192 protein-coding genes, 2 tRNA genes and 1 pseudogene (2 of these 195 running past the window's edge) are annotated in these 230,686 nt (G+C 36.4%); 117 read left to right on the top strand and 78 right to left on the bottom strand.

The window, feature by feature from the left end; translation table 11 throughout:
- The 3 genes from NTX65_06625 to NTX65_06615 all read left to right on the top strand — a co-directional run.
- On the top strand, positions 1-1,471 hold the 3' portion of the coding sequence (locus tag NTX65_06625; GenBank protein MCX6168992.1) for an HD domain-containing protein. Its footprint begins 1,085 nt before the window's first position; only the last 1,471 of its 2,556 coding nucleotides appear in the window; its start codon lies beyond the left edge, outside the window; its stop codon occupies positions 1,469-1,471.
- Between the two features lie 17 nt (positions 1,472-1,488).
- Complete coding sequence (gene murI / locus NTX65_06620; protein MCX6168991.1) at positions 1,489-2,307, top strand: glutamate racemase; 819 nt, start codon at positions 1,489-1,491, stop codon at positions 2,305-2,307.
- A gap of 82 nt (positions 2,308-2,389) precedes the next feature.
- On the top strand, positions 2,390-2,767 hold the full coding sequence (locus NTX65_06615; protein MCX6168990.1) for a four helix bundle protein: 378 nt from the start codon (positions 2,390-2,392) through the stop codon (positions 2,765-2,767).
- Between the two features lie 37 nt (positions 2,768-2,804).
- Here the strand turns inward: NTX65_06615 and NTX65_06610 are convergent, their stop codons facing one another.
- The 6 genes from NTX65_06610 to zwf form a co-directional block, all read right to left on the bottom strand.
- Positions 2,805-3,341: an NUDIX hydrolase gene (locus NTX65_06610; protein MCX6168989.1), complete on the bottom strand. Its 537-nt coding sequence runs from the start codon at positions 3,339-3,341 to the stop codon at positions 2,805-2,807.
- Positions 3,342-3,416: 75 nt separating this feature from the next.
- Positions 3,417-3,962, bottom strand: a complete 546-nt coding sequence (locus NTX65_06605; protein MCX6168988.1) for a lipocalin family protein — start codon at positions 3,960-3,962, stop codon at positions 3,417-3,419.
- Between the two features lie 88 nt (positions 3,963-4,050).
- Complete coding sequence (locus NTX65_06600; protein ID MCX6168987.1) at positions 4,051-4,410, bottom strand: YkvA family protein; 360 nt, start codon at positions 4,408-4,410, stop codon at positions 4,051-4,053.
- A 12-nt stretch (positions 4,411-4,422) separates the two neighbouring features.
- Entirely contained in the window at positions 4,423-6,456 is a 2,034-nt protein-coding gene (locus NTX65_06595) for a S9 family peptidase (protein ID MCX6168986.1), read from the bottom strand.
- A 77-nt stretch (positions 6,457-6,533) separates the two neighbouring features.
- Positions 6,534-7,259, bottom strand: coding sequence for a 6-phosphogluconolactonase (pgl, locus tag NTX65_06590; protein MCX6168985.1), 726 nt, complete (start codon positions 7,257-7,259; stop codon positions 6,534-6,536).
- A complete protein-coding gene (gene zwf / locus NTX65_06585) occupies positions 7,249-8,769 on the bottom strand; it encodes a glucose-6-phosphate dehydrogenase (GenBank protein ID MCX6168984.1) in 1,521 nt (506 codons plus the stop codon). The genes pgl and zwf overlap by 11 nt, the downstream gene beginning before the upstream one ends.
- Positions 8,770-8,931: 162 nt before the next feature.
- Between zwf and leuS the strand changes: the two genes are divergently transcribed.
- From leuS to fbp, 5 genes are all read left to right on the top strand, one after another.
- Positions 8,932-11,397, top strand: a complete 2,466-nt coding sequence (leuS, locus tag NTX65_06580; protein MCX6168983.1) for a leucine--tRNA ligase — start codon at positions 8,932-8,934, stop codon at positions 11,395-11,397.
- A gap of 99 nt (positions 11,398-11,496) precedes the next feature.
- The gene (gene serS / locus NTX65_06575; protein MCX6168982.1) at positions 11,497-12,771 is read left to right on the top strand and encodes a serine--tRNA ligase; all 1,275 of its coding nucleotides are present in this window, start codon (positions 11,497-11,499) and stop codon (positions 12,769-12,771) included.
- Between the two features lie 87 nt (positions 12,772-12,858).
- On the top strand, positions 12,859-14,607 hold the full coding sequence (locus NTX65_06570) for an ABC transporter ATP-binding protein (protein ID MCX6168981.1): 1,749 nt from the start codon (positions 12,859-12,861) through the stop codon (positions 14,605-14,607).
- Positions 14,608-14,618: 11 nt separating this feature from the next.
- Positions 14,619-16,409 carry an ABC transporter ATP-binding protein gene (locus NTX65_06565; GenBank protein ID MCX6168980.1) on the top strand — a complete coding sequence of 597 codons (1,791 nt, stop codon included), beginning with the start codon at positions 14,619-14,621 and terminating at the stop codon, positions 16,407-16,409.
- An 11-nt stretch (positions 16,410-16,420) separates the two neighbouring features.
- Positions 16,421-17,443 carry a class 1 fructose-bisphosphatase gene (fbp, locus tag NTX65_06560; GenBank protein ID MCX6168979.1) on the top strand — a complete coding sequence of 341 codons (1,023 nt, stop codon included), beginning with the start codon at positions 16,421-16,423 and terminating at the stop codon, positions 17,441-17,443.
- 42 nt (positions 17,444-17,485) lie between these two features.
- Here the strand turns inward: fbp and NTX65_06555 are convergent, their stop codons facing one another.
- On the bottom strand, positions 17,486-17,752 hold the full coding sequence (locus tag NTX65_06555) for a hypothetical protein (GenBank protein MCX6168978.1): 267 nt from the start codon (positions 17,750-17,752) through the stop codon (positions 17,486-17,488).
- 120 nt (positions 17,753-17,872) lie between these two features.
- Between NTX65_06555 and NTX65_06550 the strand changes: the two genes are divergently transcribed.
- From NTX65_06550 to NTX65_06540, 3 genes are all read left to right on the top strand, one after another.
- Positions 17,873-18,859 (top strand): glycosyltransferase family 9 protein, encoded by a 987-nt coding sequence (locus tag NTX65_06550; protein ID MCX6168977.1) that lies wholly within the window; start codon positions 17,873-17,875, stop codon positions 18,857-18,859.
- A complete protein-coding gene (locus tag NTX65_06545; protein ID MCX6168976.1) occupies positions 18,856-20,133 on the top strand; it encodes a 3-deoxy-D-manno-octulosonic acid transferase in 1,278 nt (425 codons plus the stop codon). Before NTX65_06550 ends, NTX65_06545 begins: the two co-directional genes overlap by 4 nt.
- A gap of 94 nt (positions 20,134-20,227) precedes the next feature.
- Positions 20,228-23,626 carry a PAS domain S-box protein gene (locus NTX65_06540; GenBank protein ID MCX6168975.1) on the top strand — a complete coding sequence of 1,133 codons (3,399 nt, stop codon included), beginning with the start codon at positions 20,228-20,230 and terminating at the stop codon, positions 23,624-23,626.
- A gap of 43 nt (positions 23,627-23,669) precedes the next feature.
- On the opposite strand, the gene NTX65_06535 is transcribed toward NTX65_06540, so the two are convergent.
- From NTX65_06535 to NTX65_06525, 3 genes are all read right to left on the bottom strand, one after another.
- Complete coding sequence (locus NTX65_06535) at positions 23,670-25,796, bottom strand: alpha-amylase family glycosyl hydrolase (GenBank protein ID MCX6168974.1); 2,127 nt, start codon at positions 25,794-25,796, stop codon at positions 23,670-23,672.
- Positions 25,797-25,819: 23 nt separating this feature from the next.
- Positions 25,820-28,231 carry a glycoside hydrolase family 31 protein gene (locus NTX65_06530; protein MCX6168973.1) on the bottom strand — a complete coding sequence of 804 codons (2,412 nt, stop codon included), beginning with the start codon at positions 28,229-28,231 and terminating at the stop codon, positions 25,820-25,822.
- 132 nt (positions 28,232-28,363) lie between these two features.
- On the bottom strand, positions 28,364-30,967 hold the full coding sequence (locus NTX65_06525; GenBank protein MCX6168972.1) for a TonB-dependent receptor: 2,604 nt from the start codon (positions 30,965-30,967) through the stop codon (positions 28,364-28,366).
- Positions 30,968-31,328: 361 nt separating this feature from the next.
- Between NTX65_06525 and NTX65_06520 the strand changes: the two genes are divergently transcribed.
- The 5 genes from NTX65_06520 (at position 31,329) to NTX65_06500 (ending at position 40,121) form a co-directional block, all read left to right on the top strand.
- Positions 31,329-33,404: a S9 family peptidase gene (locus NTX65_06520; protein MCX6168971.1), complete on the top strand. Its 2,076-nt coding sequence runs from the start codon at positions 31,329-31,331 to the stop codon at positions 33,402-33,404.
- 358 nt (positions 33,405-33,762) lie between these two features.
- Positions 33,763-34,365 (top strand): TetR/AcrR family transcriptional regulator, encoded by a 603-nt coding sequence (locus NTX65_06515; GenBank protein ID MCX6168970.1) that lies wholly within the window; start codon positions 33,763-33,765, stop codon positions 34,363-34,365.
- 135 nt (positions 34,366-34,500) lie between these two features.
- The gene (locus tag NTX65_06510; protein ID MCX6168969.1) at positions 34,501-35,847 is read left to right on the top strand and encodes a TolC family protein; all 1,347 of its coding nucleotides are present in this window, start codon (positions 34,501-34,503) and stop codon (positions 35,845-35,847) included.
- A gap of 35 nt (positions 35,848-35,882) precedes the next feature.
- Positions 35,883-36,989, top strand: coding sequence for an efflux RND transporter periplasmic adaptor subunit (locus NTX65_06505; GenBank protein ID MCX6168968.1), 1,107 nt, complete (start codon positions 35,883-35,885; stop codon positions 36,987-36,989).
- Between the two features lie 12 nt (positions 36,990-37,001).
- Positions 37,002-40,121, top strand: a complete 3,120-nt coding sequence (locus NTX65_06500) for an efflux RND transporter permease subunit (GenBank protein MCX6168967.1) — start codon at positions 37,002-37,004, stop codon at positions 40,119-40,121.
- 108 nt (positions 40,122-40,229) lie between these two features.
- Here the strand turns inward: NTX65_06500 and NTX65_06495 are convergent, their stop codons facing one another.
- Positions 40,230-42,239, bottom strand: coding sequence for a M1 family aminopeptidase (locus NTX65_06495; GenBank protein MCX6168966.1), 2,010 nt, complete (start codon positions 42,237-42,239; stop codon positions 40,230-40,232).
- Between the two features lie 224 nt (positions 42,240-42,463).
- Between NTX65_06495 and NTX65_06490 the strand changes: the two genes are divergently transcribed.
- A complete protein-coding gene (locus NTX65_06490; GenBank protein MCX6168965.1) occupies positions 42,464-43,732 on the top strand; it encodes a dicarboxylate/amino acid:cation symporter in 1,269 nt (422 codons plus the stop codon).
- A 47-nt stretch (positions 43,733-43,779) separates the two neighbouring features.
- Here NTX65_06490 and mce read toward each other — a convergent pair whose 3' ends face one another.
- Together mce and NTX65_06480 are read right to left on the bottom strand one after the other, a co-directional pair.
- The gene (gene mce, locus NTX65_06485; protein MCX6168964.1) at positions 43,780-44,190 is read right to left on the bottom strand and encodes a methylmalonyl-CoA epimerase; all 411 of its coding nucleotides are present in this window, start codon (positions 44,188-44,190) and stop codon (positions 43,780-43,782) included.
- Between the two features lie 37 nt (positions 44,191-44,227).
- The gene (locus NTX65_06480) at positions 44,228-45,907 is read right to left on the bottom strand and encodes a methylmalonyl-CoA mutase family protein (GenBank protein MCX6168963.1); all 1,680 of its coding nucleotides are present in this window, start codon (positions 45,905-45,907) and stop codon (positions 44,228-44,230) included.
- A 256-nt stretch (positions 45,908-46,163) separates the two neighbouring features.
- On the opposite strand from NTX65_06480, the gene NTX65_06475 reads away from it, so the two are divergent.
- The 4 genes from NTX65_06475 (at position 46,164) to NTX65_06460 (ending at position 47,534) form a co-directional block, all read left to right on the top strand.
- Positions 46,164-46,235 (top strand) — tRNA-Asn (locus tag NTX65_06475).
- 137 nt (positions 46,236-46,372) lie between these two features.
- The gene (locus NTX65_06470; protein ID MCX6168962.1) at positions 46,373-46,585 is read left to right on the top strand and encodes a cold-shock protein; all 213 of its coding nucleotides are present in this window, start codon (positions 46,373-46,375) and stop codon (positions 46,583-46,585) included.
- 155 nt (positions 46,586-46,740) lie between these two features.
- Positions 46,741-46,944 (top strand): DUF350 domain-containing protein, encoded by a 204-nt coding sequence (locus NTX65_06465; GenBank protein MCX6168961.1) that lies wholly within the window; start codon positions 46,741-46,743, stop codon positions 46,942-46,944.
- The gene (locus tag NTX65_06460; protein ID MCX6168960.1) at positions 46,941-47,534 is read left to right on the top strand and encodes a transglycosylase SLT domain-containing protein; all 594 of its coding nucleotides are present in this window, start codon (positions 46,941-46,943) and stop codon (positions 47,532-47,534) included. The genes NTX65_06465 and NTX65_06460 overlap by 4 nt, the downstream gene beginning before the upstream one ends.
- Before the next feature lie 48 nt (positions 47,535-47,582).
- Here NTX65_06460 and NTX65_06455 read toward each other — a convergent pair whose 3' ends face one another.
- Positions 47,583-49,862: a putative Ig domain-containing protein gene (locus NTX65_06455; GenBank protein ID MCX6168959.1), complete on the bottom strand. Its 2,280-nt coding sequence runs from the start codon at positions 49,860-49,862 to the stop codon at positions 47,583-47,585.
- Positions 49,863-50,039: 177 nt separating this feature from the next.
- Between NTX65_06455 and NTX65_06450 the strand changes: the two genes are divergently transcribed.
- The gene (locus NTX65_06450; protein ID MCX6168958.1) at positions 50,040-51,398 is read left to right on the top strand and encodes a M20/M25/M40 family metallo-hydrolase; all 1,359 of its coding nucleotides are present in this window, start codon (positions 50,040-50,042) and stop codon (positions 51,396-51,398) included.
- A gap of 21 nt (positions 51,399-51,419) precedes the next feature.
- Positions 51,420-53,642 carry a S9 family peptidase gene (locus tag NTX65_06445; protein MCX6168957.1) on the top strand — a complete coding sequence of 741 codons (2,223 nt, stop codon included), beginning with the start codon at positions 51,420-51,422 and terminating at the stop codon, positions 53,640-53,642.
- Between the two features lie 127 nt (positions 53,643-53,769).
- Here the strand turns inward: NTX65_06445 and NTX65_06440 are convergent, their stop codons facing one another.
- Positions 53,770-55,305 (bottom strand): glycosyltransferase family 39 protein, encoded by a 1,536-nt coding sequence (locus NTX65_06440; protein ID MCX6168956.1) that lies wholly within the window; start codon positions 55,303-55,305, stop codon positions 53,770-53,772.
- 131 nt (positions 55,306-55,436) lie between these two features.
- On the opposite strand from NTX65_06440, the gene NTX65_06435 reads away from it, so the two are divergent.
- The 3 genes from NTX65_06435 to NTX65_06425 all read left to right on the top strand — a co-directional run bounded on the left by NTX65_06435 (position 55,437) and on the right by NTX65_06425 (position 57,809).
- A complete protein-coding gene (locus tag NTX65_06435) occupies positions 55,437-57,164 on the top strand; it encodes a Na+:solute symporter (GenBank protein MCX6168955.1) in 1,728 nt (575 codons plus the stop codon).
- Positions 57,165-57,264: 100 nt separating this feature from the next.
- Positions 57,265-57,519: a hypothetical protein gene (locus NTX65_06430; GenBank protein MCX6168954.1), complete on the top strand. Its 255-nt coding sequence runs from the start codon at positions 57,265-57,267 to the stop codon at positions 57,517-57,519.
- Positions 57,495-57,809 carry a hypothetical protein gene (locus NTX65_06425; protein ID MCX6168953.1) on the top strand — a complete coding sequence of 105 codons (315 nt, stop codon included), beginning with the start codon at positions 57,495-57,497 and terminating at the stop codon, positions 57,807-57,809. The genes NTX65_06430 and NTX65_06425 overlap by 25 nt, the downstream gene beginning before the upstream one ends.
- 173 nt (positions 57,810-57,982) lie before the next feature.
- On the opposite strand, the gene msrA is transcribed toward NTX65_06425, so the two are convergent.
- Positions 57,983-58,609 carry a peptide-methionine (S)-S-oxide reductase MsrA gene (msrA, locus tag NTX65_06420; protein MCX6168952.1) on the bottom strand — a complete coding sequence of 209 codons (627 nt, stop codon included), beginning with the start codon at positions 58,607-58,609 and terminating at the stop codon, positions 57,983-57,985.
- Positions 58,610-59,020: 411 nt separating this feature from the next.
- Here msrA and NTX65_06415 point away from each other — a divergent pair, with 411 nt between their 5' ends.
- The 7 genes from NTX65_06415 to NTX65_06385 all read left to right on the top strand — a co-directional run bounded on the left by NTX65_06415 (position 59,021) and on the right by NTX65_06385 (position 67,217).
- Positions 59,021-59,452 (top strand): hypothetical protein, encoded by a 432-nt coding sequence (locus tag NTX65_06415; protein ID MCX6168951.1) that lies wholly within the window; start codon positions 59,021-59,023, stop codon positions 59,450-59,452.
- A gap of 15 nt (positions 59,453-59,467) precedes the next feature.
- Positions 59,468-60,778 (top strand): T9SS type A sorting domain-containing protein, encoded by a 1,311-nt coding sequence (locus NTX65_06410; GenBank protein ID MCX6168950.1) that lies wholly within the window; start codon positions 59,468-59,470, stop codon positions 60,776-60,778.
- A 178-nt stretch (positions 60,779-60,956) separates the two neighbouring features.
- Positions 60,957-63,539 carry an outer membrane beta-barrel family protein gene (locus NTX65_06405; GenBank protein ID MCX6168949.1) on the top strand — a complete coding sequence of 861 codons (2,583 nt, stop codon included), beginning with the start codon at positions 60,957-60,959 and terminating at the stop codon, positions 63,537-63,539.
- A gap of 125 nt (positions 63,540-63,664) precedes the next feature.
- A complete protein-coding gene (locus NTX65_06400) occupies positions 63,665-64,792 on the top strand; it encodes a hypothetical protein (protein ID MCX6168948.1) in 1,128 nt (375 codons plus the stop codon).
- A 102-nt stretch (positions 64,793-64,894) separates the two neighbouring features.
- Entirely contained in the window at positions 64,895-65,086 is a 192-nt protein-coding gene (locus NTX65_06395) for a DUF2892 domain-containing protein (GenBank protein ID MCX6168947.1), read from the top strand.
- Between the two features lie 148 nt (positions 65,087-65,234).
- Positions 65,235-65,651, top strand: a complete 417-nt coding sequence (locus NTX65_06390) for an ATP-binding protein (protein MCX6168946.1) — start codon at positions 65,235-65,237, stop codon at positions 65,649-65,651.
- Positions 65,652-65,684: 33 nt separating this feature from the next.
- Positions 65,685-67,217 (top strand): tetratricopeptide repeat protein, encoded by a 1,533-nt coding sequence (locus NTX65_06385; protein ID MCX6168945.1) that lies wholly within the window; start codon positions 65,685-65,687, stop codon positions 67,215-67,217.
- On the opposite strand, the gene NTX65_06380 is transcribed toward NTX65_06385, so the two are convergent.
- Positions 67,214-68,296, bottom strand: a complete 1,083-nt coding sequence (locus tag NTX65_06380) for a SpoIIE family protein phosphatase (protein MCX6168944.1) — start codon at positions 68,294-68,296, stop codon at positions 67,214-67,216. The genes NTX65_06385 and NTX65_06380 overlap by 4 nt on opposite strands.
- 206 nt (positions 68,297-68,502) lie before the next feature.
- On the opposite strand from NTX65_06380, the gene ccsA (NTX65_06375) reads away from it, so the two are divergent.
- The 4 genes from ccsA (NTX65_06375) to ccsA (NTX65_06360) are packed head-to-tail and all read left to right on the top strand — an operon-like array spanning position 68,503 to position 72,192.
- Positions 68,503-69,225, top strand: a complete 723-nt coding sequence (gene ccsA, locus NTX65_06375; protein MCX6168943.1) for a cytochrome c biogenesis protein CcsA — start codon at positions 68,503-68,505, stop codon at positions 69,223-69,225.
- A gap of 8 nt (positions 69,226-69,233) precedes the next feature.
- Entirely contained in the window at positions 69,234-69,383 is a 150-nt protein-coding gene (locus NTX65_06370) for a CcmD family protein (protein ID MCX6168942.1), read from the top strand.
- Between the two features lie 4 nt (positions 69,384-69,387).
- Positions 69,388-69,777, top strand: a complete 390-nt coding sequence (locus NTX65_06365) for a cytochrome c maturation protein CcmE (GenBank protein MCX6168941.1) — start codon at positions 69,388-69,390, stop codon at positions 69,775-69,777.
- A gap of 21 nt (positions 69,778-69,798) precedes the next feature.
- Positions 69,799-72,192 carry a cytochrome c biogenesis protein CcsA gene (gene ccsA, locus NTX65_06360; GenBank protein MCX6168940.1) on the top strand — a complete coding sequence of 798 codons (2,394 nt, stop codon included), beginning with the start codon at positions 69,799-69,801 and terminating at the stop codon, positions 72,190-72,192.
- A 104-nt stretch (positions 72,193-72,296) separates the two neighbouring features.
- Here ccsA (NTX65_06360) and NTX65_06355 read toward each other — a convergent pair whose 3' ends face one another.
- Positions 72,297-73,283: a Gfo/Idh/MocA family oxidoreductase gene (locus tag NTX65_06355; GenBank protein ID MCX6168939.1), complete on the bottom strand. Its 987-nt coding sequence runs from the start codon at positions 73,281-73,283 to the stop codon at positions 72,297-72,299.
- 391 nt (positions 73,284-73,674) lie between these two features.
- Between NTX65_06355 and NTX65_06350 the strand changes: the two genes are divergently transcribed.
- From NTX65_06350 to NTX65_06340, 3 genes are all read left to right on the top strand, one after another.
- Positions 73,675-74,313, top strand: a complete 639-nt coding sequence (locus tag NTX65_06350; protein ID MCX6168938.1) for a hypothetical protein — start codon at positions 73,675-73,677, stop codon at positions 74,311-74,313.
- Between the two features lie 251 nt (positions 74,314-74,564).
- On the top strand, positions 74,565-76,475 hold the full coding sequence (locus NTX65_06345) for an AMP-binding protein (GenBank protein MCX6168937.1): 1,911 nt from the start codon (positions 74,565-74,567) through the stop codon (positions 76,473-76,475).
- 402 nt (positions 76,476-76,877) lie between these two features.
- Positions 76,878-77,264 (top strand): response regulator, encoded by a 387-nt coding sequence (locus NTX65_06340; GenBank protein ID MCX6168936.1) that lies wholly within the window; start codon positions 76,878-76,880, stop codon positions 77,262-77,264.
- Positions 77,265-77,287: 23 nt separating this feature from the next.
- Here the strand turns inward: NTX65_06340 and NTX65_06335 are convergent, their stop codons facing one another.
- Positions 77,288-78,274 (bottom strand): radical SAM protein, encoded by a 987-nt coding sequence (locus tag NTX65_06335; GenBank protein ID MCX6168935.1) that lies wholly within the window; start codon positions 78,272-78,274, stop codon positions 77,288-77,290.
- Positions 78,275-78,519: 245 nt separating this feature from the next.
- Here NTX65_06335 and NTX65_06330 point away from each other — a divergent pair, with 245 nt between their 5' ends.
- Positions 78,520-78,927, top strand: coding sequence for a bacteriohemerythrin (locus NTX65_06330; GenBank protein ID MCX6168934.1), 408 nt, complete (start codon positions 78,520-78,522; stop codon positions 78,925-78,927).
- An 88-nt stretch (positions 78,928-79,015) separates the two neighbouring features.
- On the opposite strand, the gene hemL is transcribed toward NTX65_06330, so the two are convergent.
- Positions 79,016-80,305: a glutamate-1-semialdehyde 2,1-aminomutase gene (gene hemL, locus NTX65_06325; protein ID MCX6168933.1), complete on the bottom strand. Its 1,290-nt coding sequence runs from the start codon at positions 80,303-80,305 to the stop codon at positions 79,016-79,018.
- Between the two features lie 149 nt (positions 80,306-80,454).
- Between hemL and NTX65_06320 the strand changes: the two genes are divergently transcribed.
- Complete coding sequence (locus tag NTX65_06320) at positions 80,455-80,961, top strand: PaaI family thioesterase (GenBank protein ID MCX6168932.1); 507 nt, start codon at positions 80,455-80,457, stop codon at positions 80,959-80,961.
- Between the two features lie 4 nt (positions 80,962-80,965).
- Here the strand turns inward: NTX65_06320 and NTX65_06315 are convergent, their stop codons facing one another.
- The 27 genes from NTX65_06315 to NTX65_06185 form a co-directional block, all read right to left on the bottom strand.
- The gene (locus NTX65_06315; GenBank protein ID MCX6168931.1) at positions 80,966-82,246 is read right to left on the bottom strand and encodes an MFS transporter; all 1,281 of its coding nucleotides are present in this window, start codon (positions 82,244-82,246) and stop codon (positions 80,966-80,968) included.
- A gap of 88 nt (positions 82,247-82,334) precedes the next feature.
- Complete coding sequence (hemB, locus tag NTX65_06310) at positions 82,335-83,318, bottom strand: porphobilinogen synthase (GenBank protein MCX6168930.1); 984 nt, start codon at positions 83,316-83,318, stop codon at positions 82,335-82,337.
- A gap of 228 nt (positions 83,319-83,546) precedes the next feature.
- On the bottom strand, positions 83,547-83,741 hold the full coding sequence (locus tag NTX65_06305; protein ID MCX6168929.1) for a four helix bundle protein: 195 nt from the start codon (positions 83,739-83,741) through the stop codon (positions 83,547-83,549).
- Between the two features lie 21 nt (positions 83,742-83,762).
- Entirely contained in the window at positions 83,763-85,148 is a 1,386-nt protein-coding gene (gene hemG, locus NTX65_06300; GenBank protein MCX6168928.1) for a protoporphyrinogen oxidase, read from the bottom strand.
- Positions 85,149-85,237: 89 nt separating this feature from the next.
- Complete coding sequence (locus tag NTX65_06295) at positions 85,238-87,343, bottom strand: M3 family metallopeptidase (protein MCX6168927.1); 2,106 nt, start codon at positions 87,341-87,343, stop codon at positions 85,238-85,240.
- Between the two features lie 84 nt (positions 87,344-87,427).
- Positions 87,428-88,381, bottom strand: a complete 954-nt coding sequence (gene hemH, locus NTX65_06290; GenBank protein MCX6168926.1) for a ferrochelatase — start codon at positions 88,379-88,381, stop codon at positions 87,428-87,430.
- A gap of 20 nt (positions 88,382-88,401) precedes the next feature.
- Positions 88,402-89,778 carry an oxygen-independent coproporphyrinogen III oxidase gene (gene hemN, locus NTX65_06285; GenBank protein ID MCX6168925.1) on the bottom strand — a complete coding sequence of 459 codons (1,377 nt, stop codon included), beginning with the start codon at positions 89,776-89,778 and terminating at the stop codon, positions 88,402-88,404.
- A gap of 85 nt (positions 89,779-89,863) precedes the next feature.
- Complete coding sequence (locus NTX65_06280; protein ID MCX6168924.1) at positions 89,864-90,217, bottom strand: four helix bundle protein; 354 nt, start codon at positions 90,215-90,217, stop codon at positions 89,864-89,866.
- Between the two features lie 54 nt (positions 90,218-90,271).
- Positions 90,272-91,318 (bottom strand): uroporphyrinogen decarboxylase, encoded by a 1,047-nt coding sequence (hemE, locus tag NTX65_06275; protein MCX6168923.1) that lies wholly within the window; start codon positions 91,316-91,318, stop codon positions 90,272-90,274.
- 11 nt (positions 91,319-91,329) lie between these two features.
- The gene (locus NTX65_06270) at positions 91,330-92,115 is read right to left on the bottom strand and encodes a uroporphyrinogen-III synthase (protein MCX6168922.1); all 786 of its coding nucleotides are present in this window, start codon (positions 92,113-92,115) and stop codon (positions 91,330-91,332) included.
- Positions 92,112-93,056, bottom strand: coding sequence for a hydroxymethylbilane synthase (hemC, locus tag NTX65_06265; protein MCX6168921.1), 945 nt, complete (start codon positions 93,054-93,056; stop codon positions 92,112-92,114). The genes NTX65_06270 and hemC overlap by 4 nt, the downstream gene beginning before the upstream one ends.
- Positions 93,043-94,368 (bottom strand): glutamyl-tRNA reductase, encoded by a 1,326-nt coding sequence (gene hemA, locus NTX65_06260; protein MCX6168920.1) that lies wholly within the window; start codon positions 94,366-94,368, stop codon positions 93,043-93,045. The genes hemC and hemA overlap by 14 nt, the downstream gene beginning before the upstream one ends.
- Before the next feature lie 10 nt (positions 94,369-94,378).
- Positions 94,379-95,203 carry a cytochrome c biogenesis protein CcsA gene (ccsA, locus tag NTX65_06255; protein ID MCX6168919.1) on the bottom strand — a complete coding sequence of 275 codons (825 nt, stop codon included), beginning with the start codon at positions 95,201-95,203 and terminating at the stop codon, positions 94,379-94,381.
- A gap of 199 nt (positions 95,204-95,402) precedes the next feature.
- Positions 95,403-95,768 (bottom strand): response regulator, encoded by a 366-nt coding sequence (locus NTX65_06250; protein ID MCX6168918.1) that lies wholly within the window; start codon positions 95,766-95,768, stop codon positions 95,403-95,405.
- Positions 95,769-96,020: 252 nt separating this feature from the next.
- On the bottom strand, positions 96,021-97,193 hold the full coding sequence (locus NTX65_06245) for a hypothetical protein (protein ID MCX6168917.1): 1,173 nt from the start codon (positions 97,191-97,193) through the stop codon (positions 96,021-96,023).
- A 21-nt stretch (positions 97,194-97,214) separates the two neighbouring features.
- The gene (locus NTX65_06240; protein ID MCX6168916.1) at positions 97,215-98,423 is read right to left on the bottom strand and encodes a cytochrome c3 family protein; all 1,209 of its coding nucleotides are present in this window, start codon (positions 98,421-98,423) and stop codon (positions 97,215-97,217) included.
- A 6-nt stretch (positions 98,424-98,429) separates the two neighbouring features.
- The gene (locus tag NTX65_06235) at positions 98,430-99,698 is read right to left on the bottom strand and encodes a hypothetical protein (GenBank protein MCX6168915.1); all 1,269 of its coding nucleotides are present in this window, start codon (positions 99,696-99,698) and stop codon (positions 98,430-98,432) included.
- A 21-nt stretch (positions 99,699-99,719) separates the two neighbouring features.
- Positions 99,720-100,244 (bottom strand): cytochrome c family protein, encoded by a 525-nt coding sequence (locus NTX65_06230; protein ID MCX6168914.1) that lies wholly within the window; start codon positions 100,242-100,244, stop codon positions 99,720-99,722.
- A gap of 133 nt (positions 100,245-100,377) precedes the next feature.
- Entirely contained in the window at positions 100,378-102,801 is a 2,424-nt protein-coding gene (locus NTX65_06225; GenBank protein MCX6168913.1) for a cytochrome c3 family protein, read from the bottom strand.
- A 22-nt stretch (positions 102,802-102,823) separates the two neighbouring features.
- Positions 102,824-103,678 carry a cytochrome b/b6 domain-containing protein gene (locus tag NTX65_06220; GenBank protein MCX6168912.1) on the bottom strand — a complete coding sequence of 285 codons (855 nt, stop codon included), beginning with the start codon at positions 103,676-103,678 and terminating at the stop codon, positions 102,824-102,826.
- A 45-nt stretch (positions 103,679-103,723) separates the two neighbouring features.
- Positions 103,724-105,718 (bottom strand): cytochrome c3 family protein, encoded by a 1,995-nt coding sequence (locus tag NTX65_06215; GenBank protein ID MCX6168911.1) that lies wholly within the window; start codon positions 105,716-105,718, stop codon positions 103,724-103,726.
- 278 nt (positions 105,719-105,996) lie between these two features.
- Positions 105,997-107,151 (bottom strand): response regulator, encoded by a 1,155-nt coding sequence (locus tag NTX65_06210; protein ID MCX6168910.1) that lies wholly within the window; start codon positions 107,149-107,151, stop codon positions 105,997-105,999.
- 31 nt (positions 107,152-107,182) lie between these two features.
- Positions 107,183-107,974 (bottom strand): response regulator, encoded by a 792-nt coding sequence (locus NTX65_06205; GenBank protein MCX6168909.1) that lies wholly within the window; start codon positions 107,972-107,974, stop codon positions 107,183-107,185.
- Positions 107,974-109,869 (bottom strand): ATP-binding protein, encoded by a 1,896-nt coding sequence (locus NTX65_06200; GenBank protein ID MCX6168908.1) that lies wholly within the window; start codon positions 109,867-109,869, stop codon positions 107,974-107,976. Before NTX65_06200 ends, NTX65_06205 begins: the two co-directional genes overlap by 1 nt.
- A complete protein-coding gene (locus tag NTX65_06195) occupies positions 109,869-110,999 on the bottom strand; it encodes a cytochrome c3 family protein (GenBank protein ID MCX6168907.1) in 1,131 nt (376 codons plus the stop codon). Before NTX65_06195 ends, NTX65_06200 begins: the two co-directional genes overlap by 1 nt.
- Entirely contained in the window at positions 110,996-112,234 is a 1,239-nt protein-coding gene (gene hybB / locus NTX65_06190; protein MCX6168906.1) for a Ni/Fe-hydrogenase cytochrome b subunit, read from the bottom strand. The genes NTX65_06195 and hybB overlap by 4 nt, the downstream gene beginning before the upstream one ends.
- Positions 112,235-112,236: 2 nt before the next feature.
- Positions 112,237-113,142 (bottom strand): 4Fe-4S dicluster domain-containing protein, encoded by a 906-nt coding sequence (locus NTX65_06185; GenBank protein MCX6168905.1) that lies wholly within the window; start codon positions 113,140-113,142, stop codon positions 112,237-112,239.
- A 199-nt stretch (positions 113,143-113,341) separates the two neighbouring features.
- Between NTX65_06185 and NTX65_06180 the strand changes: the two genes are divergently transcribed.
- Complete coding sequence (locus tag NTX65_06180; GenBank protein MCX6168904.1) at positions 113,342-115,393, top strand: bifunctional 3-deoxy-7-phosphoheptulonate synthase/chorismate mutase; 2,052 nt, start codon at positions 113,342-113,344, stop codon at positions 115,391-115,393.
- Positions 115,394-115,424: 31 nt separating this feature from the next.
- Here the strand turns inward: NTX65_06180 and NTX65_06175 are convergent, their stop codons facing one another.
- Together NTX65_06175 and NTX65_06170 are read right to left on the bottom strand one after the other, a co-directional pair.
- Entirely contained in the window at positions 115,425-115,967 is a 543-nt protein-coding gene (locus tag NTX65_06175) for a hypothetical protein (protein MCX6168903.1), read from the bottom strand.
- Between the two features lies 1 nt (position 115,968).
- Positions 115,969-116,289: a cupin domain-containing protein gene (locus NTX65_06170; GenBank protein ID MCX6168902.1), complete on the bottom strand. Its 321-nt coding sequence runs from the start codon at positions 116,287-116,289 to the stop codon at positions 115,969-115,971.
- 322 nt (positions 116,290-116,611) lie between these two features.
- On the opposite strand from NTX65_06170, the gene NTX65_06165 reads away from it, so the two are divergent.
- Entirely contained in the window at positions 116,612-117,520 is a 909-nt protein-coding gene (locus NTX65_06165; GenBank protein MCX6168901.1) for an EamA family transporter, read from the top strand.
- Positions 117,521-117,542: 22 nt separating this feature from the next.
- On the opposite strand, the gene NTX65_06160 is transcribed toward NTX65_06165, so the two are convergent.
- From NTX65_06160 to NTX65_06150, 3 genes are all read right to left on the bottom strand, one after another.
- Entirely contained in the window at positions 117,543-117,980 is a 438-nt protein-coding gene (locus NTX65_06160) for a hypothetical protein (GenBank protein ID MCX6168900.1), read from the bottom strand.
- Positions 117,981-118,124: 144 nt separating this feature from the next.
- Positions 118,125-118,898 carry an AMP nucleosidase gene (locus NTX65_06155; GenBank protein ID MCX6168899.1) on the bottom strand — a complete coding sequence of 258 codons (774 nt, stop codon included), beginning with the start codon at positions 118,896-118,898 and terminating at the stop codon, positions 118,125-118,127.
- Positions 118,899-118,913: 15 nt separating this feature from the next.
- On the bottom strand, positions 118,914-119,507 hold the full coding sequence (locus NTX65_06150; protein MCX6168898.1) for a phosphatase PAP2 family protein: 594 nt from the start codon (positions 119,505-119,507) through the stop codon (positions 118,914-118,916).
- 185 nt (positions 119,508-119,692) lie between these two features.
- Here NTX65_06150 and NTX65_06145 point away from each other — a divergent pair, with 185 nt between their 5' ends.
- The 4 genes from NTX65_06145 to NTX65_06130 all read left to right on the top strand — a co-directional run bounded on the left by NTX65_06145 (position 119,693) and on the right by NTX65_06130 (position 124,631).
- Positions 119,693-121,942 carry a response regulator gene (locus NTX65_06145; protein ID MCX6168897.1) on the top strand — a complete coding sequence of 750 codons (2,250 nt, stop codon included), beginning with the start codon at positions 119,693-119,695 and terminating at the stop codon, positions 121,940-121,942.
- A 69-nt stretch (positions 121,943-122,011) separates the two neighbouring features.
- Positions 122,012-123,232: an ornithine--oxo-acid transaminase gene (gene rocD / locus NTX65_06140; GenBank protein ID MCX6168896.1), complete on the top strand. Its 1,221-nt coding sequence runs from the start codon at positions 122,012-122,014 to the stop codon at positions 123,230-123,232.
- Between the two features lie 17 nt (positions 123,233-123,249).
- Complete coding sequence (locus NTX65_06135) at positions 123,250-124,080, top strand: hypothetical protein (GenBank protein MCX6168895.1); 831 nt, start codon at positions 123,250-123,252, stop codon at positions 124,078-124,080.
- Positions 124,080-124,631 (top strand): LOG family protein, encoded by a 552-nt coding sequence (locus NTX65_06130; GenBank protein ID MCX6168894.1) that lies wholly within the window; start codon positions 124,080-124,082, stop codon positions 124,629-124,631. The genes NTX65_06135 and NTX65_06130 overlap by 1 nt, the downstream gene beginning before the upstream one ends.
- On the opposite strand, the gene NTX65_06125 is transcribed toward NTX65_06130, so the two are convergent.
- From NTX65_06125 to NTX65_06115, 3 genes are read right to left on the bottom strand one after another with little or no spacing between them, the layout of a single operon-like run.
- The gene (locus NTX65_06125; protein MCX6168893.1) at positions 124,609-125,682 is read right to left on the bottom strand and encodes a glycosyltransferase family 9 protein; all 1,074 of its coding nucleotides are present in this window, start codon (positions 125,680-125,682) and stop codon (positions 124,609-124,611) included. The two genes, NTX65_06130 and NTX65_06125, sit on opposite strands and share 23 nt — an antisense overlap.
- A gap of 56 nt (positions 125,683-125,738) precedes the next feature.
- Entirely contained in the window at positions 125,739-128,642 is a 2,904-nt protein-coding gene (locus NTX65_06120; GenBank protein ID MCX6168892.1) for a DUF2723 domain-containing protein, read from the bottom strand.
- A gap of 23 nt (positions 128,643-128,665) precedes the next feature.
- A complete protein-coding gene (locus NTX65_06115) occupies positions 128,666-128,914 on the bottom strand; it encodes a hypothetical protein (GenBank protein MCX6168891.1) in 249 nt (82 codons plus the stop codon).
- Positions 128,915-129,022: 108 nt separating this feature from the next.
- On the opposite strand from NTX65_06115, the gene NTX65_06110 reads away from it, so the two are divergent.
- Both NTX65_06110 and NTX65_06105 read left to right on the top strand, forming a co-directional pair.
- Positions 129,023-129,661 (top strand): glycosyltransferase family A protein, encoded by a 639-nt coding sequence (locus NTX65_06110; GenBank protein MCX6168890.1) that lies wholly within the window; start codon positions 129,023-129,025, stop codon positions 129,659-129,661.
- Between the two features lie 16 nt (positions 129,662-129,677).
- Positions 129,678-131,465: a polysaccharide deacetylase family protein gene (locus tag NTX65_06105; GenBank protein MCX6168889.1), complete on the top strand. Its 1,788-nt coding sequence runs from the start codon at positions 129,678-129,680 to the stop codon at positions 131,463-131,465.
- A 29-nt stretch (positions 131,466-131,494) separates the two neighbouring features.
- On the opposite strand, the gene NTX65_06100 is transcribed toward NTX65_06105, so the two are convergent.
- Together NTX65_06100 and NTX65_06095 are read right to left on the bottom strand one after the other, a co-directional pair.
- Complete coding sequence (locus tag NTX65_06100; protein MCX6168888.1) at positions 131,495-131,923, bottom strand: acyl-CoA thioesterase; 429 nt, start codon at positions 131,921-131,923, stop codon at positions 131,495-131,497.
- A 1-nt stretch (position 131,924) separates the two neighbouring features.
- Positions 131,925-132,437, bottom strand: a complete 513-nt coding sequence (locus NTX65_06095) for a hypothetical protein (protein MCX6168887.1) — start codon at positions 132,435-132,437, stop codon at positions 131,925-131,927.
- A gap of 90 nt (positions 132,438-132,527) precedes the next feature.
- On the opposite strand from NTX65_06095, the gene NTX65_06090 reads away from it, so the two are divergent.
- The 3 genes from NTX65_06090 to NTX65_06080 are packed head-to-tail and all read left to right on the top strand — an operon-like array spanning position 132,528 to position 136,331.
- Positions 132,528-133,445, top strand: coding sequence for a DUF362 domain-containing protein (locus NTX65_06090; protein MCX6168886.1), 918 nt, complete (start codon positions 132,528-132,530; stop codon positions 133,443-133,445).
- A 4-nt stretch (positions 133,446-133,449) separates the two neighbouring features.
- On the top strand, positions 133,450-135,036 hold the full coding sequence (locus NTX65_06085) for a 4Fe-4S dicluster domain-containing protein (protein MCX6168885.1): 1,587 nt from the start codon (positions 133,450-133,452) through the stop codon (positions 135,034-135,036).
- 53 nt (positions 135,037-135,089) lie between these two features.
- A complete protein-coding gene (locus NTX65_06080; GenBank protein ID MCX6168884.1) occupies positions 135,090-136,331 on the top strand; it encodes an MFS transporter in 1,242 nt (413 codons plus the stop codon).
- A 45-nt stretch (positions 136,332-136,376) separates the two neighbouring features.
- Here NTX65_06080 and NTX65_06075 read toward each other — a convergent pair whose 3' ends face one another.
- Positions 136,377-137,381: a DUF1028 domain-containing protein gene (locus NTX65_06075; protein ID MCX6168883.1), complete on the bottom strand. Its 1,005-nt coding sequence runs from the start codon at positions 137,379-137,381 to the stop codon at positions 136,377-136,379.
- 163 nt (positions 137,382-137,544) lie between these two features.
- Between NTX65_06075 and NTX65_06070 the strand changes: the two genes are divergently transcribed.
- Positions 137,545-138,297: an FKBP-type peptidyl-prolyl cis-trans isomerase gene (locus NTX65_06070; GenBank protein ID MCX6168882.1), complete on the top strand. Its 753-nt coding sequence runs from the start codon at positions 137,545-137,547 to the stop codon at positions 138,295-138,297.
- Between the two features lie 210 nt (positions 138,298-138,507).
- Here NTX65_06070 and NTX65_06065 read toward each other — a convergent pair whose 3' ends face one another.
- From NTX65_06065 to metH, 9 genes are all read right to left on the bottom strand, one after another.
- On the bottom strand, positions 138,508-139,038 hold the full coding sequence (locus NTX65_06065) for a YhcH/YjgK/YiaL family protein (GenBank protein ID MCX6168881.1): 531 nt from the start codon (positions 139,036-139,038) through the stop codon (positions 138,508-138,510).
- Between the two features lie 43 nt (positions 139,039-139,081).
- A complete protein-coding gene (locus tag NTX65_06060; protein MCX6168880.1) occupies positions 139,082-139,606 on the bottom strand; it encodes an outer membrane beta-barrel protein in 525 nt (174 codons plus the stop codon).
- A 42-nt stretch (positions 139,607-139,648) separates the two neighbouring features.
- Positions 139,649-141,511: a CocE/NonD family hydrolase gene (locus tag NTX65_06055; GenBank protein MCX6168879.1), complete on the bottom strand. Its 1,863-nt coding sequence runs from the start codon at positions 141,509-141,511 to the stop codon at positions 139,649-139,651.
- Between the two features lie 27 nt (positions 141,512-141,538).
- Complete coding sequence (locus NTX65_06050) at positions 141,539-142,015, bottom strand: DinB family protein (GenBank protein ID MCX6168878.1); 477 nt, start codon at positions 142,013-142,015, stop codon at positions 141,539-141,541.
- Between the two features lie 16 nt (positions 142,016-142,031).
- Positions 142,032-142,751: a nucleotidyltransferase family protein gene (locus NTX65_06045; protein MCX6168877.1), complete on the bottom strand. Its 720-nt coding sequence runs from the start codon at positions 142,749-142,751 to the stop codon at positions 142,032-142,034.
- A gap of 14 nt (positions 142,752-142,765) precedes the next feature.
- Positions 142,766-144,211, bottom strand: a complete 1,446-nt coding sequence (locus NTX65_06040) for a phosphotransferase (protein ID MCX6168876.1) — start codon at positions 144,209-144,211, stop codon at positions 142,766-142,768.
- A 78-nt stretch (positions 144,212-144,289) separates the two neighbouring features.
- Positions 144,290-145,852, bottom strand: a complete 1,563-nt coding sequence (locus NTX65_06035) for a M20/M25/M40 family metallo-hydrolase (protein ID MCX6168875.1) — start codon at positions 145,850-145,852, stop codon at positions 144,290-144,292.
- 136 nt (positions 145,853-145,988) lie between these two features.
- Positions 145,989-146,462 (bottom strand): hypothetical protein, encoded by a 474-nt coding sequence (locus NTX65_06030; protein ID MCX6168874.1) that lies wholly within the window; start codon positions 146,460-146,462, stop codon positions 145,989-145,991.
- 1 nt (position 146,463) lies between these two features.
- A complete protein-coding gene (gene metH, locus NTX65_06025) occupies positions 146,464-150,156 on the bottom strand; it encodes a methionine synthase (GenBank protein ID MCX6168873.1) in 3,693 nt (1,230 codons plus the stop codon).
- A gap of 152 nt (positions 150,157-150,308) precedes the next feature.
- Between metH and rfaD the strand changes: the two genes are divergently transcribed.
- From rfaD to NTX65_06005, 4 genes are read left to right on the top strand one after another with little or no spacing between them, the layout of a single operon-like run.
- Positions 150,309-151,292, top strand: coding sequence for an ADP-glyceromanno-heptose 6-epimerase (rfaD, locus tag NTX65_06020; GenBank protein MCX6168872.1), 984 nt, complete (start codon positions 150,309-150,311; stop codon positions 151,290-151,292).
- Positions 151,293-151,296: 4 nt separating this feature from the next.
- On the top strand, positions 151,297-151,659 hold the full coding sequence (locus NTX65_06015; GenBank protein ID MCX6168871.1) for a four helix bundle protein: 363 nt from the start codon (positions 151,297-151,299) through the stop codon (positions 151,657-151,659).
- Positions 151,660-151,661: 2 nt separating this feature from the next.
- The gene (locus NTX65_06010; protein ID MCX6168870.1) at positions 151,662-152,120 is read left to right on the top strand and encodes an 8-oxo-dGTP diphosphatase; all 459 of its coding nucleotides are present in this window, start codon (positions 151,662-151,664) and stop codon (positions 152,118-152,120) included.
- An 18-nt stretch (positions 152,121-152,138) separates the two neighbouring features.
- On the top strand, positions 152,139-152,780 hold the full coding sequence (locus NTX65_06005; GenBank protein MCX6168869.1) for a hypothetical protein: 642 nt from the start codon (positions 152,139-152,141) through the stop codon (positions 152,778-152,780).
- Positions 152,781-152,854: 74 nt separating this feature from the next.
- Here the strand turns inward: NTX65_06005 and NTX65_06000 are convergent, their stop codons facing one another.
- Positions 152,855-152,983 carry a hypothetical protein gene (locus NTX65_06000; GenBank protein ID MCX6168868.1) on the bottom strand — a complete coding sequence of 43 codons (129 nt, stop codon included), beginning with the start codon at positions 152,981-152,983 and terminating at the stop codon, positions 152,855-152,857.
- 455 nt (positions 152,984-153,438) lie between these two features.
- Positions 153,439-154,233 carry an alpha/beta hydrolase gene (locus NTX65_05995; protein MCX6168867.1) on the bottom strand — a complete coding sequence of 265 codons (795 nt, stop codon included), beginning with the start codon at positions 154,231-154,233 and terminating at the stop codon, positions 153,439-153,441.
- 170 nt (positions 154,234-154,403) lie between these two features.
- Between NTX65_05995 and NTX65_05990 the strand changes: the two genes are divergently transcribed.
- Complete coding sequence (locus tag NTX65_05990; GenBank protein MCX6168866.1) at positions 154,404-155,108, top strand: Spy/CpxP family protein refolding chaperone; 705 nt, start codon at positions 154,404-154,406, stop codon at positions 155,106-155,108.
- 72 nt (positions 155,109-155,180) lie between these two features.
- Here the strand turns inward: NTX65_05990 and NTX65_05985 are convergent, their stop codons facing one another.
- Positions 155,181-157,355, bottom strand: coding sequence for a DUF5916 domain-containing protein (locus tag NTX65_05985; GenBank protein MCX6168865.1), 2,175 nt, complete (start codon positions 157,353-157,355; stop codon positions 155,181-155,183).
- 208 nt (positions 157,356-157,563) lie between these two features.
- Here NTX65_05985 and NTX65_05980 point away from each other — a divergent pair, with 208 nt between their 5' ends.
- Entirely contained in the window at positions 157,564-159,687 is a 2,124-nt protein-coding gene (locus NTX65_05980; protein MCX6168864.1) for a GWxTD domain-containing protein, read from the top strand.
- Positions 159,688-159,818: 131 nt separating this feature from the next.
- Here NTX65_05980 and NTX65_05975 read toward each other — a convergent pair whose 3' ends face one another.
- The 5 genes from NTX65_05975 to NTX65_05955 all read right to left on the bottom strand — a co-directional run bounded on the left by NTX65_05975 (position 159,819) and on the right by NTX65_05955 (position 165,722).
- Positions 159,819-160,988 (bottom strand): alpha/beta hydrolase-fold protein, encoded by a 1,170-nt coding sequence (locus tag NTX65_05975; protein MCX6168863.1) that lies wholly within the window; start codon positions 160,986-160,988, stop codon positions 159,819-159,821.
- A 199-nt stretch (positions 160,989-161,187) separates the two neighbouring features.
- Positions 161,188-161,850, bottom strand: a complete 663-nt coding sequence (locus NTX65_05970; protein ID MCX6168862.1) for a hypothetical protein — start codon at positions 161,848-161,850, stop codon at positions 161,188-161,190.
- Between the two features lie 180 nt (positions 161,851-162,030).
- Positions 162,031-162,846, bottom strand: coding sequence for a GNAT family N-acetyltransferase (locus NTX65_05965; GenBank protein MCX6168861.1), 816 nt, complete (start codon positions 162,844-162,846; stop codon positions 162,031-162,033).
- Between the two features lie 492 nt (positions 162,847-163,338).
- On the bottom strand, positions 163,339-164,988 hold the full coding sequence (locus NTX65_05960) for a rhodanese-like domain-containing protein (protein MCX6168860.1): 1,650 nt from the start codon (positions 164,986-164,988) through the stop codon (positions 163,339-163,341).
- Positions 164,989-165,059: 71 nt separating this feature from the next.
- Positions 165,060-165,722, bottom strand: a complete 663-nt coding sequence (locus NTX65_05955; GenBank protein ID MCX6168859.1) for a DUF4395 domain-containing protein — start codon at positions 165,720-165,722, stop codon at positions 165,060-165,062.
- 118 nt (positions 165,723-165,840) lie between these two features.
- On the opposite strand from NTX65_05955, the gene NTX65_05950 reads away from it, so the two are divergent.
- Positions 165,841-166,956: a histidine kinase gene (locus tag NTX65_05950; GenBank protein MCX6168858.1), complete on the top strand. Its 1,116-nt coding sequence runs from the start codon at positions 165,841-165,843 to the stop codon at positions 166,954-166,956.
- On the top strand, positions 166,949-167,641 hold the full coding sequence (locus NTX65_05945; protein MCX6168857.1) for a response regulator transcription factor: 693 nt from the start codon (positions 166,949-166,951) through the stop codon (positions 167,639-167,641). The genes NTX65_05950 and NTX65_05945 overlap by 8 nt, the downstream gene beginning before the upstream one ends.
- A 406-nt stretch (positions 167,642-168,047) precedes the next feature.
- Here NTX65_05945 and NTX65_05940 read toward each other — a convergent pair whose 3' ends face one another.
- Positions 168,048-170,474 (bottom strand): PP2C family protein-serine/threonine phosphatase, encoded by a 2,427-nt coding sequence (locus NTX65_05940; protein MCX6168856.1) that lies wholly within the window; start codon positions 170,472-170,474, stop codon positions 168,048-168,050.
- 218 nt (positions 170,475-170,692) lie between these two features.
- Between NTX65_05940 and purL the strand changes: the two genes are divergently transcribed.
- The 4 genes from purL to NTX65_05920 are packed head-to-tail and all read left to right on the top strand — an operon-like array spanning position 170,693 to position 176,210.
- Entirely contained in the window at positions 170,693-172,921 is a 2,229-nt protein-coding gene (gene purL, locus NTX65_05935; protein ID MCX6168855.1) for a phosphoribosylformylglycinamidine synthase subunit PurL, read from the top strand.
- On the top strand, positions 172,908-173,828 hold the full coding sequence (locus NTX65_05930) for a YihY/virulence factor BrkB family protein (GenBank protein ID MCX6168854.1): 921 nt from the start codon (positions 172,908-172,910) through the stop codon (positions 173,826-173,828). The genes purL and NTX65_05930 overlap by 14 nt, the downstream gene beginning before the upstream one ends.
- Before the next feature lie 54 nt (positions 173,829-173,882).
- On the top strand, positions 173,883-174,827 hold the full coding sequence (locus NTX65_05925; protein ID MCX6168853.1) for a hypothetical protein: 945 nt from the start codon (positions 173,883-173,885) through the stop codon (positions 174,825-174,827).
- A 6-nt stretch (positions 174,828-174,833) separates the two neighbouring features.
- Entirely contained in the window at positions 174,834-176,210 is a 1,377-nt protein-coding gene (locus NTX65_05920) for an MBL fold metallo-hydrolase (GenBank protein MCX6168852.1), read from the top strand.
- Positions 176,211-176,302: 92 nt separating this feature from the next.
- Here the strand turns inward: NTX65_05920 and NTX65_05915 are convergent, their stop codons facing one another.
- Entirely contained in the window at positions 176,303-176,749 is a 447-nt protein-coding gene (locus NTX65_05915; protein ID MCX6168851.1) for a hypothetical protein, read from the bottom strand.
- A gap of 601 nt (positions 176,750-177,350) precedes the next feature.
- On the opposite strand from NTX65_05915, the gene NTX65_05910 reads away from it, so the two are divergent.
- The 3 genes from NTX65_05910 to NTX65_05900 all read left to right on the top strand — a co-directional run bounded on the left by NTX65_05910 (position 177,351) and on the right by NTX65_05900 (position 179,157).
- On the top strand, positions 177,351-177,761 hold the full coding sequence (locus NTX65_05910) for an SET domain-containing protein (GenBank protein MCX6168850.1): 411 nt from the start codon (positions 177,351-177,353) through the stop codon (positions 177,759-177,761).
- Positions 177,762-178,051: 290 nt separating this feature from the next.
- Positions 178,052-178,693, top strand: coding sequence for an ATP-dependent Clp protease proteolytic subunit (locus NTX65_05905; GenBank protein ID MCX6168849.1), 642 nt, complete (start codon positions 178,052-178,054; stop codon positions 178,691-178,693).
- A gap of 251 nt (positions 178,694-178,944) precedes the next feature.
- Positions 178,945-179,157: a hypothetical protein gene (locus NTX65_05900; GenBank protein ID MCX6168848.1), complete on the top strand. Its 213-nt coding sequence runs from the start codon at positions 178,945-178,947 to the stop codon at positions 179,155-179,157.
- A 319-nt stretch (positions 179,158-179,476) separates the two neighbouring features.
- Here the strand turns inward: NTX65_05900 and NTX65_05895 are convergent.
- Positions 179,477-179,549 (bottom strand) — tRNA-Met (locus NTX65_05895).
- Between the two features lie 310 nt (positions 179,550-179,859).
- Between NTX65_05895 and recN the strand changes: the two genes are divergently transcribed.
- The 48 genes and pseudogenes from recN to NTX65_05655 all read left to right on the top strand — a co-directional run.
- Positions 179,860-181,572, top strand: coding sequence for a DNA repair protein RecN (gene recN, locus NTX65_05890; GenBank protein ID MCX6168847.1), 1,713 nt, complete (start codon positions 179,860-179,862; stop codon positions 181,570-181,572).
- 107 nt (positions 181,573-181,679) lie between these two features.
- Positions 181,680-182,735: a hypothetical protein gene (locus NTX65_05885; GenBank protein ID MCX6168846.1), complete on the top strand. Its 1,056-nt coding sequence runs from the start codon at positions 181,680-181,682 to the stop codon at positions 182,733-182,735.
- Positions 182,736-182,823: 88 nt separating this feature from the next.
- Complete coding sequence (hemW, locus tag NTX65_05880) at positions 182,824-183,957, top strand: radical SAM family heme chaperone HemW (protein MCX6168845.1); 1,134 nt, start codon at positions 182,824-182,826, stop codon at positions 183,955-183,957.
- 78 nt (positions 183,958-184,035) lie between these two features.
- Positions 184,036-184,767 carry an SIMPL domain-containing protein gene (locus tag NTX65_05875; GenBank protein MCX6168844.1) on the top strand — a complete coding sequence of 244 codons (732 nt, stop codon included), beginning with the start codon at positions 184,036-184,038 and terminating at the stop codon, positions 184,765-184,767.
- A gap of 303 nt (positions 184,768-185,070) precedes the next feature.
- Positions 185,071-185,352 carry a BrnT family toxin gene (locus NTX65_05870; GenBank protein MCX6168843.1) on the top strand — a complete coding sequence of 94 codons (282 nt, stop codon included), beginning with the start codon at positions 185,071-185,073 and terminating at the stop codon, positions 185,350-185,352.
- Between the two features lies 1 nt (position 185,353).
- On the top strand, positions 185,354-185,566 hold the full coding sequence (locus NTX65_05865; protein ID MCX6168842.1) for a CopG family antitoxin: 213 nt from the start codon (positions 185,354-185,356) through the stop codon (positions 185,564-185,566).
- 28 nt (positions 185,567-185,594) lie between these two features.
- Positions 185,595-185,843, top strand: a pseudogene (locus NTX65_05860) (four helix bundle protein).
- A 109-nt stretch (positions 185,844-185,952) separates the two neighbouring features.
- On the top strand, positions 185,953-186,396 hold the full coding sequence (locus NTX65_05855) for a hypothetical protein (GenBank protein MCX6168841.1): 444 nt from the start codon (positions 185,953-185,955) through the stop codon (positions 186,394-186,396).
- A 17-nt stretch (positions 186,397-186,413) separates the two neighbouring features.
- Positions 186,414-187,661, top strand: a complete 1,248-nt coding sequence (gene nusA / locus NTX65_05850) for a transcription termination factor NusA (GenBank protein MCX6168840.1) — start codon at positions 186,414-186,416, stop codon at positions 187,659-187,661.
- Between the two features lie 28 nt (positions 187,662-187,689).
- Complete coding sequence (infB, locus tag NTX65_05845) at positions 187,690-190,305, top strand: translation initiation factor IF-2 (GenBank protein ID MCX6168839.1); 2,616 nt, start codon at positions 187,690-187,692, stop codon at positions 190,303-190,305.
- A 2-nt stretch (positions 190,306-190,307) separates the two neighbouring features.
- Positions 190,308-190,667, top strand: coding sequence for a 30S ribosome-binding factor RbfA (gene rbfA, locus NTX65_05840; GenBank protein ID MCX6168838.1), 360 nt, complete (start codon positions 190,308-190,310; stop codon positions 190,665-190,667).
- Positions 190,636-191,361, top strand: a complete 726-nt coding sequence (gene truB / locus NTX65_05835) for a tRNA pseudouridine(55) synthase TruB (protein MCX6168837.1) — start codon at positions 190,636-190,638, stop codon at positions 191,359-191,361. Before rbfA ends, truB begins: the two co-directional genes overlap by 32 nt.
- A gap of 1 nt (position 191,362) precedes the next feature.
- Entirely contained in the window at positions 191,363-192,295 is a 933-nt protein-coding gene (locus tag NTX65_05830; GenBank protein ID MCX6168836.1) for a bifunctional riboflavin kinase/FAD synthetase, read from the top strand.
- Positions 192,296-192,371: 76 nt separating this feature from the next.
- On the top strand, positions 192,372-192,641 hold the full coding sequence (gene rpsO, locus NTX65_05825; protein ID MCX6168835.1) for a 30S ribosomal protein S15: 270 nt from the start codon (positions 192,372-192,374) through the stop codon (positions 192,639-192,641).
- A gap of 12 nt (positions 192,642-192,653) precedes the next feature.
- Positions 192,654-194,762 (top strand): polyribonucleotide nucleotidyltransferase, encoded by a 2,109-nt coding sequence (gene pnp / locus NTX65_05820; GenBank protein ID MCX6168834.1) that lies wholly within the window; start codon positions 192,654-192,656, stop codon positions 194,760-194,762.
- A gap of 126 nt (positions 194,763-194,888) precedes the next feature.
- Complete coding sequence (gene dusB, locus NTX65_05815; GenBank protein MCX6168833.1) at positions 194,889-195,956, top strand: tRNA dihydrouridine synthase DusB; 1,068 nt, start codon at positions 194,889-194,891, stop codon at positions 195,954-195,956.
- 18 nt (positions 195,957-195,974) lie between these two features.
- Positions 195,975-197,567 carry an Rne/Rng family ribonuclease gene (locus NTX65_05810; GenBank protein ID MCX6168832.1) on the top strand — a complete coding sequence of 531 codons (1,593 nt, stop codon included), beginning with the start codon at positions 195,975-195,977 and terminating at the stop codon, positions 197,565-197,567.
- A gap of 92 nt (positions 197,568-197,659) precedes the next feature.
- Positions 197,660-198,307: a fructose-6-phosphate aldolase gene (fsa, locus tag NTX65_05805; GenBank protein MCX6168831.1), complete on the top strand. Its 648-nt coding sequence runs from the start codon at positions 197,660-197,662 to the stop codon at positions 198,305-198,307.
- A 2-nt stretch (positions 198,308-198,309) separates the two neighbouring features.
- Positions 198,310-199,392 carry a glycine cleavage system aminomethyltransferase GcvT gene (gcvT, locus tag NTX65_05800; protein ID MCX6168830.1) on the top strand — a complete coding sequence of 361 codons (1,083 nt, stop codon included), beginning with the start codon at positions 198,310-198,312 and terminating at the stop codon, positions 199,390-199,392.
- A 16-nt stretch (positions 199,393-199,408) separates the two neighbouring features.
- Complete coding sequence (locus tag NTX65_05795) at positions 199,409-200,176, top strand: 2-phosphosulfolactate phosphatase (protein ID MCX6168829.1); 768 nt, start codon at positions 199,409-199,411, stop codon at positions 200,174-200,176.
- 2 nt (positions 200,177-200,178) lie between these two features.
- Positions 200,179-202,647: a DNA translocase FtsK 4TM domain-containing protein gene (locus tag NTX65_05790; protein MCX6168828.1), complete on the top strand. Its 2,469-nt coding sequence runs from the start codon at positions 200,179-200,181 to the stop codon at positions 202,645-202,647.
- Position 202,648: 1 nt separating this feature from the next.
- The gene (gene lolA, locus NTX65_05785) at positions 202,649-203,269 is read left to right on the top strand and encodes an outer membrane lipoprotein chaperone LolA (protein ID MCX6168827.1); all 621 of its coding nucleotides are present in this window, start codon (positions 202,649-202,651) and stop codon (positions 203,267-203,269) included.
- Positions 203,256-204,326 (top strand): lysylphosphatidylglycerol synthase transmembrane domain-containing protein, encoded by a 1,071-nt coding sequence (locus tag NTX65_05780; GenBank protein MCX6168826.1) that lies wholly within the window; start codon positions 203,256-203,258, stop codon positions 204,324-204,326. The genes lolA and NTX65_05780 overlap by 14 nt, the downstream gene beginning before the upstream one ends.
- A complete protein-coding gene (locus tag NTX65_05775) occupies positions 204,323-204,964 on the top strand; it encodes a hypothetical protein (protein MCX6168825.1) in 642 nt (213 codons plus the stop codon). The genes NTX65_05780 and NTX65_05775 overlap by 4 nt, the downstream gene beginning before the upstream one ends.
- A 9-nt stretch (positions 204,965-204,973) precedes the next feature.
- On the top strand, positions 204,974-205,822 hold the full coding sequence (gene uppP, locus NTX65_05770) for an undecaprenyl-diphosphatase UppP (GenBank protein ID MCX6168824.1): 849 nt from the start codon (positions 204,974-204,976) through the stop codon (positions 205,820-205,822).
- A 10-nt stretch (positions 205,823-205,832) separates the two neighbouring features.
- Positions 205,833-206,450 carry a peptidylprolyl isomerase gene (locus NTX65_05765; protein MCX6168823.1) on the top strand — a complete coding sequence of 206 codons (618 nt, stop codon included), beginning with the start codon at positions 205,833-205,835 and terminating at the stop codon, positions 206,448-206,450.
- Positions 206,451-206,488: 38 nt separating this feature from the next.
- Complete coding sequence (gene holA / locus NTX65_05760) at positions 206,489-207,526, top strand: DNA polymerase III subunit delta (protein MCX6168822.1); 1,038 nt, start codon at positions 206,489-206,491, stop codon at positions 207,524-207,526.
- An 83-nt stretch (positions 207,527-207,609) separates the two neighbouring features.
- Entirely contained in the window at positions 207,610-208,194 is a 585-nt protein-coding gene (locus NTX65_05755) for a sigma-70 family RNA polymerase sigma factor (protein ID MCX6168821.1), read from the top strand.
- A gap of 3 nt (positions 208,195-208,197) precedes the next feature.
- Positions 208,198-208,872, top strand: coding sequence for a hypothetical protein (locus NTX65_05750; GenBank protein ID MCX6168820.1), 675 nt, complete (start codon positions 208,198-208,200; stop codon positions 208,870-208,872).
- Between the two features lie 78 nt (positions 208,873-208,950).
- Positions 208,951-209,166 (top strand): 50S ribosomal protein L31, encoded by a 216-nt coding sequence (gene rpmE / locus NTX65_05745; GenBank protein MCX6168819.1) that lies wholly within the window; start codon positions 208,951-208,953, stop codon positions 209,164-209,166.
- A 119-nt stretch (positions 209,167-209,285) separates the two neighbouring features.
- Positions 209,286-210,656: a 16S rRNA (cytosine(967)-C(5))-methyltransferase RsmB gene (gene rsmB / locus NTX65_05740; protein MCX6168818.1), complete on the top strand. Its 1,371-nt coding sequence runs from the start codon at positions 209,286-209,288 to the stop codon at positions 210,654-210,656.
- Positions 210,657-210,675: 19 nt separating this feature from the next.
- On the top strand, positions 210,676-211,617 hold the full coding sequence (locus NTX65_05735; protein MCX6168817.1) for a helix-turn-helix domain-containing protein: 942 nt from the start codon (positions 210,676-210,678) through the stop codon (positions 211,615-211,617).
- Positions 211,589-213,610: an NAD-dependent DNA ligase LigA gene (gene ligA / locus NTX65_05730; protein ID MCX6168816.1), complete on the top strand. Its 2,022-nt coding sequence runs from the start codon at positions 211,589-211,591 to the stop codon at positions 213,608-213,610. Before NTX65_05735 ends, ligA begins: the two co-directional genes overlap by 29 nt.
- Position 213,611: 1 nt before the next feature.
- The gene (locus tag NTX65_05725; protein MCX6168815.1) at positions 213,612-214,142 is read left to right on the top strand and encodes a hypothetical protein; all 531 of its coding nucleotides are present in this window, start codon (positions 213,612-213,614) and stop codon (positions 214,140-214,142) included.
- A 73-nt stretch (positions 214,143-214,215) separates the two neighbouring features.
- Positions 214,216-214,575, top strand: a complete 360-nt coding sequence (locus tag NTX65_05720) for an STAS domain-containing protein (protein MCX6168814.1) — start codon at positions 214,216-214,218, stop codon at positions 214,573-214,575.
- Positions 214,576-214,738: 163 nt separating this feature from the next.
- Positions 214,739-215,584, top strand: coding sequence for a Cof-type HAD-IIB family hydrolase (locus tag NTX65_05715; GenBank protein MCX6168813.1), 846 nt, complete (start codon positions 214,739-214,741; stop codon positions 215,582-215,584).
- Between the two features lie 4 nt (positions 215,585-215,588).
- Positions 215,589-217,778: an HDIG domain-containing protein gene (locus NTX65_05710; GenBank protein MCX6168812.1), complete on the top strand. Its 2,190-nt coding sequence runs from the start codon at positions 215,589-215,591 to the stop codon at positions 217,776-217,778.
- 3 nt (positions 217,779-217,781) lie between these two features.
- Positions 217,782-218,675: a site-specific tyrosine recombinase XerD gene (gene xerD, locus NTX65_05705; GenBank protein ID MCX6168811.1), complete on the top strand. Its 894-nt coding sequence runs from the start codon at positions 217,782-217,784 to the stop codon at positions 218,673-218,675.
- Positions 218,676-218,711: 36 nt separating this feature from the next.
- A complete protein-coding gene (locus tag NTX65_05700; protein MCX6168810.1) occupies positions 218,712-219,947 on the top strand; it encodes a hypothetical protein in 1,236 nt (411 codons plus the stop codon).
- A gap of 7 nt (positions 219,948-219,954) precedes the next feature.
- The gene (locus tag NTX65_05695; GenBank protein MCX6168809.1) at positions 219,955-221,811 is read left to right on the top strand and encodes an ABC transporter ATP-binding protein; all 1,857 of its coding nucleotides are present in this window, start codon (positions 219,955-219,957) and stop codon (positions 221,809-221,811) included.
- A 3-nt stretch (positions 221,812-221,814) separates the two neighbouring features.
- Positions 221,815-223,893 carry an O-antigen ligase family protein gene (locus tag NTX65_05690; protein ID MCX6168808.1) on the top strand — a complete coding sequence of 693 codons (2,079 nt, stop codon included), beginning with the start codon at positions 221,815-221,817 and terminating at the stop codon, positions 223,891-223,893.
- Positions 223,886-224,653, top strand: coding sequence for a glycosyltransferase family 2 protein (locus NTX65_05685; GenBank protein MCX6168807.1), 768 nt, complete (start codon positions 223,886-223,888; stop codon positions 224,651-224,653). The genes NTX65_05690 and NTX65_05685 overlap by 8 nt, the downstream gene beginning before the upstream one ends.
- A 1-nt stretch (position 224,654) precedes the next feature.
- Positions 224,655-225,527: an NAD(+)/NADH kinase gene (locus tag NTX65_05680; GenBank protein ID MCX6168806.1), complete on the top strand. Its 873-nt coding sequence runs from the start codon at positions 224,655-224,657 to the stop codon at positions 225,525-225,527.
- A 9-nt stretch (positions 225,528-225,536) separates the two neighbouring features.
- Entirely contained in the window at positions 225,537-226,058 is a 522-nt protein-coding gene (locus NTX65_05675) for a thioredoxin family protein (protein ID MCX6168805.1), read from the top strand.
- Positions 226,059-226,242: 184 nt separating this feature from the next.
- A complete protein-coding gene (locus NTX65_05670; GenBank protein MCX6168804.1) occupies positions 226,243-228,240 on the top strand; it encodes a S9 family peptidase in 1,998 nt (665 codons plus the stop codon).
- A 339-nt stretch (positions 228,241-228,579) separates the two neighbouring features.
- Positions 228,580-229,473 (top strand): hypothetical protein, encoded by an 894-nt coding sequence (locus NTX65_05665; GenBank protein MCX6168803.1) that lies wholly within the window; start codon positions 228,580-228,582, stop codon positions 229,471-229,473.
- A 109-nt stretch (positions 229,474-229,582) separates the two neighbouring features.
- Entirely contained in the window at positions 229,583-230,428 is an 846-nt protein-coding gene (locus tag NTX65_05660) for a T9SS type A sorting domain-containing protein (protein MCX6168802.1), read from the top strand.
- 64 nt (positions 230,429-230,492) lie between these two features.
- Positions 230,493-230,686, top strand: the beginning of a protein-coding gene (locus tag NTX65_05655) for a T9SS type A sorting domain-containing protein (GenBank protein MCX6168801.1). Its footprint extends 1,081 nt past the window's final position; 194 of the gene's 1,275 nt are visible here — the first part of the coding sequence; it begins with the start codon at positions 230,493-230,495; the stop codon falls past the right edge of the window.

Here is a 230,686-nt window from a genome sequence, read left to right as displayed (position 1 = left end):
TGAAGAAAACTTGCGCTCTCAAATTATCGAAGCTGTGATTGATCATGAAGAGACACAATTATTCGAACCGCAATCATCAGTATTTTTCCGTGAGATATTAAAATTGCCTAAGAACGTAGGCAAAACTTTAACTGCAATGAATGAGGTTGGTGTACTGAGTGCATTTTTGCCGGAGTTCAAAGATCTGGTCGGATTTTTTCAGCCCGGAGTTTATCATTGTTATACGGCAGATGAGCATACTCTAATTGCATTGAATAATGTTGAAAAACTTTCCATTGAAAGTTCTACTCTTGGAAAATTGTTTCAAGGATTACGCAATAAAGATATTTTATTTCTCGCGATTCTATTTCACGATATTGCTAAACCGATTAGTCTTTCAGGACACGAGATCATCGGTGCGGAAATTGCTAATTCCATAATGGAACGACTTGGTTACGGTTTAGAAGAAATTGAAATTGTTCAGTTCCTCGTTCACCATCATTTAACCATGGAACAAGTTGCATTCCGCCGCAATTTGAATGATGCTTCAACACTCAACAATTTTGCAACGCTATTTGCTAATTCTGAACTACTCGATTTGCTTTATCTTGTAACTTATGCCGATCTCTCGGCGGTATCGCAAGTAGTGTGGACACAATGGAAAAGCGATCTTCTTAATGAACTTTACCGAAAAACAAAAACAATGCTCGATGAGCGCATAACCGGTCATGATCTGCTTGCCAGCAATTTGCAAGAAATTATAAATGGTTCGGAAATGTATTCTGAAGATTCTTTCAAGGATCATATTGAATCGATAAACGACCTAAGTTATCTCCATCATTTTTCTCCGGAAGAAATTAATCAGCATATCGAAGAGATTGAAAAGGGTTCACCTGTTTCTGTCTTCTTTAAAGAGGACGGCGCTTTTACGGTGGTTACTATAATTACACGGGATTCAGAAGCGTTACTTTCAAGAATGTGCGGTGCTCTTTCCATAAACGATCTCAATATTCACGATGCAAAAATATTTACACGTAAAGACGGAATTGTTATCGACAGTTTTAATGTTTCAGATTTCAGAACCGGCGGAACAGTTGAAGAAGAACGTTATTCAAAAATTACGAATGATGTTTATCTCGCCGTCGAAAATGAATTACAAATCACAAAAGAGTTTAGCCAAATAAAATCTAAATGGTGGCGGATTGAGAACAAGCTTTTTAAACGAAAGGGGAAAATCAAAATTGCATTTGAAAAACACGATAAATTTACAATCATAGATGTTTATTCACCCGACCGTCTAGGTCTGTTGTATCAGATAACAAAAAAGATGAATGAACTTGGTCTCTCAATCTATTTTGCAAAGATTGCAACGAAGGGTGACGATGTTGTGGATTCATTCTATATACTTGACCGCAATAGAAAAAAAATCTCTTCCGATGTAAATGAACTCATCACTCACGAACTAACTCAAACAATAGAAGAAATGTTATAGGTGACAATTTGAATTTTATGAACAGAACAAATCCAATTGGTTTTTTTGATTCCGGTATTGGCGGTTTAACTGTTGTTAAGTCTGTTGCTCGGCTAATGCCAAATGAAAATATTATATACTTTGGCGATACTGCCCGCGTACCTTACGGCTCAAAATCGAATGAAACGGTTGTGGAATATTCCATTCAAGCGGCAAATTTCTTATTAAGAAAAAACATTAAACTACTTGTTGTTGCATGCAATACTGCATCATCTGTTGCGCTAAAAGAACTGAGAAGATTTTTAACAATTCCGGTCGTTGGAATGATTGAGCCTGGAGCAAAATTAGCTTTGCAAGAATCAAAAAAAGGAATTGTTGGTGTGATCGGAACCAGGGCGACAATCAACAATAAAGCATATGCACATGAATTGAAGAAGCTAAATCCGAAAGTGAAAGTTTATGAACAAGCATGCCCGCTATTCGTTCCGCTTGCAGAAGAAGGATGGCTCGATCATAAAGTAACTGAAATTATTGCTAAAGAATATCTGGGAGAACTTCATAAAAAGAAAATTGACAGTTTAATTCTTGGCTGCACTCATTATCCAATTCTTGCGGACGTTATTCAAAAAGTTGTTGGAAAAAATGTTAAACTGATCGATTCCGGCACTCCGGCCGCAAGATTGGTTGAGGATTATCTGAATGGAAGGGGGTTGCGCAATCAATCTGTTCATCATGGACAAGCTGAATTTTATGTAAGTGACGTTCCGGTAAAATTCCGTGAAGTTGCAGAAAGATTTCTTGGTAAGAAAATAACTCATCTTCATAAAGTAGAATTGGATGAGTTAACTAATGAATGATTTCTTGATACCGGATCCTTGTTACTGGATTCTCGATGGTTCAACCCATAAACAGAAAATCTGATAACTTATTTAATTTTATATGAGTTATAAAAATTTAGAAATATGGAAGCTTGCCCGCGAAGTTGTGATTGATATTCATAAAATTACATTAGAAAAATTACCAAAGTTTGAGATGTATGAAGTTGGTGGCCAGATTAGAAGATCATGCAAATCTGTAAAATCAAATATTGTTGAAGGATACGGTAGAAGATATTATAAGAATGAATTTATTCATTTTCTTATAATTGCATTAGCGTCGAATGATGAAACAATCGACCATTTGGGAACACTTTTCGAGACTAAATCGTTGATTGATGAAAATCTTTTTGACGAATTACATTTAAAATTAGAAACTCTTGGTAAAAAATTAAATTTATTTATCCAATCTGTTCAGAAAGAACATCAAAGTCCTCGATAAATACTTTCTCTAGTATTTAGCAACTAGCATCTAGTATCTAGAATCCAAGACCAAGTTTGTACATCGAGAGGCCGCAAATCGTTTTAGCATCAACAATCTTTCCGTTCCGGATTTTTTCTTCAATTTCTTCGATTGTCAATTCAACTATCTCCATTCCTTCTTCACCTTCTTCTCTAGCATGATCACCTGGTATTAATTCTTCTGCAAGATAAATGTGGAGAATTTCATCACAGAATCCCGGAGTAGTATAAATTTTTCCAAGCTTTGAGATTTTGTTAGATGTATATCCTGTCTCTTCTGTCAGTTCTCTTGTTGCGCAATCTAACGGGTCTTCATCTTTTTCAAGTTTGCCTGCCGGAAGTTCAAGCAGCACTTCGTTGTGTGGATAACGGTATTGGGATACCAAAATGATTTTTCCGTCACTTTTCAATGGTAGAACAACTGCCCCGCCTGGATGAATTGCAACCTGTCTAAAGGCTTTGTTTCCGGTTCCGTTATACTCAATCTCATCGACTTTAACATCAAAGACTTTCCCTTGAAAGATTGTGTTTGTTTTCTTTACAGAAAAATTCATCTTGTTCTCAAATAGTTTTATAAAAAAAATGAATTAATACAAATGGACGAAAAGGAAATTACCGGTATGAAACATTCAGATACATTCTTGATTAGTCTTTACTAGTTTACTTACATCGAATCCTTTTGATTTACATTTATCAACAAGCGAATTAAAAAGTTGTTCATCCATCTTTGGACTGCGAGAAAGAATCCACAAATATTTTCTGCTTGGTGCGCCTACGACAGCGAACTGGTAATTCTCTTTGTCAAGATCAATTATCCAATAATCGCCGCGGAAAGGCCAAAAGAATTGCACACGAAGTTTCGCATTGTTCGAACCTTCAACCACAAATGCCTTCCCGTTTACTTTATCAATTTCTCCGTTCACACTATCTTTACGGCATGAGTTAATTACACGAATTGTCTCGTTGTCAATTATACTGTATTCTGCCGTAGTGCAGTTGCATCCCTTTTGAAAACTATTAGGCAGCATTGCAATCTCATACCATTTACCTATGTAACGGTTCACGTCAACTTTATCAACAACATCAAGAGGGGCGTAGTTAGATGAACTGCAGCCGAATAAACCCATTAGTATTCCAAAGTAAAATATTTTTACATAGTTCGATTTATAATTCATAGAACCTTCCAAAGTAATTGAGAATTGATAATGGCGAATTGATAATGGAAAAATAATTCTCAATTCTTAATTCGCAATTATCAATTAATTAATCATAGTATGAAACAATTTCACTTCCTAAAAATTTTACTGCCGCTACAATAACTCCAAGATCATCAAGAAATCCAAAAAATGGTGTAAAATCTGGAACCGCATCAATTGGACTGATAAAATAAATTAGCGCGGCAACCACGATAGATTTACGGTACCACGGAACATGTCTATCTCTCATATACCTGTACAATGCTTTGATATCTTTGGCAAAACGGATTTTTTTCCCTTCACGTTCAACTTTATTCCAGAGACGCTCTTCAACATATTCAGTACCGCGTTCAACCTCTTCTTTGGTATCGAACTGTTTTTCTTTTAAAACCGGAGAATCCCAAAAATCCTTATCGTTATAATTCATTTTCACCCCAAATTATTTTTTATGTTCATTGAACCAATCAAAAACTGTGCTCCACCATAAACGCGCGTTCTGTGCTTTTTGAACAAAGTGTGTTTCATCCGGGAAATACAAAAATTTACTTTCAACATTCATGAGTTGAAGTGCCGTGAATAATTCCATTGCTTGACCTTCCGGAACACGGAAATCATGACCGCTGTGGACAATCAGCATTGGAGTTTTGAAATTCTTTACAAACCGGTTCGGAGAAAATTTTTCATAATCGGTTCTATTATTCCAATAAGTTCCGCCATATTCCCATAGAGGGAACCACAATTCTTCAGTTGATCCGGTCATGCTTTCCAAATTGAAAACGCCGTCATGACTAACAACCGCGTTGAACCTTGTTGTATGACCTTCCAGCCAGTTGATCATGTAGCCGCCGTAAGATGCACCCGCTGCAAAAGTATTTTTTGGATCAATGAATTTATAATTCTTGATAGCGTAATCACACGCGTTCATAAGATCTGTATAAACTTTACCGCCCCAATCGCGCGATATTTCATCGCAGAATTTTTGTCCGTAACCTTGACTGCCTCTTGGATTTGTTGCTACAACAACATAACCTTTTGCGGCAAACATTTGAACATTCCATCTGTAATGAAAATCATCAAGCCAGTGACCTTGAGGTCCGCCGTGAATTAGAAATATCAACGGATACTTTTTTGCCGGATCGAAGAACGGCGGCTTAACAAGAATTGACTGAACCTTTGCGCCATTAGCTCCGTTGCTCCAAAAAGTTTCTATATCACTCATCTCAAGCTGCGAAAGCAAATCTTTATTTACAAAAGTCAGTTGTTTAAGTGTTCCGCCGTTAGCATTGACAGAGAAGATTTCATAAGGCAATGTTGATTTTTGTTTTTTGAAAAATAAAGTCTGCCCATCGGGTGAAATAGCTAAAGCTGAGTTTCCGTTTTCCTTAACAACAACTTCGTTCTTTCCAGTCCCGATATTGATTTTGTAAATTGAATTGTAAACTTCATTCGGTGCATCGAAATAAATATATTTTGAATCGGGTGACCAAATAATCTGTCCGGCAGTCACATCAATTTTTTCAGTAAGATTTTTTAATACACCTGTAGCGCAGTTATAAAGCACAATTGATTTTTTATCGGCTTCAAATCCCGAGCGAGCCATAGATGTAAATGCTATATATTTTCCGTCGGGAGAATAGACCGGTTGAGAATCGCTTCCTTTACTTTTTGAAATTAGTTTATACGGAGTTACTGAGTTCTTTTTTACTTCGTCAAGTTTAATAACAAAGATATCGTTGTTCGTGCTTGTGGCTACAACTTTATCAGTATTCATTGTGAAGGCAACTTCTTTTCCGTCTGGCGAGAATGAATAATCATTATCTGAACCGAGATCAACAGGAGGAACTTCAAATGTGCTGCCGAATGTTAAATCAACATATTCTTTTGTTGCAAGATCATATAAGAATAAGTGACTTCGTTTTTCTCCTCGCCAGTGATCAAAATTCCTGTACATTAATTCCGTTATGATTGATGCTTTCACTAAATTTTTTTCTGCGGCTTCGTCTTTTTGTTTATTACAATCTTGTGTTGGGCAATCCGGGTATACATCTGATACAAATAAAATTTTCTTTCCGTCATTGGACCAAACCATTTCGGAAGCGCCTGTATAGAGATCGGTCAATTGCTGATCATCCGAGCCATCTACGTTGCTGATCCAGATTTGACCTTTCTTTGAATATGCTATCTTTTTTCCATCGGGAGAAAATTTTGGAGAGCTTTCGCTCACATCTGAATTTTTGAATGCATGGATATTTTTCCCGTCAACATCAATTAACCATATATCGGAATTCGATTTATTTGTTTCCATGTTATAAGATGTTGCGGCAAACGCAATAGTTTTTCCATCGGGTGAAATATCAAAGCTCCCGACGCGTTTCATATTCCACATATCTTCCACAGTCATTGCGCGTTTTTGTTGTGCGTTGATTGATGTTAGTGCGAGAATTAAAATTATTAAACGAACTAAGTACTTCATTGCTGCCTCGGTTAGTTATTATTTTCAATGCAAATTATAAAAAGCGTATGGTAAATGAAACAGAGTTACTAGTCAATTCATTGTATGATTAAGCTGGCAGAATGATCATCCAGCATCCAGATCAATTCTCCGTGGATCGGATTAACATATGATGCAGGTAATTTTTCAAAACCAATTTTCTTGTTGAGAATTGTATCTACAATTTTACTTTTGCTTTCGCCGGTCACAAGGAACACAACTTGTCTAGCATTATTGATAACGTTTCCCGTTAGCGTAATTCTTTTCTGATGAGTCTGAGGGTGTTCGGTAACGGCACAAATACTTTTTTCTTCAAACAGATTCAAATAATTTGAGAAAATTGATGCCGTATGTCCGTCTTCACCTAATCCCAAAAGTAAGAGATCAAATTGAGGATAATTGTTTTCCGATTTCACATTTTCCTCTATTATGGAAGCATAACGGTGAGCTTCTTCAGCCGGACCAATTTCGCAATGAATGCGAAAAATATTTTCCGGCGGCACGTTTATCTTATAAAAAAGGTTTTCTTTTGCCAATCTATAATTACTATCTGGATGATTTGGTGGAACCAACCGTTCATCTCCCCAGAAAAATTTTATTTTATGCCAATCAATTTTGGATTTATAATTGTCCGCTAAATATTTATAAATCATTTTTGGTGTCGCACCGCCGGAAAGAGCTAAATAATAACTATTCTCACTTTTGTTTACAGCGTTTAATAAAAGTTGTGCAAATTTCTCTGAAAGTTCTTCAATGTTTTTTGATATAATTACACTAGAGTTCACAATAGACTCCGTCATCAGATAAATTTTTACAAGGATAACGCCACATCATATTTTCTCCTTCAATCAGATCATCGGCATTTTCCGGTCCCCATGTGCCGGAAGGATAACCGTGCAGAGGAATAGTTTTATCATTTTTCCATGCATCAATTATCGGCATTAAAAATTTCCAGGCAGCCATCACCTCTTCACTCCGCGCAAATAAAGTTGAATCGCCTCTCATCGAATCATAAAGAAGACGTTCATAAGCGGATGGAATTCTAGTTGCGGATAAATCGGAATAATGAAAATCCATATTTACATTTTGAACATCAAAACCGGCACCGGGAATTTTCATCCCGAATTTTAAAAGAATTCCTTCATCCGGCTGAATTCGCAACACCAACTGATTACATGGATCAGTCGAACCGCCCTTGCTAAAAAGAAAATGCGGTGTTGGTTTAAAATGAATTACAACTTCAGAAACACGAGTCGGTAATCTTTTCCCGGTTCTAATGTAGAACGGAATTCCGCCCCATCGCCAATTATCAATATAAAATTTTATTGCTGCGTAAGTCTCGGTTGTGGAATGAACATCAACTCTATTCTCGTCTCTATATGCTTTTACTTTTTCACCTTTTATCTTTGATTCAAGATATTGTCCTCTGATGACAACATTTTTTACATCTTCACTTTTAATAGGTCTAAAGGACTGAAACACTTTCAATATTTCATTCCGTATTGAAGCTGAATCTTGAGATGAAGGTGGTTCCATTGCAACTAATCCAACAATCTGCAACAGGTGATTTTGTACCATATCACGCAATGCGCCGGAAGAATCATAATATTCTCCCCGACCTTCAACTCCAATACTTTCGGCAGATGTTATTTCCACATGATGAATAAAATTTCTATTCCAAAGCGGCTCAAATATTCCATTTGAGAATCTTGTAACCAATAAATTTTGTACGGTTTCTTTACCGAGATAATGATCAATCCTAAAAATCTGTTCTTCTTTCCAATCCAACAGCAAACCGTTTTTTAATTTCTCGGCGGAATCAAAATCCTCTCCAAAAGGTTTTTCTATGATTAATCTTTTCCAACCGTCATCTTCTTGATTCAAATTGTTTGCAGCTAAGTTCTTGGGAATTACAGAATAGAGGCTGGGAGGTGTTGATAAGTAGTAAATTGTATTCCCGCAAATATCATAAGCGGTTTTTAACGAATTTATTTTTTTTGACAAATTTATAAATGTTCCGCTATCTTCAGAATCTAGCGGTTGGTAAAATATTTTTTTCAAGAATTCATCTATTTTGGATAGATCATCAATCTCCTTAAACTCAATAAGCGCACTTTTCATTTTTGAGCGGAATTCTTCATCACTGAATTGAGTTCGGGAAGTTCCAAGAAGAGCAAATTTATCCGGTAAAAGATTTTGAACATACAAAGAATAAATTGCCGGAATCAATTTTCTCTTTGTCAAATCTCCAGACGCACCAAATATTACAAAAATATGGTCTAAAGGTTTATTCATAAAGTTACCTGAACTTTGGCAAATGCTAATACAAATATAAAATGAATTATTGACCCAAATAGTTCCGCATTGATATTAAATGGCTTATTTACAATGCTTTCCTTGATAAGCCTCTCCATTTTCCATAATTTCTGATGCAATTTTATAAATACTACGGGAATTATGAAATATCCTTTTAAAGAAGTAGAAAACAAATGGCAGAAGTTTTGGGAAGAAAATAAAGTTCACAAAACTGATTTAACAAACCTTCGTGAAAAAATTTATTGCCTCGTGATGTTCATATATCCATCTGCAGCAAAAATGCATATTGGGCATTGGTATAATTACGGACCAACAGATTCATGGGCACGTTTTAAAAAGTTAAAAGGCTTTAACGTTTTTGAACCTATGGGTTATGATGCTTTTGGTCTACCTGCTGAAAATTATGCTATAAAAACCGGCGTTCATCCTAAAGACAGTACGTTAAAGAATATAAATGATATCCGTGAAATGATGAAACAGATGGGCGGAATGTATGATTGGGATGCAGAATTAATGACATGTGTTCCGGAATATTATAAATGGAACCAATGGCTTTTTCTACAGCTTTACAAAAAAGGTTTAGCCTATAGAAAAAATGCACCTGTTAATTGGTGTCCTAAAGATCAAACCGTATTAGCAAACGAACAAGTATTAAACGACGGAACATGTGAACGCTGCGGTACAACGGTTATTCAAAAAAATCTTACACAATGGTTTTTCAAGATTACAAATTATGCCGATGAACTTCTGGATGGTCTTAATAAAATTGACTGGCCGGAAAAAACAAAATTGATGCAGACAAATTGGATCGGAAAAAGTGTCGGCACCGAAGTAGAATTTGCTATTGAAGGACACGATGAAAAAATTACAGTATTTACTACACGACCGGATACATTATTCGGCGTGACTTATGTTGTTATTGCACCAGAAAAAGATCTTGTCCAGAGAATAACAAAACCGGAATTCAAAGAGGGTGTTGATAATTATATTGAATCGGTAAAATCATTCAGCGAAATTGAAAGAACATCAACTGTGAAAGAAAAAACGGGCATATCAACAGGAGCTTTTGCAATCAATCCTGTTAATGGTGAACGTGTTCCTATTTGGATTGCCGATTATGCACTTGCAACGTACGGAACCGGATGCGTTATGGCTGTACCGGGACATGACGAACGTGATTTTGAATTTGCTAAGAAATTTAATTTACCAATACGAAAAGTTATTCTTGAATCCGGCGCTGAAGCTAATGATGAACTTACCGCCGCTTATACTGAAATTGGAACGATGATCAATTCAGGAAAATACAATGGACTGCAATCAAACGTCGGAATCGAAAAAATTACAGATGATCTTGAAGCAAATAAAATCGGTAAGAGAAAAATTAATTTCAGATTGCGTGATTGGCTTATTTCACGCCAGCGTTATTGGGGCACTCCAATACCGGTTATCTACTGCGATAAATGCGGCGAAGTTCCGGTTCCAGAAGATCAGCTTCCTGTTGTACTTCCATATGAAGTTGCATTCAAACCAGATGGCGGTTCTCCATTAGCAAGCAATCAAGAATTTGTGAACACTACTTGCCCAAAGTGTGGTGCACCTGCAAAACGAGATGTTGATACGATGGATACGTTTGTTGATTCATCATGGTATTATCTGCGTTATATGAACCCGCATTTTAGCAGCTCGATGTTTGATTCCGATCTTGCAAATAAATGGACTCCGGTAGATATGTATGTCGGCGGCGCGGAACATGCGGTTATGCATTTACTCTATGCACGGTTCATTCATAAATTTTTAAGAGATATTGGAATGGTAAACAGTAACGAACCATTTCAAAAACTTATTCATCAAGGAACGATTACAGCTCAAGGCGCAAAGATGTCTAAGTCAAAGGGCAATGTTGTAGATCCGCATTCCTTTATGGAAAACTACGGTGCCGATGTCTTTAGAATGTATTTAATGTTTATGGGTCCTTATGAACTTGGCGGCGATTGGAGTGATAAAGGAATTGTCGGTGTTGACCGTTTTGTCCAAAGAGCATATACCATGTTCGAGACGCACACAAATTTTGCAAAAGAATTTCCATCGAAAGATAATTACGAGATTTCTGAACTGAGTGAAATTGAAAAATTAATTTATAGAAAAGTGAATCAATCAATTCATAAAGTTGATATTGAAATTGAGAACTTTAGATTCAATACCGCTGTTGCTACTTTGATGGAACTTTCCAACGAAATGAAAAATTTAGCCGAGTGCAGGAAAGATCTGCAAACTTATGTTTTAGAAAGATTTGCTGTGATGATCGCGCCGATGGCACCGCATCTAGGCGAGGAATGTTGGAAACTTCTTGGCAAAGAAAATTCGCTTTTTCAAAATCCAATCTGGTTTGATGTTGATGAAAAAGCGCTTTCGGTTGATAATATGACAATCGTTGTTCAGATAAACGGAAAAGTAAGATCAAAAATTGATTTACCGGTTGAGGCTATTGAAGCAGAAGTGAAGAATGCTGTTTTTGCCGATGAGAAAGTGAAATCGTATACAGAAGGTAAACAAATAGTAAAAGAAATTTACGTACCAAATAAAATTTATACTATCGTAATCAAATAAAGAATCTGCGTAATCAATTCAATCTGCGCTATCAGTGGGCTAATAGCACGCAGATGACACTGATGAAACGGATCTCCGCAGATATTAAAAGAGGAAAAAATGCTAGAAGTTAAATTCATTAGAGAAAACCCAGAGTTGGTTCGACAAGGATTGCTAAACAAAAATGCGAAAGATATTGTTGATGAAGTAATTAATCTTGATGAACAACGCCGTTCGTTTATTGCTAAGACGGAAGATTTGAAAGCGAAGAAGAATCAAGTTTCATCTCAAATACCTCAGATGAAAAAAGCAGGGCAGGATACTTCAACAGTTTTTGCTGAAATGAAACGCGTTGGAGATGAGATCGCTTTACTTGATGGACAGCTTGGTGATGTTGAAGATAAACTGGAAAATATTTTGCGTAGTACGCCTAACCTGGCACACGCATCTGTCCCGGTAGGAGCATCAGCAGAACAGAATATTGAAGTCCGCCAATGGCTTCCGGAAGGATTTTCATTCACAAATGATTTTAAAGTTCTCGATCATATTGAACTTGGAAAAAAACATTCCATTTTAGATTTTGAAAGAGGAACAAAAATTTCCGGCTCCGGTTTTCCTCTTTACATGGGAAAAGGCGCCACACTGGAACGTTCTCTCATTAATTTTATGTTGGATTCTCACTTGCATGATCACGGTTACTCAGAAATTTTTCCACCTGTTCTTGTTAACAGAGAATCAATGAAAGGGACGGGACAAATTCCCAAGATGGAAGAGGATATGTATTTTATAGAGAAAGACGGTTTGTATCCGGTTCCGACAGCGGAAGTTCCAATAACAAATATTCACCGTGATGAAATTCTTGCTGAAAAAGATTTGCCGATAAAATATGTCGGTTACTCGCCTTGTTTCAGACGTGAAGCGGGCTCATACGGAAAAGATTCAAAAGGATTTTTACGTGTACATCAATTCAACAAAGTTGAAATGGTAAAATTTGTTAAGCCGGATAATTCTTATGATGAATTAGAAGCGATGGTGAAAGATGCGGAAGATATTTTGCAAGCGTTAAAAATTCCGTATAGAATTTTATTGTTATGTACAGGCGATTTAAGTTTTTCAGCCGCAAAATGTTACGATATTGAAACCTGGTCTCCCGCAGAAAATAAATGGCTGGAAGCTTCATCTTGCAGCAACTTCGAAAATTTTCAAGCACGTCGTGCGAACATTCGTTACCGCAAAGAAGATAAAAAACTTGAATTCGTTCACACACTTAACGGTTCCGGTTTGGCTACCAGCCGTCTGATGGTCTCGCTTCTTGAAAACTATCAGACTCCCGAAGGGAAAATTATTGTTCCAAAAGTTTTACAGAAGTATACAGGATTTGATATAATCGGATAGTTCAAAACAAGTGTCCGAAATGAAGTTTATTTATATTCCGTACACAATATTAAGAGTGTAAAAGAACAGAAAGGAAGTTTGTAAACATTGTTTGGCAATTTAGCTCATCTTAAAAAATATTTTCTTCGCTATAAAACAAAATTAATTCTCGGTTGCGTCTTTATTCTGCTGTCGAATATAGCGAACGTCATAATTCCTCTTAATGTTAAGCAGGCAATCGATTCACTGGCTCTTAAGAACGACCCAAGTGTTTTAGTAAAACCTGTACTACTTCTCCTTACCGCGGCATTGATAAGCGGATTATTCCGTTTCCTGATTCGTCAGACTATCATAGTCGTGTCCCGGGAAATTGAATTCGATCTTCGCCAGGATTTTTGGGCGCACATTCAAAAACTTCCGTTAAGATTTTTCCAGAACAATTCAACCGGCAATATTATGTCTCACGCCACCAATGATATCGGTGCGGTTAGAATGTTCGTTGGACCGTCTGTTATGTATACGATCGATAACGGAATTAAATTTGTCTTAACATTTTTTGTTATGATTTCTCTTAGCCCGATATTAACACTGTACGCGCTTTTACCAATGCCGCTCCTTTCATTCGTAGTTTATATTGTAATGAAGAAAATGCATGTAAAGTATACGCGCATTCAAGAAAAGATGTCAGATCTAACTACAAAGGCGCAAGAGAATTTTTCCGGAATAAGAGTAATTAAATCTTACGAAAGGGAAGAATATGAAATTGATCAGTATGAAAAAGAGAGCAAAGAATATTTAAAACGAAAAATGGATCAGGTAAAATTACAGGCCTGGTTTGCACCAATATTTTTTATGATCGCCGGACTCTCGGCAATTATCATTGTATTCGCCGGCGGTAATATGGTTATTAACAATACTCTCAGTACAGGAGTAATCTTTGCATTCATGCTATACCTTGTCGATTTGATCTGGCCGATGATATCGTTTGGATGGGTTGCAAATATGGTTCAACAAGCAGACGCAAGTATGAAGCGTCTGCTCAAAATTCTAAAAGAACCGATTGATATTTCCAATGAGAATGCTGACGTGAACATAAAAGAAATTAACGGTGATATTGAATTTAAAAATGTTTCATTCCGCTTTGGAGAACAATTACCATGGGTTCTTCAAAATATAAGTTTAAAAATTGAACGTGGTACAACCGTTTCTTTTGTCGGTAATACAGGTGTTGGCAAAACAAGTCTTATCAATCTCCTTCCTAGACTTTATGATGTGTCTGACGGCACCGTAATGATCGGCGGAATTGATATTAGAAAAGTTCCACTTGATGTATTGAGAAAAAATATTGGAATGGTGCCGCAAGAAAATTTCCTTTTTTCTGACACACTTACCAACAATATAGTTTACGGTCTGAATGACGGAACGAAAGAATTAGTCGAGTCCGTTTCAAATATTGCACAGCTCTCAAAAGATGTTGAAACCTTCCCTCTTGCATATGATACGATTCTAGGAGAAAGGGGAATTACGCTTTCCGGCGGACAGAAACAGCGTTCAACGCTAGCTCGTGCTTTGGCAATCGATCCTAATATTTTGATACTTGACGATTCTTTCTCGGCAGTTGATACTCACACCGAAGAAGAGATTTTAAAACTTCTCAAAAAATTCAGGAAAGATCGGACAAGTATAATTATAAGTCATAGAATTTCTACGGTAAAAGATTCGGACAAAATATTTGTACTGGAGAACGGAACAATTGCAGAAGAAGGAACTCATGATGAGTTGGTGGAACTGGGCGGGATCTATTCAGAACTGCACAGGAAACAATTGTTGGAAAAAGAACTCTCGGAAATGAACTAGAAAGAAGAAGAATGGCAGAACAACCAAAAGATGATGAGATACTCGGCAAAGCGTATGACTCCCAGTTGATGCGGCGATTGTTAAAGTATATTAAACCGTATAAGAAATATATTATTCCCGCAATTATTCTGAATATTGTCGTTGCGGCACTCGGACCGTTCCGTGTGTTATTAACAAAGATTGCGTTTGATGATAATATAAAGAATAAAGATTTTCACGGCTTGATGATAGTGTGCATTGTACTTCTGGTGACTCTTATCCTCCAGGCGATGATACAATATTTTCTTACGTACTACACAGAACTTACTGGGCAGAGGATAGTTTATGATCTTCGTGTTCAAATTTTTTCTCATGTACAGAAACTTGCTTTAAGATATTTTGATAAAACACCGGTAGGAAGAACCGTAACCCGTGTTACAAATGATGTGGATTCTCTCAACGAAATGTTTTCATCGGGAATTGTCTCGATTTTCAGCGATATCTTCATAATAGTTTGGATTTTCATCTTCATGTTTTGGATGTCCTGGGATCTTGCTCTTGTAACCCTTTCAGTTCTTCCGGCATTAATATATGCCACATTTTTATTTCGCAAAAAAGTAAGAGAAACATATAGAGATATCCGTAAACATCTTGCAAGACTGAATTCTTACATGCAAGAACGTGTCACCGGGATGAATGTTGTTCAGATTTTTGCAAAGGAGAAAGAAGAACTACAAAAATTTACCTCTATCAATTATGATAATAAAGTTGTAAACATAAAATCGATTTTTTATTACGCTGTTTTTTTCCCGGTTGTTGAATTACTTAGCGCGATTTCTATGGCTTTAATAATTTGGTATGGGGGTGGTGAAGTAATTCAAAGCCGCGCAACTATTGGAATTCTTTTTGCATTCTTACAATTCACGGAAATGTTCTGGCGACCGATTCGCGATCTTTCCGATAAATACAATATTTTACAGACAGCAATGGCGTCTTCGGAAAGAATATTTAATCTTCTTGATGATAAAACAATTATTAAGAATCCCGAGAATCCAGTAAGCATAAATAATTTCCGCGGTGAGATTGAATTTAATAATGTCTGGTTCGCCTATAATCCCGGTGAATATGTATTGAAAAATCTTTCATTCAAGATTAATCCGGGTGAAAGGATAGCGATCGTAGGCGCGACGGGAGCCGGCAAGACGAGCATCATCAATATTTTTACCAGATTTTATGATATCGAAAAAGGAAGCATCACTTTAGATGGAATTGATATACGGACTCTGGATATTGGAGATTTAAGGAAACATATAGCTGTTGTTTTGCAAGATGTCTTTCTTTTTAGCGGTAATATTAAATCAAATATTAATCTGGGTAATAAAAATATCTCTGATTCGGAAATTGTTGAAGCAGCAAAGACAGTCGGTGCTCATAAATTTATATCCAATCTGCCAAATGGTTATGATGAGGAAGTAAAAGAAAAAGGCGCTACACTTAGTGTAGGACAAAAACAATTGATCTCTTTTGCACGGGCGCTTGCTTTTAATCCTCAAATACTTATTTTGGACGAAGCAACATCAAGTGTAGATACGGAGACGGAACAATTAATTCAAAACGCTATTGAAAAACTTTTAATAGGCAGAACATCAATAGTAATTGCTCATCGTCTCTCAACTATACAGAATGCGGATAAAATATTTGTTATGCATAAAGGCGAATTGAAAGAAGAAGGAACACATCAAGGACTTCTCGCTAAGAGAGGAATCTATTATAGACTTTATCAGTTACAGTACAAAGATCAGGAAATAATTAAAAACGCTTAATGGAGCTGTAAATGGCTACAAAAAGATTTATGACATTACCCCGCCATATTGAGGAAGGCGAAAAAGAACATCCGGAAGCAACGGGCGAACTTTCTACAATCCTTCTGCAGCTCGGTCTTGCTGCAAAATTAATTTCACTCGAGGTTAACAAAGCTGGGCTGGCAGAAATATTAGGGTTCACAGGCGACGAGAACGTTCACGGCGAAAAAGTTAAAAAGCTTGATATCTACGCACATGAAATGCTGATAAAAGCAATGGATCATGGCGGTCATTTTTGTGTTATGGCATCTGAAGAAGAAGAAGATATTATTCATCTCCCGCCGCACCAGAAAATCGGAAAATATGTTTTGCTTTTTGATCCTCTTGACGGTTCATCAAATATTGACGCAAATATAAGTATCGGTACAATCTTTTCGATCTATAAAAGGATTAGCCTTGGCAATGGACCGGGTACATTAGAAGATTGTTTGCAGGAAGGATATAAGCAGGTTGTCGCTGGTTATATTGTCTACGGTTCGAGTACAATGCTCGTCTACACTGCTGGTCATGGTCATGGAGTTCACGGATTTACTCTTGATCCGGCATTCGGAGAATTTCTTCTTTCTCACGACAATATTAGAATTCCTAATCACGGCAGAATTTATAGTCTGAATGAAGGAAACTATTTTTCGTGGCCTCAAGGTTTGAAAAATTATATTAAATATCTTCAGGCGAATATGTTTGAAGGTAAACCGTATCAAGCGCGCTATGTTGGCTCTATGGTTGCAGATATTCACCGTACTCTTTTATACGGCGGAATTTTTATTTATCCCGGCGATAGAAGAAATTTGAAAGGTAAACTGCGGTTAATGTATGAATGCAATCCGATGGCTTTTATAATGGAGGAAGCAGGCGGGCGGGCAACCGACGGTAAAAAAAGAATTTTGGAGTTGCAGCCCGAAAGTCTGCATCAAAGAACTCCAATCTATATCGGCAGTGAAGAAGATGTTTTGCTTGTCGAGAAATATTTACTCGAAGGCGAAGACAGATACTAAATTGAGAATTGATAATTTTCATTCTCAATTCTCAATTCGCAATTATAAATTGATTTTAGAAAGTTCTTCCGCAAGTTTCTTTGCTAGTTCTGGTTTTGCAATTCCTTCAATTTTAATTTTTGTAGAACTCACCAAAATTTCCGGTGCATCTCCCTCGCCTTTCATGTATTTAAATAAACAATAACCCAGTCGGTTCCTGTCATTCATTATCGGTATGTTTTCTTTGAACATTTCCGTGATGTTATAGCATTGTTTTTCAAGCGAATTTGCCGGAAATAATTTAGTTGCTGGAGGAGGCAGTGTTGTCATGTTTATACCTTGTTTTTTAACTGCCGAAAAATAATGAAGTGAACTTTTACATCCAACTCTACAAATTGGAATGGAAAATATTATTGGTTAGATTTGCAGTGAAAACAACCAAATCACATAGTGCCCGACAAACAAATAAATAAAATTCTAATCATCCGGCTGAGTTCACTCGGGGATATACTACTTTCAACTCCCGTTATTAGGTCAATAAAACGGAAATTTTCCGCTTCACAAATTGATTTTGTGGTAAAAAAGCAGTTCAAAGATGCATTGTTATATAACCCGAATATCTCCAATCTTATCATTTATGAAAAGGAAAATGCAAAGCAGCTCAAAAATAATTTGAAAATAGGGAAATATGATTTGGTAATTGATCTTCAGAATAATTTTAGAAGTAATAATCTGACAAGTGGAATAAGAGTACAAATTCGGAGGTTTAAAAAACCTTCAATGCGGAAACTTCTTCTAGTTTGGTTTAAGATAAACTTTTTGAAAAATATTAAAACAATTTCTGAAAGGTATGCTGAAACTGCCGGAGTTGATATTGACAATAATGAATTAGAATTATTTTTTCCGCAGGATATTAAAACTGAACTTAATGATGATAAAAATTATATCGGCTTATGTCCGGGATCTAAACATTTTACAAAACGTTGGCCATCCGAATATTTTATTGAACTTGGGAATAAATTGGCTGAGCAGGGATTCATTATAGTTTTATTGGGCGGAAAAGACGACAAAGAACTTTGTGAAACAATCTCAGCTAAAATTGAAGGATCTATTAATCTACAGAATGAAGATCTCTTGCTTCAAACAGCTGCAGAAATGAAACATTGTAAAGTAATTATAACAAATGATTCCGGATTAATGCACGCCGCATCTGCTGTTGGTATTACGTTAATCTCTATTTTTGGATCAACTGTTAGAGAGTTTGGATTTATGCCGACGGGGCAGCAAAATTTAATCTTAGAAAATAAATTGTTATCTTGCCGCCCGTGCAGCCACATTGGAAGATCAAGCTGCCCCAAAAAACATTTCAAATGTATGAAAGAAATTACACCCGAGTTTGTACTTAGTCAGATTAATAATATTCAAGTAGGTATATGAAACAATTCTGGTATCTTCTCTATAATGCTATCGTAATTCCGTTGCTAAAACTTTCAATTCTAGTTGGTCAGTTCTTCAATGCTAAGATAAAAACAGGTGTTACAGGAAGAGAAAAACTTTTTGAAAATTTAATAATTGATCTTGCAGGCATAGACCGTCAAAAAAAAATGGTTTGGGTACATTCATCTTCTATGGGTGAGTTCGAACAGGCAAAACCGATCATTGAAAGATTAAGAAAAGAGAAAGATGTTAATGTTTTGATTACCTTTTTTTCACCTTCCGGCTATACTAACAATCTCAAATATCCTCTCGCGGATGTGATCGCGTATTTCCCATATGATACTCCAATAGCGACAAGCCGGTTTCTAAATCTGGTGCGTCCTAATATTGCTATTTTTATGCGTTACGATATTTGGCCGAATATGATCTGGCAGCTTGAGAAGAAGAAGATTCCCAGTTTTATTGTTGATGCAACAATGCGTTCTAAAACTCCAAGAAAATGGTTCATTGTTAACAGTTTCCACAAATCACTTTACGCGCATGTTACCAAAATTCTAGCCGTATCCAAAGAAGATGAAAATAATTTCAGAAATTTTAATATCAATGGCGAAATTATAAAAGCTGTTGGAGATACTAGGTTCGACCGCGTATATCAAAAAAGTCTTCTTGCAAAAGAAAAAAAACTTTTTAAAGATGGATTTTTTAAAGGGAAAAAAGTATTTGTCTTGGGGAGTTCATGGGAAAGTGATCAAAATGTTCTTTTGCCTGCAGTACTCAAGCTAATGAAATATGATAAGCAGCTTATTACAATAATAGTTCCACATGAGCCCACCGAACAGCATCTGGAGGAAATTGAAAACGCTCTTAAAGGAGAATTTGACTCAATCAGATTTTCATATTTGAATAACTATAAGAACGAACGACTGATAATAATTGATTCAATCGGAGTTCTATTAACTCTTTATACATATGGTGATGTTGCATATGTTGGCGGAAGTTTTAAACAAGGAATACATAATGTGCTTGAACCCGCTGTGTATGGAATTCCGGTATTATTTGGGCCTAAGCATGAAAACAGCCAGGAAGCCATTCATTTAAGAAAAATCGGCGGGGGAATTTGCATACGCAACAAAAAAGAAGCATATAAAAATTTACGTAAGATTTTCAGCGATGAGCAGTTACGGATAAAAATTGGCAATATCGGTTCCGAATATGTAATTCAGAATATAGGCGCTACTTCAAGAATTTTAGACGAAATTTATAAATTCATCTAAGATTTTAGAGGAATAGAAGATTCAGATCGTTTCTTATTTAGTTTCTACAGCGTATTTTATAAATTGATAATGAAATTAGGATGTCGCTAAATCAATGAATCCATCTCTGGAAAAATCATTCGAGCATTCAACAACAGAAATATCATTTCGTGAGATATTTGAGTTTGCACCGATCGGGGTTATAATATTCCAGCGGGATTGGAAAATTAAATTTGTAAATAAAAACTTTTTCCGGTTTAATGGCGTGGTTGTAAATACTCCTCAAGATATTATCGGCAGGAGTATTTTTGAAAACAGATTATTTCATGAAGCGGATATACGCGACGAACTAAATCTTCTCAAAAAAGGGGAGACGTTCGAAAAAGAAATAGTTGCCTCACATACATTAACTGGTGGTAAAGTATCCATTCTTTTAAAAGGCGCTCCAATTATTTTTAACGATGAATTTACCGGTGGTGTTTTGATTCTTGAAGATATCAAGATTGACGCGGTAAAAACTCACGGATCGTTAATACATTCAGGAGATTTTCAATCATTTCTCGGCTCATTCAGCGATTTTTTTATCGTAGTTGATAAAGAAGGTATTGCCAGAGTCTTGCCTTCAACCGGAATCGAATTATTTGATTTCCTTTTTGAGCCGGAAACCGGTAAATCAATATTTCCATCAAAAAAGATTTCATCAATCCTTTTTAAAAAACTTTTAGAAAATGTTTTTGCTAATAATAAAGTTATAAGTACACAAATTCCTTTCATACGGAATCAAAGAGAAATTCCCGCACGTGTAACACTAATTCCTTTTAGTGAAGGCGGACTTGAAGTTGACTGGGTGATTCTTCTGGTTAAAGATTTTAGTAGAGAGTCTGAACACATTGGCTTATCCGAAGAAGAAATCACCGAGCTCACAAAGTACCAGCAAATTACAGCTACTGTTATAGACGGACTAATCGGCACGAATAAAAACGGTAAAATCACTTTCTGGAATGAATCGGCATACAAGCTTATCGGGTTAACACGAAGCGAAGTTTATGGAAAATTCTTAGGGAAAATATTCTCGAACATTGATGAAAAATATTTTGAAGAACTGAAAGAGCATGTTCGCATTAATAAAGAATGGCGCGGCCAATTTCATATTGGAGAAGACGAAAGTATTGCCGACTATTATGATGTTAAAATCGGAATTGTTGGAGACGGAGACGATGAGACCGTTTTTCTTTTGTGCACACCGGTTACCGAGCGTGTTAACCAAGAAAAAAAAATAAAAATTTCCGAAGAAAGATTCCGCAACATTGTAACCAACTCGCATGAATTTATTTGCACACTCGATTTGCGCGGACGAATTACATACGCAAATCCACATTTCCTTGAAGTATTTCAATACTCGGAGAAAGAAATAGTTAATCTCGAATTTCCGGAATTGATTGATTCATATTATCCTATAAAAGAGCCATTCGATTTTAAAAGCATTGCAGAAAAACAACTGCATACATTTGAACTTCCGCTTTTAACAAAGGCAGGACAGAGAATTCATGTTCTCTCAAGTTTTTCATCTGTTGAGGATATAAATGGAAGTGTTCAATATTATAATGTGATATTGACCGATATTACTCTGAAGAAAGAATCGGAAAAAGATTTGATGCTTATCCGCTCTGTGTTTGAGGCGTCTCAGAACGGAATAGTGCTGTTAAACAAAAAAAGAATAGCACTCGTCAACGATTCTTTTGTGGAAATATTCGGGTTCAGAAGTGCAAGTGAAATTCTTGGAATGAACCCATTAGACTTCATTGATGCGAAAGATAAAGAACGGGTCGCGTTTCTGATCGAAATGGCTGAAGATGGAAAAGAAACTCCTTCAAGATTTTATTTTACCGGACGGAAGAAAAATTTTTCTTCATTTGAAGTAGAAAATTCCGTTTCGACTTATGAAATCGAAAACGAGAAATTTGCCGTATGGATTTTACGTGATGTAACCGAAGAGAAAAAAGCTCAGAATGCTCTCACAATATCCGAAGAGAGATACCGTAGCATTACAGAAAATATTAGTGAAAGTATTTGGACTGCTGAAAGGCAAGACGGAAAATTAAAAGCCGTATTCTATACCCCTGCCATCAAAAAAATTACGACTTATGAAGATCATGAATTTATTGAAGATCCAACACTCTGGAAAAAAATAATTCATCCCGATGATGTAGATGAAGTGGTTGATAAACTACACAAATTTTACGCAGATCCGGCTCGTTACTCGGATGCCATCGAATGCAGAATAATTGATACGCTTGGAAACATCATTTGGATTGAAGATAGAATTACACTTGTCCGTGACTCGAAGGGAGAAATTCAAAAGATTTTTGGAATTGTAAGCGATATAAGTCTGTCTAAACGGGCAGAAGAGGAATTGAAAAAATCAGCGCAGAACTTAAAGGAACTAAATGAAACAAAAGACCGGTTCATATCAATTATATCTCATGATCTGCGCACACCTTTCAGTTCAATTCTCGGTTTCACGGATCTTCTACTAAATGATAAAGAACTAGATGAAGAAGGGAAGACTCAGTATATCCAGTACATTCAAGAATCATCAAAAAGTATGTTGAGTTTGGTAAACTCACTTTTAGATTGGACACGCCTTCAGACCGGAAGCGTTAAGTTCGAGCCTGAAAGAATAAACGCAAAAGAACTGATCGAGAAATCTATACAGATTTTATCCGGTGCCGCGCTTCAAAAGAAAATTAATTTGATTCCGGAAATGCAAAAAGATTTCTATGTTCATGCGGATTCGGGATTACTTCTACAGGTATTCAACAACCTTATTTCTAATGCAATTAAGTTTACTAAGCCCGGCGGAAGCATTCGTGTAAATGCTCAGGCAAACATTGAGAAAAAGCAGGTCGAGTTTTACGTTAAAGATGACGGCGTTGGAATAAGTAAAGAAGATATTCCAAAACTTTTCAAGGTGGATTCAAAATACACAACAAGCGGAACTGCAGGTGAAAAGGGAAGCGGGTTGGGGCTTTCACTCGTTCACGATATTATTCAGAAACATGGCGGCGAAATTTGGGTGGAAAGTGAAACCGGAAAAGGGACTGAATTTATTTTTTCTATTCCAGTCGCTTCTGCAAATATTTTACTCGTGGATGATCTTAAGACGGACAGACTGCTTTATTCGAAATTGATAAGAAGTTTAATTCCAAGTTATAAAATACTTGAAGCGGAAAACGGCAAGCAAGCGCTCGATGTTATTAAGCATTCATCCCCAGCGCTTGTTATTACAGATCATAAAATGCCTGTAATGAGCGGTTATGATTTGGTGAAACAACTGAACATGACGGAATTGAAATATAAACCGCCGGTGATTGTCCTAAGTAGTGATCTTAACAAATCTATTGAAGCCGAGTACAAAGATCTTGGAGTTGAATTTATTTTTGAAAAACCAGTAAACCTTGCGAATTTCAAAAATGCAATTGAGCGTTCATTAAGAAAAGCGATTTTTAACTAAAATAAATTTTCCTCTAGAATCAACCAATCGCCATCTTTGTTAATCATTGTAATTTTAAAACAGCACCTGTAACTGGTTCCAATATAATTTTTGCGCCGGTTACATAACGTGTTTTTATTCCCGCCAAATCTTTATCCACTAAAGCGCTCCAAACACCTTCCGGAAGAGGAAATTCCAAATTCTTGTTTTGATCTGCGTTGAAGAGTACAATGAAAGTATCTTTGTTATGTTTTAGCGTATATCCCAAACCGAATTTACTATCCGGGTGCTCATAAAAAATAATGTCTTTATATTCAGCCCGTCTGAAAGCGTCATATTTATTTCGTAATGCTATCAATCCTTTGTAATAATTTAACAGCTCCTTATTAATCTCCGCATGTTTATAATTAATATAATTTGTTTCGTTGTCTTTATTATACGAATTATGATCAATCTTACCTTTTTCTTTATCCTTCTCTTTTTCATTAAACGGAATAACTTTTGAACGGGCAAATTCTTGTCCTTCATCAATCATTGTCATTCCTTGAGAAGTAAGAAGGAACAACGCAGCCAGTTTATTCAACTTCATTTGATAGTGAGTAAGTCTAACATTTTTATCAACATCTTTTATAATTATATCCGGGTCAACTTCGCGTGAACCGATTCTTATAAAATCGCCAAGAGTAAAACCATCATGCGATTCAAGATAATTTAGCGAATGCTCTTTCTTTTGAAATAATCCAAGCGAATCACTAATCAACGTACCGTTTACATAACTTTTTATTCGGTCAATCGAATTATTTCCGTACCAGTGACCGAAAATCCAGCCGAGACCATTATTCGGATTCTCTCCTTTAACTCCATTTCGAATTTGATCATTCCAAGCAGACCAGCCGCGTTTTGAAAAACCTTCCGGGTCATATCCTCCGCCCCAGGGTTCGCATGAGAACACAACATTTGGATTTATCTTCCTCGCCTCAGAAATTATTTCTTCAATGGTTTTCCAATCGATCAGTTTTCCAAGATCAAAACGGAAACCATCAATGTGATATTCTTTCATCCAATACAAAATACTTTCAATTATCAGCCGGCGCACCATTGGTCGTTCGGTTTTCAAATCATTGCCGCAATAACTTTCTGCAATATAATTTCCATTTGCATCTAATCTGAAATAATATTCTTTATCAATCTGTTTGAGGTTGCCCGTTTCATATTCCGAAAGATGATTATAAACGACATCCATTACCACGGCAATCCCTTCTTTATGAAATGCTTTCACCATATCCTTAAATTCATTTATCTGTGTTCCGTCCTCGCCGATCCATTTGTTCCATTTCATTTTTTCCCAGCTCTCAGTATAATAAGCAGCCGGCGCAAAAAAATTAGACGTCATGTATCCCCAATGATTCCGCTCGTATGGATTCCATGTGTTAAATTTTCCTCTTAAAGAATCCATATAAGGAATTTCGATGTTGCCGAATTCTTGTGCCGGCAATAATTCTACCGTATTAACGCCTAACGATTTTATGTAATCGAGACCTCCTCGAATTCCTTTTTCAGTCAAACCTTTATACGATCCTCGGTTTTTGGCGCCGGAAGATTTGTGGGCTGTCATATCACGCACATGCATTTCATAAATTATCAGATCGCGCCAATCACGCTGAATCCAGTTTGTTCCTTCCCAATTGTAAGGTTCATCTTTTGTAACAATTGCTAAACGCGGATTCATGTATGTTGTTAATGAAGTAACTGCTTTCGCGTATGGATCAACACAAATAGGAACTTTTGAAGTGAATACATCATCTCCTTTGTGAAAAACCTTGTATCCGTAAAACTTGCCATGTAAATTATTATTGAGAACAACTTCCCAAACACCGTTTCCGTCTTTATTAAGAAAATATTCTTGATACTTTTTCTCATCCGGTTTATTGAAAACACAGAGCTTAACCTGTATTGAAGATGGTGCGAATAATCTGAAAAATGTTTTTCCGTTTTCTACAAAAGAACCGAGTTTTTTATCCGAATAAAATTTGTCTAACTCTTTTGAATGTTCTTGAAATTCGGCTGAATCCGGAATTAATTTTGTATAGCGTGTTTCCTTGAGATACAATTTTTCTCCTTTGGATATTTGAAGAGCAGTAAATACAACAATTAATGCAATCACTAAGTTTATTATCGAATATCTTTTCATAACGTTCACTCGCTCAATTTACTTTAATATTCCAGCTGCAATTTGATATTACCGGTGTCTTCAATTTTTATGTGTAAAATCTTTTTCTCTTTATCAAACTCAAATGCAGAGCCTGGTAGTTCAATTCCATTGGTCAATACCTTCTTCGGCATACTTGTATCCAGCAAAGTGAAAAGATAATTTTTTCTGTTACTCTTAAATCCTTCTTGCAATTTATTAATCAGTAGCTTAAAAACTTTAGAATCTTTCTCACACTCAAACTTAGTTAAGGAATATTTATTATTCTCATAGTTATAAGAAATTCCATCGTCTTCATATAATGTATATTCGGATTTATTTGATGGAAAGATAACCATCTCAAGCTGTTCGATCTTTTTCTCGCCGACATAATTTTGAACAACTTGCATCGGAATCATTCCGCCTTCTTTAATGTAGAGCGGAATTTTATTCATCGGTACTTCGGTAATAATCCATTGATTGCCATTAATCACTTTATCATTATTCCAGTCATACCAATATCCTTTCGGCAGATATAATTTTTTTGTTTTATCGACTGATGCTACAATCGGCGCAACAAGAAGATTTTCTCCAATCATGTATTGGAACTGTGCGTCATGCGTATAGCAGTTATCATCATTTTCGTAATTCAAAAACATCGGCCGCATTATCGGCAAACCGGTTTGAGACGAAACGTAAAATTCATTATACCAGAAGGGAAGAAGCTTGTATCGTAGCTGTATGATTTGACGCGCGCGTTCTTCAGTCCATTCGTTAAATGCAAACGGCTCACGTGCTTTTGTATCGATTGCAGAATGTCCTCGGAAGAAAGGAGAAAACGCGCCAAGTTGAATCCAGCGTACATACATTTCATTGGAAGGTTCTTCACCCATAAATCCGCCAACATCGGAACCTACGAACGGTACGCCGCTTAATCCAAGATTCTGAGGCATAGTACATGCAAGCGCAAGATGTTCTTCGGTAGATGCGTTATCACCGGTCCAGACAGCGCTGTACCGCTGAATGCCGGCAAACCCCGCGCGGGTTAATATGAAATGTCTTTGATCTGAATATTTTCTTAAACCTTCACGTGTTGCTCGCGCCATGGAAAGCGCATAAACATTATGTATTTTTTTATGATCAGACTTAAATCCGTTATCATCAAAATGAACAATATCGGGAAATGCCTGTCCCCATGTTGACGGTTCATTCATGTCGTTCCAAAATCCTTCAATTCCAATCTTGAGAAATGGTTGAAGTTTGTCACCCCACCATGCGCGTGTTTCTTTTTTTGTGAAGTCGGGAAAGTAAGCCCAGCTTGGCCAAACTTCTCCTTGATATGGAATACCATCCGGATATTTTGCGAAGAGATTTTGTTTCAATCCTTCCTGTGCAGCAAAATAATTTGAATCCGCTTTAATTCCCGGATCGGTTATTGGAATAATTTTGAATCCTTCTTTCTTTAAATCTAAAATCATTTGTTCGGGATTTTTGAATCGATCTTTATCCCAGGTAAATACTCTGTATCCATCCATGTAATGAATGTCTAGGTAAATTACGTCGCATGGAATATTTCTGTCCCGGAAATTTTTCGCGATGTCTCTTACTTTAGATTCCGGATAATAGCTCCATCTGCTTTGCTGATAACCTAACGACCACATCGGCGGCAGTTCCATCCGTCCGGTGAGTTTAGTATAATCAGAGATAACACGCTTAATATCCGGACCGTTAATAAAATAATAATCCATTTCGCCTTTATCCGCGCCGAACCAGTAAAAACGGTTGTTGCTTGCGCCAAAGTTGAAATACGATTTGAACGTGTTGTCGAAGAAAATGCCGTAGGATTTATGATCTCGCTGGCCGATGAAAAACGGAATTGATTGATATAATTCATCTTTCTTGCTCGTGTATGCTGGATAGTCTGTATTCCAAAGAGTGTACTGGTTACCGTTTTTAATTAAGTCATCGGATTTCTCTCCAAGTCCGAAAAATTTTTCATCCTTGAAAAGTTTTTTGAAACATCGAACTTCCGCATCGTCGAATGAAACGCCAAAACTTTCTTCATCAGAATTCAGCAGATTCATCTGTTTATCGTAAATTGAAACACGACAAGGATTTTTTGATATGTGAACAATCAATTCTTCAGTGGTGAGAATAAATTTTTCTTTTTCATCTTTGAAATCAAATTTCGATTTTTCAGGCTGCTGATAAATCACAGCATACGACGGCGCTTTAGAAAAATCATTCTTATTTGTGTAACGGAAACGGATTATGCTTTGATCAACGACGTAAATATTCAACTTTGCATTGCTTAGTATTAGCTCAACCCGGTTTGACTCAATCTTATAACTTTTTACTCCGCCGATAAATTCGAATCCGGCATGAACAATCGAAACGAAGAACAAAATGCTAATTAATGTGAAAACTATTTTTTCCATTTGAATACCTAAAAATGAATTGTAATAAGTACAAAATAGGAATTGTGTTAATGAATGGAAAATAGATTTGATTGAGAATAAAAAGGGAGATGCCCGAACGGGCATCTCCTTAAAATGAGCTTCAATTATTAATTACAATTTGAAAATGACTTTACCGTAAACAAACCTTCCGCTGAATCCCATTTGTACCGCATCCCACATACCGCCGGATTCCGTTGTTGCGGGATCCATTTGTTTGGGATAAACATCAAATAGATTTGTGCTGCCTAAAATTAACGTAAGATTTTTTGTAAAATCGTATGCAAAACTTAAATCCGTTGTAACTTTTGAATCATAAATATTATCAGCGTCGTTCCAATCAACCAGCTTAACTTCACCAAAATAAACGAACCGGAGTAAAGCATGAAAACTGTCAAAACTGTGATCAATTGAGAAAGTCATTTTTGATTTTGGAGCCGAAGCCAATAAAAAAGCCTGTTCACGTCTTCCAAAATAAATATCTTCTTTGCCTTTTAGTTTTGGACTGGTTTTTATGGTTCCTAATTCCATAGAATTAAAATTCGCCGCAAATGAAAATTTTAAAAGATGCTGATCAAAGTTTTTGGAATAAGTTAGAATAGCATCTAAACCCGTTGTTTTGGTATCCAATGCGTTCGTGAAAAACTGAGCAGCTCCGACATTTAATTCCGTGAGTGTCGTTCCTATGTCCGGATCGTCACTAGTGAAGGCACCGGTTAGTACGATTCTATCTTTGATCTTTACATAGTAGCCGTCAACGGTTGCGGTTAAACCGCCAAATGGAGTAAATGTAAATCCCAAACTGCCGTTTACTGCTGTCTCCTGTTTCAGTGAAGGAATTCCAAGAGCGTGTGTAATAGGACTGTTGTTCTTCGCGATAATTTTGTCTATTGGAACGCCGGCGACAAAATCCGTGAATGTTGAATTAAAATAAATTTGTGCTAATGAAGGAGCGCGGAATCCCGTGCTTACGGAAGCGCGCAATGCAAAATCATCTGTAATTTTATATCTTGATGCAAATTTTATATTAAGAGAATTTCCGAAATCGCTGTAGCTCTCCCACCTGGCAGCAGCTCCGATCATCCAATTAGAAGTTGCATCAAGTTCAAGATCTGCGTACGCGCCTAGATTTGTTCTTGATTCATCCAAAACATTTTCGGGTCGAAAGCCTGGAAATCCTTGCGCGCCGGCTGCTTTACCAAGTACATCAACCTGCATGATTCTATTATTAATTACCGTATCAATTATTCCGAAATTTTTCCATGAGGCGTCTTCGCCGGCGAAAATCTGATATTCCTCAATTCTATATTCTAAGCCGAACGCAACGTTTAATCCATGTAAATATTCTTTGAAGTAACGTGTAATGTTGAACGATGCTGTTGCTTGAGAAAGTTGAAAACCACCATCATCAAAACGGGTGGGGGATTTATCACCGAGTGATGAATTGAGTGTACCGTCTCCATAATAATGAAATCGGTTTACACCAAATGTGTTATTGAAATCAACATCCCATTCGCCGATTTTGGCTTGGATCCCGGCTGAAATTGATTGGTCTTTTATATTTGATAAAATATGCGGATCAAAACCGTTTGGATAAATTGAATAAACATTTCTTGAACTATCGGACGGATCGCGCGTCCATGCATATGCATCTGTATTTCTGTTATTCAATCCGCCGAATGCATATAAAGTTGCATCGTTATTTATCTGAAATCTTGAATTAACAAATACACCGAAGTTGTTAAAAGCCGCGTCACCAAATTGATTTCTGTATATCGAATAAAGTTTTGGATCTGCCGGTCTGTTTGTATTTCCTGCACGTGAATAATCTAATGTCATATTTACGAATCCGTTTTCTCCAACAGAGACGCCGTAATTTCCGCCGAAGTTAAATTCTTCTCCGTCAAAATCCCGGTCTTTGCGAAAGGCTGCAGAATGAGCCCCGGTATTCGCAGTGACGTTAAATTCATTGACACTTTTTTTAAGAACAAGATTTATTACTCCGGCAATTGCATCGGAGCCGTATTGTGCGCTCGCACCGTCGCGTAGTATTTCAATTCTATCAATCGCGGAGAGTGGAATTGAATTTAAATCTGTTCCGGTGTTGCCCCTTCCTCTAGAACCAAAAAGATTTATCAGTGAAGATTGATGATATCTTTTTCCGTTAACAAGAACCAAAGTTTGATCCGGTCCCAAACCGCGTATTGATGCCGGATCAATATGATCTGCGCCATCTGCACCAGATTGTCTGTTCGAATTAAATGAAGGCGCTACATACTGCAAAATTGAATTTATATTGGATTGACCAAGCTTGGGTGCAATATCTTTTAAATCCAGAACATCAACTGCAACAGGAGAATCAGTTAAAGATCTATTATAACTTCTGGTGCCAACAACAAAAATTTCATTCAATTCAAGACCGCCTACAAGAACAACATCCAATTCTGTCTTTCCCAAAATTTTTATTTCTTGTTTTTTATAAGTAACCATACTGAACACAATGATATCTTCGGGTGAATTATAGTTTATGGAATATCTTCCCAAATTATCGGAAGTAGTTCCGGTTTTAGTTCCCTTTATTATAATATTGACTCCGGCTAGAGGAGTGCCGTCTGTATCTTTCACTGTTCCGTGAAGTTTGTTTTGCTGTGAATATTGGACCGTTGAGAAAATGAAGAGTAGAATGTAAATTAAATGAAATAGTTTCTTACAATTCATTTGCATCCCTCACTATTTATTTTGAAATAGTTGATTAAATTAGAATAAGACAAATGCTCTTAAATGCAATTAAAAGTAAGAATTTGTTTAATTACACGCAATAATCTAAACGAAAATGAAGTTTGAATTGGAGATAAAAGTATTGTGTTTGGAAGATCAGTTGTTGGTCTCTACAAAATTCCTCTTAGTATTGTAAAAAATAATATCTGATTGAAATAATAATACTTTTGAAATGACGAACTGAGGTTTGAATATTATTTTGAACAAATAATTAATTAGATGGAAAAAATTGAACCTGTGCTGCTGATAAATATTCTTCTTAAATTTCAGTGCGAAAATAAAATATTAATCCGGAGGTAAAATGATAAAGAAGTGTTTCTTGTTTACAACAATGTTTTTGATTTTAGCCTCAATTACTTCAGCTCAGAAAAGCGCTTTCACAATTGAGGATATTTATAAAATAAAAAATGTCGGCTCGCAAGTAATTTCACACGATGGCACAAAGATCGCATTTACGGTTACTGCAACTGATTTACACAAATCGAAATCCAATACCGACATTTACCTAATGAACACTGACGGTTCGGACATAAAACAGTTAACAACAAATCCCGCAGCCGATTACAACCCAATTTGGAGTATTGACGATAAAGGAATTTATTTTGTATCAACACGCGACGGATCGGAACAAGTTTATCATTTGTCACTGTTGGGTGGAGAAGCAACTCAAATTACGAAATACGGATTGGGTATTTCTTCTCCTAAACTATCTGAGAACGGAAAATATTTTTTATTTACCGCGCAGGTTTTTCCGGAGTGCGGTGCTGATGAAAACTGCAATAAGAAAATTAGTCAGGCAATGGAGAGCGGACCGGTTCAAGCCCACTTAGCAGACAGTCTTTTTATTAGACATTGGACCGAATATGCAGACGGACAGTATACTCATCTCTTTGTTTATGATATAGAAAAGAAAAGTGTCTCTGATGTAACTCCCGGTTATTTCGATTCACCTGCATTTGCGGCAGGCGGAAGCAGCAACTATTCATTCTCTCCCGATTCAAAAGAAATCACATTCGATTCCAAAAGAGTATCGCACCCGGAATCGTCAACAAATGTTGATGTATGGGTAGTCTCTGCCGACGGAACCGGATTAAAAAATATTACAGCAGCGAACCAAGGTTCGGATTCCAATCCAAAATATTCTCCGGATGGCAAATATATTGCTTATCAAACCCAAATTGTCCCGGGTTATGAATCCGATAAAATCCGGCTTGCGATTTACGATAGAAAAAACGGAACAAGTAAAATTATAACTGAAGCATTTGATAATTGGGTGAACGATTTTGAATGGTCGAACGATTCCAAATCAATTTATTTTACCGGACACGAAAAAGGATACCAGCCATTATTCAAAATCAATATTGAGACACTTGAGATTAAAAAAATAATTGAGAACCTGGCGATATCAAGTTTCACTCTTTCTCCCCAAAATGATTTTATTGTTTACACATATTCTTACGTTTACAAACCAGTTGATATTGCCCGGTTCGATTTTAAAAAATCCGAGAAACGAGATCTCACTTTTTTCAATAAAGAGATTGAGGAGAAAGTTGATATCAGACCAGCAGAGCAGGTGTGGGTTAAAGGTGCTGATGGAACTCCAATTCATTTATTCATTGTGAAGCCGCACAATTTTGATCCGGCGAAAAAATATCCCCTTGTTATAAATGTTCACGGCGGTCCGCAAATGCAATGGATGGATTCGTTTCGTGCCGACTGGCAGGTATATCCCGGCGCCGGTTATATAGTTGCTTTTCCCAATCCTCATGGTTCAACAGGTTACGGGCAAAAATTTACCGCAGCTATTTCAAGTGACTGGGATGGTAAAGTTTATCAGGATGTAATGAAAGTAACGGACTATCTTGAAAATCTTCCTTATGTCGACAAGAAAAGAATAGGCGCGATGGGATGGTCGTACGGTGGCTACTTCATGAATCTTCTTCAGGCAAAAACAAGAAGGTATAAATGCCTTGCATCGATGATGGGAATTTATGACCTGACTGAATTTAAAGATGAAACGGAAGAATTATGGTTCGCAAATTGGGATTTAAAATCGAAAACGAATAACCCGAATGATTACGAAAAAATGTCGCCTAGTAAATACTTAGAAAATTTTGCAACACCCACACTAATAATTACCGGAGAAAGAGATTACCGGATTCCTTACACACAAAGCATCCGCTACTTTACGGAATTGCAGAAGAAAGGAATTGATTCGAGATTAATAATTTTTAAAAACGATGGGCATTGGCCGAGTGGTTTGAAATCGATGCCGCTTTATTATAACTCTCATCTGGAATGGTTTCATAAATATTTAGGTGGTGACCCCGCACCATGGGACAGTAAAAAACTCGTGAGAAATCTTCAGTTTGAATAACCAGATTTTAGAGGCGTTGATGAAACGCCTCTTTTTATTTTAAGAATATCATCTTTCTGATTTAGGTAAAATTTTCAGTGTCTAGATTATAATAAAAAACGATGTATTAGTTAAGTTTTTGGGCGTCGAACTTTACTTCGTACTAACCTTTCGGCTTAGTCTCATCTTCAACCGGTTTAATAAAAATTCCGAGTACATTATAAATTTATAAAGCAGCATGCATGTTTGATAGTAGTTGTAACACATTTCGATTCTATAGCAGTGTAAAGCATAAAATATAATACGTGAGACTTATTAGAATCTTTTCTTGTATTGAATAATAGGAATTTTTAAGTTTGACATACCAAACGGTCGGTTTATGAGCGATTCAAAAGAACATATACTTGAAACAGCATTTAGTCTCTTCTTACAAAAGAGTTTCAAAGAAGTGACGATGAATGAAATTGTAAATGCGACGGGACTTTCCAAAGGTGCTTTTTATCATTACTTCCCTAGTAAGGAAAAGTTGTTCTTTGAAATTGTCGATACCTTCTATTTCAAGAATATGATGATTGACTACGGCATACTAAATAAGAATTCACTTTTTGAATTCTATCATGATTACATCGATCAACAAAAGAAAGTTCTGGGTGAATTAAAAGAAATTCTTAAGAACTGGGATGAAGGTGTAAACATCAATTATTTTACAATACTTTTTGATTCAATGAATCTCTTTCCGGGCTTTAAAGATAAAATGATGGAAGTTCTAAACGATGAACTAAAGACGTGGACGAAAGTCATTGAATCATCAAGAAACAAAAAAGAGTTTTCCTCGCCAATGACTGACGAACAAATTGCCCGTATGTTTATTTATTCAAATAACGGTATCAGTTTACGTCTTCTCTTAGAGGGCAAGGTGGGGAATTTATTTCCGGAAATACTTACACTCTGGGATAATTTTTATAAAGAACTTAAGGACTGAATTCTAATTTTTAGATTAGTTTATTCTACATGGAATGTTATGTCTTTGTAACAAATAAAGAGACTCATACATCTATTGTAAAGTTTTATCATTAACTGTTTAGAGATTTTTATAAGAACAACAGAGGTGATCTTTATGATTAGAAGTAAGAATGCGTCGATTATCTTTTTGTTATTAGCATTTTTGTGGAATTCTGCCGAAGGACAAAGTGGGAAGAAGATTATTTATTTATCTTGGAAAAATGTTGTTGATATTTCACTGAAAGATAATCTTGGTCTCAAATTAAAATCTCTCGATTATGATGCACAAGATCTTGAAACATGGAAATCGCTAACCTATTTTTTACCAACCTTATCATACCAGGGAATTATCCAGAAGAATGTTGAGCTGCCTGTATTCATATTTATGGGTCAACGATTTGTTGTGGGAACGCAATACAATTTCCAGCATTCGTTAAGTCTTTCGCTCCCGCTGTTCACAGGCGGAAGCCGGTGGTTTAACCACGATATTCAAAGCAACATAAAAAAATCTTTGAGTGAAGAATTAAAGGGAAAAGAAGAAGAAACCGTTTTAAATTCGATGCAGGCATACTATGCCATTATTCTCTCGAATGAAATATCTAAAGCGGCTGAAGACGCGGTTAACGTAGCTAAAGAAAATCTGGATCAAGTTGAAAAATTTTACAATGCCGGAACTGCTAGAGAATTGGACTTCCAAAGAGCTAAAGCTCAATATTCGTCAACACTTCCAATGCTGGAATCGGCGCTTTCTAATAAAAAATTATCTGCGCAGAGACTTAAGGCTTTATTGAACATCCCATTAACTGATTCACTGGTAGTCACTGATTTACTTGATAAAACTGAATTTCTTAATGAGTATTCAAAAATTTCTCTTGAGGAATTCAAAAAACTTTCGACAGAAAATCGAAATGACATCAAAGCATTAAAGTATCAGCAGGAAGCAACCAAATCGGGTGAGAAAATTGCCCTTGGTCAATTTGCACCTTCTGTGGCTATTGCCGCAAGTGTTGATCATGCCGCTCAAATGGATAATGCAAAAGTCAGATGGAACGACTACATAAGATCCAAATCTATTACGCTTTCTTTTTCATGGCCGCTATTCGAAGGGGGAAGGCGAGTGCTAGATTTTCAAATTGCGAAAATAAAAAGCGAACAAATGGATCTATATGTAAAACAAATGCAGATCGGTGCTGAATTGGATATTGAACAAAGCTACTACAGTTATACAGAAGCGGGAAAAAATCTGCAAAGCCTAAAAGACGCACTGGACCAATTTGAAGAAAGTCTGCGTATCTCAAATGTGCTTTATACTCAAGGAATGAGTAATCAACTAGATGTTTTGAATGCAGAACTTCTTTATACAAAAAGTAGAAACGATTATTTACAGGGAATCTATAATTACAATGTTAGTCAATTGACTTTACTAAAGTCGGTTGGGCTATTAGATAAAATCTGGCAATAATTTTTTCAAAATTGACCGCTCTGCGGGAGGATAAAATGAAGAACAAAATATTTTTAATAATTTCTTTGATTGTATTAGTCTTGATCGGGTGTTCGGAACAAAAAGAAGAGAATGTTGAAAAAACTGTACCGGTAAAAATTTATAAAGTTAAATCGGAATCGATTTCAAAGTACATAAGGTCGACCGGTTCAGTGAAGAGCGATGAAGATGTAATTGTTTACAGCAAAGTTGCCGAACATGTTAAGAAAATTAATGTAACACCGGGACAGGCTGTTAAGCAAAATCAAATTCTTGTTGAACAAAAAAATGAAATCCTTAGGCAAGGATTGGATATTGCAAGCGCAGCATTAAAAACTGCGGAAGCACAGGCAAAATTGTCTGCATTAGATTTTGAACGAATGAATCAACTTCATTCTCAAAAAGCAATTAGCCCACAGCAGTACGACCAGGCAAAAACCGCCAAGGAAGCTACCGATCATTCATTAGAGCAAGCAAAATCTATGTATGAACAGGCTAAAGAGTTGTACGAAAATAGTTTTGTAAAAGCTCCTTTTAACGGCGTAGTTGCAGCGTTATATGTCGAAAACAATCAGAGTATTAATATTGGTCAACCGGTTGTTCAGGTAATTTCACCTTCAAAGATGAAGTCGAAAATTTACTTGACTGGTGAGGATGTTCATAATGTTAAAGCCGGTCAAAGAGTTAGTGTTAAATTTCCTACAATTCCAGGTGTGGAATTTGACGGCAGAGTAGATAAAATAAATACTTCAATCGATCAGACGTCAAAATCAATGGAAGTTGAAATTGAGATTCTCTCAAAAGACAGTAGAATAAAATCCGGTATGTTCGGTGAATTTTTAATTGAGACGAAAAATATTGCTAATAGTTTAGTTGTCCCTGAAGTTTCTTTAATCCCCCAGACTGAAATCAAAATTGATAGAGAAACAGGTTTGCAAAACACATTTAAAAAATACTATTTGTTTATAATTGAGAAAAACAAAGCAAAGATGAAAGAAGTAAAAACGGGAATTGCAAATAACGGACAAATAGAGATAATGAACGGACTTAATATTGGCGACTCGGTAATAATTGTTGGGCAGAATATTGTCAAGGAAGGTCAGACTGTTAATGTAATTGAATAAGGGAATGAAAATATGCTACTAACAAAATTTTCTATTAAAAGGCAGATTACACTCGTAATGATTTATGCAGTTGTAATTTTATTTAGTTTCTTCTCCTTTTCGCAATTAAAAATTGATTTCTTCCCGGATATAACTTTTCCGTTTGCTGGTGTAATTACAAGTTACACGGGTGTAGGACCTGAAGACATTGAAAACTTGATAACCAAACCAGTCGAAGAAACTGTTTCATCTGTAAAAAATATTGCAAAAGTTAGTTCACAATCTTTCAAAGGTTCCTCTGTTGTAATGCTTGAGTTCAAATATGGAACCGATATGGACATTGCAGAAAACGATATCAGAAAAAATTTAGATTATATACGAGATTTTTTACCAACCGATGCAACCGAACCGGTTGTCTTTGTCTTCGATCCATCGATGATGCCGATAGGTTATTTCAGCATAAGTTCTCCGTATCTCGGGCCTGCAGAAATAAGAAGATTAGCCGAAGAAAAAATTGAACCATTGCTTGAAAGAGTTGACGGTGTGGCTTCAGTTCAAACTATGGGCGGTCAGCAAAGACAAATAAATGTTAGTATTAATCCCGTTTTACTAGCATCGTACGATTTATCTCCCAATGATGTTTTGTTAACAATTCAACAGGGGAGCGGTTTGCAGCCCGCCGGGACAATTCAAACTAAAGGCAAGAACTATAACTTGCGTGTGCTCAGTGAATATTTATCGTTAGATCAGATTAAGAAATCAATCATAACATATAAAAACGGTGTGCCGGTTTACATCAGTGATGTTGCAAATGTAGAAGATGGATACAAAGAAAATACAAATGAGGTCAGGGCAGATTACGGCGAAGGTGTTATGTTGTTCGTGATGAAACAATCAGATGCCAATACTGTTCTGACCAGCAGAAATATTAAAAAAGCTCTTCCCGATATTATTGCAGGTTTACCACAGGGTACAAAGTTGAGCCAAATGTGGGACCAGTCGGAATTCATTATGCAGTCCGTAAACAACTTGAAGAATTCCGCAATAATTGCATTCGTCTTATCGTTTGTTGTAATCTATTTCTTTTTAAGAAATATACGCGGAAGCATAATAATGGGAATCTCAATTCCTCTTTCTGTAATAGCAACTTTTGCAGTAATGTATGCGGCGAATATTACTTTGAATATAATCTCCATGGCCGGTCTTGCGCTTGCGATCGGTATGTTGGTTGATAACTCTATAGTTGTGCTCGAAAATATTTACCGTCATCAAGAGATGGAAAAAAATCTAATAGAATCTGCCGATGTCGGAACAACAGAAGTAGGAATGGCAATTACCGCATCAACATTAACGACCATATCCGTATTCGTACCGGTTTTATTCGTACCAAACATCACCGGACAGTTATTTAAAGATATGGTACTTACAATTTCGTACAGTTTGATTGTATCGTTAATTGTTGCGGTTACAATCGTGCCGATGATGGCAACAAGAATTCTAAAGCTCGAAACAAAAAAGAAAGAGAACCGCTTTACAAGGATTAAAGATAAAATGGGTGACTGGCTAATTAGATTTACGAATTGGTATAGCCGAATTTTGCACTGGTCAATCTATCATAGAAAAACAATTTTAATTTCTGTTACCGTTCTATTCATTCTATCATGCGGATTAGCGGCGTTGCTTGGCGGTGAGTTTCTGCCTAAATCCGATCAAGGAATAATAGATGTTATGATGGAATCACCTTCGGGTACTCCTATTGAACAAACAAGAATTTATGCGTATAAAATTGAAGATATTGTGAAGGAAGTAGTTAATAAAGAGGAAGTTGAATCTCTGTCAATATTTTATGGTGAAAGAGAAGGTATTGCGGCATTTGGTACAACCGCAAGCACTATCGAGCTTTTTCTAAAATTGACTCCAAAGGAAAAAAGAAAAACATCGCAATTTGAAATACAGGATAGATTGAGAAAAAAATTTGATCAGATGCCGGGCGTTACATATACATTTATGGAGAATGCAGCATTCACAACCGAAAAAGACATTGAAGTAAAAGTTCTTGGATTTGATGTAGCCGGCGCAAAAGTAATTGCGAATGAATTGAAATCCAAAATGGAAAAAGTGAAAGGGTTGGTTGACATTTCTTTGAACACAAAAGAAGAAACTCCGGAGTTGCAAGTTCATCTCAACAAGGATTTATTAAACCATTATAATTTATCCACACTTCAGGTCGCGGGGAATATTTCAACGGCTATTCAAGGAAAAGTCGCTTCTCAATTCCGTGAAAAGAGTGATGAGTATAACATATATGTTCAGTTTGCTAAAGAGTACAGAAACAAAAAAGAATCTCTGGAACAGATAGAGCTTGCAATACCAACGGGCGGCAGAATAAAATTAAAAGACGTAGCCGCCATTGTCGAGGAACAATCGAGTCCGACAATTTATAGAGAAAATCAAAATAGGTTTGTGTCAGTCGGATGCGGATTATCAGGCATCGATCTTTCCGCCGCTGTAATTGAAATAAAAAAAATTATAGCCGATACGCCGGTTCCCTCTGATTATCAGATCATACTCGGCGGAACCGCGGAAGATCAACAGGAAGCATTCTTTTATTTAGGATTAGCATTCATTGCCGCAGTATTATTGGTTTACATGATAATGGCTTCACAGTTCGAATCTTTTGTAGATCCGTTGATAATAATGTTCACGGTTCCTCTTTCAATAATCGGTGTATTCATCTTTCTTGCAATAACCGGAACCAAGTTGGGAGTAATGGCTCTTGTCGGAATAGTTATGCTTGTGGGAATTGCAGTAAATAATGGAATTGTTCTGGTTGATTATATTAATCAACAAAGACATAAAGGAATGGAATTATACGAAGCTGTTGAATTCAGCGGTAAGGCAAGAATGAGACCGGTATTAATGACGGCATTAACTACAATTCTCGGTATGGTTCCGCTTGCAATTGAAATGGGATCGGGTTCTGAAACTTGGTCTCCGCTTGCAAGAGCTGTAATCGGTGGATTAACTGCGACAACTGTACTTACGCTAGTAGTAATTCCAGTTCTATATATCGATTTTGAACATGCGGGCCAAAGAGTAAAAAATTATTTTAAGAATAGAAGAAATAAAAGACAGAGTTTGTTAGAAGCTTAGTGATCCTGTCTACCGACAGGCAGGTTAGAGTCTTAGTGGCAGATGAATCAAAGATATTTTGCTACTAAGACTTTCACTTTAAATATCATCAATACTTTTTGGTCAAAATTATTTAAGTAAAATCATTTTTTTCGTTTCAGTGAAACTATCAGTTTGCAAAGTATAAAAGTAAGTTCCGCTTGATAAATTGAATTTCTTTGCATCGAATTTTTCTTCATACAAGCCCTTAGGTTTTATCTCGTCAACTATTTTAGTTATTAGGCTTCCAAGTTCGTCATACACTGTTAATGAAATATGTCCGCCGGTTGCCAGATTATAACGAATGAGAGTTTCGGAATTAAACGGATTAGGATAATTTTGATTGAGTGAATAGATGCCCGGCAGTAGATCATCATTTTCTAAAGAAACAATTCCGGAAATGTTTTTTAAAATCCAATTATCCGGATCAATCTGAATTGAAGTTGGTTTGTCGTCGACAGTTAGATCGAATGTTTGTATTTGTGAATTATTGATTAACGTTTGTCTGCTTGTTCCGTGCGTGGTTGTAATTAATATCTGAATTGGCATTGTAAAAAATTTTGGATTCGAATTTGCTGTTTGAGTTAGCTTAAGAGTAATCTTATATGTACCGTTCACATCGGAATTATAACTCCATTCTGCAAAATAATTCGGGTAATTCTCACCGTAAATCCACTCCTTGAAAAAATAATCTAAACTTTGACCATAAACTCTTTCAGCAACCCGTTGAAAATCTTCTGTTGTCGCAACGTTGTATGCAAGTCCGGGTTCATTTGCATACTCACGCATGATTTGGAAAAATTTATCATCACCTACAATTCCGCGCAGCATGTGAAGAACAGAACCGCCTTTGTTGTAAGATCTGGCAGAATTAAAAATTTGTCTTTCATCGTTAATGTTCTGAACATATATTGTTCCTTGCGCAGTTTTAGCAGAAGCGAACATGTTGTTTACAACAGAATTAAAAGTCGGTTGATCATATTCATACAGCCAGTAAAGCTTTTCGCAATAAGTAGCGAATCCTTCATTCAGCCAAATGTTCTGCCAATCTTTGCATGTTACTTTATCGCCGAACCATTGATGAGCCAATTCGTGAGCGATGTAAGTCTCGTAACTCATAGCACCGCTACCCATTGAAGTAATTGTCTGGTGTTCCATTCCGCCGCCCCAGCCAAATTCCGCATGACCGTATTTCTCTTTTAAATACGGATAAGGTCCAAATTTTTGAGAAAAGATTTTTAGCATATCAATAGTTTTTGCAACGGCATTTCTTCTTGTATTATCTATTCTTTCAGGATAGCAATAATGCACCACCGGAAGAAATTTTCCAGGTTCGTATTCAAACTGATCATTAATTGTTTGATAGTTTGTCATCGCAATCGAAATCAAATAATTTGCGATGGGATAATGATTTTTCCATTTATAAGTTCTTGTTCCATCGGAATTATCAACAGTTCCTTCCAATGATCCGTTTGAAACAGAGACAAAAAATTTATCGGCTGTTATCCAAACGTCTGATGAATCAACTTTATCGGCGGGTGTATCTTTACTTGGCCACCAATCTCTTGCGCCATAAGGCTCACTCAATGAAGATACTACCGTTTTATAAAAGGATGATGTGCTATCGCGAAAAGAAAATGAAGCTTGACTTATAAACCCGGAACCGCTTGTTGGTCTACCTCCATAGGTGATGTCCACAGAGAATTCTTCACCCAGTGCGTAAGTTTTATCAAGATTTATTACAAGATGGTTGCTGCCGGATGGTTGAGAAAAATTCAAATTTATTCCGTCTAATTTAACAGATGAAACATGTAACGCATTTACCAAATCCAGATAGAATGAGTTGATGGAAGAATTAGCCGGACGGGCTTTAACAGTTATAATTCCATTTAAAAAATTTGGATTGGTTGTTACTGTCAAATTCAATTTGTAATAGGTAACATTTATGTTGCTGTCACCGGGATATAAAACGTGAGATGTTTTATTCAACCGGGCAAACGCTTTTATCTTTCCCTTAGAACAAAAATCGGCAGCATCTTGGGGAAATACAGAAGCGAAAGAAATTAAAAAAAGAATAAACCCAAGAAAATATCTTTGCATATCAGTCCATTAGTTTTTACGGTAAAAGATATTCAACAATCTGGTGAAGAGAAAGGGATTTATTCTGATACAAGTTTGGGAGAAATTAGAAAATAGAATATTCATCATTTTTCTCATTTTTGTCCTTATAATTGTAATTAGAGATACGGAAGGTATAACGTATTAATGTATACTTTTTGAAAAATCATTGACACCCGGTAATATTAATATTGAGGATTTTTTCTATGAAGCGGCATACTAAAATTTTTATTGGTTTGGTTTTTGGTGCAGTGGCTGGCGTAGCATGTAACATACTGTTTCCCGAAGCACCTGCTTTAATATTTGTGCAAAGATACCTTAGTGATCCGCTTGGGAAAATATTCTTAAACCTCCTTATCATGATGGTTATCCCTTTAGTCTTTGCTAGTCTTTCATTAGGAGTAGCACAGATAGGAGACCTAAAAAAACTCGGACGAATTGGATTTAGAACAATTAGTTATTTTCTACTTGTTACAACTCTTGCTGCAACTATTGGTTTAGTCTTGGTCAATATTATTCGTCCCGGAGACTATCTGCCCGAGGAAACTAAAACTCAATTGTTAGCCTCTTATAAAGGACAGGCGGCGGAAATTAAAGAAGCTACAGAGAAAACTGAATTTGGAATTCAGACATTTGTAAATATTGTCCCGCGTAATCCGTTTACCGCTGTCGCAAAACCGAATCCAGATATGTTGGCTCTGATTTTTATCTCTTTGATAGTTGGAATTGCTCTCACAATAATTAGCAAAGAACGTGCAGCGCCATTGATTAAATTATTGGAAGGAATTAATGATGTTACGGTAGTTGTAATAAATATAGCAATGAAACTTGCGCCATTCGGAGTAACAGCATTAATCTTCAGCGTTACTTCACGTTTTGGTTTTGATTTGCTGGTTGCGCTCAGCATGTATATTGTTACAGTATTACTGGGATTAGCGCTGCATCAATTCGGTGTTTTTCCAATACTTTTAAAAATATTTGCCAGATATAGCCCGCTGAAATTTTTCCGTAAAATAGAAACGGTTATGCTTACCGCATTCTCAACCAGTTCTAGCAACGCAACATTACCAACCACAATCTCGGTAGCCCAAGATAATCTTGGTATCCCTTCTCAGATCACCGGATTCGTTTTACCGCTCGGCGCAACAATGAATATGAATGGTACAGCTCTCTTCGAGGGAGTAACGGTTCTTTTTCTTGCACAGGTTTTTGGCGTGCATTTATCCCTGGGAGTTCAAATTATTGTTGTTCTAATGAGTGTGTTAACTGCAGTCGGTTCTGCCGGTGTTCCTTCCGGTTCGATACCACTTCTTGTAATTGTGCTTGCGATGGTGAATGTTCCGGTAGAAGGAATTGCGATTATTCTTGGTGCTGACCGTCTATTAGATATGTGCAGAACAGTATTAAATGTTACCGGAGATATAACATGCGCGGCATATATTGCCCGGTCGGAAGGATTTGAATTAAAACAATAGATGCTTTCTTACATAAAGGAAAGTGAAAAAGAGAAGTGGAAACAGAATTATTTTTCAATCTTTTCGCAGAGTTCTGTTAAAACTCCTCTTGTTGATTTTGGATGAAGGAAAGCGATATTCATATTGTCGCCGCCTTTTTTAGGTTCGGTATCAATCAATTGAATCCCTTTGGCAGCAACTTCATTAAGAGAGTCTTGCAGATTATTTACTGCAAAAGCAATATGATGTATCCCTTCTCCTTTGGCTTCTATAAATCTTCCAATCGGTCCAAGTGGATCTGTTGATTCTAGCAGTTCGATCTTAGTTTGTCCCACCATAAAAAAAGCTGTTTTAGTTTTCTGGGATCTTACTTCTTCCACTAAATAACATTTTAAACCTAGAACTTCCTCGTAATACTTTATAGCTTCTTCCATATTCTTTACCGCAATACCAATGTGTTCTATATGTGTAATTTCCATTTTGCCCTCGAAAGAATGAATAATGTTACTTCAAGAATTAGATTATCACCCGTTCTTTATATTCGCCAAAAACTTGGCGCATCGTATTACAAATTTCTCCAATGCTTGCATAAGATTTTACAGCATCAATAATGAACGGAATAAGATTTGTATCGGAACTAGCTGCTTCTTTAAGTGCAACAAGTTTTTGCTCGACTTCTGTTTTATTTCTTTTAGCACGTACATTATTCAGAAATTCAATTTGATTCTTTTGAATCTGTTCATTCAGCCTGAGCAGTTCACCGGGATTGTCATTCTCATCAACAAATTTATTTACACCAACAACAATTCTTTCATTTCGTTCCAATTCTTTATGAAATTGATATGCGGCTTTTTGTATTTCGGTTTGAACATATCCTTCCTCAATCGCGGTTATCATTCCGCCAATTGCATCAATCTTCCGGATATATTCTTCCGCATCTTTTTCAATCTGATCTGTTAGAGATTCAACGTAATAAGAACCAGCCAGCGGATCAATAGTATTGGCAACTCCGCTCTCGTGGGCAATAATTTGCTGAGTACGAAGTGCGATCTTCACCGAATCTTGAGTTGGGAGGGCGAGCGCTTCATCTCGGGAATTTGTGTGTAAACTTTGAGTTCCGCCAAGAACCGCAGCCAATGCTTGAATTGTAACTCTAACGATGTTGTTATCAGTTTGCTGTGCGGTTAAGGTTGAACCTGCTGTTTGCGTGTGGAAGCGAAGCATCTGAGATTTATCTTTCTTGGCTCCGAATCTTTCTTTCATAATCTTAGCCCACAAACGTCTGGCTGCTCTATACTTTGCTACTTCTTCTAAAAGATCGTTGTGTGCGTTGAAGAAAAATGATAATTGTCCGGCAAATTCATCAACATCCAGCCCGGCTTTAATCGCGGCTTCTACATATGCAATTCCATCAGCAAGTGTAAAGGCAATTTCCTGAGATGCGGTAGAACCGGCTTCGCGAATGTGATAACCTGAAATAGAAATAGTATTCCACTTCGGAACTTCATTTCCGCAAAACTCAAATATATTTGTTATGAGCCGCATTGAAGGTTTGGGCGGAAAAATATAAGTACCGCGAGCAAAATATTCTTTTAGAATATCGTTTTGAATTGTTCCGCTTATTTTATCTCTGCTGACCCCTTGTTTTTCTGCAACTGCGATATACATCGCAAGTAAAACAGAAGCCGGAGCGTTGATAGTCATTGATGTTGAAACTTTATCAAGCGGAATCTGATCGAACAATATTTCCATATCGGCAAGTGTGTCGATTGCTACTCCAACTTTCCCGACTTCACCAAGCGCCATCGGATCGTCGCTGTCGTAGCCAATTTGAGTCGGAAGATCGAACGCGACCGACAAACCGCTCTGTCCTTGGGCTAATAAATAACGGTATCTTTCATTCGATTCCTTTGCCGATCCGAATCCGGCGTATTGCCTCATTGTCCAAAATTTTCCTCGAAACATTGTTGGCTGGATACCGCGGGTAAATGGGAATTGACCGGGAAATCCTAACTTTCCATTATAATCTTCCTCATTACTATCAAGAGGAGTGTAAAGCGATTTTACGGGGACAAATGACTGAGAAGTAAATTCTTTATTACGTTCGGGAAATTTAGAAAGCGTTTTCTGATAAATATTATTATCCCAATTATTGTAAGCTTCCTGAACTTTCTTTTTGAGTGTATCTAAATTCATATTTGTTCTTTTTCCAATAAATAAAGACTTATTATAATAATCAGACCTGTGTAATTCTAGAAATAATTCATCACTAATGTAAGAAAATGAATTAAAGAAAAATATTTTTTTGAATCGGTGGCTGAATATAAATACCCTATTATTTTAAATGATAGAAGTATTTGTCTTAAAAAAGGACATTTGAAGACTAAAATTTATTTTTAAATCAGACTTGACAAAGGAATGCGCAAAATCTATTTTTACCCCGCAAATTTATTCCGCGGTAGCTCAATGGTAGAGCATGCGGCTGTTAACCGCAGGGTTGCAAGTTCGAGCCTTGCCCGCGGAGCGAGGGAATTACGATATAAATTGAAAATCCCTTTTTATAGAGCAATTTTGTTTTTGATGATTTAATAATTACCAAAAGTCTTCAGATGCTCTGTTTAATTAATTTATTTTTTCAATTTTTGTAGGAGCATCTTTAAGATGTCAGACAAAGTTACAGGAACCGTAAAGTGGTTCAACAGTTCTAAAGGTTTTGGGTTCATTTCTCGCGAAGGCGGAGATGATGTTTTTGTTCACTTTCAAGCTATTGTTAGTGACGGATACCGTTCACTTCAAGAAGGTCAGAAAGTTGAATTCACAGTTACCCAAGGTCAAAAAGGACCGCAGGCTCAAGAAGTAAAAGTTATCGGCTAATTCCCCGGTAGAAATTTTCTTCTAACATCAAACCCCGACTTAGTTCGGGGTTTGTTGTTTTAAATACGCCTAGTAATTTCTATAAATTTATTTTACTTGAAAATGAAGCATTATTTTGATAAAGTTAATCAACGGTAATTAATTGAGAGAACAAAATGGAATGGAATATTGTTGGAATTAATTTTCTTTACGCTGTGCTTGGTGTTATTCTTATGTTTTTATCTTACAAAATTTTTGATAAGCTCTCGCCTAAAATTAATTTTGAAGACGAATTAAAAAAGGGAAATATTGCTGTTTCAATTTTCATCGGCGCACTGTTCATAGCTATAGCATTGATAATTGCGGGTTCGCTTAATTGAAACGATCTATTCTATTTATATTATTCTTTTCGTTTTTTATTCACGCATATGCCCAAAAATCTTTTTCGAAATACGATGATACATTCCGGAAGTACAGTAAAAGATTCTTTGGACCGGCATTCGATTGGAAAATATTTAAAGCTCAAGGAATTGCAGAAAGCGGTCTCTCTCCAGATGCTATTAGCCAGGTGGGAGCCAAAGGTATAATGCAACTGATGCCCTCTACGTTTGCTGAAGTACAAAGCCGTAACCCGGAGCTGACCGATGTAAACGATCCCGAATGGAATATTGCAGCGGGAATTTATTATGACCGCACAATTTGGAATTGCTGGAAAGAAATTGGAATCGATCCCGAAAAACAGAGATTTACTTTGGGCAGTTATAACGCCGGACGCGGAACTATCATTAAAGCGCGGTCGAAAGCAAAAGATAAAAACTTAGACCATAATTCTTGGAGCAGTATTCGCCAGATTGCACCGGAAGTTCCGCGGTGGAAACATAAGGAAACTATTAATTATGTAAGTAAAATAGACAGCTTTTATTCGCAGCTATTACGTTTACCTGAGAAAAAAAAGCCGTTCATTAGATAAATAATTTTAAAACCACTCTTCATTTACTTTTTCTGAAGAACTAAACTTTTACTTGGATGATTTTATTAATACAACTCCGTGCGAAGGAATTATAGTCCCAAATTTTTCGTCGAACTCACCAAGATTTTTTTGCCGCCACAGATCTCGGATTTTTGTTTTTGTATCCAAACCAATCTCTGAAAAATTAAGTACAAATTTTTGCGAGACATCGCCTGTGTTAAAAATTCCGATTGATTTGCTTCCATCTTCTAAATCTTTTACCCACACCTGTATATTATCTTTTTTAATTTTTGGTGTTGCCTGTTTCCCAAGAGGATCTTGATCTATGGCGAGGACTTCATCATTAGTTAGTAGATTGAGAGTAAAATTATCCAAGCGTGTTAAATCGCATCCAATAAGAAGCGGAGCTGAGAGTAAACTCCACAAACTAATGTGAGTGTATTGTTCATCCGGTGTTAGTTTCGAAGGATGAAGACTTGGTCCCCAGCCTACCCAACCAACCACGAGCATATCCGGATCATTCCAATTTCCCGGTTTAGCATATTTCGCATTTTCAATTTGGCTGAATCCGATTTCACTCATACTCTGCCATGTATCTGTTATGTCTCCGGTTGTTCGCCATAAATTACCGTCAACTCTTCCGCCCCATTCCCAAACTTTGCTCATTCCATACTGGCATAAACTATAGACAATATCGCGGTCAACTTTATTAAGTGCATCTTGCATTACTTGATATGGTTTTATTCTCTCGGCACGTGAAGTATCTTTTGCAATTTTATCATATGAACACCAATCATATTTCAAGTAATCAATTCCCCATGAAGCATAAGATTGCGCGTCCTGAAGTTCATGCAGATATGTTGCCGTATAGCCGCCGCATGTAAGCGGTCCGGGTGAACTATATATTCCAAATTTTAATCCGAGTGCGTGAATACTGTCTCCAAGAGCTTTCATATTTGGAAATTTTGAATTGCATAAAATATTTCCTTTCTCATCACGCTTTGCATCCGGCGAATTGCCAACAATTTCCCATCCGTCATCGATATTAATAAACGTCCAACCATGATTCATTAATCCCTTTTCTTTATAAACTTTTGCGCTAGCTAAAACTTTTTCCTGATCAACCGTTAATCCCCAAACATTCCAGCTGTTCCATCCCATTGGAGGCGTAAGTGCAATAGTTGCGCCGATGGAAATCTTTAACTCTCTCTTTGCAAATCCAAATTTATTTTTTGCAATTAAAGTGGCTTTTGTTTCACCTTTCTCAGAAACAATCCCAGTAATGATTCCAGTTTTCTTATCTATTGCTAAACCTTTCGGAAGATTTATCGCATCAAAGGTCATGGGTCTTGAGCCTGTAGCAGCGATTGTATATAAGAACGGTTTATTTGGACGCTCTCCGTAAACTTTTGCGCCGTTAATTTTTGGCTTCTCTGACGGCTCCGGAGTCAAGATATATGGCGTCTCTTCGCGATAAGTTATTTGCTCTTTGTTGTGAGCAAATTCAAAAATATAATTTACATAGCTTGATTGATCCTGATTAACCAAACTGAAATCGAATTTTTGCAATGTATTTGGTAAAAGATTAAGCGCGGCATATTTTTCATAAATAACTTTTTTGTTCAGTTTATTTTCTGCTTTGATAATAAATTTACCGCTGAGTGTAAGTTTATCGGATGTATTCTTTATAGTAAATGATTTTGAGACGGTTTTATTTTTGAAAATAAACGGAACCTGTCCGTAGTCTAATGAAAGATATTCGCTGATGTGAACCATGCTTATAGCTGAATTGCCGGTGTAGATTCCGCCTTGCCCGCCTTGATCATAAACTCGTACTGCTATTGTGTTTTCTTTATCCCATAAAATTCTCGGATCATTTACAGATAAAGTGTAGCGTCGATTGTAATCCCATAATATTGTTGGTGAATTCAAGAATGATGTATCGGTTGGAGTATCTTCGCCTACATTCTTTCCATTAATTCCAAAAATCTTTCCGTTGATAAACGACTGATCGAAGTTGTTAATCTTTCCCAGAAAAATTTTTAAACTGTCTTTCAAGTATGATTTTTCTTTTAACGAAGATGGAATAAAAACTTTTACTCTGTACCAAGCAAAACCGTCAAGTGGATCGTATCCCTGTTCCTCCCAGATTTTATCAACACGAATCTCTTTCCATTGTGAATCATCGAAAGCAGGTTTGGCGTACTCGAGATTATCCCCAACTTTAAATTTCCATCCGTCTTTTAATAAAATTGATTGCTCGGTCTGTGCTGTGGAGATTGTAACTGAAAAGAAAAGTATGATAAATACGAATTGCAGTTTTTTCATTTTATCACCAAAAGATTTGTTATTTCTTATATCAACTTAATCCGATTTATTAATTGGAACAAAATTATTTTAATGTAGACAATTGGAAAATAATATTAACGCTTTTCTTCAAATCAAAATCGGTGTATTTTGTACTTAATTTCTAATTATAACTTTCCAAAAAAATGAGGAGAGGTAATGAAAAATAAACTCTTTTTTATTTTTGCAATTCTTGCAATCAATTGTACGATCGAGTATGCACAGACAAATTTAATTAATCGCGATGTAAAAATATCGGAGATGATAAAGGAAGTCTCGGCTACAAATCTGGAAAGCTATGTAAGAAATATGGTGAGCTTTGGGACCCGTCATACTCTAAGTACGCGCGGAGATAAAGAGAAGGGAATCGGCGCTGCCTGCAATTGGGTTAAATCTGAATTCGAAAAGTTTGCCAAAGAATCCAATGGAAGGTTAACTGTTAAACTGGATTCTCTGATTCTTGAACCCGATGGGAGAAGGATTGTTAGAAAAATATTATTGACAAATGTGATGGCTACTCTTAAAGGAACTGATGTAAATGATAAAAGAATTTTTATTGTAAGCGGTCATCTTGATTCGCGCAACAGCGAAGCAAACGATTCAACTGCTATGGCTCCCGGTGCAAATGATGACGCTTCCGGAGTTTCCGCGGTTTTAGAATTAGCACGTGTAATGAGTAAACAGAGTTTCCCGTCAACAATTATTTTTGTTGCTGTTTCCGGAGAAGAACAAGGACTGAATGGTTCAGCATTTCTTGCTAAAAAAGCTAAAGATCAGAATTGGGAAGTTGTTGCAATGCTCAACAATGATATGATCAGCAACAGTCATTCCAGCGAAACAGATCTTAAAGACAATATGCAAGTGCGTGTTTTTAGTGAAGGAATTCCATTATTAGAAACTGATGAGATGAAGAAAATTCGTCAATCAACAAATGCGGAAAGCGACGGCAATTCCAGGCAACTTGCGCGTTATATTAAAGAAGTTGGTGAACGTTACGTTGACCAGCTTGAAGTAAAACTGATCTACCGCAACGACAGATTTCTACGGGGCGGCGATCATACTCCGTTTAATCGTGAAGGTTTTACCGCGGTACGATTTTGTGAGATGAATGAAAATTATGAGCATCAGCATCAAAATGTGCGGGAAGAGAATGGAATTAAATACGGCGACCTTCCGGAATTTGAAGATTTCGAATACGCCAAAAAAATTACATCGGTTAATCTTGCAGTTCTTGCAAATTTAGCATCCGCTCCTCAAGCTCCGCAAAATGTAGGAATAGTTGTAAGCGGTTTGACTAATTCAACAACACTGAGATGGAAAACGCCGCAAGGCAAAACTCCTCATGGATATTTTGTCATGATGCGCGAAACATATCTGCCGGTTTGGGAGAAAAAATTCTTTACCGATAAAACTGAAATCACCTTACCTTACTCAAAAGATAATTATTTCTTCGCGGTTCAGTCGGTCGATGAAGAAGGACACGAAAGTCTTCCTGTTTGGCCTCTGCCGGTTAGGTAAAAAAATATAATGGAGAATAAAATGAAAGTAATCAGCAATAGAATAATAGTAAAAATAATTTTTTTCTTAACTCTTTTTACTCTTCTTACTTCAGCGCAGGAAAAGAAAAAACTTACAATTGAGTGGAGATATAGTCCGGAAGCTGCGATGATGACCCGCCTGCCGAATGTTCAGTGGCTGAATAACGGTTTGGCAATGATGTTCGATTTTAAAAAACCAGCCGAAGAAAGAACCATCGAATTATTTGATCCTGCTACTTCGGTTTCTAAACCGGCTTTGGATATGAAAAAAGCAATCACGAGTTTAAAAATATTTCTTGGTGAAAAAACTCCCCCTATGCTTCAAATGCCTAACATATTAGATAAAAACGGGGAGAAAGGGTTTTACATATTCGGCGGTGATGTTTTCCTTCTTAATATGAAAGATGCAACATTCGAACGGGTCACAAATACAAAAGAGGATGAAGAGAATGTTAATTTTTCTCCCGACGGAGAAAAGCTTGCTTACGTCCGTACAAATAATATTTATTTCTATGACATCAAGAATAAAAATGAAAAAGCTGTTACCAGCGACGGTTCAGAAACTATCTTGAACGGAACACTTTCATGGGTTTATTGGGAGGAAGTTTTCGGTCGTGCCGATGTTGCTTATTGGTGGTCCAACGATTCCAAAGCAATTGCATACTTACAAACCGATGAGTCGCCTGTAAGTTTGATGTATTACTCGGATTTTAAACCCGCAGTACCAAATGTTATTAAACAGCGTTATCCTAAAACCGGCGGTACAAATCCGATTGTTAAAGTTGGTGTTTCGGAAATTGAAACTTCAAAAACTACCTGGTTGGATTTTTCAAATAATCCGTACGAATATATTATACGTGTAAATTGGCTGCCTGACAGTAAACAAGTTGCAGTTCAAACAATGAACAGAATGCAGGATGAGCTTGATCTATATTTTGCAGACCGTTGGACTGGAAAGTTAAAACCGATTCTAAAAGAGACGGATCCATGCTGGGTTAATGTTTCCGATGATCTTCATTTCATCAAGAAGGGAAAAGAATTTTTCTGGGCATCGGAAAGAAGCGGTTACGCTCATTTGTACCGATACTCAAATGATGGTAAGTTGATCAATCAGGTTACAAAAGGAGAGTGGGCAGTAGCGGCAAGCGGAGGTGCTGCTTATTGGGTTAGAAAATCGATCAGTGCGGTTGATGAGAAAAATGAAATCTTATACTTCACCGCGCAGGAAAAAGCAGCAACGGAAAAACATCTTTATAGAATTAACTTCGATGGAACCGGAATGAAACGTCTTTCCCAGGAAGAAGGAACTCATGCCATTAATTTCAGTCCCGATGCAAAATACTATTTTGATTCTTACTCGAATATTAAAACTCCGCCGGTTCTTTCACTTTACAAAAATGATGGTAAATTTTTAAAACAGATCGGAACTTACGATGTTGATAAACTTGCGTCACTCGATTTGCAAAGACCAGTGCAATTTACAATCCCGGCTCACGATGGTTTTCCTTTACCCGCCGAGATTTTGAAACCGAAGGATTTTGATCCAAACAAAAAATATCCTCTCATTATTTACGTTTACGGAGGACCTTCTGCACCGCAAGTTTTGAATAAATGGCGCGGTTCACTTTTTTACGATCAAGTTTTAGTAGATAATGGTTTTCTTGTTGCATTCATTGACCCGCGTAACGCAACAGCAATAAGTAAAAAACTTGAAAATTTGTTAATGAAGAATTTGGGAGGCGAAGTAGAGCTCAAAGATCTTGTTGATGGTGTGAAATGGTTTAAAAATCAGTCATACATTGATTCATCGCGTATTGGAGTTTGGGGTTGGAGTGGCGGCGGAACATTTACACTTAACGCAATGACTCATTCAAAAGAATTTAAGGCAGGGATTGCGGTTGCAGCAGTAACCGATTGGCATTATTATGATTCGAAATTCGGCGAAAGCGTAATGAAAACCGAAGCAGTTAATCCGGAAGGATATGAAAAAACTTCATTGGTAAAGAGCGCTAAAAATCTTTCTGGAAGATTGATGCTTGTACACGGAACATACGACGACAACGTTCACATTCAAAATGCGTACGCTTTTATGGATGAACTAATCAAAGCCAATATCATGTTCGATTTGATGATCTACCCGATGCGGCAGCACGGGATAAATGATCGCCCCGCACAGATACACCTCTACAATAAAATGTTAGAGTTCTGGAAAAAGAATTTGTAAAATTTTCATTTGGGAGGTGTCTCAGAAGTAATGTTTTGTTTAAAAATAGAACGCGGAAGACGCGGATACAACTGATTTTCGCAGATTGAAAAGTTGAATAATTACTTCAGAGACACTCTTCGGATTTTTAAATGAAATTCTTTTCAGCTTGCCACAGTTTTTTAAAATCAAATTTTGGACCGCGGCAGATCCAGATAGTTAAATTATTTTCGTAAGGAATCGCGTGAGGCGAAACTATTCTTCCGGCCGCGGTAACTTCGTCAAAGTTGTTAATAAGATGTTCTCTTTCTTCTCCGATTACAATCATCGTTTTAATTGATTTATTTTCATAACCCCAAATCCAAAAATTGTTATGCATACTTATTGCTTTTTCGGGTAATGAATATTTGTGTGAATAATATTCAATCGCGCCGGCACGTCCGTAATTATTGCCGTAAATGACGGTAGTTTTCTTTTCTTCATCTGAGAGTTTTTGATACACTTCGGAAACTGAACGTGCCATATTTTCCCAGCCAAACATATCGGCATAAAATTGAGGAAGTTCAGAAAGTTGATGTCTTTCTGTTGATTGCGGTGCAATACCAGTTATATTCTGATATTTTATAAAATTGTCGACAGACAAAATTGGAATTGCAAATGGTAGGATAATAATTCCTAATATTATTACGAATGATAAATCAATTCTTTGAACCCAAAGCCAAATCTTATTAACGGATAGCTTTTCAAACATAACTCCGCCGCCGGCAAACAAAATGCAAAATGCAGGCGCAAGATATTCCGATTTATTATGACCATTGATAAATAAGATCAAAAAGGAGACAAGAAAAATTGCACCAAGAATTTTGTATTTCTCGTTCCCTTCGATTAAGAAGAAAAAGTATAGTCCTCCAATCCAAATTGGAATTGATGCCGGATTCATAATAAGAAACAACCCGGAAACAAAATCCCAACGCGTAATTCCATTGTACTTATGTGCAAGTGCATTCCGGATAAATTCTAGTGCCGCAAAGTCGTTTTGAAAATTCCAGATTATATAAGGAAGGAAAAGCAAGAAAGAAATTAAAACCAAAAAGAAAAATTGTTTCGACAAAATTCTATTTCTCAATGAAGTTGAGAGCAGACCGATAAATAATCCAAGTGCAAACCATCCCATGCTAATTTTATTCAGCATACCGAAGCCGATAATGACGCCGAGAATTATCCAGTTTTTCAATTTATCTTCTTGAATTATCTTAAGAACAAATAAAAACCCAAGTGCCCAGAAAAAGTGATCAAACGTATTCATTGAATAATAACTATTCATTCCGATATTAATCGGCGCAAGAAGCGCGCATGTTGATGCTATTATAATTGCTGATTTGCCGCCGCCTAATTTTTTTGTTATCAAGGCAACAATAAATATTGTTAGAGCGCCGACAATTGCCGGAACAAGTCTAAGAGCAAATACAGAATCGCCAATCAAATTTCTAACAAACGATAAAATCCAGATTGAAAACGGCGGTTCATCAACGTATCCAAAAGCCAATCGTTTGCTGCATGCGACATAATAAAGCTCATCTCTAAAGATTCCATAACCGGCAAATGTATTTGTGTACAGATGTAGTAAAAGCTTGATAACCGGGAAAACAAATAAAAGTGTTTTTTCTGATACGGCTCGCTTCATTTTAGCTCCGATTTTTCTAATGGAAATTATGAATTGTATAATTTATTGTAAATCATAAAAATGTCTGCTCTCTGCTTGCTTCATATATGCAAGATTCCCAAATTGTCATCAAAATTTTAAGGACTTACAAAGTGCAGATTATTGATTACGCAATCATCCTTATCTATTTCATTTTCAGTTTCGGAATAGCAATTTATTATTCCAAACGAGCTGGAAAAAGCACTCAAGAATTTTTTCTGAGCGGAAGAAATTTACCATGGTATCTTGTGGGACTTTCAATGGTTGCTACTACATTTGCGGCTGATACGCCTCTTGCTGTTACTGAACTTGTTGTGAAAAACGGAATTGCAGGCAACTGGATTTGGTGGAATTTTGTTTTCGGCGGATTGCTCACAGTCTTTTTCTTTGCAAAACTTTGGAGACGTGCGGGAATTATGACTGAAGTAGAATTTGCGGAGATTCGTTACGGAGGCAAACCCGCAAAATTTTTACGCGGCTTCAAAGCAATCTATCTTGGCTTTTTTATGGATTTGATAATTCTGGGCTGGGTTAACCGTGCAATGATCTCGATACTTGTGGGAATGTTTGGAATCCAGGAAAATGTTGCTATCCTTTATGTCTTTGGAATAATGATAATTGTTTCCATTTATTCTGCGATGAGCGGATTGTGGGGTGTGGTTGTTACGGATGCATTTCAGTTTGTATTTGCGATGATTGGATGCATCATACTTGCAATCCTTGTAGTAAACTCACCGCAAGTTGGCGGTGTTGCCGGTCTTCAAGCAAAACTTCCAAAATTTGTTTTTGATTTTTTCCCTAACATTACATCAGATGTTTCAACACTCGGCTCTACGTTTGCTCTTACAACAATTTCATTTCTTGCTTATGTAGGAATTCAATGGTGGGCATCGTGGTATCCCGGTGCAGAACCCGGCGGCGGCGGTTATGTTGCGCAAAGAATGATGAGCGCAAAAAATGAAAAGCATGCATTATTAGGAACCTTCTTTTTTCAAATTGCTCATTATGCAATTCGTCCCTGGCCGTGGATAATTGTCGCTTTATCTGCAATGGTATTATATCCAAACTTGCCTGCGGATCAAGCTAAGATGGGTTACATATATGCCATGCGTGATTTTCTTCCCGTTGGTTTGAAAGGGTTGCTTGTTGCTGCTTTCTTTGCGGCTTACATGAGTACAATCTCAACACAACTAAATTGGGGCTCGTCTTACCTGTTAAATGATTTGTATCGAAGATTTATAAAACAAAACAAAGATGAAAAGCATTACGTCGCGGCATCACGTATAATTACCATATTACTTATGCTCACATCTCTCGTTGTTACTCTCTATGTAAATAGAATCTCCGGGGCGTGGGAATTTATTCTTGAATGCGGAGCCGGTCTTGGATTGGTTCTTATTCTTAGATGGTATTGGTGGAGAATAAATGCATGGTCGGAAATTTCGGCAATGTTGACTCCGTTTGTTACGCTACCGCTTGTAAAATATTTAGGAATTTCATTTCCGCTTTCACTTTACTATTTGGTTTTTGCTACCACATTAGTGTGGCTTATTGTAACATTTCTTACCAAACCTACCGATGAAGAAAAATTGAAAGAATTTTACCGTACCGTTCATCCCGGAGGAATTTTATGGAAGAAGATCTCCGTTTTGATGCCGGAAGTTGAAAGTGATTCCGGTTTTGCGAGAATGTTTCTAAACTGGTTTCTTGGGGTTGTTCTTGTTTATTCTTCACTTTTCGGGATCGGCAGTTTGATCTTTGGTAATTACTTAAATACTGTTATCTATCTGGCCGTTGCGGGGGTGAGTTTGTTCATTGTACTGAAAAATATTTCAAAGTGATGAGATTACTTTCGGTGAAATAAATTATTTGTAGAGACGAGGCATGCCTCGTCTTTACGACACAAATTGCTCGTATTAATAAGTGTGGCTTTTATGTTAAATGACAAAATATAAAAATAAATACAGAATTGAATCTGCGCGATTGAGTGAATGGGACTATTCGAATCCATGGTGGTATTACATAACTGTTAATACTAAAAATCATGTTGAATGGTTTGGAAAAATTGTTAATGAAGTAATGAAATTTAATGAACTAAGCTTTATAACAAAAAATGCTGGTCCGAAATTCCGGTACATTTTCCAAATGTGGAATTGGATTATTTTATTGTTATGCCAAATCACATACATGGAATAATAATTATTAGTTTATTGGTAGAGACGAGGCATCCCGCCACCGCGGGACAAGTTGCCTCGTCTTTACGAAACAAAACAATTAGCTTATCTAATATTGTTGGTTCATTCAAATCGGCGGTTTCAAAACAAGCACATGAGAATGGTCTTGATAATTTTTCTTGGCAGACACGTTTTTATGATCGTGTAATCCGGAATGAAAAAGAGTTATTTAATACTAGAAAATATATTTCTCAGAATCCGCTTAAGTGGGAATACGAAAAGAGATTACCTGAAAATATTTTTGAATTTTAAAATATTACAACATTACAACATATGTCTCAATGATAGTAATAAAACTTAATTTATTTATGATGGATTATATTCCATTATTGTAGAGACGGGACATGTCCCGTCTTTACGAAAACTTTTTCATTAATGACTAAGCATCCCACGTTGCAAGACAAGTTGCCTCGTCTCTACGTTTGTCATTTTAATTTATCCACAAAAATCTTTTTAAATTTTTCCACTTTCGGTGTAATTACGAAACTGCAGTACGGCGCATGCCCGTTTTTATTGTAATAATCCTGGTGATAATCTTCCGCTTTGTAAAATTTTTTAAAAGGAACAATTTCCGTCACAATCGGATCATCCCAAATTTTTTCTGAATCAAGTTCTTTCTTGTACTTCTCGGCGAGTTCTTTTTGTTCATCGCTGTGATAAAAAATTGCCGAACGGTATTGAGTTCCTGTATCATTCCCTTGACGGTTAAGTGTAGTTGGATCATGTGTTTTCCAAAACACTTCCAATAATTCTTTGAAAGAAATTATCTTCGGGTCGAAAGTTATTTGAGTGCATTCCGCGTGCCCGGTCTGTCCAGTACAAACGGCTTCGTAAGTCGGGTTTGGGACCGAGCCGCCGCTGTAACCGCTCTCAATTTTTACAACTCCTTTTAATCTTTGAAAAACCGCTTCTGTGCACCAGAAGCATCCCGCGGCAAAAGTGGCAACTTCATATTTTGATGAATCAATCATAGCTTCCTCAAGTTTGGGCTTGGCGTTGTTAGAACAGCTTATTACAGCAAGTAAGAAAAACAAAACAAATTTATTTTTCATATGTCGACTTTCATTTTATCTATTAACAAAGAATTTTAATTATATGTTCCCGCAAGACAAACTGTTTATGTGGCTAAAGCCGATAGTCGCGGTGTTTAGTAATCCACGATCTAAAGCTTGTAGTTATTTAATTTCTGTCTTTGTGTAAAGTGAATTAGTCATTGCGAGTCCCGCAAGGCGGGACGTGGCAATCTCAATTCTTAATGACATAGAAATAAATTGATTGTCTTCGCGATTAAGAAAATAAAACGCGGACTAATGCTCCAATTAAAAAAAATGATTTTATGATTTTTAAAAATATATTTTCTTAAGTCTAAAGAATTGTTAAATTGATGCAAGAAAATCCCGCCAATACAAATTTTGAGAGAAAATAAAATTTTGTAATAAGCTTCTTTGCAGTGGAGGTTATTAATGCCCAACTCCGTTAATAAGGCAAAACACTTATCTGCTAAAACTAATTTCTGGGAAAGAGATGAAATTCCCGGACAACCGCTGCAAGATGAATCAACAGAAATAAAAAAATCCGTAATAGCATTTTTTGAATTACCTATCAACTGGTGGTCCAGCCATTCTTCCTTTGGCGCGGCAAATAAATTGAAAAGGGTAGACCTTATAAAACTAAACCGCGAAAAAATTGATAAGCTAAATTTATCTCACTCTACGGATTGGCAAGTTGGAGACGGTGATTATAAGTCTGTAAAGAAAGAAAATGAAGAAAACAGGTTCTTACCATTTGAGGCAAGACGGAGATTAAAAAAAATATTATTAGGAGTTGCCCTGGTTTTAGCTGCGCTGATAATATGGCTATTCTCTTTTATGGTTTCATCGATTAAAAATTTTTAAAGCATAGGGGTGTGTATGAAAAAATTTATACAACTTTTGATAGCTGTTTTGTTTTACTTGCCGGCTGTTAGTTGGGGACAGATATTTTCACAAAATTTTACTTCTAGTTCTACGCTGAGCGACTATATTAACTCGACGAGCCCTAATAGTGGTCAATGGAATGCGATTGGATCAAGTAATGCTAATGGTACAGTCTTGATTTCTAATAATGCATTGGTCTTTACTAGAACCACTGACCCTAATAGCATGTCATTTTCTCGTACAACGGATTTTTCACCCACACCAACTGGCATGGTTTATTCATTTGTAATTGCAGTTTCTGGGAATACAGTAGCTCAAACAACTGCGGCTGTATTCCAAGTTGGTAGTGTATTTGGAACCGCAAATTCAGCTGAAGCGAATGCAAATGTTTATGCACGATTTGGTATAAACCTTACTGCAACCGATGGTACATTTTCGATAAGAGATATTGGAGCAGGCACAAACAGTGCGACTCTAAGTGGTGCTCAATCAATAACATGGTATCTAAATAATACTGGAAGTACAGTAACATACACTGGACCTGATGGAAGTTCTGAAGCAGTTGCTAATGATACTTGGGATTTATGGGCCGGTACTGCAAAAATAATGAATGATAAAGCTGCAACTACAGTGAGTCAATCGATGACTGATTTAAAGTTTGCTTTTACAGCGGGAACCGGTGCGATAATTCTAGATAACTTTTTAATTTATGGCGCAACGGATGGAGCTCTCCCCGTCGAGCTCACCTCATTCACATCAAATGTAAATGGTAACAAAGTAGAACTCAATTGGAAGACTGCGACGGAGGTGAACAATTATGGGTTCAGCATTGAGCGGTTAGCTGTAAGCGGACAGCCGAATGCTGATAGCTGGACAAAGATTGGATTTGTACAAGGAAATGGAAACAGCAATTCGCCGAAGAGTTATTCTTTTACAGATGAACCTACCGGCGGCAAGGAATTTAATTATCGTCTGAAGCAAATTGATTTTGACGGAGCGTATGAATATTCCGATATAATTACGGCAGTTCTTGAAAACGTTTCCGCATTTGCACTTGAACAGAATTTTCCAAATCCGTTTAACCCGACTACAAAGATCAGCTATACAATTCCCGAAAGAGTAAATGTTAAATTGAAAATTTATGATATGATCGCTCAGCAAGTAGCAGAACTTGTAAATGGTTCTCAAGAAGCGGGTCACTACCAAGTTACATTTGACGGCAGCGATCTACCGAGCGGTGTTTATTTTTATAAATTGGAAGCTGGAAAATTTGTGGAAGTTAAGAAATTTATGCTGATAAAATAATATTCTATCCGTAGAGACGAGGCATGCCTCGTCTCTACACTTAAGATCCCTATTTAGTTAAAAATTGTTAAATAGTTCCAACTTTTCTTCAAAGATGCACATCTAATTAATACCTTTTATAAAATTGCACCCTTAAAAATTCTCAATAAGTATTTTTTCAAATAAACCATAGGATAAAATGAAAACTTTTTCACTCTTTAGAAGAACTTTAATTCTTTCGGTACTACTCGTTATAAATTCGTATCTAATTTATGCTCAGGATAGACCACAGAATATGCAGGGAAGAAAATTTGATCCTTCGATGATGCAGCCCGTTGGAAAGCTAAGCGGATCTGTTATAGATGCCCAGACTTCACAACCAATTGAATATGCGAACATTGTAATATTCAAATGGAGAGACTCAACTGTAGCCAACGGTACTGTTTCAAATGACAAAGGTAAATTCGAAATAAATAAATTGATGTACGGAAAATACTTTGTGAAAGTTTCCTATATCGGTTACACCACAAAAAGGTTTGATTCTTTAATGGTTCTGCCGAATAAAACAGATTTCAATTTTGGTGTAATTAAACTGCGTCCAAAGAATGTTAACATGAACGAAATTGTAGTTCAAGGAACAAGAGATGCATTAACAGCAAACCTGGATAAAAAAGTTTACACAGTTGATCAGAATATGGCTAACTCGGGCGGAACTGCAGTTGATGTGATGCAAAATGTTCCGTCCGTTACGGTTGATGCTGACGGGGCTGTTCAAGTTAGAGGAAATGCAAATATTAATGTTCTTGTTGATGGAAGACCCGCGGCGTTAGCAGGTTTTACCGGTTCGGATGTTCTTGCGCAAATTCCCGCAAGCCAAATTGAATCAATAGAAATTGTTACAAACCCGTCCGCAAAATATGACCCGGAAGGAACCGGCGGAATTATTAACATCATTCTAAAAAAGAAATCCAATCTTGGTGTTAACGGAACTTTGATGGGAAATGCCGGAACTAAAGGAAGGTATAGTTCTTCATTAAATATGAATTTGCGCGGTGAAGATTTCAATTTCTTTACAAGTTATGACGGCAGATTTTTTAATATGAATGGCGGCGGAATTACTTTACGGAATTCGGAATTGCCTTCTTCAACCGGTCCGGTTTCATCTAGCCTTAATCAGAATTCCGATAACCACAATAACATGAATAATCATAATCTGAATATTGGCGCGGATTATTATTTAGCAGAAAAAGAATTTATTACAGCATCGGCACAATTTAGATTTGGCAATTTCGGAACCACAAGCCAAATTGAAAATATAAATTATCTTGAGGGCAACGTACTCCAGAGCCAGTTTAACAGAAATAGTAACGGAACGAGGGGAAATAGTTCCGGTAATTATACATTGAGTTATAAAAAAACATATGAGAATAGAACTCAGGAATTAACTGCAGACGTTATGTACTCGCATAGTTCAATGAACAGTGATACAAAAATCTATCAAGATTATTATTTCCCAACTCCGGCACAGTCGCTTCAAAAAGCACTTTCGGATAACGGCAATAATTTATGGCTCATACAATCCAACTATGTTCAACCGCTTGGCGGCTGGGGCAGATTGGAAACCGGTTTGAGAAGTCAAATTAAAGATTTAACAATGTCTAATGATAATTTTAATTGGGAACCGGTTACAAATACTTGGGGAAGCAGTACGTTAATCAGTAATAATTATGAATACAAAGAACAAGTACATGCTCTTTACGGTATCTTTTCAAATTCTCTCGGCAGCTTTACAACACAAATCGGTTTACGCGCCGAGCAAGTTTATATTGATGGAATAAGTTTTGTAACCAACCAAACATATAAAAGCAATTATTTTGACGTCTACCCGACAATTCACTTGCGTTACAACTTTAATGAGCTGGACGAAATTCAATTGAGCTACAGCAGAAGAATTGATCGTCCGCAGAACAGGCAGTTAAACCCTTACGAAGATAAAACCGATTCGCTTAATATCTTTAAGGGTAATCCGGATTTAAGACCGCAGTATCATAATGCTTTAGAACTTGGTTACACAAAAACATTGGGCAAGACTTCAATAGTTTCTAATCTTTTCTACAGATTAAGTACTAATCTTATCAGTACAATAAGTACGCTCATCCCTAACGGTAACGGGATTCCGGTTACATATTCAACATTCCAGAATATTTCCAAAGGGAAATCATACGGAATTGAACTGATAACAAATTCTCCAATAACTGATTGGATGAGATTAAACGGAAATATTTCTTACTTCAATAATAGTGTTGATGATTTAGGAACGCTAGGCGGTTCGAACGCAAGTAATAGCTGGATGGCAAGATTAAGTTCCATGATGACTGTAACTGATGGTCTTATTGTACAAATGATGTTCATGTATACTTCGCCTACTATAATGTTAAGTACCGGCGGCGGAGGAATGCGCGGTGGAGACGGGGGCGGCGGGATGTTCTTTGGTGGTTCCGCGGCTCAAACCAAAATGAAAGAGATGTATGCAATGGATTTGATGGTAAGAAAAGATTTGATGGACGGAAGGTTATCCGTTACAATGCGAATTTCCGATCTGTTCAATACGCGTAAATTTAATACAGAAACAACCGGCTTGAATTATTATATGATCAACGACAGAAAATTCGATTCGCGTACGGTTAATATTGGCGTTTCATATCGTCTTGTTGATACCAAGACAAGAATGATGGATCAGGAAAAGCAGAGAAGAATTGAAGAAGGATACGACGAGTTATAGTCAAGATCCATTTTTTAAAAGGAGACCCCGGTAAATGCCGGGGTTTTTTTATGCCCCCATATCAAAAAAGTTACTGTAAATGATTATATTTAATCATTAGTTAACAAATAAACAGCAGGCTGTAAATGGCTATTGTTTTAAAAGAAGTGAAGTCTAAAAGTGAATTGAAAAAGTTTATCAAACTCCCTTTTTCACTATACAAAGGAAATAAGTATTGGGTACCGCCGCTAATTTTTGACGAGATCAAAACTCTTAGCAATAAGAAAAATCCCGCATTCGATTTTTGCGATGCTAAATATTGGCTTGCTTACAAAGATGACGAGATTGTCGGAAGAATAGCTGGTATCATTAACAATAATTACAACACAAAATGGAATCAAAAATCTGTTCGTTTCGGATGGATTGATTTTATTGACGATGAAGAAGTTTCGAAAAGTTTAATTATGCAGGTAATAAGCTGGGCAAAAGAAAAAGGGATGGAAAAAATTCACGGTCCTCTGGGCTTTACCGATCTTGACGGTGAAGGAATGCTGATTGAAGGGTTTAATGAGTTAAGCACTTTTGGATCTATATATAACCATCCTTATTATCAAAAACATATGGAGAAACTTGGTTTTGTAAAAGATGCGGATTGGGTTGAGTACTTAGTATATTTTAATCCAAATGTTGAAGGACCGGAAAAAGTTTCTAGAATTGCAAAAGCAGTTGCGGAAAAAAATCATCTTCACATTCTAAGAGTTAAAAAAGCAAAAGAAATGCTTCCGTATGCAAGAGACATTTTTTATTTGATAAATGAAGCTTATAAAGATCTTTACGGCTTCGTGGAATTAACGGATAAACAAATTGATATGTACGTTAAAGCATACTTCGGATTCATTAAACCGGATTACGTTCCAATTCTTCTGGATAGTAACAATAAAGTAATCGGTTTTGGAATAACCATGCCTTCTCTTTCTGTTGCCGTTCAAAAAAGTAAAGGCAAATTATTTCCTTTCGGGTTTATTCACATTCTGAGAGCAATGAAAAATAATCCAAACGTTGATTTGTATTTAACTGCTGTAAAGCCGGAGTGGCAGAATAAAGGCGTTAATGCAATTATCATTAATGAAGTGAACGATGTTTTTGTTAGGAATAATATTAAAATGGTGGAGACCAATAGAGAGCTCGAAGAAAATTCCAAGATTCAAGCGCAATGGAGATTTTTTGAGAATAGATTACATAAACGAAGAAGATGTTTTAAAAAATCAATTTAGTTGTTTTCCGGTGCAATGTGATTTTTCCAAAAAGCACAATATACAATCTGAATCTTCTCCACAAATTATGCATCCAACTTTCAAATAAACGAAGGAGTTAATATGAAAAAGAACGTCGGCAGTATTGACAGAGTTCTACGGCTTCTCTTAGGGTTGGCAATAATTGCAATTGGGTTTGTTTATCAATCTTGGTGGGGTGTATTAGGTATTATTCCGCTTTTCACGTCTGCTGCCGGATGGTGCCCGGTATATATGCCGTTTGGTATCTCTACTTGCAAAACGGAACCAAAATAAAATAGAGCGTCTATATTACGTTCGGCATTAATGGCAGTAATTGGGACTATAAATTTTTTCTCTTGAATAGATTTAAATCTCAATCATTATGTTTTGGTGTTTAATTCCTCTTTTTTATATTGCAAAGGGTAATTGAGCAAGAGAACAGGTGAAGGAAAAAAATTTTAATATTATCAGCGATTACGATAACGTAGCAGAAGTAATTCAAGATATAAAAAAATATTTAGCCGGTGAAAATCTTGAAGAACATCTTTGCAATGCGGTTGACATTTGCCTTACTGAAGCGCTTAATAATGTTATAAAGCATTCTTACGGCGGAAACAATTCTCAGCCAATTGAAATTAACGTCAAAAAAGATTTAAAGCATCTTGAGATTGAAATTGTTGATGTTGGCTTGCCGAGAGAAAACCTTGTAATTAAAGACCTCGAGTTTGATCCGAATGATATTGAAAATTTACCAGAGAGCGGAATGGGTTTATTCATAATCAAACAACTTATGGATGAATTGGATTACGGTTCTAAAGAGGGTAAAAATTATTTCATTCTTAAGAAGTGGCTCATTTAATAATTTTGTTACACAATTTCAATCGGAACGTTTTTGCGATACTTCATAACTTTTTTTCTTCTTGTTTCAATCTCACTTTTTGCCCAGGATACTACCCGCAGTGAAGCATTTAAAGATAATGTTCCCCGCAAATATCCGATGATCAAAGCAAAATATCCTTCCTACTCACTCATCGCAGGCTATCTCCTTGTAACGGAAGCAAATCGAAACGATCCCTATGCAGAACATGAACTAGGACTTCGTTATTTGATTGCAAATGGTTTTCCTGCTGATACCACGAAAGCGATTTATTGGATTCGAAAAGCGGTTGATCAAAATTTACCCGCGGCACGGTTTAATTACGGCATAATGCTTTACAATGGTATTGGTGTGCCGTGGAATCCATTTGAAGCATTCCAGAATTTTAAAGTTGCTGCCAAAGCCGGTTTACCCGAAGCTCAATTTGCTTTAGGATTATCATATACAGACGATCTTCTTGTAAACAAGGATTTAAATAAAGCGTATCAGTATTTCAAATTGGCTTCTGCAGGCAAATATGAACCGGCTGTAGAAGCTCTGAAGCAATTATTAAAGAGCGGTTATTCACCCCCGACGGATTCTCTTTCCAAAGGTCAAGCTGAAAAGTTAGCAAAGAATGTTGAGGATAATACTCAATTGATGAATCCAAATTGGGATTTGGATTTTTATGATTTTGATTCGAAAGATGTTAAAGAAAAGAAAGAGAGTTTTTTAAATGATGTCTTGAAGAAAAAACCTGGAGAGTTAAAAACATACCTTGGTTTAGATAATCTTTCCAAAGATACAATGCCAAAGGATTCAAGTACATTAAGCTTATTAAATTTTGCCGCTTCAAGCGGTAGTCCGGAAGCACTTCTAATAGCCGGACGCGCTTTTGAAAAAGGAGTAATCTTCCAAAAAGATTTAGTCCAAGCTGCTTTTAATTATCTACGTGCTTACCGCTTGGGTTCATTTAAAGCGGGTCAATTTTTATTTGCTATGCTGCAATCGAAAGAATTATTTACCAAACTCAAAGAAAGAATTGCGACCGGGGATGCCGATGCAATGTATGCGTGGGCTGGAATTTCTGCGCTGGGTTTTGATAATCAAATATCAAATCAGCAAGCTCTGGATTTTCTTAAAAAAGCTGTAGATAAAAAACATATCCCATCTATGATCGAAATGGGTTTACTCTACTCTGCCGGAACACTTGTTCAGAAAAACAAACAGAAAGCAATTGAGTATTGGAACATGGCAAAAAAACTAGGCAGCAAAGAAGCTTCGGTTAGAATTGCTCTAACCAATGTAGCAGATTCGACATCGAAAGATATTTCCGGTGATATAACTACTTTAAAACAAATTTCTGATGAAGGTTCTGTACTTGCGCAAACAGCTCTTGGATTTTGTTATGAAAAAGGATTAGGTGTGAAGGAAGATAAAGGAACAGCTATTAAACTTTACCGGCTTGCCGCACAGCGTGGAAATGAAACCGCTTTCAACTCTCTCCAGCGAATGTATAATGAGTTAAGACCTGATGACGATGAGTTTAAGATTTTTGAGGTGAACTAATTTGCTTTCAGAATTATGAATGTCAGATCATCATTTTGATATGCAGTCCCTCTAAATGCAGTTAGAGCATACAGCAATGCATTTTTTATTTCTAAAGCAGATTTTTCAGAATTATTTTTAATGATCCGTTTAATATTTTCTTCTCCGAAAAGCTGAAAATAAGTATTCATGGCTTCGGAGATCCCATCTGTGAAGAAAAATATAATGTCTTTACTTGCCGGTTTAATAGAAATTTCTTCTAGTGTCTTTTCAAACACACCTTTATCATTTAAACCGATTCCAAGTCCCTTTGGGCAAAGGATATCAAATTCTTTAGAATCATATTTGAACCAGAAGGTTGGCATATGTCCCGCACGGCATATTTTTATCGAACCGTCCTTTTCTACCGATGCCATAGAAAGAGTCAAAAAATATTCGCGTCTCAAATTTTTAGAAAAATATTTTTTCAAATTTATGACCATCTCTTTTACACTTGTATAATTTTCCAATAACATATGAATAATTGATTGCACACGGACCATATAAAGTGCTGCTGCCATGCCTTTGCCGGAAATATCTCCTACGCAAATGTAAGTCCGTTCCTGTAATTCAATCACATCGAAATAATCACCGCCTACTTCTCGAGCCGGTTCATAATATGAAACCACTTCAAAATTATTAATGCTGGCGGAATGCTGGGGAATTAAATCGAATTGAATTTTCCGCGCTACATCGAGCTCACCACGAGCCGAGAGTTTATCTGCAAGTTCAAAAGCAAGAAGAAGATTAATAATTATAAATGCAATTAGCACATAACCATTTTGTGGCCGGGAGTATCCAACAACAAAGAAGAGAAGAGCTGCTAAATAAAATATTCTTCTTGCTGGAGTAAGTTTAAGAATGAAAGCATTGAAAAGACTTCTAATAAAAAGTAACCCGCGGAAAAATTTTGTTCTTGATGGATCCGGTTTAGGAATTTCTTTTGCGAAGAATTCATAAACATCGCCGGCTTCTCTTTTTATCAGCCTTTCAATTTCCTGATAACTTAGATCGCTTGTGTAAAGATCGAATAATCTTTTTATAGGATTTGAATTTGACATTTTTCTCTGTTTTTCTGAACAGTTAGACGGTCAATATGGGGATTTGTTTGATTTCGTCAAAAATTGACAGTCTCTCCTTAAAAATAGTTTATTCTAGGCTATTTCTACCCATATAAGATGCTTTGTTTCTTTGAAAATCAAGACTCAATTGACTATTTTTGATCCGCGATATCCTTTTATAGTTTTATTAATAAGAAAGAACTTAGATGATCTGGAAAATAACTCTCTTTATCCTAATGTGTTTTGTCATTATCACGGGAATTACATTCCCGATTGTTATGCATCCGACTTCGTGGGCAGAATTTCCAATCATTCCCGGACTTGAAGAGAAAGCAAAAATAATTTTCTTTCACGTTCCAACTGCATGGCTTTCTGTTATTGCATTCTTAATGGCGATGGTTTACGGAATAAAATATTTACGAAATAAAAATTTGGATGATGATGCAAAATCATCTGCCGCTCTCCAGCTTGGAATGATGTTCTCAATCCTTGCAACAATAACCGGTTCGATCTGGGCTAAATTTAATTGGGGTACATTCTGGAACTGGGATCCGAGAGAAACCAGCATATTTATTCTGCTGCTGATTTACGGCTCTCTCTTTGCTCTTCGTTCCGCAATTGATAATGAAGATAAACGCGCAAGACTATCTGCAGTTTATTCAATAATCGCTTTTTTAACTGTACCGTTTTTCATTTTTATAATGCCCAGAATAATGTTGGGTTTGCACCCTGGTTCGTTGGAAATAGATCCGACAACTAATAAGGTTGTTCAGGGAACAAATCCGGTTGTTGATTTTAAGATGAATGGGAGTATGAGACTTGTGTTTTTTGTCTCGCTAGCAGCATTTACAATACTTTATTATTGGATGTGGAGTGTCCGCTCTAGGGCAATCATTATTAAAGAAAATCTTTCTAAAAAATTAAACTGAGGTAAAAATTGGAAGGCGGTCTTTTAGAATTTCTCGAGAAAAACTCGATATATATTGTTCTTTTTATTGTACTTGTGATTTGGTTTGGAATATTTTTATTCTTACTTAATACAGATAAACGTCTTAAAGCAATCGAAAAAGAATTAAAGGAGAAGTAAATAAATGAAAAATAAATATATCTTCGGCGGGATTATTATTGTTGTATTTCTTGGCATAATGATTTTTCTCTTCACACAAACAAACGTTTCTTACGAACAGAGTTTCACCAAGATTATGGAATCTGGCAAAACTGTTAAAGCAACCGGAACCTGGGTTAAAGAAAAAAATTACCAGATTGACAAAACCAACAATATGTTTGTATTCTACATGAAAGATACTGAAGGCAATTTGATGAAAGTATATTATCATGGAACAATTCCGAACAACTTTGAATCTTCTACAAGTCTAGTTGTTACCGGAAAATTTTCTCAAGGAAATTTTCACGCGACAGATATCCTCACAAAGTGTCCGTCCAAATATCAAGATCAACCAGCTCAAAAAGCTAACTCATAAAGTTAGCAGTTAGGAGATTTTATGATTGGCAATATTTTACTCACACTGGCATTATTTGCCGGTGTGTTCACGGTTATAATGTATTATCTAACCTACAAAGGTTACGAAAATACGATGCGCTTGGCAAGGATCGGCTATCATACAACTGCTGTTATGGTAATTGCTTCTGCGGCTCTTCTTCTTCACGCAATTTTAACTCATCAGTATCAATATAAATATGTATATAACTACAGCGGAAGCGGTCTTTCAACCGGATTATTAATGTCAACATTCTACGCCGGTCAAGAAGGAAGTTTTATGCTTTGGACTTTCTTTACTGCAATCATCGGTTTGATTCTTTTAGATTATACATCAAAAAGGGGCGATCTTGAACCGCGTGTAATGATGATTTTTACTTTGTCGCTTACAGCTCTGCTTGTAATGATAAGTCCTCTTTTAAAATCTCCCTTCCATTATATCTGGATGGAAAATGATTTTATCGAGTTGAAAAATATTAATAGCGCTTATCTCTCTTTGCCGTCAATTCAAAATTTTATTTTCAGCGACCCGCAATCGAATAAACAATTCATTCAAATGGGAAAAGAACTTTACGCTTCTTTGACATCAAGCAACATCTTAATGAATGATTTTATAATTCAAGGGAAAGGATTGAATCCGCTGCTTCAAAATTTTTGGATGCAGATTCATCCGCCGATTTTATTTGTCGGATTCTCTATGTCTGCGGTTCCATTTGCATTTGCAATGGCGGCTCTCTTAAAGAATGAATACACAGATTGGGTAAAGCAGGCTTTACCATGGGTTCTAATGGGCACATGTGTTCTCGGTTTGGCAATTATGCTCGGCGGATACTGGGCTTATGGAGTTTTAGGATGGGGCGGATACTGGGGCTGGGACCCGGTTGAAAATTCTTCTCTAGTTCCGTGGATTGTTGGTGTTGCTTCAATTCATACTCTTCTCGTTCAGAAGAAAGCACAGGAAAAGGGAGGAGTCGGAAGATTCGTTAAGATGAATCTTATTCTAAGCATTATGACTTATGTTCTTGTTCTATATAGTACATTTTTAACACGAAGCGGTATTCTCGGTGATGCTTCCGTACATTCATTTGGCGAACCCGGAATGATGGTTTATTGGTTCTTAGTAATCTTTCTAACTTCGTTCACAATTTTAGGTATTGGCGGCATTGTATACAGATGGAAATTTCTAACACTCCATTTCACATTTGAAGAAAATGTTCTTTCGCGTGAACTTGCTTTGTTTACAGGTTCGGTTGCATTGATTGCCTCCGCTATAATTGTTTTGGTCGGCACATCTGCTCCTATAATCGGCAAAACAGTTCAGACAAGTTTCTATAATGAACTAAACCTTCCGATCGCTATCATAATCGGTCTGCTCAATGGATTGAGTATTCTCTTGAAATGGAAATTCACCGAAGGAAAAGATATTTGGAAGCAGTCGCAATTTGCCATTATAGCCACTGTTGTATTAACACTTTTAATGATAATAATCGGCGGTGTTAATAATCTAATGCTTATTCTACTCGCATTCTCATCTGCATTTGCTCTCTTTGTAAACGGTGAAGTTGCTTACAAAATATTCCGTGGTAGAAAATCATTTATTGGACCATACGTTGCTCATATCGGCATTTCGCTATTTCTGGTTGGAGTACTCGCAACAGCCGGTCATTCACAACAAAAACAAATTGATCTTGTAAAAGGGAAAACCGTTAACCTGTTTGGTAATGATGTTACATTCAAAGGAATAGAACCATTTGAGAACGGTACTAAGTACAAAATGAATATTGAAGTTAAAAATGGAAATAGCGTTAGAACAATTTCACCTGTAATGTATATTGCCGAATTTAATAACAGTCTAATGCGCGAGCCCGATATTTTGGTTGGCTTCACAAAAGACTTTTACGTAGAGCCGGTTAGTTATTCTGAAGGAAACGAAAACCAGAATGGAACTTCAGTCTCTATTAATAAAGGTGAAACTCATACATATGAAGGTGTTGATATTACATTTGATCAATTCGATTTTCCTCCCGAAGTGCGTGAAGCTATGATGGCCGGCAAAGATTTTCAGATCGGTGCTAAACTTACTGTTAAGTATAATTACAAAACTGTAGAAGTTGAACCGGTCTATAAAAGTATTTCAGGCAAACAGGAACACATACCTGTTGATTTGAAAGAAGCTAATCTTAGAATTAAGCTAGGCAGTATGGATGCGTCGGGCAAAGTCAACCTTGAATTATCAAAAATATCTGCGTCGAACAGTGCAAATCAAATACAAAATGAAGTTTTAACTGTTGATGCCAGTGTTAAACCGTTTATTAGTTTAGTTTGGATTGGAGTGCTTACAATGGTCGCTGGATTTTTAATTTCGGCATTCAGAAGATCCAAAGAATCGCTTGTATAGTAATTAGCTACGAGCTGTTAGTTTTTAGACAAAAGACCCCGTTATTAGACGGGGTCTTTCTTTTTAAATTTCTTCGTACTGATAATTCTAATAACTCATTTATATCATAAATCATGTTTAGGATAAGCAATTCCGCACTCTTTACGGATTGCATCAAGCATACTTATTAGTTCAATACTTTTATCCCAGCTCATTAAGTCACTTTGGGTTTTTCCCGCCTGAATGCATCTCACAACTTCCTCAACTTCGTATTCGTATCCGTTGCCTCTGAGATCAAACTTGAACGTTTTTTCACTTCCGTCATCATATATTATTTTTACATTGCCGGGGCAGAACCAAAGATGTTCTAAAAAAATTTTTCCTTTTCCACCATGGATTTCTACGGTAGTTGGTATGTTTACAAGAAATGAGGAAAATAGAACTGCAAGTGTATCGTTATCATATTTAAAAGTGCAACTGCATGTATTGTCGCCACCTTGCGGACTCAATCCCGCGGAAGCGATGAATGATTTTGGTTTGCCTAAGATTAACAGCGATAAGAAGACATTATAAATCCCGATATCTAAGAGTGTCCCGCCGCAAAGATCTATATTAAACTGCCTGTGTTCGGGTCCGTTTAGGGATTTAAAGGCAAAGTCCGCTCTTAAAAATTTCACCGTTCCTATCTCACCCGAATCAACAAGTTCTTTTGTTTTAATTATGTTCGGAAGGAACCGCGACCAGAGACCTTCCATAAGAAAAAGATTTTTCTCTTTCGCTTTGTTGACCATCTTTTGGACTTCTTTCAGATTTACTCCAAGAGGTTTTTCGCACAATACATGTTTGTTGTTCTCGAGTGCTGCCATAGTATTCTCAAAATGGAGATTGTGCGGAGTTGCAATATAGATTACATCTACATCCGGATCTTTCATTACTTCTTCATAACTGCTGTAAGCCTTGGGTACGTTATATTCTTCTGCAAATTTTATTGCTGACTCCTTATTGCGGGAACCGATCGCATAAAGTTCTGTACTATCAACTACTTTAATTGCATCCGCCAATTTGTGAGCGATTCTGCCAGTTCCTAAGAATCCCCATTTGATTTTTTTCATTCTCATCTTCTTGATTTTGTTTGTTCTTAATTAAAAAATATAAAAATATGATTGAGTAGTAAAGTCAGATTTTTCTTTATAAATAATCCTTAGCGGGGAATAATTTCTTTTTAGAGACTTATATAGTATATCGGAAATATGATGAAATGTAGGGAAGAGGTTGTGGCTCTTCCGTTGTTTTGAAAATAGCTTTAAGGCGGGTGCTTCGAAAAAAATGCATATCATGCAAACCGTTCACTTCGCCGGAGATTTTTTCGTCCATTAAATTAACCCCGTTGTTTATTATCCGAAACAAAATCTATTTTAAAGCATCGAAATAAGAGATAAAATTAAAATTATTCCTGGCACTTTAATTGTTTAACAATCCGGTCATTAAAATGAGAGATAGGTCATGAAGAAAGTGGTATTGTTTTTAATTGTATTCCTTCCAATTATATTATCGGCTCAATCAAGATTCTCATCCTTTAAATTGGGAATGTTCAGTCCCGGGGCTACAGATGCGGGATTCATTATTGGATACGAAGGGGGCTGGTATGTAGATGATAATTTTCTGATTGGGTACAGTGTTGATTGGTTCAATAAAAATTATGTAGATCAAAAATTTGTTTCCCAGATCAATGATATTTACGGTCCAAACAGTACATTAAACGAACTCCGCGCAAAGACTAATTTGCATTCAATCCCGTTAATGGCGAGCATTTCAGGTAATTGGCCTGTCGCACCGCGGACGAGAGCATTTGTAACCGGCGCTGCAGGAATTGAAGTACTGTTAATTTTTTATAGAGATTATACAAATCCAAATGACGATAAATTTCAAGGTGCGTATGATTTTTCATGGCGGCTCGGATTCGGTTTAATGTATGAACTTGGAAAGAGATCCGATGCGATTGCGGAAATATCGTATCATTCATCAAAACCAAGCTGGCAGTATGAAGTTAGAGATGCCGGTACGGGAATCAAACATATATTTGAACGAAGTTATGATATGAGCGGTGTAATGCTGCGAGTCGGATTCAGATTTTATTTCTAATTAATTTCGGAAGAATACTTTTTAAAATAAGTAAAGAATATTTTAGCTGTAGATAAAATTATTTTTTTAATAGAACACTGATTTACTAAGATGATTATGATTTATTATGATCTTCATTAATCATATTTGATCATGATAATCCGTGTTCTATTATCTTTATAGCTGTTACAACTTCATAAACATACTGGTGTTTATTCCCTGCCAAAGTATTATTTTGAATACATCTTATAAGAAAACATCAGGATAAAAAAGTGAAAGAAAGGACACTCCCAAATTTATTCGAAGAAAGCGTATCCCGATTTTCCAAAAATGTTTTGATGTGGGAAAAAACAAATGAGAAGTATGAGGGGACAACTTATGCAGGGATGCAGATTCTAATTCACAAGTTTGCCGCAGGATTAATAAAATACGGAATTAAGAGAGGTGACAGAATTGCTCTCATCTCAGAAGGAAGAAATTATTGGGTAGTCAGCGAACTTGGTATTTTATTCGCCGGCGCAATTAACGTTCCCATATCAACTAAGATTGAAGAGCTAACCGATCTTAAATTCAGATTGGCGCATTCCGGCTGCAGGATAGTAGTTGTATCGCAAAATCAGGCATCTAAAATCAGAAAAATTAAAAATGATCTGCCGGATTTAGAAAAAATTATATTATTGGATAAACCGGGTTCGCTCGATGAAGATGAAATATTTATTGGTGAACTCTTCGAGAGGGGAGAAGAATATCTTTCTACTTCGAGAAAAGAATTTGAAAACAGATGGAATTCAATTTCTGAAAATGATTATGCCAATATCTGTTACACTTCAGGAACGACCGCCGACCCAAAAGGAATAATTCTTACACACAGAAATTATACAGCGAATGTTGAACAATCATCAAAACTTCTTCCAATACCGGAGCGGTATGTTTCTTTGTTGATGCTTCCATGGGACCACGCCTTTGCACACACTGCGGGAATCTATACGTTAATGAAAAACGGTGCAAGTATGGCTTCCGTTCAACAGGGCAAGACTATGCTTGAGACTTTGAAAAATGTCCCGAAGAATATTAGAGAAATTAAGCCGACTTTTTTATTAAGTGTCCCGGCACTTGCAAAGAATTTCAGAAAAAATATTGAGAATGGAATTGCCGAAAAAGGAAAAGTCGTTGAAAAAATGTTTAAAAAAGCGCTTGAAGTTGCTTACTCATATAACGGGAACGGCTGGAACAAAGGAAAGGGAAAAAAGATTTTTCAAAAACCGCTTTATACTTTTTATGATAAAATTCTTTTCAGTAAGATTCGAAAGAATTTTGGAGGACGTTTGGAATTTTTCATCGGCGGAGGAGCGCTTCTTGATGTTGAGCTTCAATTCTTCTTTTATGCTTTAGGAATTCCAATGTTTCAAGGATACGGTTTAACTGAAGCCGCGCCCGTAATCTCAGCGAATGTTCCAAGTAAGCATAAACTTGGTTCTTCGGGTGCAATCGTTGCTGATCTGCAGGTAAAGATTTGCGGCACCGATGGGAATGAACTTCCAATCGGAGAAAAAGGGGAAATTGTAGTTAAGGGTGAAAATGTTATGGTTGGCTACTGGAAGAATGAAGCGGCAACTAAAGAAGTAATAAAAGAGGATTGGCTCTATACCGGAGATCTTGGTTATCTGGATAGTGATGGTTTTCTTTATGTTCTCGGGAGATTTAAAAGTTTATTGATAAGCAGCGACGGAGAAAAATATAGTCCTGAAGGAATTGAAGAGGCGTTAACCGAACATTCTGCATTTATAGATCAAGTGATGCTCTATAATAATCAGTCGCCTTATACCATTGCTTTGATAGTCCCCAACAAGGAAGCAATTATAAAATGGGCTGATGAAAATAAAATCTCTTACAATTCCATTGAAGAACAGAAAGCAATTTTGAAAATGTTGGAAAGTGAAGTTGCAAAATTTAGGACCGGCGGAATTTATGAAGGACAATTTCCGGAACGATGGATTCCCTCTGCAATTGCAATTTTGGGTGAAGGATTTACAGAACAGAATAAATTTATGAACAGCACATTGAAAATGGTTCGCGGAAAAATTACTGAGTTCTATCAAAACAGAATTGAATATTTATATACACAAGAAGGGAAAGATATTTGCAATCATCAAAACCTAACAATTATTAGCCGGTTGAAATAAACTTGGAAAGATAGTTACGATAAATATAAAGTCTCTTTGAAAAATTAATTTTTGTCACTTCGATCCCGCTTTAGCGGGAGAGAAGTCTTTGTATTGAGAAAGATTTCTCAGTCGCTTCGCTCAATCGAAATGACATTTTAAATATTTGCAGATGTTTTTATAAGTTCTAATCGTATATTGAAGTTCCAACATGGATATTATAAATTAATTACTAGAGATCTCTGAAAAATTCCAAAGACTGTCTTTGCGAACGAAGTGAAGCAAACTCAAAACTTCGATTCTAAATCATAATCGAGATTGCTTCTCCCGATTTCATCGGGATCGCAATGACAATCCTTAATTAATATTTCAGAGGATTCTACAAATTAATCTGATAATTACCTATAGACCACAGAGAAACAAATGAAAAGAGTATTGTTAATAGAAGACGATAAAGGATTTAGGACCTTACTCAAAAGATTATTAGAGAAAAAATTTGATTCAAAAGTTTTTGAAGCTGATGACGGAGCCAGCGGTTTAATCTCTTTTGAAAAAGAGAGACCGCATATTGTCTTTTTGGATCTCGAAATGCCTAATATGAATGGTGTTCAATTTTTAGAAAAAATTCAAAATAGAACCCGCCAGGTTGCTGTAGTGATAATGACGAATCACGATGAAAAAGAATATGTGGAAAAGATAATTCAAATGGGTGTAGATGATTATCTGCTAAAGACGAAATTTGTAACTCAACTTTATGAACGAATTGAAGTTGTGTTGAAAAAAATAGTACGGACTACAAGAAAAATTTAATTGATTAGTATTAATTGGACCGCTCAATTCTTAAAGGGATTTGCTCTGTCTTCGTTGAAATATGGTTTGTAATTATCACCGCTTCCCATTTCTTGAATCCATCCATTATGTAATCCGTATTTTCCCATCAGCTCAACTGCCTTCTCATATTCCGATTTACGAAGCGCGCGGTCAATTAAAATATTTGTGTGCGCCTTGTTTGTAGGAAAATATTGAGACATAAGAGAAATATGAACCCTGGTACTCAACTCCTCTGCAATAAATTGAAATACTTTTTCCGATTCAGCCAAATTATTTGGCAGAACCAGATGCCGAATGATTAATCCGCGGACTACAACATCACCATCATAAATAAGTTCATCGCCAACTTGACGAAACATCTCCTTTAGCGCTTCTTTTGCATGATCAAAATAATCCTCGGCTAAAGAATAAGTTTTTGCAGATTGATTGCTGCCGTATTTAAAATCGGGTAAGTAAATATCAATTACACCATCATAAAGTTTAAGCATTTCAACGGAATCATATCCGTTGGTGTTATAAATGATTGGAAGTTGTAATCCCTCTTCGACTGCAAATAGAATTGATTTTAAAATTTGTGCAGAGAAATGAGTTGGCGAAACAAGTCCTATATTATGGCACTTTCTATCTTGAAGTTCTATCATTATATCGGCAAGACGCTTGTGAGTAACTTCGTTTTTCATTTCGTTTTCCGAATTCTGGCTTATCTCATAATTTTGGCAGAAGATGCAGCGAAGATTACAATTACCAAAAAAAATATTTCCCGCACCGCGCGATCCCGAAAGAACGGGCTCTTCCCCAAAATGAGCAGTGTACGACGAAACTATTGGCAAAAAACCGCTTTGACAAAAACTTGTATTTCCCTTGGTCCGGTCAACTTCGCAGCCACGCGGACAACTTTTGCATGATTTTAATATTTCTTCGGCAGCCTCAGCTTTTTTATAAAGCTTGCCGGAATTATAAAGTTTTATATAAGAAGGAATAGGTGTCATCAATTATTATCTAGACTATTGCTGTAGCAAATCTAAAAATTATTCCTCAAATGGAAGCATCAAAATAAACTTTACAGGTTTACATATAACAGAAGTGTAATTAAAATATTTCTTAAAATATCCGATAATAAGACAAAAGAAAAAGGCTGGTTTAACCATTACTGGTTTTTGGAAATTGTGCAATATTCAAAACAGAGTATTATCAATCTTCATTATTAATACTAATTAAAAGAAGGAAATATTTTATGGCGCTTTTAAATTGGAGCGATAGCTATTCAGTTGGAGTAAAAGATGTTGATTTACAGCATAAAAAATTAGTTGAGTTGATTAACAATCTACACGATGGGATGAAATTAGGAAAGGGAAAGGAAATTTTAGGTAGTGTATTGAATGAGCTGGTTAGTTATACAGTTTATCACTTTGGATTTGAGGAAAAATTGTTTGAAAAGTATGGTTATCCGGAAACAATTATTCATAAAAGGCAGCATGCCGATCTTGTAGCACAAGTAAAGAAATTTGTTGAAGGTTATAATAATGGCGGTAGCGTTCTAACGATGGACCTGATGAATTTTTTGAAAGATTGGCTCACACAACACATTGCCGGTTCCGATAAAAAGTATACATCATTTTTTAACAGCAAAGGAATTGCATAAAGAATTAATAGATATTTTGACCAAACTTCATTAACGAATAAGAAGTTTTTAAAAAACGGCTGATAATTACATCCGCCATTTTATAAATCTATAAAATCGATTTTAAAGCGTTTAGATTAGCCTCAATGGTTTTATCAAGATCTTCTTTTGTGTGTGCAGTTGATACGAACAACGCTTCAAACTGTGCCGGCGGAAGGTAAACACCTCGGTTCAGCATCTCGTGAAAATATTTGCCGTAAAGTTTCGTATCGGATTTTACAGCTGAATTATAATCAACCACAGGTTCTTCAGTAAAAAAGAATGTCATCATCGAACCGATACGGTTGAATTGAAAATTTTTGCCGACCGATTTTATTCCATCTTTAATTCCGTTTTCCAGGTAAGCCGATTTCTCTTCAAGGATTTTATAAACTTCGGGGTGATCTTTAATAAAGGACAATGAAGCGTAACCGGCATTCATTGCCAAAGGATTACCGCTCAATGTTCCAGCTTGATAAACCGGTCCGCTTGGTGAAATCATCTCCATAATTTCTCTTCTGCCTCCATAGGCACCAACCGGTAAACCTCCGCCGATAATTTTTCCGAATGTTGAAAGATCGGGTTTAACTCCAAGAATGTCTTGAGCTCCTCCTTGGGCTAAACGAAATCCGGTCATCACTTCATCGAATATCAATACAATTTTCTCTTCATCGCATATTGTGCGCAGTTCTTGAATAAATGAATCATTAGCGCAAACAGTCCCCATATTTCCAACCACAGCTTCTATAATTAGAGCTGCAATTTCATTTTTATTCTGCGCAACTAATTTCTTAACAGAATTTATGTCGTTAAAATCGGCAACAAGAGTATCAGCGGCATTTCCTTTTGTAACACCGGGGCTGGTAGGGACTCCGAATGTTAAAGCGCCTGAACCGGCTTTAATTAAGAAGAAATCTCCGTGACCGTGATAGCAGCCTTCAAACTTTATAAATTTGTCTTTACCGGTATAACCTCTTGCGGCACGTACCGCACTCATTGTAGCTTCAGTTCCGCTGTTAACCATTCTAACCATTTCTATAGACGGTACTAGCTCTGTGATAAGTTTTGCCATTTTGATTTCAATTTCTGTCGGGGCGCCGAAGCTGGTTCCGTTTTCTACAGCTTTTATCAAGGCATCTTTTATGAATCCCGGATTATGTCCGAATAGATGAGGACCCCAGCTGCCGATGTAATCAATGAATTCATTGCCGTCAACATCATACATTTTAGATCCAATTCCTTTTGACATAAAGCGCGGAGTGCCGCCGACCGATTTGAAAGCCCGAACCGGTGAATTAACACCGCCCGGAATATATTTTTTTGCTTCTTCAAATAGTTTTTCACTCTTATTAATGTTCATATCTTTTCCATTTATTAAACGAAATCGTTTATGTTAAAAAATTTGTGTCAAAATTAATTATAAAATCCGTTATAAAAAATTATTTTGAAATCAACTTGGCGAACATACAAGATTCTATCTATTTTTTGATATAGTAATTGGAGATATGAATGAAGCATCAAATTATAGGCAAGCAGCATAATTCCAAATTATGTTTTGTGTGCGGATTAAAGAATAAATTCGGCATCCACGCTCATTTTTATATAACAGAAAATCAAGAATTGATTGCTCTATTCACTCCGACGGAAGAACATCAAAGCTATCCCGGCAGACTGCATGGCGGAATTGCATCGGCAATTCTTGATGAAACAATTGGACGGGCAATTCTTAATAAATATGAGACGGAAGTTTGGGGCGTTACAATTGATTTGAATGTCAAATTCAAAAAACCGATTCCATTGAACGAGGAACTGAAAGTTATTGGAAGAATTACAAATGAAAATAACAGAATGTTTGAAGGAACCGGCGAAATTATTCTTAGCAACGGAGATATTGCAGTTACAGCTGCGGGCAAATATTTAAAAGTGCCATTGGAAAAAATTGCTGATTTTGACCGGAGCGAAAATGAATGGATGATTGTTGAAACTGATTCTGATCCGAAAGAAATTGAGATTTAAAAAATTAATTGCTCTTTCTTAATCGCGGCGAAAGAAACCAGATAATTATTGTGAAGATTAATAAAATAAAGGCATTTATCATAATTGCTTGAGGGGATGTTAATTCTTCGGCTAACATTCCAATCCATAATGCGCCGATTGGCATAAATCCGAAAAAGCTAAAACTGTAAACTCCCATAACTCTTCCGCGGAATTCCTCCGTAACAAGAGTTTGAACTAATCCGTTTGCAAGATTATTAACCGCGATAATACCGGCACCAATTCCAACCAGAATTAATGCCGAAAGGATAAATGAACTGTTAAATGAAAACAGGATCATAAAGATTGGAAGTGATGATAAACCGAAGACAAGCACCTTTCCTCTTGAAAGGTATTTACTAAATGAGGCAATAACTAGAGAGCAAAGTACTGCCCCAACTCCGCGCGATGCTTGAAGTAAGCCGTTGGTGGTTGCATCGCCGTGCAATACTTTTACTGCCCATGCCGGAAACAACGTTGCGATACTTAATCCGAACATTGTTGAGAATGAGATGATCAGCATTATAAGAAGAATTTGTTTTTGAGTCTTCAGATATTTTAATCCATCGAATAAATCCCGGCTTACCGACTTGTTCATTGTTTTCTTTGTTGACGGCTCAAATTTCATCTTAACCAAATTATAAATAACCGCAAGAAAGGAAATTCCGTTTATAACAAAACACCATGCTGGACCCAAAACAGCGTATGTAATTCCAGCAACGGCAGGTCCAATTGCGGCGGCTGAATGAAACATCATCGAGTTAAGCGCGATTGCATTGAGAAGATCTTTTTTGGGAACAAGCTCGTTTACAAATGCCTGTCGCGCGGGTGCATCGAATGCGTTTGCAATACCGAGCAAGAATGTTAAAGCAATTATATGCCACGGTTGTACAATGTGAATAAAAGTTAGCAATGCTAGAACAAAAGCAAGGACCATCATAATTATTTGAGTGATGATCAAAATCTTTTTTCTTGAGAACCGGTCAGCTATAACTCCCCCGTGAAGCATAAAAAGCCATGAAGGTAATCCATTCGCAAAGCCGACGTATCCAAGAAAAGCAGGTGAGTGTGTTAATTCAAAAATGAAGAATGCTTGGGCAGTCATCTGCATCCAAGAGCCGAATAAAGAAATTATTTGACCGATGAACCAGAGGCGATAATTACGGTGCTGTAACCCGGCAAATGTGGCTTGCCAGCTTAACTTAGGTTTTTCATGAGAGAAATCTTTTCCAACATTATCTAAATTATCTTCTGAAATACTTTCCAATTCCTTTTGAGGGTTTCAAAATTATCGTGTTCATTATCTTAATCATGCTCTTACTCTATTCTAAAATAAGCTTTTGTTCATGAAAAATTTATTTATACTTGTCTAAATATTTTACGACATCCTTTGCAAAGTATGTAAGTATCATATCTGCCCCGGCACGTTTTATTGCCATAAGCGACTCAATCATTACACGCTCTTCGTCGATCCAATCATTTCTTCCGGCTGCTTTAATCATAGAGTATTCACCGCTCACTTGATAAGCAGCGGTCGGCATTCCAAATTTTTCTTTAACCCGCCAGATTATATCTAGATAGGCTCCGGCAGGTTTTACCATTATAATATCGGCACCTTCTTCGATGTCGCTCTCAGCTTCGCGTAGGGCTTCATTACTGTTTGCTATGTCCATTTGATGAGAACGGCGGTCGCCGAAGGCAGGAGTGGACTCTGCTGCGTCTCTAAACGGTCCGTAATAACCGGAAGCATATTTAACTGCATAACTCATTATCGGTATTTCAGTGAATCCTTTTTCATCTAGTCCTTTCCGGATTGCACCGATCCTTCCGTCCATCATATCAGAGGGGGCGATTATATCGGCGCCGGCTTCGGCGTGTGATACCGATTCCCTTACAAGTAATTCAACGGTTTCGTCATTTAGAATTTTTTCTCCGTTCAAAACTCCGCAATGTCCGTGCGAAGTATATTCGCATAAACAAACATCAGTTATTACAAGTAATCTTTTTGTTTCTTTTTTAATTGCTCTTACTGCTTGTTGAATAATCCCGTTTGGATCGTAAGCGCCGGATCCGACTTCATCTTTGTGATCCGGAATTCCGAAAAGAATTACAGCGGGAATGCCTAGTTTTTCAACTTCCTTGCATTCTTCAACCAGACCGTCTACAGACATTTGAAAAACTCCGGGCATCGATTTGATTTCATTTTTTATTTTTTGTCCAGTAACTGCAAACAGAGGATAAATCAAATCATTTTTTGTTAATATTGTTTCGCGAACAAGATCCCGTACTGTTGGATTATATCTTAGTCTGCGCAATCTTTTTGTTGGAAATGTTGCCATTATAACCTCTTCTTAATTGAGAATTGCGAATTTAGAATTGCAAATTGACTACTCTTTTAATTTTTTTAAAATAGAAATCAGCAACTTTATTAATTCTTCGCAATCGTTTTTTAAACTATTGAATTCATTTTCATCTAATACTGAAGCTTCTTTTAATAATCTTAATCAATACTCAGTTTCTTTTGCTTCTTTTAAAGCAATCGAAAGTTTATTGATGAAATCTTTCTTTTATACTGCTTCTTGAGATTCAGCAATATTGGCGCCAATTGATGTACCGCTTCTTAATATCTGACTCAACAAATCTTTGATTTGATAATTATTTTTTAGTCGTATAGAATAAAATTTTACAATCCTAACACCAAACTTGAAACTTTTCTCTAAAACCGGGTTCCCATACTCAACTTGTTTTTCAAATACTTTCATATAATTTGCAATTAGCCATTCTCAATTTGCAATTATTTTTTTAAAAATGATCTCAGAGTTCTTAACACAATCTCCTACAGAGATTCCACGGCGATAGTTCCCGCCGAGAAAAATTCCCGGATTCTCTTTCTCAAATTTATCAAAATAATTCTCGTGCTCAATGTAACCAACATTATATTGGGGAATAGCTTTCTGCCACATTCTTTCCTGAAGAAATATCGGGTCGGCATCTATCCGCATTATCTCTTTAAATTCTTTTAAAGCATTATCAACGAGTGTTTGTTTGTCAGTATCAAATAATTGAGGCGAGCGCGCACCGCCGACAAAAAGTGTGAATGCGGCTTTATCATCATGGCAGCGGTTTGGAAAGATAGTTGAACTCCAAATTGCACCAAGAAATTTCTTCTTCTCTTTGGATGGAATTAAAAAACCAAATCCATCCAACGGCAAACCAATATCGCTTTTGTTAAACCCAAGATATAGAACCATTACCGGCGGATAATAAATATCATCAAGGTGCTTGATCAGATTTTCATCAAGAGAACCGAATATTTTTGAGGTTACATATGCCGGTACAGTTGATAATATAATATCAGAACTAAGTTCATGCTGTAAACCATTCAGCTCGTATAAAATTTTCCATGTTGTTTCTTTAGAATCGGAAGGTCGTTTTACAATTTGTACTTTACAATTGTAAGAAATACAGTCACCTAAATTTTTCGCTATTGCCATCGGAAAAGTCTGCATGCCGTTTGTGAACGAAAACATTTTTGCACTTTGTTTCGATTCCTCGGCGCGCTTTTTCCTTTCTCGTGCGCCTTTAATCATTCCTTTTACTAATCCGCCGTAAATTTCTTCAAGACGGTACAATTTTGGGAATGCCGATTTGACGCTCAATTTATTAGGGTCTCCGGCGAATACTCCGCTCACAAATGGATCGATTGCGTAATCTAAAAATTCCTTTCCAAGTCTTCTTTGTACAAACTCTGCAATACTTTGGTAATAACCATCTTTAGATTTTCCGATAAACGGTTCGCCGAACAGTCGGAGTTTTCCTTTTAATGAAAATAATTTTGTTTTAAGAAAAACCGAGGCGCTAGTAGGCAAAGCATGAAGTTGATTGTTCCTTAAAATATATCTCTTGTTGGAGATATCACTCGCATAGATCATCTCGTCTGAAAGCCCTACTACATTAACGAGCTGTCTTATAAGAGGAGTTGTTTCAAGTCCGCTGTTGGGTCCAAAGTCAACTAAGAATCCATCCCGACGGAAAGTTTCCATCGCGCCGCCGGGTTCATTTTTGACCTCAAGAATTTTTACGTCGAATCCTTCTTTCTTAAGCCAATGCGCTGTTGCTAATCCGGATATTCCGGCGCCGAGTATTGTGACTGATTTTTTGTTAGTCATATATTTTTTTTCGGAAAACGTGAAAAGTGAAACGGAAGAAATACTTAATTTATAAATTACGTCTCACGTTTCTCTTTTACCGTTTCACGTTAATTCAATCCGCGTTTAATAAGAAGCGCGTCAACTTTAGGTTCTCTTCCTCTGAATTTTTTATATAGGACCATTGGATCATCACTACCGGCTTTTTCAAGAAGAGTTCTGAATGCTGCAGCGGTTTTTTCATCAAACACATTATTTGTCTCTTTGAAAGCAGCGAAAGCATCGGCATCAAGAATTGCAGCCCAAATGTAACCGTAATATCCCGCCGCATAACCGTCATCCGAAAAGATGTGCTGAAAATTCGTGCTTTGATAACGCGATTCGATTTCAGGTATCAATCCGTATTTTAATAAAGATTCTTTTTCAAATCTAATTGCATCTCTTTCTTTTGTATCAGTAATTGTATGCCAATCCATATCCAGCAAAGATGCAGCTAAATATTCAACTGTATCAAATCCTTGGTTGAACTTACCGGATTTTACAATCTTATCTATCAATTCTTGAGGAATCGGTTTTCCGGTTTTATAATGTTTTGCATACATCTTAAGAACTTCTGGGTCGGAAGCCCAGTTCTCCATTATTTGAGACGGCAATTCAACGAAATCAACAGGAACTCTTTTTCCGGTCGGATAAACAGAGACTCCGATTAATCCGTGAAGAGCATGACCAAATTCATGAAATAAAGTTGAAACATCATCAAAACTTAAGAGCGCCGGTTTGTCTTTTGTAGGTTTTGTAAAATTGCCGACATTGTAAAGAACTGGCGAAATATATTTTCCATCAATATCTGACTGACCGACTAATTCACTCATCCATGCGCCGCTACGTTTGCTGTCGCGAGGAAAATAATCGGTATATAAAATTCCAAGATGTTTTCCGTTCGCTTCGGTCACTTCAAAAACTTTTACATCTGGATGATAAATTGGAATATCTTTTCTTTCTATGAATTTCAATCCGTAAAGTTTTGACGCGACCCCAAAAGCTCCGGCAATAACATTCTCTAACTTGAAATAAGGGCGAAGCATTTCTTCATCTAGAGCATATTTTTCTTTTTTAACTTTTTCCGAATAATACCACCAATCCCACGGTTGTAATTGGAAATTGCCTTTTTCATTATCAATCATTTTCTGCATGTCATCGGCTTCAATTCTAGCCCGGTGCAAAGCCGGTATCATAAGGTCGTTTAAAAATTTGTAAACGTTATCCGGATTCTTAGCCATATTAATTTCAAGTTTGAAATCCGCATATGTCTTATATCCTAAAAGTTTTGCTTTCTCTACACGAAGTGAAGCCATTTTAGTGAGAATTTTTTTCGTGTCGAATTCATCGTTATTGTTTCCGCGGTTTAAATATGCTTTGAACAATTTTTCTCTAAGATTTCTTTTTTCGGAATATTGAAGAAATGGAGTCCAGCTTGGTCTCTGAAGTATGAAAGCCCATTTACCCTCAAATCCTTTTTCTTTTGCTGTTTCAGCCGCACCTTGAATAACGTCTGCCGGCAAACCGGCAAGATCATCTTTGTTGTCAATAAGTAATCCAACAGCGTTTGTTTCTTTAAGAATATTCTCGCCGAATTTAACTCCAAGAGTAGAAAGCTGTTCGTTGATCTTTTTTAATTTTTCTTGATCTTCCTTGTTAAGATTTGCGCCGCCCCGTACGAAATCCAAATAATAATTTTCTAGAACGACTTTTTGTTCAGTAGTCAGATTGAGTTTATCCTTTTCTTGATAGATGCTTTTTACACGGTCAAAGAATTTTTCGTTCAGATAAATTTCATCAAAGTGTTTTGCTATCATTGGTGCCACATTTCTAGAAACTTCTTGAAGTGAATCATTCGTATTAGCACCGTTAAGACAATTAAAAACGTTATTCACTTTTGTGAAGAGTTTTCCGCTCTTTTCAAATGCTTCAATAGTATTTTTGAAAGTCGGTTTTTCCGGATTATTAATTATCGTTTCAACTTCGGCTTTCTGTTCTTTCATTCCTTCTTCATAAGCCGGCATGAAGTGTTTATTCTTAATCAAATCAAATGGTGGTGTTTGAAATTTAGTATTCCATTCACTGAAAAAAGGATTCTGCATTTTCATCTCTTGCGCTGTATTGATTTTAGAAAATAATAAAACGAATACAATTAATAAGAAAAACGATGATTTCATTTCTAACTCCGCTTTGTATTTATTTGGACTATGTTAATTCGTTTTATTTGTTGTATGAATTTATTATAAACGCCGCATTTAATTTCACATATTACTTTTTACAATTTCCGCAAGCGCTTCAATAAACAATTCTGAGTCGTTAAGACCTTTCATAACGATATAGTTTTCAATTCCGACTTTATCAGCTACGTGCCGGTATTCAATATCAAGCTCAAATAATGTTTCAACGTGATCGGACACAAAACTTATCGGAACAATCAATAAATTCTTTTTATTCTTTAATGCAAGTCCTTCAATCATACTGGCAGTTGAAGGCTCCAGCCATTTCATGGGTCCAACTTTACTCTGAAAACAAAGATGGTGTTTGTGAGAATGATTCCTAGCACCCATTACAGCTTCAACTGTTTGTTTTATATGATTACTGTACGGATCACCTTTCTTAACGAGACTAACCGGCGTTCCATGCGCACTGAAAACGATCTGTATATCATTCCTAACTTGTTCCGGAAATCTCAGAATTGTTTCATCAATTCTCTGGTTGATTGCCGCAATATATTTTTCATTCAGATAGAATTCATTGATATAAACCAGCTTTGAAGAATCGCCTTTGTAGTGCCGATTCCACTCGTTGAAGGAAGAGCCGATTGTAGTAATAGAGTAATGAGGATAGAGAGGAAGCAAAACAATTTTATCATACTTTGCATTTTCAACTTTAACTACAATCTCATCTGTCAACGGTTTCCAGTAACGCATAGCTGTATAAACATCCAAAGATGGAAAATCTTTGCGCAGAAATTCTTGAAGCATCCCTCTCTGTTTTTCAGTCCATTCGTTAATTGGAGACTTGCTGCCTATGAGTTTGTACTCGTTTGCGACTTTTGGTGCACGTCTGCTTGAAATTAATTTTGCAAAAAGTTTTTGTCCAAAGGGTAAATTAAAAATATCCGGATCGCAGAAAAGATTGTATAAAAACGGTTCGATCGCCTCGATCGAATCCGGTCCGCCAAGATTGAATAATACCACAGCAGTTTTCTGCAAAAGATTTTCCTTTCTAAAAATTATACTGTTCTCGAATATCTTGCTGTATCTTCTTTGCGTTCAATGTATCCGTCAAAATTCATCGCGATGTTACGTATGAGAAGTCTGCCCATCTGTGTAACAGTAAGTTTTCTATTTTTGATCTCAACAAGACCATCGCGAATAAATTCATCCATTCCTTTAATAGCCAGGCTAAAATATTTATCGAACTCAATTCCAAATTGTTTTTCAACGGATGGAAAATCAAGTTCGAAATCACACATCACTTTTGTAATTACATAACGGCGCAGAATATCATCGTTGCTTAAATACACCCCGCGTTCTATCGGTAGAGTCTCATTATTTAGTGCGTCGAAATATTCTTTTTCTTTTTTCAAATTTTGAGAATAAGAACGGCCGACTTGACTTATACTTGTAATTCCCATTCCGTATAAATCGGTGCCTGCGTGTGTGCTGTAACCTTGAAAGTTCCGGTATAATTTTTTTTCACGCTGAGCAATAGCAAGTTCATCATCCGGTTTTGCAAAGTGATCCATTCCTATAAAAACATATCCGGCACTTGTAAGTTTTTCGATTGTCATTTTAAGGATTTCTAATTTTTCTTCAGGCACCGGTAAATCTTCCGGTTTGATCAGAGCCATATGTTTTTTCATCCAGGGAACGTGAGCATAGTTAAATACTGCAATCCGGTCGGGAGAAATATCGATTGTTGCATCAACGGTCTTTTCAAAAGTTTCTAAAGATTGAAAGGGGAGTCCGTACATCAAATCCAGATTTATGCTTTTGAATCCGAGTTCGCGCACCCAGTTTACAACTTGCCGTGTCATTTCTTCAGGCTGAATTCTGTTAACAGCTTTCTGAACTTTTTCATTGAAATCCTGAACGCCCATACTGATACGGTTAAATCCGCCGCTGCGTAGTGCAGCAAGATGTTCTTTTGTTAATCCGCGCGGATCAATTTCGCATCCTTCTTCTGCATCGTTCTTTATATCAAAATTTTTGTTGATGAATGAGATTAAGTCTTTGATTTCATCCGGATTAAGATGTGTTGGCGTTCCGCCGCCCCAATGAAGCTGCGCTACTTTTCGGCCTGGAACGATGTAGGAGCGAAGCATATCAATTTCATTTTTGAGATACTTGATATATTCTTGAATTCGATCGCGGTTGCGTGTAATGATCATGTTGCATCCGCAGAAATAACAAAGCGTATCACAGAACGGAAGATGATAATAGAGAGATAATTCCGGCGGATTGGTTTCATTATTTGTCCGAATAATTTCGTCCAGATATTTTTCCGGTGTAAATGAATCGTTGAAGTGCGGGGCTGTTGGATAACTTGTGTACCGCGGTCCGGGTCTATCGTATTTTTTTATTAAGTCGAGATCTATATTAAACATTTCTACTCCAGTCTAATTCACTAAGGAAAGAATCATTCCATCCAAAAAAGGAAAGAATCGCTTCGCTCAATAATTAATGATGGTTCTATTTTGTTGATAAATATTTTATAAAATTTGAAAGTTGTTTCGAAATTTCCAAACAATCATTCTTCAACTTTTCATAGAGTTGTGGTTCAATATAGCCCAACTCAACGGCAACATTTAATAGGCTTCTTATTTCTCCAACAGATCCTTTTGAGTAATAGAGAAATTTTACAAAATCTTTGTTGCTGCCTCTTTCAAAACCCTCTGCAATATTATTCATTACAGAAATAGCTGCTCTTTGTATTTGATCTTTAAAACCGAAATCCTTTTGAAATTTAGAATTATTTAATCTGTAAATCTCTACACATAATTCTTTTGATTTTTGATAAACCGGTATCTCTTCAAAAGTCTTCATCTAATTTCTTCTTTGAGTCCTGCGAAGCGGGACGATTCTTTCCTTCTTTCCTTACTAATGAAACACTTTACTCTCTTCTTTAACAACATCTACTAAATATTTCGCGTTTTCTGGCGGAACGTCAGGTAATATACCGTGTCCGAGATTGAAGATGTGACCGTTATGTTTACCGAATGACTTCAATACTTTTATCGCTTCTTTTCTAATTTTATCTTTATCACCATACAAAACTGTCGGATCAAGGTTCCCTTGAAGTGCGACTTTGTTGCCGATCTTACTTCTAACTTTCCCAAGTTCCATTGTCCAATCAAGACCAATAACATCCGCTCCGCAATCCGCAAGCTTGTTCAATTTATAATGAACGCCTTTAGCAAATACAATTACAGGCTCGTCTTTTCTTTTAATTTGAGAAATAACTTTCTGAATATACGCTAGAGAAAATTCTTCAAAATCGGTCGGCGAAAGTAATCCGCCCCAAGTATCAAATATCTGAACTGCATTTGCACCGGCTTCAATTTTTGCCGAAAGATAATCGGCAACAGAATCTGCCAACTTATGCAACAACAAGTGTGCGGCTTTAGGCTTGTTGTAAATGAATTTTTTTATCTCCGAAAAACTTTTTGATCCGCCGCCTTCAACCATGTAGGTCATTAAAGTCCAAGGTGAGCCTGCAAAACCAATTAACGGAACACGTCCGTTCAATTCTCTTTTAGCAAGAGAGACGGCATCAAGCACATATTTCAAATCCTTCGTTGGATCAATCACTTTCAATTTATTAACATCATCTGCTGTGCGGATTGGATTATAAAGTTTTGGACCTTTGCTTTCAATCATCTCAAGATGCATTCCCATCGCCTCAGGAATTACAAGTATATCAGAAAATATGATTGCCGCATCAACTCCAATAATATCAACTGGTTGAATTGTAACTTCTGCCGCGAGTTCAGGTGTTTTGCACATCGTTATAAAATCGGCTTTTTCTCGGATAGCTCTATATTCCGGCAGATATCTTCCTGCTTGACGCATTATCCACGTCGGTGTATATTCAACTGATTTTCCTTTGCAAGCTCTAAGAAATAAATCATTTTTTAATTTGGTCAAGAATCCTCCGGTTATGCTATATCAGCAGTAATTTGAAAATATTTTATAATCGCTTCTGAAACACCTTGAAGCGAAAAAGTTTTTGGTACAATATGTACTGCAAGCCCTTTTTCTCGTATCGCGCTTTCAGTAGTGGCCCCAATAGCGCAAATGGTACTTGTTCCAAAATACTTATCAGAATCCGTAACACTCATTATTCTAAGAAAATTATTAAACGAAGAAGGACTTGTAAAAATAAAAACGTTAGGATGTTTCTTTTGAATTTTCTTGTGCTCGTTTTTTAAATTGTTCAAGTCGTTTGGAACAACATCATAAACCGGAACTGAATATACTTGTGCGCCAAGTTCAGATAAACCAAGATTCAGATCTCCGCCAGATAGAGAAGAGCCGGGAATAAATATTTTTTTATTTATCAAATCAAATTCTGATAATTTGTCAATCAATCCTTTTGAACTGAATTCATCCGGTATAATATCAACTCTGATTCCAACGGATTCGCATTCATCGGCAGTGCTTTTTCCTACAACAGCTACTTTTGCTTTTGATAGATTCAGCTTTCTTTTAGCAGCGATATCAAAAAAAACTTCGACAGCATTGGCGGATGTAAATACCAGGTAATCAAATTGATTAAACATCCGTAACGCATCATCAAGTTCCGGAGAATTAATTGCCGGTACAATTTTAATCGTCGGGCAAAAAAGTAATTCAGCGCCTTCATGTTTCAAAGCATCTAAATTCTTTTTGCTTTCCAGTTCACTCTTGGTAATAAGTATCGTTTTGTTTCTTAGTGAATTCATTTTGACCGCGCATTATTGTAAACATCTTTCAAAATTGCAGCAACACCTGCTTTTAGTAAATCCTTTGCTAAATTTTGACCAAGTTTTTCCGGATCTGCTTTCGTGCCTCGCATTTTCTTTCTGAAAGTAACCGAACCATCAACTGATCCAACCATCGCATCAAGATATAACCCATTTGTTTTTACTTGTGCAAGTGCGCCGATAGGAACCTGGCAGCCGCCTTCTAAGGATTTCAATAATGCACGTTCAGCGCGAATTGCAACATAAGTTTTTTCATCATGGATTGATTTTAAAACTCTTTCTGCAAGTTTATTATTCTCTTTAATCTCAATTCCTAGAGCGCCTTGTCCAACCGCGGGTAATATTTCATCAGTGCTTATGATACTTGAAATATGCTTGTTCAGTTTCAGTCTTTCAACGCCGGCACGGGCTAAAATTATTGCATCCCACTTAGAGTCTAAAAACTTTTTAATTCTTGTAGGAACATTGCCGCGAAGTTCTTCAATTCTTAAATCAGGACGAAGATGAAGCAATTGAGATCTTCTTCTAAGCGAACCTGTAGCTACAATTGCATTCTCGGGTAGGTTGTTAATTTTGGTTCCCTTTTTACGAGCAATCAGAATATCTTCAACGGGGTGACGTTTAGTAACAGCGGCAAGTTTCAATCCTTTTGGAATTTCAGTCTGTAAATCTTTCAAACTGTGAACAGCAATATCAATTGTTCCTTTCAGCAATTCATTTTCCAATTCTTTTGTGAATAAACCTTTATCGCCAATTTTAGAAAGTGCTACATCAAGAATCTTATCGCCTTTAGTATTTATGATCTTTATTTCTACTGAAAGATCTTTATTTTTTCGTTCCAATTCCTTTTTAATAAAATTAGCTTGCCAGAGTGCAAGTGCACTGCCGCGCGATCCGATCACAAGTTTATTCTTTATCAAAATTCTCCTCAGATTTATTATCATTATTCGATTCATTTCCATTTGACTGCAAATGATCCAGATTAAATAATTCTTTCAAAATCATTGTTTTGGCCGTTACATCATTTATGTTGGCTCCGGTTTCAGCAAACTCTCTCAGTTTGACAGTTGGATTATGAAGAAGCCTACCGATCATTCTGCGTGTCATATCTTCAATCTTTGTGTAATCATCATCACTTACTTTATTCCTAATCTTCTCAAGTTCGTCGTGCCGTATCTCTTCGAAAAAAGAACGCATAGTTTTGATTGTAGGTACAACATCAAGTGTATTATACCAGCCGAAGAACCCTATCATTTCTTCCATAATTATTTTATTTACGAGCGGAATCTGATCGCGCCGCTTCTGTAAATTTTGATCTACAATGATTTTTAGCGAATCCATATCGTGATAAAACACATTATCAATTTTCTTCACTTCCGGATCAATATCGCGTGGAACTGCAATATCCATTAAGACAACAGGTGAACCACGTCTTTTTTTGACAGCAGCTTTAACGTTATCAAAAGAAATTATTAGATTATCGGCGCTTGTTGCACTGATTATAATATCAAAGTTTTGCAGTTGTTCAGCTAGAAATTGAAATGGAATTATTTCCCCATGAACTTTTTCTGCCAATTTTTCTGCACGATCAATTGTTCTGTTACAAATAGCAATTTTGCCAACTCCTTTATCCCGAAGATGAATTGCTGCAAGTTCTCCTGTTTCGCCAGCTCCAATTACAAGCGCAGATTTCTTCTCGAGATTAGCAAAAATCTTTTCAACAACTTGAACAGCCGCGTAACTAACAGTTACAGCGCCTTCTCCTATTGTCGTTTCTTTAATAGCACGTTTTCCAGTCCGGGTTGCCGTATCAAAGATTCGGCGAAGAACAGATCCTGCAAAACTTAAATCCTCCGAAATTTCGAATGCCTCTTTTACCTGTCCCAAAATTTGGCTGTCGCCTATTATCATTGAATCAATTCCAGAAGCTACAGAGAATAAATGTTTAACTGCCCCGCAAGAAAAATATTTTGTAATATGCTGCGGTTGAATGCCCGCACCCGGTTTGAAATCAATAAGTTTTTCTATAAGCTGTGTTGTGTCTAATCCAGAATTTTCAGGAAAGCCGAATATTTCAGTCCGGTTGCACGTTGAAATTACAACTCCTTCAGAAAACAAAGATTCCTTTAAGCGAGGGATGAACTCTACAATTTCATCCCGACTAAGATGGATTGCTTCTCGAAGATCGAGAGGAGAAGTATTATGATTTATTGATATGCCGACTAAATTCATTTTAAAACTTTCAATAAAACGAGTGAAACGTCTTTGCCAATGTGTTCGTAGTTATCAATGATAGTATCGCAACAACAAAACCGATTAATGAAAAAAGAATTACTTTTTTACCATACAAACCGCCTAAAAGTTTACTTAAAATTCCGATTCCGTAAACAAACCAGACGAATAAAGTGCCAATTAATTTTGGATCAAGATAGCTGAAATGCGGGAAGGCGCTCGGAAGCCAAATAATTCCTATAACAATTGCAAATGTTAAAAGTACAAAACCAATTACGGCAGAATAAAAACTGAGCTTTTCTAAAATTTCCAGATTTGGTAATCGATCGAAGATCAAACCGAATTTATTGGTTTTTAAGTTTTTGTAGAGAAGCATATAAAGCAGTCCGTAAACCGCAGAGACCGTAATTCCGGAATATCCCAAAAGTGCGTTGACTACATGAAGTCCAAGAAGACGGTTCCTTAAAACCTCCGGAACTATGTAATTGTGTTCAACAAAGAGAGAAGAAATGGTCTGAAAAAAAAGAGAAAATAAGATAATGAAAGCACCGGTTCCGCGAATATCAGTCAGCAGTTCAAGAACGAAATAAGAGAATCCGATCGAGAAAGCAATTAGAGAAAATATCTCAAATTTATTAGTTATCGGCGGATGGTTATATTCAATTGTTCTAGATATTAAATAAAAAGTATGTAAAAGCAATGTGACGAATAAAACTATTCGCTTGGAATCGCTTATAAACTTCTTCTCATTGAAAAAATCGAAACAGTATATTGCAAATGCAAGTGCATAAAAGAGAGGAAGTAAAAAATTTAGTATATCTATCGATTGAAGCATATATTCTCAAAAAAATTATATGGCTTGTTTTTTGTGATGTCAAAATTATGAAAATCTCACCCCAAAAACTTACAAAAGAAGGGTCGTCAAATACTATTCTTGACGAATTAAGATCTAATTAGTACAAAATGGGGCTCAAAAAGCCAGCTTTCTTAATGTTTTTTGAAACATGAGATTAAAGATGAACTTGTAAGGAAACTTAGAAGTAACTTTTAAATTCATTCAGCAATACTTTGTTATCAATCGGTTTTTGCAGAAACTTTGTTGCGCCGGCAAGCATAGAAATCTGCTCATCTTTCCTTAATGTATAAGCGGTTACAACAATGATTGGCGTAGTTTTATATTCTTCCATCAATCTTAGCTCTTCAATCAGCTGCACACCGTTTTTCCCTTTGCCAAGCCCTAAATCAATTAAGAAGATATCATAATGCGCCGTTTTAAGGGAATCATAAAACTTTGAATCGTTCGTGCATACAGTTATTTCAAAATATTTGGAGAAGATGTTTTCATAGATTATCTGACTTAAATCGTCATCTTCAACAACAATTAATTTTGGCTTTTCCATTGTTTAGAATCTCAGATTTCATTTAAGCAAATATTGATTTTTATAAACTCTATTTATAAACATTCGGTGAAACATTAATTAAAGTTATCTCTTTCATTTTGATCAATCAAGGTTTTTTTTGTTATTGTATTGATCCTCTTCAAGTAAAAGAGTCTTCGAAAGAAAAGAAAAGGAGATGAATTCTTGATATCGTGAATTGGAGATTTGCAAAAAAAAAGCCGCTCGAAAGCGGCTTTGAAAATAAAAATTATTTCAATTTCCGAAGACGTTTATTTTGCCATTCATATGTTTTGTTGCATCAATAATTTTACCGTACTGATCAACAACTCCGGCATGACAAGTTGCACAGCCTTTCAGATCAGCATCCACGTGTCCTTTTGGAGGTAAACCATGACATGTACCGCATGCAGCTTGAGTATTATCAACTTTATTCCATATCGGTTGATAATTGTTTCCCTCAATTTTATCGGCGGTATAAGCGAAAGGATATTGAGAATTAGCTTTTGAAAAAGCAAAACTTCCGTGGCAATAATTGTTGGTACATTTGTAAGTACTCAAATCGTAAGCGGAAGATCCAACTGCGGAATCATATGTCTTGAAAACAACTTCAGCTCTTGCCGTATTATCAATATGTCCAGCAGAATTTAATGTGGCAGGAACGTTATGACATTCGGAACACTTAACGATTCCAATTTTACTACTTTTAAGATGAGAAGCGTGAGCACCAACTCCAGCAAATTTTGTATCAACATCACCTGCAATATCTTTAGGCGGTGCAATGGAAGTAGGATCAGAAAAATTACCATGACAAGTATTGCACGCTTCCGGTCCGCCGGTATTTGTGTGGCAGGTATTGCACGATGGACTTGCAACCTTACCGGCATAATTAGTTCCATGACATGTTTTGCAATTTGTCATATCCCATTTCAATGATGCAATAAATTTTCCATGAAAATTTTGCGAAGCGGGATCAGAAATTCCATTTTGATGAACGGTAATTGTCGTGTGACAACTGCTGCAAGCAGGACTTGCAATTCCACCGGAATAATTAGCTCCATGACATTGGTTACAGTCGCTCATTTTCAAATTCTTTGTCTCAATAAACAAACCATGAAAATATGATGAAGCAGGATCGTTAATTGCCGCTTTGTTCTGGTGAACAGAAATATTTGGATGGCAGTTAACCGAAGCGCAACTTAACATTGCAGTTCCGTCATCGAATTTTGAAGAATGACATTGTTTACAGCTTTCCAATCCTTTCTCTTTTACTGTAACACCGTGAAAACTAATCGAAGCAGGATTTAAGACATCCACGCCATGAAGTGCAAAATTTGACGGGGCAGTCACATCATTTTTTAAATCGCTGCAGGAAGAGAAAATTCCAAGTGAAACGAGTAAGAGCAAATAAAATTTTGTATATCTCATAGTTTATCCAGAAAAAAATTTTTATTTATGACAATAACCGCAGAAGCCGACTCCTTTAATACCACCAGGACGTGCATTAGCATCTGTATGACAAGAATAGCAGACCGATCCTTGGTCTGTATGCCAATCACCTTTTTCCAAATCGGCACCAAAACTTCTTGGATGCGTTTTTGGATTAGTTCCTTTGATTCCATCATTATCAACATGGCAAAGAATGCAATTTTGATCAGCACCTTGAAGATCGTGACATGAAGAACATTGTTCGATATCTCTACGCGCTAGAACTGCATGTTGACCGCCGCCTGTTCCAACGCCAATTGTAACAAAGTTCGGAGCTTTGTGTGATGTTGGAAGAGTTCCTTCAAGTGCAAAGTCGCCGCCTTTAGAATCATGGCATTTAGCGCAGAAGGTCTCTGGCTGATGACATGTCTGGCATTCCGATGTTTTGCCTTTTAAATCAATTCCATGCGTGAATTGATAATTCAAATCATGTACTCTTGTTATATTCTGCTGTTTTGTATTATCAATAAATTTGTGTGGTGAATAAGGTGTATAGAAATCGCGTGAACTATTATTTTCAGTAATCATGGTTGTAGAAACGTGACATGATTCGCAGAATGAATTGTTATGACACATTTGGCATTGAGCATCATCTTTCGTCGCAGTGAACTTATGATTCTTTAAGAAAGATACTTGTTTATGATCTTGTGGAATCAATTTAACGGTTGAGATATGACAAGATTCGCACACGTTTGTTGCTTTTGTAGTTCCGTTATGACAATCATAACAAACCGACATTGCAGGTAAAGCAGAAACCGATTCGAAACTATAATTAACATCCGACAAACCTTTATGGCAAGATTCACAAACCAGTTTCTGATCCGTTAAATGAAATTTATGATTGAAAATCATTTCCGGTTTCTTCTGAATCAGCGGTTCGTTTATATCTTCGTAATGACACTGCTTGCAATTTTTTTCATCATCGACATCATGACAAGTCTCACAGACAGATTTTTCAGGAAGGAGTCGCATATTAAGAGTCGTGCTCTCGGATACTGCGGTATGACATGATGCGCAATCAGTAATATCTTTATGCACTTTGTGCGAAAATTTAATTACATCTTTATTAGTTTTTTCCTGTTCACTGTTTCCGTTCTTGTTAATTGCAGCAATTGTCAAAAAACAAATTAGAAATAGAGATAGGGCGCCGTATAGATATTTTATTTTCATAATATTCTAGAAATTAGTATTAAACCAGTAATTTACTTTGAACAGAATTCTGAAATCATCTTTGTAAATTTTGTTATTGAAATACTGACCCTGAAGATCAAATGATAGATAAGTCCATGGTCTTAAATTTACACCGCCAAGAAGGCTTGTTATAGTATTAACTTCTGAATCTGCTGAGAGTTTGTAATTTGTAAAAGCAATTCCGACTGACGGAGTAATAAAGCCATCGCCGAAAGTGTGTGCTGTATAAATTGAAACCGCATCAAGTTCTCCGGCATATCCGAATGTTTTTCTGTAGCTGAAACTGCCGTATGCTGTTGTGGCTCCAATATTTAATCTTTGAGAACTATCATCATCGTAAATTACGTTTCCATATTTACCAAAAATGGTTATATCCTTATTTAATTTATAGTCAATTCCGCCTTCCATTTCTTGCGAATTGCCGTAATCAAACACAGAAAAAATGGAATTGTATCTGATCTTCGGTTCGCGGTAATTATAATAAGCATCAATACCTAATTCATCTGTGGCTTGAACGCGCCCGTTGACTTCAAATTTAGATGTTGTGCTGAAATTCAAATCGTATTCGTATCGTGTATCAATATTTACTTTCTCATTTAAGAAATATGACGCCTCTGCGGTAAGAAATTTAAATTGATTCGATTTCTGTTCTATAAGTACTTGAATCAAATTTAAATTGGCATCTAACCTCAAAGCCGTGAAATCAAGAGGTTTGAAGTTTTTGTCCATGTAGCTCAATCCAAAATTAAAATGTTCAAGAAAATTCAGATCAATTTTACCACCTAAAACGTAATCATTGCTTAGGTCTGTAGTCATTTGTAATTTTTGATAAGCCGGAACATTTCCGCCGTAAAAACCGGTGATTGAGATACCGGAGTATCTAAATTTTAGATTAACTCCATCATATAATCCGCCGGCAACAGGTGTAAATAAAGGCTGTCTGCCGAGTTTCAATGTGAACAGATCGAATATATCGCGGGCTTCAAGATATAAATTGTAAAATCTCATTCGAGGATCACTATCCAAAGAATTGCTGAGATTCGTTTCAAAGTTCATTCGGGTTCGAAGCGAAATCTTATTATAATTGAAGTTAAGCGATAAGGTTTCGAAATTTCTAATGAATGTATCGGAAGTCTTGAGTGTATCAAATCTCTCGAATGTATAGAATGAAGAAGAGATGCTGCCGTTAAGATTCTGGGCAGAAATCATAAACGGCAGACTAAAAAAGAGAAACAGCAAAAATATTTTTTTCATTTTATGCTCTATAAAATAGAATTAACCTTTAGGTGTTGCATGAGCGATTTTTTTCCACATTTCAGCATACTTGAATTCTTTGAAAGTAGGACTTGCTGAATTATGACATGTCTTACAGAATTTTTCACCTTCTGGAACAGTTAAACCTTTTTTAATTGCTTCTTCTTTGTTTTTCATAACGGACATTGTTTTATATTCTGAACCAGCACCATGACATGTTTCGCATTGTACGCCGTCTTCTTTAAAAGTAGATTCAACTAATGCTTTTTCACCAACATGGCATTTCAAACATTCTGGTGTTTCAGCAGCTTTTTTCCCGCCTTTCTTCATAGCTATTTCATCTGCTTGAGGAGTTAAGAGAACTTTGTATGCCTGAGCGTGTTTGCTTTCAGACCAAATTTTTAATTGTTGCCCTTGTTTTTCGGATTTATGGCACATTCCGCAAGTTTTGCTACCGACAAATTTGGCTTGTGCATTTGTATTTGTCGGCATAAAAAGGTAAGCTGCAACAATAATTAATACGAGAAGAGAAGTTTTGTAATTCATTTTTTCCTCCGTGGAAAGATTGAATGATTGATCTAGAAATTTATTGAATTATATAAAAGAACTTCTTAATCCTATTCTAAAATAGCCCATTTACGATTAATAGGCAACCTCGTAAATCAGATAAAACTATTTATTAAACAATATTTTCTTTTTTCTCAACCTTTTTGTCAAGGTTTTCTTCAACCCAGATTCTTAACTCCGGATCATTATCAATTTCATGTTGAATCACTGATTCCGCATTAAGCCCGTTCTTTTCTAATGTTGAAGTAAATAATAGAGTCGAGTTGCTAACTTTCTTAAGATCTCGAAGACCGCTTTTAAATTCCTTGAATTCAAGAACCAACCGTCTAAAATGTTTTTCATGATGATGGCGGTATGTATGAAGAGACATTTTTCCGTCCATCCAAGTTAGACTCATAGGATATTCATGTGGGTGGAAGATTACAAAGAACCAATGCCATACAATAATTGCAAGTGTTGCTAAAATTGCTTCGTAGAAATGAATTAACTCGCTGACTTTAATTAACCATGTTGGAGCCCAGTTGCCGACAACTGTTGGGAACCATAATATAAATCCGGTTGCACCCATAACAATTGTTCCCCAAATTAATGCCCAATATTCGGCTTTTTCTGTGTAGTCATAAGTATCAAATTTCGGTTTATCTTTTTTCAGGCGCAGATAATAAAGAATATTATCGCGGGCATCGGTTATATCATGAAATTTCGGAATTAAATTTAAGAGAACATCTCTTCCGCGAGGTGTAAATAATAAATAGAATATATGGTATAAACCGCTTGTAATCATAACAACAGCCGCACTGCGGTGAATGTATTGACGTGCTGTTTCGCTCAATCCAAATGTTTGTAATAATTCCGCCCACCAGCTTGCATGGTATTTAAGAGCGAATCCTGTTATTGCTAGTGTAAGAAATGAAGTTAAAAGTAAATAATGCTGGATAACTTCATTCTTTGTAAATCTTGGAATTCTGATTTCTGTTTTCTCATGCCGTCTTTTTTTACGAATCTCATAAACAAAAATTAGAAGGTTATGAAGAATCATACCTCCAATAACTGAAATGATAAGCCAGAAATAAATTGTTCCTACAAAATTTTCAATTTTCGAAGCAACGTTGTCTAATGTTTTGTGAGAATAACTTTTTGCAAATGTATCGGTAGCATTCGGATGGCATTTCTTGCATGTGGCCGTTACGTTTAACTGATTTACGGACGATTCCGGATTATTCTTTGGTAAAATTTTATGTACATTGTGGCAGTCTACACACAACGCAACATCTTTATCGCCACGCAGCATTGCTAAACCATGATAGCTGTCTTCATATTGTTTAACTTGATCACCGGAAATACCAAATCTTTGAGCAATTTTTGGGTTTTGATGACAGATAATACATGTCTGCTGTTGTAGTTTTCTCGCATCTAAACGATTATTAACTGTCTGCATGCTGTGTTCGGAATGACAGTCATTACATACCGGAGCTTCGCGTATTCCTGCTTTTGCTCTTACCCAATGAATTGATTTTTCATATTCATCGGCAATTTCTCTGTGGCATTGTCCGCATGTTTCGGGAATTTCGAAACTGGAAATTGTTGATCCCGGTTGAATTCGATTTTTAATATTATGAACACCATGACAGGTACTGCAATTTGCCGAATTCAATTTTCCTTGTTCTACTAGTTTACCGTGAATAGAGTTCGAATAAAGCACCCCGGGATTTTTTATACTGAAAGAAAATTTTTGGACGAGCTTTGGATTATCATGACACGTTCCGCATGTTGTAGCCAAATTCTTAGGATAGACTTTACTGCTCGGGTCATTTACTTTTTTGATGTCGTGCGAACCATGACAGTTCCAGCACATAGCTGCTTCGTCAATACCTTCACTTAAAGAAATTCCATGAATACTTTCTCTATGTTCTTTTGCGATGGCTGAGTGACACAAATAACAATCTGCCTTTTGTGTTGCACTTACATTTTGCGGATGGTTGCCAAGATTATTGGAAATGTAATTATGGCAATCAGCGCATTCTAAATCTTTATGAACCGATTTTTTGAGCGTTGTATAATCATTTTGTTTATGGCAGCTTATACATTTATTCCCTTCCACAGCTTTAGAATGATATGGATTAGCAAGCACCAAACTGCTTGTATGACACTGCGAACAGTATTCCTTTACTTTCAGTTTATTCTCTTTTGGAGGGGTTTTAATTTCATGAGTGCCGTGGCATTTTTTACAATCGGGAGGATTCTTTACTTTTCCTTTTAAACGATGATGAATATCGCTCTTAACTAGATCTGCATATTCTTCATGACAAGTTTCGCATTTAACCTTTTTGTAATTTTTTTTCTCGGTATGACTTTCATCCTTAATGTTAGTATGGCAGTCCTGGCAGCTGATTACTTCATTATGAACTGATTTTTGAATTACATTCTCATGGCAATCCCCGCACTTAAATTCTTGTGCATACGTATAGCTGCTTAAAAAAAGGAGGATGCTATAGCAAACTAAATTCAAAAAAAACTTTTTCGAAAATGACGACATGAAAAAACTCCGTAAAAAAATATCATTGATATAAGAACAACATTGAATAAATAATTAATAAAATTAAAATTACACCGAGAGTTAATGCTGTAAAGCCGAAAATTCTTGCAGCCCTTCTTAAAAATACAGGCGGTGCATCTCCAAATTTTTTCTGAAGTTCCGGGTCTTGCATTATTATTTCATATTCACGCGGGCGGTCCGACTTTAACTCATCAATATGTACTTTTCCCGTAAAGATAACCGTATCCATTGGAAATTTATCCGGACGAAAGTGAGTATTGAAAAAGTGGTACGTGAATATAAACCCGACAGCAAGAAGAGCTTCGTCGCTATGAACAATTGTTGCAATATTAATAAATGATCCCGGCAAACCGAGATTTGTAAAAAATTCTGGAAACCATAAGATTAATCCGCTCGATCCAATTACGGCAACACCCCAAAAGACTGCCCAATAATCAAATTTTTCCCAGTAAGTCCATCTGCCATATTCCGGGCGCGGACCTTTGCCAAGAAACCATTTCATCGTTGCGATAAATTCTTTTAAATCATTCTTGTTTAGCATTAGTGAATTTTCACCGCGCAGAAGCGATGTAAATTTTGATTTCTTCTTCTTGACCTTCCGGATTAGATAACCAATGTGAAGACCGAAATAAATGAATGTTACAATTGCCGCTACTCGGTGAATGAACCCTGTCACCGCGTAACCGCCCATAATATCAGAAAGCACTTGGAATATTCCGCTTCCCGAAAATTTAATTATCATTCCGGTAATAGCCAGAGAAATAAAACTGGTTATTACTAAGATGTGAAGAAACCTTGAGTAGGCATCAAACCTTTCGTAATATTTACCTTTTTTTGCTTCTATAGTATCACCCATATTACTCTTTTCGTTTTTACTTCAGTTAAATTATCTTTTTGTTAACTAATCTTCTTTGTTATAATGCTCATCAGTCTCTTCTTCTTCAAGTTTTTCATTTTTTCTTTCAATCTCTTTGTTCTTTTTGTTTTCCTTCAAAGCTTTAGGGAACCATAAGATGGTGTGAATACCGAAGAAAGTAAATGTGCCCGTTAAAAGTATTACCATGAACCAAAATGTAAAATAAAGGTAAGGATATTTATCTCTATTATGATGTGTGGCGTGGGTTAAATAACCGACAAACTTTTTATTCGAATTTGGGTGACATTTTTTACAAGTCTCAACAATTTTTCCGCGACTCAATTGCGATGCAGGATTACTCACCGGTAAAATATTATGAGCACCATGGCAGTCATAGCATCTAGCAGCTCTACTAGAGCCAAGTTTAGAAACTTTGCCATGAAATGTTTCGAAATAGCTCTCTGTAACTTTCTCGTGGCACTTGCCGCATTGTACAATTATTGAAGTTTTGAAGTCCTTTAAATCCACCCGATTAATTTCATGTGACAAATGGCAGTCGTTACAAACCGGAAGTTTTTTATCTGTCTTGGTAACATCGGGACTATGAACGCTTTTCTTAAATTCTTCATAAACACCAAGATGACATTGTGCGCAAGTTGTAGCTATATTATTTGGATTTACAGTTGAACGGGGGTCTTTCTTTGGCAACTCTCTGTGGCTTGAATGACAATTTACGCATGTCGCCGTAACTATCAATCCGCTTTGCAATAAACCTTTGCCGTGAATACTTTCTCTATAGTTGGCAACAATTCCTAATTTGCTTTCATCTAAGGCGACCGCAATATTTTTCCCTTCACGGTGACATCTTCCGCAAAGTTCCGGTACATTACGTGCAAAAGTTGGAGATGTGATATTCTTCTTCGACTGAACATTATGCGTCGTGTGACAATCCGAGCAATATGGCGCTAACTTATCGCCGGCAGCGTGTTTTTGTCCATGTAGACTAATGTTATAATCATCAACTTGAGCCGTATGGCAAATAGAACAATCAACTTTTCCGCTATTTAAGCAGACAGGGCTTTTTGAATTACTAATATTTGTATGACATTTAATACAAGAATTTACTTTGTGGGCAGAATTTTTAAATTGCTCACCATCTATATATAGAGAAACTCTTTTTCCATCAACAATTTTAGAAAGATCTTTTTGTGAATGACACTTCATGCACTTATCATCCGGAAAACTATCGTCATAAAAAACTTTACGAATTTTATGCGGAGCGTGGCAATCAATACAAACAGGAATTTTATTTGGTTCTTTTTCCCAGAGTGAACCTCGGATTACTTTTTGGTGAACTTGCTCGATTTGCCGGTGACATTGAGTACACGTTTTTGCGATGTTGTTGCGATTAATTGTTGATAATGGATTTGTATGAGGAAGAATATCATGTGAAGTATGACAGCTTGTACATACTGCCGTTACAATCAACCCGCGTTTAAATAGTCCTTCACCATGAATAGATTCAGTATAATCACTAAGAACTTTCCGTTCTTCTGGATTAACCATCCCGGAAACTTGAGTTCCTTCTTTATGACATTGACCGCAAAGAGCGGGAATGTTCATTACATATGTTCTTGATTTCGGATTTTTAGCAGAAAGAATTTCATGTTTTGTATGACATGAAACACAAGTTGGCGCAATCGATAAACCTTTTTTATATGCTTGTGCATGCAAACTTCTATCATAATGGGAAGACTGGGTTTCATGACATGTTGCACAAACGACTTTATTTAATTTCTCGGAGTGAGGAAGATTATTAGGATCAACATCGGAATGACATCCGGTACAGCTAACTTCCTCGTGAACAGATCCGGCAAATGACTTTCCACTTACAAAAAGGGAAACCTCTTTTCCGTTACGCGTCGTAGTAAATGTTTTATCTCCATGACAGTCAAGACATACTTGGTCATCTTTGCTCTGAGCGGAAATAGAGGAGAGTAAAAAGCTTAATGTGAATATTAATGAAACAAATTTATTCATATATTTTTCTTGTAGGGCTGAGAAGTAATGTTCAAAAATTAAGTTCATTTACCTTTTTGAAGCGACTATAATTCAACTTCAGATAAGAATATTGAGAAAATTTAGTTACAAAGTCGCAAAAATTAGCGAAAAATCAAATATTACATGCTAATATCAGATAAAAGACTCTAATGTCTCTAGTTAAAATATTCAGTTCGTATGACTTTGTCAACGCTCAAAAAAAGAAAAAGGAGAAAGAGTTACCTCTTTCTCCTTCAAGTTTGTAACCCTAAAAATTATTATTTTTTAAAAAATTCTCCTGTAATGATGTACCATTCCTTTTCTTCCAGATTTTCAAGTTGTCCCCAGTACATTTCATAATTTTCAGCTTTGTTTCCATCACTCTTTATAAAATCCTTTATACGTTTATTGTACGTCTCTATTTCATCCTGAAAATAATTAACCGCATTTTTGCCAATTTTGAGCTGAGTTAGTTCTGTATCCAATTTGTCAGCATCAATGATGCAGATCCAATTTTTTTCGTACGTTGAATAATCTAATGCTGAAAGATTATCGGCTAATTCTTGATTAACTTTAGCTACCTGTCCGCTTATTGGAGAATTAAATTGAATCGATTTTTTCCCTTGTTTAATAATGAATAATGGCTGTCCTTTCGTGATTCCCATACCAAGATTTGGTAATTCGATGTCATCAATTTTGCCGATTAATTTTTTTGCGAAATCATCTAATCCAATTCGAACTGTTCCATCCTGCGCAATCGCTGCCCAGCAATGTCCTTCGGAGATAAAAACACCGCCCGGAATCGAAAACTCACCAACGTTTAATGTATCTTCTTCAGTTAAATGAGTAATATGAACACGCGGTTTAAGTTGTTTATGAATTCTTTCTTGTCTCTTCACCAAAGATTTTTGAGTAAATGCCAACAATTCGTCTTCTGTAAATGGTTTCTGAACATAATCCATTGCACCAAACTTCATGCAATCGACAGCAGTTTCAACAGTTGCATAACCGGTGATAATTATAACATCAATATCCGGTCTAAGGAATTTCACTTTTTTGGTTACTTCAACTCCGTCCATTTCAGGCATCTTTAAATCTGTGAAAACAAAATCGTAATGATGGGATTTTATCAAATTCAATGCATGAAAGCCGGAAGTAACAGTATCAACCGAGTAACCGTCGAGTACAAGAATTTTTCTAAAACTGTCGAGAATAATATCTTCGTCATCAACACATAAAATTTTTGCTTTTGGATTTGGCACTTCGGCACGTTTAAGCGAAACTGCTTCCTGGCTCAAATCAAGGCTGATACTTTCATCTAATATTGCTTCTCGTTCTTTACGGGTTTTCTTCTCATTTACTGTTTTTATCGCAAATCTTATAATAACATCGGCAATGATAAAAACTATTACTGCTAGAATAAAAAGCGGCATAATTATTTCTCCTTGAATTAATAAACTTTATTTATGTTCTATCTGAACTGCATGGAATTAATAATTTCATTTCATAATCGAGCTCAGTTGGAATAATTCTATAAATCCATCCTTCAAAATAAGGGTCTTTTTCTAAGAGTTCCGGTTCATTTAATAATCTTTCGTTCTTTGCAATTACTGTTCCGCTAATTACCGAATAGAGCTGGTGAATTAATCCGTCTTCTGTAAAAAATTTTACAGCCGGTGAAGCTTGTAATAAAACTTCGTTTGCATCAAGAAGCTCTATCTTTTTTATTTGCTCGATCGTTTTTATAAAAAAATCTGTTGCACCGATTAAAACCGAACCATCAAAATCTTTATTCATCCAGCTTGAATAACCAAGTCGGTAATATTTTGCGGGACATGGAACCGGTTGAAGAGAATTTTCATCTGTTTTTCTGAGTCTAATGATAGAACTATAATTCATTCCACGACGAATAACACTTACCATTTCATCAATGGAAAAAGGTTTGGGAATGAATTCAATTGCGCCGGTATATAACGATTTAACCGCATTTTCTATTGTCGAAAAGCCCGTAGTCATTATAACCGGAATATCGATTCGTTTACTTTCAAGTTCTGATAAGAATTGAAAACCATCCATAAATGGAAGCATAATATCACAGATTATAAGATCAAAATCTTCGTCATTAATCTTTGCAAGTGCTGATTTTGCATCCATCACAGAATCGAAAGAATAATTTTCCAATTGAGCGATTTTTGAAACCGAATCGATTACAACTTGTTCGTCATCAATGATCAATATGTTTTTGTGTTCTTTCATTAAATATTTCTAATTGGTTCTCCCTGAGGAAGTCTGATAGAAAAAGTTGAACCTTTACCTACTTCACTCTGAACTGAAATTGATCCGTTATGATTATCAATTATTCCCCAGATAACAGAAAGCCCCAGACCAGTACCGCGTTGACCTTTAGTAGTAAAAAACGGTTCGAAAATTTTTGAAATGTTTTCCGGAGGAATTCCGCATCCAGTATCTTTGATTTCTATTTGAACAAATTTTCTTTCTCCGGCTCGGTCAATCAAATCCCATTTTTGCCAGTCATCAGCAAAAGATGCGCAGCCTTCTATAAATCCTTGGTTTGGAATTTGAATTTTGTAAACCGGTCCTCCGCAATGAGGACATTTACTATTTCTATCTATAAAAGAGATATCACAGACTGGGCAAGAAAGATTAATCGCGTTATTTTTGTCATGAGAAATGCCGAAGTAGTGATTATGATTTCCATATATCGGGTCAAGATGAACAAAACCTTCATTGGTTCCGGACTTAATTTTTATTTTCAGCGAAGACATTCCGCCGATTTTATAAGCGGAATCAATCAGATTATGGTTCTTGGTGCAGACAGCATTTTTAATTTGTGTTATTCCTTTTGGAGACAAACTTATTTGCGAAGTTGAAACTGTTATTGAACCATTGTTGTTGCCAATTGAATCAATTGCATTCACAAATAGATTAAGAAATACCTGCTGAATTTGATTTGCGTCTATTGTGATTTTTGGAAGAGTACTGTCGAAATTTTTAATAAGAGAAATACGGTTGATCTTTAACTGATTTTTAATGACGGCATCGGCTCTGTTAATTATCTCATTCACATCAATCAAACTTTTTTTAGGAGTTGATTGGCGTGCAAAATCCAACAAACCTTTTACAATTTCACGGCAGCGAATAGTTTCTCTAACTATTACATTTAAATCTTCCTGCATTTGCGGATTATCTTTAGTTCTTTTTAATAGGAAACTGCTGTATGTAAGAACACCGGTAAGCGGATTATTTATTTCGTGTGCAACACCGGCTGCAAGCTGACCCAGAGATGCCATCTTGGTTGATTGATACAACTGCTGACTTGTCTCATCAAGTTTTTTAATCATATTGTTGAACGATTTGCTGAGTGTACCAAGTTCGTCCTTGCTCAAATCCTTGATTATATAATTCAAATTACCGGCAGCTACTTGATCCGTTGCTTTTATCAATTCTTTTACCGGATGATCTACCCAGCGTTTTACGAATAAACCAATTATAAAACCGATTGCGGTAATTGCAATAATTGCAAAAAGCAATTCTCTAATTTCATTCTGCCGAATTTGTTCATCAACTTCAGCTAATGAAATAGTTATATCAAGAACGCCTAATACTTTTGCATTTGACGAATGTGCATGACAGTCTGCTTCCGAGCAAGATTTTTCATTATAGATCGGATTAATTATTCCAAGTATGCGGCTTGAATCCGGATTCGGTTTGAAAATTCTTGTCCGATCTTTAATAGAAAGTTTTTCAAGTGCTTTGTTTTCGGCGTGACAAGCGTAACAACTTTCCGCACGTTTATCAAGCATCTTGCCAATATCATCTTTGTGAGCCGAGTAAATTATAGCTCCTTCTTTGTTAAGGATCCGGACATTGTTGATTGCCGGATCTTTTCCAATTCTATCAATTATCTCTTGAACAAGATCGCGTGAATTAAGAAGCATCACATTTCTGGTTGCATTCTTAACCGATTCGCTCAGCTGATTTGAATGACGCTTAACCTCTGAAATTAAAACATCGCTTTGCGATTTTACATTGAAGTATGAATAAACTCCTATGATTATTACCGCGGTGATGCTTACAACCCAAATCAGTTTTAAGCTGATCTTGCTAAATAATTTTTTTACACGTTTCATCAATTCTTCTTAACAAGTTTACCTGGAATATTTTTCGGATATGATTTATCTTCATGACAATTTGTACAAATCGGTTTAGTATAATTCTTTTCCTGATGACAATCTGTACATTCCAAAGCCAAATGTGTTTCATCAAGCACAACACCTGTAACTTTATGCTGAAAGTTCGCTTGCGTCCATTTGCCGTGACAATTTATACAATCTTTGCTGATACCTGTGAATTTTCCTTTTTCAACATGGCACGTATTGCAAGAAACTTTCGAATGGAATTTTAGAATATCAAATCCGGTAATTTCTTTATGATTAAATCCTTCTTTTACAGAGTTTGAATGACAACTGCTGCAGTTCGTTTTTGTATTATGACAAGTTGCGCACAAGAGATGTTTCTGTTCTGTAGTTTTAACTTTCAGTGCGACCGTCTGTGTTTTTGTGTGACATTTCACGCAACTTTCATTCGAGTGGCAGCTCTGGCATTCCAATCCGAACAAGTCTATATGCTGAGAATGATAAAAAGTCACCATTTTACCAGATGCCTTTGGCGTATCAAATTTAATAGTAGTTGGTGTTATGATCTTTGGATGAATACGTTTCGCGCTTTTATCTTCTACTAATTGAGCTTGCGATTTTTTAGAAGCTCCGTTTTGTTGATGACATTCAACGCAATCAGTTTTACCGCTCCATGAACGATGACACGTCATGCATAAGCGATGGTATGCGCCTTTCAAATCCGGCTTACTTACATCGACCCGTTTTCTAGTTAATTCATGACAATCGGAACACCCGATTACTTGTCCGGGCGGATTGTAGTGATGACACATTTTACATCCACCAGCCATTCCACTCATTTCCGCATGAAGCCGGTGAGTAAAGACTACGGGCGCATAAATATCCGACTGCTTTTTGAATTTATCTATTGTCAAAATAGCCGGGCCATCTTCCGGAGATTGATCAATGGATACCATTTTTTCACGTGGGCAAGGAAGAATGCACGGATTCTCTTTTGTCGGTATATCGCAAGAGTGACAAGTTTTACATGAAATTCCGTTAAGATTCGGATGTACTTGTTTTTTAGTCTGTGCATTCAAAATGAATGAACAAAAGAAAATGATAATTAAAATTTTCGTTTTCATCGCGCGCCTCCTCTAACTGAATATTTTGTTTTTTTAGGTAACATTCCAGGCACGCTAACAATTGGAAAAATCATTACCGCTATTCTGAAGAGAAGAACTTCCATTGCAATGAAACCCACTGTTACAGAAATTTCCCCAAAGGATGGAAAATATGAATGAACTTCATATGGAGGAGTATACGCAACTAAAAAATTATTTAATCGATTTAGAAATACTCCGAAAATTACAAGGAATGATGCTATCATTAATCCAACTGGAGATTTTGCAACCTGACGCGACATGAACATTCTTAATGGAATGATAACACCAAATAATAATTCAATTGTATACATCACACTTGCAGAAGTAATTGTTGTAAGGTAAACAAACGTTCCTCTAATCATCATATCCCCAATTTTAAATGCAAGGTAAACTCCAAGTAAAGGTGCAACCATACTTCCTAATTCAGATAGAATTGGTGTCTCCGGCTTTAATCCAAATGAACGGGAAGTTATTACCGATTCGAAAATAACCATTGGCAATCCTACCGAAATTGCGGAAAGTAAAAAGAGAAGCGGAAGAATTGGAGTCTGCCATAATGGATGCATTTTCGGTCCTGCAATTACCATTAATGTTCCCAGAGATGATTGATGCAAACATGAAAGTACAACGCCTGCAATGATGAATATGAACATGGTTTTATCCAATGCCTTATCTAGTACCCGCAATAATTTATCGAGAGGATTGCTGAAGCGTTTTAACATACCAGGTAGATTTACTCTTCCAATAAATCTTTCACAGACTATTGGTAAAAATTCAATGTATAGAACTGTTAAATAAATCATTACACATATACCGACCTCAAATAGAACAGAACTTCCATTCCACATTATTAACGGGTGCCATATAAAATAAGGTCGTCCAAGATCAATCATTACACTTACGGCAACGAACGTATATCCAAGAGCTGCCGTTAAAAGTGCGGGGCGAATGATTGCGTGATATTGGTCTTTGTGCATTATATGTCCTAATGCTGCGGTTGTAAAGCCACCTGCTGCAAGAGCAACTCCTGCCGCAACGTCAAGACCAATCCAGATTCCCCAAGGATGTTGATTATCCAAATTTGTAACGGCGCCTATTCCAAATACAAATCTAGCTAGTAAAAAAATTACTCCGTTAAGAACAAGTACAGCTAAGCCAATAACTATTGGTGTAAAATATTTCTTTTTCATTGGTGTTGGTTTGAATTCTTCCATAATTATATCTCCGCCTCGTTCTCGGTTTTCTTTTTATTTTTATTGATCCACATAACTCCGCCCAGCAGCGCATATAGAGCTACAGGTGGAACAAAGTAAGCAAAGATACCATGTTGAATTGCTTCACTTACTCCTGGAGCCGGATCTTTACCGAGTTTCGGAAAATCTAATTGTTCAAACTCTTTACTTGCCAAATATATCCATGAAGTGCCGCCTACTTCGGTCTCACCATAAACACGATTGACATAACGACTTGGATAGTTTTTAATTCTTTGATGCGCGGCTCTAATCAAATCTTCTCGTGTGCCGTAGGTAATTGCTTCGACGGGACAAATTTCTGTACATGCAGGAAGTTTACCTTCTTTCGTTCGCTCAAAACAAAAATCGCATTTCTTTATATCCGGCTTAAGTGCTTTGCTAAATTCAAACGCTGGAACCTGGAATGGACATGCAACCATGCAGTAGCGGCATCCTATGCATTTGTCAGTATCCCATATTACAGAACCGTTTTCTTGTTTTGAAAAAGCTCCAACTATACATGCAGAAACACATGCCGGGTGATCGCAGTGCATACATTGCACTTTCACATTGATCGGAAATTTATCTTGATCATCATTATGATATTGATTAACTACAGTTAGCGCTGTTTCATCTGGTCTTCTCATTTTATTAAAAACGCTTCTGTCGTCATAAGTGTCTATAGAGGGAGTTTCTAAATTGTGAGCTGTCTTACAAGCCCATTCACATTTTCGGCATCCTATACAAACTGTTGTGTCAACTAATACACCCATCCTATCTTCCGATAAAACATTCTTTGGTGCTGCTTTAGTTTTTGATGATAATCCTGCTACTGCTGTTCCAGCAATGGCGGCTGTTTTTAAGAAGTCGCGCCGGGAAAAATTTGCCATCCTAACCTCCTGTAAATGAATCTTCTTTCTTCAGATTCGATTAATTATAGAATAATGGAGATTTATATCCTTTTCAAACTTACTAACAATTTGATTTTTAGTCAACAAAACGAGTTTACCAACCTTCAAATGTCTTTTATTATCGTAAAAAAATCTTTACTTTCTAGCATCAATTCAAAAGAAAATAGATTTAATAGAAATGGCTAAGAAAAAAAACCAGGATATCACCTTGCTGAGGGATAAAATTAACAAACTGGATGCCAGTTTGATTAAACTGCTTGCCCAGCGAAGAAAGTTGAGTAAAGAGGTTATTGTTGTAAAAGAAACTTCAAATAAACCGATCCGAGATCAGCAGAGAGAATCGGAACTTCTTAACCGATTGATTAAAGCCGGAAAAAAAGAAGGATTAGATTCTCATTTCCTCTCAAAAGTATTTTATGAAATAATTGAAGACTCAGTTAGACTGCAGCAAAATTTTGTCCAGACGAAACTGAATGCGAAAGGTGAAAAGAAAAAAATTGTCAAAATTGCAATACAGGGGATTGAAGGTTCTTACAGTTTTCTAGCATCTCAAAAATATTTTACACATTTCGGCTATGAACTAAATTTTATCTTCAAAAAATTATTTGATGAAGTAATTAATTCCGTTGAAAAAGGAGAAGCAGATTATGCAGTTCTTCCAATAGAGAATACAACATCCGGCGGAATCAACGAAGTCTATGATTTATTGCTTCATACAACTCTTTCAATTGTTGGTGAAGAAAAATTTCAAGTGAAACATTGTCTTGTTGCGCTTGAAGAAGTCCCAATAAGAAAAATCAAAAAAGTATTAGCCCATCACCAGGCTGCCTCTCAATGCAGTAAATTTTTGGAATCAATTCCGAATGTTGGTGTAGAATATTTTGTTGATACGGCAATGTCAGTTCAAAAGATTAAAGAAGTCGGTAACTCATACTTTGCAGCAATTGCAAGCGAAGAAGCCGCCGCACTTTTCCAGCTTAAAATTTTACAGAAAGATATTGCCAATCAATCAGAAAATTTCACACGTTTTCTAATTGCATCACGTAAACCGGAGGAAGTAGACAAACGCATACCTTGCAAAACTTCAATCGTAATGGCAACATCTCATACTCCCGGATCATTAGTCGAGGCTTTGAATGTTTTTCGTAAATACAACGTAAACATGACAAAGTTGGAATCACGACCAATAATCGGAAATCCTTGGGAAGAAATGTTCTACCTTGATTTTGAAGGGAACATAATTGACGAAACTATAAAGAGTGTTATGGATGAATTAGGTCAATATACAAGGTTTATTAAAGTTCTCGGAAGTTATCCTACTCAAGATTTAAGTAAAACAAAACTTGAGTACACAAAAATATTGGAATCCGATATTCAGAAAACGGTTTTACTAAATGCTTATGATTCACAAAATCCGATCATAAAAAAAACGAAATCAAAAAATTACCGTCTTGCAAGCAGAGAGTATAAGAGCGAAGATACAATCATTAAAGTTAGAGATGTAGTAATCGGCGGAAATAATTTTGTTGTTATTGCAGGCCCGTGTTCGGTTGAATCGAAAGAGATGATTTTACAATGTGCACTTGAAGCAAAAGACAACGGCGCACAAATACTGCGCGGCGGCTGTTTCAAACCGCGTACTTCGCCATATAGTTTCCAAGGGCTTGGCCTGGAGGGTTTGGATTTTCTTGCTGAAGCCGGAAAATATTATCAAATGCCTGTGATTACGGAAGTGATGGACACCGAGCAGGTAGCCGATGTGGCTAAAGCATCAGATATACTTCAGATAGGTGCACGCAATATGCAGAATTTCGCATTACTTAAAGAAGTTGGAAAAACACATCGACCTATTATGTTAAAGCGCGGATTAAGTGCATCGATTGATGATTGGCTAAATGCAGCCGAGTACATTTTGTCTCAAGGGAATAGACAGGTAATCTTATGTGAACGCGGTATAAGAACATTTGAAACCGCGACTCGAAATACTTTGGACCTAAGTGCAATTCCTGTTCTTAAGGAGTTGACGCATCTGCCTGTTATTGTAGATCCTTCACATGCAGTGGGCGAACGTAATAAAGTTATTCCACTTGCAAAAGCTGCAAAGGTTGTTGGCGCTCATGGAATTATGATTGAGTTTCATCCTGATCCGCCAAATGCTCTGAGCGATCCGGAACAAGCGTTGTACTTCCAGCAGTTTGAGGACTTGATGAGAGATCTGTATCACTTATGAGCTATGCGTTTGACTGGAGATGTCAATAAAATCAAAAGTAATATTGTGATTGAAGATAGACTAAAAAATAATTTGCGGTAGTATGAGTGAAAGTAATTCCGTAGTCAATTCCCAAACCCAGAGAAAATCCGTTCGAGTTAATCTTTCTAAAATCAAATCCGACTAATGCGTTAAATCCAATTCCGGCTTCCCAAAGGTTGACATCGCTAAATGTTCTATCGTTTAAATAAATAAATCCCGCTCCTTCCTCAATATAAAACGGGAATGCAAAATCCTGCCGGATAAATCCTTTAAGAGAAAAAAACTTTATGAATGGATAGTATTTGCCTGTTCGGTTTTCCGGAAGGAATTTTTCGACTATCTGTGAGTATGTAAATGATGATCTAAAAGAAACATCATGCTCAAACCAAGGGTAGAAATCAATAAAAAATGTTGCACCGATGCTTGAAACGGAAGGTGAGTTGCCGCTGATGCTTCCAAGATGTAAAGAGCCGCCAATACTTAGCGATTCAATTTGCGCTGATGCAATTTTGACAATAAAAAGTAAGAAAAAAAATATCGGTTTTATTTTCATATTAGTAATGTAAAGTTAACCAAAAAGTTTTTTCAAGCGGATCGGTCCCATCAACTCTGTGTTTTTGATGTGCATTAATAATCAAATAATCACCCGGTTTCAACTCGAATTTTTTGCCATTGTCAAAGCTTACTTTCGCCGAACCGGAAAGAAGTAAAATAAATTCATTCTTCCGCTGATCGTACCAAAAATTATCCGGTGAAGAATGTCCTTCTGAAATAATTCTTCCCAATTTGAAATCATTTGTGGAAAGAATGTCTTCAAAGAATTCCTCCTTAAAATTATCCGGGAGGTTTTCAAAAATATTTTTTTGCAAATCCATTAAGTTAATCGCCTAAACTTTATTCAAAGTTACAAAATATTTAAGATTTTTTGATTTTCGTAAATATATTAAATCACTCAATGTTGATTGGTCTATTCCACAACAAATTTTTTTGTTGAAAAGATCGGCGTTCAATTTACGGTGGAAACCAACATTCCGGCTCCTTAACATTGCTAGTAAAAAATATTCTAATTTATAATTAGCACTTTATAAGTAGAAAAATTTATGATTCTAACTTTTTGCACCCAGATTTAGAGAGACTAATAGCTTTAATCTAATTAAATACTATTTTTGCAAACGATTTTATAAACGGAAATTATTGATGAAAATAGAAAAAAATTCTCGAGCCTTGCTTTCACTTCTATCTATATATATAGTTTGGGGAACAACATACCTAGCAATTAGAATTGGTGTTGAAAATTTACCCCCAATATTATTTACTGGTTTGCGGTGGATTGCCGCAGGCCCAATTATGTTAACAATTCTCTTGCTAAGAAAATATAAACTGCCGAATAAAAATGATATTCTTCATCTTGGTATTAGCGGGCTCCTATTGTTAGGAGGAGGAAATGGACTGGTAGTATTTGCCGAGCAATGGGTACCTAGCGGATTAACGGCATTGTTAATTACAACTGTTCCGTTCTGGGTTGTAGGGTTGGAGGCATTGGTACCCGAAGGGAAAAAAATCAATCTTACAATTATTCTTGGATTGATTCTCGGGCTTGCGGGTGTTTCATTAATTTTTGGAGGTGATCTTAAAAGTTTATTCGACTCATCACATATTGGAGGGGTAATAGGTTTGATGTTTGCGGTTATTTTCTGGTCTGCGGGAACAGTTTATTCCAAGCACAAGAAAGTTACAGTACATCCATTAATGGGTGCCGCAACTCAAATGATAATTGCCGGAATAGTAATGACCGCCCTGGGTTTAATTTTTGGTGAAGCCGGCAAATTGCATTTCACGACTACCGGAATTTATTCTTATCTGTATCTAGTAGTTTTTGGTTCATTGATTGGTTACGGCTCTTATGTTTATGCCATTGCACATTTACCAATTTCGCTAGTGGCTACATATGCTTATGTAAATCCGATTATTGCATTATTCCTAGGATGGCTCGTTCTCGATGAAAAAATTTCCGGTTGGATAATCCTTGCCGCCGTTATTATTTTAGGCGGCGTTATGCTTGTTAAGAAGGGAAGTGAAAAAAATATCTTAAAAACTAAAACTTAGAAAATTCTGCTTATGATAAAATTCAATTTATATTGATCAGTAGAAAACCTTTACCGTCATTTATAAAACTATAAGACTTAACAAGTTTTTGATCACCACTGATAAAATCAACTTCAATAGTGTAGACATCTTTACCTTCTGACTTATCTGTAGAGAATTTACTAATTGTGTATTTATTACTTAACTCGATCAGTGCAGCAATTTCTTTACATTTTCTTTTAGCTTGATTCAATTCTTCCTTATTTGCAGGATTGAAAGCATCTATATGATTTCTAGTTTTATCTTCTCCATCGTAAGCAATCAACAATGCAGCTTTTTCATATGCTTTCGATTTGCTGTAACTAAACAAGTTATTCAATGTACTTTTAACAGCTTCTTCAGCTCCCTGAGCATAAATCAATCTTGATTCTGAAACTAACGCCATCAAAACCATTAATCCGATTATGAATGTACGTCTCATATAAGCTCCTTTGACAAAATGTCTAGTTATTGCTACGCATTCTGTTCACTTAACACGAAAATTATTTATCTAATTTGTCCTAAATGTTAATAATGGTCTAATTTTCATGCTTTTACACAAATAAGATTCAACATTGGTGCCAGATTAGAATGTAAAATGTTTGATAGCTTCACCTTTACTTCCAATATCTGTCATCGCCTCAATACCAATATCAAGATGAAGATCCACAAAATTTTGAGTTACGGAGCGGTCACTTTCCTCTGTTTTAACTCCTTCCGGAAACATTGGTAAATCTGATACTAATAACAGAGCGCCGCGAGCAATTTGGTTTGCATAACCAACAATAAAAATTGTAGCGGTTTCCATATCAATTGCAATTGCACCAAGTTTTCTTAAATAATTTTTAAAATTTTCATCCCACTCCCAAAGTCTGCGGTTAGTTGTGTAGATTACGCCGGTTCTATACTCAACATTTTTGGATACAATCTTATCGGATACAAATTTATGTAATTTGAATGATGGCAGAGCCGGGACTTCTGCCGGAAGATAATCGTTACTTGTCCCTTCACCGCGTATTGCAGCAATTGGAAGAATGAAGTGACCTATTTCAGTTGAATCTTTTAAACCGCCGCATTTACCTAGAAATAAAACTCCTTTTGGTTCACGTGCTAGTAATAAATCCATTACAGTAGCGGCGTTAGCTGATCCGATTCCGAAATTGATGATTGATAATCCCGCGCTATTGGTTGCGGATTGCATTGGTTTGCCAATACCCTGAACATCGCAATTAAATTTATCGGCAAACTTTGTAACATAATTTTGAAAATTTGTAAGCAATAAATAATCACCAAAATCGTCAATGTTGGTGCCGGTATAACGTGGTAGCCAATTTGTGGCTATTTCAAGTTTCGTTTTCATAGTTCCCTGTATATGTTATCTAAATTCAATTCTTTCATACTTATCTGTAATTTTTGTTTTTCGTTGTAAGAATAAATCGTCAATTTTTAATGCGGTAGAAGCAAAAATATATCCGAATACAGTACCAATTAATGCGCCTCCAATTATATCTGAAGGGTAATGAACTCCAACATAGGAGCGTGAGAAAGCTATTAATACAGCTACAATAAAAAAAGTCCATTTTAATTTCGGGAAGATTTTAGTAAAGAACATTGCTGCCGCAAAGTTATTTACAGCATGTGAGGAAGGAAATGAAAATGATTCAGTACATGTAACTAAAACATTCAGATCTGGTAAAATATTACATGGTCGCACTCTGGCGAAAAGATTTTTTAGAAAAAAACTGCTGAATTGATCTGTTGTAATTACTAGTAAAATCAAAAAAAATGCTGAAATTCTTCCGATCCTTCCACCGCGGATAATAAGCAGAAGCAAAAGAATTATATATGCTATATACCAGTTTTTAATATCAGTAATAAATGGGAAAAACTTATCGAACAGAGTGTTGGATAATGCATGGTTTATGAAATAAAGCAGCCACACATCTATTTTATATAAAATATCCAACATTTTTCACCTTTGTGATCCAGCAAGTTTGATTATTATATCAAATTTCTTTATTTAACTGATAAAATTTTACCATTTTAGTGTTTGTTAATGATAGCAATAATGGGAATGATGATGACTGTAATGGAATCCCACGAAAAATTACGAAAAAAATATAGAACCTACTTAAAAAACTCACTTAAATTGCCGTGAACTCAGACTATAATTTAGCAAATACCGGAGAAAGGAAAAGATTCGAGTTCTTTAGAGAAGAAAGCAAAAAAGCATTAATTGCTCCCTTCCAAGCACTTGCCAAATTCATTGTTGTTGCAGATCTAATTGCAATGGTTTTGGAAGTACGTTATTTCTCTTCTCAGAATGTTAGTGTAGCAATTTATTTATCCCGTCTTTCGGCAATTTTAATCTCATTTTTACTTCTTATAATTTCAAATACGAAGACAGGTAAAAGGCATCCTGAGATACTTATTCATATTCTCCTTCTTTCAATTATAAGTTCTTTCGGGATAATGATTTTTCTCATACCCAAAACACTGATCTTTAATTCGCATATAATCAGTTTAATAATATTTACTGCAGCACTCTTTTTAAGTTGGGATGTAACCCATCAGATTATCGTTGCCATTTATTACAATGTGGTTTTTGCCGCTTCAATCATCTTTAACAGCAAACAGATTTTTATACTTCCAAACATGATTGAATCTGTTCTTCTTGTTCTAATAATTAGTATAATGGCAATTGTCGCAAGTTATATAAATTATAGATTACGCCACGAGTCTGTAATAAAAAGTTTTGAAGTATCGCAATCCGAAAAAAAATTCAGATACCTGTTTGAGAATTCCGCCGAAGGTATTTTTCAATTTACACATGACGGAAAATTTGTAACCATAAATCCTGCACTAGTTAAAATGCTTGGTTATAGCACAGAAGAAGAAATTAAAAAATTAAGCCTGGCGGATGATATATTCAAACGCAAAAGTGATTGGGAATTGTTGAGCAAACTGTTAGAGAAGCAGGGGAAAGTCCGTAACTACCGCGTACCATATAAAAAGAAAGATGGCGTTGAAATTACTGTACGTATGAATGTTAGAACTTTTGAAAATGATGAAACCGGTCAAATTTTATTTGAAGGAAGCTTACAAGATATTACTCAGCAGGTTCAAGCTGAAAATGAAAAACAGAAAGCCCTGGATGCGCTGCGTTTAGAAAAAACAAAAGCCGATACTGCTGCAAAAAAAGCTCAGCAGGAAAGCAATTTCAAATCTAAATTCCTTGCCAACATGAGTCATGAAGTTAGAACACCCATGAATTCTGTTATGGGCTTTTTAACATTGATTGAAAACGACCTATTCGAAAGCAAAGAAGAGCTTAAAACATTTGCACAAGATGCACGTTTAGCCGCAGAATCATTACTAGATATCATTAATAATATATTGGATATTTCAAAGATTGAAGCCGGCAAAATGGATCTTAACGAATTTGATTTCAATTTACGTGATGAGGCAGGCAAAGCAATATCAATTATCACTCAGTCTACTAAGTCCAAAGGATTAGAACTGGAATATTCTTTTGATGAATCGATTCCGGAAAAAGTTTACGGCGACCCAACCCGTTATAGACAAATTGTACTGAACCTTCTTAGTAATGCGGTGAAATTTACAGATCGTGGTAAAGTTGCATTGAATATTGAATTAAAATCAATGACTGAATCTGTAGTTGAAATTATAACATCTATACATGATACAGGAGCCGGAATTCCGAGCGATAAACTTTCTATGTTGTTCGAACCATATATTCAAGTGAAAAATAAGAAAGGAGTTAAAGAGGGAACTGGTTTAGGTTTAGTTATATCACGTGAATTTGTGCGTCTGATGCATGGGGAAATCCATGTTGAGAGCAAAGTCGGTCTCGGCAGTAAATTCTCATTCAATATAAAAATGAAATTAAGACCGGATGCTGTAATCGAATCTGCTGATCAAGGGGAGACCTCGGTTGCAGTTCACGAAGAATTTCAATCCAAATTGGAAGCGCAGTCCGAACCGGAAATAAAACCGGATCATCATTTAAAAAAGAAAATCCTTTTAGTTGAAGATAACCCGATCAGCCAGAACCTCGAATTAAAAATTCTTAGAGAGGTTGGATATAACGTAGAAGCTGTTTCTAACGGCAATGATGCAATTCAATCGGCTATGTCGGGAACATTTAATTTGATTCTGATGGATATAGAAATGGCTGATGTTGATGGAATAACTGCAACTAAAAAAATCCGTGAAATAGATAGCCCCGTTTCCAAAATTCCTATTATTGCTGTCACAGCACATTCGAGTATGAAGGATAGAGAAAGATGTTTGGCAGCAGGGATGGATGATTATATTGCGAAACCAATAAATATACATTTCTTAAAGATCACAATTGATCAATGGCTTAATTCCAATCGTTAGTCCGTACCGTCTCGGAACTGAATAATTTTATTAATAAGTTTGCAAACAAAATAATCAAAAGGAATTTCTATGCTAACACAAGATTACATTGCATTAGAAGAAAAATATGGTGCGCATAACTATCATCCGCTTCCCGTTGTCTTAGCAAAAGGTGAAGGAGTATTTCTTTGGGATGTAGAAGGTAAAAAGTATTTTGATTTTCTTTCTGCATATTCGGCCGTAAATCAAGGGCATTGCCACCCTAAAATAGTTAATGCAATGATTGAGCAAGCTAAAACTCTTACTCTTACCTCAAGAGCTTTTTATAATGATTGTCTCGGCTCTTACGAAAAATTTATTACCGAGTTTTTCGGTTATGATAAAGTGTTGCCGATGAATTCCGGTGCTGAAGCCGATGAGACTGCTCTTAAACTTTGCAGAAGATGGGCTTACGATGAAAAAGGAATCAAAGAAAATGAAGCAAAGATAATTGTATGCGAAGGAAATTTTCACGGAAGAACTATTACGGTTATCTCAATGTCGAATGACCCCGATTCCTACAAAGGATTTGGACCTTATACTCCTGGGTTTATAAAAATTCCTTATAATGATTTGAATGCACTGGCAAGTGCGCTTGAAGATCCGAATGTTGCCGGATTCTTAGTTGAGCCGATTCAAGGTGAAGCCGGTGTCGTTGTTCCGGATGAACGTTACCTTTCAAAAGCATATTCAATGTGCAAATCGAAAAATGTATTATTCATAGCTGATGAGGTCCAGACCGGTTTAGCGAGAACAGGTAAAATGTTAGCCTGCGATCATGAAAATGTAAAACCCGATATTTTAATTTTAGGAAAAGCTCTTTCAGGCGGAACAATGCCGATCTCTGCAGTATTAGCAGACAATGATGTTATGCTTGTGATAAAACCTGGAGAACACGGATCAACTTTTGGCGGGAATCCTTTGGCAGCAAAAGTCGCTGTCGCTTCTCTTCAAGTTCTTAAAGAAGAAAAATTAGATGAGAATGCCGAGAAACTTGGCAATCTATTTCGTCAGGAAGTTAGAAAAATTAAATCCGACATGATTGAATTGGTACGCGGCAAAGGATTGTTAAATGCAATTGTCATCAAACCGAAAAATGGTAAAGAAGCATGGGATGTTTGTTTGAAAATGCGGGATAATGGTTTGCTCGCTAAACCTACTCATGGTCATATAATTCGATTTGCACCACCGTTAGTTATAAACGAGGAACAAATTAAAGAAGCAGTAAAAATTATTGAGAAGTCACTTCAAGAAATTAGTGATTCAATTTAACCGATGAGGAGATTGCATTGAAAAAAATATTTAGGACTTCGCTTTTTATATTCCTTATTCCTCCAATTTTAATTTTCGGATGGGGAGATAAAGGACACAAACTAATAACTGCTTTTGCGATGAAACAATTACCACCCCAAATGAAATTTTCTGATGAATTTAAAGATGCTATAGTTGAACATTCTGTTGATCCGGATAATCGTAAGCGTGGTGATAAAACCGAAGGGCCAAAACATTTTATTGATATTGATTTCTATAAAGAATTTTCAGACGGAATTATTATCATGTCGCGCGATTCACTTAACAAACTTTATGGCGAACAAGTAGTAACAAAAGAAGGCATTCTTCCTTGGGCAACCGAAAATACATTTTATAAGTTAATGAACGCCTTCAAAGAAAAAGACAAAGAAAAAATTCTTTTATATGCTTCAGATCTTGCTCACTATGTCGGTGATGGACATCAGCCACTTCATGCCACGGTTAATTATAACGGACAGCTAACAGATCAAAAAGGGGTTCATTCCCGTTATGAAATTGATATGATTGATAACTATTTACCTATTATTGAGAAAAAATACGACGATCAAATTCCTTATTATGTTAAAAATATTCCCAGCATGGTTTTTAATTACATAGCTGAATCTAATAATTATGTTGAGTTGATCTTATCAGCAGATAAATTTGCAGCAAAAAAGACGGATGGAAATTTCAATAGTGAATATTACCGTCTGCTTTGGTTCAAAACGAAATATGTAACCATTAATGAAATTAATTCTGCTGCATTGTGTTTATCTTCTTTAATTTATTCTGCATGGATGGATGCAGGCAAACCGGTTATGGAAAATTAATGTTAGATGATGTCAAATTTGTTACTGTATTTGGAAGTTCAATTCCTCAAGAAGGCGAAGAGGAATATAAAATTGCATACCGGCTTGGTGAATTATTAGCTAGGAAGAATATCAGTGTATGTAGCGGTGGATTCCAGGGCGTCATGGATGGCGTTTCCAAAGGCGCTAAGGAAAATGGTGCTCAAGCGATCGGTGTAACATTAGACATTTATAACGCTGTTGCCAGCAAATACCTGACAAAACAAATTGTTACTCATTCTCTTTTTGATAGATTGAAAAATTTGGTAGAAATTGGTGATGCGTATATTGTTCTTCAAGGCGGAACCGGAACTCTTCTGGAACTTGCGCTGGTTTGGGAATACATGAATAAGGGAATGATTCCGAAAAAACCTTTTGCGGTGCACAGCTCATTGTGGAAAGAAATTACCAAAGTAATGGAAAAACAGATTGCTAAAGAGAACCGCAAAACCGGTTTGCTTAAAAGTTTTGAAAATATTGATGAGTGTGCCGAATTTATAATTTCTAATCTTAAGAGCGGTGCAGATTCTTAATCTGCGCTGCTGCCTTTTCAAAAACAAGATCAACAGACAATTCTTTTATACATTTAAACTTAACATCTTGACGTGTGCATTTGAGCGGTTTGGGTGAGTAATGAAAACATGGCGAGCAATCAAGATTAAGTGAAGCAATATTATAATCTGTTCCCCAAGGATGAATATAATTGATGTTGGTTGGACCGATGATTGCGATAACATTCAGTTTCAAAGCTGACGCAACATGCATCAAACTGGAATCATTAGTAATGAACGTATTGCAGCGTTTCATAACCGCAGCAGTATTGGATAGACTCGGTATATTCACGGAGCGGGCATTGGGTGAATTAATATTTGCAATAACAATATCTTTCAATGATTCTTCTTCATTACCGCCAAAGACAAGAATTTTGGCATCGAATTGTTCAATCAGTTTTTTGCCAAGCTCGGCAAATTTTTTAGGTTCCCATCTGCGCTTATCATGATTCTTCAATGAAGAACATCCCGGGTGAAAACCAATTACAAGATCATTTTCTTCAATTGATTTTTCTTCTAAAAATTTTTTAGCAAAATCCGAATCATCATTCCGGAGACAAAATTGCATTGCCGGAATACCGTTCAATTTCTTGTTAATCAACAACTCAACCATTCGAAAATTTTCTTCAACATTGTGAAGATTATCATCTTCTAAAACGCGTGCCGTGTTCAAGAATCCAAAATTCAAAAAATCTTGTCGTAAATATTTTACTGCAATTCGCTTCTTGGCGCCGATCAATCTTGAAATTAAATTATATTCTTTTCTATTGGCAGGATAAACATTAATAGTTGCATGATATTTTTTTTTGAGGCTTAGAGCGAAATTAAGTGATTCAAGTTTTGGCTTGTTAAGAAAATCGAAATAACGGACTTTTGAAATTTGAGGGAGTTTTTCATAAATATCTTTTACACCTTTGTACATTACAAGTACATCAATATTTGCCCCGGGTATTTCATCATTAAGTTTCTGGAGCGCCGGAGTAAACATGAGTGCATCGCCGATTCCAGATAATGCAATTATAAGGATATTCATTCGCTAGGATCATTAGTTATAAAAAAAGACGCTCCTAAGAGCGTCTCCGGAGTTAATTATTTTTTCTCAAGTTGCTTCGGAAGCACTTCGGGTGCTTCGATTCCCGCTTTCTTTCTAAATTCGCTTAAGAGCTGGGCAACATTTTGATCATTAGGAACAAGATTCTGCAATTGCATAAGAATGGAAACAGCTTCTTTATACATTTTTAAATTTTCATAATGTGTTAGAAGCAAATCATACGGATTATACCAGCTCGTAAAATCACGGGGGTTCAGTTCCATTTGTTTCTTCGCTTCCACAATCACTTCTTTTGCCAATGCTTCGTACTGCTTTAATGCCCCGGCACTAAAATAGATTTTGGAAATATCATGTTTGATTCTGTAATCCATTTGAACAACTGAACGAGGAATTTTCTTCTCCATTTCATCTAGTACATTAATCGCTTTTGCATTATTATTATCCTTATAGAGATAATAAATTGCAAGACGTATGAAAGCGTTACGGTAATTTTGAGTTAAACGTTCATGGTTCTCATCAAAGAAAATTGTCTTATCGTCCAGTCCCCGGAATTTGAAACCCGGTTGATAATCTTTATTAAAACCCGATGGTTCATTAAAAAGTTGCTGGCTAAGAATTTTCTCGTCGATGTATTCAATTCTTTTGTCGTTATTCTTTTTTGGAACGAGGCGCATAGCCATTCCTTCCATCCGCAGATAATCATCGAGATTTAATTTGCTATCATCGGAACATGTTACTGCAAAATAGATTGGTCGTTCCCATTTTGCCTGCATAATAATATCTAATGCAACTATATCTTGTCCACGTATAAATTTTACATCGCCGGACTGACCTGTATTCTGCATAGTCCATTTTATTTTTCCGTCTTTAACGGCAGCACTGTCAGTTATATTCCATTTTTTTATAATTTCGGGAGAAAGGGGAATAGACATTTCAGTGGGCTCCCATCTTTGAAGTCCGAGCTGGTCAATTTCATCATCGGATAAACTCATATTAACTTTTTGCGAGCCGAAAGGCGAAGTGTTTTTTAGTTGTTTAACATACCAGTTTGTATTTACTAATGAGAGACATGCTACACGGACATCACGGCGGACTCCCTCAACATCTTGTAAAAACCAAAGAGGAAAAGTATCGTTATCACCGTTAGTAAACAGCACAGCATTTGGAGCAACGCTTTGCAGTAGATTATACGCATAATCCCAAGGCACATAATTTCTTGATCTGTCATGTTCAAACCAGTTTGCATGTGCCATATTTATTGGTACACCCACAACTCCCAAAAGAAGGACTCCCGCGATCATAGGTTTCAATGAAGCCCGTTCTTTGAATTTTTCCTGTATCAATTCAATTATTCCGCTCATGCCAAGCGCAATCCAAAGCGAGTAAACAAAGAATGCCCCGACATAAAAGTAGTCCCTTTCACGAGGTTGGGGCTCCTGTTGATTCTGATAAAAAGCTGTCAGGTAACCGAGAAATATAAACATCGCAAGAAAGACGGAAGCCATTTTCCAATCTTTTTTGAAATGGAAATAGATCCCCAATAATCCTATGAAAAATGGAATACCCCACATATCGCTCCATTCAACACCGCTGTCCTCGTAAGTTGAAACTCTTCCGATATAATTCCAATATAAATAACGGTTGAACATGTGGTTTAACTGGTAACGCCATAAGAAATCAAGATCATTTGAATAATCAGTATAAAGTTTTTGTTGATGAGGTTCGTTAGAAAATCTTCTCTTGAATGTTGGAAAATCGCCGTACTGTTCACGGTTTATGTATGAGTTTAATTCACTCATAGTTTTAGGACTGTTCATATTAATCGGCGGTTCTTGGTTTGCGCGAATGATAATCATTGCAACAGTAGTTGAACCGATTATTGCAAAAAGCGCACACTTCAAAACAAGATTTGCCGTGGGCTTGTTATTTTTTGCAGTCCAGAATATTCCAAATCCAACAACACCGAGAATTACAAACACAGTGATGATATTTAGAGTGAAGTCATTTTGAGAAACAAGTGTAATTAACTTTGGAAGATATTTAACCAAACCGGGATAAATTGCAACAAGAGCAATTCCGCCGAAAATAATCGGCATGTAAAAAGAATTTCTTTGAAATATTTTTTTATAAGTAGCGCCCATAAAAATTAAACTGACCGCGACTAAAATCATTAAAAAGCGCGAATCAACTGCACCGTATTCATCCGGAGAGGGGGGCGTATCACCTGTTTGCGAAGCCCACATTAACGCGGCGATTACAAGAATAATTACAGTATGAGCTACAAAGTAGAGTGCGGTTTTTTTCAGTATAACTTCATCTGTTGCATATTTTCTAAAATAGATTGCCATTACAACCGGAACAATTGCAAGAGCAGACATAAGATGTACGCCGGTAGATAAACCGATGAGATAGAAAATAAATATCAAGTACTTTTCATTATCCGGTTCATCTGCTTTTTCATTCCAAACAACCATCAGCCAGATTACAAACGCGATAAAAAATGTTGAGTTTGCATATACTTCCGATTCAACACCGTTAAACCATACTGTATCTGCAAATGCAAATGAAAGCGCACCGATAGCGGCAGAAATGTAAATTGAGAATGCGTCAAATAAATTTTCTAATCCTTTCTGTCGATAGTTTTGAATTACCTTAACAGCGATTAGATATAAAAACATAACCGAGAATGCTGTTGACAAAACCGAAATAGTATTCATCCTTAATCCGATACTTGCCGCAAAAGGTATCATTGTAAAAACTCTTCCAAGTATCAAAAAGAAAGGTGTGCCCGGTGGATGAGGAACCTGCATTAAATAAGCAGATGCGGTAAACTCACCGCAGTCCCAAAATGAAAGACCCGGCTGGACTGTAGAAAAGTAAACCAGGGCAGTAATTAGAAAAACTACGGCGGCAAATATTCTGTTTAGGACTTTATTACTCATTATTCCACCAAAAAAATTTTCAATTATGAAGAATGATCTTCTGAATTAGTTTGTGAGGATTGATTAAAGAATTGATCGTAATTTTTTCTCTCTCTATTAACATGATATTTTTGATATAGGTTTTTGAGTCTCTGCATTGACAACTTATCAAGATCTTCATCATCTTTATGCCGTTTGAGAAGCATTTTATAATCGTCAAGTTCACGTCCTTCAAGTTTGCGTTCGTACCGTTTCAAAATTGCAAAATAATCTTTTTGTTCGCGTGAACTCATAGAAAAATGTTGGTTTGTTTACATTTTTGGTTGATGAAATTAATCAAAAAATCATTCAATAAAAAACTATATTTAGGCAACTCAGAATACTAATGTGAATGGTTTTCTATGCAAGTTTACAAACAATATAAGCCGATTGTTTCCATAATTATGCCGACTTTCAATAGGGCAAATTATTTGAAAAGGTCAATCGAATCCGCACTGAATCAATCTTTCAAAATGTGGGAATTGATAATTGTTGACGACGGCAGCAGCGATAATACATTTCAAATTGTTGATGAATACATTTTACAATTCGAGAATATCCGTTACATGAAACAATCCAACAGACGTCCGGCTCTTGCTACTAATACCGGCATATTAGCTTCTTGCGGCGAATTGATTGCGTTTCTTGGAAGCGATGATGAGTGGAAGCCGGAATTTTTGGAACAACGCATAAATTTTTTGAAAGAGCATCCTGATATTGATTTCATCCACGGGGGAGTTGAAGTTATAGGGCATCCTTATGTGAAAGATAAAAATGATTTGACTCGCGAAATTCACATTGATGAATGCGTTGTCGGGGGAACATTTTTTGGCAAACGGAACGTGTTCATTGAGTTAGGAGGATTTCGAGATTTGAGTTATAGTGACGATTCAGATTTTTATGAGCGGGCGGTAAAGAAATTTAATATTGCCAAAGTCGATTTCCCAACTTATATCTACTACCGGGATACACCGGACAGCATCTGTTCAACAATCGAATAAAATATGGAATTGCCAGATGAATATTCTGATGACGCTTTCTCAACTTGAAGTTACAGGTGCTGAAGTTTATTCCGTTACACTCGCCGATAAATTTATTGAGCGGGGTCATAAAGTATTCATTATTTCGGACACACTTACAAAAAAAACAAAAGCCGAATATATTCCGGCACCGCTTTCCAAAAGAACTTTACTTTACAGAATCAAAAACTCCATTTTTATTTATCGGTTTATCAAGAGCAATAATATTCATATTGTAAATGCACATTCACGTGCGAGTGCCTGGGTATCATACGTAGCTAGCAAGTTTGCAAATGTTCCGTTGGTTGTTTTTATTCATGGCAGACAAGCAACTTCTACATCGCGCAGAATATTTCATGGATTTGGAGATTATACTATTGCTATTTGCGAAAAACTAGAAGAACAGCTTCTCGAAGTCTTTAAATACTCGCCGCACAAGATAGAAGTAATAAGAAACGGTTTTAATCTGCCAACGATTGTTGGAAATAACACTACCGGACAAAAAACTATTGCATTTATTACCCGTCTTTCGGGACCTAAAAAAGATCTTGCTTATAAATTTCTGGAATACGTTAGCACTTCAAAATTTTTTAGTGAAGTTGGTGTAGTAAAATTTAAAATCATCGGCGGGCAAACAATACCGCCGGAATTTGAAAAATTTAAAAATTATTTTGAGTTTACCGGCTACATAGAGAATTTACCGCATGAAATTGAAAATGCAAATGTTGTCATAGGATCCGGTAGAATTGCCATTGAAGCAATTCTTCATAAAAAGCCGTTAATTGCAATGGGTGAAGCATGTACCGTTGGCTTGGTAACTAAGGATAATCTAAGCTTTGCTCTTGGAACAAATTTCGGCGATATGAATGTGACCGAAAAGGAATTCGACTTTGAAAAGATTTTGAGCGACCTTAAATCTGCTTTGGATCATAAATCATGCGATAACCTGGTTTATGAAAAAGTTAAGAACGATTGTAACATTGAAAATGTCGTTAACCGTCTTGAATTTATTTTTCAAAGTGTGAGAGTAAGATTCTATAAGAAAGAAATTCCAATTATTTATTATCACCGGATTGCAAAAGATATTACAGATGCAGGTAAACACGGAATATTTGTAACGGAAAAACAATTTGAAGATCATTTGCGCTATTTGAAAAACGAAGGATTCAAAACAGTCACTTTTGAAGAAGCACTTCAGATCAAAAAGAATTGCACCCCAGGCAAATTTGTCATAATTACATTCGATGACGGGTACGAAGACAACTATACTTTAGCGTTTCCGCTTCTGAAAAAATATGGTTTCAACGCAATTATTTTTCTGGTTGCAAACCTTGAATCCAATTTATGGGATTCACAAAGTGATGAACCAAAACTTAAGATGCTAAACCGGAATCAGATTCTCGAAATGATTGAATACGGAATTGAGTTTGGCTCTCATACACTTACACATGCCGATTTGTCAAAGGAATCTGAAGAAAAAGTTAAAGCTGAGCTTGCAGATTCCAAAAAAATTTTGGAAACAAAACTTGGTAAAGAAATTACATCATTTGCCTTCCCTTATGGAAATTGCAACGAAACGGTAAAACAAGCAGCTAAGGAAACCGGATATAAATTTGTTTATGCAACTGACCGCGCACCGCTCGCTTTACACGAAGATCTTTTTCAGATTAGAAGGATTGGAATATTTCCGAATACAACCGTAGCCGGTTTGGGAAGAAAAGTAAAAGGGAATTATATTTTTAAGAGAGTAAAAAAAAATTCGCCTTATTTACGAATTCCTCTTTGACAACTCGATTTGCAATTATCCATTCTTAATTAAATCGTGTATCTCTGAATTATCTCTTCAGGTATTCTGACCGGTTTACCAGATGAGGTTGAAACCATTGTATAAACAGCATAACCTTCTGCAGCAATCTTGTTTTTCTCTTTTTTTACAATCCAAAAATTCACTTTCACTTGCGAGTTTTCATAAGAATTTACTTGCGTACGGACAACAATCTTATCCCCAAGTTTTATTTCACGTTTGAACTCTATATAAGTCGCTGATGCAACCCACGAGTAACCGAGTTTAATAAATTCTTCCATCGGAACTTTATAATCTTTCATCATCTGGTCGTAACGCGCCATCAACAAGTAATCTAAGTACTTTGAATTGTGCACGTGATTATTCATATCGATGTCGTCGGGACGTACAATTATCTCAGTCTCGAAGATTGAATAAATCGGATTGGATTCCGGAAGCATTCTAATTCATTCTTTCTTTTCTAAAAAAGAGCCAAAGATAAACCGAAATAGAAACCGCAACAATCGCTTGAAGAATTATAGGAGTAGAAACAAGATCGGTAGAGATCAAGCCGAAACCGATTAAACTTAACTTTACGACGTAGTAGTAAATTTTGCTGATTGTTATGCTTAATATTGCCGGGACGAATGAATTTTTGAAAAACTTCGACATATAGAAAAATAGAAATGCGTTTACCGTTAATTCAGATGCAATCAATAATGACTTAATGAAATATGGATGCGCCGAGATAATAAAAGATAATAACGGTAATACAAAAGCTAATAAGAAAACATTTTTCTTCGAAGTGTAAACAATACTCAAGAGCAAAATTATTCGCATCGGATCTAACAGATATATCGGAATAGCAGTAAGATGCGAAAGTGCCGGAGTGAAAGTAACTACCGTCAGCGCTAAAATATCATAAATGACGGTTTTATAATCGTATTTTGATATTACAGTTGAAAATGTGTTCATTTTAGTTATTCCAATAATTTTCTTGAATCCAAAATAACATAATGATAAGTTTCTACAAAATAAAATAGAATTTATTCTAAAGAGGAAAGGATGGATCGTAGAAATTTTCTAAAGACAGGATTGCTTGCCGGTGCGTCACTTACTGTCCCGGGTATATATGGCAATTATTTCGCAAAAAGCAGTAAGGTAATATCTTCTAGCTACGATCTTATTGCAATAAAAAATGGTGAACCGGAAGTGATGTTCGATAAGGGAATCGAACAACTTGGCGGTATGAAAGCTTTTGTTAAGAAAAATCAAAAAGTATTAATTAAACCGAACATTGGCTGGGATGTTGGTCCGGAGAGAGGCGGCAATACTAATCCAAAACTTGTGAAGCGTATAATTGAGCACTGTTATGAAGCCGGAGCCAAAGATGTTTATGTGTTCGATCATACATGCGATGATTGGAGAAGAAGCTATTCAAACAGCGGAATTGAAAAAGCAGTTAAAGATGCCGGCGGGAAAATTGTTTCCGGAGATACAGAAAATTATTACCAGAGTGTTTCTATAAAAGACGGAAAAGTTCTGACAAAGGGAAAAGTTCATGAACTTGTTCTTGATAGCGATGTTTTTATTAACGTACCGATTCTTAAAAGTCATAGTTCTGCCAGACTAACAGCCTGTTTAAAAAATATGATGGGAGTTGTCTGGGACCGCGGATATTGGCACCGCAACGATCTGCATCAATGTATCGCTGATTACGGAACGTATTCAAAAAAACCGACATTAAATATAGTTGATGCATATTACGTAATGAAACAAAATGGACCGCGCGGTGTTTCGGTTGATGATGTGGCTTTGATGAAATCCCAGATTATTTCAACCGACATGGTCGCATCGGATGCGGCAGCTGCAAAACTTTTTGGTATTGAACCGGATTCAGTTTCATATATAAAGATTGCGGGCGCAATGGGTGTAGGGAAAAAAGATTTAAATGCTCTGAATATCAAACGTATAATTTTGTGATTGAATGAATAATTCTCTTTTGCGGAAAATTAGAATAGTTGTCTCGCTAATTTTTTTTATAACAACAACTTTTTTACTTATAGATATCTACGGTACTCTATCCCCGGGTATTTCTAACAAAATTATATTTCTACAATTTGTTCCGTCTGTACTAAAATTCATTACAATACTTTCTGTTAGTGCCATTGGTTTTGGGATAATAATAGTTCTTACAATTTTATTCGGTAGAATTTATTGTTCCTCGGTATGTCCGCTAGGTATTTTTCAAGATGTCGTCAATTGGATCTCCGGAAAAATTAAGCGGAAAAAGAAACGCAGATTTGACTTTTCGAAAGAACAAAAGCTATTGCGAATTGTTCTTCTCGCAATTCCAATTGTAATATTTTTTTTCGGAAGTTCGCTGGCAATTAATCTGATTGATCCTTACAGCATTTATGGAAGATTTTCCGGAAATTTTTTTCGCCCCATTCTAGTTGGAACAAACAATTTAACCGCATTTATTTTTGAGTCGTTCAAATTATATTCGGTTTATCCTTACAGCCTAAAAGTATTCAATCTTATTCCATTTATTATCACAGCTCTGTTTTTCGTTTTTGTGATGGTGATGGCTTGGAAGAAAGGAAGATTGTACTGCAATACTGTTTGTCCCGTTGGAACACTGCTCGGCTACATCTCAAAGGTTTCTTTGTTTAAAATTGTAATCAATCACGAAGAATGTTTAAACTGTGGTATTTGCGCTAAAGAATGCAAAGCAAGCTGCATCGACAGCGTAAACAAATCAGTTGATATGAGCAGGTGCGTTGCATGTTTTGATTGCATCCCGTCTTGTCCTACGGAAGGAATTACTTACAGTATCTCTTACGGTAAAAAAAATATACCAGGCACATCAGCTAAGAAAGACAGAATTGATAATTCCAAACGGGAATTCTTATCAAAAACATCTCTCTACTTTTTATCGTTGTCGGTCTTGGCGGCGCAAGTTCAAAAAAAAATAATAGTTACTAAACCGAGTACAAAACCCATTTTTAGAAAAAGTGCGGTTTCGCCGCCAGGTTCTATCGGCGTTGAAAAGTTTAATAGCAAATGTACTGCATGTCATCTTTGTGTAAGTTCATGTCCTACACAAGTCTTGCAGCCTTCATTTCTTGAATACGGATTCCTTGGAATTCTACAACCGAGGATGGATAACACAACCGGCTTTTGCAATTTCGAATGTAAAATTTGCGGCGATGTTTGTCCAACCGGAGCTATCCTTCCATTCGAACTTGATAAGAAAAAATTAACACAGATCGGCAAAGCAAAATTTGTCAAAGATAATTGTATTGTTCAAACTCAGAAAACAGATTGCGGCGCATGCAGTGAACATTGCCCCACCAAAGCTGTTCACATGATTCCATTTGAAGGTACTTTGGTAATTCCCGAAGTAAGAGATGATTATTGCATTGGTTGCGGTGCATGTGAATATGCTTGCCCAACTAAACCTTACAAAGCAATTTATGTTGAAGGAAACCGTTGGCATCAGCTTGCGAAGAAAAATCTGGAGTTAAAGAAACAAGAAGTTATCAATACCAAAGAAGATTTCCCGTTCTAATATTTCTTATCGCTCTCAATTAATTATGGATGATTTTTTCTCAATAGGATTTTATGGAGTTTAGTCTAAATACAAAAGACGCGTATGCATCATTAAGAATAAAGGATTACAGAAGATTTGTTGCGGCGCGTTTCCTTCTAACATTCGGTATCCAGATGCAATCGGTTATTGTCGGTTGGCAGATTTATGAACTTACTCATGATGCTCTTTCACTTGGATTAATAGGTATGGCAGAAGCTATACCGTTTTTATGTATTGCTCTTTTTGCCGGGCATGTAGCCGATAAAATAAATCGGAAAAATATTATTCTTTCTTCAACATTTGTTTACTTTGTCTGTGCAATTTCGCTTTTTCTTGTAGCGACCCGCTTTCATACATCGTTGAGTTTGTACGGTACTATTCCGATTTATACAATAATCTTTATAACAGGAATTGCGCGTGGATTTATTTTCCCAGCAACCAGTGCTTTTGCTGCCCAATTAGTACCTAAAGAACTTTTTGGCAATGCATCAACTTGGAGTAGTGTGGTATGGCATATTGCGGCTGTTACCGGTCCTGCTGTTGGCGGACTTGTTTATGGTTTCTTCGGTGTAGGATATGCATACTTTTTAGTAATAAGTTTTGTTGCACTCGGATGGTTCTTTTTTTACTTCATAGAAAAGAAACCTTTACCGGAAAAAACAAAAGTTGAAACAATCTGGCAAAGCTTATCTTCAGGACTAAAATTTGTATTCAATAACCAGATCATACTTAGCGCTATTAGTCTTGATATGTTCGCGGTATTTTTTGGTGGTGCAGTCTCGGTGTTGCCGATCTTTGCTGATCAGGTACTTCATACCGGCGCTAAAGGATTAGGATTCTTGCGAGCGGCACCAGCTGTGGGTTCTATAATTATGTCTTTGTCGCTGGCTCATAATCCTCCGTTCAAACATGCCGGCAGGAATCTTTTAATCGGCGTTTTCGGATTCGGTGTGTCAATCATTCTTTTCGCAATATCCAAAAACTTTTATGTTTCTCTCTTTGTACTTATGACCAGCGGTATGTTTGATAATGTAAGTGTGATAATCCGAAGTACGATAATACAAGTTTATACTCCAGATGAAATGCGGGGGCGGGTTTCATCTGTCAATAGTCTTTTCATCGGCTCTTCCAACGAGCTGGGTTCGTTTGAATCCGGTGTTGCGGCAAAATTGATGGGATTGATTCCTTCAGTGATCTTTGGAGGAAGTATGACGCTTGCGGTAGTAACTGCTGTGAGAAAGCTGGCGCCAAATTTACGCAAACTGAAATTGTAAATTTTTTCCCCGCACACAAATTAATTTGCAAGCGGGGATGGAAGTTTATTTCAGAATTTCGCTCAACTGTTCCGGATTGACTTTCAACAATCCATTTGGAAGAAGGCGGGGAATTAAGTCTCTCCAGTTTTTATCCTTTGCAAAAATTTCGTTGAACATCGGTAAAGCTTCTTTTAGGTTTCCTTGATTGGCGAGTGCAACTGCGGTCCAAAATTTCATCTCAAGATTATCCGGAAACATTTTCATAGCCGAAGAATATTCTTTCATCGCACGATTCATATCGTTTTTTTCAACTGCAAGGTCGCCGTTATTCATATGTTCGTATGCGCGGTGAATGCTGAGTAATCTGCTTAATTCAACTAAAGGATTATCATTATCATCAACGCGTAAATCAACTAAACGGTCCTCCCACACTTTTCCGGTTGATTTAGCACGTACTACTAAAAGAGCGGCGGATTGTTTCCCGCGAATATCGCCTCCTTCCTTTTGTGCCGCTTCAAGTGCAGCGAGCATCCTTTCAGCTAATTGTCCTTTTGAATTCTTAAATGCTTCTGCCATAGCCGGCCAGATCCGTTCGTTGGACATAAGATTAGCTTGAACGGAAAAGTTTTTACCAACAATATTTCCGGCAGGCTGAATACAATATTTTCCAGTAAAAGACGCGGCTCTTCCTTTAGAATCAAGTACGGCGAGTTGACGGAATTCTCTTCCCTCATCATCTTTGAGTAATTTATCAACAACTTCTTGCGGGGTCATTCCTTTTTTGAGTAATGCAAGACCGCCCGGCCCAAAAGCCGGATTGACAAAAGATTGAGTTGCAACAACACCAACTCCTGCTTCTCCCCACGTAACACTTGTCCCTACAGAGAACCAATGAGATTGAACTGCAACGCCCATGTCGCCGGTTTTTTCATCGAAAGCAACAATGGAATAAGTATGCGCAAAAGGTGAATCGGATTTATAGAATTGCGCGCTAATAATTGAGAATTGAGAATTCAAGATTGCGAATTGAATTAAGAAAAAAACAATCAATAAAAATTTATTCTTCATGATTAACTCCAAATTAATTCTATCACAAATTAGAAATTTTCTCTTTCAAGATACAACCAATTACAGATCTCAAAATAATGTTATAAGATCTTCCAAATTTGCATCTCAAAGCCATTGAAGTTATTTTCACAACCCAGAAATCAAAAAAATAATAGGAGATGAAATGAAGTTAACGAAATTATTGGTGATGGCAGTAATTATGCTGTCAGTAGTTTCTGCACAGAATAAAAAACAAACGGCAAATAAAGCTGCAGCTTCGGTTACATTGAAGACACCGGGAGATTCGATAAGTTATTGCATCGGTCAGAATATTTATAGCAATTTGAAAGATCCTATGTTACAGCTTAATCTGAATGTATTAATTCAGTCACTTAAAGATGCCGCTAATTCCAAATCGGTTATATCTCAAGAAAAAATAGTTCAGGTATTGACTGCACTAAATTCTAAAATGCAGGAACGCCAAATAGCCATGCAGAAAGAAGAAGAAGAAAAGAAGAAAGCAGAAATGGCTCCACTCATTGAAAAAAATAAAAAAGAAGGTGAAGCTTTCTTAGCTGAAAATAAAAAGAAAGAAGGCGTCATTACTACCGAAAGTGGTTTACAATATAAAATTATTACAAAAGGAACCGGAGCAGAATTCCCCAAGGCGACAGATCAGGTGAAGGTTCATTATAAAGGTACATTGCTTGATGGAACAGAATTCGACAGCTCTTACAAAAGAAACGAACCCGCAACTTTTCCACTTAACAGAGTTATTAAAGGATGGACCGAAGGTTTGCAGTTAATGCATGTTGGTGATAAGTATCAGTTTTTTATTCCTTATGATCTTGGATATGGCGAGATGGGGGATGGAAGAAATATCCCCCCTTCTTCCGTTTTGTTATTTGAAGTTGAATTGCTAGATATAGTAAAGTAGGTTCAAAATATAGTGACCGGTGATCAATCTAAGATCACCGGTTGCTAAAACTTGATTAATTTCTGATGTTACGGAAGCGGTGAATTTTTTGTCACTAAGGCAGAAAGACACCAAGTATAAAAATGATATTTATTCGTTTTTCGATATTTCTTTGTGCCTTGGTGACTTTGTGGCTAGGGTTTTTAAATGTATGCATAACACCAGTTAATTTTATTCTTCTATAGACGGAGATGAGCTTAGGTCTTCTGCATTAACATCAGTTTCTTCAGAATGTTTACTCTCTGCAATAAAATCAGTTCTCACTTTTACAACAACTTTTTTAACTTCTTTTGGAATGTTCAATGCTAATTGCGGCATATGAATATCTGTCGGAAAGAAAATAGCAAATTGTCCTTCTTCTGCAATTAAAAAATTTCCTTCGCCTTTATAAAGAATTAGATCCTTGTTATCGTGATATTCTTGTAATACTATTACCTTTTTTGAATCCGTAAATCCCATTTTTTCTTTTCCGGAAACCATATACTGAATATCAATATATTTCTTGTGCGCTTCCCATTTTGCGGAACTTGACGGTTTTGTATTGTATTCCTGCACAACTGCGTAGATGTTTTCTCCGTCAATTTCGTAAGTGCCGGGTTCAACATTTGTGAAGTCGGTTTGAGATAGATATTGAAGCGCTTTTGTAATTCTTTCACCGAGTGCAAAATATAAATGTGCGTTTTTTAGCTGATCGAAAATCATATTACCTCTTAGTTTAGGTGTAACAAAAATGACTAATTGTTGTTTATAGTTTGAACATGGCACCAACCATAATTACAGAAAAATTGCTTTTGAAACTTACTGACGTGGAGAGATCAAGAAAAACATAACGAATATCTCCGGTCAGAAGTAAATTTCCCAATGGCAATTCTACACCCGCACCGAAATGGTAACCAGGTTTAGTCTTTGTTTCGTCCTTAATAGAATTATAAGTACTGTTCAAATGTGTAAAATCGATTTGAGTATTATACCATCCAATTCCGGCTTCTGCATGAACTATCGGTAAAATGCTCAACATAGCAGTGAGATTAATGGGATAGCTTTTTGTTTTGATGGCTCCGTTCTGAAACTCTTCGGACTTGTAATACATGGCACCCTCAATACCAAATCCAAGAAGACTAAGACGAATTGCCACACCTGGCATTATTGTAGATTTATCGGCATCTGCTGATTTAATAAAACCAACCTGCGGACCAATTGCGAAGCTCTGTGCTTTAAGTGCTGTGATTCCAACAATAAACACAATTATAAGAATGAAAAACCTTTTCATAGTTAACTCACTATTAATTCTAACTGCAACATAGTTAAAAAATTATTTGAGAACATTAAATTTTATGCATGAAGGATAGTTCTCAGAAAAATAAACCCGGTTAAATGCTTTCTGAAAATCGCTTTCCTTGGCATTATAGATATCAACAAATTTTTGAGGATTGCGGTCGAAGAAAGGGAAAAAGCTGCTCTGCACCTGAACCATAATTTTGTGACCTTTTAAAAAAGTGTGATCTATATCGTTCAAATTTATTTTTACTTCGGTTACTTTATTCGGGACAAAAGGTTCAGGCTTTTCGTAACTATTGCGGAATTTACCGCGGAACATTTCGAAGCGGATTAATCTTTCATAACCTCCAAGCTCAATTCCATTTGGATTCTTTTCCGGATTTTTTTCGCCACCCGGATAAACATCAATAACTTTTACTACCCAATCTGCATCGGTGCCGCTGGTGGAAACAAAAAGATTTGCCAAAATTGGACCACATACGGTGACATCTTTATCAAGCGAACCGGTTTCATAAACTAGAACATCCGGACGAGATGAAGCGAATCTCTGATCTTCAGCCATGTAAGTTCTATTATACATTTGCTGAGAATCATAAAATTTAGATGTATAAGGAACAGGCTTGGCTGGATCACTTAAATATTCGTCAAATGAATTATTCTTCTTCGTTGGTTTGTCCCAGCTCAATTTTTTATCCGGAGCCATATATAAAGTACTTTTCTCAACATTCATAGGAGGCCATTCATCATAATGTACCCAAACATTTGAACCTGTTCTGAAAGTTACAACTTCCGGTAAATTCAGGGAGCCGATACCTTTTAAGTAATAATCGAAAAAAGGAGTCAATATATTTTTGTTATAAGAATCGCTTGTATTTTCTCCGAATGTAAAATCTCCGAATACCGATCCGTCACTTCGAGCCCAGCCGCCGTGACTCCAAGGACCCATCACAAGATGAGTTTTGTTGTTACGATTTTTTTCTTCGATTGATGAATAGATATGAAGTGGACCATAAAGATCTTCTGAGTCGTACCAGCCGCCGACAAGCAAAACCGCAGGTTTAACATTTGTGAAGTAAGGAAGATTATTTCTTGACTGCCAGAACGAATCATAATTACCATGCTGGATCATCGCATTCCAGAAGGGAAGTTTCCCCTCAAAATATTTTTTGTTGGCGTTTGATAAAGGACCGAGCTTTAGAAAAAAATTATACATATCGGGTGAATCATATTTTGGTCCCGGTTTCCATTGTGTTGTCAACGAATCGCGCTGCTGATCAAATCCCTTAAAAAAGTTGAAAGACATTGAAAGTGTCAATGCGCCGTTATGATGCATATCATCGCCAATAAACCAATCGGAAATTGGAGCTTGAGGAGAAACAGCCTTTAATGCCGGGTGAGAATTAATCAACGACATTGCCGCATAAAACCCGGGATAAGAAATTCCCCAGATACCAACATTACCATTGTTGTGTTTTAAATTTTTGACAAGCCAATCAATTGTATCATAGGTATCGGTTGTTTCATCAAAATCTTTATTACTTTTTTTATTTGGAATGTAAGCCCGCATATTATCGTACTTACCTTCGCTTAAAAATTGTCCGCGCACATCCTGAAAAACAAAAATGTATCCCTCTTTTGCAAAAGTATCGTTGGGACCGAGATTCTGCGGATATTTATCTTCGCCATAAGGTGCAACGGTATAAGGCGTGCGTACAATAAGAATAGGATATACTTTTGAAGTGTCTTTCGGCGAGTAAACAGAAGTGAATAGTTTAACTCCATCCCTCATCTCTATGTGGTAATCTTTTTTTATGTAATTCTCTTTAATCCATTCTATACCCTGCGCAAAATTTAGTGATGACAGAAGAAGCAAAACCGCAATAAAAAATTTTTTCATATAATATCTCCCTTTCTTAAAGCGAATTTAATTATTCGATTTATTCCATTCTTTAAAATTTCTCTTCATTTGATTTATATGAACTTGCACGTGCTCTTCATATACAATCAGCCATTCATCTAATGTCATTTTTCCTCTCTCCGGATGCTGGATGTAATTCTGCCATGATTCTTCCGGGAGATCTTTGATAATGTTATATGTCATTTTTCGAAGCCACTTAAAAAGTTCTAAAGCATCTTCAGTACTTTGTTTGTGATAATCGGTTTCACTTGCCCATTTGTCCTGATCATACACCATAATTGTTGAACCGCTCTCACAAATTATTTTGCGTGCCCGGGAAAAACTATTGGCTTCACTATCCGCCATGTGAATTAGTATTTCGTGTATGCTCCATTTATCTGGTGCATGTTTATATTGCCACATCTCCTTTGGAAATTCATCAAGCGATGCTATCAATTTATCATATCCTTTCGAATAGGATAATATTCTTTCCTGTCGGGTCATCTTTGTCTTTCTGTTTTTATGATAATTTTTTTTCCGCTTCTTCTAAATTTTCTTTTTTACCTAAGTCTATGAAAAGGGAATTGCTATGATCAAAATAAGAGATTCGATTTTGAGATGCGATTGATAAGTAGAAATCGACAATAGAAAAAACTTTTTCCGACGGCATAAGTTTGAACATAGACGGATCGGCTATATGAATACCGCTGAAAGCAAGTTGAGTTAGTTCTCCATTCGACTCCCGGGACATTTTGCGTTCATTTGTCTTAACATTTTCCCAGCCGCATAAATATTTTTCTTCATCAAACAGAAAATAACGGGATGATTTTCTTTTTTGAACGGCAAGAGTTACAATTGAATTAGAACTAAGATGGTCATTATATAGATCGCTCAAATCAATATCTGTAAGAATATCAACGTTATGAATGAGAAATGGTTTTCCATTACCGAAAAACCAGCTTGCTTCTTTCAAACCGCCGCCTGTATCAAGAAGTAATTCCCGTTCGTCTGAGATCTCAATCTCGATGCCGAATTTATTTTTCTCTTCAATAAAATTTATTATCTGATCTGCAAAATGATGAACGTTAATTATTATTCTTTTAAACCCGGCTGTAATTAACCGTTTAATTGTAATTTCGAGAAGGGTAATCCCGTTTATTTCAACAAGAGCTTTTGGAATTTTGTCGGTTAACGGTTGTAAACGAGTACCGAGTCCGGCAGCTAGTATTAATGCTTTCATGAAAAGTACCTGAGTTACTTAGACACTTCTTCCTTTTCCAGATTGGAATGAATTAATTTTACATTGATCTTATACTTCGAGCTAAGATGTTGTACCAGTTTTTCGGCGCAGTAAACCGAACGGTGCTGACCGCCGGTGCATCCGTAATTTATCATCAAGTCAGTCCATTCGCGGGCAATATAATTCTCAACACTTTTATCAACCAGGTCGAATGATTCTTTCAAAAAAAACTGTACTTCCGGCTGAGCATCAAGAAAATCTTGAACCGGTTTGTCTCTGCCGTTTAACGGTTTGTATTTTTCAATTCTTCCGGGATTTGGAATTGCTCTACAGTCAAATACAAATCCACCCCCGTTTCCTGAAAGATCGGCTGGAATTTTCTGACGATACGAAAAACTATATATCAGTACGGTCAGTTTGCCGTCAGTAGAAAAATTTAAGTCAAACTTTTTTAATTCATCCGAACTAACTATTTGTTTAAGACAATTGAATAACTCGTTAATTTTAATTTTTGGGCGGTGATATTTTAAGAGCCACTCAAGATTTTTTACAGCATACGGAATGCTTTTCAAAAAATGAGCTTTGCCTTCATAATAACCGCGGTAACCGTATGCACCAAACATTTGAAGAATCCGGATCAAAACATAACCATCATAATATTTTAAAAATTCCGGTTTATTAAATGGTTTTAATTTTCTTGCAGAGGAAATGTAATGTTCCAGAAGCTCATCTCTTAATGAAAATGGGAGATCAGCTTTTGAACTGAATAAAAACGAAGCAATATCATATTGAAGCGCGCCTTTACGCCCGCCTTGATAATCAATGAAATACGGTTGATTGTTTTTTATCATAACATTGCGTGGATTAAAGTCACGGTACATAAAGTGATTACAGTCGGCTTTTAGTAGAAAATCCGCAAGAGTGTTAAAGTCATTTTCTAATTTTTGTTCATCGAAATTTATTCCGGCAAGTTTGAGAAAATAGTACTTGAAATAATTTAAGTCCCACATCATAGACTGTTTATCAAACTTTGAGACCGGATAACATTTCGTGTAATCTATTTTTTTGGCTGCAGTAATTTGAAAACGCGGAAGTTGTTCGATGACTTTCTTATAAAGATTTTTTAATTCATCATTAAATTCATATTTCTTTTTGCTTTGCTCAAGAAAAGAAAAGAGAGTTTCATCGCCAAGATCTTCGATCAGGTAAATATTATTGTTTAAATCTGTGTTGTAAATTTTCGGAACGTTTAATTTGTTTTTGAGAAAATGCTTTGTAAGGTAGATAAATGATTTGTTCTCTTGCTTATCTGAATTGAATACGCCGATTGCGGTTTTGGTTGTTCCGGCAAATCTGAAATATTTTCTCGGTGAGCCGGATTCCGGAAGGGGAGATAAAGAAACAATTTTTTCTCCAGACCAATTTTCAAAAAGAATTTTTAGCTCGTTCTGATAACTCATCCGTTTATCAACTCCGTTTTCTTGGCGGATAGAATAATAAAATAAAACTACCCGCTAAGATAACGAAGAAATAGATAATTAAAACCGTGGTCCGCGCTGCTGAACAGCGTTCGGATCAAAATATTTTCTCGGTAATTTTTCATCACGCATCGCAGCATTGTAAACAAACGCAGCCATAATAGTTGCCGATTGTATTAAATCCGGTCTGCTCGCATGATCGTAAACATCCATGTTTGAATGATGTGTCCGTGCCATATATTCAAGCGGATCCTGAATAAATTGGAATCCCGGAAGACCGGCCGCATCGAAAGAAGCATGATCTGTGCTACCCGTATTTCTTAAAGTGACCGTTGCAGCACCGAGATCGTTGAAAGGTTTTAACCATTCTTCAAAAATCGGCATGACTGCAAAATTACCTTGAGCATATATACCCCGGATTTTTCCTGAACCATTATCGTAATTAAAATATGCGGCAAGTTTATTATAATCGGGTTTCATTTCTTTCTTTTCAGCATCAAAAAAATGATTCTTAACATAATTACGTGAACCGATCAATCCTTCTTCTTCGGCATCCCAAAGTGCAATGCGGATTGTTCTTCTTGGTTTTACATCAAGAGCTTTTAAAATTCGAACAGCTTCCATCGCAATTGCGCTGCCTGAAGAGTTATCAGTTCCGCCCGTTCCCGAATGCCATGTATCGAAGTGACCACCGAGCATTACAACTTCGTCTTTCAGCTTTTTATCCGTGCCCGGAATTTCTGCAATAATATTGTATCCGAGAGAATCGGTATCAACAAAGTTTGCTTGTATTTCAAATTCCAAAGTAACGGGAACATTTTTTTGAGCAACACGAACCATACGATTGTATTGTTCAACAGAAACCACAACCGATGGTATCGGCATTTCTGAACCGATTTTATAAGAACCGCCGCTTTGAACGAAAATAGTTCCGTCAATTCCTCGTGAAGGTTCAAGTGTAATTAAAGCTCCTTCATCTTTCATGAATTTGGTGATTTTTGGCTGAAGCTCCCTTTGAGCGCGCATTGCAGCAATCTGCTCGGGACCAAAATTACGTCCGCCGCCTTCTTGTGCCATCTGAATATTTTTTAACTCTTCATCTGTATAACGTTTACTATCAGCTTCAGTAGAGAGTGCAACCGGTTGTTCTCCTTTTGTAAGAACAATTGCACCTTGTAACTTCCCTTTAAATGGAGCCAGATCAGCTTCATTCTTAATATCCATAACAATTGCATTTCCTTTTACCACACCTTCAAGTCCGGGTGTCCACGCCTTTGGATAAGCAATAAGAGGCATATACTGAGGAGACGTCATTGCACCATAAAACTTTTTCAATTCCCATCCGCGTCCTAGAGTTCCCCACGATTCCATTGTTGCTTTTTCCAAACCAAATTCTGTAAGCTTTCCAACAGCCCATTTCCCTGCAGTCCGGTATTCGGGCGAAGCAGCAAGACGTGGTCCATATATATCGCAAAGGTAACTCATTAATTCCATCACTTTGGAATTTTGAAGTCCCTCTTGCCGAATTCTTTGCATCATCTGGTAATCAATTTTTTCTTGCGCCGATACAGTTAGAGTGAACGTGAGAAATATTAAAAGCATTGTAAACAGCTTACGATTCATCTTGTACTCCTCTTAGTATTGAAATTCATTAAATGTATGAGAGAAGATTTCAACTTCTCTGCAAGTTCAATTTATGCAATAAGGAAATCATTCTAAGTTAAAAATTGTTAAAAGCAGATTATTTTTTCATGCGCACTTATCTGTCCGATCTCAAAAACTTTTCGATTTGTCTTCTGTGTCGCAGAATATGAACTATAGCATGTTCGAACATCATTTCGATATCATACAAACCCCATCTTGTTTCAGCGCGGGTAGAAAGAATTTCTTCTTCCGTCATTTGAAAATAACCAACTACTGTCTCTGCGGTGAATTGAATAACTTTTTCCAATTCTTCAATGGCATGAAGGACGTTATAGATGTGATAATTGTGATTAACGACAGGTTTCTTTAGGAATGTACAGACTTGATCGGCATATCTGTAGCCGGCACTTACAACGTGTTTAATTACGGATTGAATTGACCGGCAGTCTTCATCTTTTGTAAACGGATCGCGTATTTTTAAAAACTCTTCTTGAGTTATTGTGCTTAATAAGTTTTTGAGCTCGAGAGCAACTCTTTCATATTCATCTGTTAAAGCGCCAATGGCGCCGGGGCGGTATCGAGTTTCCATATTATTCGCTTTCATCATAGTTTAAAATTGGTCTTAACCATCTTTCAGCTTCTTTCATACTGATTCCTTTACGCTTGCGGTAACTTTCAACCTGGTCTTTGCTGATCTTACCAACGGTAAAATATTTCGCCTCCGGATGAGCAAAGTATAAACCGGAAACTGATGCAGCCGGATACATTGCCAGACTTTCAGTTAATGAAATTGCTGCATTCCGTTCTGTATCTAATAATTTCCAGATAGTTAATTTTTCCGTATGGTCGGGTTGTGAAGGATAGCCGGGTGCCGGTCTTATTCCAATATATTTTTCTTTGATCAATTCTTCATTTGAAAATTTCTCTTCGCCGGCATATCCCCAATATTCCCTCCTAACTTTCTGATGTAGAAGTTCTGTAAATGCTTCCGCAAGGCGGTCCGCTAATGCTTTTGTCATTATTGAATTGTAATCGTCGTGTTCTTTTTCAAATTGTGAAACTATTTTTTCTATACCGATACCGGTAGTTACTGCGAACATTCCGATATAATCTTTAATACCGCTTTCTTTAGGTGCAATAAAATCCGCGAGAGCAACATTCGGAATGCCGGCAGATTTAATTGTCTGCTGGCGGATTGTATTCAGAACCGCGAGAATCCCTTTTCGTGATTCATCGGAATAAATTTCAATATCATCATCTATTGAATTAGCCGGTAAAATTCTAATGACACCGTTTGCAGTTAAAAGTTTTTCCGAAATTATTTTATCCAAGAGTCTATTGGCATCATTAAAAGTTTTTTTAGCTTCGCTTCCGTAATCTTTGTTCTCAAAAATTTCAGGATACCGTCCTTTCAATTCCCAAGTTGTAAAGAAAGGAGTCCAATCAATAAATTTTCTGATCTCATCGAGCGGATTATCTTTAAGTACAGTTGTTTCAAATTTTTCCGGTGGTTTAACCGAATAGTTTGAAAAATCAATTTGAAGTTTATTTGCACGCGCCTGTTCGATTGTAAGATATTCTTTTTCGGTTTTTCTATTTAAGTGGTCCGACTTTAGCTTTTTGTATTCTTCTTTGATACCGTTTGTAAAATTTTCTTTTGATTCTTTATTTAAAAGGTTACTTACAACGCCAACACTTTTTGAAGCATCAAGAACATGAATTGTAACACCGCAGAATTCCGGTGCTATTTTAACCGCGGTATGCAGACGCGAAGTTGTAGCGCCGCCGATGAGAAGCGGTAAATCAATTTTCATCCGTTCCATTTCTTTTGCGATATGAACCATTTCATCGAGCGAGGGAGTAATAAGTCCGCTCAGACCGATAGCATCAACTTTATGTTCAACAGCAGTTGATAGGATCTTATCCGATGGAACCATCACGCCGAGATCAATCACATCATAATTATTACATCCGAGAACAACGCCTACAATATTTTTGCCAATATCGTGAACATCTCCTTTTACAGTTGCCAATAAAATTTTTCCTTTGGCGGTTGTATCCCCGCTCTTTTCTTTTTCCGCTTCAATAAACGGGATGAGATAGGCAACTGCTTTCTTCATAACCCGTGCGCTCTTTACAACTTGAGGTAAAAACATTTTTCCGGAACCGAATAGATCACCCACAATATTCATTGCGCTCATCAGTGGTCCTTCAATAACCTCAATCGGTTGAGAATATTTTTGCCGGGCTTCTTCAATATCCGGATCAATGAAATCAACGATCCCTTTGATCAGAGCATGCTTCAATCTTTCTCCTACTGTTCCATTTCGCCATTCATCTTCTAACTTTTCGCTTCTTACTTCTTGCGTTAAAGTATTCGCAAATTCAACTAACCTTTCAGTAGCATCTGGTCTGCGATTGAGTAATACATCTTCTACATGTTCCAGCAAATCTTTCGGAATATCTTCATAGACAGCAAGCTGTCCGGCGTTCACAATTCCCATATCCATCCCGGCTTCAATAGCACGATAGAGAAATGCTGAATGCATTGCTTCTCTAACTTTATCATTTCCTCGGAATGCGAATGAGATATTGCTTACACCTCCGCTAATTTTTGCAAACGGTAGATTTTTCTTAATCCATCTTACAGCTTCGATATAATTGATTGCATATTGATTGTGTTCTTCAATTCCGGTTGCAATCGCAAAGATGTTCGGATCGAAAATTATATCTTGTGGCGGGAAGCCGACTTCTTCGGTTAATATTTTATAAGCGCGTTCACAAATTTTTGTTTTTCGTTCGAATGTGTCTGCCTGTCCCTGTTCATCAAAAGCCATAACAATTACCGCAGCACCGTAACGCAAAACTTTACGTGCGTGCTCTTTAAAAATTTCTTCGCCCTCTTTCATCGAGATTGAATTAACAATTCCTTTTCCCTGCAGACATTTTAAACCCGCTTCAATCACGCTCCATTTTGATGAATCAAGCATTATTGGAACTCTCGCAATATCCGGCTCAACAGAAAGCAATTGCAAAAATTTTGTCATCGCTCCTTCACTATTGATCAAACCTTCATCCATGTTTATATCGAGAACTTGTGCGCCGTTTTCAACTTGATCTTTTGCGACAGATAACGCTTCTTCAAATTTATTTTCTTTGATAAGGCGTGCGAACTTGCGGGATCCCGTAACATTTGTTCTTTCGCCGATATTTACAAAATTCATATCGGGACGGAACGTAAGCGGTTCTAGTCCGCTCAGTCTTAAATATTTTTTTATCTCCGGAATTTTTCTCGGAGGATATTTTTTAGTGATTTCTGCGAATCTTTTTATATGATCCGGAGTTGTGCCGCAGCACCCGCCTACAATATTGAAAAATCCGTCACGCGCATATTCTTCTAAAACTTTCGCCATTGTTTCCGGGGATTCATCGTAACCGCCGAACTCATTTGGCAAGCCGGCATTAGGATATAAACTTACAAACACGTTCGCTTTCTGAGAAAGTTCTTGTATAAACGCGCGCATCTGTTTTGGACCGAGCGAACAATTTAACCCGACACATAATAAATTTTTTGTGTGAGAAATTGAATTCCAAAATGCTTCTGTATTCTGTCCGGATAAAGTTCTTCCGCTCAGATCAATGATTGAACCGGAAATCATTATTGGGATTTTATTGTCAGTCTCATCGCATAATTCCATTATTCCGTAGAGAGCGGCTTTTGCGTTTAATGTATCAATCATTGTCTCGACCAATAAAATATCGGCTCCGCCGTCAATCAAACCACGGGCCTGCTCTTTAAATGCCGCAGCCATTTGATCGAATGTAATTGATCTGTAACCGGGATCGTTTACATCTGGCGAAAGTGATAATGTTTTATTCGTCGGTCCGAGCGAACCGGCAACAAAACGTGGTTTCCCCGGATTTTTCTTTACGAACTCGTTCACAACTTCTTTCGCAATCCGAGCGGCTTCAAAATTTATTTCATAAACCAAATGTTCGGTTTTGTAATCCGATTGAGAAATCGCGGTGCCGTTAAAAGTATTTGTCTCAATTATATCCGCGCCGGCTTCAAGATATTCTAAATGAATTCCTTTAATCACTTCCGGTTTGGTTAGTACTAAAATGTCGTTGTTTCCCTTCAGATCGGAAGGATGATCTTTAAATCTCTCGCCTCTGAATTCCTCTTCGGTAAATTTGTAGCGCTGAATAAAAACGCCCATCGAACCATCGAGGAGTAAAATTCTTTCTGATAAAATTTTTGTAAGTAATTCAAAATTATTCATATAAGGATTCTTTCAGTAACCCGGAACTTGATTATAATTGTTCTATTGGGAAGATCATGAACGAAACAGATCAGTATAACCGGGGTTCTATTTTATTTCATTTTTATTAGTGATATATTTTCGCTCAAATATAATAAATAAATGAGAAGATAATGATAGTTGTTACCGGCGGCGCGGGATTTATCGGCAGTGCTCTTGTCTGGAAATTAAACCGATTAGGTAAGGATAAAATTATTGTTGTTGATGAATTAGGCAAAGAAGAGAAGTGGAAGAACCTTAACGGCTTAAAGTTCGCGGATTTTTTTCACAAAGACGATTTTATGGGTTTAGTTTTACAGCGCAAATTTCCTTTTAAAGTTACTGCAGTAATTCATCTCGGCGCTTGTTCATCTACAACTGAAAAAGACGCTGACTTTTTAATGGATAACAACGTTCACTACTCGCAAGAACTCGCAAAGTTTTGTTTGGAAAACGGAGTCAGATTTATTTACGCATCGTCCGCTGCAACTTACGGCGACGGTTCCAACGGTTACAATGACGATGAATCAAAATTAGATATACTTCGCCCTCTCAATATGTACGGTTATTCAAAACATCTTTTCGATACATGGATTAAACGAAACGGATTGATCGATAAAGTCGTCGGTCTGAAATATTTCAATGTTTACGGTCCCAATGAATATCATAAAGAAGAAATGAGAAGCGTTGTTCACAAAGCATTTGAGCAAGTCCGCGATACAGGGAAAGTAAAACTTTTCAAATCATACAAACCGGAATTTAAAGACGGCGAACAGCGGCGCGATTTTATTTATGTGAAGGATGCCGTTGACATGACGCTTCATTTTCTGGATTACCCAGATAAAAATGGAATTTATAATATCGGTACCGGTCATGCTCAAAGCTGGGTTGAACTGGTTGCCGCCTTGTTTGAAGCGGTTGGAAAGCCGGTGAATATTGAGTTTATTGATATGCCTGAAGAGATACGGGGAAAATATCAATACTTTACGGAAGCGAATTTGAAAAAGATCAGAACCGCCGGTTATGATAAACCTGTTATGAATGTCAGAGACGGTGTTACGGATTACGTAAAAAATTATCTCTTAAAGGAAATTTATTTCGGAATGAGCAGAGAGTAAACTAATGCAGCTTGAAACCACGAAGTCGAGAGGCGAATTTAGAAAACGGATTTATTTCTTCACACTCAAGTTAATTGAATTTGTCGACTCGCTTCCTAAGGATCATGTCTCTCAAAAAATTGCGGATGAACTTTTCGGCAGCGGAACAAGCGTTATAAGTAATTATATAGAAGCTTCTGCCGTATCGACAAAAAGGGAATTGACAAGTTATACAATCGCATCGCTTAAATACGCGAACGAAAGTAAATTATGGCTTGCGCTGGTACGCGACAGTAAACGGGCCAAAGCCGAAAAAGTAAAATGGTTCCTGGACGAACTTGACGATATCTCTTCAATCCTTGCCTCATCAATTAATCAGACAAAATAAATATGCAGCTCGCTACTCTTTGTTATCTTATGGATGGGAAAAGAACTTTGATGCTTCACCGCATCAAGAAAAAAAATGATTTTCATGAAGGGAAGTGGAACGGTCTAGGCGGAAAGTTTGAAGCAGGTGAAACACCGGAAGAATGCGCGATAAGAGAAGTAAAAGAGGAGAGCGGTCTGCTGATGATCAATCCAATGCTTCACGGATTCATTACATTTCCAATGTTCGACGAAAAAAAAGATTGGTACGTTTTTCTTTTTACCTCTCGGAAATATAAAGGAAAGTTGATCGATTCGAACGAGGGGCATCTTGAATGGATTCATAACGGCAAACTTTTGGAATTGAATTTATGGGAAGGCGATAAATTTTTTATTCCGTGGTTATTCCAGGATAAATTTTTCAGCGCAAAGTTTGTTTATGAAAATGGAAAATATATTTCTCATTCGGTTGAATTCTACTAATCATTCACGAGGAATTAAATGAAATCAATCGGTAAAAATCCAAAAGATGATTATTCCTCAAACCGTGATTTTAACGAAGAGCGGGCGTTCACGGAAAATCTATTAAATCAAAGAATAAGTTTTTTCCTCATTTTTTTTGCCATTGTAATCGCAGGTGCTGTGGTTGTAAAATCCAAAATTTTCTTTCTTGTAATTTTATTCCTTGGAGTAGTAATTAGCTGGGTTCTTTCGGTTACAATTTTTGCTACGGCAAAAAAACTTGAATCGATGGAAAGAAAGCATTCTAGCTTAATCGTTCGCTGGCTCAGCGGTTATTTTTTGCCCGTCTTCTGTTCAAGCTTAATAACACTTGGTTTTGTAATCGGTGCAATGGGATATTTTGATTCTCTTCTATCATTAGATTTAGGTAAGGTAACAACCATAGATCAAGGTATTAAAAAAATTGAACAGACAATAGCAAAACACGATAGCTCCGCCGCAAAAACCAACCCCAACTTTAAAAACATTGACAGCGTTATAAAAGAAGGATCAAAGAAAATAGATTCAGATCAATCTCTGCTTAAAGTCACAGAAAAAGATGCAAAGAAAAATCCTCCTAAGTTTAAAGCCAATCCAAACTTTAGAAGTATCGAAAGCATTATCAACGAAAAGAAAAAATAAATATTATGTGACAGCTCACGAGCTGTCACTACATTATTGAATTATTTCCAAAATGTTATCCTGAAAAAAGATTTTTATAAATCAAGATTTTCCGCAACAAATTTTTCAATTTCCCACTTCAAAGGATTCTGATTAATGTATTTTCTTATGTTATATAATTCCTTTTCATTCCGAATTATTCGATCATGGACGACCGCTGCCATTTGAAATCCTTTAGACCGGTAACATGAATTGCTTTCGATGATGTTGTTTTGAAAACTCCCACCAATTCCGATAAAGGTTTTATCTTTTGCTGTAGAGACAAGTAGCGACTTGTCCTATTATCTGAATGGGTCAAAACATTAGCCCTATCAATAATCATTATTGCATGAACATGATTAGGCATAATTATAAATTCATCTAATTCTACGTAAAGATATTTTTGGGGTAGGTCCAGCAATTATTCTTCAACACTGTTTCCGTAGTTATTCAATACCATCTTACCCTCAAGAACTTCTCCTAAAATTGGCAACATATGGTTGACACACATGGTTATGAAGTAGTAATGGCTTGCTGAATAATCAAATCCAGGTAATCGATTTCTTTCTCTTTCCAACATATAATATGTGAAAAAAAATAATCATTTATGGGACAACTCACGAGTTGTCCCAACATAACATTATTGAAATTTCCTTTTCAAGAAACCTAAAATCAAATCGTTAACGCTATCCGGATTTTCAATCGGGGTCATATGTCCGGCACGCGGTATAATTGCAAATTCCGAACCCGGAATTCTTTCTGCCAGATGACGCATTACAACCGGAGGAGTAAGAGTATCAAACGAACCGCACAATACTAATGTCGGCAATTTAATTTTAGACAAGTATGATGAAGTATCGGTTCTGCTCATTATTGCGATTATCCCGCCTTTTACTCCAATGGGATCGTGCTTATGAGCTTTGAATAATGTTGTAAGAAACATCTTCTCATTTTCTTTTGGTGTTTCAGGAGCAAAACAATTTGTTACGAATGCATCAACGAACTTTATTAACTCACCGGAATTAATTTGATTTATGCCAGCCGCTCTTTTAAGTCTAGCCGTATCATCATCCGCTTCAGATTTTGTATCGCATAAAATTAATCCGGCAAAAATAAATTGATCTCTTTCAACCGCGCGTAAAGCAATATAACCGCCCATCGAAAGCCCGCACAATACCGGTTTTTTCAGTTTCAATTCTTTAATGACAGAGAACAAATCATCAACAAATGCTTCCATTGTATATTGTCCGTCACCAACAACACTTTCGCCGAGACCGCGTACATCGTAAGCGACGCAGAAATATTCATTTTTCAATAATTCAATTTGATCTTCCCACATTGTATGATCGTATGGAAACCCATGAACGAAAATAATGGTTTGGTTCTTACTATTACCGAATGTGTTTACAGACACACCGTTGATTGATTGATTCATAATCTTCCTTTTTCCTTTACTTTGTAAAAAGAATAGTGATAATTTACCAACAGTAGCGGTGACAAATTAGTTTACTTTGAAGAAAGTGTCAAAAAATTATTACCGGGTTTAAACCTTACAATGCAAGTACCTGTCAATAGTTTGAAAATAAATAACAGGAGGAAGGAAAAATGCAAAATTTAAAATCATTACTCTTTATTGCAATAATCTTATTAATTCCGCTTTTTTACTTTAGTGCCTGCAGCGAAAAAGCCGATGTGAGTGCCCCCGATCAACTAGACTTCGATTCTCCTCAATTTGCTGTAATAGACTATAATGATGTTTTAAATGGAATTGAAGATGCTACTTTGGATAGCAACATGACATTCAATACTACTCTTGCTAATTACAGTTTCATGAGTTCTATGAATTCATTCTCTCCAGGAAATCAAATGATGAATAGAAATCCATGGCTGATGCATTTTGATATGGGAAAACATCTTGGACTCTTTTTCAGAGGATTGAATTTGACCGATGCTCAGAAGAGCCAGATTAGAGATCAGATGACTCAATTCCATGCGACGATCAAACCGCTTGTACAGCAATTTAAAGATGCTAACGCCGATATAATCGCAAAAGCAAATGCCGATCGTAAAGCGATTGCCGATTCTGTAAAAGCTGGGACACTTACTAGAGCGCAGGCATCGGTTAAAATAAAAACATTAAATGAAACAACGCGTGATGCGATTAAAAATAATCCTAAGTCTATTGAGATAAAGAAAGAAATGTGCGATGAGAAAGCTAACCTGTTTGCCGAGATTGCAAAAATCTTAACACCGGATCAGCTTGTTAAATGGAACAACAGAATTTCAAGAATTCCGGATCCTTGCTCATAAAGAATTTAAGTCAAAAAAAGAGCTCCGGCCAATCAACCGGAGCTCTTTGTTTTTAAATAGCTTTTATTAATTCTAGAAGTAATAAAGATATTTTAGTTTGAAAACAGAAACCCGGTCCGTTAACATCATATGACTTCCAAGTAATCTATTGCTCGAATCGTATTTATAATCGCGTTCGTCTACTTCGTTAAGAGCCAGATAAAGCCAGCTTTTAGGTGAAAATTGGTATGCAAATAAAAAACCTACAAAAACTCTATCAATTCCGTCACCTGATCTTCGCCATGTATTATCAACATAAGTCCTAATATTTAAATCGTTAATTGGTGTTAAAGAAAAATAAGGACGAGCGTTGTAAGAAATTTCTTCGATGTTTCCATTCGGATTTCCTTCAATTCCCATATAATAAGAAGAACCGAGCTCGAGTATATCAAATATTTTCCAGCTGAAGGATGCACCGAAATTTCCGAATCCGGCAAGATAATTTCTACTGAAATTGTAAGTTTTTTGATAACCGCCATTAATGTTTGCGCTCCATTTTGCCTGGTTGGTCCAGCCGCTGAATCTGTACGAATGAAAATCATATTTAACATTTAAGTCTTTCGATTTGCCAAGATCAATTTCAACTTCATAACCGATATTACTTCTGAAGGACATATCCATACCAAGAACGAATGCCCAATCTGTATATGCGTCAACTTTTTCATAATTTAATACCGGTCCGGTAAAAATTAAGATCTGTGAAATTTCACCTTCTTTTGGATACCAAGCCGGTCCGGTTAAAGTAACAAGTTCAGCGGTACCTCGCCACGGAACAAATCCAATTTGATCAATATCGAAATTGGATCCTATATATCTTCCACGGAATAAATTTACCCAGGTAGTACCGATTTTTCTAAAACCAGCTGATACTGCGAAATCTCCATCTGAATTTTTGACCGAGCGTGCTACTTGATAAGCTAGCTGCCAGTCGGGTCCTCTAAACGCTCCGTCAATATCAATTACACCGTATGTGTTATCTGCCGTTTGTTTGCCTACGAATAGAACTCCGAGAGAGGAGTTATCCAAAATTTGTTTTTTCACTCTACCCGAAATAAAAATTGATGAAGGTTCTGTTGAATTCGATCCGTCGTAATTTGTAAAATCTTTTTGTTCGGTCCGTGCAACAAATCCCCCGTATTCCCAATCATTAATTCTGCCGAATGCTTTTGCACCAAAAGTTATTGGAACTTCCGATCCATCCGGCAATTTCTTACCGATTCTTCTTGAATAGAATAATTCCAATGGATTATAGAAACCGGAATTTCTATCGGCTCCCGAAGGCATAAATATTTCTCTTCCTTGTACAAAAAATGGTCTGTGTTCGGAAAAGAAAACTTCATAACGGGAAATATTAAATTCGTACGGATCGGCTTCTATCTGTGCAAAGTCCGGGTAAGCTGTAGCTTGAACAGTTAATTGAGGCGATGGATTGTAAAAAATATCGATGCCGGCTTTCGGATCAACTTTGTATTTGTTGTTGCCGATGTAGTCAATTTTTCCAAAAACTGTCGGATAAAATTCAAGATTCAATCCTTTGATTGACGGTTTGAATTCTTGAAATAATAGCTTGCCGAATTTTGAAATACGCTGCCCTTCGTTTTGAGTGTACTCGCTCCAGTAAAGATCTTCACTGTTTAATGGCCGCCATCTGTCAAAATCCAATCCCCATGAAGTTAATTTCTCATTATACTGAATTGATTTGTAAGGAATCTCAATTTCAATAACAAAACCCCAGTCGTATATTTTGGCATCAGAAAACCAGATGCCGTCCCAGCTGTAATCGCGGTTGCGCCCGTCATCTAGAAGGCGGCAGTCGGCACGGGTTCCGGCGGCATTTACGGCAAATTTGTACGCCGATTGTTTATCGCCAAAAGTATCGAGCATAATTGAAACAACGTCGCCACCCATATCGTCTTGTTTTCCTGTATTCTGCTGTATGTTTTGTTTTTCATCGTAACAAACTATTAAACAAAAGAGAGAAGTTTCGGTTGTTAGGACTTTAGCATAACTTTTTTTAGTAGCCGGCTTTCCGTAAAACGGCGAAAGCTGAAAAAAATTTGTTGCCGAATCGGCTTTACTCCATGCCTCATCAATTATACCGTCAACTTTAATCGGCGTATTAATTTTTTTTAGCACCAATACTTTTTCTTTCTCCTGGGCAAAAAGCATAATTGGAAGAAACAGTAAAAGAGTAAAATATTTTTTCATATGGTTATCCCGTAATTGGTCTGAAGTTTAGACGAACTTCTAAGAACAAAGGTTACGAAATAAGAAAATCTACTTTTGAAAAGGATTTTCTTAAAAATCATATTTAAAAGATATTGGAAACGATTACGCAAAAATACCGGTTTAGAGATTTTTGTTAGAATTGATTATGAATCGGTTTGTTAGTAAGTTTTTCCCGGTGAGAGGAAACTTGGACAGAAAAACTTTAAATATAATTTTGGCATGTGCTTTTTTATTATTTTTTTCATTTTTAGAAAATTCTATCTGCTCAACAGATGATCTTTATAAAATGGGAATTGAAGCGCTCAAAGCAAAAGATACACTTCGGGCAGAACAATTATTTAAAGAATCGATCCGCCAAAATTCCGACGCCCCTTCATATTTCGAACTAGCCAAAATCAATCTTAGCAGAAACACTTTTCTATCGCGCAATATAGCTTTTGAGAATTTTCAGAAGGCTGTTTGGAAAGATCCGAATAATATTGAGTATAAATATGAGTACGCAAAAATCTGTAAAGACTTTGCGCGTTTTACAGCAATTGATGAATACAAAGAAATTTTAAAATTGGACAGTACACAAGTTAATGCATGGATTAATCTCGGCTCAATAAAAGAAAAAGAATATTCCGAGTTTGATAAATCCGTCCGGAATGCGGATGGAATTCTTATGCCTCTTCAAGAATATGCTGATGAAGATCTGCGTGAGGCGGAAAAGTATTATAAGAATGCTCTTTCAATTGATTCTGTTAATTATGATGCGATACTCAAACTGAGTTTGCTGTATCAGAAAGCGGAAGAACCGGAAAAAGGAATTTCACTTTTGCAGAGGTTGGTCCGCAATAAAAAAGACGACCGCGATATTCATCTTTCTCTAGGATTGCTCTATTATCATTCTTCTAAAATCAAAGAGAGTTTTAGCGAATACAAGAAAGCGATTTCTTTGATGGACCCAGATGAACGGAAAGATTTTACAATCAATTCCGTTAAGTTATTATTGGATCCGCTTTTCGATGATGTAATGAAAAAAATGAGCGATGATGAATTAGAAGATTTTATAAACTTATACTGGAAAGTTTCCGAGCCGCTCTATCTTACAGATTATAACGAGCGTCTGCTTGAACATTATACGCGCGTTGCTTATTCAAATCTTAATTTCAGCGTACCTAAGATGGGAATTGTCGGCTGGAAGTCCGACCGCGGCGAAGTTATTCTTCGATACGGCGAACCGTTAAGCAGAATTAGAATGCGCCCGCAAATGGGAGATAATGCCGTCATGGTAAAAACCGATGTGTGGAATTATAAAGACTTCACACTTGGATTTACAGATATGGCTTCGAGCGGAAATTATATTTTTTCTGCACCCGCCGCCGAGAAGGATAAACTTGCATCCCAGTTCACCGGGGATACTAATACTTACATTGCAGATCTGCGGCGGAATTATTATTCCTACTACGAACCTAAATTTGACGGACCGACGATTGAAACACCGTTTAATTTTTCTCAATTGAAAAGTTTGGATTTGAGAAACCATACCGATCTTCTTGTAAGTTATGCTTTGGATGCTGCTGACTCTTTACGCATTGCGGATAATTTTAAAATTGATCACGAAGCAGGAGTCTTTTTCTTTGATAAAGATTACGAAGAGAAGGAAAGCAAAAAAGAACGAATCGAAAAGTTTGATGCAGTGAACGATGTCATTTCCGCATCCGGCAAAAAATTATTGGTAAACACAATTGACGTACCGGTGTTGACGGATTCCGGTTTTGTAGCCCTGGAAATAAGGCGGACAAATGATAACGGAACTTCGGCTAACCGTTCAAAAATTAAGATCAAAAAATTCAGCAATACGCGTCTCGATATAAGCGATCTCATTCTTGCATCGCGGGTTGAACTTGAAAAAACATCGGACCATTTTGTTCAAAGGGGAAATATTTTTATCCAGCCGAATCCGACAAACCAATTTGATAAAACTAACCGCCCGTATCTTTATTATGAAGTCTATAATCTCGGGACAGACGCAAAAGGATTAACAAATTTTGAACAAAGAATTAGTGTTAGTGAGTTTAAAGAAGAAAAAGATTTCAATGTGGAAGATGCTTTCAAATCTGTGCTGGATCTATTGGGTATCGGCAAGAATGAAGAAAAGATCTCTCTCACTTCAAATTACCAGACAGCCGGGAAGGATTCTAAAATTTATTTACAACTTGATCTTAGTAAATATCCCAAAGGGAAATATTTAATTGTCGTTTTGATCAAAGACAAGATAAGCGGAAGAGAAGTAGAAACTAAATCGGTTGTTGATTGGAGTAATTAAACAAACTGATTTACCATAGTTTTTTATAAGCAACAGAAAAAAAACAATAATCATGGTTGAATTATAAATATATAACATAACTAATGAATGCCGCTTTTAAAACGGCATCCGGTCGATTTGGGTGTTATGGCTTATTTTGTTTCAGCTTTCAATTTACTTCTATCTTTTATTTTCTTTGCATGCAAAATAAAATTACTAAGATTCGGATCATCATATCTTTTTGCTAATTCCACTGCTTTTTCAGATGACTCAATTGCCTCCCGCCACATACCGGCTTTCTCATAAGCATCGGTAATGCTGTCGTATGCATTCGCAGAATTTGGATTCTGTTCTATGTTGCGTTTGAATAATAAAATAGCTTCTTGAATCTTTCCATTATCAATTGCTTCATACCCAAAATTATTTATTATATCTTCGGGAACGGGGATATCATACCGTAATCTTTTTGATACTTCTTGAAAATGTTTTTCAGCAAACTCAAGACCCTTACTAAGAAGATCATTATGGAACCTATACCCGGTGAATAGCTGCCGTAAAGCGTCGATCTGTGCCAGCAGTGTAACGCTGCCGTGAGTTTCATCCGGAAATCCCTTACAAATCCACCGTAATCCTTTGGGAGATTCTGTTTTAAGAGTTTCAACTATTCTCAAATCTTGATCCAATGCACCTTCCAGATCATCCGAATAAGCGAAGTAAAGAAATGCTTTTAAACTATCTCTGGTTTTAAATGATTCTGCCAGCGATCTTTGCGGAAGTTCATTGTCCCAATCGAGACTTGGACTTATTGCGAAATATGCATTAAAAAGGGAAGGTTGAGAACTTAAACAGTAAAGCGCAAATTGCCCGGATGCCGAATGCCCGGATAGAATACGAAAACTCTTTGTCCGGAAGTCTTTATCAATCTTCGGGATAAGTTCTTCCGAAAGAAATCTTTTAAAGTTATTTGCACCGCCGCCTCCGATCCAGTGAGATGACCAATCCGTCTGTGTAAAGTCTCTTATTCTAACTGTACTTGTAATTGCTACAACAATTAATTCCGGAATTTCTCCTTGTCCGGATAGAAAACTTACCGAACCGACTGAATGCAAAAAGTTATAATCACCGTCAAGCAGATAAAGTACCGGGTAGCTTCGATCTGAAGCCCACTTATAACTCTCCGGTAAGTAAATTTGATATACGCGGTCTTCATTTAAAATCTTTGAGTGAAGAACTTCCTTCTGTCCTATTACTATTTGGGCTTGGCTGAAACTAGCATTCGCCCAAAGAATAAAAACTATAAGAAATATATTTTTGTATAACATTTTATCTCCATTACACGTTTTTATTTACCTGTCCCGCAGACCACCGGCGCAGATTGAAATCGCAATATAATAATTAGAACAATATTGAACTGTCCCGCATTCCGGGATCCCGCTCCGCGGGAAAATTAGTTTACACCAAACTTGATTCGGGGTTGTCCGAGTTAGGCGGTGTGTTTTACACTATTAATTGTTACATCTGTCAATCTATTTGTTTAATGATCTTTAAATTTGCTATGATACCAAATCCATTACACCAAAGACCGACAGAACCATCTTTCCGATTAGACAATTCTTTCACTACAAGACTCGGATCGTCTGCATTATTCACATAAACTTTTATTTCCCGATTCATGATTTCAATCTTAGCATGGAACCATTCATCTCCATTAGGTGCCGGTTCAATCCCTTTTTCATATTCTCCGTTATGATTGTTGCGTAAACGGTTCCATGTCCATTCCGGATTCGAAGTGTACTGGACGGCATGAGACTTATTAGCAGGATTCGTGGAACGAAAATTAAAGGGGCGAAAATATATTGCGTCATAAGTTTTCTCATCAACAACACGGAAGGCAATACCGACAAAACTGCTTTGCGGCGGACTACTTTTTCCTTTTGCATCAAACTCGATGATACCGTACGCAAAATTAAAATTATCAAGCCAAATAAATTGATCTCCTTCGGTTTTCGTTATCATCAGTGCATCTGAAGATTCTTTTTTTGCAAGCTCGGCCGAAACGAATTTACCTTTCCAGCCCTCTCCATTTAGAATTGTTTTAATATCCGGTGTGATAATACTTTGAGCGCCGGATGAAGATAAATATATAATTAGGAAAAACACGAAACCAAAAACATTTCTTCTCATCTCATTCCGCTCCTTAAAAATGTGTTTGAATTAGTGTACGATGGTATTGCCTTTCATATGCCCGCGCTTAATAGCAATGACGCAATGAAAACTAACGCCATGTGGAAAAGCTGGTTAAGCTTCTAATTATTTTTATAGTGGTGTATCAAGAATACAAATTGATTTACATGTTCTAATTTATTACCCGAAATAACCTGTTCCTCTATTGAATATTAAATTCGGTTTCCAATTTAATTTATCACCTAAGACCATTCTCGGTAAAATTTTTTGTAATTGGAAATTTTCTTCTTCCAAGAATTTTATTGCATCAACATTATCGGATGGTATAGTCGCAGTTGTTTTCCCTTGACTAAATCTGTATTTCATCAATTCAATGCCTGCTTTTGAATTAATTGCTAATATAAAGCCGCTACCCAAATCCGGAAGATATACTCCTTGTATTTCACTTGGTTCTTCACAACAATAGACTAAACCGGTTGAAAAGAATCTTTCAATCAAGTGTGATCTTTCTTCTCCCGTAATTTCCATATCAAGTTTTCTCAACGCGGGATAATCTTCTTTTCTTACTTTTCGTACACTGGTAATTTGCTGGTAATTATTAGAACCATTGCCTGATTTATAAATATGATATGTAGAGGATGTTCTAAAGCCAATCTTACTGTAAATATTTTTACCCAATTCAGTGGCTATTAGTAATTGAGTAACGCATCCGTTCTTCTTAAAGAATTCAACCAAATGATTTGTCAACTGATAACCAATTCCTTGTCTTCTCATTTCTGGTGTAACTATAATATTACCAACCCAGCCAATTTTGTTGTTTAAGATTCCGTTCCCAAATCCTATTATTTCATTTTCCTTGCATGCCACAATCGGATAGAAATATGGATAACCATAGTGAAGTGAAACAATGTTTGGAAGATTCATATCCCATTCTTTTGGAGGTAAATCAACCAACAATTCTATTTCTGATTGTAACAGTTGCCTTACTTCGTACATTTTTATTCTCTGATTGATTCTTAAGCATTTCGGAGTCGCAACTAAAGTCGAAGATCCCGATGTTTTTTATCGGGATAAAAGATCCCTCGTACTTTGCCCTGCCCATAACATTCCGCCGGTGCAGATTGAAATCGCAAAATAATAATAAGAACAATACCGAACGGCCGCAAATTTTAGTTCAAGATGGTAAATCAACCCATGTCTTTATTGCAACGGGTTTTAAGGAGAATGGTGTAAGATCAACATGGAATATGGTTATTCCGTTAAAACCAATTGATAGCCGTTAACCATAATAAAATAGTATCACTGCTCAAAAGCTCATCCGTCATGAGAATAAAGAAGTCTAGACCAAATTGCGTTCATTTCATTGATTTTTTCTTTCTATTATTTATGATCAATCAGTAATAAATTTTCGAATAGATTCTTTACCTGCCATGTCGTTTATCCAAACAACTAACTCTCAGCTAACATGTACATGAATGTTAGTTGCTCCTATATCACGAGCACTTTTATATCTGGGTACCCCATCAGCTTGAGTATAAAATAGTTTACAGCAGCTTCACTTGGATCATCGGAGAAACAAACAAGTTCAGCATACCTTGGTACGCCTGCCTTGGTTAAGATATTCCATATATCCTTCGCGGTTTTTGGAGTGCCGTCGGCATTCAGGAAATCTATAAACGGCACATGAACAACTTTTCCATCCTGAATTTTAGGCGGCACATTTGAGCCTGAAGCAATAAATACTTTGGGGTAAATTCCCTGGGTGTTAGTTAGATCTGCAATTATAACTCCCTTATGTAAATTACTAGGATAAGTTGTTGTGGGTATCGATAAATCTCCGCGGACCTTTTGAGGTCCTACAACTGTTGCATCTTTTGTCAATGCAAAACCAAGTTGTGCACATTTATCCATTGAGTCCATAAAGATAGAGATCTTTTTCTGTCCCAATTTCTCCAGCATTACAAACGCAAGGGCTGATTCCTTCGACAATCCGGAACCTGAAATAATGACCACTTCATGAGAAGTATCTACACCGGCTGAACCAAGAATATCTGCAAGCTTTGCCGGGTTCGTGGAATTGCTTTTGAATAATTCTGCAGAGATGTTCAGTGCGAAGGGTACGTGACCTTGTTTGTACGCGTTTGCGGATCGAACATCAACAATACTAACTTGTGAGACTCCATACATCCTCATCATTCTTCCTCCCCATGTTTTTAACCAGTTTGTTTCTCTCATTAGAAACGGGGAATCGTAAGTCCAAAACGGCAGTTCTCGTTCATCCTTAAGCCATCCCAACTCGGACTCATTAAAAAGTTTGACTTTAGGATAATTCAGAATGAATTTAAGAGCGAAGTACGGCACACTCGCTGCAACTCCACCGCCGCAATAAGTATATATCTCTTGTTCCGGTTTGATTCCTAAGTAGTTCAGCATCTTTTTAATTTCCTCTGCCGATTTGAAAGTCTTATCCGGATTGTAAAAATCTAAACTCGGAAGAAGGATTCCGTTAGGGATATGTCCGGGCCGGTTAAAAAATTGTTGTACCCCAAAGTGCCAATCAGCATCTAGTGCTTCAAGTAAGACAAAATTTTTCTGGTCACCGGATGCTGTAAGGAATTCCGGTAATTCGACTCTTGCATCTTCGTTAATCTTTTCTATTTTAAAGACACCTTTGCTTGTTGTAGGTGCAATCTCTTTTGTTACCGGCATTCCGTCTTGCTGCCACATGTAAAGTCCGCCGTCCAATATTAGAAGATCTTTTTCCGGGAAGCCGTAATAATAGAGAGAATGAAATAGTTTGGTCGCCATAATTCCCGCGCCCTGATCGTAGATCACTATCTTTTTCCCTAAACTAATTCCCCAAGACTGATATTTTTTTTCTATTTCAGTGACGGGCATTTCCAATGGACCATAAGTGAATATGTCATAGTTAATTGCGCTTGGAATGTGTTTAGCTGAATAGATCTGGGAAGGTGAGGCGTCTAGTATTAGAACATCGGAATTTTTAAGATTTTTCTCCAACCAGCCGACAGTGACGAGATTGCCCTTGATTCCTTCTTCAGCCTTCATAGGTTGTGTCAGTTGCAGACAAATCGCAACGGTAAATAAGAAAAAGTAACTGATTTTCTGTGGGTTCATTTTTTCTCCGGTTTATTTTTAATGTGCAATTGAATTCACATTGTTAATTTTTATGTAATACATATACATTTTTATTTTGTGTGTGATGCACTTTCAATTCCAAATAAGGGAAATGGTTTTTCATTAAAATTTTCGTTAAACAAATATGCCGTAAGAAAAATGAATGCAATAAATCCAAGAATTATAAGTATCTGACCTTTGGATGTTTTCTGAATATCTTGTTTTGATTTAGAATCACAAACTTCACCGGGGCAGTATTGAGTTTTTTCTTTATAAATCATTGTATAAAATTTACATCCCAGGCAAATACCAAACGCGGATTCGAAGAATAAAAATATGAGGCAGATTAAACAGATAATACCTGTTATTGGACTATAAGAATTTACAACTACTAAAAGAATAAACATTATCGCTGCTAATATTACTCCTATTACCCAGGCAAACTTTTTTTGTTTTGCGCCGACATATTCAGGCGCTTGATTCCTAACAATCAAACGTCCAAGAATTAAGGAAGGAGAAAATTTGGGATTAATAAAGACACGCAAAAGAATATCTGTAAGGAATATCACTATAGAATATTTTAAAAGTAAAAAATTACTCTTTAATACTACTGTTAGAATAGAAGTAAACATTATTAAAAATAGAATTCCTGCTGCAGCCCTAATTTCACGTTCATTTAATACGGGGATTTGATATCCTTCAACATCTTCTCCAAACTTTATAATTCTATTCATTACTGCTTTTCCTTATTTTGTTAATTTGTATAATGTTATGACGCAAGAATATGCAAATCGGAAGCGAACAAAAACGGAATATCTACATACACCGTGTTCTAGTACACTAACGGTGTAATTGCGTCAACTAAAAATTCTGGTAATCTTGGTTGGAATAATTATATTAGAGTATTGCAACTCACTTTGGAGATATTCTATTAACAGCTGGATAAAATTGATCGATTTGAAGCGTGCCAGATTCTATTTGTGGGTTGGTGCATCTTATTTATTGCTTTGGCTGTTGAGTTACCTGGCAAAATATCCTCAAGCATTTGTAATAAAAACTTTGGATGAAATTTACCGGGCTGTTTATATTATTCTTCTCAATTTTATTTTCTACGAGTATACTCTGAGTCCCGCAACACGGAAAAAGATCTTTAAGTTTCTCCTCCTTTTGGCAGCCCATTTTATATTGTTCACTTATGGCTTCCATGTCTGGATCAATATAGGAACCCAGTTGCATATTTATACAGTCTTAAGTGCCGAAGAACTTCAGCTTGGATTTCATTGTCCGTACAGCATCGGTTCAATTTTCTTTTTTGGAATCATTATGCACATTTATGATTATAAAAAATTAAAAGTAACAGCGCAGCAGCTGCAAATTGAGAAACAACAGGCTGAATTGAATTACCTCAAGTCGCAGACAAATCCGCACTTTTTATTCAACACGTTAAATAATATCTATTCATTGACAAGGGATAAATCTGATCTTGCCCCGGAATCAATTTTACGCTTGTCGAAAATATTGCGTTACATGCTTTATGAAACCGGCGGTGCGTATATAGCAATTGAACATGAACTAATAATAATAAGTGATTACATTGAGCTTGAAAAATTGCGTTACGATGATTCGTTACATATCAATTTTAACTATGACGTCGAAGACATGAAACAAGCTATTCCGCCGTTATTGTTAATACCATTAGTAGAGAATGCATTTAAACATGGTGTATCCGAAACAAGGGCTCATCCGCTGGTTGATATTCATCTTTCTATAAATAACCGGCTTTTGGTTTTCATTGTAAAAAATTCTACGGAAAAATTTTCTGAAGAACAGGGTATAAAGGAGAACATAGGTCTTACTAATTTGCGGCGTCAATTGGAATTACTCTATACGGATTACAATCTATCTCTTCAGCAGACTGAATCCTTATTTACAGCTACTTTAAAAATTAATCTTGCAAGCCATGTCTAATATAAAATGCATCATAATAGAAGATGAACCGTTGGCCGTAAAAATTTTATCGGATTATATTTCTAAAATACATTTCCTGGAATTGAATGGAACATTTAAAGATGCCATTCTTGCAACAGATTATTTACGGCATAATAATGTCGATCTAATCTTTTTAGATATTCACCTCCCGAAATTGAAAGGCATGACATTTTTAAAAACGCTTACACATCCTCCCGCGGTAATTGTTACAACAGCTTATCATCAATATGCCGTGGAAGGATTTAATCTAAACGTTACGGATTACTTGTTAAAGCCGTTTGATTTTGAGCGTTTTTTAGTAGCTGTGACTAAGGTAAAAACAGCGGAAGGAGAAAATCATCAGCCGCATGAAACCCAGGAGATACGGGATTATATATTTCTTAATGTGCAAAAAAAGAAGGTGAAAATATTATTTTCGGAGATCGTTTATATTGAAAGTCAACGGGAGTACATCAAAATCATTACAACTAAAAAAGAATACATTTCAAAAATGAGTACACATGAAATTGAAGACCTTTTACCGGCAAATCTCTTCAAACGAGTTCACCGCTCATTTATAATTTCGGTCAGCAAGATTCAATCATACACAGCTAAAATAGTTGAGGTAAATGGAGTAGCAATTCCAATCGGCAGGGGCTATATAGATAATATAGAAAATCTGTAGACTTCATAATTACTATCTAATCTAAATCCCATTTGTCTTTAGAATACTCAACTGTCGCGCATTCCGAAATCCCGCTCTGCGGGAAAATTAGTTTACTCCACAGCCTTATTGCGAGGACAACCCGGAAAGACAATGCTAGTATTGGCAAAACTACTTGATATTTAACTTGCACGCCAATTTATGAGCGGAATCATTTCAAATTACCAGTCGGCAAGTGAAATATTTAGTTATTGTTTTGACCAAGGACAAGATAAGCGTAAAGGAAGTAGAAACTAGAGCGGTTGTTGATTGGAATAATTAGAATAATTGTATGATCGAAATAATTTATGAGCAGCTGCAACGAAAGTAGGTGGTCGCAATTTGCGACCAGTTCAGCCTAATGTGAATTTCAATCAATCAAACAGAATCAAAGCCGTTTCAAAATAACCAGAGTCATATCGTCGTGCTGGGGATAATTATCAACAAATTTTTTAACCTCTTTCAGAATCAAATTAAGCAATTCATGCGCGCTTAAATTTCTATTGCTCTCGATTAGTTTAACTAAACTTTCTTCACTGTACTCTTCGTGACGTTCATTCATTGCCTCGGTAAAGCCGTCAGTATAAAGAACAAAAATATCGCCTTGTTTTAGAGAAACCTCTTCTTCATTTAGTGTTGAGGTGAATATGTGTCCTTCTTCCAATCCAAGCGCCATTCCTTTGCTTAGAAGAAGTTTTGTGCCGCCGCTCTCTTGACTGCAAAGAATTCCCGGATTGTGCCCGGCTCGAGCGTAAAGAATTGTATGCCTATGAGTATCAAGAATCGCATAGAACATACTCACAAAAGTATTTTTCTCAATTGTTTTATAGAGAAGACGATTCACTTTACCCAAAACATTTTTAGGCGATACATCTTCTTCCGCATGTGCCTGTAAAATTCCTTTTGTCAATGTCATATAAATCGCGGCGCCCACGCCTTTACCGGAAACATCGCCGATTGCTATTCCCAATTTATCTCCGGTGAGTTTAACGAAATCAAAATAATCTCCGCCAGCTTCAACTGCGGGAATACTAATTGCGGAAATTTCGTAACCGGGAATTTTCGGCTCTTCTTTAGGCAGCAAACTAAGTTGAACTTTTGCCGCGATCTCAAGTTCTTTCTTCAATCTTTCACGTTCCGAAATTCTTTGAATATGTGAAGGCAAGCCGTAATTCTCCATCACAAATTCTTCTTTACGGATTCTGCTGATAAAATAAATTATTGGTGCCGCCACAACTGCCAGTATAATAAAAGCAAAATTCCATGAATAGAAAGAATTGTTTGTAGCCAGAAGTGTAAATCCTTTTGGAATAATCGTATAGAAAAACATGGCGCTGCCGATTACCATCAAATCGAATTGGAAATAGAGATATGCAAGAAAACATCCGAATATAAAATATGAAAGTAAGTTTATTTCAAAATTATTAAGCGAGGGCGGAGTTGCGGAAATCGAAAATCCAAGAAGTGTAACCAATCCTGTTAATAAAATAGAAGCCCATTTCTTTTTCCAGCGCTGGTAAGAAATGTTAACTATGAAAAAAGTAATTACAATTGATGAAATTATTGAAACGGTAACACCGCTGAAGATGCTGCCGAGAGCCGGCAGCCAGCCACCGAAGATTTCTTGAAATCCGGTCGGGCAAATAAACGCCGCACTATTCGGAGTATTTAAAACAACGCCTCCGATCAAAACGGTAAGGGAAATTGCCGCACCGATAACAAATCCTTTCATCAAAGATGTGCCGGAATTAAGAGCGAAGAAGTGTCCTTTAATAAATGCATCTGCGGCTTTTAATTTTTCCGGCCATAAACTTCTGGCGTAAGATTCACCTACCGTCCAGCTTGCAAAAACAAGAAGTGCAAGGAAAAAATAAATTATAAATCCGTTGATGAGCAGAATAATAATTTTCATATATGTAAAAGAGAGGTTTCCTAGTTGAGATCCCTGCCCAATTTCAGGCCATGAGTTGATGATTTTTATCATCGAAATCGTAAAGAATAAGATGAAAATATTTCTCCCTACATTTACCCAAATTTCACCTTGATGGTATTTTTTGAGGAAAAGATAAAATGCGATTAATATCAGAACAATTATGAATATAGCTGAGACTGTTCCGTAAATTGCTTCGGCGGAAGTAAAGTAACCGCGTTCAATCTGGGGAACTTCAAAATAATATGAAAAGCTACCGACTCTATTTCCTTGAATCTTGGCTAAAATTATCAGCTTGCCGGGCAATTTTGTTTCATTTTTTTCCCAACGGAAAGAATAATCGCTTCTATTGCGATAAGAATCTTCTTTCGATTCAACCAAATTGAATCCTTGAAATTCATCACCAAGGTTTTGTTTAATATAAGTATCAATTAGTGCGGTAGCTTCCGGTTTTGATAGAGATTTAATGCTGGCCGTATCGGGAATTTCACGGTTGAATCCGAAAATTTCACCTTCGTTCGAAATATCAACATAATAAGTTGTCGCTGCAATTTGCTTCGGCAAATCTTGGTGGAACATTACGACCCAGCTTAATGTGGATCTCTTTTTATTTTTGATATACTCTTTGAAACCTGCGTTGCCTAATTTTTTTAATATATATCTGTTTTCAATCGGGGAGTTGTCTAAAAACGCTTCACTGCTAAATCCATTCAGATCAAAATGCTCTCTAAGTAAATATTTTTGCGCTATGGCAATTGCTTCTGGGCGTGTTATACCCATCTCCATAGTATTAAATACGCTGAAAGGATAGAGAACAATCATCAAAACAAAAATAATTGCTGCAGCAACAAACCAGTATTTATGATTCTGAAAAGAATTTTTCATTCCTGTGCCTGTTTTTTAGTTTTCACCAATCTTTAAGACGGCTTAAAAATAGAAATGTTTGGGTACTGAATCAATTATAACATCATGGTTTTCTATCGTAAAATAGATGCACCGTTTCAAATAAAATGAATGATTTGTTCGTATCATTTTAACTAATCAACAGACAATTGAAAAATTATTATATTGCCTTCACAAATTGTTAATATTCTTGTAAAAGAATGAAAGAACCGTTAGTAAATTTAAGTTTAGCGCGTGAACACGGATTAACCGAAGAAGAATACGGATGGATATGCGACAAACTTGGCAGAACGCCGACCTTCACGGAATTAGGGATTTTTTCGGTAATGTGGAGCGAACATTGCAGTTATAAAAATTCAATTGCACTTCTTAAAACTTTACCGCGCAGCGGCGGAAGATTGTTAGTTGGTGCCGGAGAAGAAAATGCCGGACTTGTAGATATAGGTGATGGGCTGGCTATAGCATTTAAAATTGAAAGTCATAATCATCCGTCGGCAGTTGAACCTTATCAGGGTGCCGCTACAGGTGTAGGCGGAATTTTAAGAGATATTTTTACGATGGGTGCCCGCCCAATTGCATGTTTAAATTCACTTCGGTTTGGATCTCTAACAGATCCGCGCACAAGATATTTATTCGAGGGCGTTGTAAAAGGAATTGGCGATTATGGAAATTGCTTCGGTGTGCCAACCGTCGGCGGAGAAATTTATTTTGATGAATCATACAAGGGAAACCCTCTTGTAAATGCAATGGCAATCGGAATTGTTGATACAAACCTTGTTGTATCTGCAACAGCAAAAGGAAAAGGAAATCCGGTAATGATCGTCGGTTCATCAACCGGCAGAGACGGAATTCACGGCGCAACATTTGCCTCGGAAGAAATTTCTGCAAAATCGGAGGCAAAACGTCCTTCGGTTCAAGTCGGTGACCCCTTCACTGAAAAACTTTTACTTGAAGCGACATTAGAAATTATAAAACAAGATTTGGTAATTGGCATACAGGATATGGGTGCGGCGGGTATTTCTTGTTCAACTTCTGAAATGAGCGCCAAAGGTGAATCCGGAATGATAATAGACCTAAACAAAGTTCCGCTTCGTGAAGAGGGAATGAGCGCTTATGAAATTATGCTTTCCGAGAGCCAGGAAAGAATGCTAGTCGTTGCTAAAAAAGGATGCGAAGAAAGAGTAAAACATATTTTTGAAAAATGGGATTTACATTGCGAGATAATTGGTGAAGTAACCGATTCTGAAAAGGTAATTATTAATTACGAAGGCGAAAAGAAAGTCGAGATTTCGCCGGTAGAATTGGTTCTCGGAGGCAATGCGCCAGTTTATATCCGGGAGACTGAGGAACCGAAATATCTTGAAGAGACGCGTAAATTTAATTTGAAAAGTTTACCCGAAACGGATAATGTTTCCGAAGCATTCGAAAAAATATTTTCATCACCGAACATTGCATCAAAGCAATGGGTCTATCAGCAATACGATTCAATGGTTCGCACAAATACAGTAGTCGGTCCCGGTTCCGATGCCGCCGTAATTTTAATTAAGGATTCGGACAAGGCAATTGCCGCTAAGACGGATTGCAATGGAAGGTATGTTTATCTAAATCCCAAAGAAGGAACTAAAATTGCGGTTGCGGAATCTGCCCGCAATGTTGTTTGCAGCGGAGCTGTTCCGCTTGCTATTACTAACTGTCTAAATTTTGGTAATCCCTACAAACCGGAAATGTATTGGACATTTAAGAAAGCAATTGAAGGAATGGGTGAAGCGTGCAAATTTTTTAAAACACCTGTTACCGGCGGCAATGTAAGTTTTTATAATGAAAGTCCGGATACCGCCGTTTATCCAACACCCGTTATAGGAATGGTTGGATTGATTGAAAAACTTGAAAATATTACTACGGCACAATTTAAAAATGACGGCGATTTAGTTTATCTGCTTGGCGAAGATTATGAAGAAGTGGGCGGAAGCGAGTATTTGAAAGTGATTCATGATTTAGTTACGGGAGAAATTCCTAAAATTGATCTTCAAACAGAAAAAGATTTGCATAAATTAATTATGCACCTCATCGAAAATGGTTTGGTAAATTCCGCACACGATATTTCCGATGGCGGAATAATGTGTGCGCTTGCCGAGTGCTGTATTATTGATCAGGAAAAACCGGTTGGTGCTCATGTTCATATTCCAGTTAAAACGAGAGAAGATTTTTCATTTTTTTCCGAATCCCAATCGCGAGTTATTATTACCGTAAATCCGGATAATCAAGAAAAGTTCGAAGAAGCTGCATCAAAAAGTTTTACTCCATTTGTATTGATCGGTGAAACGGGCGGCAAGAGTTTGAATGTAAACGACCAATACGATTATCCCTTTCAGCTTCTTTTTGATCTGTATTATTCTGCAATTCCAAAGAGAATGAATGTTGCGCATTAAAATTCTAAAAAAGATCGGTTCAGTTATTTCATTAAAAACTTATAAAAAAATAATTGAATTCATCCGTTATTATTTTCTCGGACTTTTTAAAAGGATGGATGAGAATAATCTTTTTTTTGCCGGCGCTGGAATTTCATTCTCACTTTTTCTCGGAATGATCCCTTTCATACTTTTTATGTTTTCGCTGCTCGGAAATATATTCGATCAGTCGACTATAGAAACTCAATTGAACAATCTCATCGATCAAACTATTCCTTACCCTTCTTATGCAAATTATGTCAAACGTTTGATCATTTCCAGACTGCCGGAAGTAATACAATATAAAACTCTAGCGGGATTTATTGGTATCATCGGTTTGCTATTTACATCAACATGGATCTTCAGCAGTATTCGAACAATTCTTAATCAAATTTATCATGTAAAAATATTGAAAGGATATCTTTACGGGTTGTTCAGAGATATTCTAATGGTAATCTTGCTCGTGTTTTTGATTTCGCTTACAACATTTATGTACCCGGCAGTAAAATTATTCTATGAAGTGACGAAATATTATCCTTCAATACAGCAATTAACCGCGAGTCCCCTCTGGACAGTTGGCTTATATGCATTATCGCTTGGGTTAATGTTTGGAATGTTTTTTCTGCTTTATTACTTGATTCCTTATGAACAGCTTGGTAAAAAAGTTGCGTACGTAAGCGCATTTTGGGCTACACTGCTTTGGGAAGTTGCACGCAATGTATTCAGATATTATATCAATTCCACCTTAGGCAGCAATCCGCTTTACGGCGCTTTTGTTCTTATTCTTGCAATACTTCTATGGGTCTTTTACTCCGCATGTTTGTTCATTGTAGGTGCGGAGATTGGTCAACTCTTTAGAGAAAGGAACTTATTAAAGAATGCTAGGTAAGAATTATTTGTTGTGAATGAATAAATCATTAATAGAAAATTACGGAGATAAGTAATGCCAACTTTACACAGAATACAATTTCGTTTTCAAATAAATTTATTTGCACTAATTCTGATTTCGGCAATTTCACTTACTTATAAAGTAAGTATGGCTCAAAGTATTAATCCATCCGCAAAAGGCAAATCCGATTTTGTCTCACAGGATGAAAAAGAGTTTAAAAAAATTAAGCAATTGAAGGTGAAGAGCCGTATAAAGTATGCTGTTTACAATGATGTAAAAGGATACATGAACGATAAGAAGGTTCTGATAGGAAAGGAAGTATTTAATAAACGGGGATCGCTTTTAGAAATGGAAGAATATAATTCTTCCGGGAATATGATCTCCTCTTATAAATTTAGTTACAATTCAAAAGGGAAGCCGATTAAAGCTGAAGGAATTGATGATGCCGACAGAAAAAGTATTCAATTTTCAAAATATGATTCTCGCGGGAACGAGACTGAAAGAAATTTAATTTCAATCGCAAGAAAAAGAACCGAGTCAAAGTCGCTTTTCAAATATGATAAAGATAATAATCTGGTAGAGGTAAAAAACTATATTGACGGAAATTTTAACGATCAGCAAAATACCGAATTCAAAAATGGAGTTAGAATCAGAACAACAATGTTGAATGAAAAAAAAGATACGGTTCTTGTTTCAATTCCCGAATATAATTCTGCCGGAAAATTAGTCAGTGAGAAAAGTAAAAATCAAAATACTGTGTATAAATATGATTCGAATGGTAATTTAAATGAAATGGTTGATGCCGAATTTAAGCGAGTTTATGTATCGGATGAAAAAGGAAATATAGTCGAACATAAAATGTTCCTTCTGGACGGAAGAAGACAAATAAGATTGGTTTTCAAGTATAACCAGAAAGGTTTAATGAGCGATTGGATTAGGTACGATAATAACGAAGATGTAGTGCTTCATTACGCTTATGAATACGAGTATTACAAATAGAACTTCATGATAAAATTTTTACCGCTTGGCGGCGCCGATGATATCGGCGCAAGTTGTTTCTATATTAACATTTCAGACACAGGCATACTTCTCGATTGCGGAATACACCCGCGTAAAAAAGGTTTAGACTCACTCCCCAAATTTGAACTATTAAAAGATCTGCCGCTTGATTTTGTTTTTATAAGTCATGCTCATCAAGATCATATCGGGTCGCTTCCGTTTTTAGTTCAACGCATTCCTCACGTAATAATATTTTCAACTCCGCAAACTAAAGAAATTGCTGAACTCACACTTCACAATGCAGCAAACATATTAGCTAATAGTCAACATGAAGAGAGCGGACTCAGAATATACACGCACGAAGAAATTGATCTTCTGGTTAGAAGTATTCGGACTGTGGAATATGAAACAACTTTTTCATTAAAAGGATTGCGGCAGTTATCTCCTTCACCAATAAATATTACATTTTTTGATGCTGGACATATACTTGGCGCCGCTGCCATTTTAATTGAGCACAATGAACAAAAAATTTTTTATTCGGGAGACATCAATCTCTCGGATCAAACTATAATGACCGGTGCGGATCTTTCGAAAGTAAAAAAAATAGATACGCTAATTCTAGAATCTACTTACGCCGGTACGGATTCCAGCAAACTCGGCACATGGTTGAGTGAACAAAAAAGATTTGCCAAGGAAGCAAATCAGATATTGAGGAGTGGTGCCTCTATTCTTATCTCGGTTTTTGCTCTTGGTAAGACTCAAGAACTGCTTGCATCAATTCATTTGTTGATGAAAAAAGGATTGCTGACCGAAACAAATATCTACACAGGTGGAATCGGAAAAGAAATTTCATCTTTGTATGACCGCAGCCGGTATCTGGTAAGAAGAAAAAATATTGAACTTGTTTTTCGGAATATTCCGCAGAACAATTTATTCGAAATTGAAGACTATAATTATTTTAAGAAAAATCCCGGGATCGTTCTTGCTTCAAGCGGAATGATGCTTGAAGGCACCACATCCTTCCGGCTTCTAGATTTTTGGCTGAGACAAGAGGCGTTTGCAATTTTTGGGGTTGGCTATATGGATTCTGAAACGCCCGGATACAAAATTATGAATGCAAAAAGAGGTGATGTTGTTCAACTAAGCGAATTCCGTTCACCGCAAAAAATAAATTGCCATATTGAAAAATTTTATTTTCCTTCTCATTCAAAGAGAGAGGAACTGATAAAAATTGTTGAAATCACGTCGCCGAACCGGGTAATAATTGTCCACGGCGAAAGCCAGTCTCATGACTGGCTTGGTTTGCAAATTCTTACATTACATAAAAAGACCAAACTTTATTCAGCACAAGTCGGCAATCAAATAAATTTGGATTTTGATTAACTGAGGAATTTGTTTTCGAAGGTTTACTGAAATAATTAGTATGAAGTAAATAAAGTCCGACCGGAAAACCGGCCGGACTTTATGTTTTAAAATTACTTGGCTAACGCTACATCGGTATTTTTATCCGGATGTTCATCTAAATATTTTTGATAAAGATACCCGTTATAAAATTTTTCGCACATGCGTCGAGTTCTGTCGCAGTCATGAAATTTTGCTAAGCGGCTAACCATGAAAACGCCTTGCGGGTCGCCAATCTTGACTAAAGATAAAGCCGCAATAATTCTTTCTTCGCATGTTTTACCTTCCCTTAGCAACGCAATAAGAGGAATAACTGCTTTAGTAGATTTCATTTCTCCAAGATTGAATGCGCAGCTAACCCTTAATCCTTCATTATCAGATGCTAGTCCAATCAATCTGTTGAGTTCGATCGCTTCGTATGTGTTCGCTTTTGGAACTGTCTTATTCACTTCCGCAAAAGTATATGCCGTGAATAGCAATGTGGAGAGAATCAATAACCCGAAAAATGCTCGTGTTTTCATCTTACCCTCACTTGCTTTTGTTAATGATTTATTATTGTGCGATTCAGAATGGTTTGTTTTCGCTTTCATGAGTTAAGACGATAGTTACAGAAAAAGGTTGCCTCAATTTTTAAAAACGACATATATATGCGGGCACTGGAATATTGAAAATGCTGATGATCTAAATGAATTGTTGCCTGTTTAAGAGGGAGTTTTGAATGAAAAGAAGACTTGAATTTATTAATGCATTCTATTCATTATCAGATTTTAAATCTTTAAAAATTTTGAATACCCATGGAGAAGAAACACCAAGAAAAAGAAGCAATATAAAAAGCTCGATCCAGCTTTCCATTTTTCACCTCTAAATTTTCTTTGTTGAACATATAACAAGAATAGTTGAAAAAAAGTGCCGAAAAGCACACACAGATTAGTTTGTACTTTACCTTCGAATAAAAAACTTTATTAATCATTCTTCTCTTGATGCCTGCAGATATCCGGATAAGTATAAATAAAATTCGTCTGACTTAAGAATTTAAGTTTTCTTTGCTAAAGAAAGAGAGTGTCAAAACTATCTCGTTAAAAAGAGGTACATTTGCACAAAACTATTTGGCGACAAACACGAATGCATAATAAAAGACCATATTTTGAAAAAGAATTAGAAGTAAAAGAATCTTTACTTCACGGAAGAGGAATCTTGACAACGATTGATATTCTCGCCGATCAAGTAATTTGTATTATAGAAGGTGAAGTAATAGATGAAGCAGAATGTATTCGCAGAGAGGATGAAGAAGGGAATGTTTACATTTTTTGTAATGGTGATAATTATATCGATACTTTTAAGACCGAGGTGATAAGAAATTTGAATCATTTTTGCACACCGAACTGCTATGTGGATGACCGGGATGAATCTTCTCTTGTTCTAGTTGCTGAACGTGATATTAAAGCCGGGGAAGAATTAACGATTGATTACGACTATGAAGAAATTTATGAGCATTGTAATTGTGAAGTATGCAGGAATAGGAAGGCTGTATAATTTTTTATGTTAACAAATTTTATTTGCAGATTTAATTACATCCTTAAACATCATAGATTGTTGGCCTGATAGGAATAGATGTAAAAAATAGTTTTAATTTATTCCAATATGCAAAAAAACAATCAAAACACTTTGTAATAAGAATTCGAATTCGCGAGGATCGTACTCCTAAGGTGGAGAACCTAAAATCTTCGGGTTACTGACAATTAGTGAATTCTCTGCCTTGATTAAAGTCGCTGTAAAGTGTAAATTAATTCAAGAAAAAACCATAATCATATCTACAAATAAAAATGAAACTAGCACTTGATGCTTTCGTAAAAACTACTCTTGATGGAAAACTAAGAGAATTGGAACAGTTATTAGATGCAGATGTAATTTTCTTTTCTGGAAATATTTACGAGGGTTATGTCAAAATATTTAGGGAGTTCATAGAAGAGTTAAAAACAGATACGACTCAAAAAGATAAACTGTATATCTTTTTAAGAACACCTGGTGGAACTGCAATTGCGGCCGAAAAAATGGTAAATGTTGTTAGACATCATTATAAAGAAGTTAATTTTATTATACTTGATTATGCAATGTCGGCTGGAACAATTTTTTGTATGAGTGGCGACAATATTCTTATGGATTATTCATCGTGTTTAGGCCCCATTGACCCACAAATTCAAGTTGGAGAACAACTAGTACCTGCTCTAGGCTACTTAGATAAAGTTAATGAGTTAATTGAAAAATCAAGAAACCTTACTTTAACAAATGCTGAATTCGTAATGCTTCAGAATCAAGACTTAGCCAAACTTAGAAGCTATGAACAAGCACGCGACTTGTCAATCTCGCTATTAAAAGAGTGGTTAGTGAAATATAAATTTAAAAATTGGGCTACTCATGTGAGTAACCCCGAAAAAGTGGGTCAAGCTGTAACTCAAGCAGATTAGGAAGAAAGAGCTACTAAAATTGCAGCCGATTTGAGCGATAATAATATATGGAATTCACATGGACGGCCAATTGGAATAGCTAAATTAAGATCTATCTTAAAATTAAAAATTGATGATCTTAGTGACAAACCGGAACTTTATAAAGTTGCCAGAAGTTATAATGATATACTTTGTGACTATGCAGACAAGCAGTTTAATGGTACATTTTTGCATTCACGCATGTTTATTTAAAAACTAGGTGGAGGTAAATCATGGAAGAAAATATAAATATTTTGGACGAAGTTAAAAGAATTAAAGAGTCAGCTCCCCCAAATGGTCAAGTTGTTGAATTTCAAAGCTATAGAAATTCACTTAAGAATGAAGGCTTGTTAAAGGAAGATACATTCGATTGGCCAAATGATTTACTTGTAATTAATAAGCAAAACATGATGAATAGGATTTTCAAAAACGATTTATTTCACTAAGCTTAGTTTTCCTTCTTTCCCGGATTGTTTCATTTTTTTTAGTTACTCTCCTAAAATTCTCCGGTATTAGCAATAGTATTCAAATTCCTTAATCCGATAATAATAAACAATACTGACAGTTAAATACATCATTACTCATAAATAGATAATTTTATTACTTTACAAATTTCTATCAAGTTCTTAAGACTACTGAATTGTATCAGAGAAATCGATTACTAAATTAATTACTGATTTTTGTTCCTTAAGTAATCAATGTAATATTACTTTTCCCGCTTTAAAAGTAGAAAGCCCGAAAATTTTTATTTTCGGGCTTTCTTTGTAGCGGGGCTAGGACTTGAACCTAGAACCTTCGGGTTATGAGCCCGACGAGCTACCAATTGCTCCACCCCGCGGTGTAATTTTTATTTCAAGAGGTTATGAGTCCGATACGAGCTACTCCCGATTGATCGGGACTCCACCCCGCGATATAATTTTATTTTCGCGTTATTTCAGTATCAATTACAAAAAGGATTCAGATTTGGTTAGCGAATATATGAAAAGAATAGCCCACTAGTCAAATTATATCATACTTAATCCGTGAAAGTTCTTAATGGATTTATTCTTTACGTTGTAATGGCTGCAACAAAAGAAAGTATAGAATTGCATCTACTTGATAGTTAAGACCGTATTCGCAATATTCGTATCGAAATAAAACAAAAAAATATGCTCAAATCGCTTCTTATTAAAGATTACGCTCTCATTGAGAATATCCAGGTTGAATTTGGCAAAGGTCTAAATATCATTACGGGTGAAACAGGTGCCGGTAAATCGATCTTGATTGATGCAATGGGATTACTTCTTGGCGAACGCGCATCAACTGAAGTTGTGCGCAAAGACTCAGACAAATCTGTTGTTGAAGGTGTATTTGATATAACTGGAAATAAAAAAGTAAGAGAATTGCTTCTAGCCAACGAACTCGAGAATAATGATGATCTAATTGTCCGGCGCGAAATTTCTCTAAAAGGGACCAACAGATGTTTTCTGAACGATACTCCTGTTACACTTAATCTGATTAAAGAAGTAGGCGATTTGCTGGTTGATCTGCATGGTCAGCATGAGCACCAATCATTATTACGAACTGATACTCATATCGAAATGCTGGATGATTTTTCAAATCTTGAAAGTGATTTGGAAAAATTTAGATTCGCCCATCACAATTTAAATTCACTTTTAAAGGAATATCGCGAACTGCGCGATAAAGAAAAATTACTTCGCGACAAAAAAGAACTATACGAATTTCAGATCAAAGAGATTGATGAAGTAAATCCTCAATTTGGTGAAGAAGAAAAACTAGAAGAGGAATTGAAAATTCTTGAAAACTCGGAAAAGTTACTTTCGTCTGCCAACGAGATTTATGAAAATTTATATGATTCTGAAAATTCAATTCAAGACCGGCTAGGTGAAACAAAAAATAAATTATCGGAACTGGCGCGGATTGATAAATCATTTTTAGAAAAACTAGGTGAATGTGAATCGGCATTTGCAATCCTGAATGAAATTTCTTCCTTCCTGCGAAGTTATAAGGAAAGAATAGATATTGAGCCGGAACGGCTGGAAGAAGCCAGGCTTCGGCTGGGTGCTATCAATCTCTTAAAGAAAAAATACGGAGGTACGATAAATTTAGTTATCGAACACCGTGAAAAGATTGGAAAAGAATACGAACTTGCAGAAAATTTTAGCTCTAAAATTTCTGAATTCGATAAACTGATAAATGAAGCACGCAAAGAATGCGGTTTAATTGCAAAAAAACTTTCTATGGAAAGAAAATTGATTTCCAAAAAAATTAAAAAGGAAATTGAAGAAGCGCTTAAGTCTCTTGGTATTTCCGACTCCATATTCGAAGCTAAGATTATAAATCAAACAGCAGATGGAAACGATGAAAATTTTATTTCGGTTGACGGTAAAAAATATAAATTCAATAGCCGCGGATACGATGAAGTTGAATTCTTTGTTTCTACAAATGCCGGTGAAGATCCTAAACCGCTTGTTAAAGTTGCCTCCGGCGGAGAAATTTCGCGAATAATGCTTGCGTTAAAATCAATTCTCGCAAAGTCGGACCGGCTTCCAATTTTAATCTTTGATGAAATTGATACCGGTGTTAGCGGAAGAATTGCGCAGAAAGTGGGACAAGTTTTAAAATCGCTCGCTTCATTTCATCAGATAGTTGCAATTACTCATCTTCCTCAGATTGCAGGACTTTCGGATTATCATTTTGCGGTGGAAAAGAAAAAATCCGGCGATCGTGTAGTTAGTTCTATTAGTAAATTGAACGATGACGAGCGGATAAAGGAAGTTGCAAAACTAATGAGCGGAGAAAAAATTACAGAATCCGCTCTCAGCGGCGCTAGAGAATTAATGGGTTTGGTAAAGAAATGAAGTTGTTCTCAAGCACAGATTGGCTTATCATTGAATATTCTCTTTGTGCTCAATATTTTGTTCATTAAATTCCAGCTAAGATAAAACAACAAATCCCGGAGGACGTAATGAGTAAAAAGCTACTATCATTAATTTTAATTCTCGGTTTAGTTTTTTCTTCTTCCTTTAAAGCACAAAGTTTAGATGAGACACTTTCGAAACTTTCATCTACTGTTGGCTCTGCATATGTAAAACCAATCATTTCTGCCTTCGGATCAAATCTAAACTCTGGCTGGGTTTCACAATTTCCTTCTGCAACTCCTCTGAGTTTTCATATTGATTTAAAAATTGTCGCAATGGGTTCATTTTTTTCTGATAACGTTAAAACTTTTACTGCAACGGATCAATTTTATTTCGATCAGAATCAAACAAATTCTATCTTAGCAAATTCAGGTATAACCCCATCTAGTCCTGGTTATCAAAATGCTTATAATCAAATTTATGGACAACCCTTTACGGTTACATTTTCTGGACCAACTATTATTGGAAGTAAAGATGAAAATTTAGTTGTTAGATTTCCGGGTAAACCATCTGTTAATGTTAATGCAGTTGATGTACAAATACCTGTTGTGAAAGGATATCTACCAGAAGCATTACAAAAAATATTTCCAACTGCTACAGCACAATTAACCGTTGGGACAGTATTCGGAACTAATTTAGCTATAAGATATTTTCCGGATGTAAATATTGGTGAATTAGGGAAGTCCAGTTATTTTGGAGTTGGCCTGATTCACAATTTCGGTGTTTGGTTTCCTAATCCATTACCACTTGATCTAACTGTCGGTTACTTCACTCAGAAATTAAAAGTCGGGACCATTTTTGAAAGTAATGCTTCACAATATGGAATTTATGCAAGCAAAACATTGGGAATTATAGTTTCATTTACTCCTTACATTGGTTTAACAGTGGAAACTTCGAAAACAACCGTAAGCTATGATTACACTTCTAACCAAACATTGAATGGAGTTCCAGTCAAAGCTCACATAAGTGTAGATCTGGAGGGTGAGAATAAGAGTAGTGCGGTTATTGGTTTTAATTTGCATCTCGGAATTGTGAATATAAATGCAGATTATAAATTGGCAAAAACAAAAACCGTGAGCGCTGGTATTTCATTCGGTTTCTAAACTTATCAAAAATTATTCTTCACTGAAGGGGCTGAACAAGCCCCTTTTCTTTTTTATCTTTGAAATGAATTAATTGTAAAGAGATCTCTTGAAAGAAACAGCAATCTATATTCACATTCCTTTCTGCGACCACAAATGCATCTATTGCGATTTCTATTCAATTGTCTCTTATGAAAATGTTTCTTCATATCTGATTGCGCTGAAACAAGAGATCGATTTTTTTGCCGGGAAATATTCTGCCGATAGAAAAATAATCTCAATCTTTTTCGGCGGCGGCACTCCTTCTTTTATGGAACCGGAATACATCTCGGAAATTATTCAGCATCTGAAAAAGAATTTTCATCTTGTTGATGATGCAGAAATTACACTTGAGACAAATCCCGGAACGGTAAGCAAAGAAAAGTTAAAAAAATTTAGAGAGATTGGAATTAACAGAATCAGTATCGGCATTCAATCCTTCAATGAAGATGAATTAAAATTTCTTACGCGCATTCATGATTCGGAAACAGCAATTGAAACAGTCTATGATGCGGCGGACTCGGGATTTGATAACATAAGCATTGATCTGATTTTTAATCTACCAAAGCAGACAAAAGAAATTTGGCGTTCAAACCTTGAACAAGCAATCCGGCTTCCGATCAAGCATATTTCAACATACAGTTTAATCCTTGAGCACGGAACAATTCTTAATAAAATGGTTCTAGACGGCAAAGTGAAAATGCAGAGCGAAGATTACGATGCCGATCTGTATGAATTTACAATTGAATTTTTAACTCAGCACGGTTTTAATCAGTACGAAGTTTCAAATTTCTCTCTGGATGGAAACGAGTGTATTCATAATAACGCCTACTGGCGATACAAAGATTATTTAAGTTTCGGTACATCGGCTCATTCATTCGTAAACGGAAAAAGGTGGTGGAATTACTCCGCTCTTAATTTATACAACACCGCAGTTGAAAAGAATAGGTATGCCGTTATAGGAGAAGAAGTATTAACACCCAATGAAATGTTGGAAGAATATATAATGCTGGCACTCCGCAGCAAGGGACTTGATCTAAATGAACTGAAAAACCTTTTCGGTATTAGCTGGTTTGAGAAGAACAAAAATTTTTTAATACAGTTGGAAGAAGAAAAATTACTCACATCGAAAAACAATTTGCTTTCATTTACTCCAAAAGGTTACGCTATATGTGATGAGATCCTAACCAGGATTAAAAACTAAATTCTTTTCTAAAAAAATATTTATGAATTTTTATTTTTAGAGATTATCTTCATTATAATAAATAAAGGGGCAACCGATATGAACGATAAATACAAATACCTAATTCCCGTTTCAATTCTAGCGGGATCAATTGTTCTTTCTGTAATAATTTTTTCAATGGTATGGAAATCGACAAAGAACGCGGATCAGACAATAACCGTAACCGGTTCGGCAAAAAAATCGATTGTTTCCGATCTCGGTATTCAGCGCGGAACATTGCAGGCATCAAGCGGAGACAGAAAAACCGCGTATCAGATTGTGCAGCAGCAGATGCCGGTTGTTCTCAAATATTTAGCTGATAAAGGATTTGCAAAAGATCAGATTGAGGTATTCAGCATTAACGGTTACCCTATGTTTGAAATTGCACCGAACGGAACTCAAACACAGAAAGTTCTTGGTTACGTTTATAATCAGCGTTTCGAAATCAAATCGAATGATGTAAAGAAAATTAAAGAACTTTCTCTTTCACTCAGCTCTCTTGTTGAAAAAGGATTGGACATTAATGTTGACGCACCGGAATATCTTTATACTAAAATCGACGATTTGAAAATTGAGGTGCAGGCTGCGGCATCGAAAAACGCTATGGAACGTGCAGCTAAAATTGCGGAAGCTACGGGAAGAAGTCTTGGAACTCTGCGAAACGCACGGATGGGAGTTATTCAAATTACTCCACATAACTCAAATATTATATCGGATTACGGAATGAATGATGCGACATCAATTGAAAAGGAGATTACAGCGGTAGTTAGCGCGTCATTTAAGATCGATTGATTTAGAAATTACGATTTTGGATTTTGGAATTATTAACATCAGGGGTGAAAATGACCAAAGCAGAACAGCGTTGCAACTAAAGCGTCACGCATTACAAAAATGCAACGCTGAGAAGCTAACTACAATATTTATTTATGATTTCTTTTATTCTCTAACGTCAAAAAGCAATTTACTTTAGCAACACAATTTTTCAATTACACAAATGCCACAATTTTCAAAGCTGTCGCATTGAGTTGTTTGTTAGGGGCTATTTTAATATTTTCTCATAGCATTATATTATAATTATTTTAGCGGTTTTACTATATGCGTTTTCTATGGGATCGAAATAAAAATCTTGCTAATATCAAGAAGCACAAAATCTCTTTTGAAGAAGCTAAGACGGTGTTTTTTGATGATAATGCCCGATTTATACCAGATCCGGAACACTCGATATCAGAAGAACGCTTTATTATTTTAGGACTCACAAACAAATTAAGACTCCTAGTCGTTGTCCATACTTATAAAGAGAATGCCGATATTATTAGAATTATTTCTGCTCGTAAAGCAACAAAATCTGAGAGCAAATATTATTATGAGGTAAAATAAAATGAAAAAAGAATATAATTTCAGTGATTCTACTAAGAATCCTTATATAAAGAAACTTAAAAAACAGATTTCAATTCGTCTTGAAAATGAAACTGTTGAATATTTCAAAAAACTGGCTTCAGAAATTGATATCCCTTATCAGAATTTGATGAACATGTATTTAAGGGAATGTGCACAAAACAATTTCAAACCAAATATTCACTGGCAAAAGTAATTGCTCCTAACAGAAAAATAGAACGAAAAAATTTACTCTTAATATTAGCTGGTTTGTTAATTCTATCTCTAAAAATTTTATTAATTCTGTTCTTTGTTCTCAATTATTAAGATCAGGAACTTCAGTTGCCGCAAATTACCGAGCGGCTCTACGAGCAAAATCTCGTGCCGACTTTATCTATAAAATAAAGTTAATTGAAGAAGAAGTGGATGAATTAACGGCGATTTTCACTCAAATAGGAAAAACTATTAAAAGTCGCATTCCCAATAAATCGTAAATCCAGAGTCAAAAATCATTATCCTTAATTCCCTTTGCTATTTCGAGCTATTCTTCCTACCTTTGTGCCGTCCATTTCGCCCCTCGAGGGCGATTTTTATTTATAGAATATGGAAAAGCAGCAAATTAATAACAGAATCGAAGAAATTGTAAAAGCTCACGGCTTCATACTGGTTGACCTGGTACTCCGCGGCGACAATCATCTGCGAATCATTGAAGTATTTATCGATGGCGAAAAAGGAATCACCGCCGTTGATTGCGCCAATGTTAGTCGTGATCTGAACGAAGTAATTGAACTGGAAAATTTAGCTGGATCGAATTACCGGCTTGATGTTTCATCACCCGGTGCGGAACGTCCTCTCAAATTTTTGATTCAGTACATTAAACATATCAACCGGAAATTTGAAATTGAGTATCTGGAAGACGGCGAAAAAAAATTAACCGCCAAACTTATCCGCATCGAAGGAGAAGATCTCTACTTCGCGGTTAAAGAAGCGGAATACAAAATAAATTTTAACAGTATTACCAATGCAAAAGTTTTAATTAGTTTTTGATCACAGAGGAGTAATAAATGAACACCGAAATAGTAGAATCCTTTGCTCAAATGGTCCGCGAGAAAAGTCTTGATAAAGACGTTCTTGCTGGAATCATAGAAGAAATCTTTGGGATTATGGTAAAAAAGAAATTTGGTTTAGAAGCCAAGTATGATGTTGTTGTTAACATGGACAAGGGAGATATAGAAATATTTCTTGAAAGATCTGTTGTTGATACCGTTAATGACCCGGCTACCGAAATAAGTATTGATGAATTGAATACAAAAGGAAATGAAGACGGACTTGAAGTAGGCGAAGATTTTGTTCAGAAAATTGAATTGAAAGAATTTGGAAGAAGATTAATAAATCTTGCACGCCAAAGTTTGAATCAAAAAATTAGAGAGATTGAGAAAGATATAATTTATAATGAATACGTTGAGATGCTTGGAGAGATTGTTGTCGGTGATATTTATCAGGTAAGAAGAAATGACGTACTTGTTAATCATAACAAGAACGAATTGCTCTTGCCGCGCCATGAACAAATTCCTCGTGAGAAATATAGAAAAGGCGATACGGTGCGTGCAGTTGTAAAGGATGTTAAAAAAACTCCGAACGGACCGGTCATTTTAGTTTCGCGTGCGGATAATCTTTTCTTAAGAAGACTTTTCGAAATTGAAATTCCGGAAATTTATGACGGTGTAATTGAGATCAAAGGAATTGCCCGCGAACCCGGTGAAAGAGCCAAAATTGCAGTTGAATCGAGCGATCCGCGTATTGACGCCGTTGGCGCCTGCGTTGGAATGAAAGGTGTTCGTATTCATGCGATTGTACGCGAGTTGAACAATGAAAATATTGATGTTATAAATTACTCGGAAGATCCGGTCGTTTTCATACAGAGATGTATTGCGCCGGCTAAATTAAAACAGATCGAAGTTGATGAAGATGCGAAGAAGTGTGTTGTAACTGCCGATAGCGATCAAGTATCGTTAATAGTAGGACGCAACGGCGTTAACATTCGTCTTGCAATTAAACTTAGCGGTTACGAAATAGAAGTAATAAGATTAGAAAAACCGTTTGAAGAATATGACGAAGATATTGAACTGATTGAACTTCGCGAAGAACTTAGTACTGAGATGGTAGATTTACTGATCAATAACCGGTTAGATACAGCATTGGAAGTTCTTGCTGCCGGAATTGACAAGCTCAAAGAGATCGAAGGGCTGGATGAAGAGAAAGCTAAACAGATAATTGAAATTCTTGAAAATCAATTTGAAGAAGAAGAATAAACAGAACACTTAAACGGATAATCATACAATGCCGGAAACAGCAAAAGAAAAAAAATTACGACTCTACAAATTCGCAGCTGAGTATAATCTTTCTACTGAATCGTTAGTAGAACTTTTACAAAAGAAAGGTTATGAAGTAAAATCTCATATGGCTTTATTGACCGATGAGATGGTTACGGAAATCAAATCGTTTTTCAAAAAAGATATTGAGAAAGCAGAAAAACATTACCGGAAAATTTCTGATTTTCAAAAAAGAAGAACAGAGCACGATGAGCCGGAAGCCCTAGTTGAAGTTGCTCCAAAAGTTGTAGAAGAAAAACCTGTTGAGCAGAAAAAAGAAGAAATTCAAGCTGAACCGGTTGTTGAGGTTATCCAGCCGGAAGAACTGGTCGAAGAAGTATCCGAGCCTGTAATTGAAGAACAAGTTATTCCTGTTGAAGAGCCTGTTGAGGCAAAAAAATCTTATAGGACAGAAACTGAAATTGCGTTGGAAGGAAGAAAAAAAGGTTTAACAATTGTTGGCAAAGTTGATCTCAAACCGCGCCGCGATAAAGTTGAAACGAAAGAAACGCCTGCCGCACAAAAACCGGCGCTGCCTTTAACACCTGCCCAGGAAGAAGCGGAAAAAAACAAAAAGAAAAAGAAAATTCTTAAGACAAAGAAAAAAGCAACTGTTCCCGGTCAAGCACCCGAAGAAGTAACTGTCGCTAAGAAAAAAAGAAAAATTAAACGTCTTGAAATTGATAAACGAGAAGTTGAAGATGCAATCAAACGAACTCTTCTTAGTATTGATGAATCTGCTGTCGGCGGAAGAGCTTCTGCTAGAAAGAAAAAAAGAAAAGAGAAAGAAGAAATTCAGAATCAAATACTTCAGCAGAAAGAATTAGATAAAACAAAAATTAAAGTGAGTGAATTCATTGCGGTCAACGAACTCGCCAATTTAATGGGCGTTTCCGTAAGCGATGTAATTCAGAAATGTATCGGTTTGGGGTTGATGGTTTCAATCAATCAGCGACTTGATGTTGAAACTATAACTTTGATTGCCGATGACTTTGGATTTGAGATTGAACTCGAAGAAGAATATCAGTCGGATGTTGATGCCGATATTCCGGATCCGGTTGAGACGCTTAAATTCAGACCGCCTGTTGTTACAATTATGGGTCACGTAGATCACGGTAAAACATCTTTATTGGATTATATACGCCGCGCGAATGTAGTTGCCGGTGAAGCCGGTGGTATTACACAGCACATCGGTGCTTATAAAGTTATGATCGATGAGAGCAGACAAGTAACATTTTTAGATACACCAGGTCATGAAGCATTTACTGCAATGCGCGCCCGCGGTGCACGTGTTACGGATATTGTAGTTTTAATAGTTGCCGCAGATGATGCTGTAATGCCTCAAACGGTTGAAGCTATCAATCATGCGCTTGCCGCAAATGTCCCGATCATTATCGCAATCAATAAAATTGATAAACCGAATTCCAATATTGAAAGAATTAAACAGCAGCTTGCGGAAAGAAATATTTTAGTTGAAGAGTGGGGTGGAAAATATCAGTGCGTTGAAATCTCTGCTAAACTTGGAAAGAATGTTGACCTACTTTTAGAAAAATTAGTTCTTGAAGCTGAATTGCTCGACTTGAAAGCAAATCCGGACCGTTTAGCGCGCGGAACAATTATTGAATCTCAGCTTGATAAAGGAAAAGGTGTTACCGCAACAGTTCTTGTTCAAAAAGGAACATTAAGAATTGGCGATCCGTTTATAGCTGGTGTTGTGCACGGACGCGTACGCGCAATGTTTGATGAGCGCGGTAAAAAAGTTTTTGAAGCCGGTCCTTCAACTCCGGTTCTTGTTCTTGGATTTGAATCCGCACCGCAGGCGGGAGATATATTCCATATTGCTGCATCGGAACGTGAAGCTCGTGATATAAGTTTGAAACGTATGCAGATCAAACGTGAACAAGATCATCGCCAGGTTCATCATATTACTCTTGATGAAATTGCAAATCAAATCAGCCACGGCGGATTTAAAGAATTGCCTGTGATTGTTAAAGGTGACGTCGATGGTTCTATAGAAGCATTATCCGATTCGTTAATGAAATTGTCCAACCAGGAAGTTTCTGTTCGTGTAATTCATAAAGCGGTCGGTGCAATTTCCGAAGGTGATGTTCTTTTAGCTGCTGCATCGGGTGCAATTATAGTCGGATTCCACGTAAGACCAAATACAAACGCGCGTAAACTTGCGGAATCTGAAAAAGTTGATATTCGTCTTTACAATATTATTTACGATGCTATCAATGAAATAAAATCTGCTCTTGAAGGAATGCTCTCTCCGGTTGTTTCGGAAGAAGTTGTTGCAACTCTTCAAGTCAAAGATATTTTCAAAGTACCTAAAGCCGGAACTATTGCCGGATGTTCTGTTCAGGACGGAAAGATTATGAGAAGCAATAAAGTCCGTTTGTTCAGAGACGGAATTGCGGTTTACGAAGGCGAAATAAGTTCTTTGAGAAGATTTAAAGATGATGTACGCGAAGTTGAAAAAGGATTTGAGTGCGGTGTAAGCATTGCCAACTTTAACGATATTAAGCCGGGCGATATTATAGAAGCTTACAAAATGATTGAAACTAAGAAGAAGTTAGAGTAGAAATGTCTCATAGATTAGATAAAGTTTCGAGTCTCATTAAAGAAGAACTCAGTTTAATTTTTCTTCACAAACTTCAGGATCCAAAACTGAGTCTCATAACCGTGACCAATGTTAAAGTTAGTCCGGATCTAAAACATACAAAGATCTATATCTCGGTTTTTGATAAAGAGAAACGGACTAAAGTTTTAGAAAGCGTTAACGAACTTAAAGGTTTGATTAGAAGTCAACTCGCCGGAAGAATTCAACTAAGATTTGTTCCGGAACTCCATTTTTTCATCGATGATACATTAGACTATGTTGAAAAGATGGAAGGACTGTTTAAAAAAATTCATGAAAGCGATAGCGAAAAACACGATAGCTGATATTGATCCGGATTTCGTTGCCGGTGAAATTATTCTTATTGATAAAGCATTCAGAAAAAGTTCTTTTGATTGTGTTTATAAAGTAAGAAAAACAGTCGGCGTAAAAAAAGTTGGTCACGCCGGAACTTTGGATCCTAACGCAACCGGATTAGTAATTGTTTGCACCGGTAGAAAGACAAAGGAAATTTCATCTGTCCAGGATCTTGCTAAAACTTATACCGGGATATTTTCGCTGGGAAAAACAACATCATCATTTGATGGTGAAAGTAAATTTGATTCAAACAATAATTTCGAACATATCACAGAGAATGAAATACTTAAAGTACGTGATTTGTTCCTCGGAAATATTTTGCAGATGCCGCCGATGTATTCGGCAATTAAACATAACGGACAGCCTCTTTATAAACTTGCCCGTAAGGGTAGAGAAGTTGAAAGAGAAGAACGGGCGGTTGTTGTTACAAAGTTTGAAATAACAAAAATTGATCTGCCCGATATTCATTTTGAAATAAGCTGTTCTAAAGGAACTTATATCAGAGTGATTGCAAATGACTTTGGACAGCATCTTGGATGCGGGGCTTATTTAAAAGAGTTGAGACGGACTCAAATTGGCGAATTTAAAGTGGAAGACGCATTTACACTTGATGAATTCAAAGAGTTTGCAAAAAATTATTGTCTTGTTCCTCAATTGAATTGAAATGAAAGTTTATACAGAAAATTCTGAAAATATTAAGACTAGAAATGCGGTTGTGACTGTAGGGTCGTTTGACGGATTGCATATCGGACACTTCAAAATTCTAAATGAAGTGAAAAAAACTGCAGTTGAAAAAAATGGGAATACATTTGTAATTACATTTGAACCTCATCCGCGATTTGTTCTTTCAAAAGGTTTTGATATGAAACTTTTAACATCGCTTGATGAAAAAAAAGAAGTCCTTGAAAGAGCGGGAATTGAAAATTTGATGGTAATAAACTTTACTAAAGAATTTTCACAGCAAACTTCGGATCAGTTTATCAAACGGTTCATTGTTGATAAGATCGGAGCTGCTCATATGGTCATCGGGCACGATCATAAATTTGGTAAAGACCGTTTGGGCGATGTTAATATTCTAAGACAAGTGGGCATTCTTAATAATTTTGATGTTACCGATGTTTCGGCAGAAAGTTTGAACGGTGAAATTATCAGTTCAACAAAAATTAGAAACGCTCTTGCCGAAGGAAATATTGAACGTGCTAATTTATTCCTTGGACGGAATTATTCTTTCTCCGGTAATGTTGTAATTGGTGCTCAGCGCGGAAGAACACTCGGTTTTCCGACTGCAAATATTAAGTTGGATGAAGTGCATAAAGCAGTTCCTAAGAACGGCGTTTACATTGTTAAATGCTTTTTGAATGAAGAGATACATATTGGAATAATGAATCTCGGATATAGACCGACGTTCGAAAATAAACATGAACTGGTTCTTGAGGCTCATCTATTGAATTTCGACCGTGATATTTACGGCAGTAATATGAAGATCGAATTTTTGAAAAGACTGCGTGATGAGAAAAAATTTGATTCAAAAGAAATGCTTATTCATCAATTAGAAATTGATAAGCATGAAGCGCAAAAAGAAAAATTAACTAATTAATAAACTCCGGTTTACCCCGCGAAGAGCGGGGTTGATTCTGGGGTTATATCGAACAAACAAATAAAGGAGCAGTAAAATGGCGTTGTCAAAAGAAGAAAAACTTGCGGTAATCAAAAAATTCGGTAAAGGAGAAAAAGATAGCGGTACAACCGAAGTCCAGATCGCATTGTTAACGGAAGAAATTAATCGTCTTACAGGTCACTTCGAAGCGCATAAAAAAGATCACGCTTCAAGACGCGGATTAATGCAGATGGTTGGAAAGAGAAGAAGACTACTTGATTATCTTGCAAGTAAAAACATTGAGAAATATCGCACAATAATTAAAGAATTGAACATAAGAAAGTAATGGAGTTTTTAAATGGTTTATACCAAAGAAGTACAAATAGGAAAACAGAAATTAATTTTTGAAACTGGAAAACTTGCCAAACAGGCAAACGGAGCCGTAATGGTTCGGTACGGCGATACTATGGTTTTAGTTACCGCTGTTGCCGGCGATCTACGTCCTGATGTGGATTTCTTTCCACTCAGTGTTGAATATAGAGAAAAAGCATTTGCAGCCGGTAAAATTCCGGGGGGCTTTTTCAAACGCGAAGGCAAACCGACAGATAAAGAAGTTCTCAGTTCACGTTTGATTGACAGGCCAATACGACCATTGTTCTCTGATAATTACAGAAACGATACTCAAGTTGCGGCATTCGTTTATTCATATGACAGCGAGAACGATTCTGATGTAATTGCCGCATGCGGTGCTTCGGCAGCTCTAGCTATTTCGGATATTCCTTTTCTCGAGCCGGTTGGCGAAGTTCGCGTTGGAAGAATCAATGGTGAATTCATAATCAATCCTACTCTTAAAGAAACTGAGGAGAGCGATCTTGAATTAGTTATTGCCGGAACGGAAAGTTCAATCATGATGGTTGAAGGCGAAGCAAAAGAATTGAGCGAACAAGTTATGCTCGATGCTCTGAAATTCGCTCACACAGAAATTAGAAAAATTGTCCAGGTTCAAATAGAATTACGAGAACTATGCGGCAAACCCAAAATGATTGTGGCTGAAAAAGGGATTGATCAGAATTTGTTCAATGATATTTCCGCTTTAGCTCATGATAAATTCAAAAAAATAGTTTCTTCTGTTTTAGCAAAAGAAGAAAGATCCGCGCAGAATCATGCTTTAACTGATGAAGTGCTTGCGGCTCTTACTGAAAAATATCCGGAACAAGAAACTGCCATCAAAGAAATTCTTCACGATATGGAAAAAGATTTGATGCGCAAAAGAATTCTTGAAGACGGATTACGTCTTGACGGAAGAAATACAACTCAGATTAGACCGATTACAGTTGAACTTGGCTTACTTCCGCGGGTTCACGGAAGCGCATTGTTCACACGCGGCGAAACTCAGAGCTTAACAACTTTGACATTAGGCGCAAAAGGAGACGAACAAATTATAGATGGTCTTCAGCCTGAATATAAAAAACGGTTTCTTCTTCACTACAACTTTCCGCCGTTCAGTGTTGGCGAAACCGGAAGATTTTCCGGAGTTGGAAGAAGAGAAGTTGGACACGGAAATCTTGCTGAACGTTCTCTTAAAAATATTATTCCCGCTGAAGATAAATTTCCATACATCGTTCGGCTGAATTCGGATATTCTTGAATCGAACGGTTCATCTTCGATGGCAACTGTTTGTGCAGGTTCGCTTTCATTGATGGATGGCGGCGTTCCCATCAAAAGTCCAATTGCCGGTATTGCAATGGGACTTGTAAAGGAAGATGATCAATTTGCAATTCTATCTGATATTCTCGGTAATGAAGATCATCTCGGCGATATGGATTTTAAAGTTGCCGGTTCGGAAGCTGGAATCACCGCATTGCAAATGGATATCAAAATTCAAGGAATCTCATACGAGATTATGGAGAAAGCTCTCGCTCAAGCAAAAGAGGGTCGTTTGTATATATTGAAAATTATGAACGAAGCGATTTCTACTGCTAGACCTAACATTTCTAATTACGCACCGAGAATCTATACAACCAAAATTCCAACCGATAAAATTGGAACTGTAATTGGTCCCGGCGGAAAAGTAATTCAGAAAATGCAAAAAGATTTCTCTGTTGATATTAACATCGAAGAAGATGGGACTGTCAGCATTGCGGGTCAAGATGCGGCTCTTGCCAAAGCGGCAAAAGAGTATATCAAACTTCTTGTTTCGGAACCTGAGATCGGTAAGAATTATACCGGTAAAATTATTAAGATAACCGATTTCGGTGCGTTTGTAGAAATTTTCCCGGGCACACAAGGACTTCTTCATATCTCTCAGATCGACACGAAGCGAATTGCTAAAGTAACAGATGTTTTAAAAGAAGGTGAAGTAGTAAAAGTAAAATTAATTGCGATTGAAGGAGGAAAATTATCTCTTTCTAGAAAAGCTTTAATGAACGAAACACCTACTTCCGATGAAGCGGAAGAAAAAGAATAAATTAAGATGATTAACGGAAGGGTCACAGACCCTTCCGCATTTTAAAAGTACCGGACATAAACTGTCCTATACAATAGAGAAGTTTATCATAAATTGTTTTTTGGAAATGACTGGTAGAAATTTTTGATGAAAGTCGGCAACCTCGATATTGGCAATAAATTATTTTTAGCCCCGATGGCGGAGGTTACCGATTCTTCTTTTCGTAAAATTTGTAAAGAAATGGGTGCGGGAATTACGTTTACTCAAATGGTAAGCGCAGAAGGAGTTATCAAAAATAATTTTGAAACACTCCGTCATTTCTCATTTAACCGCTCTGAAAAACCAATCGGTGTGCAGGTTCTTGGCAACGATCCGGAAATCCTTTTTGAAGCCGCGAAAGAAATTTCAAAACATAAACCGGATTTAATTGATCTTAATTGCGGCTGCCCGGTTGAAAAAGTTTGTTCTAAAAATATGGGCGCTTCTCTGTTAGACGATCCTAAAACTATTGGTAAACTCGTTCGTAAAATGGTTGACGGATCTAACGGTGTTCCAATTTCGGTTAAGATCCGGTTAGGTAAAGATAAATCACGTATCAATGTTTTTGATAATGCCAGAGCAATTCAGGATAACGGCGCTTCATTGATTTTTGTTCATGGAAGAACGCGAGCGGATAAATACGATACAATTGCAGATTGGACCTGGCTGAAAAAAGTAAAAGAAATTTTAACAATTCCTGTTGTTGGTAATGGTTCAATGTTCTCTCCCCTTGATATAAAGGAGATGATAGACTCAACCGGATGCGATTCCGCTATGATCGCACGCGGTGCACTTGGAAATCCATTTATATTTTCCAGATTTAATAGATTGATAGAAACCGGAATTGATCCCGGCGAGCCGGATTCATCAGTTGTAAGCCAAACGGTATTACAGCATATAAATAATTTAGAAAACGAATTCGGCGAGTTCATTGCTCTCGATAAAGCAAAAAAACATTCGATCTGGTATTTCAAAAATCATAGCGGAGTAAAGTTTTTACTCGATAGAGTATTCTCTATAAAAAATTTGACCGATCTGCGTACGCTTATTACCAAGCACGCGGATAATATTTTGCATACTCCTATCAATATTGATGAGCATGCAATAATTCATAAAAAATTTCAAAGGAAGGTTCTTTTCTGGTTAGCTGAAGAAAACGCTAACGTTACCGGATAAGAACAAAAAGGTTTTAAAATGAATAAAGAAATAATTATTAATTCTTCTACATCGCAGAATCATGTTGCGATTACAGAAGACGGAAATCTTGTAGATTTCTTTGTAGACCATCCGGAAAAACGCAGAATGGTCGGCGATGTTTTTCTCGGCAAAGTTGCCAGGGTGATGCCGGGTATACGAGCAGTTTTTATCGACATCGGCATGAAGCACGACGCGTTTCTTCATTTCTCGGATATCGGAGAACGTACAGAAGCATTGCAAAGCATGCTTGATGAAGATAACGATACCGATGACAGCGATGACGACGATAAAGACGAGAGTGTTGCACAAACACCGGAAGAAACAAAACCGCTTCCTCCCAGACCGGAACAGAGAGACCACCGGCAAATTACAAAGCTTCATAAAGGGGAAGAAATATTAATTCAGATTATCAAAGAACCGGTTAAGGATAAAGGCGTTCGCTGTACATCTTCAATTTCAATTCCGGGTCGATTCTGTGTTCTGCTTCCTCTTGATGATAAGATCGGCGTATCAAAAAAGATTTATGATTTCAGAGAACGGAAAAGATTACGCCGTATTGCACGCGGAATTCTTCCTTCAAATTGCGGATTGATAATACGTACCGCCGCAAAAGATCAAAGTGAAGAATCTCTTTCAGGTGATTTAAAATATCTTGTGAAGATCTGGGAAGATATGCAGGAAGATGCAAAGAAGCAGGAACCGCCGTTTCTTCTTTACAAAGATTTGAGTACAACAATAAGTGTTATAAGAGATCTATTTACTCCCGATGTTTCAAAAGTATTTGTGGATTCAAAAAAACTTTTCAAAGAAATTCGAAACTACGTTCAATTCATACAACCGGCATTAATTGATAGGATAGAGTTATACAAAGAAGATCAATCAATTTTTGAAGCGTTCAAGATTGACGAACAGATAAAAGGTTTGATGGGAAGAAAAGTTCCTCTTCCGAGCGGCGGACATATTGTTATTGAACATACGGAAGCAATGGTTGTTATTGATGTTAACAGCGGACGATATGCGGCAAAGAAAGAACAAGAATTAAATTCACTTAAGACCGATCTTGAGGCTTCGCGCGAAATCGTGCGCCAATTACGTCTGCGTGATATCGGCGGATTGATTGTAGTCGATTTTATTGATCTTGAAGACGATAAAAACCGTAAGAAAATTTATGATGAATTGAAAAAAGAATTTAAGAAAGACCGCGCTAAAATTGCTCTTCTTCCGATGACAGAATTTGGTTTAATGCAGATAACACGCGAGCGGATTCGCGAAAATATTTTGCAGTCTATGAATGAAGCTTGCCCATATTGCATGGGAACAGGATACCTTACAAAAAAATCCAACTTGATGCATGAAATTGACCATTGGTTAAGGCGCTTTAAAGCTGAAGGTAAAGGAACATCGCTTACATTGAAAGTTCATCCATCACTTGGTGAAAAACTAAAAGTAGGCTTTATTTCTCCGCTGAGGAAAATTCAGCTAAGATATTTTGTTCGTCTAAAACTTATTGAAGATGAAAAAATTAGTCCGCAACATTTTTATTTCATCTCTACTAAAACCGGTGATGATATAACAGCTGATTTTGTGTAAAACATATTCTTAATTAGCAATATTAATATGTTTTCATTTTTTACTATTTTTCCATTGCGAAAATTTATTTTCAAGATAATGAAGGCACTCACATGAAATTCTTTATAGATACAGCGAACATTAAGGAAATTAAAGAAGCCGCTTCTTATGGTTTACTTGACGGCGTTACTACTAATCCCTCTCTAGTTGCAAAAGAAGGAAAAAACTTCCGGGAACTGCTTGATGAGATCTTAAAAATTGTTGATGGTCCGATCAGTGCGGAAGTTGTTTCAATCGATTATGACGGAATTATGAAAGAAGCACACGAACTTGCTAAAATTCATAAAAACATAGTTGTTAAAGTTCCGTTAATTAAAGAGGGAATTAAAGCCGTAAAATCGTTGAGTGATGAAGGAATTAATACAAATGTTACGTTATGCTTTTCACCGTCTCAAGCATTACTAGCGGCTAAGGCAGGGGCAACTTATATAAGTCCTTTTGTAGGAAGACTTGATGATATTAGTATTGACGGTATGGCTTTAGTACAACAAATTATACAGATATATGAAAACTACAATTTCAAAACTCAAGTGCTTGTAGCAAGTGTCCGCCATCCGCTTCATCTTGTAGATGCGGCTTTAATGGGTGCTCATGTAGCAACAATGCCGTTTGATGTTATTGAAAAATTATTCAAACATCCGCTCACTGATTTAGGATTAGAAAAATTCTTGAGTGACTGGAAAAAATCAAACCAAAAATAACAATGAAAAAAACAAAATTTTATTCGATTCATGAAAAGCTTGGCGCTAAGATAGTCGACTTTGCCGGGTACCAGATGCCGGTTCAATATTCTTCAATTATTGCGGAACACAAAGTAGTTCGCAATTCGGTTGGTGTATTCGATGTTTCTCACATGGGCGAAATATTTATCCGCGGAGAGCGCGCATTGGATTTCGTACAGCATATTACAGTTAATGATGCTGCAGTTTTAGTAAACGGAAGAGTTCAATATTCTGCCATGTGTTACCCAGATGGAGGAATTGTAGATGATCTTCTTGTTTACCGTATTAACGAAAAAGAATTTATGCTTGTTGTTAATGCTTCGAACAAAGACAAAGATTTTGCGTGGATGAAAGAGAACAACAATTTTGGCGTTGATATCATTGACGAAAGTGACGAATATTCTCTTCTGGCTGTTCAGGGTCCAAATTCAAAAAAGGTTGTTGAAAAAATTTGCGATAAGCCGCTGGATCTTGAATATTATTATTTCTTCTTTGCAAAGGTTGCCGGTATTGATATGATCGTCTCGCGTACCGGATATACCGGTGAACTCGGATATGAATTATATTTCAAAGGCGGAGAAGCCGAAGCAGTAAAAGTTTGGAATGCTTTATTTGATGCCGGAAAAGATTCCGGAATCCAACCTGTAGGTCTAGGTGCACGCGATTCCTTACGTCTTGAAATGGGTTTCTGTTTATACGGAAATGATATTGATCAGACAACAAACACACTCGAAGCTGGACTTGGCTGGATTACAAAATTGAAAAAAACCGAATTCATTGCTAAAGGTGTTTTGCTGAAAGTAAAAGAAGATGGATTGAAGAGAAAATTAATCCCGATGATTTCAGACGAGAAAGCATTTCCGCGTCACGGATATGATTTATCTGTTGATGGAAAAGTTGTAGGTCATATCACGAGCGGAACAGTAAGCCCGGTCCTAGACAAAGCAATTGCCATGGGTTATGTTGATTCTCAATATTGTAAAGAAGGAAATAAAATAAATTTTGTAATCCGCGGTAAAGAAATTCCAGCCGTGGTTACTAAACTTCCATTTGTTAAAAATTAAAGGTACAATTCTCAAAATGAAAATTAATGTTCATTATTCAAATCTGCATTTTGACGATCTTTATTTCAGCGGGAAAACTTCTGTTGTTATAGATATTCTCCGCGCTTCGACTGTTATTGTTACCGCACTTACCAACGGTGCGCGTGAAGTTATTCCTGTGGGCACAGTAGATTTTGCAATGAAAGTTTCCGGAAATGCGTTCGGTGGTCAAACAATTCTTAGCGGAGAACGAAACACAAAAAAAGTTGAGGGTTTTAATCTCGGCAATTCACCGTTGGAATATACACCTGATGTTGTATCTGGAAAATCAATTATCCTTTATACTACAAACGGATCGAAAGCAATTGTTAAAGCAAAATTTTCAGAAAATCTTTTCATCTGCAGTTTTAATAATCTTCCAACTATAGCCAATCATCTCTTGTTTCTTAATAAAGATGTTGAAATTATATGTGCCGGAACCAACGGTAATTTTAATTTGGAAGACGCCGTCTGCGCTGGAAGACTTATTAGCGAAATGGATAAAGTGAGCACCGATCTTGAAATAAGTGATTCAGGGCGTGCGAGTTTGGTCTTAAATAAATCTTTTGGCAAAAGCATTAATAAGATGTTGAAAGAAACCGAACACGGACAGCTTTTAATTGAGAACGGTTTCGGTGCTGATATTAAAGAATGTGCGCAATTTGGAACTACCAATTTGATTCCGTATTATATTTCCGGTTCAATTAAGAAGTTAGAGACCGGAACAGCACAAAATAATCTTGCAAACGAACCCAAAGTTTCTTAAGAATGCCGAAGAAAATTAAATCAAAAGAAAGTTCTTCTTCTGCGGGAGAAAATTTTTTTGTTGTTTCTCCGGAAAAGAAAAAAAAACTGCTTGCCATTTTTTTAATTGTTTTAGCCCTTTTAATTTTTTTCAGTATCCTCTCTTATTCGCGCGACGATGAATCCTATTTCCCTTACAATTTTTTAGGATTGTTCGGAGTTTTTAACGGCAATCCAGAGCTGATGGATAAAGCGGCAACAACTCATAACTGGCTTGGAATTTTTGGCGCTTATATGTCGCACTTTTTTATCCGCTCAACAATTGGTTATTTCTCTCTAATTTTTCCAACCATTATGTTCCTATGGGGCTATACCGTCCTTAGTAAAGAAAAGAATTTTAAATTAGCTCTATACTTTTCGAACTTTCTTCTAGTCATAGGAATTTTGATTTCGACTTTTTTCGGAATGCTTCAATACACTCCGGAGATCTCTCTACTTGTAGATTACCATGAGCTTTCCGGTAAAATCGGATTCTTCTTCGGAACAATAATTAGCAAATTTCTTGGTGGACTCGGCAGCATAATTTTTCTAAGCGCGGCAATTCTTGTTACACTAATTATTGCATTCGATTTCAAATTTAGCGCGATGATTGAATTCATTAAGAATTTATTCAAAGATAAAGAGAAGGAAGATGTAAAAATTGCGTCTCCGCTTAATGTTAATGTTGAAGACAATCTTGATAAGATCAAAAACCTTCGAAGCGAAAGCAAATTAAAATCTTTATTCAAATCTAAAGATGAAGATGCCGAAGAAGAAATTATAGAACCGAAAACTAAAATAACGATTGTTAAAAAAGACCAGTCGGAGAGAAATGCAGCACCCGGCACTGAAAAAGCTACTGAATCAAAATCGAAAAAAGGGGAAGCTAAACCCAAAGAAGATGATGATATAATACCGGCGGTTGATAAAGCGGCAGAGGCAACTATGCCGGATCAATGGGAAGAAAAAATTGATTATAAACCACCTACATTTACTTTGCTAACTCCGCCCGATGATGAAGAAATAAAAGTTAATGAAAGTGAATTAAAACGAAACGCCGCACTGCTAAAAGATAAACTGGCTCTCTTCGATATTCAGATTGATGATATTACTGTTACTCCCGGTCCGGTAGTAACGCTTTATGAAATTGTTCCGGCTCCGGGTGTAAAGATCAGTCGCATTGTTAGTCTTGAACACGATATTGCATTAGCGCTTGCCGCACGCGGTATTAGAATCATTGCACCTATTCCGGGCAAAAGCGCGATAGGTGTAGAAATTCCTAATGCCCATGCTTCTATTGTAAGAGCGAGTTCGGTTCTAAAAAAAATAGCTGAATCAAAAGATGAACTTCCGTTAGCGCTTGGTAAAACAATCTCCGGCGAAGTTTATATTACAGATTTGGCAAAGATGCCGCATATGTTAATTGCCGGTTCAACCGGTTCAGGTAAAAGCGTCGGCATCAATATGATCTTGAACAGTTTGATCTACGCAAAACATCCATCAGATGTAAAGTTCGTAATTATTGACCCGAAGAAAATAGAATTATCATTTTATAAGAAACTCAGCAAACATTTTCTTGCTGTCTCGCCGGATCTGGAAGAAGAGATAATTACAAATCCATCCAACGCACTCCTTGCATTGAAAGCCGTTGAATATGAAATGGAAAAACGTTACGATAAACTCGCTAAGGTTGGAGTGCGTAACATTGTTGATTACAACAAGAAAGTTTTAAATCCGAAATCACGGCCAAAAGATACTGACGAAATGAAACATCATAAGATGCCTTATATCGTAGTTGTAATTGACGAGTTGGCGGATCTTATGATTACATCAGGTAAAGAAGTTGAAGAACCGATTGCGCGTCTAGCTCAGCTAGCCCGTGCTGTAGGGATTCATTTGATACTTGCAACACAAAGACCTTCTGTAAATGTTATTACAGGCGTTATTAAAGCGAATTTCAGCGCGCGTATGGCTTACCAGGTTGCAACCAAAATCGATTCCAGAACTATTCTTGATATGAACGGCGCGGAGCAATTACTTGGAATGGGCGATATGTTATTTTTACCGGGTGGAATGCCAAAACCGATCCGTATTCAAAATGCATTTATCTCAACCGAAGAAGTTGAAAAGATTACAAATTTCATTTACGTTCAAAAAGGTTTTTCAAAAAGATATTTTCTTCCTTCTCTTTATGATAAGCGGAAAGAAGCTCAGGGCGATTTCATGAGCGATCTTGACCCGATGTTTGAAGAAGCAGCGCGTGTTATTGTCCGGCATCAACAAGGTTCTGTATCACTGCTGCAAAGAAGATTAAAGCTTGGGTATTCCCGTGCCGCGAGAATTGTTGATCAGCTTGAACAGGCAGGTATTGTTGGACCTTCCGAAGGAAGTAAAGCACGCGAGGTTATTGTTGATAGCGAAGAACAACTCGAAACTATTTTGAGATCATTATAAAATGAAAACGAAAATCTTCATATTAATTTGCTTCATTTCATCACTGGTTTTTCCGCAGTCTGCTAACGAGTTTATTAAAAAAATACAAAACAAGTTTAAATCAATAAATAATTTTACGGCAGATTTTTCACAAAACTATTTTGATGCACAGGGACACGACCAGGGTAAAACATCCGGCAAGTTTTCGTACAAAAGAAAAAATAGATTCATTGTTGATCTAAATAATCAGTTCATTGTTTCCGATGGACAAACAGTTTGGAATAATGATAAACGGTTTAACAGAGTTGTAATAAGTAAATTATCTGATGATCCGACATCGTTTTCACTTGAACGCTTTATATTTGATTACCCGCCGCTCTGTAAAAGTAAAATTATAAAAGAAGAGAATTCACAAAAAGGAGAGGGCTGCATCGAACTTACTCCAAAAGATCAGGACATGGAATTCAAGTATGTTAAAATTTGGATTTCGAGCGATGGTATGATTTCAAGATTGGAAGTTCTTGACCGCGGAGATATGCGGTATGCTTTTCAGTTTACCGATTTAAAAATAAATCAAGATTTACCGGATGCACGATTTACATATTATCCCCCCAAAGGAATAAAGATTATTGACCTCAGGTAAAACAAATAATCAACTGGCAAAAGTAGCAGGTTATTTTTTCCCGGTCATCCTTACAATTCTGTTTCTCTATTTTGCATTTAAAGGTATTGATCTTCAAAAATCCTTTGCTCTCATTGCTCAATCATCTTTGATCGCAATTTTCCTATATGTAGTTGTTTTTTTTGCTTCACATCTTGCCCGCGCACTCCGGTGGCGTTATATGATTAACTCTGTTAAGAAAGATGTTACAACGTTTCATCTTTTCGGTGCCGTAATGGTTGGATACGGAGTGAACTGTGTTATTCCCCGTTTGGGAGAACTTTACAGAGGCTTATTTTTCGGCAGATGGGAAAGTATTTCTCGCACTTCGGTGATTGGAACGATTGTAGTTGAGAGAGTAATAGATATTACAACATTTGCATTAGCCGCATTAATTAGTGTCAGTCTATATTCAGGCAATTTATATGAAGAAGTCAGCTGGTTGAAGACGTCTCTTACCGTTGGGTATATTTTAATTTTCTTAGTAACGGTATTTTTGTTTTTGCTTGTTCGTTACCAACAACTATTTAAAAAAATATTTTTAAAATTGGCAGCCAAAATTAATAAAAACCTTGAAAGCCGTTTGGAGGTTCTATTTAATACTCTAATCAGTGGTCTCTCAAGCATCAAAGGGACAAAAAATATTATAATGCTGGTTATATGGTCCGTGGTTATTCTTCTTTTTTATGCTTTAAATTCCTATGTAGGTTTCTATATTTTTGGAATGGAAGCTACCGGCAGGGCTACTTTTACTACTGCATGGATAGTAATGACTATCAGCTCATTCAGCGCTATGATACCAACACCTGGTGGAACAGGTCCCTATCATTTAATTTCAATTTTTGTGCTGACCCAGCTTTTCAAGTTTGGTTATGAAGTAAGTGCTGCTTATGCATTGCTTACACACTTTATTTCTTATTTGCTTTTTGTGTTATCAACACTAATCATAATATATATTGTGAACGTAAGTCGTTTAAAGAAAGGTCTCAAAAAAGAATCGTTCCTTTCGGTATTTAGTATTCATTCGGATGAAAAATGAAAAAAATATATCTGCTTATCATTTTTATTGTGGCAGCCAATAATCTTTCTGCCCAATGGGATTTAAGTTTATCGATGGGTCTGGACTTTAGATCTTCTCCATCATTCCGTGAATATGTTAATTCAGGTTTTGCTGCCGGGGGTAATATTCTTCCATCATTCAAAAGCTCAGTTAGTTTTTCAGGTGAGGCAGATTATAAATTATCTAATTCATTTGCACTCGGTTTGGAATATGATTTAATGATTGATTCATACACGGCATCATTAGGTTCAGGCGGGGTATATGAAATTGCATTTAATATGCACAGACCAAGCATTCTCGCTTATTATCTTCTCCCGGGCGAAGGTTATCAATTTAAATTTGGCGGCGGTGTTGGACCGAGATTCGTTTCACTCACAGAAAAAATTAATACTTCATCGAACTATTCGGCAAGCGGTTATGGATTGATATTAAAAGCAGAAGGAAACACTTTGCTTAGTAAAAACTTTTACGCTTTAATTGGAACGAATTTACGTTATGATAATACCAGTGATGTCTCCAATGCACAAAATACAATAGTCAATCACTCAACAGGTGAGAAACTAAATCTAAACGCTTTATCATTTGGAATTTATTTAGGCATAACTTTTATTCTTTAGAGGTCAATTTTGAATACATTTGAAGCAATATTGCTTGGAATCATACAGGGTATAACAGAATTTCTACCTATCAGCAGCACCGGGCACTTAACAGTAGCTGGTAAATTGATGAATTTAATATCTGCTGAAAATCCGGAACATTGGACGGCTTTTATTGCTGTTATCCAACTTGGAACCCTTATCGCAGTATTGGTCTATTTTTGGAAAGATTTGCTCTTGATTCTTGAGGATTTTGTTCACGACAATATACTTGATCGTAAAAAAATAAATGAACAGTCAATGAATTCAAAGATGGGCTGGTATTTGATTTTTGCAACTCTTCCTGTAGCAGTCATCGGTCTGAGCTTCAAACATATAATAGAAGGTGTGCTTACAAAAGATTTATATATCATTGCCGGAAGTCTAATTGTTCTGGCAATAATTCTTGCTGTAGCTGAAAAGACAGGCAAATTTACGCGCAAGACCAAAGACATTAAGTGGTACGATGCAGTAATTATCGGTTTTGCTCAATCATTTGCTTTAATACCCGGTTCATCACGGTCGGGTACAACAATAACTGCCGGTTTATTTCTTGGATTTGACCGCGAGACTGCTGCACGCTTTTCTTTTTTAATGAGCATTCCGGCTGTTGCCGCAAGCGGATTGTTAGAATTCTATCAATCGCTGAAATATATTGATCATAGCGGAATGATTAATTTGATTGCTGCAACAATAGCTTCTGCAGTTGTTGGTTATCTTTCAATCGGATTGCTTCTTCGTTACTTAAAAAAGAAATCAACATTTGTTTTTATTGTGTATAGAATTATTGCAGGTATAATTATTTTATTTCTTCTTGGGAAGGGAATAATATTACCATAAGGATTATGAAATGAAAAAAAGAAAAATATTTTTTATCGTTTCTTCAATTGCTTTGATGATTTGTTGTTTATCATGCAAGCCAAAAGTTTTACAATCATCTCAAGACGGTGCTACAGTTTCTCAATTATTAGATTTGCAAGGAAGAGAGAAACTGGCTGCTGTACTTGAGACAAACCTAGGTACTTTCGAATTAGAATTATATGCCAAAGAAACACCAAAGACTGTAGAAAATTTTGTTGCACTTTCGGTTAAAGGTTATTACAACGGATTAACATTTCATCGTGTCATAAAAGATTTTATGATTCAAGGCGGCGACCCAACCGGAACAGGTGAGGGAGGCGAAAGCATTTACGGTAAAAAGTTTGAGGATGAAATTGTGCGGACATTCCATTTTGATGACGCTGGAGTCCTTGCAATGGCTAATGCCGGACCTAATACAAACGGAAGCCAATTCTTTGTTACGATTAGTGCTGCACCGTGGCTGGATGGAAGACATACAATTTTTGGTAAAGTTATTGGCGGGATGAATGTTGTTCACGATATTGGAAAATTAAGAACCGATAAAAATGAAAAACCACTTAAGGCAGTTTCAATTCAAAAAATAATTATTGAAAAACGGGCAAGCTAGATCCTTTTATATAATTTTATCTTCTTAAATGATAATTTATGGCTAAAATTCAAATTCCATCTGTAACGGAAATATCTAAATCTCTTTCGAAAGATAGATTTCTACCAATCTATTTCCTTTGCGGTGAAGATCAATATACATTGGATCTTGCTGTTGAGACAATAGAAAAAGCTGCGGCACCTTTTGTTCTCTCCGATTTTGATAAAGAAGTAATAAGTGCGGAAAAGAATCAAAGTTTATCTCAAATTTTGGATCTGGCATTATCATTTCCGTTTGGCGGCGGTAAAAAATTAATTGTTGTTAAGAATTTTGAAAAATTTAACGAAAAGAAAGAATTATCCGCTTTCATTAAGAGTCCGCCTGAATTTACAATTTTAGTAGTAACTCAAGCCGGCAAGATTTCCGATCCTTCAAGAGAGCCGTATTCTAATTTATTAAACATAGACGCATTATTTGAAGCACGTGTTGCGACAGGTGATGAACTGATTGATTGGCTGGTGAAAAAAGCAAAACAAATCGGGATTAATTTTCCAAGCAATGTAGCGCAGTTTTTGGTTGATATAGTTGGAGAGGACAAATCGTTACTCGAGATTCAGCTTCAAAAATTATTAAATTATTTGCCGGATAAAGAGAAAGTTACTACCGAAGATATAATTAAAATCGCATCGCCCACAAAAGAATATTCAATATTTAATCTTCAGGATGCTGTTGGAAAAGGGAATAAATCGAAAGCGGTTGAAGTTGCATATAATCTTTTTGACTCAGGCATGGAGATAGTCGTTATTGTGAATATGCTTTCAAAATTTGTATTAATCGTTGCGCAAATAATGGAATTGGTGAAATTAGGGATTAATGATAATGAAGCAGCCAAATTAGCCGGTGTGAGCTGGGGATATTATGTAAATTGCAAAAAGGCGAGTTATATGATGAATGATGAACGCCTTCTTAATGCTTCTCGCGCCCTGCTAAATGCAGATATCGCGATAAAAACTACTTCTGCCGACGCCAAAACGGTTTTGCTTACTTTGATTTCGGAAATGCTGGGTCTTGAAGTTTCATCCGGTTTTTTAGTTTAATACCGGTTGCTTTTATTTTCTTATATGGCTAAAATTAACGGGAAAATTTGAAACATTTCTTTTCAGATAGGGTATAATACTCATTGAATAAGTCGCTAACCGAACTAAAAGATGAAGAGCTTATTAAAGAGTTTCAAGACAGTAATACTCTTGAAGCTTATGAAATTTTGGTTAGGCGTTATAAAGATCCATTGATGAATTTTGTTTATAGATTTGTTGGCGACAGAGACGTTTGTACTGATATTGTTCAAGACACGATGATTAAATTTTATCTTAACAAGGATTCTTATAGATCATTTGCAAAATTTTCTACTTGGATTTATACTATTGCCGGAAATCTTGCAAAGAATGAATTGAAGCGGAGACGAAGAAGAAGTATTCTTTCAATTAGCAATAACGATGATGATAAAACTCCGCAGATTGAAGATAAAATGTTTCGTTCACCGGAAAAGATCGCGGATGGTGAGATTAGAAATGAGATTATTCAAAAAGCATTGCTTAAAGTAAAACCGGTTTATAGAGAAGTTGTGATACTAAGAGATATACAAGATTTATCATATGAAGAAATTTCTGAAATTTCGGGACTCGCGATTGGAACAGTTAAATCGAGAATTAATCGCGGTCGCGCTCAATTACAAAAACTCTTAAAACATATTTATAAAGAGTAGCCTATGAAAACTATTTACAATGAAAATGAAAGTAATTATTCCAAAATGATTAAAGATCTTCAAAATCTTCCAAAAGTTGAAGCGCCTGAAAATTTTGAATTCAATTTGATGACGAGGATAAAGAATAAAAATTTTGGAATAATGGATGAGGAAAAACAGCGTTTCAACTGGGTTAAGTTTTTAGCTCCTTCTGCAGTAGTTGTTACAGCAATTATTTTATTATTTGTTTTCCTCCCCTCTTCTCAGCAAATAGATAATCCTTTACTTAATTCAGCTCAAAAGGTTGGTGATCAACAGAGTTTGAATAATAAAATTGAAGCCGGTAATGATATAGCTGCGAACAATTCTGCTCAAATTAGTAATTCTGCTGTTACAAATAAAAATTCAAGTTCTCCGCTAAACCAAGCGAATTCATTAAATAAAATGAATGTCAGATTTCCTTTTGGTGCTTCAAGGTCTGTATCACTCGATGATTATATTTCCGGCAGCGGTCATCAAAGAGATATGCAGAGAGGAAACATTGTTAACAGCGGTAATGAACCGGCTCCGTATGACGGTTTCTTCATATCGGAAAAACCGGATCAAAACACTTTAAATAAATATCGAGCACAGATAGACTCACTTAGAAAAGCACAGATGAAGGCAGATTCTTTGAAAAAAGTCCAAAAAATGCCATAATCTGCACAATTCGAGTTTGTTTTTTAGCTACAGCATGCCTAAATTTGTGTCCAAAATAATCAAGGAAGTAGTTTTAAAATGAAACAAGGAATTCATCCAACTTATCAACGATGTGAAGTCACATGTGTTTGTGGAAATACATTTGTTACACGTTCTACAGTTAGCAGTATCAAAATAGAACTTTGTTCTAATTGTCATCCATTCTTTACCGGAAAACAAAAACTTGTAGATTCCACAGGTCGTGTTGAAAGATTTAAAAAGAAATATGGCGTAAAGGAAGAAAAATTCGTTTAAATTTTCTTTTAAGAGTTATATATAGGGCTGTTTCAGCAGCCCTTTCTCTTTTTAAATCCACCCTTTTAATCATTCATTTTTCACTGAAATAAATTAGCACCTAATAATTATTGTTTGATATGGAACAGGAACAGAACAGCGAAACAATCGGTATGAATCTCTATCAAGGGGTTAGAGGACATGCAGTTAAGATTCTTAACAGAATTGATAGAACTGATGCATACCTGGATAAACTTCTAGATATTGAAATTAAAAATTCCAGCCTCTCCGGTCCCGATAAATCATTGTTATACGAAATTGTACACGGTGTTACCCGCTGGTTAGGTAGAATTGATTGGATTCTTAACGGATTTTATAAAGGACAATTTTCTAAGTGCATTCCTAACGTTAAGAATGCAATGCGTGTAGCACTTTATCAGATTTTATTTTTAGATAAAGTTCCGGATTATGCAGCCGTTAATGAAGCAGTAGATTTTGTTAAAAAGCTGCAAGGACAGAAACCTGCCGATCTAACGAATGCTGTCTTACGTAACATTATTAGAAGCAAAGACTCTATCCGTTATCCTGATCCAAACGAAGATGTGATTGCTTACCTTAGTGCTTATTATTCTCATCCAACTTGGTTGGTTAAAAGATGGGTTAACCGTTACGGAAAGGAAGACACCGAAAAATTTCTTATAGCGAATAATAATAAACCGTCTCTTACACTTCATGTTAACAGTTTGGTATCTAGTGTTGATGAAATGAAAGAACTCTTAAATTCAGTTGAGTTAAAATTCAGTGACGGCAAATATTTACCGGATTTTATTCGTATGGCAAATTTATCCAACATTACAGATTGGGAATATTTTCACAAAGGATATTTTTCAGTTCAGGATGAAAGTACCGGATTACCAATTAAACTTTTGGATATAAAACCTGAAATGCGCGTTTTAGATCTTTGTGCAGCTCCGGGAGGAAAAACAGCTTTAATGGCAGATCTCATGAAGAACACGGGAGAAATTGTAGCGCTCGACCGCTTCGATAGCAGATTAAAAGTGCTACAAAAAAATCTTGATCGATTAAAAGTAAAAAACGTTAAAACGGTTACAATTGACGCAAATGAGTATAAAGACGAAGCTGGCTTTGACAGAGTTTTGGTAGATGCACCTTGTTCCGGATTAGGAACTCTTACAAAGAAACCTGATATTAAATGGAAAAGGGATTTGAGTGATATCAGAAATATTGTTAATATTCAATACGAGTTACTGAAAAGCGGCGCAGCACAATTAAAAACGGGCGGTAGTTTAGTATACAGCACTTGCACCATTGAGCCCGAAGAAAATTTTGAAATTATTAATAAATTTTTATCGGAAAATTCGAATTTCAGTTTAGTTAATGCCGTTAATTTTTTACCAAATGAGGTTGTGGCAGAAAACGGTACTGTCCAAACGTTGCCACATATTCATGGTATTGACGGTTCTTTTGCTGCGAAATTAGAAAAGAATTAATAAGTAATCTGTAAATTCTATGGCATCAGAACTATTAAAGCAATTTGCTGATGAATTAAAATCCGCTCGCGAAGCCAAAGCTATAGGACTGCAACATATAGCTGCCAAGACTAAAATTGATTTAAAATTTCTTCAAGCAATTGAAGATGCAAACTTCGAACTCCTACCAGATATATATATTAGAGCTTTCATAAAAGAATATGCTAGCACAATCGATCTCAATCCTAAAGAAATTCTTCAAAAGTATGAGATAGCAAAATCCGGTAAGATTGAAGAAAAACCAGTTGTAGAAGTTCCTCAAACAAAAATAGACACAGTTGCTAATCCTGAGATTGATGAAGCCAAAACAAATGATTCCTCTGAAAAAAAACCGATTAAAAAAGAATTCAGTACTGCCGAGTCTCCGGCATGGCAGTCAAACTTAGCTGAAGTAAAAGAAGCAAAAGGATTGAAAACCAATTATATCATTGGCGGTGGAATAATATTAATTGCGTTAGTTGTTATTTACTTTGCTTTCTTAAGCGGTTCTTCAAATGAGATTATTCAAGAAAAGACAGGACAGGAAACAGTTGTTTCAGATAGTGAACGTTTTGAAATTGAAAAACCAATTCAGACTCAAGAACAAACGCAAAATATGGTAAACTCTCCGTCTTCATTGCCCGATAGTTTACGACTCTCTGTCTTAACGACGGAAAGAGTCTGGGTAAAAGTCTCAACTGATGGAAAAATAGTACAGCAGCAAGTAGTTCCGGCAAATTCAAAAATGAATTTTGCGGCGACAAAAAGTTTTAGTTTAAGTGTTGGAAACGCAGGCAATGTCAAAGTGTTCTTTAATAACAAACCGGTAGAAAATGTAGGCAAACCCGGTGAAATAAGAAATCTTTTTATCACATCAGATGGTATCAAATATTATACTATCCCACCGCAAACGAATGAAAAAAAGCCCACAACAAAGAATTGAAGAACTTCGAGAACTGATCCGTGTGCACGATTACAATTACTTTGTACTTGCTCAACCGGTAATAAGTGATTATGAATTCGATCAGTTGTTAAATGAACTCATTAAGCTTGAAAAAGAAAATCCACAGTTTATTACACCGGATTCTCCAACACAGCGAGTTGGTTCAGATCTAACAAAGGAATTCAAATCTATTCAGCATAAAATTCCAATGCTGAGTTTGTCGAATACATATAGTGAAACTGAAGTGATTGATTTCGACAGACGCGTAAGGGAAAGGTTGCCTAAAAATGAAAAAATTGAATATGTCTGCGAACTTAAAATTGACGGACTCTCTGTTAGCCTTAGATATATTAATGGAAAATTGAATGTAGCAGCAACACGCGGCGATGGAACTGTTGGCGAGGATGTAACAAATAACGCTAAAACAATCCGTTCGGTACCGCTTGTAATTAAAAAACCGGCAGAACTAAAATTAAACCTGAGTGAGTTTGAAGTTCGCGGTGAAGTTTTTATGGAACTGGAAGCGTTTAAAAAATTAAATGAAGAACGTGAACTAAATGGCGAAAAAACATTTGCAAATCCGCGTAATTCATCGGCAGGAACACTCAAATTGCAAAATCCTCAATTAGTTGCCAAACGACCTCTTCAAATCTTTGTTTATTATTTATTTTCGGAAAAAGAAGAATTAAAATCACAATCCGAAAATTTAATTCTACTCAAGAACCTTGGTTTCCGCATTAATAAAAACTATCGAGTCTGTAAGAACATTGAAGAAGTATTACAGTTTTGTAATGAATGGGAAGGAAAACGTGACGAACTTCCGTACGAAATTGATGGAGTGGTAATTAAAGTTAACTCTCGAAAGCAGCAAAAAATACTCGGAACAATTGCAAAATCACCCCGATGGGCAGTCGCATTTAAATTCAAAGCTAAACAAGCGAACACAAAACTAAACAAAATTACCTGGCAAGTTGGAAGAACCGGTACCCTTACACCTGTTGCAGAATTGGAACCTGTGTTTCTAGCAGGCTCAACTATCAGTCGCGCAACCTTGCATAACATTGATGAGATCAAGCGAAAAGATATTAGAGAAGGAGATTGGGTAGTAATTGAAAAGGGGGGCGATGTAATTCCTAAAGTTGTTTCTGTAGATCTTTCAAAACGCACAAAAAGTTCTACCGAAGTAAAAGTCCCTTCAAAATGTCCGGTCTGTGGTTCAAATTTATTCCAATCTGAAGAAGAAGTTGCGATATATTGTGAGAACAATCTCTGCCCGGCTCAAGTTAAAGGAAGAATTTCTCATTTTGCAGCACGCGGAGCAATGGATATTGAAGGGCTAGGTGAGGCATTAATTAACTTGTTTGTTGACCAGAACTTTTTGAGAGATTATTCCGACATCTACTTTTTGAAAGAAAAGCGGGACGAACTAATTCAAATAGAACGTCTTGGAGAGAAAAGTATCGACAATCTCCTCAATGCAATTGAGATGAGTAAAAAGAAACCATTTAATAAAGTGTTATTTGCTTTAGGGATTCGTTATGTTGGATCGGGTGCTGCCAATAAATTGGCTGAACATTTTCTTTCCGTCGAGAAATTATCGAGTGCAACGGAAGATGAGATTGAAGCAGTTCATGAAATTGGGTCAAGTATCAGCCAAAGTGTAAAAAGGTTTTTTGCTAATCCTCACAACAAAAAAATAATTGAGAGACTTAAGAAAGTAGGACTAACTTTAGCAGGAGAAAAAAAAGTTAACCAATCAAATCTGCTTGAAGGAAAATCGTTCGTTCTTACAGGTACCCTTTCCTCTATGTCGAGGGAAAATGCTAAAGAAATAATACAGAGCCATGACGGAATTGTTGTTTCATCGGTTAGCAAGAATACAAGTTTTGTTTTAGCAGGAGAAAGCCCCGGTTCTAAATTAGATAAAGCACTAAAATTAGGAATCTCAGTTCTTTCAGAAGAACAATTTTTAGAAATGATCAAGTCGGAGTAAAATGTTTGAAGGATTAAAAAAGAAAATCGCTCATTTTATAATTAAGAAGAAATATTTGCGCAGAAATATCGGGGAATTTTCTTTTAATAACGTGATAAGCAATGCCAGAGATTTATTATTTCTGATGCCTAAAGATGATAAAGATTTCATTAGTTCATTGGAGATTTTGAAGTATTATCAAATTCATAAAAAGGTTATTACATTATTTTTGCCGGAACATAAATACAACATTGTACCTGAAAAGGAAAAATACAAATTTGTTCCTTATAGCCTGGCACATTTTACAAAATTGAATTTGCCAAATAAAAATCTTATCCACAGTTTAAACCAGAAGGAATTTGAAGTGGTTGTGGATCTGAACCGTTCCGAGGATGTTTTTTTTAGCGCTGTTGCAAATGTTGTAAAATCCAAGATTAGAGTGAGTTTTGAGAAAGAGTTTTCCGGAGGTTATTATAACATGCAAATAGTAGATAAAAACACAAATCCTGAGGTCGCATACCGTAGTTTTCTGAACTATCTTAGAATGTTTTGATTAATAATGTTTGGATTATTTAATTGAATTTGTAGATTAGTAGTGTAAAAATCCAATTTATAGAAATAGGAATATGAGCGAAAATTTTAATTACGAATTAAAAAAGATTGGCGATATAGCCACATTCAAATTGAATGAAAAACGGTTTGATGCTTCCATTGCCGGATTTGTTAAAGGTGAGTTTACAATTCTACTTCATACCGAAGATGTGAAAAAGTTGATCATTGATCTTTCGGAAGTTGAATACTGTGACAGTTCCGGATTAAGCGCAATTTTACTTGCATTTAGAATCCTTCAATCTAACGAAGGTCATATTAGAATTGCGTCGCCTACTAAAAATGTAAAGACACTCATAGAAATCTCTCAGCTTGATAGAGTTCTTCATGTCTGCAACACAGTAAATGAAGCATTAAAAGAATTGGAAACATTATAAAGAGAACAAACCACTTTTGCACATCAAATAGAATCTACCCCCAAATATATTCGTGGAAGCAGAAAGAAGAAGGAATTATCTCTTGAGTTGAACGAATAAATAAAATGAAACTAATATATTTCTTCAATATCATTTTCATTAGTGAAATTATTTTTAGACAATAATGTTTAGTAAAGAGTTTCTCCGCAAAATAGAATTAGTTGTTTTTGATCTGGACGGTACATTACTGAATGATAATGGAAATCTGGGTGAAGAAACAAAGATGCTTGTTAAAGAGCTAACTCAACTAGGTGTAAAATTTTCAATTGCGACGGGAAGATTGCTCAGCGCTGTAACAGAATATGCAGATCTTCTCGAAATAAATATTCCGTTGATTACACTTGATGGTTCGTTGATTCAAAGATCCCCCGGCGAGAAGAGTATTTTTGAAGCTTATCTGCCTAAAAAATATGTATTGCGCTCACTCCATTTAGCAGATAAATACTTACTCAAAATTGCATTATGTCATGATTTAGCGATTTATTTTACAGAGGGAAATGCACACGTTCCTCTTATTCTTAACAAATTCGGCGCTAAATACAAGCAAGTAGATGCCTACGATGATTTTCTTGATAAAACTCTAGAAGTAGTTATTATGGGTGATTACAAAGAAAGTGTAAAATATGTTGCAAAGAAAATGACTTTCCCGCATACATTCGGAATTCGCTCTTTATATTATAAATCTCAATCTCTTGGTGGAACTTATTATCTTGAAATTAGAAAAATGGGATGTAGTAAAGGTGAAGGACTAAGAAAACTAATTAGGCATTTGAAAATTAGAATGGACAAAACAGCGGTGCTTGGCGACTGGTATAACGATAAATCTTTGTTTGATACGGACGCTTTAAAAATTGCTATGACTAACGCTGTACCGGAAATTAAAAAAATGGCGGATATAATAACCAATAGAACCAATAATGAAGACGGAGTTGCCGAATTTTTAAAAATCCTCCTTCAGGCAAAAAAATAAAATCATGCAGCCGAACACGAAAATAAAATTACGGTCGAGTTTACGAATTAAACTTATTATTGTGTTTATTACAGTAATTCTCATTGTTTTGATGTTTCCGCATGGTGAATCAATCGAATCGGAAGTTACTGTTGGTTCGGTCTGGATACATGACGATCTAATTGCTTCGACTACTTTTGAAATTTTAAAAGATCCGGTGCAGTATGAGAATGAAAAATTAAATGCAGCCAGGTTGATTCAACCGATCTTTCTCAGAGATAACAATATTGCTAATATCAAATTGGATTCGCTTAGGAAATACAATGTTTTCCTCTCTCAGGTATTATCAAAAAGCAGCAGTAATGAGAAGAAAACAACTTTTTTGAGTGATAATTCTTATAGTGTTTTTTATAATCTGTCCCGCCAACGTAAATTAGTAAAAACATACAAACTCATTTCTCTCGCACGAATATTTGATTATTCATTTGAAATTGTAAAAAATATTTATCAACGAGGTCTTCTTAATCTAACCTATAGTGAAATTCCAAGAGACAGTATAACAGTACGAGACGGAAAGTTTGAAAAAATATTTCCAAAGACATCTTACCTGGACCGAAAAAGCGTAAATGATTTTGTTAATTTTTACCTTACAAGCAATGTGGGAAATAATGGTGAATTGAATGAAGCGGTTGAAGAATATGTATCAAATTTTATTAAGCCGAATCTAATTTATAGCCAGCAGCTCACAGATATTGCTGTACAAAATGCAAAAGATAAAGTCCCACGTAATGTTGGAATTGTTAACGAGAATGAAAGAATTGTTGCCAAGCATGATAGAATCAAACCCGAGACAAAATTAAAAATTGATTCCTACCGGATCGCGAAAGGTGAAGAAATTGGATTTGTCGGCAAATCATTACAAAGTATCGGGAAGTTCTTACATATACTAATTATTGTATTACCGCTAATAATTTATATTCGTCTCTTCAGAAAGAAAATTTATAAAGATAATCTGAAAATTCTTTTAATAGCTATTATAATCCTTTTTATTAGTGTGTTGGCATTTTTCGTTTATCAAATCAATGTTTCTACTGCGGTAGAATTTCTTGTACTTGTTCCGGTTGCCTCGATGTTGCTCACAATGATCTTCGACTCAAGAGTAGGGTTTTACGGAACAGTTGTATCATCTCTTATCGTAGGCGGATTACAAGGAAACGATTATGCCTTTGCCTTGATGAATATAATCGCTGGAAGTCTTGCAGCATATACAGTTAGAGACATTAAAAACCGTACTCAAATCTTTCGTTCGTTCCTATATATTTTTATTGGTTATGTCATGAGCATTATTGCATTCGGATTTGAGAGATTTGATTCATTCGAGCAGATGTTATCTAGTTTTGCATTTGCCGGTTCTAATGCTTTGATAAGCCCGGTAATAACATACGGGTTGATAATTTTTATAGAAAGATTTTTTAATATAACTACAGACCTTACTTTACTTGAATTAACCGATTTCAATAGACCGTTACTAAAAGAACTTTCTAAAAACGCTCCCGGAACATTTAATCACTCAATAACTATGGGAACGCTGGCAGAAACTGCCGCCGAAAAAATAGGCGCTAATCCAATTTTGGCACGTGTGGGTGCGTATTATCATGATATCGGAAAAATACTAGATCCGGAAAGTTTTGTCGAAAATCAAACTAATTCTAATAATGTACATGAGCAACTTACACCCGACCAAAGTGTAAAACTAATTATGGCTCATGTATCCAAAGGGATAGAATTAGCCGAAACCTATAAACTTCCTAAAGAAATTATAGACTTCATTCCAATGCACCATGGTACAATGGTTATGTTATATTTCTACTCAAAGGCAAAAGAACTTTACGGTGAAGAAAAAGTTAATATAAATGACTACCGCTATCCGGGACCCAAACCGATTACAAAAGAGACGGCAATTGTAATGCTGGCGGATGCATGCGAATCAACAGTCCGTTCCCTAAGTGATTCTGATTCTCAAAAAATTGAAAATGTTGTAAACAATTTGATCAACAGCAGAATTGATGATGGACAGCTAGACGATGCACCTTTAACATTCTCAGATGTGAAGAAAATAAAAGATTCATTTTTGAGTATCTTGGTGGGTCAGCATCATAAAAGAATTAGATATCCAGATCAGGAAGAACTAGAAAGCATAAAGCCAGAAGAATAAATTATGGATGAATTTGTAAAAGAATATCTGGCTATTCTACAATATGAAAAAAACCTTTCCACTAATACTACAAATGCTTACCGCAACGATCTAAAAAAATTCCTTTCTTTTCTTGAAGACAAAGCAATTACTGATTTTAATGAAGTATCATCCAATCATTTATCTTCATTCTTTGAACGCCAAAGAGAGATGGGTGTGGAAAGCTCAACAGCTGCACGTTACATGTCATCTTTAAAAGGGTTTTTCCGTTATTTAGAAAACAATAATTACATTGAAAAAAACCCAACCGGCAAACTTACTCCGGTTAAGATTGGAAGAAAATTACCAGCGGTTTTATCGTTTAATGAAATCGAAAAAATCCTTGACGCACCTAATACAGATGATATAACTGGTCTGCGGGACAAAGCAATTCTGGAAACATTATATTCTTCCGGCTTACGTGTATCGGAACTGATTAATCTGAAAATAAATGATCTTTATTTTGATGATGAAGTTGTCAGAGTGTTGGGCAAGGGATCAAAAGAAAGAATTGTGCCGCTTGGAAGCAGTGCGATCAACTGGTTGAAGAAGTACTTACTGCATTCGCGTCCGCATTTAGAGAAAAAATCGAAGAGTCAGAATTTTGTATTCTTAAATATGAAGATGGGAAGTAAAATTTCAAGAATGTCAATTTGGAATATTGTTAACCGTTATGCGGAGGAAGCCGGCATAAAAAAAGAAATTCATCCTCATACATTCCGGCATTCATTTGCTACACATTTGCTGGAAGGCGGTGCGGATCTGCGTGCGGTGCAAGAGATGCTTGGTCATGCCGACATTTCCACTACTCAAATCTATACTCACATTGACCGTAATTATATCAAACAAGTCCATCGAGATCATCATCCGCGCGGCTAAATATAACTCCCTATTCATTATCTTTGTAATATGATTATGCGATTTCAAAAAATATCCCGGCTCATTTTTGTAATTGTAATTTCGCTTTTGCTTTCATGTTCGAATTCGGATAAGGAAAAAGAAAAGCAAAATTCGTATTCAATTTTGCTGGGCGAGTTCAAAAAACAAGATCAAGTCGAAGATTTTAGATCATCGTTAAATCCGTCTTTGTGGAGTAAACTAAGGATCGAAAGAGTATATGAGAGAAATTACAAATTGTTTTACGGTAGATTTTCAACTTCAATGGAAGCAGGAAAGTCTGCATACAATTTTTTCTCGGATTCACTCATTACAGAATATAAAATTACACATGAAGGTAAACCAACCCTAGATACCTACGCAAATGTTCTCTTTGTTGCCAAATATCTTGATAGACCATCGGTCTTTAACTTTAATTTGATTACGAAACAAACGGAAGTTGAGTGGAGTAATTTGGATGAAAAAGTTATAGCGCTTAATCCTTCGAAAGATAATAATACAATCTTTTTAACTACGGCTGGCAGTTACGGTAAGTTCGGCGGAATAAGATTCATACACAATGCAAAACTTTATAAATATATGCGTGAAGAAGAACAAAGTAAAGAGATAACAGAATTTGGAAATGGAGTTCAACTTTACTCTTACTGGGAAAACCCCGATACTCTTAAAATAAATTTTACTTCATATGATTCGGTTAATTCCGGAATAGTAAATCAAAAAATATTTCCAGTTGATCTGAACGGTATTCTAGGTAAGGTTAATGAAAGGTCGTTTGATCTTCTCCAAAACGGGTTTCCAGCACCTCCGAAAGTTAATCCCGTCCCTATTTCACTGAACAATCGCTTCCGTTTTAGAGAGGTTTATTCGCAAGGAGAATCTTACATTTACCTAAGAGATTTTAGTGAGAAATCCGAGCAGATAATTTTTAAAACTAAAGAGAAAATTAAAGACGGACTTTGGTCCGATGACGGTAATTATCTTTTTCTTATCACATATAACACTGGCGGCAGATCAGCAATCAGTAAAAATGAGATCGGACAGCAAATTTTAATTATAAACGCGGTTGAGAAAAAAACGATTAGAATCTTTTCCGGAAATAAGTATGGAAATTTATTAGTTCACGGAAAGTTGTTATTTTTTGATGAGCATTCTGTCCAAAACTCTCAAATCAAAATTTACGATTACAAGAAAGACAAAATAATATATACTATTTCAATGTTTAGCGGTTGTGGATTAGCCAATCTTCCAATGTGAGAATTTGATGAAAACTTACTACCGGGTACTATCATATATCAAACCTTACCGAAAGCATCTTACGGCTTCGGTACTCTTTTCAATCTTGTATGCATTGCTAAATACAATTTCGGTTTATTTGTTAATCCCGCTATTGAATACATTATTTCAAGAGAAAGGCGCATTACAGCCGCAAACAAAATCATTGACGCAAACCACTATTGATACTTCGGCAGGAAACTGGCTTTCGAAAATTGGGAACGAAATTGCCGAATCGTTTAAAAATTATCTTTTCAGCGGAACCGATAGAGAAATTCTTTTGAAGATCTGTTTTTTGATTTTGTTTGCATTCCTTCTTAAAAATGTTTTTGGTTATCTGCAAGCCTACTATATGGCTTTTGTTGAACAGGGGATGATCCGCGACCTGAGAAATCAATCTTATGTTCATCTTCATAAATTGCCAATGAGTTATTTCAAAAATGAAAAAACCGGTAATTTAATTTCACGAATCACCAATGATGTTAATGTTGTTCAAGCGAGTGTTTCTGCCGTATTCCTTAATATGGTTCGCGAACCTCTTACAATATTATTCTTTCTTGGATTGGCGGTTTCAATAAGCTGGAGGTTAACTTTATTTTCACTCGTGGTTTTGCCGTTTACAATTGGAGTAATAAGCTGGATCGGTTTAATTCTTAGAAAACAGAGCGGGCAGCTTCAAGAAATGATGGCTGATATAACAACCACTCTTCACGAAACAATAACGGGCGTAAAGATTGTAAAAGCATTTGGTATGGAAAACTATGAGAACAAAAAATTCAAAGTCCAGACCCAAAGTTTTTTCAAATTAGTTTTAAAAATGGCACGCGTTAGAAATATCGCATCTCCTCTAACTGAATTTTTAAGCGTTGTTGTCGGCGGCGCGATGATTTACTACGGCGGAGAACTTGTTCTAGTTGATAAAACACTCAATGCCAGCGAGTTCATTGTATTTCTGCTCGCGATATTTCAAATGATGCCGCCGATAAAAGAATTAAGCGGCGTAAATAATAGAATTCAAGAATCGAGTGCCGCAGCCGAGAGAGTTTTTGAAATATTAGATACCGAACCCAGAATCAAAAATGTATCATCTCCGGTTTCGATTTCCGATTTCAAAGATAAAATTGAATTTCAAAATGTGTCGTTTCATTATGATGATGATAATGAACTGGTGCTGAATAATATCAATTTAAGTGTAAAGAAGGGAAACGTGATTGCTTTTGTAGGAAGCAGCGGCGCCGGCAAAACAACATGTGTTGATCTTCTTCCGCGATTCTATGATCCTACGTCGGGCAAAATTCTTCTTGATGGAATTGATATAAAGGAAATTCGTTTGGAAGATTTAAGAAAGCTTATGGGAATTGTAACTCAAGAAACCGTTCTTTTCAATGAGTCTGTTAAAAACAATATTGCCTATGGAATTGATGACTGCTCAGAAGAAAGATTAATCTCCGCCTCAAAAGCTGCCAACGCGCATAATTTTGTACTTGAACTTCCGCACGGTTATGATACTATTGTTGGAGAGAAAGGAACAAAACTTTCCGGCGGGCAGCGGCAGCGCCTTTCAATTGCGCGCGCCTTATTGAAGAATCCTCCAATAATGATCTTTGATGAAGCGACTTCTGCCCTTGATAACGAATCGGAGGTACTCGTTCAACAGGCTATAGAGCGCTTAATGGCTGATAGAACAACATTTGTAATAGCGCACCGACTAAGTACAATTCGCAATGCTGACCGTATCATTGTTCTCGATAAAGGGCAAATTGTTCAAGACGGAAAACATGATGAACTGCTGAAAGAAGAGAAAGGGATTTACAAAAAATTATATGAACTACAATTCAGAGATTAAATAATGTTCAATAAAAAAAATAATGTTACAATAGATAAAATCGTTTTTGGGTTTATAATACTTTTTATAATCAGTTTAACAAATTCCATTTTTGTAAATCAGATCGGATATTTCTTTGCGCTCATTCTTCTTGTAGTACAATATTTAATTACAAGAGAAAATAAGTTTGAAAAGAACGGTCTTGAACTGGTGTTCATTCTCTTTTTAACTGCTGAATTTATTTCTGCTCTTTTTTCTATCGATCACGCTAATGCATTCCGGAATTTCTTCAAGCGGCTAGTTTTAATTCCAATCGTATATACAATTGCTGCTTCTGTGAATGATACCGAAAGAGCAAAGCTTTATTTCAAGATTTACCTCGGAGCGGCACTACTTACAATGGTAGTTTATATTGCGATAGCTTACGAACATTTTATTGCACAGTTGTACAGCATAGAATCAAAGGGACCGTCTCCGTTTCAGTACGTAATGACCGCCGGCGGTTTGATGAGTCTTACTACTATTTTCTTATTTGCTCTATTAATCAATGAAAAGGGGAAACTCTCAATTAGGATTTTTTACTTTGCCGCATTTATTATATCTGCGGTCGGCTTGTTCTCAAGCTATACGCGGGCGGCGTGGTTGGGCGCTGCCGCCGGGATACTGACCATAATCATCATTAAAAGAAAATGGGTGATATTAATTCCTCTTGCGGCGCTTCTTCTTTTTGCCTTGTTCTTCTTTAAGAATGAAAGCAAAATTTATTTGTATCAGATTAAGGAAGGGAAGTTGATTCAGCAATCCTCATTTGAAACTAAAGGAAGAGCAAGCAGAACATTTGTTAATGACAATTCGATTATGGTTGCGGATCATGAAAAAGGAATTTCAGTATATACTCACGATGGGAAACTGGTCCAACAAATAGAAACACCTTCTCCGGCAATTATGGTTGATAAATGGGATGAGAAACATTTTATAGCGCAATTAATAGATTCCAGAATATTGATATTAGAAAAAGATGCGGAAAATAAAATTCATCTTAAAAATTCATTTAGTACTCCGGGAAATATTACAGAAGCAAAAACCAGAAACAATATTTTTTACGCATCCGATCTGGACAGCGGATTAACTATAATAAAGAATCCGCTGAATATTGCTCAAAGAATCCATTTAAAAAGAATTAACCGTGTTACAAATTTTGATTGCGACTCAACATGGTTTGCCGCATTCGCCCCGGTGGATAATAACATTAAGTTATATTCAATGAGAGACGGTGTACCTATAACGGCGGTAGATTCCATTGCCACAAAGTCTCCTATGGGCTTTATTTGGGTGAACAATAATCGTCTTTTCTTCCAAAGTGAAGATGAGTTTACGCAATATGTAATTGTAAATAGTAAAATAAGAAGAGTCGGATCGCAAAAAATTAAAGGAATATTTTCAACCGAGTTTGACTCCGACCAAATTTATGCATGTGCGTTTAATGGAGTTATATATTCAGCAGAAAATCAATTGAATCATAAAATTGATTTTAAGCAAATCGCCTCAACCGGAATCTCCTTTACAGATTTTAAAAAGAGCGGACCAACATTTTATTTCTCTTTCTATAAAAGGAATCGGCTCACTTCTTTTATAGATCCTTATCATGAATCGAACATTGAACGGATTGAGCAATGGAAGACCGGATTCAAGATATTTTCTCATTATCCGGTATTCGGGGTTGGTGATATTGATCTTGGAAAAATCTATGCTCAATATAAAGATCCATTCCTCAAAGAAAACTTCGGGCATCTTCATAATAATTACATGCAATTCCTGGTTATACTCGGTGTATTCGGATTTGTAATGGTAATGTATATGCTTGTAAAAGTTATGTTGATGAACTTGAAAATATATAAAACGCTCAAAGAGATTCCGTTCGTTTCCTCTTATTCACTTGGTGCTGCGGCAGCATTTGTTGGTTTCTTATTCTCGGGCTTAGCCGAGTGGAATTTCGGTGATCAGGAAATTATCACAATGATCTGGTTTACTCTCGGATTGAATATTGCATTCCACAAATCTTACTTAAAGAGTAACAAGAACGGAGTTCAAACTATTGAATGAATTAATCCAAATATCATCAATCATTATTGCGCGGGATGAAGAAATGAATATCCGGCGTTGTATAGAGAGCCAGCTTGATGTCGTTGATGATATTGTTCTTCTTGTTGATTCCCGGACTACGGACGCAACAATTCAGATCGCTTCTTCATATCCCAAAGTTAATTGTGCAGTTGTTGAATGGAATGGATTTGCAAAAACAAAAACCGCTGCTCTCTCAAAAACGAAAAACGATTGGATTTTATGGATTGATGCCGATGAAGAAATTACTCCTGAACTGATCGAAGAGCTGAAAAAATTCAAAACTGTTAAGCCGCAGTTTAATGCGTACGATGTAGCACGCCGCGCTTTTTTTCTCGGCAAGTGGATTAAGCATAGCGGCTGGTATCCGGCACGAATAACACGACTCTTCAATAAGAAAGTTGCTGACTTCAACGAGAAGGAAGTTCACGAGCATCTTGACCATGATGAAAAAACCGGTCATTTGAAAAACGATCTTAATCATTACACCGATCCTTCAATTGAGCATTACTTCACTAAATTTAATTTATATACTTCTCTTGCGGCTAAGGAATTAAACGAGAATGGGAAGCGGGCCGGTTTTAATGATCTGATTTTCCGCCCGGTTTTTCTTTTTTTGAAAATGTATATCTTTCGTTTAGGTTTTCTTGACGGACTTCACGGATTCATACTCGCTATATTTTCGTCGGCTTATGTATTTACAAAATATTGTAAACTTTGGGAACTGAATAGAGCGGAGTAAAATGACAATCGGAATAATTCCAAATATTTCTAAAACTGAAATCCTACCAATTGTAAAAACAATCATCGGGCAAATACGCCGGAACGGATTCAATTTTGTTCTGAGTGAATCTCTTCTTGATTCTAAGAATCAATTTGATGCCGACGCAAAATATTCATCTCATGATGAATTGGGCAAAACCTGTAATATGGTTGTTTCAATCGGCGGTGATGGCACAATGCTGAATACCGCATACGAAATGCGTCATTCAAGTACGCCGATAATTGGTGTTAACTTTGGCAAACTGGGATTCTTAGCCGAGTTTGATCTTGACGGATTTACCGATTTTCTCCAGGATATTAAAACACAAAATTATGTTGTTGAAGAACGGATGACACTTTTGGCTGAATGCGGCGCTAAAGAACTCTATGCAATTAATGATCTGGTGATTGATAAAGGTCCATGGCCGAAAATGATTGAATTGACGATTAAAGTTGATGACGATTATGTAGCAACATTTTCTGCCGACGGATTGATTGTAGCCACACCTACAGGATCTACGGGCTATTCCTTATCAACAGGTGGACCGATTGTGAATCCCAAAGCCGATGTTATTACATTAAGTCCAATTGCTCCTCATACATTAACGATGCGTCCGTTGGTCATATCAAGCCAGCAGAAAGTTACTGTTATAGTTAATTCACCTTCAGAAAAAATTCAGGTCAGTTGCGACGGGCAGCGCGTTGAATTTTTTAATTCACCGGCAATTGTTACAATACAAAAAGGTCAGCATCCGGTGCGGCTCGTTCATTCCAACAGAACTAATTACTTTGAAATCCTCCGCAATAAATTATTCTGGGGATTGGATGTTCGTAAATCGAACAATTCTAATTAAGAGGTTATAATGAAAAAGATTTTTTTTCTTTCTTTCTTTTCTTTTTCTCTTCTTTTCTTTTTTGCTTCAACATTGTCTGCTCAGAATAAAAACAAATTGATTGTTGATGAAAAATCCGGCAAGCCGATGCTTATCGGTCTTTGCGATAGAACTGCTTTTGCCGATTCAAATTTCGCGTGGTGGTTTAATTCTGAGATGGATATGTATTCCATTGATTCAGTTACATTGAAAGATGTTTCCGATAAGCTGAAAGATGTAAAGATTACAATTGTTATGGGAACGTGGTGCAGCGACAGCAAAAGGGAAGTCACGCGCTTTTTCAAAATTCTTGATCTGCTCGGCTATGATGAGAATAACTTGACATTGATTTGTGTTGACAGAAATAAAAAAACGACCGGTACTGAAATAGAAAAGCTTGATATCAAACTTGTACCGACATTTATCTTTTACAAGAACGATGTTGAGATTGGAAGAATAGTTGAATCACCAAAAGAAAGTTTGGAAAAGGATTTAGTCGGAATAATGAAATAAGACGAAAGACGTGAAACGGAAAACGTGAGACGCAAAACGGAAGGCACAAACAAAAAATCCGACTTTTGACCGACAGTCAAAAAGATACCTCATCATAGCTGTGCCAAATTTTTGATAAGCTGATATCTGTAAAGTTTTAAGTCTTCTCATATAGATTATAACAATAATTAAATTGGAGAGTGCCATGAAAAAAATGTTAATTCTTTTTCTACTAGGGCTCACGATGCAGCTATTCGCTCAATTACCACCGATAATTGATCGAGAACAATTCTTTGGCGATCCAGAAATTTCCAGCGCACAAATCTCGCCGGATGGAAAGTACATCACTTTCATTAAACCATTTAACAATGTTCGCAACATTTGGGTTAAAGAACGAAATCAAAAATTTGAAGAAGCACGACCGTTAACTAACGATATCAAAAGACCTGTAAGAAGCTATTTCTGGTCGCAGGACAGCCGGTATGTTTTGTATGTTCAAGACCAGGGCGGAAATGAAAATTTCCGTGTTTATGCTGTTGACCCATCGGTAATAGGCGATCCTGTACCGCCAGCAAGAGATCTAACTCCGCTTGATAAGGTGAGAGCTTTCATTTACGATGTTCCAAGAAAATTCCCCAACGAAATATTTATCGGTCTGAATGATAGAAATCCACAACTTCATGATGTATACAAGTTGAATTTGACAACCGGTGAAAGAACATTGCTTCGCAAAAATGATGAGAACATTGCCGCCTGGTATTTTGACCTTGACGGTAACTTAAGACTTGGACAACGTCAAACTGCAGATGGCGGAACGGAATTCTTAAAGGTTGATGGTGATAAACTGGTTTCAATCTATACTGTCAATAATGAAGAATCAGCCTCGCCAACACGCTTCACGCCAGACGGGAATAGTTTTTATCTGGTAACAAATAAAGGTGAGAATACAGACAAAATTGAGTTCGCATTGTATGATCTGAAAACCAATGAAATTAAAAAAATTGAAAGCGATCCGGAGAATGAAGTTGACTTCGCAGGTGCAATTTTCTCCGATATTACAGATCAATTATTGGCTACTTTTTACCTTGGAGATTATGTTAGGATTTATTTCAAGGACAAGGAATTCGAAAATTCATATAATCAGTTGAAGAAAGGATTACCGGAAGGAGAGATCGGTTTAATGGCAATGTCCAAAGACGAGAACTTATGGATTGTAAACGTATCCCGCGATGTAGATCCGGGTTCTGTCTATCTTTTTGATAAAACGACTGGTCAAACTGAATTGCTTTACAAATCCCGTCCGAGTCTTCCAATAGAAAATCTTGCGCCGATGAAAGCAATAAAATATAAAGCAAAAGATGGCTTGATGATACCGGCTTACCTTGTTCTTCCAAAAGGTGTTCAAGCAAATAATTTACCTACAATCCTATTCCCGCACGGTGGTCCGTGGGCACGTGATGTTTGGGGATATAATGCTTATGCGCAATTCCTGGCAAATAGAGGTTATGCAGTTCTTGTTCCTAATTTCAGAGGTTCAACAGGATACGGAAAAAAATTCCTTAACTCGGGCAATAAGCAATGGGGAAGAGGCACAATGCAACAGGATCTTACAGATGGTGTAAATTATTTAATTCAAGAAGGAATTGCGGATCCTAAGAAAATTGGTATTGCTGGAGGATCCTACGGAGGGTACGCCACGTTAGCCGGATTAACTTTTACACCGGATGTTTATGCTGCCGGTTTCGATATTGTTGGTCCTTCTAATATCTTAACATTATTGAATTCAATACCGCCATACTGGGCGCCAATTAGAAAAATGTTTGATGTACGCGTTGGCGATATGAACATACCGGAAGAAAAGAAAATGCTTGAAGAACAATCGCCCTTTAATTACGCTAAAGAAATAAAAGCTCCTCTTTACGTCGTTCAAGGTGCAAACGACCCGCGTGTAAATAAAGCCGAATCTGATCAGATCGTTGTTGCATTAAGAGACCTTGGTAGAAATGTAGAGTACATGGTTGCACCGGACGAGGGGCACGGTTTTGCCGGCAAAGAGAATCGATTGGCAATGGTGGTTGCCATGGAAAAATTCTTTAAAAAATATCTCGGCGGACGTGTTCAGGAAGATGTTAATCCAGAGATCCAAAAGAAGTTGGATGAAATAACAGTAGATGTGAAAACTGTTACTATGCCCAAACGTTAGATAATTAGTAAAGATCTCAATTTTTTTAAATCAGTTATAAATTGAAAAACATTGTTGTCTAAAAATTTACATGACTTTCGAGTTAAACAAAAATCCCGGCTATGCCGGGATTTTTTTGTTTCATAACCTCAGCTGCAGCAAAATAAAAAATTAGAGAGAAAAATAATGGGTATAGACGTTATAATGATACTATTTAGATTGCGCTTGATAATTCCGGTGTTATTAAACATCTTTGGGCAGCGGATATAGCGGTATTTTTACATTAGCAATTTGATGAGTTGAAGTATTGAAGTGCCGGTTAATGGATTGAATGTTAACCGGATTATTATGGAGGGATAGATGAATAGGTTTAAGGTTGGTTTGTTTTGTGTAATGATATTGTGTTTCTTTTCCTGCAAAGAAGATATTAATCAGACAGATTCAGAAATTTATCCGCTTAAGGTTTACCCGATTGTAATATCAAATCAGAATAATACCGGTATTGATGAGCTATATAATTCGTATGCACGGCCGGAAATCTGCAATCAATTCATAAAATATTATCCTGATTCTCTGGATAAGTCTTATCAAACTGTATTGCTAAAGTATGCCCGCAAGAATGTAGTATCACTTTCTCTCGATCTCGACATATTCAACAAATGTTTGGAAGCCGCCCGCATTAATAACAACAACGACACATGTTTTTATCCCCTTTACTTTGAAGACGGTATTTTCAACGGAAAAGAAGTCTGGAACTTCGGATGCGTTTATGAAATTGATTTCAAAATTGTCAAGTTCATGGATGTTTATTCTGTCTCGGTTGAGAAAAAAACGCTGAAAGTTGTAAATGTTCAAAACTATCTTCCGCTGAAACCCGAAGTGCGGATCTCCAACATCAATTATGATACGTTAAGTGTGGTAAGAGCGTTCAGCGCCACTAAAGCGGCAGACGACTTTAGAAAAATATATAAAAATATCTATTACTGGAAGCTGCGCGCAAAAATGGACGAATCTATTTTGAATTCGGTTGACAGTCTTAAAGAGAATAAAGCTGAGTTCCAGGAATGTTTTAATTCTGCCAACAAGATATTTACAATGTGGACACTACCATGTCTTGTGGAATCCGCACGGTTTATGAATAAGGATGTGTGGATAATTGAGGTGGTATACGGAGCAGGCGACTACGGCCATTATTTTTATACAGTAATTGATAAAGGCACTCATGAATTAATATTTGCTGACGGATGTTTGTGAGTGTTTTGCTGAAGCTCAAAAGTCAAGAAGATAGAGATGGAGTATAAACAGTAATCTGATTTGAAAACAAATGTGTGGTAGGATTGTAATACCGTTTGGAGCAAGATTAATGAAGAAATACATATACATAACTTTTTTGTTGGTAATGGCCGCTGAACTATATGGTCAGGACTATTATCCTGCGCATAGATCGAATCTATGGGTCTATAATTTATCGGGATCACCATCAAGCAGAAAGGTCTCTGTGATTTCAGATTCATTGCTTCCTAACGGCAAACATTATTCAGTAATGAATCCGGTGGATTTAATACATGGTCAATATGTAAGAACGGATTCCGAGTACGTATACTTCTTTTATCCCAATACGAATAAGGAAATACCTTTTTTTATGCTGAAAGGAAAAGTCGAGGATAGAAGAGAAGTATCGATGAGAGATTTTATGAATGTCACTATAACAAAAATCGACAGTACGATAATGTTTAATGAGAAAACTCATTTAATAAGTTATTTACTCGGAAGTATGACGATAACAGAGGTTACGTTATCAGACAAATTTGGCATAACTAGTGTTTCTTTTTACGATGATCCGCCGGCACCCTGGCCAAGTAATGTATACACTCTTGCGGGCTGTGTGATCGACGGAAAAACATTTGGCAATGTTACATCAGTCCTAGAGTCAGGCGAGATACCGGATAAAATTGAGCTATATCAGAATTATCCCAACCCGTTCAATCCTTCAACAACTATAATTTATTCGCTCCCCCATTCCGGGTTCGTTTCAATTAGAGTTTACGATCTCGTCGGGCGGGAAATTGCATTACTCGTTAACGAAAACAAATCAGCCGGAAATTATTCAGTGCATTTCGACGGAAGCAAGTTATCGAGCGGTGTTTATTATTATAGAATTCAAGCCGGAGAATTTTCAACTGTCAAAAAAATGTTATTGATGAAGTAATAGTATGAGATATAATTAAAATCGATTTATATGCATCAGAGAAGTTAAATAATAGGAACACGTCATGAAATATTATTTCACCTTGTTTATTACTCTCTTCGTGCTGGTGTTAAACACAAAAGCACAATGGCAGCAGATTCAAACGGTTCCACTATTTACCAATGGATATTGTATAGAAGCAATAGGTGATGATTTTGCTGTAATGAGTGCCTCTCAAAGTAAAATATCGATAACCCAGGATGCGGGTATAACCTGGAC

Source organism: Ignavibacteriales bacterium (assembly GCA_026390795.1).
Classification (GTDB): Bacteria; Bacteroidota; Ignavibacteria; order Ignavibacteriales; family Melioribacteraceae; genus Fen-1258.
The sequence above is the reverse complement of the archived record's forward strand: the minus strand, read 5'-3'. Positions and strand labels throughout refer to the sequence as shown.

Bases quoted from the DNA above. Each gene is read 5' to 3' on its own strand.
- NTX65_06055 (MCX6168879.1), bottom strand. From the start codon at position 141,511: ATGAAAAAATTTTTTATTGCGGTTTTGCTTCTTCTGTCATCACTAAAT.
- NTX65_06100 (MCX6168888.1), bottom strand. From the start codon at position 131,923: ATGCTTCCGGAATCCAATCCGATTTATTCAATCTTCGAGACTGAGATA.
- NTX65_05930 (MCX6168854.1), top strand. From the start codon at position 172,908: ATGTTGCGCATTAAAATTCTAAAAAAGATCGGTTCAGTTATTTCATTA.
- NTX65_06000 (MCX6168868.1), bottom strand. From the start codon at position 152,983: ATGGCAGCGGTCGTCCATGATCGAATAATTCGGAATGAAAAGGAATTA.
- NTX65_06110 (MCX6168890.1), top strand. From the start codon at position 129,023: ATGCAAGTTTACAAACAATATAAGCCGATTGTTTCCATAATTATGCCG.
- NTX65_06295 (MCX6168927.1), bottom strand. From the start codon at position 87,343: ATGAAATCATCGTTTTTCTTATTAATTGTATTCGTTTTATTATTTTCT.
- murI (MCX6168991.1), top strand. From the start codon at position 1,489: ATGAACAGAACAAATCCAATTGGTTTTTTTGATTCCGGTATTGGCGGT.
- NTX65_05945 (MCX6168857.1), top strand. From the start codon at position 166,949: ATGTCTAATATAAAATGCATCATAATAGAAGATGAACCGTTGGCCGTA.
- hemA (MCX6168920.1), bottom strand. From the start codon at position 94,368: ATGAATTTAGTCGGCATATCAATAAATCATAATACTTCTCCTCTCGAT.
- ccsA (MCX6168940.1), top strand. From the start codon at position 69,799: ATGATTGGCAATATTTTACTCACACTGGCATTATTTGCCGGTGTGTTC.
- NTX65_05670 (MCX6168804.1), top strand. From the start codon at position 226,243: ATGAAAAAAATGTTAATTCTTTTTCTACTAGGGCTCACGATGCAGCTA.
- NTX65_06610 (MCX6168989.1), bottom strand. From the start codon at position 3,341: ATGAATTTTTCTGTAAAGAAAACAAACACAATCTTTCAAGGGAAAGTC.
- NTX65_05710 (MCX6168812.1), top strand. From the start codon at position 215,589: ATGCAGCCGAACACGAAAATAAAATTACGGTCGAGTTTACGAATTAAA.
- NTX65_05955 (MCX6168859.1), bottom strand. From the start codon at position 165,722: ATGAATAGAATTATAAAGTTTGGAGAAGATGTTGAAGGATATCAAATC.
- NTX65_05875 (MCX6168844.1), top strand. From the start codon at position 184,036: ATGAACGATAAATACAAATACCTAATTCCCGTTTCAATTCTAGCGGGA.
- NTX65_06185 (MCX6168905.1), bottom strand. From the start codon at position 113,142: ATGGCAAATTTTTCCCGGCGCGACTTCTTAAAAACAGCCGCCATTGCT.
- serS (MCX6168982.1), top strand. From the start codon at position 11,497: ATGCTAGAAGTTAAATTCATTAGAGAAAACCCAGAGTTGGTTCGACAA.
- ccsA (MCX6168919.1), bottom strand. From the start codon at position 95,203: ATGCTTCAATCGATAGATATACTAAATTTTTTACTTCCTCTCTTTTAT.
- NTX65_06555 (MCX6168978.1), bottom strand. From the start codon at position 17,752: ATGACAACACTGCCTCCTCCAGCAACTAAATTATTTCCGGCAAATTCG.
- NTX65_06405 (MCX6168949.1), top strand. From the start codon at position 60,957: ATGAAAACTTTTTCACTCTTTAGAAGAACTTTAATTCTTTCGGTACTA.
- recN (MCX6168847.1), top strand. From the start codon at position 179,860: ATGCTCAAATCGCTTCTTATTAAAGATTACGCTCTCATTGAGAATATC.
- NTX65_05995 (MCX6168867.1), bottom strand. From the start codon at position 154,233: ATGAATCAATCAATCAACGGTGTGTCTGTAAACACATTCGGTAATAGT.
- NTX65_06355 (MCX6168939.1), bottom strand. From the start codon at position 73,283: ATGAAAAAAATCAAATGGGGATTCTTAGGAACTGGCAGAATCGCTCAC.
- metH (MCX6168873.1), bottom strand. From the start codon at position 150,156: ATGAATAATTTTGAATTACTTACAAAAATTTTATCAGAAAGAATTTTA.
- NTX65_06615 (MCX6168990.1), top strand. From the start codon at position 2,390: ATGAGTTATAAAAATTTAGAAATATGGAAGCTTGCCCGCGAAGTTGTG.
- NTX65_06340 (MCX6168936.1), top strand. From the start codon at position 76,878: ATGAAAAGAGTATTGTTAATAGAAGACGATAAAGGATTTAGGACCTTA.
- rsmB (MCX6168818.1), top strand. From the start codon at position 209,286: ATGGAACAGGAACAGAACAGCGAAACAATCGGTATGAATCTCTATCAA.
- NTX65_06250 (MCX6168918.1), bottom strand. From the start codon at position 95,768: ATGGAAAAGCCAAAATTAATTGTTGTTGAAGATGACGATTTAAGTCAG.
- NTX65_06245 (MCX6168917.1), bottom strand. From the start codon at position 97,193: ATGAGATATACAAAATTTTATTTGCTCTTACTCGTTTCACTTGGAATT.
- NTX65_06520 (MCX6168971.1), top strand. From the start codon at position 31,329: ATGATAAAGAAGTGTTTCTTGTTTACAACAATGTTTTTGATTTTAGCC.
- NTX65_06235 (MCX6168915.1), bottom strand. From the start codon at position 99,698: ATGAAAAAAATATTTTTGCTGTTTCTCTTTTTTAGTCTGCCGTTTATG.
- NTX65_06450 (MCX6168958.1), top strand. From the start codon at position 50,040: ATGAAAAATAAACTCTTTTTTATTTTTGCAATTCTTGCAATCAATTGT.
- NTX65_06505 (MCX6168968.1), top strand. From the start codon at position 35,883: ATGAAGAACAAAATATTTTTAATAATTTCTTTGATTGTATTAGTCTTG.
- fbp (MCX6168979.1), top strand. From the start codon at position 16,421: ATGGCTACAAAAAGATTTATGACATTACCCCGCCATATTGAGGAAGGC.
- NTX65_06030 (MCX6168874.1), bottom strand. From the start codon at position 146,462: ATGGAAACTCGATACCGCCCCGGCGCCATTGGCGCTTTAACAGATGAA.
- NTX65_06210 (MCX6168910.1), bottom strand. From the start codon at position 107,151: ATGCCGCTTTTTATTCTAGCAGTAATAGTTTTTATCATTGCCGATGTT.
- NTX65_06195 (MCX6168907.1), bottom strand. From the start codon at position 110,999: ATGAAAACGAAAATTTTAATTATCATTTTCTTTTGTTCATTCATTTTG.
- NTX65_06240 (MCX6168916.1), bottom strand. From the start codon at position 98,423: ATGAAAATAAAATATCTATACGGCGCCCTATCTCTATTTCTAATTTGT.
- NTX65_05985 (MCX6168865.1), bottom strand. From the start codon at position 157,355: ATGAAAAAATATTTTACTCTTTTACTGTTTCTTCCAATTATGCTTTTT.
- infB (MCX6168839.1), top strand. From the start codon at position 187,690: ATGCCGGAAACAGCAAAAGAAAAAAAATTACGACTCTACAAATTCGCA.
- NTX65_06480 (MCX6168963.1), bottom strand. From the start codon at position 45,907: ATGAATTTAGATACACTCAAAAAGAAAGTTCAGGAAGCTTACAATAAT.
- NTX65_06270 (MCX6168922.1), bottom strand. From the start codon at position 92,115: ATGAATTCACTAAGAAACAAAACGATACTTATTACCAAGAGTGAACTG.
- hemG (MCX6168928.1), bottom strand. From the start codon at position 85,148: ATGACTAACAAAAAATCAGTCACAATACTCGGCGCCGGAATATCCGGA.
- NTX65_05680 (MCX6168806.1), top strand. From the start codon at position 224,655: ATGACAATCGGAATAATTCCAAATATTTCTAAAACTGAAATCCTACCA.
- NTX65_05735 (MCX6168817.1), top strand. From the start codon at position 210,676: ATGGCATCAGAACTATTAAAGCAATTTGCTGATGAATTAAAATCCGCT.
- NTX65_05720 (MCX6168814.1), top strand. From the start codon at position 214,216: ATGAGCGAAAATTTTAATTACGAATTAAAAAAGATTGGCGATATAGCC.
- NTX65_05700 (MCX6168810.1), top strand. From the start codon at position 218,712: ATGCGATTTCAAAAAATATCCCGGCTCATTTTTGTAATTGTAATTTCG.
- NTX65_06465 (MCX6168961.1), top strand. From the start codon at position 46,741: ATGGAATGGAATATTGTTGGAATTAATTTTCTTTACGCTGTGCTTGGT.
- NTX65_06565 (MCX6168980.1), top strand. From the start codon at position 14,619: ATGGCAGAACAACCAAAAGATGATGAGATACTCGGCAAAGCGTATGAC.
- NTX65_06455 (MCX6168959.1), bottom strand. From the start codon at position 49,862: ATGAAAAAACTGCAATTCGTATTTATCATACTTTTCTTTTCAGTTACA.
- NTX65_06400 (MCX6168948.1), top strand. From the start codon at position 63,665: ATGGCTATTGTTTTAAAAGAAGTGAAGTCTAAAAGTGAATTGAAAAAG.
- NTX65_06005 (MCX6168869.1), top strand. From the start codon at position 152,139: ATGAAATCAATCGGTAAAAATCCAAAAGATGATTATTCCTCAAACCGT.
- NTX65_06165 (MCX6168901.1), top strand. From the start codon at position 116,612: ATGAAAATAGAAAAAAATTCTCGAGCCTTGCTTTCACTTCTATCTATA.
- NTX65_06115 (MCX6168891.1), bottom strand. From the start codon at position 128,914: ATGAGTTCACGCGAACAAAAAGATTATTTTGCAATTTTGAAACGGTAC.
- rocD (MCX6168896.1), top strand. From the start codon at position 122,012: ATGCTAACACAAGATTACATTGCATTAGAAGAAAAATATGGTGCGCAT.
- NTX65_06220 (MCX6168912.1), bottom strand. From the start codon at position 103,678: ATGGGTGATACTATAGAAGCAAAAAAAGGTAAATATTACGAAAGGTTT.
- NTX65_06075 (MCX6168883.1), bottom strand. From the start codon at position 137,381: ATGAAGAATAAATTTTTATTGATTGTTTTTTTCTTAATTCAATTCGCA.
- NTX65_05865 (MCX6168842.1), top strand. From the start codon at position 185,354: ATGAAAAAAGAATATAATTTCAGTGATTCTACTAAGAATCCTTATATA.
- NTX65_06595 (MCX6168986.1), bottom strand. From the start codon at position 6,456: ATGAAGTACTTAGTTCGTTTAATAATTTTAATTCTCGCACTAACATCA.
- NTX65_05965 (MCX6168861.1), bottom strand. From the start codon at position 162,846: ATGTACGAAGTAAGGCAACTGTTACAATCAGAAATAGAATTGTTGGTT.
- leuS (MCX6168983.1), top strand. From the start codon at position 8,932: ATGAAATATCCTTTTAAAGAAGTAGAAAACAAATGGCAGAAGTTTTGG.
- rpmE (MCX6168819.1), top strand. From the start codon at position 208,951: ATGAAACAAGGAATTCATCCAACTTATCAACGATGTGAAGTCACATGT.
- NTX65_06035 (MCX6168875.1), bottom strand. From the start codon at position 145,852: ATGAATCGTAAGCTGTTTACAATGCTTTTAATATTTCTCACGTTCACT.
- xerD (MCX6168811.1), top strand. From the start codon at position 217,782: ATGGATGAATTTGTAAAAGAATATCTGGCTATTCTACAATATGAAAAA.
- NTX65_06510 (MCX6168969.1), top strand. From the start codon at position 34,501: ATGATTAGAAGTAAGAATGCGTCGATTATCTTTTTGTTATTAGCATTT.
- NTX65_05915 (MCX6168851.1), bottom strand. From the start codon at position 176,749: ATGAAAACACGAGCATTTTTCGGGTTATTGATTCTCTCCACATTGCTA.
- NTX65_05675 (MCX6168805.1), top strand. From the start codon at position 225,537: ATGAAAAAGATTTTTTTTCTTTCTTTCTTTTCTTTTTCTCTTCTTTTC.
- NTX65_05830 (MCX6168836.1), top strand. From the start codon at position 191,363: ATGAAAGTTTATACAGAAAATTCTGAAAATATTAAGACTAGAAATGCG.
- purL (MCX6168855.1), top strand. From the start codon at position 170,693: ATGAAAGAACCGTTAGTAAATTTAAGTTTAGCGCGTGAACACGGATTA.
- NTX65_06380 (MCX6168944.1), bottom strand. From the start codon at position 68,296: ATGTCAAATTCAAATCCTATAAAAAGATTATTCGATCTTTACACAAGC.
- NTX65_05960 (MCX6168860.1), bottom strand. From the start codon at position 164,988: ATGAACCCACAGAAAATCAGTTACTTTTTCTTATTTACCGTTGCGATT.
- NTX65_06175 (MCX6168903.1), bottom strand. From the start codon at position 115,967: ATGAAAATAAAACCGATATTTTTTTTCTTACTTTTTATTGTCAAAATT.
- NTX65_06280 (MCX6168924.1), bottom strand. From the start codon at position 90,217: ATGAAGACTTTTGAAGAGATACCGGTTTATCAAAAATCAAAAGAATTA.
- lolA (MCX6168827.1), top strand. From the start codon at position 202,649: ATGAAAACGAAAATCTTCATATTAATTTGCTTCATTTCATCACTGGTT.
- NTX65_06120 (MCX6168892.1), bottom strand. From the start codon at position 128,642: ATGAGTAATAAAGTCCTAAACAGAATATTTGCCGCCGTAGTTTTTCTA.
- NTX65_06490 (MCX6168965.1), top strand. From the start codon at position 42,464: ATGAAGCGGCATACTAAAATTTTTATTGGTTTGGTTTTTGGTGCAGTG.
- NTX65_06105 (MCX6168889.1), top strand. From the start codon at position 129,678: ATGAATATTCTGATGACGCTTTCTCAACTTGAAGTTACAGGTGCTGAA.
- hemL (MCX6168933.1), bottom strand. From the start codon at position 80,305: ATGAACATTAATAAGAGTGAAAAACTATTTGAAGAAGCAAAAAAATAT.
- NTX65_06515 (MCX6168970.1), top strand. From the start codon at position 33,763: ATGAGCGATTCAAAAGAACATATACTTGAAACAGCATTTAGTCTCTTC.
- NTX65_05765 (MCX6168823.1), top strand. From the start codon at position 205,833: ATGAAAAAAAGAAAAATATTTTTTATCGTTTCTTCAATTGCTTTGATG.
- NTX65_06040 (MCX6168876.1), bottom strand. From the start codon at position 144,211: ATGAGTTATCAGAACGAGCTAAAAATTCTTTTTGAAAATTGGTCTGGA.
- holA (MCX6168822.1), top strand. From the start codon at position 206,489: ATGGCTAAAATTCAAATTCCATCTGTAACGGAAATATCTAAATCTCTT.
- hemN (MCX6168925.1), bottom strand. From the start codon at position 89,778: ATGTTTAATATAGATCTCGACTTAATAAAAAAATACGATAGACCCGGA.
- NTX65_05790 (MCX6168828.1), top strand. From the start codon at position 200,179: ATGCCGAAGAAAATTAAATCAAAAGAAAGTTCTTCTTCTGCGGGAGAA.
- hybB (MCX6168906.1), bottom strand. From the start codon at position 112,234: ATGGAAGAATTCAAACCAACACCAATGAAAAAGAAATATTTTACACCA.
- NTX65_06305 (MCX6168929.1), bottom strand. From the start codon at position 83,741: ATGAAAGTATTTGAAAAACAAGTTGAGTATGGGAACCCGGTTTTAGAG.
- NTX65_06070 (MCX6168882.1), top strand. From the start codon at position 137,545: ATGAAGTTAACGAAATTATTGGTGATGGCAGTAATTATGCTGTCAGTA.
- ccsA (MCX6168943.1), top strand. From the start codon at position 68,503: ATGATCTGGAAAATAACTCTCTTTATCCTAATGTGTTTTGTCATTATC.
- NTX65_06350 (MCX6168938.1), top strand. From the start codon at position 73,675: ATGAAGAAAGTGGTATTGTTTTTAATTGTATTCCTTCCAATTATATTA.
- NTX65_05795 (MCX6168829.1), top strand. From the start codon at position 199,409: ATGAAAATTAATGTTCATTATTCAAATCTGCATTTTGACGATCTTTAT.
- NTX65_06440 (MCX6168956.1), bottom strand. From the start codon at position 55,305: ATGAAGCGAGCCGTATCAGAAAAAACACTTTTATTTGTTTTCCCGGTT.
- NTX65_06535 (MCX6168974.1), bottom strand. From the start codon at position 25,796: ATGAAAAGATATTCGATAATAAACTTAGTGATTGCATTAATTGTTGTA.
- NTX65_05870 (MCX6168843.1), top strand. From the start codon at position 185,071: ATGCGTTTTCTATGGGATCGAAATAAAAATCTTGCTAATATCAAGAAG.
- NTX65_05925 (MCX6168853.1), top strand. From the start codon at position 173,883: ATGCCAACTTTACACAGAATACAATTTCGTTTTCAAATAAATTTATTT.
- NTX65_05855 (MCX6168841.1), top strand. From the start codon at position 185,953: ATGGAAAAGCAGCAAATTAATAACAGAATCGAAGAAATTGTAAAAGCT.
- NTX65_05690 (MCX6168808.1), top strand. From the start codon at position 221,815: ATGTTCAATAAAAAAAATAATGTTACAATAGATAAAATCGTTTTTGGG.
- dusB (MCX6168833.1), top strand. From the start codon at position 194,889: ATGAAAGTCGGCAACCTCGATATTGGCAATAAATTATTTTTAGCCCCG.
- NTX65_06090 (MCX6168886.1), top strand. From the start codon at position 132,528: ATGGATCGTAGAAATTTTCTAAAGACAGGATTGCTTGCCGGTGCGTCA.
- NTX65_05750 (MCX6168820.1), top strand. From the start codon at position 208,198: ATGAAAACTATTTACAATGAAAATGAAAGTAATTATTCCAAAATGATT.
- NTX65_06225 (MCX6168913.1), bottom strand. From the start codon at position 102,801: ATGTCGTCATTTTCGAAAAAGTTTTTTTTGAATTTAGTTTGCTATAGC.
- NTX65_05975 (MCX6168863.1), bottom strand. From the start codon at position 160,988: ATGTTATACAAAAATATATTTCTTATAGTTTTTATTCTTTGGGCGAAT.
- NTX65_06080 (MCX6168884.1), top strand. From the start codon at position 135,090: ATGGAGTTTAGTCTAAATACAAAAGACGCGTATGCATCATTAAGAATA.
- NTX65_05810 (MCX6168832.1), top strand. From the start codon at position 195,975: ATGAATAAAGAAATAATTATTAATTCTTCTACATCGCAGAATCATGTT.
- NTX65_05665 (MCX6168803.1), top strand. From the start codon at position 228,580: ATGAATAGGTTTAAGGTTGGTTTGTTTTGTGTAATGATATTGTGTTTC.
- NTX65_06010 (MCX6168870.1), top strand. From the start codon at position 151,662: ATGCAGCTCGCTACTCTTTGTTATCTTATGGATGGGAAAAGAACTTTG.
- NTX65_05660 (MCX6168802.1), top strand. From the start codon at position 229,583: ATGAAGAAATACATATACATAACTTTTTTGTTGGTAATGGCCGCTGAA.
- NTX65_06320 (MCX6168932.1), top strand. From the start codon at position 80,455: ATGAAGCATCAAATTATAGGCAAGCAGCATAATTCCAAATTATGTTTT.
- NTX65_06600 (MCX6168987.1), bottom strand. From the start codon at position 4,410: ATGAATTATAACGATAAGGATTTTTGGGATTCTCCGGTTTTAAAAGAA.
- NTX65_06045 (MCX6168877.1), bottom strand. From the start codon at position 142,751: ATGAAAGCATTAATACTAGCTGCCGGACTCGGTACTCGTTTACAACCG.
- rbfA (MCX6168838.1), top strand. From the start codon at position 190,308: ATGTCTCATAGATTAGATAAAGTTTCGAGTCTCATTAAAGAAGAACTC.
- NTX65_06525 (MCX6168972.1), bottom strand. From the start codon at position 30,967: ATGAATTGTAAGAAACTATTTCATTTAATTTACATTCTACTCTTCATT.
- NTX65_05990 (MCX6168866.1), top strand. From the start codon at position 154,404: ATGCAAAATTTAAAATCATTACTCTTTATTGCAATAATCTTATTAATT.
- NTX65_05970 (MCX6168862.1), bottom strand. From the start codon at position 161,850: ATGAGAAGAAATGTTTTTGGTTTCGTGTTTTTCCTAATTATATATTTA.
- mce (MCX6168964.1), bottom strand. From the start codon at position 44,190: ATGGAAATTACACATATAGAACACATTGGTATTGCGGTAAAGAATATG.
- NTX65_06170 (MCX6168902.1), bottom strand. From the start codon at position 116,289: ATGGATTTGCAAAAAAATATTTTTGAAAACCTCCCGGATAATTTTAAG.
- hemB (MCX6168930.1), bottom strand. From the start codon at position 83,318: ATGGCAACATTTCCAACAAAAAGATTGCGCAGACTAAGATATAATCCA.
- NTX65_06395 (MCX6168947.1), top strand. From the start codon at position 64,895: ATGAAAAAGAACGTCGGCAGTATTGACAGAGTTCTACGGCTTCTCTTA.
- NTX65_06215 (MCX6168911.1), bottom strand. From the start codon at position 105,718: ATGAATAAATTTGTTTCATTAATATTCACATTAAGCTTTTTACTCTCC.
- NTX65_06085 (MCX6168885.1), top strand. From the start codon at position 133,450: ATGAATAATTCTCTTTTGCGGAAAATTAGAATAGTTGTCTCGCTAATT.
- NTX65_06470 (MCX6168962.1), top strand. From the start codon at position 46,373: ATGTCAGACAAAGTTACAGGAACCGTAAAGTGGTTCAACAGTTCTAAA.
- NTX65_06180 (MCX6168904.1), top strand. From the start codon at position 113,342: ATGGCTAAGAAAAAAAACCAGGATATCACCTTGCTGAGGGATAAAATT.
- NTX65_06150 (MCX6168898.1), bottom strand. From the start codon at position 119,507: ATGTTGGATATTTTATATAAAATAGATGTGTGGCTGCTTTATTTCATA.
- NTX65_06130 (MCX6168894.1), top strand. From the start codon at position 124,080: ATGTTAGATGATGTCAAATTTGTTACTGTATTTGGAAGTTCAATTCCT.
- NTX65_06065 (MCX6168881.1), bottom strand. From the start codon at position 139,038: ATGATTTTCGATCAGCTAAAAAACGCACATTTATATTTTGCACTCGGT.
- NTX65_06060 (MCX6168880.1), bottom strand. From the start codon at position 139,606: ATGAAAAGGTTTTTCATTCTTATAATTGTGTTTATTGTTGGAATCACA.
- NTX65_06125 (MCX6168893.1), bottom strand. From the start codon at position 125,682: ATGAATATCCTTATAATTGCATTATCTGGAATCGGCGATGCACTCATG.
- NTX65_06200 (MCX6168908.1), bottom strand. From the start codon at position 109,869: ATGAAACGTGTAAAAAAATTATTTAGCAAGATCAGCTTAAAACTGATT.
- NTX65_05900 (MCX6168848.1), top strand. From the start codon at position 178,945: ATGGAAGAAAATATAAATATTTTGGACGAAGTTAAAAGAATTAAAGAG.
- zwf (MCX6168984.1), bottom strand. From the start codon at position 8,769: ATGAATAAACCTTTAGACCATATTTTTGTAATATTTGGTGCGTCTGGA.
- NTX65_06445 (MCX6168957.1), top strand. From the start codon at position 51,420: ATGAAAGTAATCAGCAATAGAATAATAGTAAAAATAATTTTTTTCTTA.
- NTX65_06605 (MCX6168988.1), bottom strand. From the start codon at position 3,962: ATGAATTATAAATCGAACTATGTAAAAATATTTTACTTTGGAATACTA.
- ligA (MCX6168816.1), top strand. From the start codon at position 211,589: ATGAAAAAAAGCCCACAACAAAGAATTGAAGAACTTCGAGAACTGATC.
- pnp (MCX6168834.1), top strand. From the start codon at position 192,654: ATGGTTTATACCAAAGAAGTACAAATAGGAAAACAGAAATTAATTTTT.
- NTX65_06540 (MCX6168975.1), top strand. From the start codon at position 20,228: ATGAATCCATCTCTGGAAAAATCATTCGAGCATTCAACAACAGAAATA.
- NTX65_05905 (MCX6168849.1), top strand. From the start codon at position 178,052: ATGAAACTAGCACTTGATGCTTTCGTAAAAACTACTCTTGATGGAAAA.
- NTX65_06050 (MCX6168878.1), bottom strand. From the start codon at position 142,015: ATGACCCGACAGGAAAGAATATTATCCTATTCGAAAGGATATGATAAA.
- rpsO (MCX6168835.1), top strand. From the start codon at position 192,372: ATGGCGTTGTCAAAAGAAGAAAAACTTGCGGTAATCAAAAAATTCGGT.
- NTX65_06430 (MCX6168954.1), top strand. From the start codon at position 57,265: ATGACAAAATATAAAAATAAATACAGAATTGAATCTGCGCGATTGAGT.
- NTX65_06095 (MCX6168887.1), bottom strand. From the start codon at position 132,437: ATGAACACATTTTCAACTGTAATATCAAAATACGATTATAAAACCGTC.
- NTX65_06230 (MCX6168914.1), bottom strand. From the start codon at position 100,244: ATGAATTACAAAACTTCTCTTCTCGTATTAATTATTGTTGCAGCTTAC.
- NTX65_06410 (MCX6168950.1), top strand. From the start codon at position 59,468: ATGAAAAAATTTATACAACTTTTGATAGCTGTTTTGTTTTACTTGCCG.
- nusA (MCX6168840.1), top strand. From the start codon at position 186,414: ATGAACACCGAAATAGTAGAATCCTTTGCTCAAATGGTCCGCGAGAAA.
- NTX65_06205 (MCX6168909.1), bottom strand. From the start codon at position 107,974: ATGAAAGAACACAAAAACATATTGATCATTGATGACGAACAAGTTGTA.
- gcvT (MCX6168830.1), top strand. From the start codon at position 198,310: ATGAAAAAAACAAAATTTTATTCGATTCATGAAAAGCTTGGCGCTAAG.
- NTX65_05695 (MCX6168809.1), top strand. From the start codon at position 219,955: ATGAAAACTTACTACCGGGTACTATCATATATCAAACCTTACCGAAAG.
- NTX65_06335 (MCX6168935.1), bottom strand. From the start codon at position 78,274: ATGACACCTATTCCTTCTTATATAAAACTTTATAATTCCGGCAAGCTT.
- NTX65_06155 (MCX6168899.1), bottom strand. From the start codon at position 118,898: ATGAAAACGAAACTTGAAATAGCCACAAATTGGCTACCACGTTATACC.
- NTX65_05940 (MCX6168856.1), bottom strand. From the start codon at position 170,474: ATGAAAAATTCTTTTCAGAATCATAAATACTGGTTTGTTGCTGCAGCA.
- NTX65_06500 (MCX6168967.1), top strand. From the start codon at position 37,002: ATGCTACTAACAAAATTTTCTATTAAAAGGCAGATTACACTCGTAATG.
- NTX65_05715 (MCX6168813.1), top strand. From the start codon at position 214,739: ATGTTTAGTAAAGAGTTTCTCCGCAAAATAGAATTAGTTGTTTTTGAT.
- msrA (MCX6168952.1), bottom strand. From the start codon at position 58,609: ATGAAAAATAAATTTGTTTTGTTTTTCTTACTTGCTGTAATAAGCTGT.
- NTX65_06425 (MCX6168953.1), top strand. From the start codon at position 57,495: ATGCCAAATCACATACATGGAATAATAATTATTAGTTTATTGGTAGAG.
- rfaD (MCX6168872.1), top strand. From the start codon at position 150,309: ATGATAGTTGTTACCGGCGGCGCGGGATTTATCGGCAGTGCTCTTGTC.
- NTX65_05910 (MCX6168850.1), top strand. From the start codon at position 177,351: ATGCATAATAAAAGACCATATTTTGAAAAAGAATTAGAAGTAAAAGAA.
- NTX65_06530 (MCX6168973.1), bottom strand. From the start codon at position 28,231: ATGGAAAAAATAGTTTTCACATTAATTAGCATTTTGTTCTTCGTTTCG.
- NTX65_05775 (MCX6168825.1), top strand. From the start codon at position 204,323: ATGAAAAAAATATATCTGCTTATCATTTTTATTGTGGCAGCCAATAAT.
- NTX65_06330 (MCX6168934.1), top strand. From the start codon at position 78,520: ATGGCGCTTTTAAATTGGAGCGATAGCTATTCAGTTGGAGTAAAAGAT.
- NTX65_06015 (MCX6168871.1), top strand. From the start codon at position 151,297: ATGCAGCTTGAAACCACGAAGTCGAGAGGCGAATTTAGAAAACGGATT.
- NTX65_06495 (MCX6168966.1), bottom strand. From the start codon at position 42,239: ATGCAAAGATATTTTCTTGGGTTTATTCTTTTTTTAATTTCTTTCGCT.
- NTX65_06365 (MCX6168941.1), top strand. From the start codon at position 69,388: ATGAAAAATAAATATATCTTCGGCGGGATTATTATTGTTGTATTTCTT.
- truB (MCX6168837.1), top strand. From the start codon at position 190,636: ATGAAAGCGATAGCGAAAAACACGATAGCTGATATTGATCCGGATTTC.
- NTX65_06415 (MCX6168951.1), top strand. From the start codon at position 59,021: ATGCCCAACTCCGTTAATAAGGCAAAACACTTATCTGCTAAAACTAAT.
- fsa (MCX6168831.1), top strand. From the start codon at position 197,660: ATGAAATTCTTTATAGATACAGCGAACATTAAGGAAATTAAAGAAGCC.
- NTX65_06160 (MCX6168900.1), bottom strand. From the start codon at position 117,980: ATGAGACGTACATTCATAATCGGATTAATGGTTTTGATGGCGTTAGTT.
- NTX65_05920 (MCX6168852.1), top strand. From the start codon at position 174,834: ATGATAAAATTTTTACCGCTTGGCGGCGCCGATGATATCGGCGCAAGT.
- NTX65_05725 (MCX6168815.1), top strand. From the start codon at position 213,612: ATGTTTGAAGGATTAAAAAAGAAAATCGCTCATTTTATAATTAAGAAG.
- NTX65_06545 (MCX6168976.1), top strand. From the start codon at position 18,856: ATGAAACAATTCTGGTATCTTCTCTATAATGCTATCGTAATTCCGTTG.
- NTX65_05885 (MCX6168846.1), top strand. From the start codon at position 181,680: ATGAGTAAAAAGCTACTATCATTAATTTTAATTCTCGGTTTAGTTTTT.